The sequence below is a fragment of the Salmonella sp. SAL04162 genome, from assembly GCF_046551535.1.
Classification (GTDB): Bacteria; Pseudomonadota; Gammaproteobacteria; order Enterobacterales; family Enterobacteriaceae; genus Salmonella; species Salmonella enterica.
In genome coordinates, this window is sequence record NZ_JBGDVX010000001.1 from 337516 (window position 1) to 565214 (window position 227699).

The 227699-nt window shown below is 51.6% G+C and carries 228 protein-coding genes, 5 tRNA genes, 4 other RNA genes, 13 pseudogenes and 1 riboswitch (1 of these 251 running past the window's edge); of the genes and pseudogenes, 136 read left to right on the forward strand and 114 right to left on the reverse strand.

Going from position 1 to position 227699, the window contains the following annotated elements; all coding sequences use genetic code 11:
- On the reverse strand, positions 1 to 422 hold the 5' end (the start) of the coding sequence (yedE, locus tag ACLJRH_RS01815) for a selenium metabolism membrane protein YedE/FdhT (RefSeq protein ID WP_323808606.1). The gene continues 841 nt to the left of window position 1, outside the view; the window shows 422 of its 1263 coding nt (coding positions 1-422); it begins with the start codon at positions 420 to 422; the stop codon falls past the left edge of the window.
- A 128-nt stretch (positions 423 to 550) separates the two neighbouring features.
- Between yedE and yedD the strand changes: the two genes are divergently transcribed.
- The gene (yedD, locus tag ACLJRH_RS01820) at positions 551 to 964 is read left to right on the forward strand and encodes a lipoprotein YedD (RefSeq protein WP_000754694.1); all 414 of its coding nucleotides are present in this window, start codon (positions 551 to 553) and stop codon (positions 962 to 964) included.
- 39 nt (positions 965 to 1003) lie between these two features.
- Here the strand turns inward: yedD and amyA are convergent, their stop codons facing one another.
- The 4 genes from amyA to fliD all read right to left on the reverse strand — a co-directional run bounded on the left by amyA (position 1004) and on the right by fliD (position 4753).
- Positions 1004 to 2488 (reverse strand): alpha-amylase, encoded by a 1485-nt coding sequence (gene amyA / locus ACLJRH_RS01825; RefSeq protein ID WP_000795474.1) that lies wholly within the window; start codon positions 2486 to 2488, stop codon positions 1004 to 1006.
- A gap of 71 nt (positions 2489 to 2559) precedes the next feature.
- The gene (fliT, locus tag ACLJRH_RS01830) at positions 2560 to 2928 is read right to left on the reverse strand and encodes a flagella biosynthesis regulatory protein FliT (protein ID WP_000204899.1); all 369 of its coding nucleotides are present in this window, start codon (positions 2926 to 2928) and stop codon (positions 2560 to 2562) included.
- Positions 2928 to 3335, reverse strand: a complete 408-nt coding sequence (gene fliS, locus ACLJRH_RS01835; RefSeq protein ID WP_000287764.1) for a flagellar export chaperone FliS — start codon at positions 3333 to 3335, stop codon at positions 2928 to 2930. Before fliS ends, fliT begins: the two co-directional genes overlap by 1 nt.
- A 14-nt stretch (positions 3336 to 3349) precedes the next feature.
- On the reverse strand, positions 3350 to 4753 hold the full coding sequence (fliD, locus tag ACLJRH_RS01840; RefSeq protein ID WP_000146806.1) for a flagellar filament capping protein FliD: 1404 nt from the start codon (positions 4751 to 4753) through the stop codon (positions 3350 to 3352).
- A 256-nt stretch (positions 4754 to 5009) separates the two neighbouring features.
- Between fliD and ACLJRH_RS01845 the strand changes: the two genes are divergently transcribed.
- From ACLJRH_RS01845 to sdiA, 9 genes are all read left to right on the forward strand, one after another.
- Positions 5010 to 6518 (forward strand): FliC/FljB family flagellin, encoded by a 1509-nt coding sequence (locus ACLJRH_RS01845; protein ID WP_023223115.1) that lies wholly within the window; start codon positions 5010 to 5012, stop codon positions 6516 to 6518.
- 78 nt (positions 6519 to 6596) lie between these two features.
- Positions 6597 to 7802, forward strand: coding sequence for a flagellin lysine-N-methylase (fliB, locus tag ACLJRH_RS01850; protein WP_023137489.1), 1206 nt, complete (start codon positions 6597 to 6599; stop codon positions 7800 to 7802).
- 196 nt (positions 7803 to 7998) lie between these two features.
- Positions 7999 to 8718 (forward strand): RNA polymerase sigma factor FliA, encoded by a 720-nt coding sequence (locus tag ACLJRH_RS01855; protein ID WP_001087453.1) that lies wholly within the window; start codon positions 7999 to 8001, stop codon positions 8716 to 8718.
- A 58-nt stretch (positions 8719 to 8776) separates the two neighbouring features.
- Positions 8777 to 9328 carry a flagella biosynthesis regulatory protein FliZ gene (fliZ, locus tag ACLJRH_RS01860; RefSeq protein WP_000218082.1) on the forward strand — a complete coding sequence of 184 codons (552 nt, stop codon included), beginning with the start codon at positions 8777 to 8779 and terminating at the stop codon, positions 9326 to 9328.
- 146 nt (positions 9329 to 9474) lie between these two features.
- The gene (gene tcyJ, locus ACLJRH_RS01865) at positions 9475 to 10275 is read left to right on the forward strand and encodes a cystine ABC transporter substrate-binding protein (RefSeq protein WP_023223114.1); all 801 of its coding nucleotides are present in this window, start codon (positions 9475 to 9477) and stop codon (positions 10273 to 10275) included.
- A 153-nt stretch (positions 10276 to 10428) separates the two neighbouring features.
- Positions 10429 to 11415 (forward strand): D-cysteine desulfhydrase, encoded by a 987-nt coding sequence (gene dcyD, locus ACLJRH_RS01870; protein WP_001128188.1) that lies wholly within the window; start codon positions 10429 to 10431, stop codon positions 11413 to 11415.
- A gap of 20 nt (positions 11416 to 11435) precedes the next feature.
- A complete protein-coding gene (tcyL, locus tag ACLJRH_RS01875; RefSeq protein ID WP_001158238.1) occupies positions 11436 to 12104 on the forward strand; it encodes a cystine ABC transporter permease in 669 nt (222 codons plus the stop codon).
- Positions 12101 to 12853, forward strand: a complete 753-nt coding sequence (tcyN, locus tag ACLJRH_RS01880; protein ID WP_001273033.1) for an L-cystine ABC transporter ATP-binding protein TcyN — start codon at positions 12101 to 12103, stop codon at positions 12851 to 12853. The genes tcyL and tcyN overlap by 4 nt, the downstream gene beginning before the upstream one ends.
- Positions 12854 to 13084: 231 nt before the next feature.
- Positions 13085 to 13807 (forward strand): transcriptional regulator SdiA, encoded by a 723-nt coding sequence (gene sdiA, locus ACLJRH_RS01885; RefSeq protein ID WP_001157169.1) that lies wholly within the window; start codon positions 13085 to 13087, stop codon positions 13805 to 13807.
- A 66-nt stretch (positions 13808 to 13873) separates the two neighbouring features.
- On the opposite strand, the gene ACLJRH_RS01890 is transcribed toward sdiA, so the two are convergent.
- Positions 13874 to 14098: a DUF2594 family protein gene (locus tag ACLJRH_RS01890; protein WP_000106483.1), complete on the reverse strand. Its 225-nt coding sequence runs from the start codon at positions 14096 to 14098 to the stop codon at positions 13874 to 13876.
- A complete protein-coding gene (locus ACLJRH_RS01895) occupies positions 14095 to 14250 on the reverse strand; it encodes a hypothetical protein (RefSeq protein WP_023137488.1) in 156 nt (51 codons plus the stop codon). Before ACLJRH_RS01895 ends, ACLJRH_RS01890 begins: the two co-directional genes overlap by 4 nt.
- A 311-nt stretch (positions 14251 to 14561) precedes the next feature.
- On the opposite strand from ACLJRH_RS01895, the gene uvrY reads away from it, so the two are divergent.
- The 10 genes and pseudogenes from uvrY to ACLJRH_RS01945 all read left to right on the forward strand — a co-directional run bounded on the left by uvrY (position 14562) and on the right by ACLJRH_RS01945 (position 21781).
- Entirely contained in the window at positions 14562 to 15218 is a 657-nt protein-coding gene (gene uvrY / locus ACLJRH_RS01900; protein ID WP_000611323.1) for a UvrY/SirA/GacA family response regulator transcription factor, read from the forward strand.
- Positions 15215 to 17047, forward strand: a complete 1833-nt coding sequence (gene uvrC, locus ACLJRH_RS01905; RefSeq protein ID WP_001529256.1) for an excinuclease ABC subunit UvrC — start codon at positions 15215 to 15217, stop codon at positions 17045 to 17047. The genes uvrY and uvrC overlap by 4 nt, the downstream gene beginning before the upstream one ends.
- A gap of 56 nt (positions 17048 to 17103) precedes the next feature.
- A complete protein-coding gene (pgsA, locus tag ACLJRH_RS01910) occupies positions 17104 to 17652 on the forward strand; it encodes a CDP-diacylglycerol--glycerol-3-phosphate 3-phosphatidyltransferase (protein WP_001160192.1) in 549 nt (182 codons plus the stop codon).
- Positions 17653 to 17803: 151 nt separating this feature from the next.
- Positions 17804 to 17879: transfer RNA gene (locus ACLJRH_RS01915), tRNA-Gly, on the forward strand.
- Positions 17880 to 17931: 52 nt separating this feature from the next.
- Positions 17932 to 18005 (forward strand) — tRNA-Cys (locus tag ACLJRH_RS01920).
- 11 nt (positions 18006 to 18016) lie between these two features.
- Positions 18017 to 18103 (forward strand) — tRNA-Leu (locus ACLJRH_RS01925).
- A 250-nt stretch (positions 18104 to 18353) separates the two neighbouring features.
- Positions 18354 to 18685 (forward strand): annotated as a pseudogene (locus ACLJRH_RS01930) (hypothetical protein).
- A gap of 213 nt (positions 18686 to 18898) precedes the next feature.
- Positions 18899 to 20338 carry an SH3 domain-containing C40 family peptidase gene (locus tag ACLJRH_RS01935; RefSeq protein WP_077909934.1) on the forward strand — a complete coding sequence of 480 codons (1440 nt, stop codon included), beginning with the start codon at positions 18899 to 18901 and terminating at the stop codon, positions 20336 to 20338.
- A gap of 212 nt (positions 20339 to 20550) precedes the next feature.
- Positions 20551 to 20877 (forward strand): glucose-6-phosphate dehydrogenase, encoded by a 327-nt coding sequence (locus ACLJRH_RS01940; protein WP_000240837.1) that lies wholly within the window; start codon positions 20551 to 20553, stop codon positions 20875 to 20877.
- A 238-nt stretch (positions 20878 to 21115) separates the two neighbouring features.
- Positions 21116 to 21781, forward strand: a complete 666-nt coding sequence (locus ACLJRH_RS01945; RefSeq protein WP_000781521.1) for a YecA family protein — start codon at positions 21116 to 21118, stop codon at positions 21779 to 21781.
- Positions 21782 to 21855: 74 nt separating this feature from the next.
- On the opposite strand, the gene tyrP is transcribed toward ACLJRH_RS01945, so the two are convergent.
- Positions 21856 to 23067, reverse strand: a complete 1212-nt coding sequence (gene tyrP / locus ACLJRH_RS01950) for a tyrosine transporter TyrP (protein ID WP_410958002.1) — start codon at positions 23065 to 23067, stop codon at positions 21856 to 21858.
- A 226-nt stretch (positions 23068 to 23293) separates the two neighbouring features.
- Here tyrP and ACLJRH_RS01955 point away from each other — a divergent pair, with 226 nt between their 5' ends.
- A complete protein-coding gene (locus ACLJRH_RS01955) occupies positions 23294 to 23533 on the forward strand; it encodes a YecH family metal-binding protein (protein WP_000377241.1) in 240 nt (79 codons plus the stop codon).
- A gap of 45 nt (positions 23534 to 23578) precedes the next feature.
- Here the strand turns inward: ACLJRH_RS01955 and ftnA are convergent, their stop codons facing one another.
- Together ftnA and ACLJRH_RS01965 are read right to left on the reverse strand one after the other, a co-directional pair.
- Positions 23579 to 24076 (reverse strand): non-heme ferritin, encoded by a 498-nt coding sequence (gene ftnA, locus ACLJRH_RS01960; protein WP_000920619.1) that lies wholly within the window; start codon positions 24074 to 24076, stop codon positions 23579 to 23581.
- A 239-nt stretch (positions 24077 to 24315) separates the two neighbouring features.
- The gene (locus ACLJRH_RS01965) at positions 24316 to 24651 is read right to left on the reverse strand and encodes a YecR-like lipofamily protein (RefSeq protein ID WP_000803229.1); all 336 of its coding nucleotides are present in this window, start codon (positions 24649 to 24651) and stop codon (positions 24316 to 24318) included.
- A 255-nt stretch (positions 24652 to 24906) separates the two neighbouring features.
- On the opposite strand from ACLJRH_RS01965, the gene ACLJRH_RS01970 reads away from it, so the two are divergent.
- Complete coding sequence (locus ACLJRH_RS01970; protein WP_000684804.1) at positions 24907 to 25545, forward strand: RpiB/LacA/LacB family sugar-phosphate isomerase; 639 nt, start codon at positions 24907 to 24909, stop codon at positions 25543 to 25545.
- A 178-nt stretch (positions 25546 to 25723) separates the two neighbouring features.
- Here the strand turns inward: ACLJRH_RS01970 and ACLJRH_RS01975 are convergent, their stop codons facing one another.
- The gene (locus ACLJRH_RS01975; protein ID WP_000741707.1) at positions 25724 to 26227 is read right to left on the reverse strand and encodes a non-heme ferritin-like protein; all 504 of its coding nucleotides are present in this window, start codon (positions 26225 to 26227) and stop codon (positions 25724 to 25726) included.
- Between the two features lie 550 nt (positions 26228 to 26777).
- On the opposite strand from ACLJRH_RS01975, the gene ACLJRH_RS01980 reads away from it, so the two are divergent.
- The 4 genes and pseudogenes from ACLJRH_RS01980 (at position 26778) to otsA (ending at position 30167) form a co-directional block, all read left to right on the forward strand.
- Entirely contained in the window at positions 26778 to 27335 is a 558-nt protein-coding gene (locus ACLJRH_RS01980; protein WP_000754801.1) for a DJ-1/PfpI family protein, read from the forward strand.
- A 228-nt stretch (positions 27336 to 27563) separates the two neighbouring features.
- Positions 27564 to 27745, forward strand: a pseudogene (araH, locus tag ACLJRH_RS01985) (L-arabinose ABC transporter permease AraH); the annotation flags it as partial.
- Positions 27746 to 27967: 222 nt separating this feature from the next.
- Complete coding sequence (gene otsB / locus ACLJRH_RS01990; RefSeq protein WP_000840114.1) at positions 27968 to 28771, forward strand: trehalose-phosphatase; 804 nt, start codon at positions 27968 to 27970, stop codon at positions 28769 to 28771.
- Positions 28746 to 30167 (forward strand): alpha,alpha-trehalose-phosphate synthase, encoded by a 1422-nt coding sequence (gene otsA / locus ACLJRH_RS01995; RefSeq protein ID WP_000089042.1) that lies wholly within the window; start codon positions 28746 to 28748, stop codon positions 30165 to 30167. Before otsB ends, otsA begins: the two co-directional genes overlap by 26 nt.
- A 17-nt stretch (positions 30168 to 30184) precedes the next feature.
- Here otsA and uspC read toward each other — a convergent pair whose 3' ends face one another.
- Together uspC and ACLJRH_RS02005 are read right to left on the reverse strand one after the other, a co-directional pair.
- On the reverse strand, positions 30185 to 30613 hold the full coding sequence (gene uspC / locus ACLJRH_RS02000) for a universal stress protein UspC (protein WP_000122606.1): 429 nt from the start codon (positions 30611 to 30613) through the stop codon (positions 30185 to 30187).
- Positions 30610 to 30726, reverse strand: coding sequence for a hypothetical protein (locus ACLJRH_RS02005; protein ID WP_031601778.1), 117 nt, complete (start codon positions 30724 to 30726; stop codon positions 30610 to 30612). The genes uspC and ACLJRH_RS02005 overlap by 4 nt, the downstream gene beginning before the upstream one ends.
- Positions 30727 to 31408: 682 nt before the next feature.
- Between ACLJRH_RS02005 and flhD the strand changes: the two genes are divergently transcribed.
- The 15 genes from flhD (at position 31409) to ACLJRH_RS02080 (ending at position 47023) form a co-directional block, all read left to right on the forward strand.
- The gene (gene flhD, locus ACLJRH_RS02010; RefSeq protein WP_001518146.1) at positions 31409 to 31750 is read left to right on the forward strand and encodes a flagellar transcriptional regulator FlhD; all 342 of its coding nucleotides are present in this window, start codon (positions 31409 to 31411) and stop codon (positions 31748 to 31750) included.
- Positions 31747 to 32331, forward strand: coding sequence for a flagellar transcriptional regulator FlhC (flhC, locus tag ACLJRH_RS02015; RefSeq protein WP_000605987.1), 585 nt, complete (start codon positions 31747 to 31749; stop codon positions 32329 to 32331). The genes flhD and flhC overlap by 4 nt, the downstream gene beginning before the upstream one ends.
- A 124-nt stretch (positions 32332 to 32455) precedes the next feature.
- Complete coding sequence (gene motA / locus ACLJRH_RS02020) at positions 32456 to 33343, forward strand: flagellar motor stator protein MotA (protein WP_000906312.1); 888 nt, start codon at positions 32456 to 32458, stop codon at positions 33341 to 33343.
- Positions 33340 to 34269 (forward strand): flagellar motor protein MotB, encoded by a 930-nt coding sequence (motB, locus tag ACLJRH_RS02025; RefSeq protein WP_000795653.1) that lies wholly within the window; start codon positions 33340 to 33342, stop codon positions 34267 to 34269. The genes motA and motB overlap by 4 nt, the downstream gene beginning before the upstream one ends.
- A gap of 4 nt (positions 34270 to 34273) precedes the next feature.
- Positions 34274 to 36289: a chemotaxis protein CheA gene (gene cheA / locus ACLJRH_RS02030; RefSeq protein ID WP_023137485.1), complete on the forward strand. Its 2016-nt coding sequence runs from the start codon at positions 34274 to 34276 to the stop codon at positions 36287 to 36289.
- Positions 36290 to 36309: 20 nt separating this feature from the next.
- Entirely contained in the window at positions 36310 to 36813 is a 504-nt protein-coding gene (cheW, locus tag ACLJRH_RS02035) for a chemotaxis protein CheW (protein ID WP_000147295.1), read from the forward strand.
- 236 nt (positions 36814 to 37049) lie between these two features.
- Positions 37050 to 38711 carry a methyl-accepting chemotaxis protein II gene (gene tar, locus ACLJRH_RS02040; RefSeq protein WP_000483279.1) on the forward strand — a complete coding sequence of 554 codons (1662 nt, stop codon included), beginning with the start codon at positions 37050 to 37052 and terminating at the stop codon, positions 38709 to 38711.
- Positions 38712 to 38864: 153 nt separating this feature from the next.
- Positions 38865 to 39731 carry a protein-glutamate O-methyltransferase CheR gene (gene cheR, locus ACLJRH_RS02045; RefSeq protein WP_000204362.1) on the forward strand — a complete coding sequence of 289 codons (867 nt, stop codon included), beginning with the start codon at positions 38865 to 38867 and terminating at the stop codon, positions 39729 to 39731.
- Positions 39728 to 40777, forward strand: coding sequence for a protein-glutamate methylesterase/protein glutamine deamidase (gene cheB / locus ACLJRH_RS02050; RefSeq protein ID WP_000036404.1), 1050 nt, complete (start codon positions 39728 to 39730; stop codon positions 40775 to 40777). Before cheR ends, cheB begins: the two co-directional genes overlap by 4 nt.
- Before the next feature lie 17 nt (positions 40778 to 40794).
- Positions 40795 to 41184: a chemotaxis response regulator CheY gene (gene cheY / locus ACLJRH_RS02055; RefSeq protein ID WP_000763861.1), complete on the forward strand. Its 390-nt coding sequence runs from the start codon at positions 40795 to 40797 to the stop codon at positions 41182 to 41184.
- A gap of 10 nt (positions 41185 to 41194) precedes the next feature.
- Complete coding sequence (cheZ, locus tag ACLJRH_RS02060; RefSeq protein ID WP_000983586.1) at positions 41195 to 41839, forward strand: protein phosphatase CheZ; 645 nt, start codon at positions 41195 to 41197, stop codon at positions 41837 to 41839.
- Positions 41840 to 42032: 193 nt separating this feature from the next.
- Positions 42033 to 43184 (forward strand): flagellar biosynthesis protein FlhB, encoded by a 1152-nt coding sequence (gene flhB, locus ACLJRH_RS02065; protein WP_000797084.1) that lies wholly within the window; start codon positions 42033 to 42035, stop codon positions 43182 to 43184.
- Complete coding sequence (gene flhA, locus ACLJRH_RS02070; RefSeq protein WP_000002386.1) at positions 43177 to 45255, forward strand: flagellar biosynthesis protein FlhA; 2079 nt, start codon at positions 43177 to 43179, stop codon at positions 45253 to 45255. The genes flhB and flhA overlap by 8 nt, the downstream gene beginning before the upstream one ends.
- Positions 45255 to 45647: a flagellar protein FlhE gene (flhe, locus tag ACLJRH_RS02075; protein ID WP_001233619.1), complete on the forward strand. Its 393-nt coding sequence runs from the start codon at positions 45255 to 45257 to the stop codon at positions 45645 to 45647. The genes flhA and flhe overlap by 1 nt, the downstream gene beginning before the upstream one ends.
- Before the next feature lie 236 nt (positions 45648 to 45883).
- Positions 45884 to 47023 carry a glycoside hydrolase family 105 protein gene (locus ACLJRH_RS02080; RefSeq protein ID WP_023137481.1) on the forward strand — a complete coding sequence of 380 codons (1140 nt, stop codon included), beginning with the start codon at positions 45884 to 45886 and terminating at the stop codon, positions 47021 to 47023.
- Positions 47024 to 47076: 53 nt separating this feature from the next.
- Here ACLJRH_RS02080 and mrdA read toward each other — a convergent pair whose 3' ends face one another.
- Positions 47077 to 48948, reverse strand: a complete 1872-nt coding sequence (mrdA, locus tag ACLJRH_RS02085) for a penicillin-binding protein 2 (RefSeq protein WP_000142867.1) — start codon at positions 48946 to 48948, stop codon at positions 47077 to 47079.
- A 188-nt stretch (positions 48949 to 49136) separates the two neighbouring features.
- Complete coding sequence (gene argS / locus ACLJRH_RS02090; protein ID WP_001025360.1) at positions 49137 to 50870, reverse strand: arginine--tRNA ligase; 1734 nt, start codon at positions 50868 to 50870, stop codon at positions 49137 to 49139.
- Between the two features lie 236 nt (positions 50871 to 51106).
- Here argS and ACLJRH_RS02095 point away from each other — a divergent pair, with 236 nt between their 5' ends.
- Both ACLJRH_RS02095 and cutC read left to right on the forward strand, forming a co-directional pair.
- A complete protein-coding gene (locus ACLJRH_RS02095) occupies positions 51107 to 51676 on the forward strand; it encodes a VOC family protein (RefSeq protein ID WP_000024796.1) in 570 nt (189 codons plus the stop codon).
- Positions 51677 to 51695: 19 nt separating this feature from the next.
- Positions 51696 to 52442 carry a copper homeostasis protein CutC gene (cutC, locus tag ACLJRH_RS02100; RefSeq protein WP_023137480.1) on the forward strand — a complete coding sequence of 249 codons (747 nt, stop codon included), beginning with the start codon at positions 51696 to 51698 and terminating at the stop codon, positions 52440 to 52442.
- A gap of 235 nt (positions 52443 to 52677) precedes the next feature.
- Here the strand turns inward: cutC and cmoB are convergent, their stop codons facing one another.
- The 5 genes from cmoB to ACLJRH_RS02125 are packed head-to-tail and all read right to left on the reverse strand — an operon-like array spanning position 52678 to position 56259.
- Complete coding sequence (gene cmoB, locus ACLJRH_RS02105) at positions 52678 to 53649, reverse strand: tRNA 5-methoxyuridine(34)/uridine 5-oxyacetic acid(34) synthase CmoB (RefSeq protein ID WP_000569026.1); 972 nt, start codon at positions 53647 to 53649, stop codon at positions 52678 to 52680.
- A complete protein-coding gene (gene cmoA / locus ACLJRH_RS02110) occupies positions 53646 to 54389 on the reverse strand; it encodes a carboxy-S-adenosyl-L-methionine synthase CmoA (RefSeq protein WP_000019609.1) in 744 nt (247 codons plus the stop codon). The genes cmoB and cmoA overlap by 4 nt, the downstream gene beginning before the upstream one ends.
- Positions 54390 to 54429: 40 nt before the next feature.
- Positions 54430 to 54825: an MAPEG family protein gene (locus tag ACLJRH_RS02115; RefSeq protein WP_000252975.1), complete on the reverse strand. Its 396-nt coding sequence runs from the start codon at positions 54823 to 54825 to the stop codon at positions 54430 to 54432.
- Between the two features lie 52 nt (positions 54826 to 54877).
- The gene (locus ACLJRH_RS02120; RefSeq protein WP_000639226.1) at positions 54878 to 55696 is read right to left on the reverse strand and encodes a DUF72 domain-containing protein; all 819 of its coding nucleotides are present in this window, start codon (positions 55694 to 55696) and stop codon (positions 54878 to 54880) included.
- Positions 55693 to 56259, reverse strand: coding sequence for a hydrolase (locus ACLJRH_RS02125; RefSeq protein WP_023137479.1), 567 nt, complete (start codon positions 56257 to 56259; stop codon positions 55693 to 55695). The genes ACLJRH_RS02120 and ACLJRH_RS02125 overlap by 4 nt, the downstream gene beginning before the upstream one ends.
- 324 nt (positions 56260 to 56583) lie before the next feature.
- Here ACLJRH_RS02125 and aspS point away from each other — a divergent pair, with 324 nt between their 5' ends.
- The 4 genes from aspS to ruvC all read left to right on the forward strand — a co-directional run bounded on the left by aspS (position 56584) and on the right by ruvC (position 60239).
- Positions 56584 to 58356 carry an aspartate--tRNA ligase gene (gene aspS / locus ACLJRH_RS02130; RefSeq protein WP_001258629.1) on the forward strand — a complete coding sequence of 591 codons (1773 nt, stop codon included), beginning with the start codon at positions 56584 to 56586 and terminating at the stop codon, positions 58354 to 58356.
- Between the two features lie 102 nt (positions 58357 to 58458).
- Positions 58459 to 58911 (forward strand): dihydroneopterin triphosphate diphosphatase, encoded by a 453-nt coding sequence (gene nudB, locus ACLJRH_RS02135; RefSeq protein WP_000653693.1) that lies wholly within the window; start codon positions 58459 to 58461, stop codon positions 58909 to 58911.
- Between the two features lie 29 nt (positions 58912 to 58940).
- Positions 58941 to 59681, forward strand: a complete 741-nt coding sequence (locus ACLJRH_RS02140; RefSeq protein WP_000907242.1) for a YebC/PmpR family DNA-binding transcriptional regulator — start codon at positions 58941 to 58943, stop codon at positions 59679 to 59681.
- A 36-nt stretch (positions 59682 to 59717) separates the two neighbouring features.
- Positions 59718 to 60239 (forward strand): crossover junction endodeoxyribonuclease RuvC, encoded by a 522-nt coding sequence (gene ruvC / locus ACLJRH_RS02145; protein ID WP_000022509.1) that lies wholly within the window; start codon positions 59718 to 59720, stop codon positions 60237 to 60239.
- A gap of 1 nt (position 60240) precedes the next feature.
- On the opposite strand, the gene ACLJRH_RS02150 is transcribed toward ruvC, so the two are convergent.
- A complete protein-coding gene (locus tag ACLJRH_RS02150; RefSeq protein WP_023137478.1) occupies positions 60241 to 60840 on the reverse strand; it encodes a YebB family permuted papain-like enzyme in 600 nt (199 codons plus the stop codon).
- 208 nt (positions 60841 to 61048) lie between these two features.
- On the opposite strand from ACLJRH_RS02150, the gene ACLJRH_RS02155 reads away from it, so the two are divergent.
- The 3 genes from ACLJRH_RS02155 to ruvB all read left to right on the forward strand — a co-directional run bounded on the left by ACLJRH_RS02155 (position 61049) and on the right by ruvB (position 63730).
- Complete coding sequence (locus ACLJRH_RS02155; protein ID WP_023137477.1) at positions 61049 to 61741, forward strand: hypothetical protein; 693 nt, start codon at positions 61049 to 61051, stop codon at positions 61739 to 61741.
- A gap of 358 nt (positions 61742 to 62099) precedes the next feature.
- On the forward strand, positions 62100 to 62711 hold the full coding sequence (gene ruvA, locus ACLJRH_RS02160; protein WP_000580333.1) for a Holliday junction branch migration protein RuvA: 612 nt from the start codon (positions 62100 to 62102) through the stop codon (positions 62709 to 62711).
- Positions 62712 to 62719: 8 nt separating this feature from the next.
- Entirely contained in the window at positions 62720 to 63730 is a 1011-nt protein-coding gene (ruvB, locus tag ACLJRH_RS02165; RefSeq protein ID WP_000568504.1) for a Holliday junction branch migration DNA helicase RuvB, read from the forward strand.
- 78 nt (positions 63731 to 63808) lie between these two features.
- On the opposite strand, the gene znuB is transcribed toward ruvB, so the two are convergent.
- Both znuB and znuC read right to left on the reverse strand, forming a co-directional pair.
- Positions 63809 to 64594, reverse strand: coding sequence for a zinc ABC transporter permease subunit ZnuB (znuB, locus tag ACLJRH_RS02170; RefSeq protein WP_000571508.1), 786 nt, complete (start codon positions 64592 to 64594; stop codon positions 63809 to 63811).
- Positions 64591 to 65346, reverse strand: a complete 756-nt coding sequence (znuC, locus tag ACLJRH_RS02175) for a zinc ABC transporter ATP-binding protein ZnuC (protein WP_000203023.1) — start codon at positions 65344 to 65346, stop codon at positions 64591 to 64593. The genes znuB and znuC overlap by 4 nt, the downstream gene beginning before the upstream one ends.
- A 78-nt stretch (positions 65347 to 65424) precedes the next feature.
- On the opposite strand from znuC, the gene znuA reads away from it, so the two are divergent.
- The 3 genes from znuA (at position 65425) to lpxM (ending at position 68792) form a co-directional block, all read left to right on the forward strand.
- On the forward strand, positions 65425 to 66369 hold the full coding sequence (gene znuA, locus ACLJRH_RS02180; protein ID WP_000939597.1) for a zinc ABC transporter substrate-binding protein ZnuA: 945 nt from the start codon (positions 65425 to 65427) through the stop codon (positions 66367 to 66369).
- 15 nt (positions 66370 to 66384) lie between these two features.
- Positions 66385 to 67704 carry a murein DD-endopeptidase MepM gene (gene mepM, locus ACLJRH_RS02185; protein ID WP_001184030.1) on the forward strand — a complete coding sequence of 440 codons (1320 nt, stop codon included), beginning with the start codon at positions 66385 to 66387 and terminating at the stop codon, positions 67702 to 67704.
- A 116-nt stretch (positions 67705 to 67820) separates the two neighbouring features.
- Entirely contained in the window at positions 67821 to 68792 is a 972-nt protein-coding gene (lpxM, locus tag ACLJRH_RS02190; RefSeq protein ID WP_000448401.1) for a lauroyl-Kdo(2)-lipid IV(A) myristoyltransferase, read from the forward strand.
- A 71-nt stretch (positions 68793 to 68863) separates the two neighbouring features.
- Here the strand turns inward: lpxM and pyk are convergent, their stop codons facing one another.
- The gene (pyk, locus tag ACLJRH_RS02195; protein ID WP_000091156.1) at positions 68864 to 70306 is read right to left on the reverse strand and encodes a pyruvate kinase; all 1443 of its coding nucleotides are present in this window, start codon (positions 70304 to 70306) and stop codon (positions 68864 to 68866) included.
- Positions 70307 to 70429: 123 nt separating this feature from the next.
- Positions 70430 to 71299, reverse strand: a complete 870-nt coding sequence (locus ACLJRH_RS02200) for a MurR/RpiR family transcriptional regulator (RefSeq protein WP_001056718.1) — start codon at positions 71297 to 71299, stop codon at positions 70430 to 70432.
- Between the two features lie 341 nt (positions 71300 to 71640).
- Here ACLJRH_RS02200 and zwf point away from each other — a divergent pair, with 341 nt between their 5' ends.
- The 3 genes from zwf to kdgA all read left to right on the forward strand — a co-directional run bounded on the left by zwf (position 71641) and on the right by kdgA (position 75841).
- Positions 71641 to 73116 carry a glucose-6-phosphate dehydrogenase gene (zwf, locus tag ACLJRH_RS02205; protein ID WP_000301711.1) on the forward strand — a complete coding sequence of 492 codons (1476 nt, stop codon included), beginning with the start codon at positions 71641 to 71643 and terminating at the stop codon, positions 73114 to 73116.
- 234 nt (positions 73117 to 73350) lie between these two features.
- Positions 73351 to 75162 (forward strand): phosphogluconate dehydratase, encoded by a 1812-nt coding sequence (edd, locus tag ACLJRH_RS02210; protein ID WP_001069118.1) that lies wholly within the window; start codon positions 73351 to 73353, stop codon positions 75160 to 75162.
- 37 nt (positions 75163 to 75199) lie between these two features.
- Complete coding sequence (gene kdgA / locus ACLJRH_RS02215) at positions 75200 to 75841, forward strand: bifunctional 4-hydroxy-2-oxoglutarate aldolase/2-dehydro-3-deoxy-phosphogluconate aldolase (protein WP_000800494.1); 642 nt, start codon at positions 75200 to 75202, stop codon at positions 75839 to 75841.
- A gap of 99 nt (positions 75842 to 75940) precedes the next feature.
- On the opposite strand, the gene purT is transcribed toward kdgA, so the two are convergent.
- Positions 75941 to 77119, reverse strand: coding sequence for a formate-dependent phosphoribosylglycinamide formyltransferase (gene purT, locus ACLJRH_RS02220; RefSeq protein WP_000173436.1), 1179 nt, complete (start codon positions 77117 to 77119; stop codon positions 75941 to 75943).
- Between the two features lie 130 nt (positions 77120 to 77249).
- On the opposite strand from purT, the gene yebG reads away from it, so the two are divergent.
- The 4 genes from yebG (at position 77250) to ptrB (ending at position 80978) form a co-directional block, all read left to right on the forward strand.
- The gene (yebG, locus tag ACLJRH_RS02225; protein WP_000257723.1) at positions 77250 to 77540 is read left to right on the forward strand and encodes a DNA damage-inducible protein YebG; all 291 of its coding nucleotides are present in this window, start codon (positions 77250 to 77252) and stop codon (positions 77538 to 77540) included.
- A 67-nt stretch (positions 77541 to 77607) separates the two neighbouring features.
- Positions 77608 to 77961, forward strand: a complete 354-nt coding sequence (gene yebF, locus ACLJRH_RS02230; protein ID WP_001042123.1) for a protein YebF — start codon at positions 77608 to 77610, stop codon at positions 77959 to 77961.
- A 93-nt stretch (positions 77962 to 78054) separates the two neighbouring features.
- Positions 78055 to 78714 carry a tellurite resistance TerB family protein gene (locus ACLJRH_RS02235; protein ID WP_000024707.1) on the forward strand — a complete coding sequence of 220 codons (660 nt, stop codon included), beginning with the start codon at positions 78055 to 78057 and terminating at the stop codon, positions 78712 to 78714.
- A 212-nt stretch (positions 78715 to 78926) separates the two neighbouring features.
- Entirely contained in the window at positions 78927 to 80978 is a 2052-nt protein-coding gene (ptrB, locus tag ACLJRH_RS02240) for an oligopeptidase B (protein ID WP_000936990.1), read from the forward strand.
- A gap of 36 nt (positions 80979 to 81014) precedes the next feature.
- On the opposite strand, the gene exoX is transcribed toward ptrB, so the two are convergent.
- The 3 genes from exoX to ACLJRH_RS02255 form a co-directional block, all read right to left on the reverse strand.
- Positions 81015 to 81713, reverse strand: coding sequence for an exodeoxyribonuclease X (exoX, locus tag ACLJRH_RS02245; RefSeq protein WP_000944280.1), 699 nt, complete (start codon positions 81711 to 81713; stop codon positions 81015 to 81017).
- 23 nt (positions 81714 to 81736) lie between these two features.
- Positions 81737 to 82393 (reverse strand): carbon-nitrogen hydrolase family protein, encoded by a 657-nt coding sequence (locus ACLJRH_RS02250; protein ID WP_000100257.1) that lies wholly within the window; start codon positions 82391 to 82393, stop codon positions 81737 to 81739.
- Positions 82394 to 82500: 107 nt separating this feature from the next.
- Positions 82501 to 82731 carry a DNA polymerase III subunit theta gene (locus ACLJRH_RS02255; RefSeq protein WP_000856225.1) on the reverse strand — a complete coding sequence of 77 codons (231 nt, stop codon included), beginning with the start codon at positions 82729 to 82731 and terminating at the stop codon, positions 82501 to 82503.
- A 137-nt stretch (positions 82732 to 82868) separates the two neighbouring features.
- Between ACLJRH_RS02255 and yobA the strand changes: the two genes are divergently transcribed.
- From yobA to ACLJRH_RS02270, 3 genes are read left to right on the forward strand one after another with little or no spacing between them, the layout of a single operon-like run.
- Complete coding sequence (gene yobA, locus ACLJRH_RS02260) at positions 82869 to 83243, forward strand: CopC domain-containing protein YobA (RefSeq protein WP_001633679.1); 375 nt, start codon at positions 82869 to 82871, stop codon at positions 83241 to 83243.
- Positions 83244 to 84119, forward strand: coding sequence for a copper homeostasis membrane protein CopD (copD, locus tag ACLJRH_RS02265; protein ID WP_001633680.1), 876 nt, complete (start codon positions 83244 to 83246; stop codon positions 84117 to 84119).
- 16 nt (positions 84120 to 84135) lie between these two features.
- A complete protein-coding gene (locus tag ACLJRH_RS02270) occupies positions 84136 to 84489 on the forward strand; it encodes a YebY family protein (protein ID WP_000722368.1) in 354 nt (117 codons plus the stop codon).
- 373 nt (positions 84490 to 84862) lie between these two features.
- Here ACLJRH_RS02270 and ACLJRH_RS02275 read toward each other — a convergent pair whose 3' ends face one another.
- Together ACLJRH_RS02275 and ACLJRH_RS02280 are read right to left on the reverse strand one after the other, a co-directional pair.
- The gene (locus tag ACLJRH_RS02275; RefSeq protein WP_023137474.1) at positions 84863 to 85942 is read right to left on the reverse strand and encodes a tyrosine-type recombinase/integrase; all 1080 of its coding nucleotides are present in this window, start codon (positions 85940 to 85942) and stop codon (positions 84863 to 84865) included.
- A 29-nt stretch (positions 85943 to 85971) separates the two neighbouring features.
- Positions 85972 to 87123: pseudogene (locus ACLJRH_RS02280) on the reverse strand (exonuclease VIII); the annotation flags it as partial.
- Between ACLJRH_RS02280 and ACLJRH_RS02285 the strand changes: the two are divergent.
- A pseudogene (locus ACLJRH_RS02285) lies at positions 87115 to 87363 on the forward strand (glycoside hydrolase family 19 protein); the annotation flags it as partial. The pseudogenes ACLJRH_RS02280 and ACLJRH_RS02285 overlap by 9 nt on opposite strands.
- Positions 87360 to 87893 carry a DUF2514 domain-containing protein gene (locus ACLJRH_RS02290; RefSeq protein WP_001633683.1) on the forward strand — a complete coding sequence of 178 codons (534 nt, stop codon included), beginning with the start codon at positions 87360 to 87362 and terminating at the stop codon, positions 87891 to 87893. The pseudogene ACLJRH_RS02285 and the gene ACLJRH_RS02290, both read left to right, overlap by 4 nt.
- A 256-nt stretch (positions 87894 to 88149) precedes the next feature.
- On the opposite strand, the gene ACLJRH_RS02295 is transcribed toward ACLJRH_RS02290, so the two are convergent.
- Together ACLJRH_RS02295 and ACLJRH_RS02300 are read right to left on the reverse strand one after the other, a co-directional pair.
- On the reverse strand, positions 88150 to 88317 hold the full coding sequence (locus tag ACLJRH_RS02295) for a lytic enzyme (RefSeq protein WP_000789530.1): 168 nt from the start codon (positions 88315 to 88317) through the stop codon (positions 88150 to 88152).
- A gap of 64 nt (positions 88318 to 88381) precedes the next feature.
- Positions 88382 to 88564, reverse strand: coding sequence for a hypothetical protein (locus ACLJRH_RS02300; RefSeq protein ID WP_024134652.1), 183 nt, complete (start codon positions 88562 to 88564; stop codon positions 88382 to 88384).
- A 54-nt stretch (positions 88565 to 88618) separates the two neighbouring features.
- Here ACLJRH_RS02300 and ACLJRH_RS02305 point away from each other — a divergent pair, with 54 nt between their 5' ends.
- The 5 genes and pseudogenes from ACLJRH_RS02305 to ACLJRH_RS02325 all read left to right on the forward strand — a co-directional run.
- Entirely contained in the window at positions 88619 to 89110 is a 492-nt protein-coding gene (locus tag ACLJRH_RS02305; RefSeq protein WP_000348550.1) for a DUF1441 family protein, read from the forward strand.
- Positions 89097 to 89664: pseudogene (locus ACLJRH_RS02310) on the forward strand (phage terminase large subunit family protein); the annotation flags it as partial. The gene ACLJRH_RS02305 and the pseudogene ACLJRH_RS02310, both read left to right, overlap by 14 nt.
- Positions 89663 to 90895: pseudogene (locus ACLJRH_RS02315) on the forward strand (tail fiber protein); the annotation flags it as partial. The pseudogenes ACLJRH_RS02310 and ACLJRH_RS02315, both read left to right, overlap by 2 nt.
- Positions 90887 to 91261 (forward strand): annotated as a pseudogene (locus tag ACLJRH_RS02320) (macro domain-containing protein); the annotation flags it as partial. The pseudogenes ACLJRH_RS02315 and ACLJRH_RS02320, both read left to right, overlap by 9 nt.
- A pseudogene (locus ACLJRH_RS02325) lies at positions 91228 to 91716 on the forward strand (tail fiber assembly protein); the annotation flags it as partial. The pseudogenes ACLJRH_RS02320 and ACLJRH_RS02325, both read left to right, overlap by 34 nt.
- A gap of 96 nt (positions 91717 to 91812) precedes the next feature.
- Here ACLJRH_RS02325 and ACLJRH_RS02330 read toward each other — a convergent pair.
- Complete coding sequence (locus tag ACLJRH_RS02330; protein WP_031604486.1) at positions 91813 to 92013, reverse strand: PagK family vesicle-borne virulence factor; 201 nt, start codon at positions 92011 to 92013, stop codon at positions 91813 to 91815.
- A gap of 377 nt (positions 92014 to 92390) precedes the next feature.
- Positions 92391 to 92592 (reverse strand): annotated as a pseudogene (locus tag ACLJRH_RS02335) (IS3 family transposase); the annotation flags it as partial.
- Between ACLJRH_RS02335 and ACLJRH_RS02340 the strand changes: the two are divergent.
- A complete protein-coding gene (locus tag ACLJRH_RS02340; RefSeq protein ID WP_000457876.1) occupies positions 92583 to 92708 on the forward strand; it encodes a hypothetical protein in 126 nt (41 codons plus the stop codon). The pseudogene ACLJRH_RS02335 and the gene ACLJRH_RS02340 sit on opposite strands and share 10 nt — an antisense overlap.
- Positions 92709 to 93221: 513 nt before the next feature.
- On the opposite strand, the gene ACLJRH_RS02345 is transcribed toward ACLJRH_RS02340, so the two are convergent.
- Positions 93222 to 93368 (reverse strand): hypothetical protein, encoded by a 147-nt coding sequence (locus ACLJRH_RS02345; protein ID WP_001537204.1) that lies wholly within the window; start codon positions 93366 to 93368, stop codon positions 93222 to 93224.
- 14 nt (positions 93369 to 93382) lie between these two features.
- Here ACLJRH_RS02345 and ACLJRH_RS02350 point away from each other — a divergent pair.
- Positions 93383 to 93529: pseudogene (locus ACLJRH_RS02350) on the forward strand (helix-turn-helix domain-containing protein); the annotation flags it as partial.
- A 326-nt stretch (positions 93530 to 93855) separates the two neighbouring features.
- Here the strand turns inward: ACLJRH_RS02350 and ACLJRH_RS02355 are convergent.
- The 4 genes and pseudogenes from ACLJRH_RS02355 to ACLJRH_RS02370 form a co-directional block, all read right to left on the reverse strand.
- Positions 93856 to 94470 carry a disulfide bond formation protein B gene (locus ACLJRH_RS02355; protein ID WP_000848066.1) on the reverse strand — a complete coding sequence of 205 codons (615 nt, stop codon included), beginning with the start codon at positions 94468 to 94470 and terminating at the stop codon, positions 93856 to 93858.
- A 9-nt stretch (positions 94471 to 94479) separates the two neighbouring features.
- Positions 94480 to 94638 carry a DUF5993 family protein gene (locus ACLJRH_RS02360; protein ID WP_000480735.1) on the reverse strand — a complete coding sequence of 53 codons (159 nt, stop codon included), beginning with the start codon at positions 94636 to 94638 and terminating at the stop codon, positions 94480 to 94482.
- Between the two features lie 132 nt (positions 94639 to 94770).
- Positions 94771 to 95685, reverse strand: a complete 915-nt coding sequence (locus tag ACLJRH_RS02365) for a DMT family transporter (RefSeq protein ID WP_001233453.1) — start codon at positions 95683 to 95685, stop codon at positions 94771 to 94773.
- Between the two features lie 791 nt (positions 95686 to 96476).
- Positions 96477 to 97042 (reverse strand): annotated as a pseudogene (locus tag ACLJRH_RS02370) (fimbrial protein); the annotation flags it as partial.
- On the opposite strand from ACLJRH_RS02370, the pseudogene ACLJRH_RS02375 reads away from it, so the two are divergent.
- Together ACLJRH_RS02375 and ACLJRH_RS02380 are read left to right on the forward strand one after the other, a co-directional pair.
- A pseudogene (locus tag ACLJRH_RS02375) lies at positions 97029 to 97196 on the forward strand (DUF4113 domain-containing protein); the annotation flags it as partial. The pseudogenes ACLJRH_RS02370 and ACLJRH_RS02375 overlap by 14 nt on opposite strands.
- Before the next feature lie 9 nt (positions 97197 to 97205).
- A pseudogene (locus tag ACLJRH_RS02380) lies at positions 97206 to 97734 on the forward strand (transposase); the annotation flags it as partial.
- 145 nt (positions 97735 to 97879) lie between these two features.
- On the opposite strand, the gene ACLJRH_RS02385 reads toward ACLJRH_RS02380, so the two are convergent.
- Both ACLJRH_RS02385 and ACLJRH_RS02390 read right to left on the reverse strand, forming a co-directional pair.
- Positions 97880 to 98020, reverse strand: coding sequence for a hypothetical protein (locus ACLJRH_RS02385; protein ID WP_001576018.1), 141 nt, complete (start codon positions 98018 to 98020; stop codon positions 97880 to 97882).
- A 165-nt stretch (positions 98021 to 98185) separates the two neighbouring features.
- Positions 98186 to 98455, reverse strand: coding sequence for a hypothetical protein (locus ACLJRH_RS02390; protein ID WP_077909932.1), 270 nt, complete (start codon positions 98453 to 98455; stop codon positions 98186 to 98188).
- A gap of 368 nt (positions 98456 to 98823) precedes the next feature.
- Here ACLJRH_RS02390 and ACLJRH_RS02395 point away from each other — a divergent pair, with 368 nt between their 5' ends.
- Positions 98824 to 99243 carry a GNAT family N-acetyltransferase gene (locus ACLJRH_RS02395; RefSeq protein WP_000354410.1) on the forward strand — a complete coding sequence of 140 codons (420 nt, stop codon included), beginning with the start codon at positions 98824 to 98826 and terminating at the stop codon, positions 99241 to 99243.
- A 387-nt stretch (positions 99244 to 99630) separates the two neighbouring features.
- Here ACLJRH_RS02395 and ACLJRH_RS02400 read toward each other — a convergent pair whose 3' ends face one another.
- Complete coding sequence (locus ACLJRH_RS02400; RefSeq protein ID WP_023137470.1) at positions 99631 to 100107, reverse strand: hypothetical protein; 477 nt, start codon at positions 100105 to 100107, stop codon at positions 99631 to 99633.
- Between the two features lie 327 nt (positions 100108 to 100434).
- Positions 100435 to 100830 (reverse strand): DUF1398 domain-containing protein, encoded by a 396-nt coding sequence (locus ACLJRH_RS02405; RefSeq protein ID WP_000422883.1) that lies wholly within the window; start codon positions 100828 to 100830, stop codon positions 100435 to 100437.
- 683 nt (positions 100831 to 101513) lie between these two features.
- Between ACLJRH_RS02405 and sopE2 the strand changes: the two genes are divergently transcribed.
- From sopE2 to pphA, 3 genes are all read left to right on the forward strand, one after another.
- Complete coding sequence (gene sopE2 / locus ACLJRH_RS02410) at positions 101514 to 102236, forward strand: SPI-1 type III secretion system guanine nucleotide exchange factor SopE2 (RefSeq protein WP_000182069.1); 723 nt, start codon at positions 101514 to 101516, stop codon at positions 102234 to 102236.
- 284 nt (positions 102237 to 102520) lie between these two features.
- The gene (locus ACLJRH_RS02415) at positions 102521 to 102685 is read left to right on the forward strand and encodes a hypothetical protein (RefSeq protein ID WP_001134850.1); all 165 of its coding nucleotides are present in this window, start codon (positions 102521 to 102523) and stop codon (positions 102683 to 102685) included.
- A gap of 224 nt (positions 102686 to 102909) precedes the next feature.
- Entirely contained in the window at positions 102910 to 103560 is a 651-nt protein-coding gene (gene pphA, locus ACLJRH_RS02420; RefSeq protein WP_000986166.1) for a protein-serine/threonine phosphatase, read from the forward strand.
- Between the two features lie 18 nt (positions 103561 to 103578).
- Here the strand turns inward: pphA and ACLJRH_RS02425 are convergent, their stop codons facing one another.
- The 5 genes from ACLJRH_RS02425 to yebS form a co-directional block, all read right to left on the reverse strand.
- The gene (locus ACLJRH_RS02425; protein ID WP_000457838.1) at positions 103579 to 103770 is read right to left on the reverse strand and encodes a YebW family protein; all 192 of its coding nucleotides are present in this window, start codon (positions 103768 to 103770) and stop codon (positions 103579 to 103581) included.
- A gap of 110 nt (positions 103771 to 103880) precedes the next feature.
- Complete coding sequence (locus ACLJRH_RS02430) at positions 103881 to 104117, reverse strand: YebV family protein (protein WP_024131167.1); 237 nt, start codon at positions 104115 to 104117, stop codon at positions 103881 to 103883.
- Between the two features lie 117 nt (positions 104118 to 104234).
- Positions 104235 to 105674, reverse strand: coding sequence for a 16S rRNA (cytosine(1407)-C(5))-methyltransferase RsmF (gene rsmF / locus ACLJRH_RS02435; RefSeq protein WP_001633706.1), 1440 nt, complete (start codon positions 105672 to 105674; stop codon positions 104235 to 104237).
- A 77-nt stretch (positions 105675 to 105751) separates the two neighbouring features.
- A complete protein-coding gene (locus ACLJRH_RS02440) occupies positions 105752 to 108385 on the reverse strand; it encodes a PqiB family protein (RefSeq protein WP_001521100.1) in 2634 nt (877 codons plus the stop codon).
- Positions 108354 to 109637 (reverse strand): membrane integrity lipid transport subunit YebS, encoded by a 1284-nt coding sequence (yebS, locus tag ACLJRH_RS02445; RefSeq protein WP_001207293.1) that lies wholly within the window; start codon positions 109635 to 109637, stop codon positions 108354 to 108356. The genes ACLJRH_RS02440 and yebS overlap by 32 nt, the downstream gene beginning before the upstream one ends.
- Positions 109638 to 109765: 128 nt before the next feature.
- Between yebS and ACLJRH_RS02450 the strand changes: the two genes are divergently transcribed.
- The 4 genes from ACLJRH_RS02450 to htpX all read left to right on the forward strand — a co-directional run bounded on the left by ACLJRH_RS02450 (position 109766) and on the right by htpX (position 114190).
- On the forward strand, positions 109766 to 110263 hold the full coding sequence (locus ACLJRH_RS02450; RefSeq protein ID WP_001518229.1) for a GAF domain-containing protein: 498 nt from the start codon (positions 109766 to 109768) through the stop codon (positions 110261 to 110263).
- 97 nt (positions 110264 to 110360) lie between these two features.
- Positions 110361 to 111047, forward strand: a complete 687-nt coding sequence (gene proQ, locus ACLJRH_RS02455) for an RNA chaperone ProQ (RefSeq protein ID WP_000431401.1) — start codon at positions 110361 to 110363, stop codon at positions 111045 to 111047.
- 19 nt (positions 111048 to 111066) lie between these two features.
- Positions 111067 to 113115, forward strand: a complete 2049-nt coding sequence (gene prc, locus ACLJRH_RS02460; protein WP_001091241.1) for a carboxy terminal-processing peptidase — start codon at positions 111067 to 111069, stop codon at positions 113113 to 113115.
- A gap of 193 nt (positions 113116 to 113308) precedes the next feature.
- The gene (gene htpX, locus ACLJRH_RS02465) at positions 113309 to 114190 is read left to right on the forward strand and encodes a protease HtpX (RefSeq protein ID WP_000984498.1); all 882 of its coding nucleotides are present in this window, start codon (positions 113309 to 113311) and stop codon (positions 114188 to 114190) included.
- A 47-nt stretch (positions 114191 to 114237) separates the two neighbouring features.
- Here the strand turns inward: htpX and ACLJRH_RS02470 are convergent, their stop codons facing one another.
- The gene (locus ACLJRH_RS02470) at positions 114238 to 115611 is read right to left on the reverse strand and encodes an MFS transporter (protein WP_000416139.1); all 1374 of its coding nucleotides are present in this window, start codon (positions 115609 to 115611) and stop codon (positions 114238 to 114240) included.
- 175 nt (positions 115612 to 115786) lie between these two features.
- On the opposite strand from ACLJRH_RS02470, the gene kdgR reads away from it, so the two are divergent.
- A complete protein-coding gene (kdgR, locus tag ACLJRH_RS02475; RefSeq protein ID WP_001262196.1) occupies positions 115787 to 116578 on the forward strand; it encodes a DNA-binding transcriptional regulator KdgR in 792 nt (263 codons plus the stop codon).
- A 211-nt stretch (positions 116579 to 116789) separates the two neighbouring features.
- On the opposite strand, the gene yobH is transcribed toward kdgR, so the two are convergent.
- A complete protein-coding gene (gene yobH, locus ACLJRH_RS02480; RefSeq protein ID WP_001236778.1) occupies positions 116790 to 117029 on the reverse strand; it encodes an invasion protein YobH in 240 nt (79 codons plus the stop codon).
- 157 nt (positions 117030 to 117186) lie between these two features.
- Between yobH and mgrB the strand changes: the two genes are divergently transcribed.
- From mgrB to rlmA, 6 genes are all read left to right on the forward strand, one after another.
- Complete coding sequence (gene mgrB, locus ACLJRH_RS02485) at positions 117187 to 117330, forward strand: PhoP/PhoQ regulator MgrB (protein ID WP_000714547.1); 144 nt, start codon at positions 117187 to 117189, stop codon at positions 117328 to 117330.
- Between the two features lie 70 nt (positions 117331 to 117400).
- The gene (locus ACLJRH_RS02490) at positions 117401 to 117688 is read left to right on the forward strand and encodes a YebO family protein (RefSeq protein ID WP_001000660.1); all 288 of its coding nucleotides are present in this window, start codon (positions 117401 to 117403) and stop codon (positions 117686 to 117688) included.
- Between the two features lie 648 nt (positions 117689 to 118336).
- Positions 118337 to 118480 carry a DUF2627 domain-containing protein gene (locus ACLJRH_RS02495; protein WP_001537930.1) on the forward strand — a complete coding sequence of 48 codons (144 nt, stop codon included), beginning with the start codon at positions 118337 to 118339 and terminating at the stop codon, positions 118478 to 118480.
- Between the two features lie 12 nt (positions 118481 to 118492).
- The gene (cspE, locus tag ACLJRH_RS02500; protein ID WP_001062678.1) at positions 118493 to 118702 is read left to right on the forward strand and encodes a transcription antiterminator/RNA stability regulator CspE; all 210 of its coding nucleotides are present in this window, start codon (positions 118493 to 118495) and stop codon (positions 118700 to 118702) included.
- Positions 118703 to 118921: 219 nt separating this feature from the next.
- Positions 118922 to 120667: a peptidoglycan glycosyltransferase FtsI gene (gene ftsI / locus ACLJRH_RS02505; RefSeq protein ID WP_000730322.1), complete on the forward strand. Its 1746-nt coding sequence runs from the start codon at positions 118922 to 118924 to the stop codon at positions 120665 to 120667.
- A 65-nt stretch (positions 120668 to 120732) separates the two neighbouring features.
- The gene (rlmA, locus tag ACLJRH_RS02510; RefSeq protein ID WP_000010925.1) at positions 120733 to 121542 is read left to right on the forward strand and encodes a 23S rRNA (guanine(745)-N(1))-methyltransferase; all 810 of its coding nucleotides are present in this window, start codon (positions 120733 to 120735) and stop codon (positions 121540 to 121542) included.
- On the opposite strand, the gene mntP is transcribed toward rlmA, so the two are convergent.
- The 5 genes from mntP to manX all read right to left on the reverse strand — a co-directional run bounded on the left by mntP (position 121539) and on the right by manX (position 125717).
- Entirely contained in the window at positions 121539 to 122105 is a 567-nt protein-coding gene (gene mntP, locus ACLJRH_RS02515; protein WP_001518359.1) for a manganese efflux pump MntP, read from the reverse strand. The genes rlmA and mntP overlap by 4 nt on opposite strands.
- Positions 122106 to 122216: 111 nt before the next feature.
- Positions 122217 to 122318: riboswitch (yybP-ykoY riboswitch) on the reverse strand.
- 196 nt (positions 122319 to 122514) lie between these two features.
- Positions 122515 to 122973 carry a DUF986 family protein gene (locus ACLJRH_RS02520; RefSeq protein ID WP_000156280.1) on the reverse strand — a complete coding sequence of 153 codons (459 nt, stop codon included), beginning with the start codon at positions 122971 to 122973 and terminating at the stop codon, positions 122515 to 122517.
- Between the two features lie 58 nt (positions 122974 to 123031).
- The gene (locus ACLJRH_RS02525) at positions 123032 to 123883 is read right to left on the reverse strand and encodes a PTS mannose transporter subunit IID (RefSeq protein WP_001518647.1); all 852 of its coding nucleotides are present in this window, start codon (positions 123881 to 123883) and stop codon (positions 123032 to 123034) included.
- Positions 123884 to 123895: 12 nt separating this feature from the next.
- Positions 123896 to 124696 (reverse strand): PTS mannose transporter subunit IIC, encoded by an 801-nt coding sequence (gene manY, locus ACLJRH_RS02530; protein WP_000406918.1) that lies wholly within the window; start codon positions 124694 to 124696, stop codon positions 123896 to 123898.
- Between the two features lie 52 nt (positions 124697 to 124748).
- Complete coding sequence (manX, locus tag ACLJRH_RS02535; protein ID WP_000150523.1) at positions 124749 to 125717, reverse strand: PTS mannose transporter subunit IIAB; 969 nt, start codon at positions 125715 to 125717, stop codon at positions 124749 to 124751.
- A gap of 317 nt (positions 125718 to 126034) precedes the next feature.
- Between manX and ACLJRH_RS02540 the strand changes: the two genes are divergently transcribed.
- The gene (locus tag ACLJRH_RS02540; protein WP_370739650.1) at positions 126035 to 126202 is read left to right on the forward strand and encodes a protein YoaL; all 168 of its coding nucleotides are present in this window, start codon (positions 126035 to 126037) and stop codon (positions 126200 to 126202) included.
- Entirely contained in the window at positions 126190 to 127749 is a 1560-nt protein-coding gene (yoaE, locus tag ACLJRH_RS02545; protein ID WP_000421815.1) for a CNNM family cation transport protein YoaE, read from the forward strand. The genes ACLJRH_RS02540 and yoaE overlap by 13 nt, the downstream gene beginning before the upstream one ends.
- Before the next feature lie 21 nt (positions 127750 to 127770).
- Here yoaE and ACLJRH_RS02550 read toward each other — a convergent pair whose 3' ends face one another.
- From ACLJRH_RS02550 to pabB, 4 genes are all read right to left on the reverse strand, one after another.
- On the reverse strand, positions 127771 to 129372 hold the full coding sequence (locus ACLJRH_RS02550) for an EAL domain-containing protein (RefSeq protein WP_023137469.1): 1602 nt from the start codon (positions 129370 to 129372) through the stop codon (positions 127771 to 127773).
- A 137-nt stretch (positions 129373 to 129509) separates the two neighbouring features.
- Entirely contained in the window at positions 129510 to 130874 is a 1365-nt protein-coding gene (sdaA, locus tag ACLJRH_RS02555) for an L-serine ammonia-lyase (protein ID WP_000624274.1), read from the reverse strand.
- 263 nt (positions 130875 to 131137) lie between these two features.
- Complete coding sequence (locus ACLJRH_RS02560; RefSeq protein ID WP_001529327.1) at positions 131138 to 131716, reverse strand: CoA pyrophosphatase; 579 nt, start codon at positions 131714 to 131716, stop codon at positions 131138 to 131140.
- Between the two features lie 3 nt (positions 131717 to 131719).
- Complete coding sequence (gene pabB, locus ACLJRH_RS02565) at positions 131720 to 133084, reverse strand: aminodeoxychorismate synthase component 1 (RefSeq protein ID WP_072105298.1); 1365 nt, start codon at positions 133082 to 133084, stop codon at positions 131720 to 131722.
- A gap of 80 nt (positions 133085 to 133164) precedes the next feature.
- Here pabB and ACLJRH_RS02570 point away from each other — a divergent pair, with 80 nt between their 5' ends.
- Positions 133165 to 133344: a YoaH family protein gene (locus ACLJRH_RS02570; protein WP_000457328.1), complete on the forward strand. Its 180-nt coding sequence runs from the start codon at positions 133165 to 133167 to the stop codon at positions 133342 to 133344.
- Positions 133345 to 133349: 5 nt separating this feature from the next.
- Here ACLJRH_RS02570 and ACLJRH_RS02575 read toward each other — a convergent pair whose 3' ends face one another.
- Positions 133350 to 133694 carry a RidA family protein gene (locus ACLJRH_RS02575; RefSeq protein ID WP_000029550.1) on the reverse strand — a complete coding sequence of 115 codons (345 nt, stop codon included), beginning with the start codon at positions 133692 to 133694 and terminating at the stop codon, positions 133350 to 133352.
- A 130-nt stretch (positions 133695 to 133824) separates the two neighbouring features.
- Between ACLJRH_RS02575 and ACLJRH_RS02580 the strand changes: the two genes are divergently transcribed.
- The 5 genes from ACLJRH_RS02580 to rnd all read left to right on the forward strand — a co-directional run bounded on the left by ACLJRH_RS02580 (position 133825) and on the right by rnd (position 140231).
- Positions 133825 to 135735, forward strand: a complete 1911-nt coding sequence (locus ACLJRH_RS02580) for an ATP-dependent DNA helicase (RefSeq protein ID WP_023223273.1) — start codon at positions 133825 to 133827, stop codon at positions 135733 to 135735.
- A 57-nt stretch (positions 135736 to 135792) separates the two neighbouring features.
- The gene (gene tsaB, locus ACLJRH_RS02585) at positions 135793 to 136488 is read left to right on the forward strand and encodes a tRNA (adenosine(37)-N6)-threonylcarbamoyltransferase complex dimerization subunit type 1 TsaB (RefSeq protein WP_001221014.1); all 696 of its coding nucleotides are present in this window, start codon (positions 135793 to 135795) and stop codon (positions 136486 to 136488) included.
- 71 nt (positions 136489 to 136559) lie between these two features.
- Entirely contained in the window at positions 136560 to 137141 is a 582-nt protein-coding gene (locus ACLJRH_RS02590) for a Slp family lipoprotein (protein WP_000290594.1), read from the forward strand.
- A 204-nt stretch (positions 137142 to 137345) separates the two neighbouring features.
- Entirely contained in the window at positions 137346 to 139031 is a 1686-nt protein-coding gene (gene fadD / locus ACLJRH_RS02595; protein ID WP_000758418.1) for a long-chain-fatty-acid--CoA ligase FadD, read from the forward strand.
- A 72-nt stretch (positions 139032 to 139103) separates the two neighbouring features.
- Positions 139104 to 140231, forward strand: a complete 1128-nt coding sequence (rnd, locus tag ACLJRH_RS02600; protein ID WP_001109124.1) for a ribonuclease D — start codon at positions 139104 to 139106, stop codon at positions 140229 to 140231.
- 121 nt (positions 140232 to 140352) lie between these two features.
- Here the strand turns inward: rnd and minE are convergent, their stop codons facing one another.
- The 3 genes from minE to minC are packed head-to-tail and all read right to left on the reverse strand — an operon-like array spanning position 140353 to position 142166.
- Entirely contained in the window at positions 140353 to 140619 is a 267-nt protein-coding gene (gene minE, locus ACLJRH_RS02605) for a cell division topological specificity factor MinE (protein ID WP_001185666.1), read from the reverse strand.
- 3 nt (positions 140620 to 140622) lie between these two features.
- Positions 140623 to 141435 carry a septum site-determining protein MinD gene (minD, locus tag ACLJRH_RS02610; protein WP_000101047.1) on the reverse strand — a complete coding sequence of 271 codons (813 nt, stop codon included), beginning with the start codon at positions 141433 to 141435 and terminating at the stop codon, positions 140623 to 140625.
- Between the two features lie 23 nt (positions 141436 to 141458).
- On the reverse strand, positions 141459 to 142166 hold the full coding sequence (minC, locus tag ACLJRH_RS02615; RefSeq protein ID WP_000072525.1) for a septum site-determining protein MinC: 708 nt from the start codon (positions 142164 to 142166) through the stop codon (positions 141459 to 141461).
- A 125-nt stretch (positions 142167 to 142291) separates the two neighbouring features.
- Between minC and ACLJRH_RS02620 the strand changes: the two genes are divergently transcribed.
- From ACLJRH_RS02620 to ACLJRH_RS02640, 5 genes are all read left to right on the forward strand, one after another.
- Positions 142292 to 142585 (forward strand): YcgL domain-containing protein, encoded by a 294-nt coding sequence (locus tag ACLJRH_RS02620; RefSeq protein ID WP_001537109.1) that lies wholly within the window; start codon positions 142292 to 142294, stop codon positions 142583 to 142585.
- A gap of 49 nt (positions 142586 to 142634) precedes the next feature.
- Entirely contained in the window at positions 142635 to 143294 is a 660-nt protein-coding gene (locus tag ACLJRH_RS02625) for a fumarylacetoacetate hydrolase family protein (RefSeq protein ID WP_001519895.1), read from the forward strand.
- 92 nt (positions 143295 to 143386) lie between these two features.
- Positions 143387 to 143833: a YcgN family cysteine cluster protein gene (locus ACLJRH_RS02630; protein ID WP_001285703.1), complete on the forward strand. Its 447-nt coding sequence runs from the start codon at positions 143387 to 143389 to the stop codon at positions 143831 to 143833.
- A 351-nt stretch (positions 143834 to 144184) separates the two neighbouring features.
- Positions 144185 to 144322, forward strand: coding sequence for a hypothetical protein (locus ACLJRH_RS02635; RefSeq protein ID WP_001519337.1), 138 nt, complete (start codon positions 144185 to 144187; stop codon positions 144320 to 144322).
- Between the two features lie 192 nt (positions 144323 to 144514).
- On the forward strand, positions 144515 to 144688 hold the full coding sequence (locus tag ACLJRH_RS02640) for a GnsA/GnsB family addiction module toxin (RefSeq protein WP_001083582.1): 174 nt from the start codon (positions 144515 to 144517) through the stop codon (positions 144686 to 144688).
- A gap of 71 nt (positions 144689 to 144759) precedes the next feature.
- Here the strand turns inward: ACLJRH_RS02640 and ACLJRH_RS02645 are convergent, their stop codons facing one another.
- The 3 genes from ACLJRH_RS02645 to nhaB all read right to left on the reverse strand — a co-directional run bounded on the left by ACLJRH_RS02645 (position 144760) and on the right by nhaB (position 147426).
- Positions 144760 to 145101, reverse strand: a complete 342-nt coding sequence (locus ACLJRH_RS02645; RefSeq protein ID WP_000018967.1) for a DUF1971 domain-containing protein — start codon at positions 145099 to 145101, stop codon at positions 144760 to 144762.
- Between the two features lie 108 nt (positions 145102 to 145209).
- Positions 145210 to 145740, reverse strand: coding sequence for a disulfide bond formation protein DsbB (gene dsbB, locus ACLJRH_RS02650; RefSeq protein WP_000943475.1), 531 nt, complete (start codon positions 145738 to 145740; stop codon positions 145210 to 145212).
- 141 nt (positions 145741 to 145881) lie between these two features.
- The gene (gene nhaB / locus ACLJRH_RS02655) at positions 145882 to 147426 is read right to left on the reverse strand and encodes a Na(+)/H(+) antiporter NhaB (RefSeq protein ID WP_023137119.1); all 1545 of its coding nucleotides are present in this window, start codon (positions 147424 to 147426) and stop codon (positions 145882 to 145884) included.
- Between the two features lie 219 nt (positions 147427 to 147645).
- Here nhaB and fadR point away from each other — a divergent pair, with 219 nt between their 5' ends.
- Complete coding sequence (fadR, locus tag ACLJRH_RS02660; protein WP_000234826.1) at positions 147646 to 148365, forward strand: fatty acid metabolism transcriptional regulator FadR; 720 nt, start codon at positions 147646 to 147648, stop codon at positions 148363 to 148365.
- Between the two features lie 46 nt (positions 148366 to 148411).
- Here the strand turns inward: fadR and ACLJRH_RS02665 are convergent, their stop codons facing one another.
- A complete protein-coding gene (locus ACLJRH_RS02665; protein ID WP_000190831.1) occupies positions 148412 to 149944 on the reverse strand; it encodes a SpoVR family protein in 1533 nt (510 codons plus the stop codon).
- Positions 149945 to 150266: 322 nt separating this feature from the next.
- Between ACLJRH_RS02665 and ACLJRH_RS02670 the strand changes: the two genes are divergently transcribed.
- Positions 150267 to 151565: a D-amino acid dehydrogenase gene (locus ACLJRH_RS02670; protein WP_001266935.1), complete on the forward strand. Its 1299-nt coding sequence runs from the start codon at positions 150267 to 150269 to the stop codon at positions 151563 to 151565.
- 13 nt (positions 151566 to 151578) lie between these two features.
- Complete coding sequence (gene dadX, locus ACLJRH_RS02675) at positions 151579 to 152649, forward strand: catabolic alanine racemase DadX (protein WP_000197916.1); 1071 nt, start codon at positions 151579 to 151581, stop codon at positions 152647 to 152649.
- 62 nt (positions 152650 to 152711) lie between these two features.
- Here the strand turns inward: dadX and ACLJRH_RS02680 are convergent, their stop codons facing one another.
- Together ACLJRH_RS02680 and ldcA are read right to left on the reverse strand one after the other, a co-directional pair.
- Positions 152712 to 154445 carry a potassium/proton antiporter gene (locus ACLJRH_RS02680; RefSeq protein WP_000338376.1) on the reverse strand — a complete coding sequence of 578 codons (1734 nt, stop codon included), beginning with the start codon at positions 154443 to 154445 and terminating at the stop codon, positions 152712 to 152714.
- A gap of 96 nt (positions 154446 to 154541) precedes the next feature.
- Positions 154542 to 155456: a muramoyltetrapeptide carboxypeptidase gene (gene ldcA, locus ACLJRH_RS02685; RefSeq protein ID WP_000051613.1), complete on the reverse strand. Its 915-nt coding sequence runs from the start codon at positions 155454 to 155456 to the stop codon at positions 154542 to 154544.
- A 170-nt stretch (positions 155457 to 155626) separates the two neighbouring features.
- Between ldcA and emtA the strand changes: the two genes are divergently transcribed.
- Positions 155627 to 156238 (forward strand): membrane-bound lytic murein transglycosylase EmtA, encoded by a 612-nt coding sequence (gene emtA, locus ACLJRH_RS02690; RefSeq protein WP_000776974.1) that lies wholly within the window; start codon positions 155627 to 155629, stop codon positions 156236 to 156238.
- 13 nt (positions 156239 to 156251) lie between these two features.
- Here the strand turns inward: emtA and ycgR are convergent, their stop codons facing one another.
- A complete protein-coding gene (ycgR, locus tag ACLJRH_RS02695) occupies positions 156252 to 156986 on the reverse strand; it encodes a flagellar brake protein YcgR (RefSeq protein ID WP_000017423.1) in 735 nt (244 codons plus the stop codon).
- A gap of 168 nt (positions 156987 to 157154) precedes the next feature.
- Between ycgR and ACLJRH_RS02700 the strand changes: the two genes are divergently transcribed.
- Positions 157155 to 157409, forward strand: a complete 255-nt coding sequence (locus ACLJRH_RS02700; RefSeq protein ID WP_000511320.1) for a GlsB/YeaQ/YmgE family stress response membrane protein — start codon at positions 157155 to 157157, stop codon at positions 157407 to 157409.
- Positions 157410 to 157471: 62 nt separating this feature from the next.
- On the opposite strand, the gene ACLJRH_RS02705 is transcribed toward ACLJRH_RS02700, so the two are convergent.
- The 11 genes from ACLJRH_RS02705 to hyaA form a co-directional block, all read right to left on the reverse strand.
- Positions 157472 to 159184, reverse strand: a complete 1713-nt coding sequence (locus ACLJRH_RS02705; RefSeq protein WP_000612818.1) for an alpha,alpha-trehalase — start codon at positions 159182 to 159184, stop codon at positions 157472 to 157474.
- 213 nt (positions 159185 to 159397) lie between these two features.
- Entirely contained in the window at positions 159398 to 160672 is a 1275-nt protein-coding gene (locus ACLJRH_RS02710) for a Glu/Leu/Phe/Val family dehydrogenase (RefSeq protein WP_001526439.1), read from the reverse strand.
- 394 nt (positions 160673 to 161066) lie between these two features.
- Complete coding sequence (cbdX, locus tag ACLJRH_RS02715) at positions 161067 to 161156, reverse strand: cytochrome bd-II oxidase subunit CbdX (RefSeq protein WP_000270306.1); 90 nt, start codon at positions 161154 to 161156, stop codon at positions 161067 to 161069.
- Positions 161157 to 161168: 12 nt separating this feature from the next.
- Positions 161169 to 162305, reverse strand: coding sequence for a cytochrome d ubiquinol oxidase subunit II (gene appB, locus ACLJRH_RS02720; protein ID WP_000888110.1), 1137 nt, complete (start codon positions 162303 to 162305; stop codon positions 161169 to 161171).
- Between the two features lie 11 nt (positions 162306 to 162316).
- The gene (gene appC, locus ACLJRH_RS02725) at positions 162317 to 163861 is read right to left on the reverse strand and encodes a cytochrome bd-II oxidase subunit 1 (protein WP_000263601.1); all 1545 of its coding nucleotides are present in this window, start codon (positions 163859 to 163861) and stop codon (positions 162317 to 162319) included.
- Positions 163862 to 163935: 74 nt separating this feature from the next.
- Positions 163936 to 164784, reverse strand: a complete 849-nt coding sequence (locus ACLJRH_RS02730; RefSeq protein ID WP_000063377.1) for a hydrogenase expression/formation protein — start codon at positions 164782 to 164784, stop codon at positions 163936 to 163938.
- Positions 164781 to 165185 carry a hydrogenase-1 operon protein HyaE gene (hyaE, locus tag ACLJRH_RS02735; protein ID WP_001579618.1) on the reverse strand — a complete coding sequence of 135 codons (405 nt, stop codon included), beginning with the start codon at positions 165183 to 165185 and terminating at the stop codon, positions 164781 to 164783. The genes ACLJRH_RS02730 and hyaE overlap by 4 nt, the downstream gene beginning before the upstream one ends.
- Positions 165175 to 165771, reverse strand: coding sequence for a hydrogenase 1 maturation protease (gene hyaD, locus ACLJRH_RS02740; RefSeq protein ID WP_000993801.1), 597 nt, complete (start codon positions 165769 to 165771; stop codon positions 165175 to 165177). Before hyaD ends, hyaE begins: the two co-directional genes overlap by 11 nt.
- Positions 165768 to 166499, reverse strand: coding sequence for a Ni/Fe-hydrogenase b-type cytochrome subunit (gene hyaC / locus ACLJRH_RS02745; RefSeq protein WP_000147031.1), 732 nt, complete (start codon positions 166497 to 166499; stop codon positions 165768 to 165770). The genes hyaD and hyaC overlap by 4 nt, the downstream gene beginning before the upstream one ends.
- Positions 166500 to 166517: 18 nt before the next feature.
- Positions 166518 to 168311, reverse strand: coding sequence for a Ni/Fe-hydrogenase large subunit (gene hyaB, locus ACLJRH_RS02750; protein ID WP_000070982.1), 1794 nt, complete (start codon positions 168309 to 168311; stop codon positions 166518 to 166520).
- Positions 168308 to 169426, reverse strand: a complete 1119-nt coding sequence (gene hyaA, locus ACLJRH_RS02755; protein WP_001058312.1) for a hydrogenase 1 small subunit — start codon at positions 169424 to 169426, stop codon at positions 168308 to 168310. The genes hyaB and hyaA overlap by 4 nt, the downstream gene beginning before the upstream one ends.
- 492 nt (positions 169427 to 169918) lie before the next feature.
- On the opposite strand from hyaA, the gene ACLJRH_RS02760 reads away from it, so the two are divergent.
- Positions 169919 to 171184 (forward strand): DUF4427 domain-containing protein, encoded by a 1266-nt coding sequence (locus ACLJRH_RS02760; protein WP_023137110.1) that lies wholly within the window; start codon positions 169919 to 169921, stop codon positions 171182 to 171184.
- 158 nt (positions 171185 to 171342) lie between these two features.
- Here ACLJRH_RS02760 and ychF read toward each other — a convergent pair whose 3' ends face one another.
- Together ychF and pth are read right to left on the reverse strand one after the other, a co-directional pair.
- Positions 171343 to 172434: a redox-regulated ATPase YchF gene (gene ychF, locus ACLJRH_RS02765; RefSeq protein WP_000505850.1), complete on the reverse strand. Its 1092-nt coding sequence runs from the start codon at positions 172432 to 172434 to the stop codon at positions 171343 to 171345.
- 116 nt (positions 172435 to 172550) lie between these two features.
- On the reverse strand, positions 172551 to 173135 hold the full coding sequence (gene pth, locus ACLJRH_RS02770; protein ID WP_000985595.1) for an aminoacyl-tRNA hydrolase: 585 nt from the start codon (positions 173133 to 173135) through the stop codon (positions 172551 to 172553).
- A gap of 275 nt (positions 173136 to 173410) precedes the next feature.
- Here pth and ychH point away from each other — a divergent pair, with 275 nt between their 5' ends.
- Positions 173411 to 173689, forward strand: a complete 279-nt coding sequence (ychH, locus tag ACLJRH_RS02775; protein WP_000823878.1) for a stress-induced protein YchH — start codon at positions 173411 to 173413, stop codon at positions 173687 to 173689.
- Between the two features lie 44 nt (positions 173690 to 173733).
- Here the strand turns inward: ychH and dauA are convergent, their stop codons facing one another.
- The 4 genes from dauA to lolB all read right to left on the reverse strand — a co-directional run bounded on the left by dauA (position 173734) and on the right by lolB (position 178228).
- Positions 173734 to 175419 carry a C4-dicarboxylic acid transporter DauA gene (gene dauA / locus ACLJRH_RS02780; protein ID WP_001037186.1) on the reverse strand — a complete coding sequence of 562 codons (1686 nt, stop codon included), beginning with the start codon at positions 175417 to 175419 and terminating at the stop codon, positions 173734 to 173736.
- A 124-nt stretch (positions 175420 to 175543) separates the two neighbouring features.
- Positions 175544 to 176491, reverse strand: a complete 948-nt coding sequence (prs, locus tag ACLJRH_RS02785) for a ribose-phosphate diphosphokinase (protein ID WP_001518537.1) — start codon at positions 176489 to 176491, stop codon at positions 175544 to 175546.
- Positions 176492 to 176756: 265 nt separating this feature from the next.
- On the reverse strand, positions 176757 to 177608 hold the full coding sequence (gene ispE, locus ACLJRH_RS02790; RefSeq protein WP_000988251.1) for a 4-(cytidine 5'-diphospho)-2-C-methyl-D-erythritol kinase: 852 nt from the start codon (positions 177606 to 177608) through the stop codon (positions 176757 to 176759).
- The gene (gene lolB, locus ACLJRH_RS02795) at positions 177605 to 178228 is read right to left on the reverse strand and encodes a lipoprotein insertase outer membrane protein LolB (protein ID WP_000174484.1); all 624 of its coding nucleotides are present in this window, start codon (positions 178226 to 178228) and stop codon (positions 177605 to 177607) included. The genes ispE and lolB overlap by 4 nt, the downstream gene beginning before the upstream one ends.
- A 313-nt stretch (positions 178229 to 178541) precedes the next feature.
- On the opposite strand from lolB, the gene hemA reads away from it, so the two are divergent.
- Genes hemA through kdsA form a run of 6 tightly spaced genes read left to right on the forward strand, consistent with a single transcriptional unit; the run spans position 178542 to position 183845 of the window.
- Positions 178542 to 179798 carry a glutamyl-tRNA reductase gene (gene hemA, locus ACLJRH_RS02800; RefSeq protein WP_000173208.1) on the forward strand — a complete coding sequence of 419 codons (1257 nt, stop codon included), beginning with the start codon at positions 178542 to 178544 and terminating at the stop codon, positions 179796 to 179798.
- A 40-nt stretch (positions 179799 to 179838) separates the two neighbouring features.
- Positions 179839 to 180921 (forward strand): peptide chain release factor 1, encoded by a 1083-nt coding sequence (gene prfA, locus ACLJRH_RS02805; protein WP_000804708.1) that lies wholly within the window; start codon positions 179839 to 179841, stop codon positions 180919 to 180921.
- Positions 180921 to 181754 (forward strand): peptide chain release factor N(5)-glutamine methyltransferase, encoded by an 834-nt coding sequence (gene prmC / locus ACLJRH_RS02810; RefSeq protein WP_023137111.1) that lies wholly within the window; start codon positions 180921 to 180923, stop codon positions 181752 to 181754. The genes prfA and prmC overlap by 1 nt, the downstream gene beginning before the upstream one ends.
- Positions 181751 to 182140, forward strand: a complete 390-nt coding sequence (gene sirB2 / locus ACLJRH_RS02815) for an invasion regulator SirB2 (RefSeq protein WP_000150667.1) — start codon at positions 181751 to 181753, stop codon at positions 182138 to 182140. Before prmC ends, sirB2 begins: the two co-directional genes overlap by 4 nt.
- Positions 182141 to 182143: 3 nt before the next feature.
- Positions 182144 to 182953 (forward strand): invasion regulator SirB1, encoded by an 810-nt coding sequence (sirB1, locus tag ACLJRH_RS02820; protein ID WP_001257065.1) that lies wholly within the window; start codon positions 182144 to 182146, stop codon positions 182951 to 182953.
- A gap of 37 nt (positions 182954 to 182990) precedes the next feature.
- A complete protein-coding gene (gene kdsA / locus ACLJRH_RS02825) occupies positions 182991 to 183845 on the forward strand; it encodes a 3-deoxy-8-phosphooctulonate synthase (protein WP_000811046.1) in 855 nt (284 codons plus the stop codon).
- Positions 183846 to 183898: 53 nt separating this feature from the next.
- Here the strand turns inward: kdsA and chaA are convergent, their stop codons facing one another.
- Positions 183899 to 184999: a sodium-potassium/proton antiporter ChaA gene (chaA, locus tag ACLJRH_RS02830; protein ID WP_000148418.1), complete on the reverse strand. Its 1101-nt coding sequence runs from the start codon at positions 184997 to 184999 to the stop codon at positions 183899 to 183901.
- A gap of 266 nt (positions 185000 to 185265) precedes the next feature.
- Between chaA and chaB the strand changes: the two genes are divergently transcribed.
- A complete protein-coding gene (gene chaB / locus ACLJRH_RS02835; RefSeq protein WP_001146392.1) occupies positions 185266 to 185496 on the forward strand; it encodes a putative cation transport regulator ChaB in 231 nt (76 codons plus the stop codon).
- A 79-nt stretch (positions 185497 to 185575) separates the two neighbouring features.
- Here chaB and ACLJRH_RS02840 read toward each other — a convergent pair whose 3' ends face one another.
- Positions 185576 to 185929, reverse strand: a complete 354-nt coding sequence (locus ACLJRH_RS02840; RefSeq protein ID WP_001179794.1) for a DsrE/DsrF/TusD sulfur relay family protein — start codon at positions 185927 to 185929, stop codon at positions 185576 to 185578.
- Between the two features lie 176 nt (positions 185930 to 186105).
- On the opposite strand from ACLJRH_RS02840, the gene ACLJRH_RS02845 reads away from it, so the two are divergent.
- Positions 186106 to 187530, forward strand: coding sequence for a YchO/YchP family invasin (locus ACLJRH_RS02845; RefSeq protein WP_024147510.1), 1425 nt, complete (start codon positions 186106 to 186108; stop codon positions 187528 to 187530).
- Here ACLJRH_RS02845 and narL read toward each other — a convergent pair whose 3' ends face one another.
- Positions 187531 to 188181, reverse strand: a complete 651-nt coding sequence (gene narL / locus ACLJRH_RS02850) for a two-component system response regulator NarL (RefSeq protein ID WP_001064598.1) — start codon at positions 188179 to 188181, stop codon at positions 187531 to 187533.
- Positions 188174 to 189970, reverse strand: a complete 1797-nt coding sequence (narX, locus tag ACLJRH_RS02855; RefSeq protein WP_023212654.1) for a nitrate/nitrite two-component system sensor histidine kinase NarX — start codon at positions 189968 to 189970, stop codon at positions 188174 to 188176. The genes narL and narX overlap by 8 nt, the downstream gene beginning before the upstream one ends.
- 338 nt (positions 189971 to 190308) lie before the next feature.
- On the opposite strand from narX, the gene narK reads away from it, so the two are divergent.
- The 5 genes from narK to narI all read left to right on the forward strand — a co-directional run bounded on the left by narK (position 190309) and on the right by narI (position 198756).
- Entirely contained in the window at positions 190309 to 191706 is a 1398-nt protein-coding gene (gene narK / locus ACLJRH_RS02860; RefSeq protein WP_000019851.1) for a nitrate transporter NarK, read from the forward strand.
- Positions 191707 to 192093: 387 nt separating this feature from the next.
- On the forward strand, positions 192094 to 195837 hold the full coding sequence (locus ACLJRH_RS02865) for a nitrate reductase subunit alpha (RefSeq protein ID WP_000032890.1): 3744 nt from the start codon (positions 192094 to 192096) through the stop codon (positions 195835 to 195837).
- The gene (gene narH, locus ACLJRH_RS02870; RefSeq protein WP_023137497.1) at positions 195834 to 197372 is read left to right on the forward strand and encodes a nitrate reductase subunit beta; all 1539 of its coding nucleotides are present in this window, start codon (positions 195834 to 195836) and stop codon (positions 197370 to 197372) included. Before ACLJRH_RS02865 ends, narH begins: the two co-directional genes overlap by 4 nt.
- Positions 197369 to 198079, forward strand: coding sequence for a nitrate reductase molybdenum cofactor assembly chaperone (gene narJ / locus ACLJRH_RS02875; protein WP_023137496.1), 711 nt, complete (start codon positions 197369 to 197371; stop codon positions 198077 to 198079). The genes narH and narJ overlap by 4 nt, the downstream gene beginning before the upstream one ends.
- A complete protein-coding gene (gene narI / locus ACLJRH_RS02880) occupies positions 198079 to 198756 on the forward strand; it encodes a respiratory nitrate reductase subunit gamma (RefSeq protein WP_000545592.1) in 678 nt (225 codons plus the stop codon). The genes narJ and narI overlap by 1 nt, the downstream gene beginning before the upstream one ends.
- A gap of 167 nt (positions 198757 to 198923) precedes the next feature.
- Here narI and ACLJRH_RS02885 read toward each other — a convergent pair whose 3' ends face one another.
- From ACLJRH_RS02885 to ACLJRH_RS02925, 9 genes are all read right to left on the reverse strand, one after another.
- Positions 198924 to 199478, reverse strand: a complete 555-nt coding sequence (locus ACLJRH_RS02885; protein WP_001088482.1) for an AAA family ATPase — start codon at positions 199476 to 199478, stop codon at positions 198924 to 198926.
- Positions 199479 to 199594: 116 nt separating this feature from the next.
- Positions 199595 to 199725: non-coding RNA, RtT sRNA (locus ACLJRH_RS02890), on the reverse strand.
- Positions 199726 to 199769: 44 nt separating this feature from the next.
- A non-coding RNA gene (locus ACLJRH_RS02895) (RtT sRNA) lies at positions 199770 to 199901 on the reverse strand.
- 43 nt (positions 199902 to 199944) lie between these two features.
- A tRNA-Tyr gene (locus tag ACLJRH_RS02900) sits at positions 199945 to 200029 on the reverse strand.
- Between the two features lie 34 nt (positions 200030 to 200063).
- Positions 200064 to 200195: non-coding RNA, RtT sRNA (locus ACLJRH_RS02905), on the reverse strand.
- Positions 200196 to 200239: 44 nt separating this feature from the next.
- Positions 200240 to 200324, reverse strand: a tRNA-Tyr gene (locus ACLJRH_RS02910).
- 28 nt (positions 200325 to 200352) lie between these two features.
- A non-coding RNA gene (locus tag ACLJRH_RS02915) (RtT sRNA) lies at positions 200353 to 200494 on the reverse strand.
- Positions 200495 to 200664: 170 nt separating this feature from the next.
- Positions 200665 to 201507: a formyltetrahydrofolate deformylase gene (gene purU / locus ACLJRH_RS02920; protein ID WP_001191156.1), complete on the reverse strand. Its 843-nt coding sequence runs from the start codon at positions 201505 to 201507 to the stop codon at positions 200665 to 200667.
- A gap of 50 nt (positions 201508 to 201557) precedes the next feature.
- Entirely contained in the window at positions 201558 to 202016 is a 459-nt protein-coding gene (locus ACLJRH_RS02925; protein WP_001540172.1) for a YchJ family protein, read from the reverse strand.
- A 110-nt stretch (positions 202017 to 202126) separates the two neighbouring features.
- Here ACLJRH_RS02925 and rssA point away from each other — a divergent pair, with 110 nt between their 5' ends.
- The 3 genes from rssA (at position 202127) to galU (ending at position 205247) form a co-directional block, all read left to right on the forward strand.
- Positions 202127 to 203032, forward strand: coding sequence for a patatin-like phospholipase RssA (rssA, locus tag ACLJRH_RS02930; RefSeq protein ID WP_001230575.1), 906 nt, complete (start codon positions 202127 to 202129; stop codon positions 203030 to 203032).
- A 90-nt stretch (positions 203033 to 203122) separates the two neighbouring features.
- A complete protein-coding gene (gene rssB, locus ACLJRH_RS02935; RefSeq protein ID WP_000193432.1) occupies positions 203123 to 204136 on the forward strand; it encodes a two-component system response regulator RssB in 1014 nt (337 codons plus the stop codon).
- A 202-nt stretch (positions 204137 to 204338) separates the two neighbouring features.
- The gene (galU, locus tag ACLJRH_RS02940; RefSeq protein ID WP_000729450.1) at positions 204339 to 205247 is read left to right on the forward strand and encodes a UTP--glucose-1-phosphate uridylyltransferase GalU; all 909 of its coding nucleotides are present in this window, start codon (positions 204339 to 204341) and stop codon (positions 205245 to 205247) included.
- Between the two features lie 131 nt (positions 205248 to 205378).
- Here the strand turns inward: galU and hns are convergent, their stop codons facing one another.
- Positions 205379 to 205792 carry a histone-like nucleoid-structuring protein H-NS gene (hns, locus tag ACLJRH_RS02945; protein ID WP_001287383.1) on the reverse strand — a complete coding sequence of 138 codons (414 nt, stop codon included), beginning with the start codon at positions 205790 to 205792 and terminating at the stop codon, positions 205379 to 205381.
- A 662-nt stretch (positions 205793 to 206454) separates the two neighbouring features.
- Here hns and tdk point away from each other — a divergent pair.
- On the forward strand, positions 206455 to 207072 hold the full coding sequence (tdk, locus tag ACLJRH_RS02950) for a thymidine kinase (protein ID WP_000068097.1): 618 nt from the start codon (positions 206455 to 206457) through the stop codon (positions 207070 to 207072).
- 196 nt (positions 207073 to 207268) lie between these two features.
- On the opposite strand, the gene adhE is transcribed toward tdk, so the two are convergent.
- Positions 207269 to 209947 (reverse strand): bifunctional acetaldehyde-CoA/alcohol dehydrogenase, encoded by a 2679-nt coding sequence (gene adhE, locus ACLJRH_RS02955; RefSeq protein WP_000301678.1) that lies wholly within the window; start codon positions 209945 to 209947, stop codon positions 207269 to 207271.
- Between the two features lie 475 nt (positions 209948 to 210422).
- Here adhE and ACLJRH_RS02960 point away from each other — a divergent pair, with 475 nt between their 5' ends.
- The 7 genes from ACLJRH_RS02960 (at position 210423) to ACLJRH_RS02990 (ending at position 218348) form a co-directional block, all read left to right on the forward strand.
- Positions 210423 to 211070 carry a YchE family NAAT transporter gene (locus ACLJRH_RS02960; RefSeq protein WP_000615840.1) on the forward strand — a complete coding sequence of 216 codons (648 nt, stop codon included), beginning with the start codon at positions 210423 to 210425 and terminating at the stop codon, positions 211068 to 211070.
- A 776-nt stretch (positions 211071 to 211846) separates the two neighbouring features.
- Complete coding sequence (gene oppA / locus ACLJRH_RS02965) at positions 211847 to 213478, forward strand: oligopeptide ABC transporter substrate-binding protein OppA (protein WP_023223272.1); 1632 nt, start codon at positions 211847 to 211849, stop codon at positions 213476 to 213478.
- Between the two features lie 122 nt (positions 213479 to 213600).
- On the forward strand, positions 213601 to 214521 hold the full coding sequence (gene oppB / locus ACLJRH_RS02970; RefSeq protein WP_000911097.1) for an oligopeptide ABC transporter permease OppB: 921 nt from the start codon (positions 213601 to 213603) through the stop codon (positions 214519 to 214521).
- 14 nt (positions 214522 to 214535) lie between these two features.
- Positions 214536 to 215444: an oligopeptide ABC transporter permease OppC gene (gene oppC, locus ACLJRH_RS02975; protein ID WP_000979653.1), complete on the forward strand. Its 909-nt coding sequence runs from the start codon at positions 214536 to 214538 to the stop codon at positions 215442 to 215444.
- 11 nt (positions 215445 to 215455) lie between these two features.
- Complete coding sequence (locus ACLJRH_RS02980; protein ID WP_000058861.1) at positions 215456 to 216463, forward strand: ABC transporter ATP-binding protein; 1008 nt, start codon at positions 215456 to 215458, stop codon at positions 216461 to 216463.
- Positions 216460 to 217464, forward strand: coding sequence for a murein tripeptide/oligopeptide ABC transporter ATP-binding protein OppF (gene oppF, locus ACLJRH_RS02985; RefSeq protein ID WP_000994698.1), 1005 nt, complete (start codon positions 216460 to 216462; stop codon positions 217462 to 217464). The genes ACLJRH_RS02980 and oppF overlap by 4 nt, the downstream gene beginning before the upstream one ends.
- Positions 217465 to 217511: 47 nt before the next feature.
- On the forward strand, positions 217512 to 218348 hold the full coding sequence (locus ACLJRH_RS02990) for an ion transporter (RefSeq protein ID WP_000059074.1): 837 nt from the start codon (positions 217512 to 217514) through the stop codon (positions 218346 to 218348).
- A gap of 47 nt (positions 218349 to 218395) precedes the next feature.
- On the opposite strand, the gene ACLJRH_RS02995 is transcribed toward ACLJRH_RS02990, so the two are convergent.
- Positions 218396 to 218725, reverse strand: a complete 330-nt coding sequence (locus ACLJRH_RS02995) for an HI1450 family dsDNA-mimic protein (protein ID WP_000425070.1) — start codon at positions 218723 to 218725, stop codon at positions 218396 to 218398.
- Positions 218726 to 218758: 33 nt separating this feature from the next.
- The gene (cls, locus tag ACLJRH_RS03000) at positions 218759 to 220219 is read right to left on the reverse strand and encodes a cardiolipin synthase (protein WP_000206886.1); all 1461 of its coding nucleotides are present in this window, start codon (positions 220217 to 220219) and stop codon (positions 218759 to 218761) included.
- Between the two features lie 142 nt (positions 220220 to 220361).
- Between cls and ACLJRH_RS03005 the strand changes: the two genes are divergently transcribed.
- A complete protein-coding gene (locus ACLJRH_RS03005; protein ID WP_001531561.1) occupies positions 220362 to 220535 on the forward strand; it encodes a YciY family protein in 174 nt (57 codons plus the stop codon).
- A gap of 43 nt (positions 220536 to 220578) precedes the next feature.
- On the opposite strand, the gene ACLJRH_RS03010 is transcribed toward ACLJRH_RS03005, so the two are convergent.
- On the reverse strand, positions 220579 to 220875 hold the full coding sequence (locus ACLJRH_RS03010) for a YciI family protein (protein WP_000967605.1): 297 nt from the start codon (positions 220873 to 220875) through the stop codon (positions 220579 to 220581).
- 223 nt (positions 220876 to 221098) lie between these two features.
- On the opposite strand from ACLJRH_RS03010, the gene tonB reads away from it, so the two are divergent.
- Positions 221099 to 221821, forward strand: coding sequence for a TonB system transport protein TonB (tonB, locus tag ACLJRH_RS03015; RefSeq protein ID WP_023137495.1), 723 nt, complete (start codon positions 221099 to 221101; stop codon positions 221819 to 221821).
- Between the two features lie 69 nt (positions 221822 to 221890).
- Here the strand turns inward: tonB and yciA are convergent, their stop codons facing one another.
- From yciA to ACLJRH_RS03035, 4 genes are all read right to left on the reverse strand, one after another.
- Positions 221891 to 222292, reverse strand: coding sequence for an acyl-CoA thioester hydrolase YciA (gene yciA / locus ACLJRH_RS03020; RefSeq protein WP_000210317.1), 402 nt, complete (start codon positions 222290 to 222292; stop codon positions 221891 to 221893).
- 160 nt (positions 222293 to 222452) lie between these two features.
- Entirely contained in the window at positions 222453 to 222992 is a 540-nt protein-coding gene (locus ACLJRH_RS03025; protein ID WP_000808683.1) for a septation protein A, read from the reverse strand.
- A gap of 56 nt (positions 222993 to 223048) precedes the next feature.
- Complete coding sequence (locus ACLJRH_RS03030; protein WP_000028507.1) at positions 223049 to 223792, reverse strand: YciC family protein; 744 nt, start codon at positions 223790 to 223792, stop codon at positions 223049 to 223051.
- A gap of 25 nt (positions 223793 to 223817) precedes the next feature.
- Positions 223818 to 224222 carry a YkgJ family cysteine cluster protein gene (locus ACLJRH_RS03035; protein WP_000114955.1) on the reverse strand — a complete coding sequence of 135 codons (405 nt, stop codon included), beginning with the start codon at positions 224220 to 224222 and terminating at the stop codon, positions 223818 to 223820.
- Between the two features lie 336 nt (positions 224223 to 224558).
- On the opposite strand from ACLJRH_RS03035, the gene ompW reads away from it, so the two are divergent.
- On the forward strand, positions 224559 to 225197 hold the full coding sequence (gene ompW / locus ACLJRH_RS03040; protein WP_000714802.1) for an outer membrane protein OmpW: 639 nt from the start codon (positions 224559 to 224561) through the stop codon (positions 225195 to 225197).
- A gap of 81 nt (positions 225198 to 225278) precedes the next feature.
- Here ompW and ACLJRH_RS03045 read toward each other — a convergent pair whose 3' ends face one another.
- The 4 genes from ACLJRH_RS03045 to ACLJRH_RS03060 form a co-directional block, all read right to left on the reverse strand.
- Positions 225279 to 226157: a manganese catalase family protein gene (locus tag ACLJRH_RS03045; RefSeq protein ID WP_000488348.1), complete on the reverse strand. Its 879-nt coding sequence runs from the start codon at positions 226155 to 226157 to the stop codon at positions 225279 to 225281.
- A gap of 19 nt (positions 226158 to 226176) precedes the next feature.
- The gene (locus ACLJRH_RS03050) at positions 226177 to 226683 is read right to left on the reverse strand and encodes a ferritin-like domain-containing protein (RefSeq protein WP_001109977.1); all 507 of its coding nucleotides are present in this window, start codon (positions 226681 to 226683) and stop codon (positions 226177 to 226179) included.
- Between the two features lie 73 nt (positions 226684 to 226756).
- A complete protein-coding gene (locus tag ACLJRH_RS03055; RefSeq protein ID WP_001022826.1) occupies positions 226757 to 227260 on the reverse strand; it encodes a ferritin-like domain-containing protein in 504 nt (167 codons plus the stop codon).
- Positions 227261 to 227349: 89 nt separating this feature from the next.
- Positions 227350 to 227532: a general stress protein gene (locus tag ACLJRH_RS03060; protein WP_000807657.1), complete on the reverse strand. Its 183-nt coding sequence runs from the start codon at positions 227530 to 227532 to the stop codon at positions 227350 to 227352.
- Positions 227533 to 227699: the final 167 nt, after the last annotated feature.

A 227699-nucleotide genomic window follows, 5' to 3' on the forward strand; every position in this document is an offset into this window, starting at 1 on the left:
GCGATAATGCCTCCGACCACCGCCTGTACGATACGGATTCGGCTGCGCGGCATACGCAGTTTTACGTTGTTGGCCCACAGCGCCGCGGCGAAACAGCCGCCGAACATGCCGAGGATCATCATGCCGTCGATACGCGTCAGCGGCGTACCTTCCAGATGAATCAGCTTGTAGTAGCCCCACTGTTCGGCATGAACGCCAAAAAGCTGCAAAATTTGCCCGCCCCAGCGGGTAAATTCGCCCGTCACGGCCCAGAACGTGCCGGTGATGCCAAAATAGTAGGTAGAGAGAATACCGGCTGCGATCACCGCAGGGGCCGGCGCCCAGAATTTAATTAACCAGGTTTGCTTGAAGTGTTGCCATGACATGTGTTTAGCCTCTGAACTCAGAAGGTGTGAAACAAGAAGTGCGCATACTACACCGATCACAGAATTTGCCTACACCTAATAAGCGGTAATACCGACTGGATCAAATTGCGGTCAGCGCCTGGAAAGGCTGGCGGCGTCAGGGCTTTAATGCCACAATTCCTCTTTCTTCTGATGCAGGATGAATGATGAAAAAAGTAGCGATCGTTGGCGCATTGCTGGTTCTGGCCGGATGCGCCGAGGTGGAAAACTATAATGATGTGGTGAAAACGCCCGCGCCGGCCGGTCTGGAAGGGTACTGGCAGTCAAAAGGCCCGCAACGTAAGCTGGTGAGCCCTGAAGCTATCGCCAGCCTGGTAGTGACTAAAGAAGGCGATACGCTGGACTGCCGCCAGTGGCAGCGCGTTATTGCTCTGCCGGGCAAGCTGACCATGCTCTCCGATGACTTAACCAATGTTACGGTTAAGCGTGAGCTCTATGAGATTGAGCGCGACGGGAATACCCTGGAATATGATGGCATGACGCTGCAACGGGTCGCTCGTCCGACGCCGGAGTGTGCCGCCGCGTTAGAAAAAACGCCGCTGCCGACGCCGCTGCCGTAATTTCGCTTCCCGGCAGCGCTCTGCCGCCGGGAACGCTCATCACACGTCCTCAATGACCCACACGCTGACGCTGCCTGCGTTGCAGAAGAACGTCGCTTCGCCTTGATCATTAGTTACAACATGCTCACTGCGGTTTCCCAGAAAATCACGCCAGGTCTTGTTAGCGTAATTGTCGCCGAGCAGGAGGGTTTTTTCACCGTCGTCGCCATTGGAAAGTACAACCACACAGCCCGGATTCTCTTCAGTACCGCTGCGACTAAAGGCGATACAGTTAGGATGATCGAAAAAGAGAGTTTGTATACCGTGCGCAAAACGCTGACGAGCGAGGATCAGCCGATCCAGTTGGTTAATCACCGGCATGTCGACCCGACAGGTCTCGCCATTTTCGCCGCTATCCTCATAGCTGGCGCCGTATAAATCGGGATAAAACACCGACGGCACGCCGTTTTCACGCAGCAGGATCAGCGCATAGGCCAATGGTTTGAACCAGGGTTCTACTGGCGCTTCCAGCGCCTGTAACGGTTGTGTATCGTGGTTAGCGACCAGCGTCACCGCATGAAAAGGGTCGGCTTCTACCAGCGTGCCGGTGAATATGTGGCGCATGTCATACTCCGCGCCCTGGCGCGAGGCTTCATGAAATTTCATCTGCAACGGCGCGTCGAACAGCATGGTTTTCCCGTCGACCTGATCGATGTACGTTTGCAGTTTATCCACTTCATGCGACCAGTATTCTGCGACAATAAACAGCGGTTTTGGTGCAACCGCCTGTACATGCTCAATCCATTCTTTATAAAACCAGGCGGGTATATGTTTTACCGCGTCCAGGCGAAAGCCGTCACAGTGGGTTTGTTCCATGACCCAACGAGCCCAATATTTAATCTCTTCCGTAACCGCGTGATTGCGAAAATCGATATTTTCACCCATCAGATAGTCGAAATTACCCATCTCATCATCAACCTGATCGTTCCAGCCATCGCCGGTATAGTCATTGACGATCTTAAAAATGCCGTCTTCGTCGGGATTCTCGATGTGATCAATGCCGCTGAAACAGTGATAGTCCCAAATAAAGTTGGAATACTGGCCCGCGCGGGCAGGGAAGGTGTAGCGCGTCCAGCCTTCGCATTCAATGATGTTGTCATCGATTTGCGTGCGGTCATCCTGATTCACGCGCTGAACGCGAATACGTTCTTTTTCGTCTGCGCCCATTTTGTGGTTCACGACGACGTCGAGCAGCACCGCAATATTATTTTTTTTGAGCGCGTCTATCGCCGCCAGTAACTGGCGTTTATCGCCGTACTTTGTCGCGATAGTTCCTTTTTGGTCAAATTCGCCGAGGTCAAACAGGTCGTAGGTATCATAGCCTACGGAATAGCCGCCGGAGGCGCCTTTACAGGCGGGCGGTAGCCAGACCATATTGATACCGATATCATTCAGCCCATCAGCACGTTCCGCCAGCTCAGACCAGAGTTTACCGCCGTCGGGATAATACCAGTGGAAGTACTGCAATAACGTGGGGTTTTTCATCTTCCGTGCTCCAGAAGTCGTTTAGCCGACCTCTGGAGTATGGAAGAATTTTCATACGAGACGGGAAAATATTATGAGGCGCCAGGCGCGTCTGGCACGAGTAACATACCGGAAAGACGGCCATAAGCGTTGTTGAGTGATTTTTGGCGGGTGGATTGTCCGATCAAACTACTGAGTTCATCCAGTCGCTGTTGCAGCAGCCCTTTCAGGAGCTGCTCATTATCCAGCGTTTGTTTGATGTATCCGGCGACCATATCCTGAATACTTCGCGTAATGCCCGGTGGAGTTTGCTTTTCCATCACCGTTTCAATACTTTGCAGATAGGAGACCTCTTGTTGCAGTAAGAGATCCCATTCACCTCGCTGCGCAAGTTCAAGCAGCGATTGACTGAGCAGCGCAATACGCTGCCAACGGTTGATAAACTCCACGGTTGAGGTCATTAACGAGACTCCTGGAAAGATGCTTTCGGTGAAATCTGTTTCCAGGCTTCTGCAATATTGCTGAGTAACCCTTCCACTTCTTCGATGGCCTGAGCGTCGTTACGCAAATTAGCCTGCAGTAAACGGCGAATCATATAGTCGTATAGCTCGGAAAGATTCGTCGCAATCTCACCGCCTTTTTCCTGATCGAGACCGGCTTTCAGCCCGTTATCGATAATATTGATGGCTTTGCTTAACGCTTCACCTTTCGCGACAACATCGCCTTGTTCTAAAAACAGGCGAGCGCGCACCAGAGCGCTATTCGCGCCATCAAACAACATTTCAATCAACTGATGCGGGCTGGCGCTCATCACGGCGCTTTCCACGCTGACTTGCGCATAAGCTTTGATACCGCTCGCGGTGTACATGGTGACCTCTGTTATCAGGACTTGTTCATAGCTGTAAATTGCTGGGTCAAATAACTACTGGTGTTATTCAGTTTACTCATCATGGTATCCAGTTGGGTAAACTGGGCCTTGTAACGGGCAACGGTTTCATCGATGCTATTGCTAACGGACAGGTACTGTTTTGTCAGGCTTTTCAGCGTGGCGTTAACGTTGTCCTGCGCATTATCAATAATGCCGTCATCCGCCAGATAACTTTTCACTTCGGTGGCAATTTTGGTGGTGATACCCGTTTCTTTACCATCGCCTACCAGCAGCTCACGCGCTGCGGCTGTGTTATCTTTCAGTACTTTGGTCAGCTTATCATCATCAATCTTCAGTTTGCCGGAAGTCCCATCCTGGGTGATGCCAATTTCCGCCATTGTTTTGAACGCAGAATTACTGCCGCTATTGGCAAATTGTGCCCGAATCCCGGTCTGGATAGTACGAACCACACTATCGCCTAACAGCGCGCCGTTTTTATCGCTGGCTTCTTCGCCCGGCTCAACGGCGGTATATTTGGTTAACGAGCTAAAGGTATCCACCAGCGAGTTATAGGCATCCACCCAGGATTTAATCGCCTCTTTCGCCTTGGTATCATCTTTCGTTACCGTCACGGTCGCGTCGGTCACTTTCTTGGTCAGGGTGAGTGTAATTCCCTGAGGGGCGTCGGTTACGGTATTGCTCTGACGCTCAATGTCGATGCCGTTTACGTTCAGCTTCGCGTTTTCTGCTTTCACCAGCTCTTGCATGTTGCCGGTATTGGTGGTGCTGTCATAAGCGAGTAGATCGTTAAGTTTTGTATCGCCTTCCACCGTGATCTTCATCGTATTGTCAGTACCGCTATTGGCGGTAAGCACCAACTGGAATTCGTTCTCTTTGACCTTAACGATACTGGCGGCGATACCGCTGTCGGCGTCATTGATGGCGTCACGGATCGCCTCCATGGAGGTGTCGCCTTTATCCAGCTTAATTTCCAGCGGCTCTTTACGTCCCGGCTGTTCAATTTTAATTGTCCGGGACGTGACCGACGTATCGCCCAACTGCTCTTTGGTGGTTGCGAAGGTGGTTTTTGTCGCCAGCGACTGTGCGGCGGCAAGCTGGGTTACGCTAATCTTATAAGTCCCTGCGGCAGCGCCAGCGGTAGTACTGACTTTGAGATCCTCCGTCGTGCTGGACGCCACGGTAGACTTAAATAAATCCGCTTTATTTAACGCGGTATTTGCCGTCTGGAATTTTTCTAATGCGCTTTTCAATGTGCCATAGGCGGTTAGCTTTGCCGAATTCGCGCTCTGCTGTTTGGTAATTGGCGTTAAGCGTCCTTTTTCGTTCTTTGTCAGGTCTGTCAACAACTGGTCTAACGGTAAGTTTGATCCCACACCTAATGATGAAATTGAAGCCATGCCTTCTTCCTTTTTGATTGCAAACAGTAGTTAAGCGCGTTATCGGCAATCTGGAGGCAAAGTTTAATGATAATTTTGCAAAAATAATGCGCGGAATAATGATGCATAAAGCGGCTATTTCGCCGCCTAAGAAAAAGATCGGGGGAAGTGAAAAATTTTCTAAAGTTCGAAATTCAGGTGCCGATACAAGGGTTACGGTGAGAAACCGTGGGCAACAGCCCAATAACATCAAGTTGTAATTGATAAGGAAAAGATCATGGCACAAGTCATTAATACAAACAGCCTGTCGCTGTTGACCCAGAATAACCTGAACAAATCCCAGTCCGCTCTGGGCACCGCTATCGAGCGTCTGTCTTCCGGTCTGCGTATCAACAGCGCGAAAGACGATGCGGCAGGTCAGGCGATTGCTAACCGTTTTACCGCGAACATCAAAGGTCTGACTCAGGCTTCCCGTAACGCTAACGACGGTATCTCTATTGCGCAGACCACTGAAGGCGCGCTGAACGAAATCAACAACAACCTGCAGCGTGTGCGTGAACTGGCGGTTCAGTCTGCTAACAGCACCAACTCCCAGTCTGACCTCGACTCCATCCAGGCTGAAATCACCCAGCGCCTGAACGAAATCGACCGTGTATCCGGCCAGACTCAGTTCAACGGCGTGAAAGTCCTGGCGCAGGACAACACCCTGACCATCCAGGTTGGTGCCAACGACGGTGAAACTATCGATATCGATCTGAAGCAGATCAACTCTCAGACCCTGGGTCTGGATACGCTGAATGTGCAGAAAGCGTATGATGTATCAGCAACTGATGCAATGGATCCGAAATCATTTACTGACGGTACTAAAAATCTTACAGCGCCTGATGCTACTGCTATCAAAGCCGCGTTGGGAAATCCCACGGCAACAGGCGATTCCTTGTCTGCTACGCTTTCGTTTAAAGATGGTAAGTATTACGCCACTGTTGCAGGGTATACGAATACTGCCGATACCAGTAAGAATGGTAAATATGAAGTGAATGTTGATAGTGCGACAGGTGCGGTAACTTTCAATGCAGCACCAACTAAAGCCACAGTAACTGGGGATACAACAGTAACCAAAGTACAGGTTAATGCTCCTGTTGCAGTCAGTACTGATGTTAAAAAAGCGCTAGAAGATGGTGGCGTTTCAAATGCGGACGCTACCGCAGCTAAATTAGTAAAAATGTCTTATACCGATAAAAATGGAAAATCTATTGACGGTGGTTATGCGCTTGAAGCCGGTGGCAAGTACTATGCTGCAACCTATGACGAAGGTACAGGTAAAATCACAGCTAATGTAACCACTTATACTGATTCCACGGGAGCCACAAAAACTGCGGCTAACCAACTTGGTGGCGTAGACGGTAAAACCGAGGTTGTTACTATCGACGGTAAAACCTACAATGCTAGTAAAGCCGCTGGTCACGATTTCAAAGCGCAGCCAGAGCTGGCTGAAGCAGCCGCTAAAACCACCGAAAACCCGCTGGCTAAAATTGATGCCGCGCTGGCGCAGGTTGATGCGCTGCGTTCTGACCTGGGTGCGGTCCAGAACCGTTTCAACTCCGCTATCACCAACCTGGGCAACACCGTAAACAACCTGTCTGAAGCGCGTAGCCGTATCGAAGATTCCGACTATGCGACCGAAGTCTCCAACATGTCTCGCGCGCAGATTCTGCAGCAGGCCGGTACTTCCGTTCTGGCGCAGGCTAACCAGGTTCCGCAAAACGTCCTCTCTTTACTGCGTTAATCCGGCGATTGATTCACTGACACGTGGTACACAATCAAGGCAGCGAAAGCTGCCTTTTTTAATTCCGGAGCCTGTGTAATGAAAGAAATCACCGTCACTGAACCTGCCTTTGTCACCCACTTTTCCTGTTCTGGCTCGGCCTGCCGCGACCACTGTTGTAAGGGCTGGAAAATCACGCTGGATAAGACGACGGTCAAAAAGTATCTCGCCAGTAAAGACACGACGATTCGTACCATCGCGCAGGACCATATTATCCTGCTGAAAAAGAACAACAATCATTGGGGGGAAATTAAGCTGCCTTCGGCGCTGGGGAATTGCCCTTATCTGGATGAGGACCGTCTGTGCCGGGTACAAAAAACGTTAGGCGCAAAGGCATTAAGTCATACCTGCTCCTCTTTCCCGCGGGCGCATCATACCTACAAAAATGAGGTACGTAACTCCCTGAGTCTTGCCTGCCCGGAGGTGACGTCCCACATTTTGAACGATCCTGACGCAATGGCGCTCGGCGAAAAAACAATCATTCAGCAGACATTCAATACTGCGCCGTTATTCCCGGCGCAGCAAAAGTTACTCAACCTGTTTTGCCTGAGTCTGATCAACCATGCCAACAGCAGTACGGAAGCGGCGCTCTATGCGTTGATTAAATTTGTCATGTATACGCAGAAATTTGCCAAAATAGATGATGCCGCGCTGGGCGAACTGGAACAGGTGTATGCCGCGTTACTTGAACAGTTGCAGACCGGCGTGCTGGCGCAGGAGTTGATGAATATCGCGCCGGATAGCAAGGTAAAAACCTCGCTGGTATTGCAGATGCAGAACTATTTCCGCTCGCTCCCACTTAATCGTGGCAGTGTTATCCTCGATCACTACATCCAGTGTCTTCTGCGGGTGCTGACGGCGGAAGAGGGCGTTTCAATGGAGCAGAAGGTGAGCGATATTGAGTCCTCATTAGCGCGCTGTCTACAGGCGGATGAGCAGCAGAAGAACTGGGCCTTCAGAAATTTAATTCTCTATAAAATTTGGGAAAATAATTTCCCCAACCAGCCGAATGTCGACCCGTTACGCGCGCTGTATATTATCGTGGCGGAATATGCCTTTATTAAGCTATTAACGGCAGCCAGCGTGTATGAGCGCGGGCGGCTTGAGTGGGATGACGTTACTAATATTGTGTATAGTTTTCACTCCCGCAGCCAACATAACAGCGAGGTGGCGAAGAATTTTCATCGCCATATAGAAACGGTGCGTACTGGCGACGATCTGTCGATGATTCATCTTCTGACATAGTTTTATTCGGGGTGGGCGCTTGCGCATCCCGTTTATCCTATCTGGCTGATTTTATTCTGCTCTTTGAGCCGCAAAAAAGGCGCTACAGGTTACATAAGTAAAATAACCCTTCTTTTATAGCCTTATTCCTTCGATAGAACCCTCTGTAGAAACGGATAATCATGCCGATAACTCATTTAACGCAGGGCTGTTTATCGTGAATTCACTGTATACCGCTGAAGGTGTAATGGATAAACACTCGCTGTGGCAGCGTTATGTACCGCTGGTGCGTCACGAAGCATTGCGCCTGCAGGTGCGATTGCCGGCGAGCGTGGAACTGGACGATCTGCTACAAGCGGGCGGCATCGGGTTATTAAATGCGGTCGACCGATATGACGCTTTGCAAGGAACGGCATTTACCACTTACGCAGTGCAGCGTATTCGTGGGGCGATGCTGGATGAATTACGCAGCCGCGATTGGGTGCCGCGTAGCGTCCGGCGTAATGCCCGCGAAGTGGCGCAGGCGATGGGACAACTGGAGCAGGAACTGGGGCGTAATGCGACGGAAACCGAAGTGGCGGAACGTCTTGGCATCCCTGTTGCGGAGTATCGTCAGATGTTGCTCGATACCAACAACAGCCAACTTTTCTCTTACGATGAGTGGCGGGAAGAGCATGGCGATAGCATCGAACTGGTGACTGAAGAACATCAACAGGAAAACCCGTTACATCAACTGCTGGAGGGCGACCTGCGACAGCGGGTAATGGATGCGATTGAATCGCTGCCGGAACGCGAGCAACTGGTGTTAACGCTGTATTACCAGGAAGAGCTCAATCTCAAAGAGATTGGCGCGGTACTGGAAGTCGGCGAATCGCGGGTCAGCCAGTTGCATAGTCAGGCCATCAAACGATTACGCACCAAACTGGGTAAGTTATAGGTCGCGCATGGTCGCACCCGAAAAGTGCCGCACAACGTATAGACTACCAGGAGTTCTCATGACGGTGCAGCAACCTAAAAGGCGGCCCTTGAGCCGCTATCTTAAAGACTTTAAACACAGCCAGACGCATTGCGCGCATTGTCACAAACTGCTCGACCGCATTACGCTGGTTCGCCGTGGCAAGATCGTTAATAAAATCGCTATTTCACAGCTGGATATGCTACTTGACGACGCTGCCTGGCAGCGGGAGCAGAAGGAGTGGGTGGCGCTGTGTCGCTTTTGCGGCGATTTGCACTGCAAAAAGCAGAGTGATTTTTTCGATATTATCGGTTTCAAGCAGTATTTGTTTGAACAAACCGAGATGAGCCATGGCACGGTGCGGGAATATGTCGTGCGTTTACGACGTCTTGGCAATTACCTCAGCGAGCAAAACATTTCCCACGATCTGCTGCAGGACGGTTTTCTCGATGAAAGCCTGGCGCCATGGTTGCCGCAAACCAGCACCAATAATTACCGTATCGCACTGCGTAAATACCAGCAATATAAAGCGCATCAGCAGATTGCGCCCAGACAGAAATCCCCCTTTACCGCCAGTTCTGATATATATTAAAAAAGCATAAGATGTAGCAGAGTCGTGTTGGTGAAACGTGGCAAACCTTCTACATTAGGCTGAGTCCCCCAAAGGTTCGCGAGACGTGACGATGCGCCATGGCGGGACACAGTCTATGGTCATTAACGGCAATATTCGGGGTTACTATGAAATTAGCACTGCTGGGACGTCAGGCACTGATGGGAGTAATGGCTGTAGCGCTGGTGGCGGGAATGAGCGCGAAGAGCTTTGCCGATGAGGGTTTGCTGAACAAAGTTAAAGAACGCGGCACGCTGCTGGTAGGGCTGGAAGGTACCTATCCGCCGTTTAGCTTTCAGGGCGAAGACGGCAAATTAACCGGTTTTGAAGTCGATTTCGCCGAGGCGTTGGCAAAACATCTGGGCGTTAAAGCGTCGCTGAAGCCGACCAAATGGGACGGAATACTGGCGTCGCTGGACGCTAAACGCATTGATGTAGTGATAAACCAGGTCACGATTTCAGACGTCCGCAAGAAAAAATATGATTTCTCTACGCCTTACACTGTCTCCGGCGTTCAGGCGCTGGTGAAAAAAGGCAATGAAGGCACGATCGAAACGGCGGCCGATCTGCAGGGCAAAAAAGTTGGCGTTGGGCTGGGGACTAACTATGAAGAGTGGCTACGTCAACATGTTCAGGGTGTGGATATCCGTACTTATGACGATGATCCTACAAAATACCAGGATCTGCGCGTAGGCCGTATTGACGCGATTTTAGTCGATCGTCTGGCGGCGCTGGATCTGGTGAAAAAAACCAAAGGTACGCTGGCCGTCACCGGTGATGCGTTTTCGCGTCAGGAGTCCGGCGTTGCGTTACGTAAAGGCAACGAAGACTTGCTGAAGGCGGTAGATAACGCCATTGCGGAAATGCAAAAAGATGGCACCTTAAAAGCGCTCTCTGAAAAATGGTTTGGCGCTGACGTGACCCAATAATGCTCTACGTTGCCCGGCAGGCAGAGCGCCGCCGGGCAATATCAACCTCATACTATGTCAGCAGACGGAGGCGCGTGAATCGGCGCCTTTTTTATTTCCGTTGGATCAACGTGCATAATAAAAAGAACACACCACAACGTTACCGGAGGCTCAATGCCACTACATCACTTAACGCGCTTCCCTCGCCTGGAGCTTATCGGCGCGCCGACCCCGCTCGAATACCTGCCGCGATTGTCTGATTATCTTGGCCGTGAGATTTACATTAAGCGCGATGACGTTACGCCCATTGCAATGGGCGGCAATAAACTGCGCAAGCTGGAGTTTCTGGTGGCCGACGCGCTGCGAGAAGGGGCGGATACGCTGATAACCGCAGGGGCGATTCAGTCAAACCATGTCCGTCAGACGGCGGCGGTCGCGGCCAAATTGGGGCTGCATTGCGTCGCTTTGCTGGAAAATCCAATCGGTACCACCGCGGAAAATTACCTGACGAATGGTAATCGCCTGTTACTGGATTTATTTAATACACAAATTGAGATGTGCGATGCGCTAACCGATCCGGATGCGCAGCTGCAAACGCTGGCGACGCGCATTGAAGCGCAAGGGTTCAGGCCCTATGTGATTCCGGTCGGCGGCTCCAGCGCGCTGGGCGCAATGGGATACGTAGAGAGCGCCCTGGAAATCGCCCAGCAGTGTGAAGAGGTCGTCGGGCTCTCTTCGGTAGTGGTGGCCTCCGGCAGCGCCGGAACGCACGCCGGGTTAGCTGTCGGGCTGGAACATCTGATGCCGGATGTCGAACTAATTGGCGTGACCGTTTCACGTTCTGTCGCCGAGCAGAAACCCAAAGTAATTGCCTTGCAGCAGGCTATTGCCGGTCAGCTGGCGCTGACGGCGACGGCGGATATTCATTTATGGGATGACTATTTTGCCCCGGGGTACGGCGTGCCAAATGACGCGGGGATGGAGGCGGTGAAACTGCTGGCGAGCCTGGAGGGGGTGCTGCTGGATCCGGTATATACCGGCAAAGCGATGGCGGGTCTGATAGACGGCATCAGCCAGAAACGCTTTAACGATGACGGGCCGATTCTCTTTATTCACACCGGTGGGGCGCCTGCGCTGTTTGCCTACCATCCTCATGTATAACCTCCAGGTAATCAACGCGAATGCAAGAAAGTATCCAACTGGTTATTGAATCGCTGCCGTATTTGCTTAAAGGCGCCGTCTTTACCCTGCAACTGAGTATTGGCGGTATGTTTTTTGGTCTGCTGCTGGGATTTGTGCTGGCGCTGATGCGGATGTCTCCGCTATGGCCGGTTCGCTGGCTGGCGCGCTTTTATATCTCGATTTTTCGCGGTACGCCGCTTATCGCCCAGTTATTTATGATCTATTACGGCCTGCCGCAATTTGGGATTGAGCTGGACCCTATCCCGGCGGCGATGATTGGTTTATCGCTCAATACCGCGGCTTACACGTCCGAGACGCTGCGCGCGGCGATCTCGGCTATCGACAAGGGACAATGGGAAGCGGCGGCGAGCATTGGCATGACGCCGTGGCAAACGCTACGTCGCGCTATTTTGCCGCAGGCGGCTCGTGTCGCGCTTCCGCCGTTGAGCAACAGCTTTATCAGCCTGGTGAAAGATACGTCGCTCGCCGCGACGATTCAGGTGCCGGAGTTGTTCCGCCAGGCGCAGTTAATTACCTCGCGAACGCTGGAGGTGTTTACCATGTATCTGGCCGCGTCGTTAATCTACTGGGTAATGGCGACCGTCTTATCGGCACTGCAAAACTATTTTGAAAACCAGCTTAACCGCCAGGAGAGAGAGCCAAAATGAGTGCGATCGAAGTCACCAACCTGGTCAAAAAATTTCATGGTCAAACGGTGCTGCACGGTATCGACCTTGAGGTGAAGCCCGGAGAAGTCGTCGCCATTATCGGCCCGAGCGGCTCAGGGAAAACAACGTTATTACGCTGCATTAACCTGCTGGAGCAACCGGAAGCGGGCACCATTAAAGTGGGCGATATTATCATCGATACCGCCCGCCCATTCAGCCAGCAAAAAGGGTTGATTCGCCAGCTACGTCAGCATGTCGGCTTTGTCTTTCAGAGTTTTAACCTGTTCCCGCATCGTACCGTGCTGGAAAATATCATTGAAGGTCCGGTGATTGTAAAGGGAGAGCCGAAAGCCGAGGCGACGGCGCTGGCGCGGGAACTGTTAGCCAAAGTCGGGTTGGCCGGTAAAGAGACCCGTTATCCGCGCCGCCTGTCGGGCGGGCAACAGCAGCGCGTGGCGATTGCACGCGCGCTGGCGATGCGCCCGGAAGTGATTCTGTTTGATGAGCCGACGTCGGCGCTTGATCCTGAATTAGTTGGCGAGGTGCTTAATACGATTCGCCAGCTGGCGCAGGAAAAGCGCACGATGGTGATCGTCACTCACGAAATGGGCTTTGCGCGTGACGTGGCTGATCGGGCAATATTTATGGATCAGGGGCAAATCGTCGAGCAGGGGCCGGCGAAAACCTTGTTCGCCGATCCTCAGCATCCGCGTACCCGCCAGTTCCTTGAGAAATTTTTAGTGAAATAATGCCTTTTCAACGCTCGCCCGAATTAGCCGCGCCTTGGGCGAGCGCAATGAATAATTATGAAGTCATTCTGCCAGATTATTAACCTCGCTCTCAGGCGGAAGCCAAAAAGTGTAATGCCGCTCAAGTATTCTACGTTTCGTCCGATATTTCTTATATATAAACACTATTTATGTGTTAATTTAAGTCATTCATAATAATGATTATCAATATCAAAGGCGTGACCATAAAATATGCAGGAAAATGATTTCTTCACCTGGCGACGCGCAATGTTGTTACGCTTTCAGGAGATGGCGGCAGCAGAGGATGTTTATACTGAATTGCAATATCAGACACAGCGGCTGGAATTTGATTATTATGCCTTGTGTGTTCGTCATCCCGTTCCCTTTACCCGGCCTAAAATATCGCTTCGTACCACTTATCCTCCGGCGTGGGTAACGCATTATCAGTCCGAAAACTATTTTGCGATCGATCCGGTATTAAAGCCGGAAAATTTCAGGCAGGGTCATTTACATTGGGATGACGTGCTATTTCATGAAGCGCAGGCGATGTGGGATGCCGCCCAGCGTTTCGGATTACGCAGAGGCGTAACCCAGTGTGTGATGTTGCCGAACCGGGCGCTGGGCTTTTTATCTGTCTCCCGTAGCAGTTTACGCTGCTCCTCGTTTACCTACGATGAAGTGGAGCTGAGGTTGCAACTGCTGGCGCGGGAGAGTCTTTCGGCGCTGACAAGATTTGAAGACGACATGGTGATGGCGCCTGAGATGCGTTTCAGTAAACGTGAGAAAGAGATTCTGAAGTGGACGGCGGAAGGGAAAACCTCATCGGAGATCGCCATTATTCTGTCGATTTCTGAAAATACCGTTAACTTCCATCAGAAAAACATGCAGAAGAAATTCAATGCGCCAAATAAAACACAGATTGCCTGCTACGCTGCGGCGACAGGTCTGATATGACGTGCTGACGATGCTTCGCGCCAGACGCGAAACCGGCTGAAAGCGATGCTAACAGCCGGTTTTTTACTACTGGCGGTAAGCTTGTTTAATTTGCTTAACCGTACTGGAAAATACCGCCGCTTGTGCTTCATCATCCATCTGCGCGATCTGTTTTTCCATTTTAAGAATCACGCGCCCTGCATCGGCCTGGCCCATCGCCTGCAGCATCAGCGTTAACATGGCTTTCAGGCAGTTGACTTCAGTAGCCAGTTCTTGATTATTCTCAGCGGTGGAAAAATCAGGCGTACTCATTTATTTTCCTCGTTATGTTTCAGTGAAAATGTGCGATAGCAGATGTTAAGGCGGCGGAGTATACCATAAGCTACGCTAAAAATAGCAGTGGTTGTTTTTTGATCAAGAAGAGGAAGGTTTACCCACAAAATAAACGTTGCCGCGTGATGCATATATTTTCTTCATTCTTTGTTTATTACGCGTATTTCACTCGTTAATTATTGTTACAAAGTTGATTCTCTAATTAGTGTTTAGACAGCGGAACGTGAAATTTTTGTCACCATTATGAAATATCAGCCCGGGACAGCGCCGCCAGAAGGGGCTACAACGTTGGCAGTTGCCACATGACGTACAACATAATTTCCAAAAACGAGAGCAAAATCGAATACCCGGTGTTTTTTTACGTTTCAAAGTTGAGATAAAACCAGCTAATATAAGGACGATTAACTATCAGTAGCGTTATCCCTATTCTGGAGATATTCCTTTGATCAACGTTCTTCTTGTTGATGACCACGAACTGGTGCGCGCAGGGATACGACGCATTCTTGAAGATATAAAGGGCATTAAAGTTGTCGGTGAAGCGTGCTGCGGAGAGGATGCGGTAAAATGGTGCCGTACTAACGCCGTTGACGTCGTGCTGATGGATATGAACATGCCCGGTATTGGCGGCCTTGAGGCAACGCGTAAAATTGCCCGATCGACAGCGGATATCAAAGTGATCATGCTGACCGTCCATACGGAGAACCCGTTGCCCGCCAAAGTGATGCAGGCTGGCGCAGCTGGCTATCTCAGCAAAGGCGCTGCGCCTCAGGAGGTGGTGAGCGCTATTCGTTCGGTGTATTCCGGACAACGTTATATCGCCTCCGATATCGCTCAGCAGATGGCGCTCAGTCAGATCGAGCCTGCAAAAACGGAAACGCCGTTCGCCAGTTTGTCTGAACGCGAGTTGCAGATTATGCTGATGATCACCAAGGGTCAGAAGGTCAATGAGATTTCAGAACAGCTGAATCTCAGTCCTAAAACGGTGAACAGCTATCGCTATCGTATGTTCAGTAAATTAAACATTCATGGTGATGTTGAGCTGACTCACCTGGCAATCCGCCATGGCCTGTGTAATGCGGAGACGTTAACAAGCCAGTGAGTGAAATATTTGACGCAAAGGCGTTTTTGAAAACCGTTACCAGCCAACCCGGTGTCTATCGTATGTATGACGCCGGCGGTACGGTTATTTATGTCGGTAAAGCAAAAGACCTGAAAAAGCGTCTTTCCAGCTACTTTCGCAGCAACCTGGCTTCGCGTAAAACCGAAGCGCTAGTTGCGCAAATTCAACACATTGATGTCACGGTAACGCATACCGAAACGGAAGCGCTGCTGCTTGAGCATAATTACATCAAGTTGTATCAACCGCGTTACAACGTGTTGTTGCGTGATGATAAATCCTATCCTTTTATTTTTCTGAGCGGCGATACCCATCCGCGTCTGGCGATGCACCGTGGCGCCAAACATGCGAAAGGCGAGTACTTCGGCCCATTTCCTAATGGCTATGCCGTGCGGGAAACGCTGGCGCTGTTACAGAAAATTTTCCCTATCCGCCAGTGCGAAAACAGCGTATATCGCAACCGCTCGCGTCCCTGCCTGCAATACCAGATTGGCCGCTGCTTAGGCCCCTGCGTTGCAGGACTGGTCAGCGAGGAGGAGTACACGCAACAGGTGGAGTATGTCCGGTTGTTTTTGTCCGGTAAGGACGACCAGGTCTTAACACAGCTGATTGCCCGGATGGAAAAGGCCAGCCAGGATCTGGCATTTGAAGAGGCGGCGCGTATTCGCGATCAGATCCAGGCGGTACGCCGGGTCACGGAAAAACAGTTTGTCTCCAATGCGGGCGACGATCTCGACGTGATCGGTGTGGCTTTTGATGCGGGTATGGCCTGTGTGCATGTGCTGTTTATTCGCCAGGGTAAGGTGCTGGGCAGCCGCAGCTATTTTCCAAAAGTACCTGGCGGTACGGAACTGGGCGAAGTGGTGGAAACCTTTGTCGGGCAGTTTTACCTGCAGGGTAGCCAGATGCGCACGCTACCGGGCGAGATTCTACTCGATTTTAATCTTAGCGATAAAACGCTGCTCGCCGATTCGTTGTCGGAACTTGCCGGACGGCGTATTCATGTCCAGACAAAACCGCGCGGCGATCGCGCCCGTTATCTCAAGCTGGCGCGGACCAACGCGGCAACGGCCTTAGTCACTAAACTCTCGCAGCAGTCCACCATCACGCAGCGTTTGACTGCGCTGGCGGCGGTATTAAAACTTCCTGCTATCAAGCGGATGGAGTGTTTTGACATCAGCCATACCATGGGGGAGCAAACGGTCGCATCCTGTGTGGTATTTGACGCTAACGGGCCGTTACGCGCCGAGTATCGTCGTTATAATATCGCGGGCATCACGCCGGGTGATGACTACGCGGCGATGAATCAGGTGCTACGTCGGCGTTATGGCAAGGCCATAGAAGAAAGTAAGATTCCGGACGTTATTCTGATCGACGGCGGAAAAGGGCAGCTCGCCCAGGCGAAAGCCGTTTTCGCTGAGCTGGATGTCCCCTGGGATAAGCATCGCCCTTTGTTGCTCGGCGTCGCCAAAGGCGCAGACAGAAAGGCCGGTCTGGAAACACTCTTTTTTGAACCGGAAGGCGAGGGGTTTAGCCTGCCGCCGGACTCGCCGGCGCTGCATGTTATTCAGCATATTCGCGATGAGTCGCACGATCACGCGATCGGCGGACACCGTAAAAAACGCGCAAAGGTTAAAAATACCAGTACGCTGGAAACTATTGAAGGCGTTGGGCCTAAACGTCGCCAGATGCTGCTGAAATATATGGGCGGTTTGCAAGGACTACGTAACGCCAGCGTAGAAGAAATTGCAAAAGTGCCGGGTATTTCGCAAGGTCTGGCAGAAAAGATCTTCTGGTCGTTGAAACATTGAGGCCACTGTAGCAACATAGGGGTAATTTCACTGACAACAGATAGTTACCCGTCACTATGCAATTTAATATCCCTACGTTGCTCACGCTGTTTCGCGTCATCCTGATTCCATTCTTTGTCGTGGTGTTTTATTTGCCGTTCGCCTGGGCGCCGATGGTCAGCGCGCTGATTTTCTGTATTGCCGCTATTACCGACTGGTTTGACGGCTTTCTGGCGCGACGCTGGAACCAGAGTACGCGTTTCGGCGCTTTCCTCGACCCCGTCGCCGACAAGGTGCTGGTGGCGATCGCCATGGTGCTGGTCACCGAGCATTATCATAGCTGGTGGGTGACGTTACCTGCGGCGACGATGATAGCCCGCGAAATTATTATCTCTGCTCTGCGTGAATGGATGGCTGAGCTGGGCAAACGCAGTAGTGTAGCGGTCTCCTGGATCGGTAAAGTCAAAACTACCGCGCAGATGGTGGCGCTGGCGTGGCTCTTGTGGCGTCCGAATATCTGGGTAGAGTATGCCGGGATCGCGCTTTTCTTTGTTGCAGCGGTGCTAACGTTGTGGTCCATGTTGCAATATTTGAGCGCTGCACGCGGAGATTTGCTTGATCAGTGATCGTTTCGCCGCAAATTTCAGCAAACGATCGTGAGTGACGAAAAATATCGTTGACTCAGTGCGTCAGGTAAGTAGAATGCAACGCATCGAACGGCAGCACTGATTGCCAGACGATAACAAAATCAAGTGATTAACAAAGTTGCTTGATACTGCGGGAATAGCTCAGTTGGTAGAGCACGACCTTGCCAAGGTCGGGGTCGCGAGTTCGAGTCTCGTTTCCCGCTCCAGTTTAAAAGCATTGGCGTAAAGCGGATGCTGGCTGAAAAGCCAAAAAAATTTGGCGCGTTAACAAAGCGGTTATGTAGCGGATTGCAAATCCGTCTAGTCCGGTTCGACTCCGGAACGCGCCTCCAATTTTTCCCGAGCCCGGATGGTGGAATCGGTAGACACAAGGGATTTAAAATCCCTCGGCGTTCGCGCTGTGCGGGTTCAAGTCCCGCTCCGGGTACCATGGGAAAGACAAGAATAATCAAAGCAATAAGCAGTGTCGTGAAACCACCTACGGGTGGTTTTTTTGTGTCTTCAATTTGTATGCCGACCGCGAGCGTGAACTTTCCAGCGCGATACACGGTAAAAAAACATCGGTAGCGGCATTTCTGCCAGTACAACAGTTATGTGCTACCGACCCGCAAGAACTTATGCCTGGTAAATACTAAACGTCGGGTAAATCAGCCGATAAAATCCATTAATCTCTATAAAAAATGCTGATATGTTTTATGCCTGCTTTATAAAGTGAGTAGGTCTGCCAGTGAAATATACCGATAATGCAAAATTGTTTATTAGCTTCATTAATATTGGGATTGTAGGTTGCGCTTTTTTACTTTTTTTTATTTTGTATGAGCCTGAGAGTGCAATCGCAACCTACTCTCTTCCAGGCGAGTTTTCCTCTTCGACATGTGATGCGCGTAATTTTATTGGCTACGTCGATGAAAACGATTTTGCAGAGTATATAAAAAAAGTAGAGCTGACGCGCTACAGTATGTATTGTCTGAAAAAAACAGGGGCGGGGCAGTGGAGTATTTATGCAAATTAAACGAGTATATAATTGTTCAGGGGTGTTTTCTGCACAATTTAATTAAAGGTAGATAGCGAACTAATATTCATCATAAGGTAATGTGATCCGCATCATGCTTTAATCACGTTTTGCAATATTGTCTTAATAACAGGTCAACTACAGATAATTTCGGGTTTTCGTGAATGGCGGTTTTGGTCAGTCTCTATATTATGCCTTCCCCGCTTTACGGAGATGATGATGCAAAAGAAAACCTGGGCCGTTTTATTGATACCATTGTGCCTCACCGCTTGCCACCAGACGACCAACCGATCAACAGCCAAAGATGAAACTCTCACAGGGAGCTATATTGACCCGACAAAAACACGCTTTCCGTTAGCGGATTATTCACAGTCGGTTGATAAATGGATACCTCCGGACTCGGCTGATCACACTATTCCGGTTATTGATAGTGCTACCCAACAACGCTACTTTAACGCACTAAAATCTCATTATTTCGGAATGGACAGTGAAGCGCACTCGCCGTGGAATGGTTTTTATATTACCGCATTGCTGAAAAAAAACGCAGCACAGGCGCGGGATGCCAGTATTAAGCAGTTTCTTAGCGACGGCAGTGCTTATTGGGGGGAAAACTTCAGACTTTATACCTCTCGCTGGAAAGAGGGGGTTAGAGGGAATACGGATACGCAGATTGACAATATCTATAATGCCTCCCGGCGAGGCATTATGGTCAGGGAAAGTTTAGTCAGAGCGCTGCCAACGGACGACCCGCTCTTTAACGATCCCCGTCAGGCGGGCGAGGGGTACCCGTTTGATAATTTACAAATGTCTTCGCTGCGTCCCGGTACGCCGGTCTATACGCTGACGAAGAGCAAAGACCAACGCTGGCAATATGTCGTTTCACCAGCGGTAACTGGCTGGGTTCATAGTGAAGATATTGCCAGTGCGGATCAGAAATTTATAACACAGTGGGTTTTGCTTGCTCATAAGCAACTGGGGGCATTTATCAACGCGCCGGTTTCTGTCCATGCCGCAGGCGTCTATTATTTCACCGGGCGACCGGGCACTATTTTACCGTTCCGACATCAACGGGCGGGCCAGTTCCTGATTGCGGCGCCAGTTCGCGATAGCAATGGTCGTGCGTTTATCCATTGGGTCTGGCTAAGCGGTAACGAGTTTACGGCTATGCCGTGGAAAATGACGCCGGAAAATATCGCCGTGCTAATGAAAGCAATGCACGGCGCCCCCTACGGTTGGGGAAATTTTAACTTTTATAATGATTGTTCAGCCGAAGTCCGCAGCCTGTTAATGCCGTTTGGCATATACCTGCCCAGACATTCATCCGCGCAGGTAGAGTCTGCTGGACGGGTGGTCGATCTTAGTCATAAAAATCCCCAAATGCGGATCGATTATCTCACCAGATACGGAAAACCGTTTACTACGTTGGTCTATATTCCAGGGCATATTATGCTGTATATCGGTAACACAACCATGAATGGGCAGGTCGTGCCGATGACTTATCAGAATATCTGGGGATTGCGCCCAAACCATGCTAATAGCCGGAGCATTATCGGTGAGGCGGTATTTTTGCCGTTACTGCGTTTTTATCCTGAAAATCCTGAGCTGATATCGCTGGCTGGTAAGGTTCTGTTTAAGCTTGGTTATATAGAATAGGTTGACAAACTGTGTTATCGCGGAAGACATGATTAAGGCAACCGTGCGCGTGGATATAAAGAGAGTATCCCTGTAAACTGTGTCTGAAAAAAGTATGCGCTATAGTGCGGGCTGTTTATTTGAAATACTATCTGGAGCTGATTCTGGATGTGATTATGTGCCTCACACATTGAAGTGAGAGTTATTGTTGGCGGTATCTGGCTGGAGGCTGGGTGGTAAAAAGACGTAATTTATTGCATTTTAATAACGGTGCCCGGTCAGAGCGCGATCTTGGGGATCTGGTCACTAAAGTTTTTGAGAAAGCGGCGAAAAAAGAACCGCAACCGCTATACACATTTAGCCTGCCGTTGCTGAGTGTGCAGGATGAGATCCGTGTTTACTGTAAGAAAAAAAATATCAAAATAGGGTACGATACGCTGTTTATGGAAATAACCTTTTCTGCTGACAGAGAAGCGGTAGACGAACTCATTAAACACTTTTTTACTGAAAATAAGCTCTATTTGAGAGGGCGGTTTTATCTGTCCGCGGCGGTGGTATAAGTTAGCATGAGTATAATATAGCGAGAAACCCATCTCTCGCTTTTGTGTGGGGCGAGCGTTTCCTGGCGGAAAATCTGCGCCCTGATCCTCCTTTTGTGCGTTAACTTCCGGAATCCTCCTCATTTCGTGTTAATCTGGCCCCTGATGGTTGCCATCCAAACTGCCTGCAAAAAAATTATTTTTATCCGCTGCAATGTAAGAGGCCTACAGGCGGAAGTCATCACTGAGGAAAAGCGTTATGAAAATGGAACCATTAAACGAGAACGAGCTGGAATGGCTGGATGATGTGCTGACGAAATACAATACCGATCAGGCCATTTTGGATGTCGCGGAGCTGGACGGTCTGATTACTGCGGTACTAAGTTCTCCGCGTCCCATCGAGCCGGAACAGTGGCTGGTCGCGATATGGGGGGGACCCGCGTACGTACCGCGCTGGACATCTGAAAAAGAAATGACGCGATTTATGGATCTGGTGTTCCAGCACATGGCGGACACAGCCGCCCGGCTTGAAGACTATCCAGAACAGTTCGAGCCGCTGTTTGGCCTGCGAGAAGTTGATGGCCATGAATTAACGATTGTTGAAGAATGGTGCTTTGGTTACATGCGCGGAGTGTCGCTGTCCGACTGGTCTGACTTGCCGGATACGCTAAAACCGGCGCTGGAAGCGATTGCCTTACACGGCACTGAAGAAAACTTTGCGCTGTTGGATAAAATGAGCCCGGAAGCGTTCGATAAAAGCGTTGACGCTATCCGTATCGCGGCGCTTGAGCTTCATGCCTGGTGGATGGCGCATCCGCACACGACGCCGCTACAGATGCCGATAAAAGCAGAGGTGAAAGTGGGGCGTAACGATCCTTGTCCATGCGGGAGTGGCAAAAAATTTAAGCAGTGCTGCCTGCATTAATGGCTCGTAAACGGCCATAGCGTGATGATTATCGAGCCTGGACGGCGTCCGGGCCCGGTAATCTTTGCCTGGCATTAACCTGGATCGGGCAGGAACCCCAGTGCGATCGAAAACTGGACGCCAATCACGACAATGCCGCAGATAAACACCAGCGCCAGCGCTGGCGTGCCGCCTGCCACACGATATCCCGCCTGAGGGCTCTGTTTACGGCATTGCCAGACCAGCATAGCAGGGATGAGCAGTGCCAGCACTGCCAGCGCTACGCCGGCATAGCCTAATGCCATCACAAATCCACGTGGGTAGAAAAGCGCAAACGCCAGCGGCGGCAGAAAGGTAATCAGCCCGGTTTGCAGACGTCCGGACACCGTACTGCGGCGCTGGAATAGATCGGCCAGGTAATCAAATAATCCTAGCGCTACGCCCAGAAAAGAGGTCGCCAGCGCCAGATCGGCGAACAGGTGGACCGCCAGTTCGACATGTGGCGAAGCGACCACTTCTCTGAGTGCCTGCAGCAGGCCATTTAACCCGGCATGGCTGGCCAGTAGCCCTCTGAATGTCGGCGAGTCGATACTTCCCAGCGTGGCGAGCTGCCAAAAAATATAGGCCACTAACGGAATGGCACTACCCGTCATAAAGACCCAACGCAGCCGGCGAATGTTGCCGTTCATATAACTCACAATACTCGGTACGCTTCCGTGAAAACCAAACGAGGTGAAAATGACCGGTATGGCGGATAACGCCAGCCCCTGCTGTAAAGGAAGCGTAAGAAGATTTACTTTATGAATATGTGGCGTGAGCAACGCAAGCATGATGACCAGAAAAATGATCTTTGCGCTAAACAGGAAGCGGTTAAAAAGGTCGACCAGCGAGGTGCCCACACACACCACCCCACCGGCAACAAAGGTGAACAGCAGCACCCCGGCAGCGGGCGAGAGCGTGGCGCCAAGCCAGTTATTAATACTGGATGCCAGTAATTCTCCGGCTCCGGAAATGTAGGCGGCGGTGAGCGCATACATTAAGAACATCATACTGAATCCCGTAAGCCACTGTCCGTAACGTCCAAGATAGCGTTTTGCCAACGAGCCCAGCCCGGTATCTGCCGGAACCTGTTGATATACCTCCAGTAATAGTAGCGCGGTATAACACATCAGCGCCCACAGGCCAATCAACAATCCCAGCGTGACGCTGAAACCAACGCCAGCCGCTGCCAGCGGCATTGCCAGCATCCCGGCGCCGATAGTGGTGCCTGCCACGATAAAAATACTGCCCAGAGTTCTGTTTTTCACGCTTTCTACTACCCCGGTAACAAAGAACGGTGATATCCGCGGCGCAGGGTAAGGCATTACGCTATTTTCGTCAAATGGTCGTTACAATGGGTGTACTGTAAAATTTACAGTTCCGGGCATAAAAGCGAATATGGGAAGAGACGCGGACAACCGCCGCAAACCTGCGCTAGCGCAAAGTCGCTCGCACACGGACACATTAGGCTACGAGTTTTATTCAGGAGGGGTTATGGATTCCATTCACGGTCACGAAGTACTCAATATGATGATTGAGTCGGGCGAGCAGTACACGCATACCTCGCTGGAGGCGGCAATAAAAGCGCGCTTTGGCGAGCGGGCACGATTTCACACCTGTTCAGCGTCAGATATGACGGCGGCGGAACTGGTCGTGTTTCTGGCGGCGAAAGGAAAGTTTATTGCCGTGGAGGACGGTTTTTCAACGCATGAGAGTAAAATCTGCCGCCACTAATACGCCACGGTGAGAGCTCGTCTCACCGTGTAAGGACGTGTTGGATTAATTTTGCGTATCCAGTGTGGAGAGTTCTTTATCAATGAAATAAAGCCCTTCGCCGCTTTTTCCCGCCAGCGTTAATTTATCAATAATAGATTTGAACAGTTTTTCTTCTTCATGCTGTTCTGCCACATACCACTGCAAGAAATTAAATGTCGGATAATCCTGGCTGGTCATTGCGGCATGAGCCAGTTCATTAATTTTTTGCGTAATAAGCTGCTCATGCTCATAGGTCGCGCGGAACAGCTCATCCAGTGAGGTGTACTCAGCGAAGGGCGAAGAAACGGTATTAATGCGCGGCAGGCTTCCGGTATCGGTAAGGTAGTCAAACAGGCGCTGCATATGCGTCATCTCTTCTTGCGCATGGCGACGAAGAAATGCGGCCGCGCCTTCAAAACTGTGATAGCTGCACCACGCGCTCATTTGTTGATAGAGCAGGGAGGAGTACAACTCCAGATTCATTTGCTCATTCAGTTTGTCGATCATTTCTGTTTTCAGCATGGTTCCGCTCCACAAATAGCAAAAGATATACAGTAATGTGGCGCCACTATAATTTGTTATTTTATTATTTGCAAAAGGTAAAATATTAAATTTAATTATTAAAAATACGAATGGGAATAAAACGCATTAACGCCAGTGTATAGTGTATAAAAATAAAGGAAAGCCAGCACCTTCATGCTGGCAATAGCGACCTTGCACTCTCCTCCATTGTAGATGGTGTCGGCGTTAAGCCAGCCGCCTTAATAATAAAGCGGCATGATTTGCGGGACGGCAACGCCCCGGCACTGCCAGGAGAGGGTAAATCGGGTGTTCAGACACAACGAGCCCGCATAAATGCTACAGGTTCCTACCGGCTGACCAAACGAAACGGCATCGGCATAGCCCATCTGCTGGCATTCGCGTGTTGCGGTCCCGTGAGATACATAGTCATCTGTCCGTGAAGTAAAAAATAGCGGCTGGTTATACGTCAGGCGCACGATGCCGCTTATCGGGCTGGCTTCGCTGACCTGCGCTTGTCGAGTAATGGTGCATCCCGTCAGGGCTAGCAGTGAAAGAGTAAAAATAAGAGGCTTCATAAAATCGCTCCGACAATTCGGTATCAGACCATGCTACCTCGTGTCTTGCACCGTCAATGGCTGGAATAACTTACGGATTCGCCTTGATTAAAGGTAACGGCAGGGGGTTTACAGCGGGAACAGAAAATGTGTGAGCGTCTTTTCATTTAATGAAACTTCGTTTCATTAAATTTGAATGTGTGTTCGCAAATGTGTAATGTGGGAAAAACGTCATGATTTACGCAGGCGCGGCCGTCTGCATTCAGGAGGAACACGATGAAAATTGCACTGATGATGGAAAATAGCCAGGCCAGCAAAAATGCCATCATTTATAACGAACTTAGCGCCGTCGCCAATGAAAAGGGATTTCCGGTTTTTAACGTCGGCATGTGCGACGAAAATGACCATCACCTGACGTACATTCATTTAGGCATCATGGCGAGTATTCTGCTTAATGCAAACGCGGTTGATTTTGTGGTTACTGGCTGTGGCACCGGGCAGGGCGCGCTGATGTCGTTAAATATTCATCCTGGTGTCATTTGTGGCTATTGCATCGATCCGGCAGATGCTTTTCTGTTTGCGCAGATCAACAACGGCAATGCGTTGTCCCTGCCATTTGCGAAAGGCTTTGGCTGGGGCGCTGAGCTGAACGTGCGTTTCATCTTTGAAAAAGCGTTTACCGGGCGTAAAGGCGAGGGGTATCCGCCTGAGCGCAAAGCGCCGCAGGTACGCAATGCGGGCATTTTGAACCAGGTTAAGGCCGCGGTCGTCAAAGAGAATTATCTGGATACACTGCGGGCTATCGATCCTGAACTGGTTAAAACGGCGGTTTCAGGGCCGCGTTTCCAGCAATGTTTGTTTGAAAACGGCCAGAATAAAGAAATAGAAGCGTTTGTACGTGAGATGCTGGGGTAATGCCCAGACAAGACAGAGACGTTTCGCGCCTGTCGGCTGGCATGATGTGCCGATAATACGCCAGTAGCGACAGGCGCCACCTCTGGCAAACAGACCAGAAACGGTGTAGGCCGGATAAGCTGCTTCGCGTTGCTATCCGGCTAATAACGTCTCAATATTGTCGCTCGGTGTGCCGCTATCAGTGATGCTGATAGGTCACAACGTTAAGGAGATGCTGATCGGTTTGCGCCAGGCATAACCCTGCTCGTTTAGCGCTGCGAACTTCTTCGAGAATAGTTTGTAAAAGTACGCCATCCTGCTGCTGCTCTTTTTCCAGGGTATGGAGAAAATCGAGCGTTGAGGCATCATTCAGCGCTTTCGCTTCATCTGCCAGACGCGACAGCGTGCTGGCGCGTTGCTGATAATCCTCCAGGGTTTTCTGGAACAATTCTTCCAGAGAGCAGAGCTCTTCACCCGGAACGTCAATGGCTTTAACGATAGGGGTGGCGCCGGCGTTTTTCATAAAATTAAACATGCGCATCATTTGCGTCACGTTGCCTTGCGCCTGGGTACGAAGAAAGGTGGCGGTGCCTGTTAAACTGTGTTCAGAACACCATTCGCTTAGATGGAGGTAAAGATTTGATGCGTAAAACTCAAGGTTCATTGGCGTGTTGAGCTTTTGAACCATTCCTACAGCTGCCATAACAATATCCTTATTTCCAGAAAGTGTTGATGTGCATGACAGACGAGAATGCAACGGGTCGTTGTCACATTCTTACCTCTATGCACAATAAATACTCTTAGCAGAAGAACTCCGTTCCGCCAGTCCCTTATGCGATCTCATTTCCTGTTTATCGATCGGTAATGAGAATAGCGCGTCAATAAAAATAAGAAAATCCTTAAATGCAATTGTTTATCTTTTTTTACATTTTCAGCGGTGTGATTTTTTCAGGTGTAATGATTTTTGGTGTGGAGCAGTTGCAACACTTTGAAAGTTAAATGATATTATATAGATTTGTAATTTGTGAAACATTGTTTCAGATCATGGGGTAAGCCTTTCAAGTATGGTAATTTCAATAAAATAAACATTAGCCAGTCTGGATATCACACGCATAAACGGTTGAGAGCAAATATGCCTGTTTTTATAAACTAGCCGATTTTGCGGTAGATCATTTTTAATGTCATTAATCATACGAGCACGTTATTCGGTTGAGCGCAGTTTTGATGGGTGACTCGTTAACAAGGAGCAGTCAATGAAAAAGGTCGCGGTGCTGTTGGCACCAGGATTTGAAGAAGCAGAGGCCATTGTTACTCTTGATATTCTGCGACGTTTGCATATCGACGTCGAAACGCTGGCGTGTGCTGAATCACGGGCGGTGGTGAGTTACCATGATATTCCTATGGTTGCGGACAGCACGCTGAGTGAACGCCAGCAGGCGCTTTTCGATGCGGTAGTGCTGCCGGGCGGTCCGCAGGGGAGCGCTAATCTGGCGGCTAATCCGGCGGTGATCGCTTTCGTTGCGCGTCATGATGCGGCAGGCAAATTAATTTGTCCTATCTGTTCCGCGGCGGCAAGGGTGCTGGGTGCTCACGGATTGCTGAAGGGGCGTCGTTATGTCTGTTCCGGCGACCTGTGGAAAGCGGTTCCGGAAGGTGTCTATGTGGATGCGCCCGTTGTTGAAGATGGTAATTTAATTAGCGGCAAAGGCTTGGGGCATGTCTTTGATTTCGCGCTAACCCTTTCCGCCAGACTGCTGGGAGACGATGTGCCGGTTCGCGAACAGGCTGAACATATCTATTATTCCTGGTAATCGTTATTCACCCAGGGCCGTAAGGATTAGCTGGCTGATGTTATGGATTAATGTGCTGGCTTTCCTGCCTTTTGGCTGATGAATTCGCTCTGGGTTATGTCATTTTTCGCTAAAACTATTCCTGCCATCAGCATTTATCTAATGAATGAAAGATAGTGCACCGTTTTACGTCCTCTCTAACAAGAATCGTTTGACTTTACCCTACATAAAAAACGCTAAAGCTGGTCAATGACTTCCCTGGGTTATGAGTTAATCGTTATTTCTGCGTGTGTCTTAGGGGGGGATTCCTGAAAGGCGGCCTCGGAAAAGTCTCATATGTGGTGGCGAGCGTACTGATATCAGGAACGGTGGAGAACGCGATGAACCTGTTCAACATTTCACCTTTTGCACAGTACGTGGTTCGCGGCTGAATCCTTCTGGCAGCAGTTATCTTCGACTATTATAAGCAAAAAGCGAAGCGTACGATTTGATGAATTAACACTCAACTAAACAGTATAGCTTCACGACATCGCCAGCCGCTACCCCGGCTGGCGATGGTCTTTCTAAATGGCGAGCAGCGTCACACTGTCTATACTTACATGACTAATGAGACCGTTTGTGAGTCTCAATATGATGATAAGGAGGAGACCAGGGTGGCAGAACCGTTAACCGTATCCCCCGAACTCACTGCGAACTATGCGTATTTTTTTGACCTTGATGGCACATTGGCAGAGATAAAGCCTCATCCAGATCAGGTAGTGGTACCGCATAAAATCCTTCAGTTGTTAGACCGTCTTGCGGCGCACAACGCAGGGGCACTGGCATTGATTTCAGGGCGTTCAATGACTGAGCTGGATGCTTTGGCGAAGCCTTTTCGCTTTCCGCTCGCTGGCGTTCACGGGGCAGAGCGTCGTGACATCAATGGTAAAACCCATATCGTGCGCCTTCCTGAAGCGGTAGTCCGTGAGGTGGAGGCGTTATTACGTTCGACGCTTGTAGCGCTGCCCGGAACGGAGCTGGAGACGAAGGGGATGGCGTTTGCGCTGCACTACCGTCAGGCTCCGGAACATGAAGCGGCGCTATTGGCGCTTGCGCAACACGTTACGCAGCACTGGCCGCAACTGGCGTTGCAGCCTGGTAAATGTGTTGTGGAAATCAAACCTAAGGGAACCAATAAAGGCGAAGCCATTGCCGCCTTTATGCAGGAGGCGCCCTTTGCGGGACGGATTCCCGTTTTTGTGGGCGACGATTTGACCGATGAGGCTGGCTTTGGCGTGGTGAATCACGCTGGCGGAATTTCCGTAAAAGTGGGCGTCGGGGCAACCCAGGCGGCATGGCGGCTGGAAAGCGTACCCGATGTCTGGCGCTGGCTGGAGCAAATCAATTATCCACAACAAGAACAACAAGTAATGAATAACAGGAGAGATGGCTATGAGTCGTTTAGTCGTAGTATCTAATCGAATTGCCCCCCCGGATAATAAAGGCGGCGCCGGCGGCCTCGCCGTTGGCGTGCTTGGCGCGCTAAAAGCGGCTGGCGGGTTGTGGTTCGGCTGGAGTGGCGAGACAGGTAACGAGGATGAGCCATTAAAAAAGGTGACAAAAGGTAATATTACCTGGGCATCGTTTAACCTGAGTGAACAAGATTACGAAGATTATTACTGTCAATTTTCCAATGCGGTTCTCTGGCCTGCGTTCCATTATCGTCTGGACCTGGTACAGTTTCAGCGTCCTGCATGGGAAGGCTATATGCGGGTGAATGCGTTATTAGCGGATAAGTTATTGCCCCTCATTAAAGAGAACGACATCATTTGGGTGCATGACTACCACCTGTTACCGTTCGCCAGCGAGCTGCGTAAACGCGGCGTGAACAACCGAATTGGTTTTTTCCTGCATATTCCATTCCCGACCCCGGAGATTTTTAACGCTTTACCGCCGCATGATGAACTGCTGGAGCAGTTGTGTGACTTTGATCTGCTCGGGTTCCAGACCGAAAATGATCGCCTGGCTTTTCTGGATAGCCTTTCGAGTCAAACGCGAGTCACGACTCGCAGCGGCAAGCAGCATATCGCGTGGGGTAAAGACTTCCAGACAGAAGTGTATCCTATCGGTATTGAGCCCGATGAGATTGCTCTGCAGGCAGCCGGGCCGTTGCCGCCTAAACTGGCGCAGCTCAAGGCGGAACTGAAAAATGTGAAGAATATTTTTTCCGTTGAGCGGCTGGATTATTCGAAAGGGCTGCCGGAACGCTTTCTGGCGTATGAAGCGCTACTGGAAAACTACCCGCAGCATCGGGGAAAAATTCGTTATACCCAAATTGCGCCTACGTCACGCGGCGAAGTACAGGCATATCAGGATATTCGCCACCAGCTTGAGACGGAAGCAGGCCGGATTAATGGGAAATATGGACAATTGGGCTGGACGCCGCTCTATTATCTGAATCAGCATTTTGACCGTAAACTGTTAATGAAGATATTCCGTTATTCAGACGTCGGGCTCGTCACCCCGTTGCGTGACGGGATGAACCTGGTGGCGAAAGAGTTTGTCGCCGCGCAGGACCCCGCTAATCCTGGCGTACTGGTACTGTCACAGTTTGCCGGCGCGGCGAATGAACTGACGTCGGCGTTAATCGTCAATCCTTACGATCGGGATGACGTGGCGGCGGCGCTCAATCGTGCGTTAACGATGCCCCTTGCCGAGCGTATTTCGCGCCATGCGGAAATGCTGGACGTGATCGTTAAAAATGACATTAACCGCTGGCAGGAGCGTTTTATTCATGACCTAAAGGAGGTCACGCCGCGTAGCCCTGAGCGTCAGCAGCAGAACAACGTGGCGACGTTCCCTAAGCTGGCCTGAAATATTGCGAGCGGCGACTAGTCGCCCGCTAACGGCACCAGCAACACATCTACCTGGCTGGCGCTGACGACACTTTTTGCCGAGCAGGACGCGCGCGAAAAGAAACTGTGGTTATGGTTGCCGCAAATGACCAGATCAACATGGTGTTTGCGGCACACAGCCAAAATATGCTGGCTTAACTCACCTGATGCGATGAAAGTTTGTTCAATCGGATAATCCGCCTTTTCCCCCAGCATCTTAAGAAAATTCTCAGTTTCCTCATGCATAACCGCGCGTAAATCCTCCATCATGGGCGCGGCGAACTGGTTATACAGTTCGGGATCGGAAGCGAGAGTAATCAGGCTTACTTTCGCCTGAACAGGGCGGGCGATAGAGACCGCTTTAGCCAGTAGCTGGTGACTTTCCGGGGTGACGGCAACGGCGACAAGAATATGGGTGTAGCTCATAACTCGCTCCTTGATTGCAAGAATATGAGATTGTGCTTTAGCTTTACTCTGTTTAGCGCATTTCTGCAATGCGTTAATGCCACATTAATGTGAAGGACATCATAATTAATCATTAATTATTCTTATGTAAAGAATCGTGGCATAAGACACTTTTTACACACCACCAGGATGCTTTATTTAAACGGGTGAACAAGGAAAGCTAAAAGTTAAATCAAATGAGCTTATTTTTAACAGAGGAGGGCGTATGCTGTGACGAGATTAATTAATAACGTTTAATATTTAAGCCACTGTTTACTAAAGGTAAAATAGAATCGTTTCTAAAATAGAAATAATAGCCTGTTATCTATTATCCTGGCGTTATTTTAACAGAGAGAAACAAAAAAGAATTTGGTGTTGACGTCCCCCTATTCAGCAGTGTGGAATAGAAAAAGTGAACATTAGGTTATTAATTAAACAAAGTAAAAGCCATGCTGATGGTTTTATAGTAAGTATTCTGTTAAATTATGTGATCTACATCACATATTTTCTAAAATCGCCGTCCCGCTCCGTTGTATGTCACGAAGCTGACGAGTAGAGTTGCGTCGAATTAGGAAAAATCTTAGGCATTTGTAAAAATTGATGTAAACGTGTAAGGCGAATCTCAGTGGGAAGCTGCGTTATACGTCACAATGTCCACAATGTCTGAGCGCTGCTATGCATTTGACCTTTTTGCTTCTTTTACCGGGCCTTCCCGGCGACATCACGGGGTGCGGCTACGTCGCACAAAAATAAAGTTGGTTATTCTGGATGGGAACAATGCATACATCCGAGTTGCTAAAACACATTTATGACATCAATTTGTCATATTTACTCCTTGCACAGCGTTTGATCGTCCAGGACAAAGCATCTGCGATGTTCCGCCTCGGTATCAACGAAGAGATGGCAAACACACTGGGCGCGTTGACCTTGCCGCAGATGGTCAAACTGGCGGAGACGAACCAGTTAGTTTGTCATTTCCGGTTTGACGATCATCAGACGATCACCCGTTTGACTCAGGATTCGCGCGTCGATGATTTACAGCAGATTCACACAGGTATCATGCTTTCAACGCGTCTGCTCAATGAAGTGGACGATACGGCGCGTAAGAAAAGGGCATGATAATGAGTGAAAAAAGCATTGTTCAGGAAGCTCGCGATATCCAGTTGGCGATGGAGTTGATTAATCTTGGCGCTCGTCTACAAATGCTGGAAAGCGAAACACAGCTCAGCCGTGGTCGCCTCATCAGGCTGTACAAAGAATTACGCGGTAGCCCGCCGCCTAAAGGGATGCTGCCATTTTCGACAGACTGGTTTATGACCTGGGAGCAAAATATTCATGCCTCCATGTTCTGCAACGCCTGGCAATTTTTACTGAAGACCGGCTTATGCAGCGGTGTGGATGCGGTGATTAAAGCTTATCGGCTTTATCTTGAGCAGTGTCCGCAACCGCCTGAAGGGCCGTTGTTGGCGCTGACTCGCGCATGGACGCTGGTGCGTTTTGTTGAAAGTGGGTTGCTTGAATTGTCGAGCTGTAACTGCTGCGGTGGGAACTTTATTACCCATGCGCATCAGCCCGTGGGCAGCTTTGCGTGTAGTTTATGCCAGCCGCCATCCCGCGCAGTAAAAAGACGTAAACTTTCCCGAGATGCTGCCGATATTATTCCACAACTGCTGGATGAACAGATCGAACAGGCTGTTTAACCGAAACGGTGTGGACAAACACTCCAGCAGCGGTAAGTCATTACCGCTGCTTTTTTTTGCCTTGCCTTCGCGTTAATCGCCCGACTGCGCATCCTGTCATAGTCAACAGCGGAAGGATGATGTCGTGCTTATCTTATTAGGTTACCTGGTGGTTATCGGTACAGTTTTCGGCGGTTATGTCATGACCGGCGGACACCTTGGGGCACTCTATCAACCTGCTGAACTGGTCATCATTGGCGGCGCGGGGATAGGGGCGTTCATTGTCGGCAACAACGGGAAGGCCATCAAAGGCACGATGAAAGCGATCCCGTTGTTATTTCGTCGTTCGAAATACACGAAATCTATGTACATGGATTTGCTGGCGTTGCTCTATCGCCTGATGGCCAAATCACGCCAGCAGGGGATGTTCTCCCTTGAACGCGATATTGAAAATCCGAAAGAGAGTGAAATCTTCGCCAGTTATCCGCGTATTCTGGCCGATGCGGTAATGCTTGATTTTATTGTCGATTATCTGCGCCTGATCATCAGCGGCAACATGAATACGTTCGAAATTGAAGCGTTGATGGATGAAGAGATTGAAACCCATGAAAGCGAGGCGGAAGTTCCGGCCAACAGTCTGGCGATGGTGGGGGATTCGCTGCCTGCCTTTGGTATCGTCGCGGCGGTAATGGGGGTGGTTCACGCTCTGGCTTCAGCCGATCGTCCGGCAGCGGAGTTGGGGGCGCTGATTGCCCATGCCATGGTAGGTACGTTCCTCGGTATTTTACTGGCTTATGGATTCATTTCACCGTTAGCGACCGTTTTGCGCCAGAAGAGCGCCGAAACCACCAAGATGATGCAGTGCGTAAAAATTACACTGCTGTCTAATCTGAACGGCTATGCGCCGCCGATTGCCGTGGAATTTGGTCGTAAAACGCTTTATTCCAGTGAGCGTCCATCGTTTATTGAGTTGGAAGAACATGTTCGCGCAGTGAGAAACCCAAACCAGCAGCAGACGACTGAGGAAGCATGAAAAATCAGGCTCATCCCATTGTCGTCGTAAAACGCCGCAGGCACAAACCGCACGGCGGCGGGGCGCACGGTTCCTGGAAAATTGCCTACGCCGATTTTATGACGGCGATGATGGCTTTTTTTCTGGTGATGTGGCTGATTTCCATCTCCAGCCCTAAAGAATTAATTCAGATTGCCGAATATTTTCGTACGCCGTTGGCCACCGCGGTAACGGGGGGGAACCGGATTGCCAATAGCGAGAGCCCGATACCAGGCGGCGGCGATGATTACACCCAACAGCAGGGTGAAGTGGAAAAGCAGCCGAATATCGACGAGCTGAAAAAACGGATGGAGCAGAGTCGGTTAAACAAACTGCGCGGCGATCTGGATCAGCTGATCGAATCCGATCCCAAACTGCGCGCGTTACGTCCGCATCTGAAAATTGATTTAGTTCAGGAGGGGTTGCGCATCCAGATTATCGACAGCCAGAACCGCCCGATGTTTAAAACCGGCAGCGCCGAAGTTGAGCCGTATATGCGCGATATCCTGCGTGCGATTGCGCCAGTGTTAAACGGTATACCTAATCGCATTAGCCTGGCCGGCCATACCGATGACTTTCCCTACGCGAACGGCGAAAAAGGCTATAGCAACTGGGAGTTATCCGCCGATCGCGCCAATGCCTCGCGTCGCGAACTGGTCGCTGGCGGGCTGGATAACGGAAAAGTATTACGGGTGGTTGGCATGGCCGCCACGATGCGGCTGAGCGATCGCGGTCCTGATGACGCCATCAACCGCCGTATAAGTCTGCTGGTGTTAAACAAACAGGCGGAACAGGCCATTTTGCATGAAAACGCTGAAAGCCAGAATGAGCCGGTAAGTGTATTACAACAGCCTGCGGCAGCCCCGCCGGCAAGCGTACCCACATCGCCAAAAGCGGAACCGAGGTGATAGCGTGAGCATGGATATTAGCGATTTTTATCAGACATTTTTTGATGAAGCTGACGAGCTGTTGGCTGATATGGAGCAGCATCTGCTGGATTTGGTGCCGGAATCCCCGGACGCTGAACAACTGAACGCCATTTTTCGCGCGGCGCACTCCATTAAAGGCGGCGCGGGCACATTCGGCTTCACTATTCTGCAGGAAACCACGCATTTAATGGAAAACCTGCTGGATGAAGCCCGACGCGGTGAAATGCAGCTCAATACCGACATTATCAACCTGTTTTTGGAAACGAAAGATATTATGCAGGAACAGCTCGACGCCTATAAAAACTCCGAAGAGCCGGATGCCGCAAGCTTCGAATATATCTGCAATGCGCTACGCCAGTTGGCGCTGGAGGCGAAAGGCGAAACCACGCCGGCGGTCGTAGAAACCGCGGCACTAAGCGCGGCGATCCAGGAAGAGAGCGTAGCCGAAACCGAATCGCCTCGTGACGAGAGTAAACTGCGCATTGTACTTTCACGGTTGAAAGCCAATGAGGTCGATCTGCTTGAAGAAGAGTTGGGCAATCTGGCTACTCTGACGGATGTCGTTAAGGGAACGGATTCACTGTCGGCAACTCTGGATGGCAGCGTCGCGGAAGATGACATTGTCGCGGTGCTCTGTTTTGTCATCGAGGCCGATCAGATCGCTTTTGAAAAAGTGGTCGCCGCGCCCGTGGAAAAAGCGCAAGAGAAAACCGAGGTAGCGCCGGTAGCGCCTCCGGCAGTCGTTGCGCCAGCCGCCAAAAGCGCGGCCCATGAACATCATGCGGGGCGTGAAAAACCTGCGCGTGAACGCGAGTCCACCAGCATTCGCGTGGCGGTAGAGAAAGTGGATCAGCTCATAAACCTGGTCGGCGAGTTAGTGATTACCCAGTCAATGTTGGCCCAGCGTTCTAACGAGCTGGACCCGGTAAACCACGGCGATCTCATTACCAGTATGGGGCAGTTACAACGTAACGCCCGCGACTTACAAGAGTCGGTGATGTCGATTCGTATGATGCCTATGGAGTACGTCTTCAGCCGTTTCCCGCGTCTGGTACGCGATTTAGCGGGCAAACTGGGCAAGCAGGTAGAGCTGACGCTGGTGGGGAGCTCCACTGAACTTGATAAAAGCCTGATCGAACGCATTATCGACCCGCTGACGCACCTGGTGCGCAACAGTCTCGACCACGGGATTGAAATGCCGGAAAAACGCCTTGAGGCGGGGAAAAATGTTGTCGGCAATCTGATTCTTTCCGCAGAACATCAGGGCGGGAATATTTGTATTGAAGTGACCGATGACGGCGCGGGGCTTAACCGTGAGCGTATCCTGGCGAAGGCCATGTCGCAGGGGATGGCGGTGAATGAAAACATGACCGACGATGAAGTGGGCATGTTGATCTTCGCGCCGGGATTCTCAACTGCGGAACAGGTCACGGATGTTTCCGGTCGCGGCGTTGGCATGGATGTGGTGAAACGTAACATTCAGGAGATGGGCGGTCACGTTGAGATCCAGTCAAAACAAGGCTCCGGCACCACGATTCGTATTCTGCTGCCGCTGACGCTGGCCATCCTCGATGGGATGTCGGTTCGCGTGGCGGGGGAAGTTTTTATCCTGCCGTTGAATGCGGTGATGGAGTCGCTGCAACCGCGTGAAGAGGATCTTCATCCGCTGGCGGGCGGCGAACGGGTTCTGGAAGTTCGCGGCGAGTATTTGCCGCTGGTCGAATTGTGGAAAGTGTTTGACGTGGACGGGGCGAAAACCGAAGCCACGCAGGGCATTGTTGTGATCCTGCAAAGCGCGGGACGCCGTTACGCGCTGCTGGTCGATCAGCTCATCGGTCAGCACCAGGTGGTGGTCAAAAATCTGGAAAGCAATTATCGCAAGGTACCGGGGATTTCCGCCGCGACGATCCTGGGCGACGGCAGCGTCGCGCTGATTGTTGATGTTTCCGCATTGCAGGGTTTAAACCGCGAACAACGTATGGCGATCACAGCCGCCTGATTGAGTGAGAAGGGAATAATATGACCGGTATGAGTAATGTAAGCAAACTGGCCGGCGAGCCGTCAGGTCAGGAATTCCTGGTGTTTACACTGGGAAATGAAGAGTACGGCATCGATATCCTGAAAGTGCAGGAGATCCGTGGCTATGACCAGGTGACGCGCATCGCCAATACACCGGCCTTTATAAAAGGGGTGACTAACCTGCGCGGCGTGATTGTACCCATTGTCGATCTGCGCGTGAAATTCTGCGAAGGCGACGTTGAGTATGATGACAATACGGTAGTGATCGTACTGAATCTGGGGCAACGCGTCGTCGGGATAGTGGTAGACGGTGTGTCTGACGTACTGTCGTTAACGGCGGAACAAATCCGTCCGGCGCCAGAATTTGCCGTGACCTTGTCAACAGAATATTTGACGGGATTGGGCGCGCTCGGCGAGCGTATGCTGATTCTGGTGAATATCGAAAAACTGCTTAACAGCGAAGAGATGGCGCTGCTGGATATCGCAGCATCACACGTCGCGTAATAACGTTGCCGGATGGCGTCGCGCCATCCGGCAATATTCACCGTTATGCTTCCGCCAGCGGTGAGAGTGCCTCTTCATCGCCCGCGCCCAGCCCCTGCATTTTGCGCCGGCATCGCCGCTGCGACACTGTTATTGTCAATATCGTCTTCCGGAACAGCGTATTTCCTTTTTGCAAAAGTAAAGTTATCACCGCAGGTGCCGATAACGTTGATAACTCGTTATCAGGAAGGTGCCTTATGTTTAACCGTATCCGCGTTGTCACAATGCTGATGATGGTGCTGGGGGTTTTCGCACTGCTACAGCTTGTTTCCGGTGGTTTGCTGTTTTCTTCATTACAGCATAACCAGCAAGGTTTTGTTATTTCTAACGAATTACGCCAGCAACAAAGCGAACTCACGTCGACATGGGACTTAATGCTGCAAACGCGCATTAACCTGAGCCGCTCCGCCGCACGCATGATGATGGACGCTTCTAACCAGCAGAGCAGCGCCAAAACGGATTTACTCCAGAATGCAAAAACGACCCTCGCACAGGCGGCGGCGCACTACGCCAATTTCAAAAACATGACGCCATTGCCAGCGATGGCGGAGGCCAGCGCGAACGTCGATGAAAAATATCAGCGCTATCAGGCCGCATTAACCGAACTTATTCAGTTTCTGGACAATGGCAATATGGATGCCTACTTCGCCCAGCCAACCCAGGGAATGCAAAACGCGTTGGGCGAGGCGCTGGGCAATTACGCCCGGGTGAGCGAAAACCTGTACCGCCAGACATTTGATCAAAGCGCTCATGACTACCGTTTTGCGCAATGGCAACTGGGGGTTCTTGCGGTCGTGCTGGTGCTGATTTTGATGGTGGTTTGGTTCGGCATTCGTCATGCCCTGCTTAACCCATTAGCGCGAGTGATTACTCATATCCGTGAAATTGCCAGCGGCGATCTGACGAAAACGCTCACCGTCTCAGGACGTAATGAAATTGGCGAACTGGCGGGAACGGTTGAACATATGCAACGCTCGCTGATTGACACCGTGACGCAGGTTCGTGAAGGTTCGGATGCGATTTATTCCGGCACCAGTGAAATTGCCGCCGGTAATACCGACCTCTCTTCCCGTACCGAACAACAAGCCTCCGCTCTGGAAGAGACGGCGGCCAGCATGGAACAACTGACGGCCACCGTGAAGCAAAACGCCGATAACGCCCGTCAGGCTTCGCAACTGGCGCAAAGCGCCTCCGAGACCGCGCGTCATGGCGGCAAAGTGGTCGACGGCGTAGTAAACACTATGCACGAAATTGCCGACAGTTCGAAAAAAATCGCTGACATTATCAGCGTTATCGACGGTATTGCCTTCCAGACTAACATTCTGGCGCTGAACGCGGCGGTAGAAGCGGCGCGCGCGGGAGAGCAGGGGCGCGGTTTTGCGGTCGTGGCAGGCGAGGTGCGTAATCTGGCCAGCCGCAGCGCCCAGGCGGCGAAAGAAATAAAAGCGTTGATTGAAGATTCCGTCTCGCGTGTCGATACCGGTTCAGTGCTGGTGGAAAGCGCCGGGGAAACCATGACTGACATCGTCAATGCCGTTACACGCGTCACGGATATCATGGGCGAAATCGCCTCCGCCTCGGATGAGCAAAGCCGGGGTATCGATCAGGTCGCTTTGGCCGTTTCCGAAATGGATCGCGTAACGCAACAGAACGCCTCGCTGGTTCAGGAATCCGCAGCGGCCGCCGCCGCGCTGGAAGAGCAGGCCAGCCGTCTGACCCAGGCGGTATCGGCTTTCCGCCTGGCATCGCGACCGCTGGCGGTAAATAAACCTGAGATGCGTTTGTCAGTGGACGCTCAGTCCGGCAATACGCCGCGGCCCTTAGCCGCCGGGGATGATGCGAACTGGGAAACCTTCTGATCGACGTGCGCTGTCGGTTATCGATTAATTTGCGAACCCGCCGATCCCTTTCGTCTGGTTCGCATAGATAAAAGCAAAAAATGTGTAATACGGGAAGCATGGCGCTGCCGCAGGGCGCGCCCGTTGTATTTTGAATGTGATTAAGAAGGCGCTATGACATCATCTCTGCCCTCCGGGCAAACGTCAGTATTGTTACAGATGACACAGCGCCTCGCGCTGTCCGACGCGCATTTTCGTCGGATATGTCAATTAATCTACCAGCGCGCAGGGATCGTGCTGGCCGACCATAAGCGGGATATGGTTTATAACCGCCTGGTCCGTCGGCTGCGTGCCCTGGGACTGGATGATTTTGGCCGTTATCTCAGTATGCTGGAGGCTAATCAAAACAGCGCTGAGTGGCAGGCTTTTATCAACGCTCTGACTACCAACCTGACCGCTTTTTTTCGCGAGGCGCACCATTTTCCCATCCTTGCGGAACATGCGCGTCGCCGCCACGGCGAGTACCGCGTCTGGAGTGCGGCGGCATCGACAGGAGAAGAACCTTACAGTATCGCCATTACGCTGGCGGATGCGTTGGGGATGGCCCCCGGTCGCTGGAAAGTATTCGCCAGCGATATTGATACTGAAGTGCTGGAAAAAGCGAGAAGCGGTATTTATCGCCTCAGCGAACTGAAAACGTTATCGCCGCAGCAGCTACAACGTTACTTCATGCGCGGTACGGGGCCGCATGAAGGACTGGTGCGCGTGCGTCAGGAACTGGCCAATTATGTTGAATTTTCCTCCGTTAATTTGTTGGAAAAGCAGTACAACGTACCCGGTCCCTTTGACGCGATTTTTTGCCGTAACGTCATGATCTATTTTGATAAAACGACTCAGGAGGACATTCTGCGCCGTTTTGTTCCACTCCTTAAACCTGACGGACTGTTGTTTGCCGGTCACTCAGAAAACTTTAGCAACCTCGTGCGCGAGTTTAGCCTGCGCGGACAGACGGTGTATGCGCTAAGTAAGGATAAAGCATGAGTAAAATCAGGGTATTGTCAGTTGATGATTCCGCGTTAATGCGCCAAATCATGACTGAAATTATTAATAGCCATAGCGATATGGAGATGGTGGCGACTGCGCCGGACCCGTTGGTCGCCAGGGATCTCATCAAAAAATTTAATCCGGACGTATTGACCCTGGACGTTGAGATGCCGCGTATGGACGGCCTCGATTTTCTGGAAAAACTGATGCGCCTGCGACCGATGCCGGTGGTGATGGTCTCTTCGCTGACCGGTAAAGGTTCCGAAGTGACGCTACGGGCGCTGGAGTTGGGGGCCATCGATTTTGTCACTAAACCGCAGCTTGGCATTCGTGAAGGTATGCTGTCGTATAGCGAGATGATCGCCGAAAAAGTGCGTACCGCCGCGCGGGCCCGCATCGCCGCACATAAACCGATGGCGGCCCCGGCAACCTTAAAAGCCGGTCCGCTCCTCAGTTCGGAGAAACTGATTGCTATCGGCGCTTCAACGGGCGGTACTGAAGCTATCCGACATGTGCTGCAACCGCTGCCGCTTTCCAGTCCGGCAGTGATTATTACGCAGCATATGCCGCCTGGCTTTACCCGCTCGTTTGCCGAGCGTCTGAATAAACTCTGTCAAATCAGCGTGAAGGAGGCCGAGGACGGCGAACGCGTATTGCCAGGTCATGCCTACATTGCGCCCGGCGACAAGCATATGGAGCTGGCGCGTAGCGGGGCGAATTATCAAATCAAAATTCATGATGGCCCGCCGGTAAACCGGCATCGGCCTTCCGTGGATGTGCTGTTTCATTCGGTGGCGAAACACGCGGGGCGCAACGCCGTAGGCGTCATTCTTACGGGGATGGGCAACGATGGCGCCGCTGGAATGTTAGCGATGTACCAGGCTGGCGCCTGGACCATTGCGCAAAACGAAGCAAGTTGTGTGGTGTTCGGCATGCCGCGCGAGGCCATCAATATGGGTGGCGTAAGCGAAGTGGTCGATCTTAGCCAGGTAAGCCAGCAGATGCTGGCGAAAATCAGTGCCGGACAGGCGATACGTATTTGAACCAGGAGTAGTATTTTATGGCGGATAAAGAGCTTAAATTTTTGGTTGTGGATGACTTTTCGACCATGCGTCGTATCGTGCGCAACCTCTTAAAAGAGCTTGGATTTAACAATGTGGAAGAGGCCGAAGACGGCGTCGATGCGCTGAACAAGCTCCAGGCGGGCGGCTTTGGTTTTATTATCTCCGACTGGAACATGCCGAATATGGATGGCCTGGAGCTGCTGAAAACCATTCGCGCCGATAGCGCCATGTCGGCGTTACCCGTGTTGATGGTCACGGCGGAAGCCAAGAAAGAGAATATTATCGCCGCCGCACAGGCTGGCGCCAGCGGTTATGTCGTAAAACCGTTCACCGCAGCGACTTTGGAAGAGAAGCTCAACAAAATCTTTGAGAAACTGGGCATGTGAGGATGCGATGATGATGCAACCATCTATCAAGCCTGCTGATGAAGGCTCAGCAGGAGACATCATTGCGCGCATCGGTAGTCTGACCCGAATGCTGCGCGACAGCCTGCGTGAACTGGGACTGGACCAGGCGATTGCCGAAGCGGCGGAGGCGATCCCTGATGCGCGCGACCGTCTGGATTACGTCGTCCAGATGACGGCGCAGGCGGCGGAACGCGCGCTAAACAGTGTCGAAGCCTCGCAGCCGCATCAGGATGCGATGGAAAAAGAGGCGAAAGCGCTAACCCAACGTTGGGACGAGTGGTTTGACAATCCGATCGAGCTTTCCGACGCCCGTGAACTGGTGACGGATACGCGCCAGTTTCTCAGGGATGTCCCGGGCCATACCAGCTTTACTAACGCGCAACTGCTGGACATCATGATGGCGCAGGATTTCCAGGATCTGACGGGTCAGGTGATCAAACGCATGATGGACGTGATTCAGGAGATTGAACGCCAGTTGTTAATGGTGCTGCTGGAAAACATCCCGGAACAGAGCGCGCGACCAAAACGCGAGAACGAAAGCTTACTCAACGGCCCGCAGGTGGATACCTCGAAAGCTGGCGTTGTCGCCAGTCAGGATCAGGTGGACGACCTGCTGGACAGTCTTGGCTTTTAAGCTTTTTTGACCTGATGGCGCTGCGCTTATCGGGTCCGAATCCGTCAACCAGGCCGGATACGAGACTTTCTTATCGTATCCGGCTATCTCTATTAACGCCATAAACCCCGCCTTTTTTACCGCTTACTCTGCCCATTGGCGTAAAGCGGTTCTGGCATCATTCTCGCTTATCAATCTATCCAGGGTTTGCTGCGTGGCAGAAGAGAGCGACGACGACAAAACAGAAGCCCCCACACCCCACCGACTTGAAAAAGCGCGGGAAGAAGGGCAGATCCCCCGTTCCAGAGAACTGACCTCACTGCTGATATTGCTGGTGGGCGTTTGTATTATTTGGTTCGGCGGCGAGTCGTTAGCGCGGCAACTGGCGGGAATGCTCTCAGCAGGCCTGCACTTCGATCACCGTATGGTGAACGATCCTAACCTGATCCTGGGACAGATAATTTTGCTGATTAAAGCGGCGATGATGGCACTGCTACCGCTCATCGCGGGCGTGGTGCTGGTGGCGCTTATCTCGCCGGTCATGCTTGGCGGCCTGATTTTTAGCGGTAAGTCGCTACAGCCAAAATTTTCTAAATTAAACCCGTTGCCGGGAATTAAGCGCATGTTTTCGGCGCAGACTGGCGCGGAACTGCTAAAAGCGGTGTTGAAATCCACGCTGGTCGGCTGCGTTACCGGCTTTTATCTCTGGCATAACTGGCCGCAAATGATGCGCTTGATGGCGGAGTCGCCGATCGTCGCAATGGGGAATGCGCTGGATCTGGTTGGACTCTGCGCGTTACTGGTGGTACTGGGCGTGATTCCGATGGTGGGATTTGACGTGTTTTTCCAGATCTTTAGCCACCTGAAAAAATTACGCATGTCGCGACAGGACATTCGCGACGAATTTAAAGAGAGCGAAGGCGATCCGCATGTTAAGGGCAAAATTCGCCAGATGCAACGCGCCGCCGCGCAGCGCCGCATGATGGAAGATGTGCCGAAAGCGGACGTCATTGTCACTAACCCGACGCACTATTCCGTGGCGCTGCAGTATGACGAAAACAAAATGAGCGCGCCGAAAGTGGTCGCGAAGGGGGCTGGATTAATAGCGCTGCGCATTCGCGAGATCGGCGCTGAACATCGGGTTCCCACTTTAGAAGCGCCGCCGCTGGCGCGGGCATTATATCGCCACGCCGAAATCGGTCAGCAAATTCCCGGACAGTTATATGCTGCCGTTGCGGAAGTGTTGGCCTGGGTCTGGCAGCTTAAACGCTGGCGGCTTGCGGGCGGGCAACGTCCTCCACAACCTGAGAACCTTCCGGTGCCAGAAGCGCTGGATTTTATGAACGAGAAGAATACTGATGGCTAATCTGGTCGCGATGCTGCGCCTGCCCAGCAACCTGAAATCGACGCAATGGCAAATTCTTGCCGGGCCGATCCTCATTCTGCTGATTTTGTCGATGATGGTGCTGCCGCTACCTGCTTTTATCCTCGACTTATTGTTTACCTTTAATATTGCGCTATCGATTATGGTGCTGCTGGTGGCGATGTTTACCCAGCGTACTCTGGATTTTGCCGCGTTTCCGACCATTCTGCTGTTTACCACGCTACTGCGTCTGGCGCTTAACGTAGCCTCAACGCGCATTATTTTGATGGAAGGGCATACCGGCGCGGCGGCGGCGGGAAAGGTGGTGGAGGCGTTTGGTCATTTCCTGGTCGGCGGTAACTTCGCGATCGGGATTGTGGTTTTTATCATCCTCGTCATTATCAACTTCATGGTCATCACCAAAGGCGCCGGACGTATTGCCGAAGTCGGCGCGCGCTTTGTGCTGGACGGTATGCCCGGCAAGCAAATGGCGATTGACGCCGATCTTAATGCCGGTCTGATTGGTGAAGACGAGGCCAAAAAACGGCGTTCGGAAGTCACTCAGGAAGCCGATTTCTACGGCTCGATGGACGGGGCAAGTAAATTTGTGCGCGGCGACGCCATCGCCGGTATTCTCATCATGGTCATTAACGTGGTAGGCGGGCTGCTGGTCGGCGTATTGCAGCACGGAATGAGCATAGGCAGCGCGGCGGAAAGCTACACCCTGCTGACCATTGGCGACGGCCTGGTCGCCCAGATCCCGGCGCTGGTTATCTCCACGGCGGCGGGCGTCATTGTGACCCGCGTCAGTACCGATCAGGATGTAGGCGAGCAGATGGTTGGCCAACTGTTCAGTAATCCAAGGGTGATGCTGCTGGCGGCGGCGGTGCTGGGGCTGCTTGGCATGGTGCCAGGAATGCCTAACCTGGTATTTTTACTCTTTACCGCCGCTTTGCTCGGCCTGGCATGGTGGCTGCGCGGGCGTGAAGAAAAAGCGCCGGAGGAGCCGCAGCCGGTAAAAATGCCGGAAAATAACTCGGTGGTCGAAGCCACCTGGAATGACGTACAGCTTGAGGATTCACTGGGGATGGAAGTGGGCTACCGCCTGATCCCGATGGTGGATTTTCAACAGGATGGCGAATTGCTCGGACGTATTCGCAGTATTCGTAAAAAATTCGCTCAGGATATGGGGTTCCTGCCGCCGGTTGTCCATATTCGCGACAATATGGATTTACAGCCTGCGCGCTACCGTATTTTGATGAAAGGGGTAGAGATTGGCAGCGGGGACGCCTATCCGGGACGCTGGCTGGCTATTAACCCCGGCACGGCGGCGGGAACGCTACCGGGTGAGAAAACCGTCGATCCAGCTTTTGGCCTTGATGCCATCTGGATTGAAAGCGCCCTGAAAGAGCAGGCGCAAATTCAGGGCTTTACCGTTGTTGAAGCCAGTACCGTTGTGGCGACGCACCTTAACCACTTGATTGGCCAATTCTCCGCCGAACTGTTTGGCCGCCAGGAAGCGCAGCAACTGTTGGATCGTGTCTCTCAGGAGATGCCTAAACTCACGGAAGATCTGGTCCCCGGCGTCGTGACCCTCACGACTTTACACAAAGTCCTGCAAAACTTACTGGCGGAAAAAGTCCCGATTCGCGATATGCGCACCATTCTGGAAACGCTGGCGGAACATGCGCCGTTACAAAGCGATCCGCATGAATTAACCGCCGTGGTACGCGTGGCATTAGGACGAGCGATTACGCAACAGTGGTTCCCCGGTAATGAAGAAGTGCAGGTGATTGGCCTGGATACCGCGCTGGAGCGTTTGCTGCTTCAGGCATTGCAGGGCGGCGGTGGACTTGAGCCTGGGTTGGCGGATCGCCTGCTGGCGCAGACGCAAGAGGCGCTTTCTCGCCAGGAGATGCTTGGCGCGCCGCCGGTATTGCTGGTTAACCATGCGCTACGTCCATTATTGTCCCGCTTTTTGCGGCGCAGTTTACCGCAGCTGGTGGTGTTGTCGAACCTTGAGCTTTCCGATAACCGTCATATCCGCATGACGGCGACCATTGGAGGAAAATAATGCGTAAATGGCTGGCATTGTTGCTCTTTCCCCTGACGGTTCAGGCCGCAGGCGAAGGCGCGTGGCAGGATAGCGGTATGGGCGTAACCTTAAATTACCGGGGCGTTTCCGCATCGTCTTCGCCATTGTCGGCGCGTCAGCCGGTTTCCGGTGTGATGACGTTGGTCGCCTGGCGTTATGAACTGAATGGCCCGACCCCCGCGGGCTTACGGGTACGTTTATGTTCCCAGTCCCGTTGCGTAGAACTTGATGGTCAGAGTGGCACGACCCACGGTTTTGCTCATGTTCCCGCAGTCGAGCCGCTCCGCTTTGTCTGGGAAGTCCCCGGCGGCGGCCGACTTATCCCGGCGTTAAAAGTGCGGAGCAATCAGGTGATTGTGAACTACCGCTAACCGCCCCTTTCTTTACCAGGTAACAGACCTGACTCTCTTTTTGAATAAATAGAAACACCGTTTTATAAAATGGTGAGGTAGGTTGCCGAACTCTTTGCGTTTTTGCCATTTACGCTCTGGCAATGGCAGAAACAAAAAGGTTTCCGCCCAGCTTAGCTTTTACTGTAGCGAATCGACTGCGTCGGCGGTAAAACTGCACGCAGCACTGAATTCGACATTACACAGAGGTTAAGCAAATGATGGTTTATCCAGTCAAACACAGTCCGCTATTGCGTCAGCCTGAGCATTTTATCGCCAGAGATGAACTAAAAGCCCTGGTGCAAAAGGTGACGCATAACCTGGTCAATATTAAAGATGAGACAGGCGAATTTTTATTGCGACTGGACGATGGACGCGTGATCGATACTAAAGGCTGGGCCGGATGGGAGTGGACGCACGGCGTGGGCCTGTACGGAATGTATCACTATTACCAACAGACCGGCGACCAGACGATGCGTAAGATCATTGATGACTGGTTTGCTGATCGTTTTGCGGAAGGCGCGACGACGAAAAACGTTAATACGATGGCGCCGTTTTTAACGCTGGCGTATCGCTATGAAGAGACGCGTAATCCAGCGTATTTACCGTGGCTGGAAACGTGGGCCGAATGGGCGATGAATGAAATGCCCCGTACCGATCACGGCGGAATGCAGCACATCACGCTGGCGGAGGAAAATCATCAGCAGATGTGGGACGACACGCTAATGATGACGGTGCTACCGCTGGCGAAAATCGGTAAGCTGCTGAACCGGCCGGAATATGTGGAAGAGGCAACCTATCAGTTCCTGCTACACGTGCAGAATTTGATGGATAAAGAGACGGGGCTGTGGTTCCACGGCTGGAGCTATGACGGTCATCATAACTTCGCTAACGCTCGCTGGGCGCGCGGCAACAGTTGGCTGACCATTGTGATCCCGGATTTTCTTGAACTGCTGGACTTGCCGGAAAATAATGCCGTGCGCCGTTACCTGATCCAGGTACTGAATGCGCAGATCGCCGCGCTGGCGAAATGTCAGGATGAAAGCGGTTTGTGGCATACGCTGCTTGACGATCCGCACTCTTATCTTGAGGCGTCGGCGACGGCGGGTTTTGCCTACGGTATTCTTAAAGCGGTGCGCAAACGCTATGTCGAACGGCACTATGCGCAGGTGGCGGAACAAGCTATTCGGGGGATAGTGAAACATATCTCGCCGGAAGGCGAACTGCTGCAAACGTCATTTGGCACTGGCATGGGCCACGATCTCGATTTTTACCGTCACATTCCGTTGACCTCTATGCCTTACGGGCAGGCGATGGCAATGCTGTGTTTGACGGAATATCTGCGTAACTATTTCTGATGTATGCGGATATTCCGGGCGTATCCTTGTCTGATGGCGCTTTGCTTATTTGACTATGGCACCTGACCTGGCTGCGTGGTATCAGCCTGTGGATCAAACAGGTGGTCAAGGATTTTTCGCATGATGGGCGCGGCGGTAACGCCGTCGCTTCCGCCGTTTTCCAGAATCAAGGCAATAGCGACCTTAGGGTTTTTATACGGTGCAAAAGCGGTATAAAACACATGATCGCGCAGGCGAATGGGGATCATTTTCGCGTTGTAGGTCTGATTTTCTTTCAGGCTAAATACCTGCGACGTGCCGCTTTTGGCCGCAATGCCGTAGGGCGCTGTGTGAAAGAACTTATAGCCCGTTCCGTTGGGTGCATTCGCCATGCCATACATCGCCTGACGCACCAGTCCCCAGTATGGCGACGCCGGATCGGCTATCTGTGCCGGTGTTCCTGAAGGGCGATACGGAACCACCGTTTTGCCGCTCTCTTCATTGAGTAACAGGTGAGGGGCAATCACCTTACCGTTGTTGATGAGCGCCACCATCGCTTTTACCATCTGGATGGGGGTGGCAATCCAGTAACCCTGGCCGATGCCGACAGAGATGGTATCGCCCTGATACCAGGCTTTTTTATGGACCCGCTGTTTCCATGCGCGGCTGGGAAGCAGCCCGTCATACTCTTCATTTAGGTCGATGCCCGTCGGTTTGCCATAGCCGAACTGAGACAACATCGTGTCGATACGGTCAATACCCATCATATAAGCGACCTGATAGAAAAAGGTATCCGCAGATTCCTCAATCGCTTTAGTGACATCCAGCATACCGTGTCCGGTTTTTTTCCAGTCCCGGTAATGCCGCTGCGTGCCGGGAAGCGTCCAGGTTGGCGCGCCAAAGAAGGTGGTTTGCGGCGTAATAATCCCGCATAACAGCGCGGACATCGCCATATAGGGTTTAACCGTTGACGCCGGGGGATAAAGCCCTTGCGTCACGCGGTTGATCAGCGGCAGATTTTTATCGTGCAGCAGTTTGCCGTAATCCTGATAGCTAATGCCTTTTACAAAGGGGTTCGGGTCGTAGCTGGGCATAGATACCATCGCCAGCACTGAACCATCGTGCGGATCTTCAACCAGTACGGCAGCACGCTGCCCGGCCAGCAAACTTTCAATGTACTCTTGTAAATGGAGATCCAGCGTCAGGTGAATATTCTTACCCGCGATGGGAGGAACGTCTTTCAGCAGGCGGACAATACGCCCGTGATTATCCACCTCGACCTCCTGATAACCGGTTTTGCCATGAAGATCGTTTTCGTAGTAACGCTCAATCCCCTGTTTACCGATGTTATGGTCCGCCGCGTAATTCTCTGCCAGCCCTTTTTTATCCAGCGCTTTAAGGTCGTTATCGTTTATCTTTGACACGTAACCGAGAACATGCGCCAGCTCCGCGCCGTAAGGATACTGCCGATCCTGATAGCTATTGATCGTGACGCCGTTGAAATGAAACTGATTGACCGCAAAGCGTGCGATTTCAACATCCGTTAGCGCGTTTTTGAGCACCACCGGACGATAGCGGCTACTGGATTTTAGCGCACGGCGAAAGTCGGCGATATCATCGGGGGAGAGATCAACAATAGGGGTGAGCTGTTTTAGCAGCGCATCCATATCGGCAATTTTATAGGGCGTAACCGCGATATCATACCAGGTTACGTTACGCACCAGCGGAATGCCGTTGCGATCGTAAATAATGCCGCGCGTGGGCGCGACGGGTAGCATCTTGATATCGTTCTCATTCGAACGGGTGGTGTAGTAGTGGTGCTGACGGATTTGCAAGTTATAGAGGTTGAAGATCAGGATACCAAAGCAGACAACCACTACACCAAACGCCACAATCACACGTCTCAGGAAGAGTTTCTCTTCCGCATCAAAGTCTTTAAAAGTCATTACCTGTACCTGAACAATCCGCCGCCTAATGATACGGGGCGGTCAGCGCCAGCACAGGTAAAAGATGTTCCATCTCTCTATAGAAATGTGTCATTCCTTGTGATTTGTTACAGATATACCGCTGTGGCAATAAAAAGGCCTGAGTCCGTTCCCCGGAATCAGGCCTGATGATGTTAACGACGACGCGTTTACATGCGTTCTACGGTTTCGATACCCAACGTATCCAGACCCAGTTTCAGCGTCTTCGCCGTCAGTTGCGCCAGTTTTAGGCGGCTATTGCGAACCGCATCATTCTCGGCGCTGAGAATAGGGCAGTGCTCGTAGAAGCCGGAGAACAGCCCGGCGACGTCATACAGATACGCGCACATGACGTGCGGCGTACCTTCACGCGCGACCACCGTCAGGGTTTCTTCAAACTGCAGCAGACGGGCAGCGAGTTGCGCTTCGCGATCTTCGCTAATGATAACCGGCGCGCTCGCCAGCGCCTGCTCGTCGATGTCCGCTTTACGGAAAACAGACAGCACACGCGTATAGGCATACTGCATATAAGGAGCGGTATTGCCTTCGAAAGCCAACATATTATCCCAGTCGAAGATATAGTCAGTGGTGCGGTTTTTTGACAGATCGGCGTATTTCACCGCGCCAATACCGACGGCGTTAGCCAGTTTTTCCAGCTCGTCAGCCGGCATATCCGGGTTCTTCTCCGCCACCAGACGACGCGCGCGCTCCAGCGCCTCATCCAGCAGGTCCGCCAGTTTCACCGTACCGCCCGCGCGAGTTTTAAACGGTTTACCGTCTTTACCCAACATCATGCCGAACATGTGGTGTTCCAGCGGAACGGAATCCGGCACATAACCGGCTTTGCGCACAATGGTCCAGGCTTGCATCAGGTGCTGGTGCTGACGGGAGTCAATGTAGTAGAGCACGCGGTCGGCGTGCAGCGTTTCGTAACGGTATTTGGCGCAGGCGATATCGGTAGTGGTATACAGATAACCGCCATCTTTCTTCTGAATAATGACGCCCATCGGGTCGCCTTCCTTGTTTTTAAACTCATCAAGGAAAACCACCGTTGCGCCTTCGCTTTCAACCGCCAGGCCTTTGGCTTTCAGATCGGCGACGATGCCCGGCAGCATCGGATTATACAGACTTTCGCCCATCACATCGTCACGCGTCAGAGTGACGTTCAGACGATCATAGGTGATCTGGTTTTGCGTCATCGTGATGTCAACCAGCTTACGCCACATCTCACGGAAATAGGTATCACCGCTCTGCAATTTGACGACGTAGTTACGCGCGCGCTCGGCAAACGCTTCATCTTCGTCATAATGCTTTTTCGCATCGCGGTAGAATCCTTCGAGATCCGCCAGCGCCATGTCGCCCGCGTTTTCCTGCTGCTGTTTTTCCAGCCAGGCGATCAGCATACCGAACTGGGTGCCCCAGTCGCCGACGTGGTTAGCGCGAATAACATGATGGCCCAGAAACTCCAGCGTGCGCACAGCCGCATCGCCGATAATCGTGGAGCGTAGATGACCAACGTGCATCTCTTTCGCGACGTTGGGCGCGGAGTAGTCGACGACAATCGTCTGGCGAGTCGGCTGAGAAACGCCCAGACGATCGGAGGCCAGCGCCTGCTGCACCTGTTCAGCGAGAAAAGCCGGTTCGAGGAAAATATTGATAAAGCCAGGGCCGGCGATTTCAACCTTGCTGGCGATGCCGCTGAGATCCAGATGAGTCAGCACCTGCTCTGCAAGTTGTCGGGGGGCCATACCCAGTTTTTTCGCAACTGCCATCATGCCGTTGGCCTGATAGTCGCCGAACTGAACTTTGGCTGACTGACGAACCTGGGGCTCGCAATCTGCAGGCGCGCCTGCAGCAATCATGGCCTGACTAACTTTTTCTGAGAGAAGAGCCTGAATATTCACCGGAATACCTTACGTTTATGAAGCGGACTGTATTGCCCGCGCCAGTTTAAGAATTAGGGCGGGAGTATACTGCAAATGCCCGTTGGCGTCAGCATTGCGCGCGCGGCGCGTCGCCTGAAATATACGCAACAATAATCTGCATAAGCATTCAATAAACGCCCAATCAAATCAAAGGTTGGTTGCCGGGGCGCAACAGCGTAAATTAGCGGTTTTCACAGCAAGAAGAGCGTCCTGATATGGCGAACTGGCAACACATTGATGAACTGCATGATATTTCCGCAGATTTACCGCGATTCACTCTGGCGTTCAGAGAACTTTCCACTCGCCTTGGTCTGCAGATCAGCGCCCTTGAGGCCGATCACATTTCATTGCGCTGTCACCAGAATACGACGGCGGAGCGTTGGCGTCGCGGTTTTGAACAATGCGGCGAGCTACTGTCGGAAAATATCATCAACGGCAGGCCGATTTGTCTGTTTAAACTGCATGAACCGGTATGTGTAGAACACTGGCGGTTTTCTGTTATTGAATTACCGTGGCCGGGAGAAAAACGCTATCCACACGAAGGGTGGGAGCATATTGAAATCGTGCTGCCCGGCGAGCCGGAGACCTTGAACGCGCGGGCTCTCGCGTTGTTGTCGGATGAGGGGCTTAGTCAGCCGGGGATCGTGGTTAAAACCAGTTCGCCACAGGGCGAGCATGAACGTTTGCCAAACCCTACGCTGGCCGTGACCGATGGCCGCGTCACGGTAAAATTTCATCCATGGTCGATTGAAGCGATTGTCGCCAGCGAACAGGCGGCCCATTAACCTGCCGAGCGGAGTGAATATGGCGTTACTTGAGATCTGTTGTTACAGCATGGAATGCGCGTTCACCGCGCAGCGAAACGGCGCGGATCGTATCGAACTGTGCGCCGCGCCGAAAGAAGGCGGGCTTACGCCTTCTTTCGGCGTCTTACGCAGCGTGCGCGAGCATATTACGATTCCCGTACATCCGATTATTCGTCCTCGTGGCGGGGATTTTTACTACACTGACGGCGAATTTGCCGCCATGCTGGAAGATATCCGCCTCGTCAGAGAGTTGGGTTTTCCTGGGCTGGTTACTGGCGTGTTGACCGTTGATGGGGATGTCGATATGTCGCGAATGGAAAAAATAATGGCGGCGGCCGGACCGCTGGCGGTGACATTCCACCGCGCCTTCGATATGTGCGCTAATCCCTTCAATGCGCTAAAGAATCTGGCTGACGCAGGCGTAGCAAGAGTACTGACTTCCGGGCAAAAAGCCGATGCGGCGCAAGGTTTATCAATAATTATGGAACTTATTGCCCAGGGGGATGCTCCAATCATTATGGCTGGTGCGGGGGTTCGTGCAAATAACCTGCAGAATTTCCTCGATGCCGGAGTACGGGAAGTACACAGTTCCGCCGGAGTTTTACTGCCTTCGCCGATGCGCTATCGCAATCAGGGGTTATCGATGTCTGCCGATATACAGGCGGACGAGTATTCTCGCTATAGGGTAGAGGGTGCGGCGGTCGCTGAAATGAAAGGAATCATTGTTCGCCATCAGGCCAAATGATTTTTACCGTTGCATCATGTCGCCCAATATGATGCTTGCTCGTACCAGGCCCCTGCCAATTCAACAGGGGCCTTTTTTTCTCCTTCATATTTCAAGCCGCAGCAGCGTTGGCCGCCTCGCGCACCCCGGTCACGTAGCTACCTACGTTCCCGGGGATTTGCTGCGTTGCCGCCTTGCTGCAACTTGAACTATTTTGGAGAAACGGTGCTATACGTAACGGTCATTCGGCAATCCATCACGGTTTACGCGCAATCAGCACCGCGCGCTGCGGGGCGGGATAGCCTTCCACCGTCTTGCTGCGATCGTTCGGGTCAAGGAAATCGGCCAGCGACTCGGTAACCATCCATTCGGTACGGCGTTGCTCTTCGGTGGTAGTGACGCAGACATCGGCGATACGCACGTCAATAAAGCCGCATTTTTCCAGCCATTTTTTTAATGCCGGCGCGGAAGGAATAAAATAGACGTTACGCATCTGCGCGTAGCGGTCACCCGGCACCAAAACGGTATTTTCGTCGCCGTCGACGACCAGCGTTTCCAGTACCAGTTCACCCTCGTTGACCAACTGATCTTTTAACTGCCACAGATGCTCCAGCGGCGAGCGACGGTGATAAAGCACCCCCATTGAGAAGACGGTATCAAATGCTTTCAGCGCCGGGAGTTGTTCAATGCCTAACGGCAGCAGATGCGCGCGCTGATCGTTACCCAACAGTTTACGCACCGCCTCAAACTGGCAGAGGAAAAGCTGTGTAGGATCGATGCCGACCGCCAGATGTGCGCCCGCGCCAATCATCCGCCACAGGTGATAGCCGCTGCCGCAGCCGACATCAAGGATCGTCCGGCCGGTTAAATCTGACAGATGCGGCAGTACGCGATCCCACTTCCAGTCGGAGCGCCATTCGGTATCAATATCTACGCCATAAAGCGAGAACGGGCCTTTACGCCACGGCATCAGATTACGCAGCAATGTATCAATACGCTTTAGCTGACCTTCGCTGAGCGGCGTTTCGCTTTCCGCCGTGACACTGTGCAGTAAATCCAGCCGCCAGGGCGTAATTTCCGGTAAAAATTCTACCGCGTTCGACCACTGTTTAAACAAGCCATGCTGCTGCTCGCGTTGCCAGGCGGCAATCTGCGCGGGCAATGTTTCCAGCCAGTGGGAGAGATGATTTTTAGCAATGAGCTGATAAAAGTTACCAAACTCGATCATGCGGCAACTCCGGCTTTTAACGCGACAAGCGACCCGAAATTAAAGCACTGGAACCACAGTTCACTGTGTTCGAAACCCGCCTGACGCAGGCGCGCTTTATGTGTTTCCACCGAGTCGGTGAGCATCACGTTTTCCAGCATACTGCGCTTCTGGCTGATCTCCAGTTCGCTGTACCCATTAGCGCGTTTAAAATCGTGGTGCATGTTGAATAACAGCTCGCCCACTTTCGCGTCTTCAAAGCTAAATTTTTCCGACAGTACCAGCGCGCCGCCGGGATTCAACCCCAGGTAAATCTTATCCAGCAATGCCTGGCGTTCGGCAGGTTCAAGGAATTGCAGGGTAAAATTCAGCACCACCATCGAGGCGTTTTCAATAGTGATATCGCGGATATCGCCTTCAACGACTTCAACCGGCGTAGGCGCTTTATACGCATCAATATGACGGCGGCAGCGTTCAATCATGGCCGGGGAGTTATCGACGGCGATAATGCGACAATGCTCATGGCGGATATTACGCCGAACAGACAGCGTCGCGGCACCCAGCGAGCAGCCCAGATCGTAGACCTGCGTGTTCGGCTGCACAAAGCGTTCAGCTAACATGCCGATCATGGAGATGATGTTGGAGTAGCCTGGTACCGAACGCTGAATCATGTCGGGAAAAACTTCGGCTACTCGTTCATCAAAAGTCCAGTCGCCGAGACGGGCGATAGGCGCAGAAAAAAGCGTGTCGCGGTGAGACATAACGTATACATCCGGGAAAAATAAAGGCGCATATTGTGCGCTAATACAGGGAGAAAACCAACTCCCAGGGCATATACCACAGGTTTGCCAGCACCATCAGCAACAATGCGCACCAGGTCGCGCTCATCCCCGCCCGCCGCCAGCGGAACAGGCGGTGGTGAAAACCGTAATAATGCATCAGCCGACCGGCGATTAAAATGATGCCGCAGATATGCACCATCCACGTTTCGGCGCCGTTCATTTCCATAAACAGCAGCAGCACCAGCGCGACAGGAATATATTCCACCGCGTTGCCATGAATACGGATGGCGCTTTGCAATTCGCTAAAACCGCCGTCGCCATAGGCGACACGGTACTGCATTCGCAAGCGAACGACATTAAAAGAGAACTTCATTAATAATAACGCACCCAAAACGGCATACAGCGCGCTTACCATACAAACTCCCTTTTAAAATGGCTGATGGCACTGTCTATGATAGGGGGCATTTTCAGAAAAGAGAAGATTGCTGTGGAATGGACGGAGCAGTGCCGATTTCCGGTAAGACGCTGCGTAAATCATGCCAAAGCGTATTCACCAGTTCCGGCGCCTGCGCGATATCCGGAGTATGTAAAAACAAAAAAGGCGTGGTGGTCTGCCGCCACTGCGGGAGTTTCTGCAACCAGGCGGCGAAAAACTCACGGTTTTGCGCCATATTATCGCTACCGATAAAACGCACCATCGGGTGGCTGGCCGTCACGACTGCATGTACCGGGACTTTGGGTTTTTTTCGCTGCGCGTCGCGGACGGCCTCGCTGTGGGGATGGGCGGCATGTACCGGACGACTATCCAGGATCACGCGGTTTACGCCGCGCGCGTGTAACCCGCGATTGAGCCGCTGTTCATCCTCACCTTTGTCAAAAAAACACGGATGACGAACTTCTACGCCATAGGTAAACGTGGCGGGGAGCGCATCAAGAAACTGCCATAAGGCGGGGAGATCGCGCGGTCCAAAGGCGGCGGGCAACTGCAGCCAGTATTGGCCAATACGCGTTTCCAGCGGCGCCAGGCGGGTAAAAAACGCCTGTACCAGATCGTCGCAATGGCGCAGCGCGGCCTGGTGAGAAATGGTGGCGGGAAATTTAAAGCAAAAACGGAAATCGTCCGTAGTTTGCGCATACCAGCGATCGACAATTTCTGCTTTCGGCAGCGCGTAAAGCGTGGTGTTGCCCTCCACGCAATTAAAGTGGCGGGCATACTCTTCCAGACTGGTGATGCCGAGCCGCGCCCATTTCGGGTGCGACCATTGCGGCAAGCCAATGTAGATCATAAGGCGTTTAAAATATCCTCTACGCTGCGTACCCGGCCAATGCGCGGGAAAATATGCGTCATACTGCTCTGATGTTGCTCACTGCTGGCTGCGCTACAGGCATCTTCGGCAATAATAAGGTTAAATCCTAACTCCCAGGCGTTACGCGCTGTGGATTCGACGCCGATATTGGTTGAGATCCCGCACAATATGATGGTGTCGATACCCCGGCGTCGAAGCTGTAATTCCAGGTCGGTGCCGTAAAACGCGCCCCACTGGCGTTTAGTCACTTCCAGATCGCAGTCCTTTTTACCCAATGCCGTAGGCCAGGTCCACCAGTTTTCCGGCAACGCGTGCGCAGGCGTTGCGGCATCCACCGGCTGTTTTAACGCCTCGGCATAATCATCAGACCATCCGACGCGTACCATAACCACGGGAGAGCCGTTGGCACGACACTTTTCCGCCAGCCGCGCGGCGCGGGCGACCACCTCATTTGCCGTATACGGGCCGCCGGCAAACGGAAGAATTCCTTCCTGTAAATCAATAACCACCAGGGCGGTTGTGGTCGCGTTGAGTTTCAGCATGATAATCACTCTCCTAAAAATAGCGGATTTCACTACACCTTAAGCGCGATTAAAGAGGAAAGCGGCGACAAATATTTTTAATTTTTGTGAGCATACGCAATACCCGCGTGAAAAACCCGGGTACAGTCAGTATGAACCAAGTGTCGATACCGCATGAAACGGGCAAGTTATCGCTCCCATGCTGGATTGACTCTTATCGTGCGGCAGAATTTCCAGTATAATAGCCGCCTTTTTTCATCCAGTTGTGACATACAGCTAAAGCTGCGACTTCGTCGCCTGCATGGCAGGCAACAATCCGCCTGCGGCTAAGTTAAGGGATATCTCATGCGTACAGAATATTGCGGACAGCTACGTCTGTCCCACGTGGGGCAGCAGGTGACTCTGTGTGGTTGGGTCAACCGTCGTCGTGATCTTGGCAGCCTGATCTTTATCGATATGCGCGACCGCGAAGGTATTGTGCAGGTGTTCTTCGATCCGGATCGTGCGGACGCGTTAAAGCTGGCCTCTGAACTGCGTAATGAGTTCTGCATTCAGGTTACGGGCACCGTGCGTGCGCGTGACGCGAAAAACGTCAATGCGGATATGGCGACCGGCGAAATTGAAGTGCTGGCGTCCTCTCTCACTATCATCAACCGCGCAGACTCACTGCCGCTTGACGCTAACCACGTTAATACCGAAGAGGCGCGTCTCAAGTACCGCTATCTGGATTTGCGTCGTCCGGAAATGGCGCAGCGCCTGAAAACTCGCGCCAAAATTACCAGCCTGGTGCGTCGTTTTATGGACGATCACGGTTTCCTTGATATTGAAACGCCGATGCTGACCAAAGCCACGCCGGAAGGCGCGCGCGACTATCTGGTGCCTTCGCGCGTGCACAAAGGTAAATTCTACGCGCTGCCGCAGTCGCCGCAGCTGTTCAAACAGCTCCTGATGATGTCCGGTTTCGACCGTTACTATCAGATAGTCAAATGCTTCCGTGATGAAGACTTACGTGCTGACCGTCAGCCGGAGTTTACTCAGATCGACGTCGAGACCTCCTTCATGACCGCGCCACAGGTGCGCGAAGTGATGGAAGCGCTGGTGCGCCATTTGTGGCTGGAAGTGAAAGGCGTGGATCTGGGGGATTTCCCGGTCATGACGTTTGCCGAAGCGGAACGTCGCTACGGTTCCGACAAGCCAGACCTGCGTAACCCGATGGAGCTGGTAGATGTCGCTGACCTGCTGAAATCGGTAGAGTTCGCGGTCTTCGCGGGCCCGGCTAACGATCCGAAAGGCCGCGTGGCAGCGCTGCGTGTGCCGGGCGGCGCACAGCTTAGCCGTAAGCAGATCGACGATTACGGTAACTTTGTTAAGATCTACGGCGCGAAAGGCCTGGCGTATATCAAAGTTAACGAGCGCGCGAAAGGTCTGGACGGGATTAACAGTCCGGTGGCCAAGTTCCTGACCGCCGACATCGTCGACGCTATCCTTGAACGTACCGGCGCGCAGGACGGCGACATGATCTTCTTCGGCGCAGATAACAAAAAAGTGGTTGCCGATGCGCTGGGCGCGCTGCGTCTGAAACTGGGCAAAGACCTGAGCCTGACCGACGAAGACAAATGGGCGCCGCTGTGGGTGATTGACTTCCCGATGTTCGAAGACGACGGCGAAGGCGGTCTGACCGCGATGCACCATCCGTTCACCGCCCCGCGTGACATGACGGCGTCTGAACTGAAAACTGCGCCGGAAGAAGCCGTCGCTAACGCTTACGATATGGTGATTAACGGCTATGAAGTGGGCGGCGGTTCGGTGCGTATTCACAACGGTGAAATGCAGCAAACCGTATTTGGTATTCTCGGTATCAATGAGCAGGAGCAGCGCGAAAAGTTCGGCTTCCTGTTGGATGCGTTGAAATACGGTACGCCGCCGCATGCGGGCCTGGCGTTTGGTCTGGACCGTCTGACCATGCTGTTGACCGGCACCGACAATATTCGTGATGTTATCGCCTTCCCGAAAACGACCGCCGCCGCGTGTCTGATGACCGAAGCGCCGAGTTTCGCCAACCAGGCAGCGTTGACGGAGTTGGGTATTCAGGTTGTGAAGAAAGCCGAGAATAACTGATATGAACAATGTACACGACATCATTCGCGTGATATCGCGGCGGCCCGCAAGGGGGAGCCTCATCAATGCGCGGCGTCACCCAACAGCCAACAACGAGGTCGCGTGAAGGATAAAGTGTACAAGCGCCCCGTTTCGGTCCTGGTGGTTATTTTCGCGCAGGATACGAAACGGGTGCTAATGTTGCAGCGACGCGACGACCCGGATTTTTGGCAGTCAGTGACTGGCAGCATAGAAGAAGGGGAGACCGCGTTGCAGGCCGCCGTGCGTGAAGTCAAAGAGGAGGTCACGATTGATGTTGCGGCAGAGCAACTGACCTTAATCGACTGCCAACGTACGGTGGAGTTTGAAATTTTTTCACATTTACGTCATCGCTATGCGCCGGGCGTTATGCACAATACAGAATTCTGGTTCTGCCTTGCGTTACCGCATGAGCGGCAGGTGATATTCACTGAACATCTGACGTACCAGTGGCTTGATGCGCCTGACGCGGCGGCGCTTACCAAGTCCTGGAGTAACCGGCAAGCGATTGAAGAGTTTGTCATTAACGTCGCCTGAAAAGGCGCGCTTTTTTTGAGGAAATATTTATGGCAGGTCATAGTAAATGGGCCAACACCAGACATCGTAAAGCTGCGCAGGATGCCAAGCGCGGTAAAATCTTCACTAAAATTATTCGTGAACTGGTAACGGCAGCTAAATTGGGCGGCGGCGATCCGGATGCCAACCCGCGTCTGCGCGCGGCTGTAGATAAAGCGCTGGCCAACAATATGACCCGCGACACTCTGAACCGTGCCATCGCTCGCGGTGTGGGTGGTGATGAAGACTCGAACATGGAAACCATCATCTATGAAGGTTATGGTCCTGGCGGCACGGCCATTATGATTGAGTGTCTGAGTGACAACCGTAACCGTACCGTAGCGGAAGTGCGTCATGCTTTCAGCAAGTGCGGCGGTAATCTGGGTACCGATGGCTCAGTGGCGTACCTGTTCAGTAAGAAAGGGGTCATCTCCTTTGAGAAAGGCGATGAAGACACCATCATGGAAGCTGCTCTGGAAGCTGGCGCGGAAGATGTTGTGACCTATGATGATGGCGCGATTGATGTTTACACTGCCTGGGAAGAGATGGGCAAAGTGCGTGACGCGCTGGAAGCGGCGGGTCTGAAAGCGGACAGCGCCGAAGTGTCCATGATCCCGTCAACCAAAGCGGATATGGATGCGGAAACCGCGCCGAAACTGCTACGTCTGATCGATATGCTGGAAGACTGTGACGATGTTCAGGAAGTCTACCATAACGGTGAGATCTCTGATGAGGTGGCGGCGACCCTGTAATGGTGCTGTTAAACGCCGGCGGGCAGGGGGTATAGCGTGTCGATTATTCTCGGTATTGACCCCGGCTCGCGCATTACCGGTTATGGCGTTATCCGCCAGGTAGGCAGACAACTGACCTATCTGGGCAGCGGATGTATTCGCACCAAAGTCGATGATTTGCCGTCTCGTTTGAAGCTTATATACGCAGGCGTGACGGAAATCATCACGCAGTTCCAGCCGGACTATTTTGCTATCGAACAGGTGTTTATGGCGAAAAATGCCGACTCAGCCCTCAAGCTGGGGCAGGCGCGCGGCGTCGCGATTGTCGCCGCGGTCAATCAGGAACTGCCCGTGTTTGAATACGCGGCGCGTCAGGTGAAGCAAACCGTCGTCGGTATTGGTAGCGCGGAGAAAAGTCAGGTTCAGCATATGGTGCGCACGTTGCTCAAACTGCCCGCTAACCCGCAGGCCGATGCCGCGGATGCGCTGGCTATCGCCATTACGCATTGCCACGTTAGCCAGAACGCGATGCAAATGAGCGAGAGCCGACTCAATCTGGCGCGGGGAAGGTTGCGCTAAATCATTCTCCCTCAGCCTCGCGTTGAGGGGTTTCAATTCCACAGGCGCTAATTAATTCTAAATTGGGATGTTGCCACAGGCTGACGGGCGTCACCGTCTTACGATCCCACGGGATTGAACCTAAAAACCAGAACTTCCAGAAGGCGAGTTTCGCATCAGGATTGCTGTGAAGTAATTCTTCGAATGTCTCAATATCGCCTACCGGAATACACAATGCTTCTTTATAGATATCAAACACAAATTTCGAGCAGAACTGGCGCGATGACTCGTATTTAAACCCCGTGTGATAAAACTTATTCAGCCGGGCGGGAACCTGCTCCATGATGGCGAGTTTCTGCTCGACCGTCAGGCCGCCGCGCAGACGGCGAACGGCGTAACGTTGTCCGGCTGAACGTTGTATAAACAGTGACAGCGTGGTGACGGTTGAGAGGGGGACGCGACTTTCCGCCACCAGATAGTCATCACCATTATGACCAATAATAATCCCAACATGGTTGCTCCAGCACTGTGAAGCGGTGGATATCTGGCCGAAAAGCGCGGCACCTATACAGGTAAAGACGATATCCCCGGTTTCATATTGGACAGAATAATGTTTTTTCATCTCTGCATTCCATTATTTGAAATAAATTCCTTTTATTTATTCTACAGGGTAGTTAGCATTATACCAGATAAATGACAAGCCTTAGTGTCATCGAAATATGCATGGTGAATATTTCATTTATTGGAATTAATGTCGCAAATATATCTGAGGGGAATTAAGGTGGTAAATTTCTCATTATCTGATCTCTCATATTGACAGGGAGTATGACGTGGTTGATGATAGACCAATGAGAATAGGTTGGATGTTTTATTTTTCTTATATTTTTGTTGCTATTATCTTTCATCTGTTTATTAGTTTTTGTTATTGTTTGAGTATTGATATGGCAGAGGCTAATACCGTTGTTTTTTTATTAAAGCCAGGGACGATTTCATTATTATTTTTACTTCTCCCTGCCAGGCGGTTCAGAACCCGACTGTTGGCAACATTGAGTTCAGTTTTCATTACCTTAGTATTTAACCAGTGGCATTTGGTTGCCGGGAATAAAGAACTGGTTTTGTGCCTGCAGGCAGCGTGCTTTATGGCTTTCCTGGCTATGACATCGGTAAAAAAATCCGGGTGGATGATTAGCGCATCATTATTTTTGGTTTGTGCGGCCGGAACGATTCGCCAGTGCTGGCTGGAACAGTTGTTTAACGCTGCCGATATATATATTGTTGATGATGGGCGGAGCTGTGGCGCCAGCGGCCACTGCTTCCAGTATATTGCAGCAAAAGGCCGTGGGTTAGCAGCAAAACGACAGGCACTTTTTAGTAGCGAAGAGTATGTGAATATTTATTATAATTATTCAGAAGGGATACCAGCCGTGAATTTCGATGGCATGAAAAATGAGTTTGCACAATATTTATTGTGTCATGGTGAATTAAAATCTGTTATGCGCGATGATAAAACAACATGCGATTAAATTCAGCGCTAGTGGTTAATATTATTACATCTATTCTCGGGTCTGTTTTTGGGAGGCCCGATGTTCCGCTGTTGGCATTCGTACTGGATACAGTATTAGTGTTATCAGGATACTCATTATTGAAGACTACCGAACGTGCGCCACGGCATGTTGGCAAAAAGTTATTCGCGTAGGACGCAAAAAGTTGTCAATGTGTGTACGACTTATTTTGTACGCAGCGGGGAGCGTACCCGTCGTTAACCATCGCGGGTTGTCGGAGTACAGAAATATCGGGATACGTGTTTTTCATCTGGATAAACATCCAGTCTTTTTTTATGATAGTGCATTATCTTTTCAGCCCTTTACGCAGGAGCGTCATGTGATAGGCAGACTCAGAGGCATTATTCTCGAAAAACAACCCCCGATCGTGCTGCTGGAGACAGGGGGCGTAGGCTATGAAGTACATATGCCTATGACCTGCTTTTACGAGCTGCCGGAGGCCGGGCAGGAGGCAATCGTCTTCACCCACTTTGTGGTGCGTGAAGATGCGCAGTTGCTGTACGGATTCAACAATAAGCAAGAGCGCACGCTGTTTAAAGAGCTAATTAAAACGAATGGCGTCGGGCCTAAGCTAGCGCTGGCGATTCTCTCCGGCATGTCGGCGCAGCAGTTCGTGAATGCGGTTGAGCGCGAAGAGCTTGGCGCACTGGTGAAGTTGCCGGGTATCGGCAAGAAAACCGCCGAAAGGCTGATTGTCGAAATGAAAGACCGCTTTAAAGGGCTACATGGCGATCTCTTTACGCCAGCGGTCGACTTGGTATTGACGTCGCCGGCCAGCCCAGGCTCGGAAGATGCTGAGCAAGAAGCAGTTGCTGCGCTGGTGGCGCTGGGTTATAAACCGCAAGAAGCCAGTCGGATGGTAAGCAAGATCGCCCGTCCGGATGCAAGCAGTGAAACACTGATTCGCGACGCGTTACGCGCCGCGTTATGAGGTAAAGGATGATAGAAGCAGATCGCCTGATTTCAGCAGGCGCCACGATCGCAGAAGACGTCGCCGATCGCGCCATTCGCCCGAAGTTATTGGCGGAATATGTCGGCCAACCGCAGGTGCGCTCCCAGATGGAGATCTTTATTCAGGCGGCAAAACTGCGTGGCGACGCACTAGATCACTTGCTGATTTTCGGCCCGCCAGGGTTAGGTAAAACGACTCTGGCGAATATCGTTGCCAATGAAATGGGCGTCAATCTCCGAACCACGTCTGGCCCGGTGCTGGAAAAAGCAGGCGATCTGGCGGCTATGCTCACCAATCTTGAACCGCATGATGTGCTGTTTATTGATGAGATTCACCGGCTTTCACCGGTGGTGGAAGAGGTACTCTATCCGGCGATGGAAGATTACCAGTTGGATATTATGATTGGCGAAGGGCCTGCTGCACGTTCAATTAAAATCGATCTGCCGCCGTTTACGCTCATTGGCGCGACGACGCGCGCCGGGTCGTTAACGTCCCCGCTACGCGACCGTTTTGGTATTGTGCAGCGCCTGGAGTTCTACCAGGTGCCCGATCTGCAGCACATCGTCGGGCGCAGCGCAAGGCACATGGGGCTTGAGATGAGCGATGACGGCGCGCTGGAAGTGGCGCGTCGGGCGCGCGGTACGCCGCGTATAGCCAACCGCCTGCTCAGACGTGTGCGTGATTTCGCCGAGGTGAAGCATGACGGGGCTATTTCAGCGGAAATTGCCGCGCAGGCGCTGGATATGCTGAACGTCGATGCGGAAGGGTTTGACTATATGGATCGCAAGCTGCTGCTGGCGGTTATTGATAAATTCTTCGGTGGACCGGTGGGACTGGATAACCTGGCGGCGGCGATTGGCGAAGAGCGTGAAACCATTGAGGATGTGCTGGAGCCGTATCTGATTCAGCAAGGCTTTTTGCAGCGCACGCCGCGTGGGCGTATGGCAACGGTGCGCGCCTGGAACCATTTCGGGATCACGCCGCCAGAGATGCCTTAGCGCCTGAAGTCGCTGCGCTCATCAGACCTGGGCGATTTTGTAGGCCCGGTAAGCGCAGCGCCACCGGGCAACACACGCTTAGCTTGCCTGCTTTTTCATCATACTGAAGATAAACAGCAGCGCGGCACACAGCACTACGGATGGCCCTGCCGGGGTATCATAAAAGGCTGAGAAGGTCAGTCCACCTGTAACCGCTATCATACCTACACCAACGGCGACGCCCGCCATCTGCTCTGGCGTACGGGCAAAGCGACGCGCGGTTGCAGCGGGGATAATCAGCAGCGACGTAATGATCAGCGCTCCGACAAACTTCATCGCCACGCCAATGGTTAACGCCGTTACCAGCATCAATAGCAGCTTCACGCGCTGTAACTTCACGCCATCGACAAAGGCAAGATCCGGACTGATAGTCATTGACAGCAAGTTGCGCCACTGCCAGAAGAGAATGGCCAGCACAATAACGACCCCAATAGCGATCGAGATAAGATCTTCCGGCGTGACGGCCAGCAAATCGCCAAACAGATAAGCCATTAAATCAACGCGGACGTTGGACATCAGGCTGACCACGACCAGTCCTAAAGATAAGGCGCTGTGCGCCATAATGCCCAGTAAGGTATCAATCGCGAGGTGAGGGCGTTTCTCCAGCCATACCAGACCGGCGGCCAGCAGCAGCGTAACGGCGATTACCGCATAGAAGGGATTAACGTCCAGCAACAGGCCAAACGCCACGCCCAGAAGCGACGCGTGAGCCAGCGTATCGCCAAAATAGGACATCCGACGCCAGACCACAAATGAGCCCAAAGGACCAGCGGCGCAGGCCAGCATCATCCCGGCCAGCCAGCCGGGCAGTAATAATTCAATCATGAGTGACCATTTCCCCGGCGCAGTACAATACGACCCTGTAAATCATGGCGATGATTATGATGATGGCGATAAATCCCTAATTGCTCCGCGCCTCGCGGGCCAAACATAGAGATAAACTCCGGATGCATAGACACCACTTCCGGCGCGCCGGAACAGCAAATATGATGGTTCAGGCATAACACTTCATCCGTCTTTGCCATGACCAGATGTAGATCATGTGACACCATCAGCACGGCGCAATCGAGTTCTCGGCGCAGCTGATCGATAAGGTCGTATAACGCGACCTGGCCGTTGACATCCACGCCTTGCGTCGGCTCATCAAGTACCAGCAACTGCGGCCTGTTAAGCAGAGCACGCGCCAGCAGTACCCGCTGCGTCTCACCACCGGAGAGTTTTTGCATGGGCGCGTCAATCAAATGTCCGGCCTGAACGCGTTTAAGCGCCGGGAGAATATCCGTTTTTTGCGTGCCGGGACGTAAGCGTAAAAATCGGTTTACCGTCAGCGGAAGCGTGGTATCGAGATAGAGCTTTTGCGGGACATAGCCGATACGGAGTTGCCCGTTGCGCTTGATCACCCCTTCATCAGGGGCTACCAGTCCTAAAACCACGCGTACAAGCGTTGACTTCCCCGCGCCGTTAGGACCGAGAAGCGTTAAAATTTTTCCGGGGCTCAATTCAAGCGACACATCAGAGAGGACGCGGCGTTGACCAAATGAGACCGAGACGTTTTCCAGTGAAACTAAACTTGTCATGTTAATTTTAGGCTTGCAGAAGTGATAGAATGTTATAATATCACATTTCACACATTCATTACGATGATTAGTCGCATTATGTTACAGAAAAATACGCTTCTTTTCGCAGCATTATCCGCCGCGCTTTGGGGGAGTGCAACCCAGGCTGCCGACGCTGCCGTTGTCGCTTCGCTTAAACCGCTTGGGTTCATCGCTTCCGCCATTGCTGATGGCGTTACGGATACGCAAGTATTACTTCCGGATGGGGCATCCGAGCATGATTATTCATTGCGTCCATCAGACGTAAAACGCTTACAGGGCGCGGACTTAGTCGTCTGGGTTGGCCCGGAAATGGAAGCCTTTATGGAGAAGTCGGTCAGGAATATTCCTGATAATAAGCAGGTTACCATTGCACAACTTGCCGATGTAAAACCGTTACTCATGAAGGGCGCGGATGATGATGAGGATGAACATGCGCATACGGGCGCCGATGAGGAAAAAGGTGACGTACATCACCATCATGGCGAATATAACATGCATCTTTGGCTCTCCCCAGAGATAGCGCGGGCTACAGCGGTTGCAATCCATGAAAAATTAGTGGAACTTATGCCGCAAAGTCGAGCCAAACTCGACGCCAACCTGAAGGATTTTGAGGCACAATTAGCCGCAACCGATAAACAGGTCGGTAACGAGCTCGCGCCGCTCAAGGGGAAAGGGTATTTCGTTTTTCATGACGCCTACGGTTACTACGAAAAACACTACGGACTCACCCCGCTCGGTCACTTTACCGTGAACCCTGAGATACAACCTGGCGCGCAGCGTTTACATGAAATAAGAACACAGTTGGTTGAGCAAAAAGCAACCTGCGTTTTTGCTGAGCCACAATTCAGGCCAGCGGTCGTGGAAGCCGTGGCGAGAGGGACATCCGTTCGAATGGGAACACTGGACCCCCTCGGGACGAACATTAAACTGGGTAAAACAAGCTATTCAGCGTTTTTAAGCCAATTAGCCAACCAGTATGCGAGCTGCCTGAAAGGAGATTAACGAGGAAGTGAATACGTGCAACAGATAGCCCGCTCTGTCGCCCTGGCATTTAATAATCTGCCCCGACCCCACCGCGTTATGCTGGGGTCACTTACCGTTCTGACACTGGCCGTCGCCGTATGGCGGCCCTATGTTTACCACCCAGAATCCGCGCCAATCGTTAAAACTATTGAACTGGAGAAAAGCGAGACTCGTTCCCTCTTACCGGAGGCCAGCGAACCCATTGATCAGGCCGCGCAGGAAGATGAAGCTATTCCTCAGGATGAGCTGGACGATAAAACCGCAGGCGAAGTCGGCGTCCATGAATACGTCGTCTCCACAGGCGATACGTTAAGCAGCATTCTGAATCAGTACGGCATCGATATGAGCGATATTAGCCGACTTGCCGCTTCTGATAAGGAGCTGCGCAATCTGAAAATTGGCCAACAGCTTTCCTGGACACTGACCGCCGATGGCGATTTACAGCGTCTGACATGGGAAGTCTCCCGCCGTGAAACGCGTACCTACGATCGCACTGCCAACGGTTTTAAAATGAGCAGTGAAATGCAGCAGGGGGACTGGGTCAACAGTCTGCTGAAAGGCACGGTAGGGGGTAGCTTTGTCGCCAGCGCGAAAGAGGCCGGTTTAACCAGCAGCGAAATCAGCGCAGTGATAAAAGCCATGCAGTGGCAGATGGATTTTCGCAAGCTGAAAAAGGGCGATGAATTTTCGGTTCTGATGTCGCGCGAGATGCTGGATGGCAAGCGTGAACAGAGTCAGTTGTTGGGCGTGCGGATGCGTTCCGATGGTAAAGATTACTACGCCATTCGCGCCGCTGACGGTAAATTCTATGACCGTAACGGGGTTGGCCTGGCGAAAGGCTTTTTACGCTTCCCGACCGCCAAACAGTTCCGCATCTCCTCCAACTTCAATCCGCGCCGTCTGAACCCGGTTACCGGACGCGTTGCGCCGCATCGTGGCGTTGACTTTGCGATGCCGCAGGGTACGCCGGTGCTGTCGGTGGGGGATGGCGAGGTCGTGGTCGCTAAACGTAGCGGCGCTGCCGGTTACTACATTGCGATTCGTCATGGACGCACCTACACCACACGTTACATGCACTTGCGTAAGCTGCTGGTGAAACCGGGGCAAAAAGTGAAACGTGGCGATCGTATTGCGCTTTCTGGTAACACCGGGCGTTCCACAGGGCCGCATCTGCATTATGAGGTATGGATAAACCAGCAAGCCGTTAACCCTCTGACAGCAAAATTGCCGCGCACGGAAGGTCTGACGGGGTCAGATCGTCGTGAATACCTGGCACAGGTGAAAGAGGTTCTGCCACAACTGCGCTTCGATTAACAAATGCGCTGACAGAGCCGGTACGCGATGTGTGCCGGCTTTTTTGTTTTGTGTGAGACGCAGACGTCGCTACACTATTCACAATTCCTTTTCGCGTCAGCAGACCCTGGAAAAGCATGGAAACCAAAAAAAATAATAGTGAGTATATCCCTGAATTCGAAAAATCCTTTCGCTATCCGCAGTATTGGGGCGCCTGGTTGGGCGCGGCAGCAATGGCGGGGATCGCATTAACACCGGCATCATTCCGCGACCCTTTGCTGGCGACGCTGGGGCGTTTTGCCGGACGGCTGGGGAAGAGTTCTCGTCGCCGGGCGCTAATTAATCTGTCGTTGTGCTTTCCGCAGCGTAGCGAAGCTGAGCGCGAAGCGATTGTCGATGAGATGTTCGCCACCGCGCCGCAGGCAATGGCGATGATGGCTGAGTTGGCGATGCGCGGTCCGAAAAAAATCCAACAGCGTGTTGACTGGGAAGGTCTGGAAATCATTGAGGAGATGCGTCGTAACGACGAAAAAGTCATTTTTCTCGTACCGCATGGCTGGGGCGTCGACATTCCGGCCATGCTGATGGCCTCTCAGGGGCAAAAAATGGCGGCGATGTTTCATAATCAGGGTAATCCGGTTTTTGACTATATCTGGAACACCGTGCGTCGGCGTTTTGGCGGACGTTTGCATGCGCGAAATGACGGGATTAAACCCTTTATTCAGTCTGTTCGTCAGGGCTACTGGGGCTACTACCTGCCGGACCAGGATCACGGCCCGGAGCATAGTGAATTCGTTGATTTCTTTGCGACATACAAAGCGACGCTGCCTGCGATTGGTCGGCTGATGAAAGTGTGCCGCGCACGCGTGATACCGCTTTTCCCGGTGTATAATGGTAAAACGCATCGCCTGACTATCCAGATTCGCCCGCCCATGGACGATCTGCTCACGGCTGACGATCACACAATCGCCAGACGGATGAACGAAGAGGTCGAAATTTTTGTCGGCCCGCATCCGGAACAGTACACCTGGATCCTGAAGCTGCTCAAAACCCGCAAGCCAGGCGAGATTCAGCCGTATAAGCGTAAAGATCTTTATCCCATCAAATAAATAAAGCCTCTCGTAAGAGAGGCTTTATGCTGACAAACCCTGTACTACCTGATGAACAGGCGTGGGGAGTTTTACTCAACGGTCAAAATACGCGTGGTATTGGTTGAGCCGACGGTGCTCATGACATCGCCCTGAGTCACGATCACCAGGTCGCCGGAAACGAGATACCCTTTATCGCGCAGCAGATTAACAGCTTCATGCGCCGCGACAACGCCATCAGCCGCGCTATCAAAATGCACCGGCGTTACTCCGCGGTAGAGCGCGGTCAGATTCAGCGTGCGTTCATGGCGCGACATGGCGAAAATCGGCAGGCCGGAGCTGATACGGGAAGTCATTAGCGCGGTACGACCGGATTCCGTCATGGTGATGATCGCGGTAACACCTTTCAGATGGTTTGCTGCATACATCGCAGACATGGCAATGGCTTCTTCAACGTTGTCGAACTGCACGTCGAGACGGTGTTTAGACACATTGATGCTGGGGATTTTTTCTGCGCCCAGGCAGACGCGCGCCATTGCGGCAACGGTTTCAGAAGGATACTGACCGGCTGCGGTTTCGGCAGACAGCATAACCGCATCCGTGCCATCCAGGACGGCGTTCGCCACGTCCATCACTTCCGCACGGGTCGGCATCGGGTTGGTGATCATCGACTCCATCATCTGCGTTGCGGTGATGACTGCGCGGTTTAGCTGACGCGCACGGCGAATCAGCGCCTTCTGGATACCAACCAGCTCCGGATCGCCGATTTCAACGCCCAGGTCGCCACGTGCGACCATCACAACGTCAGAGGCCAGAATGATATCGTCCATGGCGTTTTGATCGCATACCGCTTCGGCGCGTTCGACCTTAGCCACAATTTTCGCGTCGCAGCCGGCGTCGCGCGCCAGGCGGCGTGCATAGTTCAGATCTTCGCCGCAGCGCGGGAAGGAGACAGCCAGATAGTCAACGCCTATCAGCGCAGCGGTTTGAATATCGGCTTTGTCTTTTTCGGTCAGCGCTTCAGCAGAAAGCCCGCCGCCGAGCTTGTTAATGCCTTTATTGTTAGACAGCGGACCGCCGACGGTGACCTCGGTAAAGACTTTCATGCCCTGGACTTCAAGCACTTTCAACTGCACTCGACCATCGTCAAGCAGCAGGATATCGCCAGGAACGACGTCTGCCGGCAACCCTTTGTAATCAATGCCGACTTTTTCTTTATCGCCTTCGCCTTTACCCAGGTTAGCGTCTAACAGAAATTTGTCCCCGATATTGAGGAACACTTTGCCTTCTTTAAAAGTGGAAACGCGAATTTTTGGCCCTTGCAGGTCGCCTAAAATAGCCACATGACGCCCCAGTTTGGCGGCAATCTCACGGACTTTATCAGCACGCATTTTATGATCTTCCGGCGAGCCGTGAGAGAAGTTCATACGTACTACGTTTGCGCCCGCGGCGATAACTTTCTCAAGGTTGTTATCGCGGTCAGTTGCCGGGCCTAACGTGGTAACGATTTTGGTTCTGCGAAGCCTTCTGGACATGTAATACTCCGTTGACTAAAACAACTTGGTGTTGCGTGAACATTGATCCGGTCGTTCTGAAACCTTAACGGTATAAAATGAACGTCCCCGGATGACGAAAAGGGTAGAACATTGTTATTGCTTTTAGCGGTCATCACTCCTGATGAGTAATTCTTTATCAAAACGCGATTCCTTGAGCGCTTCCTTGACACGCTTCAAGTTATCTCTGAATTTTGCCCCGCGACGCAAAGTAAATCCCGTTGCCAGCACATCTATCACGGTCAGCTGAGCAAGTCGAGAGACCATGGGCATATAAATGTCTGTATCTTCCGGTACGTCGAGGGTAATGGCCAGCGTGGCTTCGCGCGCCAGCGGCGTTCCAGCGGAGGTCAGGGCGATCACCATCGCATCGTTTTCCCGCGCTAACTGCGCCAGCTCCACCAGGCTCTTGGTTCTGCCAGTATGCGAAATGAGCACGACGACGTCATCATCGTTACAATTCATACAGCTCATCCGTTGCAGCACGATATCGTCGGAGTAAATCACCGGTACATTGAAGCGAAAAAACTTATTCATGGCGTCATGCGCGACTGCGGCGGAGGAACCAAGACCAAAAAAGGCGATTTTTTTTGCCTGGGTCAGTAAATCGACGGCGCGGTTGATGGCCGATTTATCCAGCGACTGACGAACATGGTCGAGACTGGCCATGGCGGACTCGAAGATTTTTCCTGTATAGGCCTCAACGCTGTCATCTTCATCCACATTGCGATTAACATAGGGGGTGCCATTTGCCAGACTTTGCGCCAGATGCAGTTTAAAATCAGGAAAGCCGCGGGTATTCATGCTGCGACAGAAACGGTTCACCGTTGGCTCGCTAACGTTAGCTTCCTGGGCCAGCATGGCAATGCTTAAGTGAATCGATCTGCCTGGGGCGGCCAGAATAACATCGGCGACTTTTCGTTCAGATTTGCTTAAATGTTCCAGTTGAGACTGGACTTTTTCCAGCATATTCATGATTAGCAAGGCTCATGGGTATTAGCGATTTCAATGATGCGCGAAACCGAGCGCGTTTTGTTAGATATTACTCCTGGCGGCTGTCAAAGGGGGCAAAATGGCTAAAAAAGGTGTCGTTTTTTTTCATTACATGACCGACGTCGGATTTTAAGTTCCAGCTTGTGTGGAAAAGCGACAATTTTATTAGGCGTTTTGCCGATTATATTGCCAATCAAACGCCGGTTCACCTATGAAAAGGCGTTTACGGTTTCCGTAATCTCGTAAAAGCAGTACAGTGCTGTGTAATAAAATTACAACGATATCCTGGCTAAAGTACCAGGAGATTAACTGAGGAGAATGACATGGCGGTAACGCAAACAGCCCAGGCATGTGACCTGGTCATTTTCGGCGCGAAAGGCGACCTGGCGCGCCGGAAACTGCTGCCTTCCCTGTATCAGCTTGAGAAAGCCGGCCAGATCCATCCGGATACCCGGATCATTGGGGTGGGGCGCGCGGACTGGGATAAAGAAGCTTATACCCACGTCGTGCGTGAGGCGCTGGAAACCTTCATGAAGGAAAAAATTGATGAAGGCTTGTGGGATACGCTGAGCGGCCGTCTGGATTTTTGTAATCTTGACGTGAACGATACGCCTGCGTTTAGTCGCCTGGGCGATATGCTGGATCAAAAAAACCGCACCACCATTAACTATTTTGCGATGCCGCCCAGCACGTTTGGCGCTATTTGCAAAGGGTTAGGGGAGGCTAAACTCAACGCCAAACCAGCGCGCGTCGTGATGGAGAAACCGTTGGGTACTTCGCTGGCGACCTCGCGTGAGATTAACGATCGGGTCGGCGAATACTTTGAAGAGTGCCAGGTGTATCGTATCGACCACTATCTGGGCAAAGAAACGGTTCTCAACCTGCTGGCGCTGCGTTTTGCCAACTCGTTATTCGTTAATAACTGGGATAACCGCACTATCGATCACGTTGAGATTACCGTAGCGGAAGAGGTGGGGATTGAAGGGCGCTGGGGATATTTTGACCAGGCCGGTCAGATGCGCGATATGATCCAGAACCACTTGCTGCAAATTCTCTGCATGATTGCCATGTCACCGCCGTCTGACCTGAGCGCCGACAGTATTCGCGATGAAAAAGTCAAAGTGTTGAAATCGCTGCGCCGGATTGATCGCTCCAACGTGCGTGAAAAAACGGTTCGTGGTCAATACACCGCGGGCTTTGCGCAGGGGCAAAAGGTGCCGGGCTATCTGGAAGAAGAGGGCGCGAATAAAAGCAGCAACACCGAAACTTTCGTCGCGATCCGCGTCGACATCGATAACTGGCGTTGGGCGGGCGTGCCATTCTATCTGCGCACCGGCAAGCGTCTGCCAACCAAGTGCTCTGAAGTCGTGGTTTATTTCAAGACGCCTGAACTGAACCTCTTTAAAGAGTCCTGGCAAGACCTGCCGCAGAACAAATTGACGATTCGCCTGCAGCCGGATGAAGGCGTAGATATTCAGGTGCTTAACAAAGTACCGGGGCTGGATCATAAGCATAATCTGCAGATCACGAAGCTTGATCTGAGCTACTCCGAGACCTTTAATCAGACGCACCTGGCGGATGCATATGAGCGCCTGCTGCTGGAAACGATGCGTGGCATTCAGGCGCTGTTTGTCCGCCGTGACGAAGTGGAAGAAGCCTGGAAGTGGGTGGACTCCATTACCGAAGCATGGGCGATGGACAACGACGCGCCGAAGCCGTATCAGGCGGGCACCTGGGGACCGGTAGCGTCCGTGGCGATGATTACCCGTGACGGTCGTTCGTGGAATGAGTTTGAGTAAATTTACCACTCACTCTTAGGTGGTATTTTACCGGTAACATGATCTAACACAGATTGTAGAATCATTTTTGCACTTTTAAGCCTCGTGTGGATTCACCTGCGAGGCTTTTTTTATTACACTGCCTGAAACGATTTTGCCCCATTATCACCGGACATCATGTATTTCACTGTCTTTCCACATTGATGAAACGCATGGTAAACCCGGTAGCCGGACAGATAAATTTCAGGAGCCTCTATGAATCCTAATTTGTTACGCGTAACACAGCGCATTGTCGAACGCTCGCAGCAGACCCGAAAAGCCTATCTTGCCCGCATTGAGCAGGCGAAAACCGCCACGGTCCACCGATCTCAACTGGCCTGCGGCAACCTGGCGCATGGCTTCGCCGCCTGTCAGCCAGAGGACAAAGCCTCGCTGAAAAGTATGTTGCGCAATAATATCGCCATCATCACCTCCTACAATGACATGCTCTCTGCGCATCAACCGTATGAACATTATCCGGAAATTATTCGTCAGGCCCTGCATTCCGTGAATGCGGTAGGTCAGGTCGCAGGCGGCGTACCGGCAATGTGCGATGGCGTTACGCAAGGGCAGGATGGCATGGAGTTGTCATTACTCAGCCGCGAAGTGATAGCGATGTCGGCAGCAGTAGGCCTCTCTCACAATATGTTTGACGGCGCGTTATTCCTCGGCGTATGCGACAAAATCGTTCCGGGGCTGGCGATGGCCGCGCTCTCTTTTGGTCATTTACCCGCGATTTTTGTTCCGTCAGGCCCGATGGCGAGCGGCCTGCCGAATAAAGAAAAAGTCCGTATTCGTCAGCTATATGCGGAAGGAAAAGTAGACAGAATGGCGCTGCTGGAGTCAGAAGCCGCCTCTTACCATGCGCCGGGCACCTGTACATTTTACGGCACCGCCAACACCAACCAGATGGTGGTGGAGTTTATGGGAATGCAGTTGCCGGGTTCCTCGTTTGTGCATCCGGATGCGCCGCTGCGCGAGGCATTGACTGCCGCTGCCGCACGTCAGGTAACACGTCTTACCGGCAACGGCAATACGTGGATGCCGCTCGGTAAAATGATCGACGAAAAAGTCGTGGTGAACGGCATTGTCGCGCTGCTGGCTACCGGCGGTTCCACCAACCACACCATGCATCTGGTTGCAATGGCGCGCGCGGCGGGCATTCTGATCAACTGGGATGACTTCTCGGATTTGTCGGAAGTGGTTCCGTTGATGGCGCGTCTGTACCCGAACGGTCCGGCGGACATTAACCACTTCCAGGCGGCGGGCGGCGTACCGGTATTGATGCGTGAGCTGCTCAATGCCGGATTGTTGCACGAAGACGTTAACACTGTCGCAGGCTTCGGCCTGAAACGCTATACGCTGGAGCCCTGGCTCAACAACGGCGAGCTGGACTGGCGTGAAGGCGCGGAAAGGTCACTGGATAACGATGTCATTGCCTCTTTTGATAAGCCGTTCTCTCCTCACGGCGGTACTAAGGTGCTAAGCGGTAATCTGGGGCGCGCAGTAATGAAGACGTCTGCGGTACCGGTTGAAAACCAGATCATTGAAGCGCCTGCCATGGTATTTGAAAGTCAGCATGATGTGCTGCCTGCGTTTGACGCGGGCCTGCTTGACCGGGATTGTGTCGTTGTCGTGCGTCATCAGGGACCAAAAGCGAATGGAATGCCAGAATTACATAAACTCATGCCGCCACTTGGTGTATTATTGGACCGCCGTTTCAAAATCGCGTTAGTTACTGATGGACGACTTTCAGGCGCTTCGGGTAAAGTGCCTTCAGCTATCCACGTAACGCCGGAAGCCTACGATGGCGGCTTACTGGCAAAAGTGCGCGATGGCGACATCATTCGCGTGAATGGGCAGACAGGTGAGTTAACTCTGCTGGTCGACGAGGCGGAACTTGCCGCTCGTCAGCCTCATATTCCGGACCTGAGCGCGTCGCGCGTCGGAACGGGGCGTGAGTTGTTTGGCGCGCTGCGCGAAAAGCTGTCGGGTGCGGAGCAGGGCGCAACCTGTATCACTTTTTAAGATGACACACTAGTAATCAGGCGAGAGAAGAATTCCGATGAAAAACTGGAAAACAAGTGCAGAAGCAATCCTGACCACCGGCCCGGTTGTCCCGGTCATTGTAGTCAATAAACTGGAGCACGCGGTGCCGATGGCTAAAGCGCTGGTGGCCGGGGGCGTTCGCGTTCTGGAAGTGACTTTACGTACGGCCTGCGCGATGGATGCTATTCGCGCTATCGCTAAAGACGTGCCGGAAGCGATTGTCGGCGCCGGAACCGTTCTCAATCCGCAGCAGTTGGCGGAGGTGACGGAAGCGGGCGCGCAGTTTGCGATTAGCCCGGGACTGACTGAGCCACTGCTGAAAGCCGCGACGGCAGGCACTATCCCATTGATTCCCGGTATTAGCACCGTTTCTGAGCTGATGTTGGGCATGGACTATGGTCTGAAAGAGTTCAAATTCTTCCCGGCGGAAGCGAATGGCGGCACTAAAGCGTTGCAGGCGATTGCCGGTCCGTTCTCTCAGGTGCGTTTCTGCCCAACTGGCGGCATCTCTCCGGCAAACTATCGTGACTATCTGGCGCTGAAAAGCGTATTGTGCATCGGCGGTTCCTGGCTGGTGCCGGCCGACGCGCTGGAAGCGGGTGATTACGATCGCATCACCAAACTGGCGCGCGAAGCGGTAGAAGGCGCGAAGCAGTAAGCCGTTAAATGCCCGATGGCGCTTGCTTATCGGGCTTACGAGTGGCGATCTGGCAGGCCTGATAAAAATGCGCTAACGTCGCCATCAGGCGATGGCGCATTAGCCTTTTACCGTCACGCGGCTGGCGGCCTTTTTCGCTCTTATCACCGCTTCTTCAACGTTTTCACCTGTCGCTAACGCTACACCAAGACGACGGGTGCCGTCGATCTCAGGCTTACCAAACAGCCGTACCTGCACTCCGGCCCCTACCGCCGCGTGAACATTATCAAACGTCACATTTTGACTGGTAAGCTGCGGCAGAATCACGGCCGAGGCAGCGGGACCATACTGGCGAATAGCGCCTACGGGCATTCCCAGAAAGGCGCGCACATGCAGCGCAAACTCAGAGAGATCCTGAGAAATCAACGTGACCATTCCGGTATCGTGCGGGCGAGGGGAGACTTCGCTGAAAATGACTTCATCGCCACAGACGAAGAGTTCAACGCCGAACAGGCCATGACCGCCTAACGCCAGTACCACATGACGGGCAATCTCTTGCGCCCGCTTCAGCGCCAGTTCGCTCATCTGCTGTGGCTGCCAGGATTCGCGATAGTCGCCATCTTGCTGACGATGACCGACCGGCGCGCAGAAATGCACGCCATCGACGGCGCTAACGGTGAGCAGCGTAATTTCAAAATCAAATTTAACCACGCCTTCCACAATCACGCGACCCGCGCCAGCGCGTCCGCCCTGTTGAGCATACTCCCATGCCTGCGCGAGCTGTTCGGCCGAGCGGATAAAGCTCTGGCCTTTGCCGGAAGAGCTCATGACCGGTTTGACGATGCAAGGAAAACCCACTGCGGCTACCGCATCATGAAAACTGGCCTCACTGTCGGCAAAGCGATACGTCGATGTCGGCAGACCTAATTCTTCTGCGGCCAGGCGACGGATCCCTTCGCGGTTCATCGTGAGCTGCGTTGCACGGGCGCAAGGCACGACATTCAGTCCTTCGCCCTCCAGCTCGCGCAGCGTATCCGTGGCGATCGCTTCTATTTCCGGCACGATATAATGCGGTTTTTCCTCTGTTATCACATGACGTAGCGCCTCGCTGTCCAGCATATTAATGACGTGTGAACGGTGAGCCACATGCATGGCAGGCGCATCAGGATAGCGATCGACGGCGATAACCTCGATCCCCAGGCGTTGGCATTCAATCGCCACCTCTTTTCCCAATTCACCTGCCCCTAATAACATCACCCGCGTTGCTGCCGGACGCAGCGCAGTGCCTAATAGCGTCATATTTCTGTCCCCTTATTTACCTGCGCGCAGTATATACGAAAACGTTTGCGTATGTCTTTTCGAATAGATTGCTTTTCTTGCTACCTTGCAATATACTGTATATAAAAACAGGTAAATAAGGGGCTGCAAAATGGCGGTTGAAGTTAAATACGTAGTCATTCGCGAGGGTGAGGAGAAGATGTCATTTACCAGTAAAAAGGAAGCCGACGCCTGGGACAAAATGCTCGATACTGCCGATCTTCTTGATACCTGGCTTGAGCAGTCGCCAGTCGTGCTGGAAGATGGACAGCGCGAGGCGTTGTCGCTGTGGCTGGCGGAACATAAAGAGGTGTTAAGCACTATCCTCAAAACCGGTAAGTTGCCTTCTCCGCAGGCGGTTGAAAAGGACGCCGCGAGTAAAACGAAAAAGCAAGCCGCCTGAACCCGTACTTGCGCTCCCGGCGTTTTGTACCATGCTTTTCCTGAATCATTGTGCTAAGGAGAAAAGTATGAATAAAAGAGGAGCGTTGTTGAGCCTGCTGTTGTTATCCGCCAGCGTATCGGCATTTGCGGCATCCACCGAGAGTAAATCGGTTAAGTTTCCGCAGTGCGAAGGGCTGGATGCCGCCGGGATTGCGGCAAGCGTGAAGCGCGACTACCAGCAAAATCGTATCGTGCGGTGGGCAGACGACCAAAAAAAGGTCGGGCAGGCTGACCCGGTCGCGTGGGTTAATGTGCAGGACGTTGTGGGTCAAAATGATAAATGGACAGTTCCGCTAACCGTTCGCGGTAAAAGCGCCGATATTCATTATCAGGTCATCGTTGATTGCAAAGCCGGCAAGGCGGAATATAAGCCCCGCTAGCAGCGTAATTTGCGCTTCTTTTGCTGGAACAGACAATTCCTGACATCCCCTCAGGTACGCTTGACCATTATTGGTCTGTATTTGAGGGGTACTATGGCTAACTGGTTGAACCAATTACAATCACTTCTTGGGCAAAAAGGCGCTTCCGCATCGCCTTCCGGTGAACAGGGGTTAAATAAACTGCTGGTTCCCGGCGCGCTGGGCGGTCTGGCTGGACTGTTGGTCGCCAATAAGTCTTCGCGCAAATTATTAACTAAATACGGTACTGGCGCTTTGCTGGTGGGCGGCGGCGCGGTAGCGGGTTCCGTATTGTGGAATAAGTACAAAGATAAAGTACGCGCTGCGCATCAGGGGGAGCCGCAATTCGGCAGCCAAAGTACGCCGCTGGATGTTCGCACTGAGCGACTGATCCTGGCACTGGTTTTTGCTGCAAAAAGCGACGGGCATATTGATGCCAAAGAACGCGCGGCGATTGAGCACCAACTGCGAGAATCAGGCGTGGAAGAGCAAGGGCGTGTGTTTATCGAGAAAGCTATTGAGCAGCCGCTTGATCCACAACGTCTGGCACAGGGTGTTCGCAATGAAGAAGAAGCCCTGGAAATCTACTTCCTGAGCTGCGCCGCCATTGATATTGACCACTTTATGGAACGTAGCTATCTGAATGCGTTAGGAGACGCGCTAAAAATTCCTCAGGAGGTTCGGGACGGTATCGAGCAGGACTTGCAGCAGCAAAAACAGGCGCTACCAGGCTGATAACCTGCCATTAAGTAACATGTTTCGCTTGCATCATGCGTGTCTTTTGCCACCCTTATAGGATGGATAGTTTACGTCATTCATGTTGCAGGATAGCGGCGAAGCAGTGACATCTCAGGCGCTTACCGAGGTGAGCGACCGGGACTACCATGCTACGCCGCTGTGTTTGCCGCGTGATATATAACAAATATTAACGCAAAAGAAAAAACGACATGTTGCCAAAAGCCAATCGAATTCCCTATGCCATGACCGTACATGGCGATACGCGCATTGATAATTATTACTGGCTGCGAGATGACACTCGCTCGCAGCCGGAAGTCCTTGATTACCTGCATCAGGAAAATGAGTATGGCCGGAAGGTCATGTCCTCTCAGCAGGCGTTACAGGACCGCATTCTAAAAGAAATTATCGATCGCATCCCGCCCAGAGAAGTTTCCGCTCCGTATGTGAAAAACGGCTATCGCTACCGTTATATCTATGAACCCGGCTGCGAATATGCCATCTATCAACGACAATCGGCGTTAAGCGAAGAGTGGGATGTGTGGGAAACCTTGCTCGATGCGAACCAGCGGGCCGCGCACAGCGAATTTTATACGCTCGGCGGACTTGCCATTACGCCGGATAATACCATCATGGCGCTGGCGGAAGATTATTTATCCCGTCGTCAGTATGGGTTGCGTTTTCGTAACCTCGAAAGCGGTAACTGGTATCCGGAACTGCTGGATAACGTTGCGCCTGAATTTGTCTGGGCCAATGATTCCCTGACCCTTTACTATGTGCGTAAGCATAAGAAGACGCTGCTGCCCTATCAGGTTTGGCGGCACACGATTGGCACTCCGTCATCGCAAGATGAACTGGTATATGAGGAGAAAGACGATACCTTTTATGTCAGCCTGCATAAAACCACTTCGCAGCATTATGTGGTGATTCATCTTGCCAGCGCCACCACTAGCGAAGTGCTGTTACTTGACGCGGAACTGGCCGATGCCGAGCCGTTTTCATTTTTACCGCGTCGCAAAGACCATGAATATAGTCTCGATCACTATCAACATAAGTTTTACCTGCGTTCTAACCGGAACGGTAAAAACTTTGGGTTGTACCGTACCCGCGTGCGCAATGAAAACGCCTGGGAAGAGCTGATCCCTCCGCGCGAGCATATTATGCTGGAAGGGTTTACCCTGTTTACCGACTGGTTAGTGGTCGAAGAGCGTCAACGGGGGCTTACCAGCCTGCGGCAAATTAACCGTAAAACCCGTGAAGTGATAGGCATTGCCTTTGACGATCCGGCTTACGTGACGTGGCTTGCCTATAATCCCGAACCTGAGACCTCCCGGCTGCGTTACGGCTATTCTTCAATGACGACGCCAGATACCTTGTTTGAACTGGATATGGATACCGGAGAACGACGGGTACTTAAACAGACGGAAGTGCCTGGGTTTGATTCTGGCTGTTATCAGAGCGAACACCTGTGGATCACCGCACGCGACGGCGTCGAAGTGCCGGTATCGCTGGTTTATCATCAGAAGTATTTTCGTAAAGGGCAAAATCCGCTTCTGGTTTACGGCTACGGATCTTACGGTTCCAGTATTGACGCCGACTTCAGCAGCAGCCGACTGAGCTTGCTGGATCGTGGCTTTGTTTACGCAATCGTACACGTTCGCGGCGGCGGTGAGCTGGGGCAGCAGTGGTATGAAGATGGCAAATTCCTCAAAAAGCGGAATACTTTTAATGACTATCTTGATGCCTGCGATGCCTTATTAAAACTGGGTTACGGTTCACCGTCGCTGTGTTATGGGATGGGCGGGAGCGCGGGCGGAATGTTAATGGGCGTCGCTATCAACGAACGCCCCGAGCTTTTCCACGGCGTTATTGCCCAGGTACCCTTTGTTGATGTATTAACCACGATGCTGGATGAGTCGATCCCACTAACGACAGGAGAGTTTGAAGAGTGGGGGAACCCGCAGGATATTGAGTATTATGACTATATGAAAAGCTATAGTCCTTATGACAATGTCAAAGCGCAGGACTATCCGCACCTGCTGGTGACGACAGGATTGCACGATTCCCAGGTGCAATACTGGGAACCGGCGAAGTGGGTGGCAAAATTACGCGAGCTAAAAACGGACCAACGTCTGCTGCTGTTATGTACGGATATGGACTCCGGGCACGGTGGTAAGTCGGGGCGGTTTAAATCCTACGAAGGCGTCGCGCTGGAGTTCGCCTTTTTAATCGGCCTGGCGCAGGGAACCTTACATAGCGCATAGACGCGCGCGCCCGCAACGGCTTGTGAGCGTCTCGGGTTATTGTGGTGTTCCATTGCTGCGTTGCTCGTCAGCCTGAACATCTTCCAGGTAGTGTTTAAGCGTCAGGCGAAGTTCCGGGCTCATATTATCAAGGTTATTAAAAAGCCAGCGTAAATAGCCCGGATCGCGTTTTGCGACTTCAGATACCGCCTTACCGCGGTATTTACCGAACGGGAAAGTGGTTAACAGCGCAGGACGGCCCGTGATATTGACCATTTCTTCCGCGGTCCAGCCGGTGGTTCGCATAATATCAATCAGCAAGGCGGCGGTGATATAGCAATCATAAAGCGCCCGGTGATGATGCAGCCCCGGCGGCGTTTGTACGCTTAGTTTGCGCGATTTATAGAGCGCCATATTGCTGTATTTTATTCCCGGCCACAGGCGTCGCGACAACTTCATGGTACAGATCCACTCACCCGGCAATTCAGGTAATACGCGTCTGTCGAAACTGGCATTGTGAGCGACATACCACTCACTACCGTAATAAAGCGGTATGACATCTTCAATCCACGGCTTATCGGCGACCATGGCTTCGGTAATACGGTGTATCGCCATCGCCTGCGGCGTAATAGGGCGATCGGGGCGTATCAGGTGACTCATGGGATTGACAATGTTGCCATCAATGACATCAACAGAGGCTATCTCTACGATCCCGCCCTGCAGCCCGCAGGTTTCCGTGTCTATAATCCGCAACATGATTCATTCCTCACCGAAAGACCTTAGCGTAATGGAATGATATCGCCTTGCCAACCCTCGGTTGTGCGCAGACCCGTCAGTAATAGCGAACCGCAATCGGCACGAACAATAAGTTGCCCGCTTTCATCCCACAGCGCGCTACTGCCACAGGCATTGGCCATCAGTACGGCCAGCGCATATTTATGCGAAAAACGTTGTAAGCGTGAGGTAGAGGCATGGAGTTCAGGCTCGTTAAGACATTGACTGGTTGTGAATAACGTAAATGAGGGATCTATATCACCACCTTCTGGCTGCTCATCCACCACGTTGATAGCGCTTCGCTGCCTGGCAATACAGGCGCCATGACTTTTGTGAAACATGAGCGGCGACGTTAGCCATGGGGCAAAAATAGCGATGCCTTTTACGAAGCGGCAGTTATGCTCAACAGGCATACCCACAATGATAGTCATATGGTGAGTATCGGCCGCATGAGTGAGCGGCTGTAAAAGCGCCTCGTCAGGCGGGGCGGGCAACGATTTATTTCTTTCGTCGCAGCCTAATAGCGACAGTGACGGAAAGACCAGCAGTTCGCACTGTTGACGAGCCGCAAGCTCAATATATTCCAGATGATGGGCAACATGCTCCGCCGGCGAGGCGTTCAGGGGCGCATACTGCGCAGCAGCAATTTTCCAGGAGGACATAATGACTTCCTTTTCATAGTCTCTACAGCCATTCTAAAAAGCATAGGTTAAGAATCGCCTTATAATGTAGTCGTCTGCATGTAAGGAAGTGTAACGTTATATAATTTTTATTTAACTTTGGGTTCGTAAGGGAGTCGGGATAGTGATACGGAAGCCAGACGATGGGCAATCAGCCGCTCGCGAAACCAGGCGCGTAGATGCTCTGGCTGCTCACGTTCGACCACCTCCGCGACAACTGGCATATTGTAGCGCTCTTTAAATGCCACCCCGGCTGCCGCCAGGTCCACATTGACTTTATCCATTTCCGCTTGTTCAAGCTGAGCCAGATTCGTTTTCATACGCGTCTCCTTTTTTGTTGCCGCCAGAAGGTACTAAGAGTCCGCGGTAATGGCAAGATGGAAATGATGATCCTCGACTCATTGATTGTTGAAGGTTATTCTTTGTAACGTAGGTATAACAAAAAGGAATAGTGAATATGGTTTCTTCTGCACCATCGCGACGTTTAGCTTTACTGCTGTTGGCATCGACATTTGCGACGCCAGCGGCCTGGGCACATGCGCACCTGACGCATCAGTATCCAGCGGCGAATGCTGCCGTTACGGCCTCGCCACAGGCGCTGACCCTGAATTTTTCTGAAGGGATTGAGTCAGGATTCAGCGGCGCAACCATTACTGGCCCTCAGCAAGAGTCCATCAAAACGCGCCCGGCAAAGCGAAATGAACAGGATAAAACGCAGTTGATCATCCCGCTTGAGCAGCCGTTAAAATCTGGCGCTTACACGGTAGACTGGCACGTTGTATCGGTGGATGGGCATAAAACAAAAGGGAAATACACCTTCAGCGTGAAATAAATGATGCTGACATTCGTCTGGATAACTCTCCGATTTATTCATTTTGCTAGTTTGATGCTGGTCTACGGCTGCGCGCTTTACGGCGCCTGGCTGGCACCCGCACCAATTCGTCGTTTAATGACGCGTCGATTTTTACATCTGCAACGACATGCTGCCGCCTGGAGCGTTATCAGCGCGGCTTTCATGCTGGCGATTCAGGGCGGACTGATGGGCGGCGGCTGGCCCGATGTTTTTTCCGTCTCGGTGTGGGGCGCGGTACTGCAAACCCGCTTTGGCGCGGTCTGGATATGGCAAATTATCCTCGCGCTGGTCACGCTGGCGGTGGTAGTCATTGCGCCGGTAAAAATGCAACGACGGCTTCTTATTCTAACCGTTGCTCAGTTTATCCTGCTGGCAGGCGTTGGACATGCGACGATGCGCGACGGTGTAGCGGGAACATTACAGCAGATTAACCATGCTCTGCATTTACTCTGTGCCGCAGCCTGGTTTGGTGGGCTGTTGCCAGTGGTTTATTGTATGCGCATGGCTCAGGGACGCTGGCGTCAACATGCTATTAGCGCCATGATGCGTTTTTCTCGTTATGGTCACTTTTTTGTGGCGGGCGTATTGTTCACAGGCATTGGCAACACGCTATTTATCACGGGATTTACCGCTATCTGGCAGACCACCTATGGACAGTTGCTTTTGTTAAAATGTGCGCTGGTGGTGCTTATGGTAGCAATTGCGCTGACGAATCGGTATGTTCTCGTACCACGTATGCGACAGGAAAATCCCCGGACTGACCTATGGTTTGTCAGGATGACGCAAATTGAATGGGGCGTTGGAGGCATAGTTCTGGCGATCGTCAGCCTGTTTGCAACCCTCGAACCTTTCTGATGGACTGGCATAACGAATGAAAAAAATACTCCTTCCGGCGCTTCTGCTGGCCACTTCGGGCGTAGCGTTGGCGGCGCCGCAGGTGATTACCGTAAGTCGTTTTGAAGTAGGAAAAGACAAGTGGGCGTTTAATCGGGAAGAGGTCATGTTGACCTGTCGGCCTGGCCAGGCGCTCTATGTGATCAACCCCAGTACGCTGGTGCAGTATCCCTTGAATGCCATTGCCGAACAGCAAGTAGCGGAGGGTAAAACGCGCGCTCAGCCTATCGCCGTCATTCAAATCGATAACCCGGCGAAGCCCGGTGAGAAAATGAGTCTGGCGCCGTTTATCGAACGTGCGCAAAAGCTTTGTGATCCATCCAATAGCTGACTGATTTTTAATAAAAAACCGTAAACCTTTACGAAAAGGCTTACGGTTTTTTTATCTCTGATGACAGACAAAACGCCAGGTTTTTTCAATCACCTTCGTCACAAACTGGAAAACCTGGCGTCGTCATCTATTCTTAAAGGGCAAGGCGATTTAGCCTGCATTAATGCCAACTTTTAGCGCACGGCTCTCTCCCAAGAGCCATTTCCCTGGACCGAATACAGGAATCGTATTCGGTCTCTTTTTATTTCGATTATAAATCAATGGGTTATGTGTTTCCCCTCGAAATTCCTCGAAATTTCCTCGAATTTCTGTATTCCGGTCTTTTTGGTTATATCACATCCAAATCCAGTTTAACATTTCTTTTACAACAAAATCAGAGCATCACGTAAGCTTTATTATCGCGTTCATCGAGATAGAGTTTCGTGGTGTTCTCTGAGGTGTGGCCCAGTAGTTTTTGAGCGAATTCCTCGCCGCGTTCGTCTTTGTACAGCCGACCAGCCAAGCTACGGATCTCGTGAAATGTCGGTGGGTTATCACTAAATTTAACGCCTGAAATTATTCTGGCTTTTACAAATTTCTTTGTCAGCCCATCCGGGTGAATATTCCCGGTCGGGCTATTTTTCCTGATTCCTGCACTGATCATGAAATCAGTTCTGCTTACCAGCCGGCAGCGATCGATTACCGTTCCCAGACGTAACCCCGTTGCCTGAAGTGTCAGGGAGAGGGGAATGGCTATTTTCATTCCGGTTTTAATCTGAGTTACGTATAAGCGGTTGTCAAAAACATCACTAAATTTCATATTTACGATATCCTCCCTACGTTGACCAGTAACGAGCGCTAAATCCATCGCGAGAGGGAACCATGCAGGCATATGCTCTGCTGCCGCCCGTGTGGCGTTACACGCTTCCAGTTGCAAGCGTTCCCTGGCAACCTTAATCTCTGGTATCCGGGTTGCTTCCACCGGGTTTTTCACAATATGCCCTTCGACAATAGCTTCTCTGAACATGTCAGATAGAACTGATCTCATTGCTCCCGCCATAGTGTTTTTTCCCTCGGTTATCCACGACTCAAGAAACTTGGCAATGTGCCGGGTTGTTACTTCTGCCAGTATTATTTCCCCCATTTTTTCGCGTACGGTCACTAATTGATTACCGCGAATCTTGTAGGTATTAACCGACAGACTCCGGCGCTGTAATAAAACCTCATAGCGATCAATCCATGCGGACACAGTGAATGAGTCCGTTCCTTTTAGCTTTTCAATAAGCGCCACTGGCGTGTGGTTTTGCGCTATGAAGTTGTTTGCCTCTATGGTCTGTGTGATAGCGTCCCTGCGGGCGATCTGACCGAGCGGAAATTCCTTGTCAGTTACCGGGTTACGCCAGAAAAAAGATTTACTGGCCTTACGGTAGGTGAGGTTCCTCGGGAGGTTAGCATCGTACTTTTTTCGACTCACTGATCAACTTCTCCAGCAATGCACTCGGTTAACGCCATCACACTCTGGTACATAAGTTCGATTTTCCGGCCTTCTTCTGCCGTAAGCACGGTTATTCCTGTCCGTGCGCACTCTTCCAGAAAGGTTTTCTCTTCTTCTTTTCCTGCACTGGTACGGCGGTTAAACTCCGGTGCGATGATGAAGCGTTTACTGAATTCCTCTGGTTCCAGTACCCGGCAGTGAAAAGCCGTTCCTGTATCGAGAGATTTTGTTTTCTCCGTGTCCACGGGGGCATTTTTGCGCCAAAGATAAATTGCAGGTGTATCTGCGATATCATCAAGCTGTGATTTACTGACCCCCGGGCCAGCGTGATACGCCTCGTTAGGGATGTCATAGTAAATGCCTGGCTGTATATCATCAGGGACAGTGAAATTTCCGTTTTCTACGGGATCTGCCGCTTCGCCAGCTTCATCACCGCCAGTACCTGATCCACCGTCCGTTGTAATTTCCTGCCCTGTATCGCCAGCCGTTTCCTGCTGGTTGCTCTCTTTCGGCGTTTCTCCATCTCTTTCTGTTCTGGCTTCCGTTTTTTCGGTCTGGTTTGAGGGGGGCGGAAATAGCGCTGATACATCGAAAGTCCCGTCCGCGTTTCTGGTGACAGCCTCCGGATCTGCTGCTAGTTGTTTTTCCTCCGGCACCACTTCTTCTTTTTCACCCTGATTTGAGGCGCTGTAATTGTTAGGAACCCACTTCGGATCGTTCGGGTCGCTGATGTCTTCGGCATATTCACCGCGCACGGCTGCTAGTTGTTTACCAACATCAACCGGGTTTTTGGGTGGAATGTTTTTACGTGCTTCGTGCAGTTCTGCCCGTATTTTCTGGTAGCCTGCTTCTGTCTGGCTTACAGGTGGCTCATTCTCCAGCGGCTGTGGATCCGGATGATGTTCAGTTGTGTCCTGTTCCACTGCTTCAGGCGTTGCTGGTTCATCTGCCAGTTCGCCTGTCGGTTGCGGTTTTTCTTCATCACACTGAAATCTCCCTGCCTCAATATCCCGCAGACATTTGCCCGCCTGACGAAGCCTTGCTGCATTTTCTTCATGGGTTGTTGGGGTGTTATCAGGCACATATTCGTACCAGTCCGGATCGCGAACGCCATGAACGGCAACAAAGCTTTCGCACCACGTCCGGCGAAGATCAGGATTACTGGGCTGGAGAATTACACCAGATGTGGCGTTGCCCTGAAACTGGATCTGGTGGCGAATCCGGGACAGCTTGAGCTGGAACGTCATGCCGCCCGATCCGCAGCGTGGTTTTTTGTGACTAAAGGGTGTCTGAAATATTCCGGCGACCTGGTACGTGTTACGCAGATCATCAACGGAGGGCAGAACGGCATCGGTGATCAGCGGGAGCGCTTTGAGAAAGCAAAATCGGTGCTGGTATGAATCTGTTATCTGCTCTTCTGAAAAGATACTGGTTGCAGCTGGTGTTTATTTTGCTGATGGCTGGTGCGTTTATCGTCGGTAATGTCTGGAGTGACAGGGGCTGGCAAAAAAAATGGGCAGATCGCGACAGCGCTGAATCCTCTCAGGAAGTCAACGCCCAGACCGCCGCCCGTATTATTGAACAGGGCCGCGTTATTGCCCGTGATGAGGCTGTGAAAGATGCACAAGCGCAAGCCGCTAAATCTGCTGCCACTGCTGCTGGCCTGTCTGCCACTGTTAGCCAGCTGCGTACCGAAGCAAAAAAACTTGCCACCCGCCTGGACGCCGCAAAGCACACCGCAAATCTTGCCGCTGCCGTCAGAAGCAAAACAACCAACGCCGACGCCAGAATGCTTGCCAACATGCTCGGAGATATTGCAGAAGAAGCTAAACATTATGCTGGAATCGCTGACGAGCGCTACCGGGCAGGAATGACGTGTGAACGAGTATATGATTCGGTGAGAGAGTCAAATAATTACAGGAGGCATTGAAACTCCCCCTGTAATATTGCTGTAAAAAAGTGACTACATATCATCAGATGGAACCAGATGAATAAGAACAGGTTTTTCACCAGATGAAACTGATAAGTACTCACTCAGTTTTGATATGGCTGAAATCTGTCTGAATAACCTGTCGGGGTGCTGGAATAACAACTTTCCGGAAATTCTTCTGCAATGGATTTTACTTTTAGTGACCATTCGCCTCTTTATCTGTAGAGGTGGGTAACGAATTTAAAAAGCATTCTGCTTACTTAGGGGGAACATCCTGATGACTGCCTGCAATATTGCAAATTCCATTTTCATTGTATGAACCACCTGAATCAAGGCACTCATCTTCCATCAGGAATTTCTGCGACCACATACCTGCATAAAAAACGATAATAATGGCTACGATAATAGTGATGATGTTTTTCATTTATGTTCTCTGTGTGTTGTTATTGAAAATGATAATCAATATCGCAAAATGAAATAAATAATCATTAAGTGGTAGTTGTTGATAATTGTTCGCATTTTAAAAAGGTACTCCCGGCGGGGCGGTCTGCCACGGGGCGGCAGCGGCGCGGGATTTGGCGCATTTTTGATTTTTCATGCATCATCATGTTGTAACTCTCTGTTTTAATGTCATTTTTTAAAAGGTGATGGTTTGTATGTTTTTTGTTCATCATATTTTGTTTTTCCGGGGGAGGGCGCGCTAAGAAACAGCCCCAGAGGTAAAAATGGACGGCGAACTGAAGAACCTCAAATGCAATATCAGTCAGCTTGCCGCTATTACAGGGTTACATCGACAGACGGTTGTCAGTCGTCTCTCGGGCGTTCCCCTGGCACCGGGAAGCAATGAAAAAAATAAGCTGTATCTCCTGACGGATGTGATCCGCGTACTGATGGAAACGCCCGTTTCCCAGCCTGCTGAACATCAGGACCCGAATAAAATGACTGCAAAAGAGCGTAAGGGCTGGTTTGACTCCGAAAAGGGGCGTCTCTGGCTGGAAAAAGAGATGAAGCAGGTCGTCCCGTTGCCGGAAGTCCGTCAACAAATGGCGGCGATAGTCAAGGCCATTACGCAGGTACTTGAAGTCTGGCCGGATAAACTGGAAAAGGATAAGGGATGGTCTGCGGATCAGCTAAACGAGGCCCAGGATGTGATGGATGAGGTCAGAATACTGTTAGTTAAGGCAATACAGGAGACCGCAGACGATGACGGGGAATAAATATGGCTCTGCAGCGGCAGTACGCCGGGAGGTTGCTGAATATCTCAGGCCTCCACGCAGAATGCCGGTAGCGGAAGGAATAAAACAATTTATGTTTGTTCCCCGCGGTGCCAATACGGCGGTTCCTTGGGATGACACGTTAGCGTCTCAGTCCTTCCCGAAATGACAACAACGTCCACGATAAAATGTTTCGTGATGGTTCATTCCTGAAAATTGGCTGGCCGTCCATAATCGTTTTTTCTTCGTCGGATTACAAGCGGGTGGCGCTGACCGACTATGACCGTTTCCCTGAAGATATCGATGGCGAGGGAGATGGTTTTTCCCTGGCATCCAAACGTACCACCACCTTTATGTCTGCGGGGATGACACTGGCAGAGAGTTCGCCTGGTCGGGAAATCACCGATGTGAAATGGCGGCGTTCTTCGCCGCACGAAGCCCCGCCCACGACAGGCATTCTTTCTCTTTATAACCGGGGCGATCGCCGTCGGTGGTACTGGCCCTGTCCACACTGCGGCGACTGGTTCCAGCCCGCGATGGAAAACATGGTGGGGTATGGGTGAGGTACAGACCAAAGCCTCGCTGGACAGTCCGGCACTGACCGGCACGCCAACGGCACCAACGCCGGAAACCACAGCTGCAGGTATTGAAATTGCCACGGCAGCGTTTGTGGCTGCGAAAGTGGCGTAGTTGGTTGGTTCTGCGCCGGAAGCGCTGGACACCCTGCAGGAACTGGCTGACGCGTTGGGAAACGATCCGAACTTTGCCACCACGGTACTGAATAAACTGGCGGGCAAGCAGCCGCTGGACGAAACCCTGACGGCGCTGTCAGGAAAAAGCGCTGATGGTCTTATCGAATATGTTGGTTTACGGGAAACGATAAATCACGCCGCCGATGCGTTACAAAAATCACAGAATGGTGGCGATATTCCGGAAAAGCCGCTGTTTGTACAAAATATCGGAGCGCTCCCTGCATCAGGTACGGCTGTTGCAGCGAACAGACTGGCATCACGCGGCGCGCTTCCGGCACTGACTGGTACGACAAGAGGCAGCGATAGCGGCCTGATAATGGGCGAGGTTTACAATAACGGTTATCCAACGCAATACGGGAATATTTTGCGTCTGACCGGAACCGGTGATGGGGAAATTCTCATTGGCTGGAGCGGGACAAACGGTGCGCCAGCGCCCGCATATATTCGCAGCCATCGAGATACCGCCGAGGCTGAGTGGTCCGAATGGGCAATGCTCTATACCACACTAAACCCACCTCCGGATTCGCATCCAGTAGGGGCGCCGATAGCATGGCCGTCTGATGCTACTCCGGCAGGTTACGCTCTGATGCAGGGGCAATCGTTTGATAAATCTGCTTACCCGTTACTGGCTATAGCGTATCCGTCCGGCATTATCCCTGACATGTGAGGCTGGACAATCAAAGGTAAACCCGCCAGTGGGCGAGCTGTACTTTCTCAGGAGATGGACGGCAACAAATCGCACTCGTACACCGCGCGGGCGCAGGATATCGACTTAGGGACAAAAACTACCTCATCCTTTGATTACGGCACGAAATCGACCAATACCACGGGCAATCATACTAACCAGTTCGGCGGTTATATCAACTCACACTGGGGAGATTCCAATCACACTTCATTTCAGCTAGGAGGTGGTGCGTGGACACAGGCCGCTGGCGACCATGCGCATACAGTTTATATCGGAGGACACGAGCACACCATGTATATCGGTCCACACGGACACGTCGTTATTGTGGACGCAGACGGTAATGCGGAAACCTTTGGTCTTATGGACGGCGGTGTGGATGCTGCTATTACGGCATATTTCGGGTCGCAATTACAGGAACGGGTACAGCAAAATATCATCCGTGAATACCTGGGGGAACAGCCCGTCGGCACCGCCTTTGTTATTGAAACGGGTAACAGTAAACATCCGTGGCTGGTTCACGCCCCGACGATGCGCGTTCCGCTGATTATTGACGGCACCGACGCGGTTTATAATGCAACACGGGCTGCGTTACTGGCAATTTTTCAGCACAATAAAAGCGCCGGAGAAGACCGGAAAATTACATCTGTTGCATTACCTGCAATGGGGGCCGGATGTGGTCAGGTCCCCCCGGACAGCGTCGCCCGGCAAATTGTACTGATATAGCCCCTCCTGATATTCCCTCCAGTCATATTGCTGTTTTTGACGCTGAAACCCAAACGTGGAGTCTGCAGGAGGATCACCGCGGCGAGACGGTTTACGACACAACAACCGGCAATCAGGTTTATATCTCCGATCTTGGTCCGCTACCTGAAAACGTCACATCAGTTTCACCAGGTGGTGGATACAAAAAATGGGATAGTAAGGCTCAGGTCTGGATGAATGATGAAGCTGCGGAGGCCGCAGCCAGACTTCGTGAAGCTGAAGGAACGAAAAACAGACTCCTGCAAATAGCGTCTGAAAAAATCGCGCCGTTACAGGATGCAGTGGATCTGGACGAAGCAACCAATAAAGAAAAAGCTTCTCTTCTGGCATGGAGAAAGTACCGGGTACAGGTAAACCGTGTTGATACTTTAAAGCCTGTCTGGCCGGAGAAACCAGCCAGTAGTTTATAATTTGTCAGGAAAGCTCAGGCCTTATTTATAGCAAATATGAAGAAGGCCTGTCTGTCATAACTGATATGGTTACTGGCTAGTATATTAAATTTATACTCAATAACCTCTACACATTTTAAACCAATCTTCAGGGAAGGGTATGTCAGTAGGCCAAAGATTACACCACTTTTTAGGTATTGGCTTAATTGTTTCTTCTTTTTTATGATCTTGAGAGTCTGCCGCTATTGTAAGAGCAGGATATAGTGAAGATGGTAATATTAAAACCATTGCTAAAAATACGCTCTTAACGTGTTTCATAATATGTTACCTGTTAAATTGTGGCACACTATCCTTACGGTTACAGCATCCTTTACTATAGATATTAAACGTTATTCATTACCATCAGGTGAGTAAATAAAAACCATTTATAAAATATTTAACTTAAATAAAAATGATAAGCACTATTATATTTTATTTTCAATGTAAATTAATTCATGTGAAAGTGATTTCATGTGCTTTTCAAATCATGGCTGGCTCGCCCCCCCGGAGGAACAGGCCAGTTAACATTATCAGGAGTGTTTGTTATATCAATCAACTTCACTTCATTCTTGTAAGCCAGCCACACTAACAGTTTTGATCCTGTCCGCGTATTGTGGACACAGCCTTAAGCGAGGTTCTGGTTTTCAAATTGTTCCGGACTGAGATCGCCGCAGACCCTGACGGCGCAGGCTGGACGCTATCGTTTTTACATTGTACCTCAGGCCCCAGGTTCACTTCCTCAGCAAGCCGGGGCGCACCGTAGCGCTGTTTTGCCTGGCTGAAGGCCTCTCTTACGACATTGTCGCAGTCCTGCCGGAACTGCTGGTGGGTATTAACGACTGTGCGCCTTGTTTGCCAATGCTGATTCCGAACTCATTCTGACGCCGATCATCATTGCCGTGTTGCTCGCGCCTGGTTTCAGCAAAAGCACCACGCTGGCTATACTGCATTTCTTTTTCCGCAGGGAGAAGTGAGTAAATGAGTATGGAAATGGAGCTTTCCCTATAATGGCGGCTGAAGCTAATCATGTGTCATGTATTGCAAATGTCAAAGTGATAAATAAAGTTTCAACAGTCTGTGTTTTTTGTGAAAACGACTCGCTATGGTGCTAACCCTATATGAGGGACTGATTGAACATCAGATATATCCCGGCTTATTTAATACTGCTTACTATGAGGGTAATAATATGTTTTCTCTTATTAAATCACGTAAAGTTTTATTCATAACAACTCTTCTGCTGTTGTCGTCTGCTGCCCAGCCAGCGTTCGCCCTGGGGTGCATAGGGGACGGTGGTAGCACTGCAGACTGTGCAAAGGTTTGTTCCCTGGCGGCAGGTGTAGGCCCCCTTGGTTTTCTCATTTGCTTTTAATGTCTGAGAAGTGGTTATCCTGAGCCTTTCCTGTTCATGTAGTGAAGGCCCATTCAGAACATCATATTTAAACTATCGTAATGGAACAAAGAGTTACTTTAAAGAGCTCTTTGTTCCTTTAACCTTGATGAAGATGGTCAACGTCTGGTTTTACAATTCCGATACAGGCAGGATAGCTGCTATGTTTGTTATCCATCTGGAAGGTTATCTGGCTGATAGCATCAAGCGCCAGTTGTGGCCATTGCTTCAGTACCCAGTGTGCCACTACAGTGCCACTACATTGGTGGCCGTAGGCCAAAACTGACGCCGGAGCAATGGGCGCAGGCAGGGTGCCTTATTAGGGCAGGAGTACCGCGACAGCAGGTAGCGATTATTTATGATGCGGGGCTGTCGACGCTGTACAGAAAATTCCCTGTGTTAGGGTAATGCAGTATTTCCACGGTGCGTGCCACCCAAATATGTGCTGTGGATGCTTTATAGGGTGTGCCATTTTTGTGTCAAACATGGTGAAGCATCATTCTATTTCTAACATCATGTGCCATTGAGTTGAGCAATGGGAATGCGGAAATGTGTATTTGAAACAGTTAGTTAAATGTGATTCTACTAATTCGTAATGCGAAGGTTGTAAGTTTGATTCCTGTTATTGCAACATTTCAATGTTACTGTAACTTCCGTGTTAGCCCATAACCATTCCAATTTCTACAAGACAGGTGCTTGCTATATATTTACCAATCAGTCATTTTAAAAGTGCGTCATAACCGGAGAACTGTCCTCGTCAGGAGGCCTGTTTTCAGAAAGGCAATATCCTGTTTCGACAGTAGCTTATATGTGACCGGGTTAGCAGCACATTCCCCTCCGCCACATTCCAGTACAGTTGAAATAAGGTTGGCAGTAATCAGTAACAGAAATACCCAACCGACAATACTGAACAGGTCCGGATTAATATTCAATGAACGAAATGCAACATTCATGCTACTGATTGCCAGAACTACCGCAACAGCAATAATAATGAGAATTGACGTAATCAGAGTCCAGGTATAAAAGTGTAATCCAAAAAATGCAGAACCATATCCTGTGTCACCGGGCATGATATGCAAACATATTTGCCGGGATGCCATAACTCCGGTCAGGATACTGCCAATAATTACCATCCCGTAATGTATACCTCGTAGACCAAAGCAGAGGTTAAATAAAAAGCCAAAACCGGCGATGATGAGGCCAGCCCGCTGTAATAAGCAAATTGGACAAGGCAGCTCATGCCTAACGAGTTGATAATAAAAGGCTACAACCAGAGCAACGCATATCCCAAGGAGTCCCATCTGATTAATCAGATGAACAAATGTTGTTGGATGATGATGCGTTTTCATACACACTCCTTAAAATGACAAAGTCAGCGAATTGGTCATATGATGGATGAATGATAAAATAGTGACGATGAGTAAAACGGCCCACAGAATGTAGCTGACTTTATCCTTTCTGTTTATGGCTCCCATTGCCACACTCAGTGCAAGCAAGAATGGCAGAAACATGAACATAAAAAACTCCTTTATTACATTGCTTGTTAATATAATCGCTGTGTATTACCGGGTCTGTATTCCAGCTTATCCACCCCGCATTAGCTGGAGCTCAGTAAGGCATCAGGAATTATTTGCGTTATTATAAATCGATTATTTCTGTGATGAATTATCCCGGCATCTGCTGGTTACAGGGATATTTCTGGCGACAAGAGTAAGAAATATCCCGATAGCTAATGGTATAATAAGCAGCATTGAGTGTGTTGAAATAGCATATCCATAAATATAGTCTTCCAGACTTACCGCAATCAGCGGAAAGATAAGAAATACAAGCGAAGCCTGGAAGGCATTAGCCTTTTGCTGAAGCGCAAAGTAGCACAGGATACCAAAAACTCCAGCAAAAGCCCCGAGATACAGGGTAGCTAATATTGAGTGTACTGAGAAGGTTGATACTTGTGGTCTTTCAAAAAACCATCCTGTCGCAGAAAGTATCAACCCAGCTAAAAGGCACGGGAGTGCATTAAATGTGATAACAGAGACAGTACAACTTCTTTTCTTACATTGTGTATATATTATGGCATGGATTAACACAGCAGAAATAAGTGCAGTGATACCCTGCCAGTGACTCTCTGTACTTGTATTCGTTTCTTCAAGAAGTATCCCCGTCAATGCAGTGATTGCGATAGTTAAGCCCGCGATCTGCATTAGTTTCGCTTTTTCATTTAGAAACAAAACCGATGCTATCAAAACGGCCACAGGCATATTCGCAAAGATAATGGCGGCAAGCCCAGAGTTGACATAGGTTTCACCATAAATCATTAGTGAGAAAGGAATAGAAAAATAAAAGATGCAAATCACAAACTGGAATAATCGTTGTCCGGGAGGAAACAACAGTGTTTTTTTTCTTAACCATGCAATGATGATTAAAAAAGGTGCTGCAAACATAAACCTCATTCCGGTTGCAAACACTGGAGGGATAGTTTCAACGGCAATTCGCATAGCCAACCATGTAGTCCCCCAGGTCAGTGAAACTAGCATGAATAATATAGATATCGACACCTTGCGCATAAGATCCTCTCCGTAAAAAAATTAATTTAGCTTTTTAGCTAGAAAAAAGTAGCGTTTTCTTCACTGTGTTTTTTATATGTTTAGATAAAAATTTCTCTATCAGAAGACGCAGTTATGCTGAATGAGAAAAATAAGAAATGACTCAGGCTGTTACCACACGATTGTCCACTGCGCCAGCAAGACCTGGCAGCAGTTGTCGATTTAATGTCTATTCTTGCTGGAAGGCATAAAACGCCTTGAAGATGAAGAGCTCATCATTAGTCGGGTTCCCTTGTTGAGCCAGGACAAGTTTAACTTATCGCTTTCAACCCTTACGATGATAAATGATCTTATCCACCCATAATGGACATACGGCTAAATGAGTAAATTCTCAAGTAAGAGGCAGGATCTGTATCAACCAGTAAGAAGCCCCGGAAACAGCACCGGCGGAATTCCGTCAGGAAGCTCTGAAACTCGCTGAATGTACGTTGCCCACGAACGATTGTTAATCAGCGCCATAGCAAGAATAATTGTTTGTTTCACAAGGAGATAGAAAAAACTATAGCTTTGCGCCGGGGCGGAGGCAGGAGGAGATAACTCGTTGTAATAGAATGTTTTTATATGGCGACCTTAATACTGGCGCCATTTGGGATAAAATCTAATCAATTAACAAAATTGTGATCCGCTTCTAAATTACTTCTCCTGGCCGTACGGCTACCTGGAAGAATTTGTTCTGAGTCAGATTCATCACGAGAGCTTGTAAAACCCATTACGTAGCCGCAGAACATAATGGGTTACCAGAGCAAAACAGTTTATAACGTAACATAGATGCCAGACACACTACGACGCGATGCCTGTAATTGCGCATTAACGCTTCCTGCTGTTACTGTTTGTCCGCCGATCGCCTCAAGTGAGGCAGTAAAATCACCGCTGTAGGTTTCTACTGAACCGGATGATACCCGTGTGGTTAAATCTTTATAGCCATACCAGCCTCGGGCGTTGCCGATGCCCGTCCTGATACGATCGGGCAACAGATTAATCGGCGTACCGGCATCGTTATAGATGCGAATTCCTACTCCGGAAGCTACGCCGGGTTCGCCATAATGGGGGTCCAGTAGCCACGACAGACCGCCTGCGGATGCGGGTATCCCCAGCGACGAGCCACCGCCACGGCGGTGGGTTGATTAACGACAAACCCCATCGCGACATTGGCGGCACTAATGGTTGGACGTGGGCTGGATACGGCGCCGGACTCACATTCCAGGCTGACGTGGAAAGGTACCTGACTACTCTCCCCGGCGGCTAATACGCCGACGGCGACAGGGGGAATTTTCACGATCGCAGGATAATCTGTGATTTTACATAACGCGCCGCGCGCCGGTAGTGCGAAGCTGATGGAAGTACTGGACCATCTTAACGCAAAAGACGGGAAGGGGACGTTGTACTTCGCCGGGCAGGGGATGCCGCAACAGTGGGCTATGAAGCGAGAAATGCTTTCGCCCCGGTACACCACCCGCTATGAAGACCTGCTTCTTCCTGATGTTCAGGACATCCTGATTGCCTGTGTGGATGGTCTGAAGGGCTTCCCGGATGCGATAAACAGCGTCTTCCCGCAAACTTATATCCAGCTATGCATTATCCATATGGTGCGTAACTGCCTGAAATACGTGTCCTGGAAAGACTACAAAGCCGCCACCAGCGGCCTCAGGCCCGACCGAAGAGGCGGCACTGATGGCGATGGATGCGTTCGCGAAAGTCCGGGACGATAAATATCCGCAAATCAGCAAAAGCTGGCGTGCGCACCGGGAAAACCTCAATACGCTCTTCAGTTATCCGCCGGATATCCGCAAGGCCATCTATACGACAAACGCAATCGAATCTCTGAACTGCGTGATCCGTGCCGCGATTAAGAAACGCAAGGTGTTCCCAACGGATGACTCAGTACGAAAAGTTATTTATCTGGCAATCAAGGATGCGTCAAAAAAATGGAGTATGCCGATCCAGAACTGGTGGCTGGCGATGAGCCGTTTTATTATCGAGTTCGGTGACCGCCTGAGCGATCACCTTTAATAACTGGGCAGTTACACAGAATTACTGACAGGCTCATTCTTTTGTGTTGCGCATCTCTGTTTCTATTGTTTTAGATAGCCATAAGAGCTCCGTTGCTGAGAGTTTTAGTCGTGGGGTTCTTTCTTCTGTACCGGGTGGTCGCATTTCAAAACTGCAGGAACATCTGCTGAATACTGTATACTCCTGTATTTTGCATGTTGTTGAGATCAGTGTGCAATTCCTCGGTACTGGCTTGTTCTGTATAGGTCTGGAGATTTCTGGGTAGTGTCCTTGTGGACCTGAACATATGTTTTTGATTGAAAATGGCATCGTGTTTTATCCTTTACGCTGTGAAATGTTGTTTTGTGCTCTTCTGTTGTGATTGGTGATGTGACGAGATCGTCCATGCACCCTTCCTTTTATTGACGGCGTATCAGTCCATTGATGCCATGCTCGCTTAATTTGTCCAGCATCAGCAAGCCGTCGTTTTCTTTCTGCTGCAATTCAAGCAACTTAAACCGTATTTCGTTAAGTAAAGGTTTAATAACTCCGCGCTTGCGAACCACCTTTTTGATAACGTCTTTTTCGAAGTATAAACGGCAGAAGTGATTTTCATAATTCGCCTACACTCTTCACCCAGCGCTGGCAAATTTTCAACGCTGAAAGGCTGGGGAGAAGGGCGTCCAGTTGCTGAACGGAGAGCGTACCAAACGCCCTGATTCCACGTGTTATCAAACTTCATACCGTGGTTATCATCCAGACAAGGCGCTTGAGGTTGCTCATATGTTTTGGGGAAAGAGGTTCGGTGGTGGGTACTGGATATCCTGGATCGGGAAGTGGGTTCCACTGGTGCCAAATACAGGGTGCTGGTAAACCGGTGGATACCTCAAATCCTGACAGGCCAGAGCATCAGCCTGATAAAATCGTATTACTGATTTCTAACCAGTGGCACATTAATTGTACTAGCTCAGACTCCAACTGACAGTTTGCTTGAAGTGAGTAGCGGACGTGACCTGCCCCCAGGAGTAAAAATAAACTTTCTATTGATACATTTAATTAACTTATTTATAACGTTATATTCCAAATGCAAACTTGTTCAATTGGATATGTATGGACATTCAAATCACACATCAAGTTACTGAATTTGATAAAGAAGAACTATTAACCGGGTTAAGAAGCTACAATGCTCAGTTCGTCGATTTTAGTAAAAATGGGCAGCTTGGGGTCTACTGCAGAAACGAAAGCGGCGAAATGGTAGGCGGATTAATTGCTGACAGAAAAGGTCCGTGGCTCTGCATCGACTATCTTTGGGTAAGTGAATCTGCAAGGAGCAACGGTCTGGGGAGCAAACTTATGGAGATGGCCGAAAAAGAAGGTTTGCGGAAAGGCTGTGTTCATGGACTTGTAGATACCTTTAGCTTCCAGGCTCTCCCTTTTTATGAAAAACAGGGTTATATACTTCAAATGTCGCTACCGGACTTTCCTAAAGTAGGTTCGCAAAGGCATTATTTAATTAAGCCTGGTTTATAGCTTTGCTGCATTTGAATACCCATAGTTTTATGAAAGCTGCAATCAGGTGGCTTTATAATATATCGTACTGGTGGCCTGTACACACTATGATCAGCGTCCGCTTCTGGCACAGGGCGGACAGTCAGATTAGGTTTGGCACTGTGCCATAGATATGTCAGCTCACATTTGAGCTAATACCCCCTGGCACGGCTAGAGGTACTCAGACAGCCGCTTGTAGGCGGCATGGTCCGGATACAAAAACATATTGCGCTGTTATATAAACTGTAAACTGGGCTGTGCGTATAATACGAATCTTTCACTCAGAGAAACCTGCTGACAGCGTTAGTACTCCATTAATTAATTTTATACTAAATCTCTGTGGTATGGCACAGGCGTTTAGAAGACAGGTCAATTGCGATCTGCTGGCTGGGATTTCGTCGCGCCACTCAAAAATGCGCAGAGTTTTTCACCCGCCGTCAATGGCTCAATGGGCGTTTTTCCGAGAGCGGTCTCAGTCATGACGATGGCAGGACCAATAAGCATGGACCATACTTCGCTCGCGTCTTGCTCAAGCGATGTGAAGGCAAGGAACAGTGTCTTATCTGAAGGAAAGCGGTGCTGAGTATTAAAAAGTTTCAGCCAGGCGCGGGACTGCCGGTCGGCCTGTGCTGATCGCGTACCGAAGCGGAGTACTCTTTTTAGTATGGTGATACCCACAATGCCTGGCCCCAGAATAAAGGGACTCCCGACGTTTATGGTGACGCCGACCCCGAGAAAAACGAGGGCAAATGACAGCACGTTATCTACTCTTCTGGTAAGGGTACTGTATAGCTTTTCCAGATAGTACCGGTAAAGAATTTGATAACTGATTTCATCCGTGCTCATACATCTCCAGATGGTTTTTCGATTACGCTCCGGTATGCTCCCGGAATCCTGACAGATTCTGCAATTATGCCACACTTCCTGGAGGGTATTAATTAGATAGAATATAAATAGCAGGCAAATATTTTGAGCTTTTAGTCGATATCGCTTTGAAAATCATTTCTCCTGCACCAGGAGATGCTGTTGTCGGGAATCGTGTCAAACGTTGCTGCGCCGGTCGGACTGCACAGGGTAACTCTCGTAGTCAGACTCTCATTATGGTCTCAAATGGATAATCCGCAGTCGTAACACGCCGAATGTCACGACTGACGCTATTATTACCCTGGCTTGTTAAAGCGGCATGACCACATTTTCTATATATAATAATTGGTTGTCTTTCGACCAGTATTGTCGAGTTTTTTGGTTTAATTCAACAATCCATTTAAAAACGCCTGCTGTTGCCAGATCGGCACAGTATTTTTCATAGGAATGTTCCCCCGAAAAGTGTTTGGCTGAAGTCAATTTTATTAATTGCGTATTTGGTGTCGAATTGACTTTAATCAGCTTTCTATTGCTTTTAATAGAAATGAAGTGGCCTGCATGAGTGATAATTTTCACATTACCGGTAGCAACAAAATAGATGTAATAAGCGATATTATTATATTCCAGATCGATTAGAAATGCGTTGAAATTTGCATCCTTTCTGACGCGCTCGAAAAAGTGGTTAAGCATAAGCTGTAATTCCATTTGTTAACCTATTGTAAGTTATAATGTTATATGTTGTGTTAGAGTATTGTTGCTTAAAAGCAGCCATACAAAGATGTTACCTAAAAGCAATAATAATCGTCTGGTATCATATAGTTTACGTTATGATTGGAATAGTGTTGCAATTGTTACTGATTATTTCTCGTAGCGCGTTTTTTTGACCACTAATAGATGAGTCAATCCATTTCATTTGTAGTTTTTCTGAACGCCATGAAAAGTCATAATATATAAAAATCAGTTAATTAATTGATATTTAGATAAGGGTTACAGTGGCGGAGAGGTTTGGCATGGCGACTTTATAGGTTTTGAAAAAGCGGCTAACTCGCTGGCAGGATAATTGGTCGCCAGCCTGTGAATGGGGGCAAAATCGTAACAACATCAGCATAAATAATAATATTCATGAATGTTTTGTGTGACGCAGCAGTTGAATTGAAGTGATGTTTTGCCTGTTCAGGATTGTCCCGATAAAAATGTTCCTCGATAAAAGTCGATCACCTTGCGCCGAAAAAAAACAGGCTAAGTGACAGAAGAACAAAATCCATCAGGAAAATAAAATTTATAAAGATCAATGAGTAAAAATGGTTGTGGAGAAGGTGGCTATTTTTTGAAAGCAAGAAATATAAATAAAGTGTAGCTATGCATAGTTATCTAAAAGGAGAACTACCGTGACTAACATAACACTATCCACCCAGCACTACAGAATCCATAGAAGTGACGTTGAACCAGTAAAAGAAAAAACAACGGAGAAGGACATTTTTGCAAAAAGTATTACTGCCGTTAGAAATAGCTTTATCAGCCTGTCGACGAGTTTGTCAGATCGCTTTAGCCTGCATCTGCAAACAGACATACCGACTACCCATTTTCATCGTGGGAGCGCCTCTGAGGGGAGGGCAGTATTAACCAGTAAAACTGTTAAAGATTTTATGCTGCAAAAGCTCAATAGCCTGGATATCAAAGGTAATGCGAGTAAAGATCCGGCCTATGCTCGTCAGACATGCGAAGCCATATTAGCAGCCGTGTACAGTAATAATAAAGATCAATGTTGTAAATTACTCATCAGTAAAGGGATCAGTATTACCCCATTTCTGAAAGAGATAGGAGAGGCTGCGCAGAATGCGGGGCTACCTGGAGAGATGAAAAACGGCGTATTTACTCCAGGTGGGGCAGGGGCGAATCCTTTTGTCGTCCCCCTCATTGCTGCAGCGAGCATTAAATATCCGCATATGTTTATAAATCATAATCAGCAGGTGTCTTTTAAAGCGCATGCTGAGAAAATCGTTATGAAAGAAGTTACGCCGCTGTTTAATAAGGGGACGATGCCAACGCCACAACAATTTCAGTTAACTATAGAAAATATTGCGAATAAGTATCTTCAGAATGCCTCCTGAAGATAGCAAACACAATACCGCTATTAACCGTATGAATTAATAGCAGATTTTCTGAAACTATATATTCATTTTTATGGCGACGCTTTTAACAAAACGTCGTCATATTTATTTTAATATAAAAATCAAATGGATACCCTTAAAACTTAAAATAATTGTTATTACTCTAAATACCAGTATAACCAGACAGCTTTTTTTGTAACGCTGCGTGTTGTTAAGTCTATGATACCCGCGCACGGATGATGTCTCGATAAGGATTAATGGTCTGTTAACTGTCAGGAGAGGTTATGCCGCCTTTAAAAAAAATTATGCTGCTCCTGTTTGTGGGGGCGATGGTCGCCACGGTAACGACACCTGCATTGGCGCTGGTTTGCCTTGCAACTCACTCAGCTGAAGAGTGTGCTGAAGCCTGTGGTGTCGATATGTGGTTTATGTTTCCGATATGTTTTTAAGGAGGAAGAATATTGAACGTGAACAGGCGATAGTGAGTAGCTCGCTGCGCCAGGGGATAACACTCCCCTGGCGCAGCCAGTTATATTTTATTGCGATGATAACAAAGCATTTACTCGCTACTGATGAAATTCGCTATTTACAACAGAGCACGTTTACTAAGCAAAAAAAATCTGCACACGCTATCTTTTTATATCTGTCCTGGGTAATGAACGACAGGAAAAACATGATGCGGCCTGAAGAGATTTATCAGCGAATAGAGGCAAAGAATTGGCGGCATGTCTGGGTGGTCGGCGATATCCACGGCTGTTTTTCAATGTTAATGAAAAAGTTACGTGAGTGTCGATTTGATCCGCAACAAGACTTGTTAGTTTCTGTGGGCGATCTCATTGATAGAGGCCCGGACAGCCTGGGTTGCCTGGCTTTACTGCGTGAGTCCTGGATGATGGCGGTTCGCGGCAATCATGAACAAATGGCGCTGGATGCGCGGGCCTCATCGCAGTCGACGCTGTGGTTGATGAATGGTGGCGACTGGTTTACCCGCCTGACGGCTGAACACGCTGCGCAAGCTGAAGCGCTTTTTATCCTTTGTCAGCGGCTGCCCTGGATACTGGAAGTTCGCTGCCGCCATAGCACGCATGTGATCGCTCATGCAGATTATCCAGCGTCAACCTATCAATGGCAAAAAAAGGTCGATTTACATCAGGTTCTCTGGAGCCGCGAACGGCTCATAAATAAGCGCGGCGGGATTAGCGGAGCCGATCATTTTTGGTTTGGCCATACGCCGTTGCGTCGGCGCATGGATTTTGCCAACGTACACTATATTGATACGGGCGCGGTATTTGGCGGGCAATTGACGTTAGCGCGGATACAATAGCGGTATCAGCGACCAGGGTTAAAAATCGCTATATTGCTGCGCAGGTCGCCAGAAGCCGTCGATAAAATCCTCTACCGGAAAACAGCCGCCATGGCGAATCCGTTGATCGTCCATCGAATAAAGACATTGCTGCTCGGTATCGTAGATGTCCACGACAATATCCTCGCATCCTCCATCCAGGTAACATACAAAAAGTACCAGCGCGAACATTACATCCTCAATGTTAACTACTTTACACGATAGTGTAGGAGAGGTTAGCGCAGGGGGGAAATGAGAAAAGGAAGAATAAATAACCCGCCTGGCGACGGGTTCTTTTTGAGTCAGGCAAGACGCATGACCCAGGCATCAGATTTAGGATCGTAATGATTACGGAACAAAACGGAATGTTCCCCGTTGAGAATGGCGGGAACGCTGGTTTCGGCATCCCAGGCGTCCAGTTGCATACATAAATCCGGATCGGATTTACAGGGGATAGTTAACGTTCGCTCCCCCGGTGATTCGCCATGTAATTCGGCATCGTCGATTTCAAAAGCGCCAATGCGCACACTGGTTTTCATCATCGTGCTCTCCGTTAATACGCTAATTGTGGTACGACCAGTTTAGCCGTCCATTTTTCAGCGTAGTCAACATACGCAAAAGCGCCAGTCAAAAAGTGCGGTTTTTTTGTGCGCCTTTTAACTGTTACCAGTAAAGAGTTTGCCATCACGTACCAGTTCACGCGGGTAACTGTTCTTTATTCTGGCGCCGATACGTTTTGCCAGACCAAGCGGCTGATGCTGGAACGTCACCAGGACATCATCAGCGGCAGGGGGTGTTTGCGGATAAATATCCCGACCGCGATACCACTCCTCCGCCTCTTGCGCAGAAAGTTCGAACGCGTGAGCATGAGTCGGGCAGGCAAGGGCTATCGTCGCCTCATGTTGCCAGCGATAGCCTTTATTATGACTTTCAGCCAGCTTAATACCGAGCCGGGAAAAACGGACTTTTCCGATCAGTGATTCAATCTCTGCCGGGAATAGCCAGACCTCTTTTTCACGCTGCCAAAGATGGAGATTTTCATCCCATAGCAGTCCGACGGCGTTGGCCGCCTGGGTAACGTGTAATGCTTCGCGGCCTTTGAGGGGGGTAAAAGGAAACGCCCCCACTTTATACCCCGGCGCGGGCATGGCTGGAAGGGATGACATTTTACGCAGACGTGCGACAAAGAATCCTTCGCAGTCGTAAATTTGCGGGAAGACGTGCAGGAAGCCTTCCGGGGTGAGGGCGCGGTCAGCGTCAGGAAACAGATCACCCAGCGGCAAAAATTCAACGGCGTCGGCGTAGGTCTCTTTCAGCCAGAGGCAGACCGCTTCGTTTTCCTGGCGATTTAACGTGCAGGTGGAGTAGACCAGCGTGCCGCCGGGTCGTAAAGCATGAAAAGCGCTGTCGAGCAGTTCCCGCTGTGTCGCCGCGATATCCAGATTGCTTTCTGGCGACCAGTTTTTTAGCGCATCAGGATCTTTACGTACTACGCCTTCGCCAGAGCAGGGCGCATCCAGCAGGATAGCGTCAAACATCTCCGGTAACGCAGCGCCAAATACGCGGCCATCGAAATGCGTCAGTGCGGTATTGGCGATTCCACATCGGCTGATATTAGCGTGCAGAACTTTGACGCGGCTGGCCGAAAATTCGTTGGCCAGAATGGCGCCGCGGTTCCCCATGCGGGCAGCGATCTGCGTGGTTTTGGAACCAGGCGCCGCTGCCATATCCATGACCCGCTGCGGATGATTACCATCGGCGAACAGGGCCGCGACCGGCAGCATCGAACTGGCCTCCTGAATGTAAAACAGGCCGCTTAAATGCTCAGCGGTACTGCCAAGCGGCAATGCCTCTTCATCATCGCGCTCGATCCAGAATCCTTCATGACACCACGGAATTGGCGTGAGCGACCAGCCGTAGGGCGCGATTAGGGCAAGGAAATCAGCCACGGATATTTTAAGCGTATTGATGCGTATACTGCGGCGCAACGGGCGTTGGCAGGCCGAAATAAATTCATCAAAAGAGAGCGTGGAAGGCATTGCTTCACGCATTTGCGTCAGAAAAGCGTCAGGAAAATAGACAGCGTGTTGAGCCACAGGTGTATCGCCGGCAAAAAAACAGGCGCGCAGTGTAGCATAAAACGCTCCGGCGCGAGTACGCCGGAGCCTGGTGTTTAACGTGGCAGAGCGGTACCCCATTCACGCCACTCTTTCGGTTCGCTCTCTTGTAACAGGAAATGCTTACCGGCTTGCGCTTTTGGTGCCAGTGGCGTACCAGGTGGAGTAGCGAAGGCGATACCGCCACGGATGAACTGATTAAATGTTCCCGTTTTCACCACGCCGCCTGTCAGACCAAAGTCGAGACTATAGCCGGAGGCGAGCCAGAATACGGAGTTATTACGCACCAGATATTGGTAACGCTTACTGATGCGCAAGGTGATCATCACGCGATCGGAGAGCGACCCCAGGGACATTCCGGTGACGGTTCCCACTTCGATACCGCGGAACAGGACGGGGGTGCCAATATTAAGCGAGCCTGCTTCTGGCGCCTCCACGACGATGCTTAACCCATCCAGATAGCGTGAGTCGGTAATCGTGGCTTCCTGCAGTTCAAAGTCGCGCCGCGCCGCGCCGCGTCCTGGCTCAACGTTAATATAGGGCTGGAGAATTGTATCCAGATGCTCGACACCCGCCGCGGAAATTTGTGGCGTAATAACGGAAAAACGTGTCCCGGCGCGGGCAAATGTCTGTACGTACTCCGGATAAAGGACGGCTTTTGCCTGCACTTCATTACGTGCGGTGATCAATTCCAGCGTCTGGATCTGGCCGATATCAATACCGAGGTAACGAATTGGCATCCCCTCCGCCAGTTTTCCGGCGTCGAACGCGTGCAGCGTAATTTGTCCGCCTACCGCGCGGGCGGAAGTTTCTGAAGCATAAAGAATGCGTTTATCGCCTTTGCGCCGACTGGCGCTGGCGCCGCTCAGGTTATCAAAACTAATGGCCCCTTTCAGCGCGCGGGAGAGTGGCGAGGCCTGTACCGTTAGGCCGCTGCCGTTAAGTTGCACCTTCGCGCCGCCTTCCGCCCAGAACACGCTATTGCTGGTTAACAGGTGGCGATATTCCGGCTTAATATGCAGGTCGATGTCAAAGGTATTGGCGCGTGGGCGAACGGTGATGACTTCGCCTACCTCAAATTTTCGATACAGCACGACGGAACCTGCCTGGACATCCGGCAACGTTTCGGCCGTCAGCGTTAAGGTGGTAGTCGGTAAGTCACTGAGGCTATTTTCCAGCGCTTTTTCCAGGTTAGCATAGAGCGGGTAGGTGGATTTCATCTTCCCGCTCGTACCGGGTAAAATACGAATTCCGCCGTCAATCCACTCGCTGGCGCTGGCGCCGAGGAACTCTACGCCGTCAAGGCCGACTTTGACATCCACCCGGCTGTTGACCACGAATTTACTGTCGCCCTGTACCAAATCCCGGTGCTGCGGTTCAATCGCGACGATGAATGACACGCCTTTACTGGATAAGTTGCGCTCAATGACCTGGCCAATTTTTACGCCATGTAAAATTAACGGCTGGCCCGGTTCGATGCCGTAACTCTCCGGGGCCGTCAGCGTCAGGGTTAAGGCATTCGCCTCATGCAGCAGGGCTTTTTCACCCGGCACCACCACAAATTCACTGCGCGGTTCTCCGTCGCCCGGCACCAGCTCGAAGGTTTTTCCGGTTAACAACGAACTGATATTCGCGTCACTTAGCGACAGTTTGGGATTGCGTAACTCAATGCGCGTATTTTCCCGCATCAGCGGAACAACGCTGGGATCGACGGTCATCTCTCCAGTGACTTTACCGCCAGGGTTGAGCGTCAGTTTAGAAAGCTCACCCACCTCCAGTCCCTGGTACATGAGCGGCGTAGATTCCGCCTTCAGACCGTCTCCGCTGGGCAGCTCAAGTTTAACGATTACCCCTCGTTGGCTGTGGGCTAAATCTTTATATAAGCCGAACGTGTCATCCTGGGCGGCGGGTTTGGAATTGTCCGGCGAGTCAAACGCAATCGCGCCATTGACCAGGGCCGCGAGGCTCTCCAGTTTCACCTTCGCGCCGCTCAGGCTTAGATCGGCGTCAATGCCGGAGACATTCCAGAAACGGCTGCCTTTTTTCACCAGATCGGTAAACCGTCGCTCAATTAGAACGTCAATCGTAACGCCCTGTTTGTTAGGATTAATCGAATAGTCATACACCCGTCCGACAGGGATTTTACGGAAATAGACCAGTGAACCGCTATTAAGCGAACCGAGATCCGGCGCATTGAGATGAATCATCAGATCGCCGTTGCTAAGCCGGTATTTAGGCTGAGTATCCAGGGCGACGAAATGATCTCTGGGCTTGCCTTTACCTGGCATCATACCGATGTAATTCCCGCCGACCAACGCATCCAGGCCGGAAACGCCCGCCAGCGAGGCTTTGGGCGTCACCAGCCAGAATTGCGTCTCTTCGCGCAACGCATCTTCCATATCTGATTTGATACTGACGCGAACTTCAATTTTGCGCAGATCTTTGCTCAGGCTGACATCTTCCACGGTGCCGACTTCTACTCCCTGATAACGAACGGGAGTCCGGCCTGGTACGATACCATCCGCTGACATAAAATCGATAGTCACGCTATTGCCGCGATCCTGGTAGCTATCCCATACTAGCCACCCTGCGATCATTAGCGCGATAAGCGGTAGCAGCCAGAAAGGTGAAATACGGCGTTTGGTTTTAATTTGCGCTTCAGTCTTCGAAGCGGGCGTTTCCTGACTCATGTGCATCCCAAAGTAAGCGGCTATCCAGCCATTCCACTGCAAGAATAGTCAAAATTACCGCTGCGCCGAAATAAAACGCAGCCGGTCCCATAGTAAAAGCCAGAATCTGATCGCGATTAATCAGAGACATGGTTAACGAGATAACGAAAAGATCCAGCATCGACCAGCGGCCTATCCATGTCACCAGACGCAGCAACAGAATTCGCGTCCGCAGTCCCTGTTCGCATTTAAAATGGATACTCAACAGTAGCGTAAACATCACGATGACTTTGGTAAACGGCACCAAAATACTGGCGATAAAAACGACGGCGGCGACGGCGATATTGCTGCTGGCAAGCGACATAATGCCCGACAGGATAGTATCTTCCTGACGCCCGCCGTTAATGTAGATTACCGAGATAGGCAGCAGGTTTGCCGGCAGCAAAAAGACAATAGACGCCAGCAAGGCCGCCCAACACTTTTGTATGCTCTGTTTTCTGCGTAACCGTAGCGGAATATGACAACGCGGGCAGCGTCCTTTCGCATCCGGATAGCCGCTAAAGTGGCAGCCAAGACAGACGCGCAATCTTTCGTCCGCACGTTGAGCAGGGCGCTGCGGATAAAATCGTTCCCATAGTTGCTCCACATTCAGATGAATCATAGTCAGAATGCTAAGAACCACCAACGAGACGAACGCTAAAAGCCCGATGCCCGGCTGCAGAAAGGCATAGTCCTGCACTTTGATAGAGGCAACGCCAATACCGACCAGATAGATGTCCAGCATCACCCACTCTTTCAGTTTTTCCAGCATCAGCAGGACTGGACGCAGATTCATGCCGAGGAGGCTGCCAAACCACAGATAAGCAATTGAAAAAACCAGAATAAGCGGCGCGCCCACCACGCAAAAGAGCACCATTGCGGCGGTTAACGGATCGCCCTGCTGCGTCATTTGCCAGATGCCGTGCATCACATTGGCATCAATGCGTACGCCCAACAGGTAGATATGGAGTAACGGTTCGCTCCAGGCAAACGGCATCAATAGCAGCATGGTTACCGCCATCGCGGTCAGCCGCGTCAGCGACCAGTCGCGCCCATCGCGAATTTTGGCCTGGCAACGAGGACAATAAGCGCTTTGATGAGCGCTCATCTCCGGCAAGCTGAACAGCATGTCGCATTCAGGGCAGCGCTGATAGTGGCTGCGCGGCAGCGCTTCGCTAATTGACCTGATCGTTAGCTTTTTTGTTGGCGTGACGTGTGAGGTGTTCAGAGCCATGTATCGTGAATCAAAGTGTTAGAATAATGTAATCTTAACTCATGACAGGAATAATCTTGAGCAAGAACGCATTTAATGCTTATTTTAATAGCCTGTGTTTAGGAGTAAGACCACGAAGTGATTATATAATGAGCAAAACAGAACTATACGCGGCGTTAAACCGCGATTTTCAGTCGTTAATGGCAGGTGAAACCAGCTTTCTGGCCACGCTGGCGAATACCAGCGCGTTACTGTTCGAACGTCTTACCGAGGTGAACTGGGCAGGATTTTATCTCCTCGAAGGCGATACGCTGGTGTTGGGGCCGTTTCAGGGGCGAATCGCCTGTGTGCGGATTCCGGTTGGTCGCGGCGTGTGCGGCGCAGCGGTAGCGCAGAATAAGGTTCAACGTATTGATGATGTTCATGCGTTTGACGGCCATATTGCCTGTGATGCCGCCAGCAACGCCGAAATTGTGCTGCCTGTCACGGTTGGCGAACGGATTATCGGTGTGCTGGATATAGATAGCACGGCGTTTGGCCGTTTTACCGAAGAAGATGAACACGGCCTGCGTACGCTGGTCGCACAGCTTGAAACCGTGCTTGCAACGACGGATTACAAAAAATTCTTTGCGAGCGTCGCAGGATAATCAACGGATAACGTAGCAATTACTGATGGCGTCATTATAATGACGCCTGTTCATGCCTGCTGCTTGTTGGCTACGTCCGTTGTAATCAGGAAATTTCATGGAAAATCAACCTAAGTTGAATAGCAGTAAAGAAGTTATCGCGTTTCTGGCCGAGCGTTTTCCTCACTGTTTTAGTGCGGAAGGCGAAGCTCGCCCGCTGAAAATTGGTATTTTTCAGGATCTGGTAGAGCGAGTTGGGGGCGAAATGAACCTCAGCAAAACGCAACTTCGTTCCGCTTTACGTCTTTATACTTCAAGCTGGCGTTACCTGTACGGCGTTAAGCCGGGCGCAACGCGCGTCGACCTTGATGGCAATCCGTGCGGCGAGCTGGAAGAACAGCATGTCGAACATGCGCGTAAGCAGCTTGAAGAAGCCAAAGCCCGTGTTCAGGCGCAGCGCGCAGAGCAGCAAGCGAAAAAACGCGAAGCTGCCGCGGCGGCTGGCGAAAAAGAAGACGCGCCGCGACGCGAGCGTAAACCTCGCCCGGTAGCGCGTCGTAAAGAAGGCGCTGAACGTAAACCTCGCGCTGATAAACCGACGACGAAAGCGCCGCGTGCGCCTCGCGAAGAGAAGCACACGCCGGTTTCTGATATTTCAGTATTGACCGTAGGGCAGTCCCTCAAGGTGAAAGCGGGTAATAATGCGATGGATGCCACCGTATTAGAAATCACCAAAGATGGTGTCCGTGTACAGCTGAATTCGGGTATGTCTTTGATTGTACGCGCAGAACACCTGGTGTTCTGAAACGGAGGCCAGGCCTGGCATGAACACTTTTTTTAGGCTTACCGCGTTAGCTGGCCTGCTTGCATTAGCAGGCCAGTCCTTCGCCGTGGAAGATATTACGCGTGCCGATCAAATTCCCGTGTTAAAGGAAGAGACGCAACATGCGACGGTGAGCGAGCGCGTAACGTCGCGTTTTACCCGCTCCCATTATCGCCAGTTCGATCTGGATGAGGCATTTTCGGCAAAGATTTTTGATCGCTATCTGAATCTTCTCGACTATAGCCACAACGTTTTGTTGGCGAGCGATGTCGAGCAGTTTGCGAAAAAGAAAACCGTGTTGGGCGATGAGCTGCGCACGGGTAAGCTGGATGTTTTTTACGATCTTTATAACCTGGCGCAAAAGCGCCGGTTTGAACGTTACCAGTACGCGCTAAAAGTGCTGGAGCGGCCAATGGATTTCACCGGAAACGATACGTTTAACCTGGACCGCAGTAAAGCGCCCTGGCCGAAAGATGAGGCTGAGCTAAATGCGCTGTGGGATGGTAAAGTGAAATTCGATGAGCTCAGTCTGAAACTCACCGGCAAGAGCGACAAAGAAATTCGCGAAACGCTGACGCGTCGCTACAAATTCGCTATTCGTCGCCTGGCGCAGACCAACAGTGAAGATGTGTTCTCGCTGGCGATGACCGCTTTTGCGCGTGAAATCGACCCGCATACGAATTATCTTTCTCCCCGCAATACCGAGCAGTTTAATACCGAAATGAGCCTGTCTCTGGAAGGTATCGGCGCGGTGCTGCAAATGGATGACGATTATACTGTCATTAACTCATTGGTCGCCGGCGGCCCGGCAGCGAAGAGTAAGTCAATTAGCGTCGGCGATCGTATCGTTGGCGTAGGGCAGGCCGGAAAACCGATGGTCGACGTCATTGGCTGGCGTCTTGACGATGTGGTGGCGCTGATCAAAGGGCCAAAAGGCAGCAAGGTCCGACTGGAAATACTGCCGGCTGGTAAAGGGACGAAAACGCGTATTATCACGCTGACGCGTGAACGGATTCGTCTTGAAGATCGCGCGGTTAAAATGTCGGTGAAAACCGTCGGCAAGGAAAAAGTTGGCGTACTGGATATTCCAGGCTTCTATGTTGGCTTGACCGATGATGTCAAAGTTCAGCTTCAGAAGCTGGAAAAACAGAACGTTAGCAGCATCGTTATCGATCTGCGTTCAAACGGCGGCGGGGCGCTGACGGAAGCCGTTTCGCTTTCCGGTCTGTTTATCCCTTCTGGTCCGATAGTTCAGGTGCGCGACAATAACGGCAAAGTGCGTGAGGATAGCGACACCGACGGCGTGGTCTACTACAAAGGCCCGCTGGTGGTGCTGGTCGATCGTTTCAGTGCCTCGGCATCGGAAATCTTTGCTGCCGCGATGCAGGATTATGGGCGCGCGCTGATTGTCGGTGAGCCGACCTTCGGTAAAGGGACGGTACAACAATATCGTTCGCTAAACCGAATTTACGATCAGATGCTTCGCCCGGAATGGCCTGCGCTGGGTTCGGTGCAGTACACCATTCAGAAGTTTTACCGTGTCAACGGCGGTAGTACGCAGCGTAAAGGGGTCACGCCGGATATCATCATGCCGACTGGCAATGAAGAGACGGAAACCGGAGAAAAATTTGAAGATAACGCCTTGCCGTGGGATAGCATTGATGCGGCGAAATACGTGAAATCGGACGATTTGGCCCCGTTTGGCCCGGAATTATTGAAAGAACACAACGCGCGTATCGCCAAAGATCCTGAGTTCCAGTACATCATGAAGGATATCGCACGTTTCAATGCCATGAAGGATAAGCGCAACATTGTCTCTCTGAATTATGCGCAGCGTGAGAAAGAGAACAATGAAGAAGACGCTCTGCGTCTGGCGCGTATTAACGATCGGTTTAAACGCGAGGGTAAACCGTTGCTGAAGAAACTGGACGATCTGCCAAAGGATTACCAGGAGCCGGACCCGTACCTTGATGAAACGGTGAAGATTGCTCTGGACCTGGCGCATCTTGAAAAAGAAAAACCAGCGGAGCAGGCGGCAGCCAATAAGTAACGCTAAACAGGCACAAAAAATTGTGCCTGTTTTTTTTTAACAAGCGCAGAAGTCGTCAGGATAATGCTACAAAATGTAAAGTTGTGTTTTTCTCGTGACTTACCGCCTGGTGATGCTTGAAAATAGCCATAAGACCCATACGATGTGGGTAATCGCATAGTGCGCTTTGTTAAATTGAGGTTAAAAGAAAATTATGATGCGAATCGCGCTCTTCCTGCTGACGAACCTGGCCGTGATGGTCGTTTTCGGGCTGGTTCTGAGCCTGACAGGGATACAGTCGAGCAGCGTGCAAGGCTTGCTGATCATGGCGCTGCTGTTTGGTTTTGGCGGTTCTTTTATTTCATTGCTGATGTCCAAATGGATGGCGTTAAAATCCGTAGGAGGGGAAGTTATTGAACAGCCTCGCAATGAAAGAGAACGCTGGTTGATGAACACCGTAGCAACGCAAGCGCGCCAGGCCGGTATCGCCATGCCGCAGGTTGCTATCTACCATGCGCCGGACATTAACGCGTTTGCGACGGGCGCACGCCGTGACGCCTCATTGGTCGCTGTGAGCACCGGTTTGTTGCAAAACATGAGCCCTGACGAAGCGGAAGCCGTCATTGCGCATGAAATCAGCCATATTGCCAATGGCGATATGGTGACGATGACGTTGATTCAGGGGGTGGTTAACACCTTCGTTATCTTTATTTCGCGCATTATCGCGCAAATTGCCGCTGGTTTTCTGGGCGGCAACCGTGATGAGGGCGAAGGAAGTAACGGTAATCCGCTAATCTATTTCGCCGTTGCGACGGTGCTGGAACTGGTCTTCGGTATTCTGGCGAGCATTATCACCATGTGGTTCTCCCGTTACCGTGAGTTTCATGCCGATGCGGGATCGGCGAAGCTGGTTGGCCGTGAAAAAATGATTGCCGCGTTGCAGCGCCTGAAAACCAGCTACGAGCCGCAAGAAGCGACCAGCATGATGGCGTTTTGTATTAACGGTAAATCGAAATCGTTAAGCGAGCTGTTTATGACGCACCCACCGCTGGATAAACGCATTGAAGCGCTGCGTAGCGGCGAGTACCTGAAATAATAAGCCCACTGGCAAGTATGAAAAGCGCGTCGAATGACGCGCTTTTTTTACGCCTGAACGCGTGGTTGCGTAATACGTAAACCGCTCACTACCGCCGCGAGAGTCGCCAGGATCGCCGCTGCGAGCAGCGAAAGATGCGTACCGCTATCGCCAAACTGGTTCAACATCAGCGCTACCAGCGCGGCGCCAGTACTTTGGCCTAACAGTCGCGCCGTGCCCAGCATCCCGCTGGCGCCACCGCTGCGCTCACGCGGCGCGGAAGTGATAATGGTGTGATTATTCGGCGACTGGAACAGGCCAAACCCTGCGCCGCAAAGGATCATCGGCCAGATAATATTCAGATCGGAGGGGGAGGCTGGCAACATGACCAGCGCAAACAACCCGGCTGCCATTATCACCATTCCCAGCGCCCCCAGCAAACCGGCATGAAGACGTTCTATCAGGTATCCCGCCAGCGGCGCCATCACCATCGTTGCCAGTGGCCAGGGCGTCAATAACAGGCCGGTTTCTACTTCGCTACGGCCCAGCACGGTTTGCAGATAAAAAGGTAGCGAGACCATGGCTAACATTTGCGCGCAGAACGAGCAAATTGACGTGCCGATCGAGAGTGAAAAAAGCGGAATGCGTAACAAGTCGATGGGTAACAAGGGGACGGGCAAAGAAAGCTGGCGGCGCACGAAGAAAAAACCGACCACGACCAGAACGAGCAGCTCTGCGCCAATCAACGTTAGCGACTGTCCTTGGGCAAATCCGCTCAATGCGGTAATCAGCAGGCCAAATGTGAGCGCATTCATTACCGCGCTCGGTAAGTCAAAGCGCGGCTTAGTGTCATGGGCGATGTTTGCTGGTAAAAAGCGTATGGCCAGAATTAACGCGATGATACCTAACGGGACATTAATCAGAAACAGCCATTTCCATGATGAGATGGACAGGATCGCCGCGGCGATCGTCGGACCCGCGGCGGAAGAGACTGCGACGATAAAAGAGTTAATTCCCATGCCTCGTCCCAGATGACGCTGGGGGTAGATAAGACGAATCAGCGCCGTGTTTACGCTCATTAGCGCCGCGCCGCCAAATCCCTGCGCGATGCGCGCCAGCGTCAGCATCTGCAGCGAGTCTGAAAGCGCGCAAAACAATGATGAAAGCAGAAATACCACTAAACCACATTTATAGATCCGGCGATAACCAAACATGTCGCCTAAAAAAGACAGGGAAAGTAGTGAGACGACAATGGCGATTTGGTACGCATTGACAATCCAGATAGAGCTGGCAGGGGAGGCATGTAAATCAGTCGCAATGGTTGGCAGCGCGACATTAGCGATTGCGCCATCCAGAACCGCCATCGAAATACCGATAATAATCGTCAGGATAGCGCCGTATCTCTGCGGGAGGGGCAGGCCATCGGCCCGTGTTTTTTCCATAAGTATTTTGTAATAAGGGGAATTATGAGCTGAATAATAATGTTAGCATTAATACTGAGTTGTTATGTCGCAGATTTGTAACGAAGTAAGCAAAGATGGATTGCGGGCGACCTGGCGTGAAATTATAATAAAAACTCGTTCTGAATTTTATAAAACGCTCGTAATGAGGTGATAAATGGCAAACGCAGATCTGGATAAGCAGCCTGATTCTGTATCTTCTGTGCTGAAAGTTTTCGGCATTCTGCAGGCGCTGGGTGAAGAGCGTGAAATAGGGATTACCGAGCTATCGCAGCGCGTCATGATGTCGAAAAGCACCGTTTATCGCTTTTTGCAAACCATGAAAACGCTGGGCTACGTGGCTCAGGAAGGGGAGTCTGAAAAATACTCTCTGACGCTAAAGCTGTTTGAGCTGGGCGCACGAGCTTTGCAAAATGTTGATCTCATCCGCAGTGCGGACATTCAGATGCGTGAACTGTCTCGTCTGACAAAAGAAACTATCCATCTTGGCGCGCTGGATGAAGACAGCATTGTCTATATCCATAAAATTGACTCTATGTACAATCTGCGGATGTACTCACGTATTGGGCGTCGTAATCCGCTGTACAGTACGGCCATCGGTAAAGTGCTTCTGGCCTGGCGCGACCGTGATGAGGTTAAGCAGATTCTCGACGGCGTTGAGTATAAGCAAAGCACGGGACGCACGATTACCAGCACTGAGGCGTTGCTGCCGCTGTTGGATGAGGTGCGTGCGCAAGGCTACGGTGAAGATAACGAAGAACAGGAAGAAGGGTTACGTTGTATCGGCGTACCGGTATTTGACCGTTTTGGCGTAGTCATCGCAGGGTTAAGCATTTCGTTCCCGACGCTGCGCTTTTCAGAAGAACGCCTGCAGGAATATGTGGCTATGTTACACACCGCCGCGCGTAAAATTTCTGAACAAATGGGTTACAACGATTATCCCTTCTAAGCAACGTTATTAGCATGACGTTAAAAAAAAGCAGCTGCGAAAAATGTAGCTGCTTTTTTTATAACATCGGGTGGGATGAAATCGTAAAAGAAGATAATGTCTGTCGGCTTATTTAACGGTTATTAAAATATTATTTAACAGTACTTATGAACAACAGCCAATATAGGGGAATTATTGGTGATAGTTTCACTGTGAAATTATTTATTGCCGCTTAGCCATTATCCACCACGGTGGCGCTTTTTCTGAAAATGGGACAGTCGGAAAAGCCAATAATGCCGCTGTTGGTATGGAGATATTGCGCCGTGCTGGTGCCGCGTGCGGTCAGGTAATGGCACTGTAAACCCAGCCCCGCAGCGTTCACTTTACTTCCCACCAGGATGCCATAGCCGCTCATCAGCAGGCCTATCCACACCAGGGCAAACAATACAATTGCGCGAATGATCAAACGCATTACTACCTCTTTTCTTTTTTAGTTAGAATAAGAGTAGCGTGTACATTGATTGAAACAAGTGAATCATTCCTAAAAACATATAATGCCGCTACAGTTACTCCTGGTTTAAGTAACTCATGATAATTTAGCGACATAAGATGTAAGATCGGAGAGTGGAGTGAAAAAATTTCGATGGGTCGTCCTCGGCATCGTGGTGGTAGTATGCCTGTTGCTGTGGGCGCAGGTGTTTAATATCATGTGCGATCAGGATGTACAATTTTTCAGCGGTATTTGCGCCATCAATAAATTTATTCCCTGGTAAACGTTTTACACCAGAGATTTCCTTCCCGTGTAGCAGTGGTAGAATGACGTCTCTACATCGAGGTGGTGAAATGAACGACGTTTTAAACTCTGGTGCGTTTTCTCTTGCATCTTTAATAGTATCAATGGTGGTTCTGGTGGTGGGGCTGGCGCTCTGGTTCTTTGTCAACCGGGCAAGTTCCCGTGCCAACGAGCAGATAGAATTGCTCGAAGCGTTATTGGATCAACAGAAGCGGCAAAACGCGTTGTTACGCCGTCTTTGCGAAGCAAACGAACCAGAAAAAGAAGCGGAACCCGCAACAGCGGCAAGCGAACCGAAAGAAGATGAGGACATCATTCGTCTGGTTGCAGAACGATAATGCTTACCGGGGCGCAAATGGCACCAGTGCCATACGCCCCATTTCCCCGTCGGATCTCTCCGCGTTGCCGTTTGCAACTGATACTACAGCATCAACACCTTACATAATATATGGCTTTATATGCAACATAGTTTTATATGTATAACAAATGGACATATGGCATTTTTGTGATACCGCTCATTCTCTATTAAAAGCGAAACGTTTCTCTCTCTTTATGGATTGTCATTGTTTGTTCATTATTTTAAGGCATTCTGTAAAGACGCAGAACATCACAAAAAGCGGTGTCGAAAATCGCTTTTCTTTTCTATTATTTTGATTAAAAGGTGTTTTTTATCATTGTGACAATTTATGCATAACTCAGCATAAAAAGTGATATGAAAAATACAGCTTTTAAATGTGATTTGATGCACTGGAAGAAGCGAAGTTATTGAGCTATGGTAGAAAAATGGCTTTTCAGCAGTGACGTTGTCAGGAGTCCGTCAGCGCGTGAGGATATATCTTTCGCAACTTTGTTGCATAAACGTGCTGTCAATTTGTGAAGGTTCTCGTAATTTGTGCGACGGATCGAGACACGTTTAAAAATGGCTTGCCATAATTAACGTTGTATGTGATAACAGGCTTTGGGTTAAACGAGGTACAGTTCTGTTTATGTGTGGCATTTTCAGTAAAGAAGTCCTGAGTAAACACGTTGACGTTGAATACCGCTTCTCTGCCGAACCTTATATTAGTGCCTCAAGCAGTAATGTCTCAGTTTTATCTATGTTATGCCTACGGGCAAAGAAAACACTCTAAGGAATTTTGCAAATGGCAAAGATTAAAGGTCAAGTTAAGTGGTTCAACGAATCCAAAGGTTTTGGCTTCATTACTCCGGCTGACGGCAGCAAAGATGTGTTCGTACACTTCTCCGCTATCCAGGGCAATGGTTTCAAAACTCTGGCTGAAGGCCAGAACGTTGAGTTCGAAATTCAGGACGGCCAGAAAGGTCCGGCTGCTGTTAACGTAACAGCTATCTGATCGACACCACTGATTTGATGCGTTTGTCGCGTCAGACTCAGATATAAAGCCTCGCTAAAAGCGGGGCTTTTTAATTCAATATCCTTCAAAATGTGTCTGGACGCGCTCTCGTTAGCGATTTGTTGCAAAGGCGCGATATTATTAGCATTGTTTTTTCTGGTTTTTCCGTCCGTTTCCCGTTAAATCAATCACCTGAAAAATGATTCGGCTGGAGATCAGGTGAAAAAGAAAAGCGACGGCGATACCCGTAATTTTACGCCCATACGTTTTGCACTACTTTGCACTGCCATTCTGCTCAGTATGGCATTGTTGTTAGGGCGGGTGGCATGGTTGCAAATTGTTACGCCGTCGAAACTGGTGAAACAAGAAGATATGCGCTCGCTTCGTGAAGTGACCACGGCCTCTCCACGTGGCATGATCACCGACAGAGAAGGGCGGCCCTTAGCGGTGAGCGTTCCGGTTAATGCTGTCTGGGCCGATCCGAAGACTATCATAAGCAAAGGCGGCGTTGGCTACAATGAGCGCTGGCAGGCGCTGGCCAGCGCCTTACATCTGTCGCTCAGTACGCTTGCGGAACGGGTAAACAGTAACCCGGCAGGCCGTTTTATCTACCTTGCGCGCCAGGTTTCACCCCAGCAAGCCGAATGGATAGATAAACTGAATCTACCGGGTATTAACCTGCGGGAAGAGTCGCGCCGTTTTTACCCTGCCGGACACGTAGCGGCCAATTTGATCGGCTTTACCAATATCGACGGGCAGGGAATAGAAGGTATTGAAAAGAGCTTTAACGCGCAACTGACGGGAAAACCGGGCTCCCGACTGGTGCGTAAAGATAAATTTGGTCACGTTATTGAGAACATTACGGAAGTGAATCCGGTTCCTGCTCATGAACTTCAGCTTAGCATTGATGAACGTCTGCAAACGGTTACCGAAGATGCGCTGGATAACGCAGTCATCTGGAACAAAGCGGAATCCGGCGCTGCCGTATTGATTAACATCCCAACGGGTGAAATTCTCTCAATGGCGAGCTACCCGGATTTCAACCCGAACAACCGTGAAGGCGCGCAGTTGGACGATTTTCGTAACCGCGCGATTAGCGATACTTTCGAACCCGGTTCTACTGTGAAGCCATTGGTCATTATGACTGCGTTACAGCAGGGCATCGTGCAGCCGGACAGCGTGATCGATACCCATCCTTTTACTCTTGATGGACACCGTATCCGCGACGTCGGTTACTACCCGGAACTGACATTAACCGGCATTTTGCAAAAATCCAGCGATACCGGCGTTTCTCACCTTTCTCTGGCGATGCCGGTGCAGAAATTAATGGATACTTATAAAAGCTTTGGTTTCGGCGTGCCTACCGGACTGGGTCTCACCGGAGAGAGCAGCGGGTTATTACCGAAACGCCGTTACTGGAGTGATTTAGATCGCGCTACCTTCGCTTTTGGCTATGGATTAATGGTGACGCCGCTGCAACTGGCGCATGTTTATGCCACGATTGGCAGCTTTGGTATCTACCGTCCGTTATCGATCACCAAAGTTGATCCGCCCGTGATCGGCACGCGGGTAATGCCGGAAGAACTGGTGCACGAGGTGGAACATATGATGGAGAGCGTCGCGTTGCCTGGCGGCGGCGGAACAAAAGCCGCAGTAAGAGACTACCGTATTGCGGTCAAAACCGGGACGGCGAAAAAAATTGGCGATGATGGTAAATACGTCGATAAGTATGTGGCATATACCGCAGGCGTCGCGCCGGCAAGTAACCCCAGATTTGCGCTGGTGGTGGTGATTAATAATCCGCAAAACGGGGCTTATTATGGCGGCGCGGTATCTGCGCCCGTATTCAGCCAGATCATGGGCGATGTGCTGCGGCTGGAAAATGTTGAGCCAGACGGTATGCCAGCCGATTCAGATCACCTTCTGGTGATGCATGGCAGCCACGTTGCGGTTCCGGGCTCGTAAAGGATTTTCCCGGGGCGCAATTCGCGTTACACTTGCGCCCTTTAGCGCCCCAGTCCGGAGTTGTCATGTCGTTTACCTGTCCGCTTTGCCATCAGCCGCTTACGCAGATTAATAACAGCGTTATATGTCCACAGCGCCATCAGTTTGATGTGGCGAAAGAGGGCTACATCAATCTGCTGCCGGTACAGCATAAACGTTCGCGCGATCCGGGCGACAGCGCCGAAATGATGCAGGCGAGGAGAGCGTTTCTTGATGCGGGCCATTATCAGCCGCTGCGCGATGCCGTGATTAACCTGTTGCGCGAGCGGCTGGATCAGTCGGCCACGGCGATTCTGGATATCGGCTGCGGCGAGGGGTATTACACTCATGCTTTTGCCGAGGCGTTGCCGGGAGTTACCACGTTTGGACTGGACGTTGCTAAAACGGCGATCAAAGCGGCGGCGAAGCGCTATTCGCAGGTGAAGTTTTGTGTGGCGTCAAGCCATCGACTGCCCTTTGCCGATGCGTCAATGGATGCGGTGATCAGAATCTACGCCCCGTGTAAGGCGCAGGAATTGGCGCGCGTGGTGAAACCTGGTGGTTGGGTCGTTACCGCCACGCCTGGACCGCATCATCTGATGGAACTAAAAGGGCTCATTTATGATGAGGTGCGTTTACATGCGCCGTATACCGAGCAGCTCGACGGATTCACATTGCAGCAGAGTACCCGCCTTGCTTATCACATGCAGCTCACCGCCGAAGCGGCTGTAGCACTGTTGCAAATGACGCCATTTGCCTGGCGCGCCAGGCCAGAAGTGTGGGAACAACTGGCCGCCAGCACCGGACTTAGCTGCCAGACGGATTTCAACCTTCATCTCTGGCAGCGTAACCGTTAACCGTGAAAATGCGTCCAGAGGATCTGGACGCCAATTCCTATCAGTACGACCCCGCCGAGAATTTCAGCACGCTTACCCAGCATTGGGCCGATAAAGCGACCGATCATCATTCCGAGGGTGGACATGATAAGCGTGGCGCAACCGATAGCTAATGCGGTAGCGATGATGTTTACCTGCAAAAACGCCAGACCGACGCCAACCGCCATCGCATCGAGGCTGGTCGCGATAGCCGTCGTGACTAATAGCCAAAAGCTGTGGCGGCGTAACGGTGTTTCGTCTTCATCACTACCGCCGCGGATACCTTCGATGATCATGCGTCCGCCCAGAAAGATCAGCAGAACAAAGGCTATCCAGTGGTTCCACTCCAGAACGAATTTACTCGCCAATATCCCCAGCCCCCAGCCGATTAACGGGGTCAGCGTTTCAACCGCGCCAAAGATAAGGCCGGTACGCAACGCTTCTGAGAATTTGGGTTTATGTAGGGTGGCGCCTTTGCCAATTGATGCCGCGAAAGCATCCATCGACATGCCGAAAGCGAGAAGAACAGTAGCAGTAAAGTGCATGACAACGTCCTGACCGGGGTATCCATTAAACACATCACTGCCCCCAGCAAACATGCATGTCGCCATTCTGTGACGAAATACACAGCAGTTGATGCGCCTATGGTCTCGCCTGACCAGCGGCGGCTGGTCCGTACGCGCCACGTTTTGCAACGAGTATGTTGACGCGTACATTTCCGGAGTCTGGAAATCGGCTACTCCCCAATTGACGGCGCAACATTAACATATTTTTAGAATATAAAACAACAGCGATAAAATATTATTTGTCTTCTAATTGAAAACGATTTTCATTTAGATTTATTCATCAATAAAACGTTAAATTAAATAACAATTGGTCAATAGAAAATATAGCCTTAGCTATATTATGATTCGAAATAAAATTCGAAAAACATAGTTGAGGCTATATCTTAGGTTATTGATTTTCAATAAGAAGCTTATATATTTTTTCCAGATCGTCGATATTGCGTACACGGATAAGCAAGCGTCGTTGTTCTAATTGCATCACCAGTACGCCGTCCTCCGATAAATTCATCTCTTTAATACGGTTATATTCTATCCAGACATTGGCGAAGAAAAAGCCACGTTGTTTAAAGATGATCCGTGGCGTGCGGATCCAGAATATATAAAACCCCATTAACGCCAGCGCACTTAATAACCATGTGGTCATCTGCGCTCCGTGGCTGGTTACGTTGTTATAAATAAGGATGGCGACCAGCCCAACGAAGATAACGCTGTCTACGCGACCACGGCGAAGCAGGGCTATAGAAAGCAGAGTGGGGCCATTGCGACGGGGCATGATGAACTGATCGTAGAGAGCGTAAGCCAATAATGCGGCAATAAAGAGAATCAGCACCAGGTCCGTGATAGTCATTTATCCTCCAGAGAAATAAAAAAACGGGGCCGTTTGGCCCCGGTAGTGTACAACAGCCTTACTGGCCCAGCAGTCCTACGGAGTAGCCGGCGATACCAATGACGAAGAAGCCCACGATAATCCACAGCGGGTTAACTTTCTTACGCAGCAGCCACATACAGGCAAAGGTCAACAGTAGCGGAACCAGCCCCGGCATCAGCTGGTCGAGAATGGTTTGCACGGTGGTAACGCGTGTCTGACCATCCTGACCGGTGATGGTGGAGACCACCAGCGGGATATTCACATGCGTCCACTTGTTAACCAATGCCCCCATGACAAACAGGCCGAGGATTGACGCCCCCTCAGTCAGTTTTTGCAGGAAGCCGCCGCCCATATCTTTAACGATATCGACGCCTTTGCGGTAGCCATAAGCCACGCCATAATAACGGGTCGCCAGACGCACCAGGTTAAACAGGATGAAAAACAGCAGCGGACCAAGCAGGCTGCCGCTCATCGCAATACCTGCGCCCAGCGCCGCGAATACCGGACGGACGGTACCCCAGAAGATAGGGTCGCCGACGCCTGCCAGCGGTCCCATCAGACCGACTTTGATACCGTTGATAGCGCCATCGTCAATCTCTGCGCCGTTCGCACGCTTTTCTTCCATTGCCAGGGTCACGCCCAGTACCGGCGCCGCAACGTAAGGATGAGTGTTAAAGAACTCCAGGTGACGTTTAATCGCCTGTTTACGCGCGTCATTATTCTCCGGATACAGGCGACGAATCGCCGGCACCATAGAGAAGCAGAAGCCCAGCGCTTGCATACGTTCGAAGTTCCATGACCCCTGGAACAGGTTAGAACGAAGAAATACGCCGCGAATATCGCTCGGAGTGAGTTTTTTCTCGGTGGTAGTTTTAGTCATATCAACCATTTCGCTCACCTGTTAGTCCAGTTCGTTGTCGAGATCGTTATTGCCAGCAGCCGCTGCAGGCGCGCCCGCTACACGGTTGTATTTCGGGCTCAGCTGGATGTAAAGAATAGCCATCACTGCGCCGATGACACCCAGTGCGACCAGGTTGAAGTTTGTGAAAGCCGCGGTGACGAAACCGAGGTAGAAGAACGGCATCAGGTAGCCTGCGCGCATCATGTTGATAACCATCGCATAACCAACCACGACGATCATGCCGCCAGCGATGTTCAGACCGCCTGTGACGACTTCAGGAATCGCATTCAGCATTCCCTGTACTTCGCTGGTGCCTACGGAGATGGCAACGATAACCGCCGGGATAGCGATACGCATTGCCTGCAGGAACAGAGAAGAAACGTGCAGCCAGGAGAGCGCCGTCAGGTTGCCGTTTTCAGCCGCCTTGTCCGCCGCGTGCTGGAATGCCACGGTGATGGTACGAACGATAATGGTCAGTACCTGGCCTGCCGCCGCCAGCGGAATCGCCAGCGCGATACCGGCGCCAATGCTTTGATGCCCGGCGATGACCAGAACGGTAGAGATGATGGACGCCAGTGCGGCATCAGGCGCAACGGCAGCACCGATGTTCATCCAGCCCAGAGCGATCATTTCCAGAGTACCGCCGATGATAATACCGGTTTTCATGTCCCCCAGAACGGCGCCGATTAAGGTACAGGCGATCAGCGGACGGTGGAACTGAAATTCATCAAGTACCGACTCCATACCTGCGATACATGCGACGATGAACACCAGCACAATCTGAAGAGTGGTAATCTCCATTGTACTTCTCCTATTGCTATCTTAAGTGTGAAAGCTAATTAAATGCCGGCGGTTATTTCGCCACTTTGGCAATTAAATCCATCATTTTCAGTTTCGGATCGGTGGAAACTTTACGCACCTCAAGCTCGATGCCGCGCTCGTTGAGCTTTTTAAAGGCTTCGATATCCTTTTCATCGACGGAAACGGCGTTGTTCACCTGCGTTTTACCTTGACGATAGGCCATACCGCCAATGTTCACGGAAGTGACTTTCACGCCGCCCTCAACGATGCGCTCGACGTCGGTAGGATTGGTAAACAGAAGCATCACGCGTTCACCGGCGTATTTCGGGTTATTGTAGACGCGAATCATCTTCGCGACGTCAACCACATGCGCCGTAACGCCCGGCGGCGCAACTTGCGTCAGCAGCGTTTTACGTACGGTATCCGCCGCGACTTCATCGCTCACAACAATAATACGGCTGACATTGGTCTCTTTGGTCCAGCGGGTAGCGACCTGACCGTGAATGAGGCGGTCATCAATACGGGCAAGCCCGATGACCATATAATCATTCGGGCCCATCGGTTTTGCCGGCGTGGCCGCTTTTGGCGCGGCGGCGACTGGCGCTGGCGCGGCTTTTTCTACCGGTTTCGCTTTCAGCGCTTTTACGCCTTCACGACCGGTTTCTACCGCCAGTGCGACCAGCTCGTCAAAGCTCGGATCGTCGTCACGAGCCATAAACGTTTCGACCAGCATCGGGATGTTGACGCCGGCAATAACTTCATAGCGCTCTTTATCGACGACAATGCGGCTGGCAGCATTAAACGGACTGCCTCCCCATGTATCAACGAGAAATAGCACGCCTTTACTGGTATCGAGTTTAGCCAACTGAGCGTTGTACTTTTCGATCAGCGTTTCGGCATTTTCGCCAGGAACGAAATCGATCCAGCCGACGTTTTCCTGCTCGCCTAACAGCATTTCGGCTGTTTTAAGTAACTGCTCTGCAGCCCAACCATGTGTGCCTATAACAATAGCAATGGTCACTTGCTACCTCCTTTATTATTGTCAACACATCAACTTGACAGATGTATTTTTTGAATCGCCGTCCGCAAGCGAATCGATTCAGATGAGGGTTACAACGAAAAACGCATGATTTTCGTGAATTATTTTAGATATCGAAAAAAATATTTTGTGTGATGGAGATCCGTAATTTTGTTTTCGATAATGAGAAATTTCGAAGTGTAAAATATCCCGGTTACATCTCTTTGCAAAGGAAGGTAAATCTTTGCCAAAAACCAGTTGTCTCTGTTATGTTTAGCTTCCGTTTAATTAGAATGGGGTATAGGGCAGCAGCCCGTTGTATGGATCGTCACCGACGTCATTTCACTCTTTGGCCGTTTTGCGCCTGTCAATCTGGCATATCTTGCCATAGCCTTACTTTGTTTATTGCGTTACCGCCTGCATCCTTTGAGATGTTGTGGGCGCCGTTTAGTCATTCCTTAAGCAGGAGCTTGTCATGGAATTATTAATGGATCCCTCAATTTGGGTGGGTTTACTCACGCTCGTCGTCCTGGAAATTGTCCTGGGTATCGATAACCTGGTCTTTATCGCGATCCTCGCCGATAAATTGCCGCCAAAGCAGCGTGACAAAGCGCGTCTTATCGGGCTCTCGCTGGCGCTGATTATGCGTCTGGCGCTGCTGTCCATTATTTCGTGGCTGGTGACCTTAACAAAGCCGCTCTTTACCGTCTGGGATTTTACCTTCTCCGGCCGCGATTTAATTATGCTGCTGGGCGGTATATTCCTGTTGTTTAAAGCGACCACCGAGCTGCATGAACGTCTGGAAAACCGCGAGCATGACACCGGACACGGTAAAGGCTATGCGAGCTTCTGGGTGGTAGTCACGCAGATTGTCATCCTGGATGCGGTCTTCTCGCTGGACGCCGTGATTACGGCGGTAGGTATGGTAAACCATCTGCCGGTTATGATGGCGGCGGTGGTGATTGCGATGGCGGTGATGCTACTGGCGTCAAAACCGCTGACCCGTTTTGTCAACCAGCATCCGACGGTGGTGGTGCTCTGTCTGAGCTTCCTGCTGATGATCGGCCTGAGCCTGGTGGCGGAAGGGTTTGGTTTCCATATTCCGAAAGGCTACCTGTACGCGGCAATTGGTTTCTCGATCGTTATCGAGGTGTTTAACCAGATTGCGCGCCGCAACTTTATTCGTCATCAGTCCACGTTGCCGCTGCGCGCGCGTACTGCGGACGCTATCCTGCGTCTGATGGGCGGTAAACGCCAGGCGAGTACGCAACATGAGACGGATAGCCCAGCCGCGATATCGGTGTCGGAAGGCGCCTTCGCCGAAGAAGAACGCTACATGATTAACGGCGTACTGACTCTGGCGTCGCGCTCCCTGCGCGGCATTATGACGCCGCGAGGCGAAATTAGTTGGGTGGATGCGAATCTCAGCGTAGCTGAAATCCGTCAGCAGTTACTCTCTTCTCCGCATAGCCTGTTCCCGGTATGTCGGGGCGAGCTGGATGAAATTATCGGTATCGTTCGCGCGAAAGAGTTGCTGGTGGCGCTGGAAGAGGGCGCGGACGTAGCGGCTATCGCCGCCTCTTCCCCGGCGATAGTGGTGCCGGAAACGCTTGATCCTATCAATCTGTTAGGCGTTTTGCGTCGCGCGCGCGGCAGTTTCGTTATCGTCACTAACGAGTTCGGCGTGGTGCAGGGGCTGGTTACGCCGCTGGATGTGCTGGAAGCGATTGCCGGTGAGTTCCCGGATGCCGATGAAACGCCGGAAATCGTTGCCGATGCCGAGGGCTGGATAGTGAAGGGCGGCACCGATCTCCATGCGCTACAGCAGGCGCTGGAAGTTGACCATCTGGTGAACGAAGAGGGCGATATTGCGACGGTCGCGGGGTTAGTGATCGCCGCTAATGGCCATATTCCTCGTGTAGGCGATGTCATTGATGTTCCGCCACTGCGGATCACCATTGTCGAGGCCAACGACTACCGTGTCGATCTGGTTCGGATTGTTAAAGAACAGCCTGCCCACGACGAAGAGGAATAACGTCACACGCAGGAATCAAGTCTATAGATGCGGCATCGCGGACATAATCTGTCCGTTATGCCGGGCGGGCGGCGGCGCGCTGCCCGCCAGCCACTGTGGAAATTCGCTAATGGGCATCGGCTTCGCATAGAGATAGCCCTGTAACATTTGCACGCCATGCTGGCGCAAATGCTGTGCCTGCGTCTGGTTTTCGACCCCTTCCGCCACCAGTTCAATATTCAGTCTCTGCCCTAGCGCGATAATAATATCGGTCACCGTCGAATTGACCGCATCGGTACCGATGGCGGCGGTGAAGGATTTATCGATTTTCAAAATATCCGGCCGCAGTTTTTCCAGCCAGGAGAGCGAGCTGTTTCCTGTGCCAAAATCATCGATGGCTAACTTGACACCTTTACGATGCAGCTCGCGCATCAGGCGGTAATCAACGTCAAGCAACGCGTCGCGTTCCGTGAGCTCCAGCACCAGTTGCTGAACAGGTTCCGCACTAAACCAGTACTGATTAAGATCTTTGAGAAGCACGCCGTGTCGGAAATGGCTTGCCGCCACATTGATGCCGATATGAAACTGATGGTTGATGGGGAAGTAGTGCCGCTGCCGAATGGTTTCCGCAATCACATAGCGGGTCAGCGGCGCTATCAGGTTATGCTCCTCGGCGATAGGAATAAAAACATCCGGTGAGATCCAGCCCTGGCGAGGGTTGTTCCAGCGTAACAGGATCTCAACGCCGGTACACTGCTGCGTGCGGGCATTAAGCAACGGCTGACAAAATAGCTCAAACTCCCGTTCGGCAAGGGCCAGATTAATCTCCCAGGAAAAGCTCATTCTGCTGGCCGTTGCCAGCCAGGCGATATAACCGATCAACAGGCTAAGCAATACGGCCAGCGGTAACTGCGTCGGGAGATGTTTGAACGCCAGTACGCCTGCCGACGGCCCGCTGACGCTGATAGTAAAAGGGAAATGCCGCGATGAAAGCTGGTAACGCTCTTCATCTTTTTTTAATTCCGGAAGAGTATCGACCACGCCCCGACCATATAACAGGTGCCGTTTGCCGACCGTCAGGCTGGCGCTGGTAATTTGCGGCTGCTGCGGCTCAAGTAGCATGGTCGTCAGCAAGCCAATATTCACAATTTCCATCACGCCATCCTGGCCATCGGCAGCGGCGGGATACCACTGAATGAGGATCGGGCTTCCCTTGAGTAACGATTGATCCGTGGAAAGTAGCAGCAGATCGCCAGCTGCGGGAAGATCGGGCTGAAGCTGGCGTATGGGAGTATTACGGGCGCCAAAAATGCTTGAGCAGTAGAGAATTCCCTCTTTTACCAGCCCGATAGAACGAATGGTTTGCAGGCGGGCGGCTTGCTTACGCAACGGCAAATGCGCGGTCGCGCACGGAAGCTCAAGTAAGGGTAGCAGTATGTTTCGTCCGACCAGGAGAGGATGCAGCACATTATCCAGCGCATCAACGGCATGATTCGCGAATGCAACCGTGCGATGGTGATTTAAGTTCCGCTCCGAAATAAATCGGATGCTCAGCGTAAGAATGAGCGTGACCAGTGCACAAATCGTGCAAACAATGAAACGATTACGGCGATAATGATTGATGATCCGTTGTGCTGTTTGCATGCGGGCCGCCCAATAAGCGTTGGCGACAAAAGCCAACCGCGACACAGCAAGTGTAGTGGGGAAACGTGGAGTCGACGAGGAAGAGATAAAAATTTCGCCCATCCGTAGCAGATGGGCGAAGGGAGGGGAAACGGCGTTTAATCACACTGGACTTTAATGGCCAGCCCGCCGCGCGACGTTTCACGGTATTTGGCGTTCATGTCTTTTCCGGTCTCGTACATCGTTTCGATGACTTTATCCAGCGAGACGCGCGGCGCGCTGGTTCGACGCATGGCCATACGCGCAGCGTTAATCGCTTTAACCGAAGCAATGGCGTTACGCTCGATACACGGCACCTGCACCTGACCGGCAACCGGGTCGCAGGTCAGCCCCAGGTTATGCTCCATGCCGATTTCAGCGGCAACGCAAACCTGTTCCGGGCTGGCGCCCAACAGTTCAGCAAGGCCTGCCGCCGCCATCGAACAGGCGACCCCGACTTCACCCTGACAGCCGACTTCCGCGCCGGAAATAGACGCGTTCATCTTATACAGCGCGCCAATAGCGCCTGCCGCCAGGAAGTAGCGGGTGTAAATATCCGGGCTGACTGATTCAATAAAATGGTCGTAGTAAGCCAGTACCGCAGGAACGATGCCGCACGCGCCGTTGGTTGGCGCCGTCACGACGCGACCGCCTGCGGCGTTCTCTTCGTTCACCGCCAGAGCAAACATGTTCACCCAGTCAATGACGTTCATCGGATCGCTGGAAAGCTTATCGCTGGAAACCAGCATACGACGCAGCGCGGAGGCGCGACGCGGTACGCGCAGCGGCCCCGGCAGCACGCCTTCGGTATTCATACCGCGATCAATACAGGCCTGCATGGTCTGCCAGACGTGACCGAAATACTCTTCAATCTCTTTCTTGCTATGCAACGCCAGTTCGTTTTGCATCACCATGCCGGAGAGTGAAAGGCCGGTGCTGTTGCAATACTCCAGCATTTCTTTCGCCGATTTAAACGGATAAGGTACAGTAACCTCATTCGTCGCTTCCTGGCCGAAATGCGCTTCATCAACGATAAAGCCGCCGCCGATGGAATAGTACGTCTTGCTATAAATGACCGTGTCGTCATGCCAGGCGTGGATCTGCATCCCGTTTTCATGCAGCGGCAAATTGCCGTTGTGAAAACGCATTCCGTCATCTTTCGGGAAGTCGACTTCGTGACGTCCCTGGGCCAGTAACAGACGCTCGCGCGTTTCGACGTCGCGAATAAAACCGGGGATACTATCAATATCCACGGTAGCGGGTTCATTACCCGCCAGACCCATAATAATGGCGATATCGGTATGGTGACCTTTCCCCGTCAGCGACAGCGAGCCGTAGACATCGACAGCGACGCGGGTAACGTTATCCAGTAATCCTTTTTCGACCAGGTCATCGACGAACTGTTTACCGGCCTTCATCGGGCCAACAGTGTGGGAAGAGGAGGGACCAATCCCTACCTTAAACATGTCGAATAGGCTAATCACGATAATACTCCTGACAGGGCAACCGGGGCTTCCGGTTACGATGTTATAACTGCGCATAGTGTAAGAGGGAACGCTGGCATCAGCTTAACTATTCACATGAATTAAACTAATGAATAACCGCGTTTTTACTAATATTGCGACAGTAATCTCAAGTCGTGTCTTGCGCGCGTAAAGTTAAGTATATACACGTTGCCCTTCAGGCTGCCTCTTTGGGGGAGGCGATTGTTACCGCCTTGAGGCAACGTGAATGGCGTTGTGTACAGTCAGGGCTTTACGCCGATTTGCAGCGCCAGCTCACGAAGAATGTTTGCGGTCATGCCCCAGACGAAATAATGCTCATACCAGGAGAGCCATACGCGGTGCGAATTGCCGCGACGGTAAATATCAAGCGGATGATATCGACCCAGTTGCAACGCTTGCGCCAGCGGCATTTCAAACACCGCAGACACTTCGTCTTCACTGGCGCGCCAGGGGAGGTTTGGCGGAATAATGCCGACCACCGGGGTGACCTGAAAACCGGTCACGCTGTCTACCGGCGGTAAAACGCCAATCACTTCCACGGCTTGCGGCGGGATGGCGACTTCCTCCTGCGCTTCGCGAAGCGCTGCGGCGATAAGCGAAGCATCGGTACTGTCCACGGCCCCGCCGGGAAAGGCGACCTGTCCGGCGTGTTTGCGCAAATGAATAGCCCGCTGGGTCAACAGCAGCCCCGGCTGGGGGCGGCGAACCACAGGGATCAGTACGGCGGCCTGACGTTGGTTTAACGTTTCATGAGTTATCTGCGGGCGCAAAAGCTGAAAGCGCGATAAGAAATGATCGAGCGTCAGACGGCTGGTATCCACGTATTAGTTCTCCAGTGGGTGCAGGATACGATTAACTTTATCAAAAGTTTCCTGATATTCCGCATCTTCCTTGCTATCGGCCACGATACCGCCGCCGGCTGAGCAATAGAGTTGGCCCTGCGTTGCCGTGACGGTGCGGATAGTAATACTGGTATCCATCTTGCCGCAGAAACTCAGATAACCGATGCTACCGCACCAGGCGTTGCGTCGCTGCGGCTCCAGTTCGTCGATAATTTCCATCGCCCGCACTTTAGGCGCGCCGGTAATGGAGCCGCCGGGGAAAGCCGCGCGCAGCAGGTCGGTGGCATGAAGCGAGTCCGGTAAACGGGCGGTAATGGTGCTAACCAGATGGTGAACGGCAGGAAATGGTTCGACGACGAACAGTTCCGGCACTTTCACCGAACCCGGCACGGCGACCCGGCCAATGTCGTTACGCATCAAATCGACGATCATCAAATTTTCAGCGCGATCTTTCATTGAGTTTGCCAGTTTCTGCGCTTGCTGACGATCCGCCTGCGGATCGTTAAGCCGTGGAAGCGTACCTTTGATCGGGCGCGTCTGAATATGACCATTCTCCAGTTGGATAAAACGCTCGGGAGAAAGGCTCAATATGGCACCGTCATGTAAACGAAGAAAGGCGCTGAACGGGGCGCGATTTGCGCGGTTAAGGCGTTCGAAAGCCTGCCATTCATCACCCTCGTAGCTCGCCTGAAAACGCTGGGAAAGATTGACCTGATAGCAGTCCCCGCTGTGCAGCCAGGCCTGCACCTGACGAAACTTTTCGCCATACTCGCAACGCGTCATATTGGATTGCCAGGCCGAGGTAAGCCTGAAGGGCGTGCGGGTCGGCGCGAGCTGGCTGGTGAGCCAGCGATATCGGGCGTCTGCATCGTGATAGCTTATCAGCGACACTACCTGTTTATGGTGATCGACAATCAGCGCCCAGTCGTAAAGGCCAATCGCCATATCGGGTAAAACGATATCGCGCGCGGCAGTATCGGGCAGAATTTCGAAACGCCGCCCTAAATCATAACCAAACAGACCCAACGCGCCGCCCTGAAAGGGTAAGTCAGGGTCAGGCTGAGGATGAAAAGGCAGCGCCTCCAGTTGAGTCTGCAAAACGTGTAACGGATCGTCGAGAGTGACGGTGGACGTGCGCGCAGTACATACCGTGGTTTCCTGCGCGCGCGTGGTCAGTGTGGTGACAGGATCGGCGACCAGAATATCAAAACGGTTATAGGGATGAATAGCATCACCTGAATGCAGCAGCATCGCCCAGGGCAAATGGTTTACGGGCGCAAAATAGTGTTCAGCGGCGTCCGGACGCCAGGGTAAGGTGATAACAGTGGGAGATAACGTCTTCATCATTCCTGACTCGTTACAACACTACTGGCTTACCGCCGGGTAGCGTGAAATAATTAGCGCTAACAATTTAGCAGGAGTTAATCATGTTTGCAGGTTTACCTTCACTCAGTCATGAACAACAGCAAAAAGCCGTAGAACGTATCCAGGAATTGATGTCGCAAGGTATGAGCAGCGGAGAAGCGATTGCCCAGGTGGCGGGCGAACTTCGCGCCAACCATACCGGCGAACGGATAGTGGCGCGTTTTGAGGATGAAGACGAATAATCGGCTTATACCGCCGCGACAATCTTAATCTCAACTTTATATTTCGGGTTCATCAACCCGGCCTGTACGGTACAGCGTACCGGCGCATGGCCTGCGACGACCCACGCATCCCACGCCTTATTCATGGCGGCAAAATCCGCTTTATCGCTCAGGAAAATAGTGGCATCCAGAATACGTGACTTACTGGAGCCCTGTTTTTCCAGCACCGCATCAATTTGCGCCAGAGTATTCGCCGTTTGCTCAAAAGCATCGGCGTCCAGGTTTTCCGGCACGCCGGTATACCACAGCGTATTATTGTAGATCACCACATCAGACCAACGATCTTCGGCATCAATACGCACGATAGACATTACTTATTCCTCATTTGCTTTTCATTTGAATGGTTCAAGACTGCCACAATGTGGCGCCGCCGTCACCTCTGTAACTGGCGTAAGCCTTTCTACCCTGACATAATCCCTGTGCAAATTAACAGGGGGCAGTGTGACGGACGATTTTGCAGCAGATGGCCAACTGGCCAAAGCGATAACTGGCTTTAAACCGCGCGAACCACAGCGGCAAATGGCGGTTGCCGTAACACAAGCGATTGAAAATGCGCAGCCTTTGGTTGTTGAAGCCGGCACCGGAACCGGGAAGACCTATGCTTACCTCGCTCCGGCGTTGCGCGCCAGGAAAAAAGTCATTATTTCGACCGGGTCGAAAGCGTTGCAGGATCAACTCTACAGCCGCGATCTGCCGACGGTAGCAAAAGCGTTGGCGTTTACCGGTAAGACGGCCCTGTTGAAAGGACGTTCAAACTACCTCTGCCTGGAGCGTCTGGAACAACAAGCGCTGGCGGGCGGCGATTTACCGGTACAAACGTTAAGCGACGTGATATTGCTGCGCTCCTGGTCAAATCAGACGCAGGATGGCGATATCAGCACCTGCGTCAGCGTGGCGGAGGATTCCCAGGCCTGGCCGCTGGTCACCAGTACCAACGACAACTGCCTTGGCAGCGATTGCCCGCTCTACAAAGAGTGCTTTGTGGTGAAAGCGCGTAAAAAGGCGATGGACGCGGATGTGGTGATTGTAAACCACCACCTTTTTCTTGCGGATATGGTGGTTAAAGAGAGCGGGTTTGGCGAACTTATCCCTCAGGCTGAAGTAATGATCTTCGATGAAGCCCACCAACTGCCTGACATCGCCAGCCAGTATTTCGGACAATCGCTCTCCAGCCGTCAGTTGCTGGATTTAGCAAAAGACATCACCATCGCCTACCGGACGGAACTGAAAGACACTCAACAGTTGCAAAAATGCGCCGATCGCCTTGCCCAGAGCGCCCAGGATTTTCGTCTGCAACTGGGGGAGCCCGGCTACCGGGGAAATTTGCGTGAACTGTTAGCCGACCCACGTATCCAACGGGCATTTTTACTGCTGGATGATACGCTGGAGCTTTGTTACGACGTGGCGAAGCTGTCGCTGGGCCGTTCGGCGCTGCTGGATGCGGCTTTTGAACGCGCCACGCTATACCGTTCACGGCTGAAACGCTTAAAAGAGATCAATCAGCCGGGATACAGCTACTGGTATGAGTGCACCTCGCGCCATTTCACCCTGGCGCTGACGCCGCTCACCGTGGCGGACAAATTCAAAGAAGTGATGGAACAGAAGCCCGGTAGCTGGATTTTTACCTCGGCCACGTTGTCGGTAAATGATGATCTTCACCACTTTACCGCCCGTCTGGGAATTGAACAGGCAGAATCCATGCTACTGCCCAGCCCATTCGACTATACGCGCCAGGCGTTACTCTGCGTACCGCGTAACCTACCGCAAACCAACCAGCCCGGCGCGGCGCGACAGTTGGCGGCCATGCTCAGGCCGATTATCGAGGCCAATAACGGGCGATGTTTTATGCTGTGCACCTCGCACGCCATGATGCGCGATCTGGCGGAGCAGTTTCGCGCCACCATGACGCTGCCAGTATTGTTGCAAGGGGAAACCAGTAAAGGCCAACTGTTACAGCAATTTGTTAGCGCGGGCAACGCGCTGCTCGTCGCCACCAGCAGCTTCTGGGAAGGGGTGGACGTGCGCGGCGATACGTTATCGTTGGTGATTATCGACAAATTGCCGTTTACTTCCCCGGACGACCCGCTGTTAAAAGCGCGAATGGAAGACTGTCGTTTGCGCGGCGGCGATCCGTTTGATGAGGTTCAACTGCCCGATGCGGTGATTACGCTGAAGCAGGGCGTAGGGCGGCTGATTCGCGATGCGGACGATCGCGGGGTGTTAGTGATTTGTGATAACCGGCTGGTGATGCGGCCCTATGGCGCCACGTTTCTCGCCAGCCTGCCTCCTGCGCCGCGCACGCGTGATATCGCCCGTGCCGTTCGCTTTCTTGCGATTCCATCCGCCGAGTAATTTGTTACGGAGTATGGTAAGATGCGCGCTATTTTATTGATCTAAGCACGAAACCTCATGCGAATTCTGGCTATCGATACCGCCACAGAGGCCTGTTCTGTCGCCCTGTGGAACAACGGTACTATCAATGCTCACTTTGAGCTTTGTCCACGAGAACACACTCAACGTATCCTGCCCATGGTGCAGGAGATTCTGGCCGCCAGCGGCGCCTCGCTCAATGAGATAGATGCGCTGGCGTTTGGGCGCGGTCCGGGCAGCTTTACCGGCGTGCGTATCGGCATTGGCATTGCGCAAGGGCTGGCGTTAGGGGCAAATCTGCCGATGATCGGTGTTTCGACGCTTGCCACGATGGCGCAGGGCGCGTGGCGTAAAACCGGCGCGACCCGCGTACTCGCCGCGATTGACGCGCGGATGGGCGAAGTGTACTGGGCGGAATACCAGCGTGATGCGCAGGGCGTCTGGCAGGGCGAAGAGACGGAAGCGGTGCTGAAACCGGAACGGGTCGGCGAGCGGTTGAAACAGCTTTCCGGCGAGTGGGCGACGGTAGGAACGGGTTGGTCCGCGTGGCCCGATCTGGCGAAGGAGTGCGGCCTGACGCTTCATGATGGGGAGGTGTCGCTCCCGGCAGCGGAAGATATGTTGCCCATCGCCAGTCAAAAGCTGGCGGCAGGAGAGACCGTTGCCGTGGAACATGCCGAGCCGGTTTATTTGCGTAACGAAGTGGCGTGGAAGAAACTTCCCGGCAAAGAATGACTCTCACTACTATTACCCCCCATACTTTATGCTGTGGGGTGGAATAGAGGTCGAGAAAAAGGAGTCGCATCATGGCGGTTCAAAAACGGTTAATAAAAGGGGCGCTGGCGTGCGCTTTTGCGCTTATGCTGAGCGGTTGCGTGACTATCCCGGATGCCATTAAAGGTTCGAGTCCGACGCCGCAGCAGGATTTGGTGCGGGTGATGAATGCGCCGCAGCTCTATATCGGGCAAGAGGCGCGTTTTGGCGGCAAAGTTGTGGCGGTACAAAATCAGCAGGGAAAAACCCGGCTTGAAATCGCGACCGTACCGCTCGACAGCGGCGCGCGTCCTGTTCTGGGCGAAGCCTCGCGCGGCAGAATTTTTGCCGATGTGAACGGTTTTCTGGACCCGGTGGACTTCCGTGGCCAGTTAGTTACCGTTGTCGGCCCGATAACTGGCACGGTTGACGGTAAAATCGGCAATACGCCGTATAAATTTATGCTGATGCAGGCTACCGGCTATAAACGCTGGCATCTTGTTCAGCAGGTTGTCATGCCTCCACAGCCGATCGATCCGTGGTTTTACGGCGGACGCGCCTGGCCTTATGGCTATGGCGGTTGGGGATGGTATAACCCTGGACCCGCAGAGGTTCAGACGATAGTGACAGAGTAACTCTTTGTTTTATCAATAAAAGAAACAGCGGCTGGTCCGCTGTTTCTGCATTCATAGAGACATAATAAAAATAAATAGTGACGCGCTTCGCAACCTTTCAGTTGCGTAATTAATAAACTGGTACGCTGAGTTAATATAATGTTAACGACTTGTTTATTAACTGGGGTTGTGATGACGACGAACACTCATTTTAGAGGTGATGCATTGAAGAAGGTTTGGCTTAACCGTTATCCTGCTGATGTTCCGGCGGAGATCAACCCTGACCGTTATCAATCCCTGGTTGAACTGTTTGAACATGCGGCGACGCGCTATGCCGATCAGCCTGCGTTCGTCAATATGGGGGAGGTAATGACCTTCCGCAAATTAGAAGAACGTAGTCGGGCATTTGCGGCTTATTTACAACAAGGGCTGGGACTCAAAAAAGGCGACCGTGTGGCGCTGATGATGCCAAACCTGTTGCAGTATCCCGTTGCGCTATTTGGTATTTTACGCGCCGGCATGATTGTGGTGAACGTTAACCCGCTGTACACGCCACGCGAACTTGAGCATCAGCTTAACGATAGCGGCGCGGCGGCAATCATTATTGTTTCTAACTTTGCCCATACGCTGGAAAAAGTGGTCGAGAAAACGTCGGTACAGCACGTTATTCTGACGCGGATGGGCGACCAGCTTTCTACCGCCAAAGGTACGGTTGTTAACTTTGTCGTGAAATACATCAAGCGTCTGGTGCCAAAATACCACTTGCCAGATGCGATCTCGTTTCGCAGCGCGCTACAGCATGGCTACCGTATGCAGTATGTCAAACCCGAGGTTGTCGCTGAAGATCTGGCTTTCCTGCAATATACCGGCGGTACGACGGGCGTGGCGAAAGGCGCGATGTTGACCCACCGCAATATGCTGGCGAATCTGGAGCAGGTGAAAGCGACCTATGGGCCGCTGCTGCACCCGGGGAAAGAGCTGGTAGTGACCGCGCTGCCGCTGTATCACATTTTTGCCTTAACCATGAACTGTCTGCTTTTTATCGAGCTGGGTGGGCAAAACCTGCTGATTACCAATCCGCGTGATATCCCCGGCCTGGTCAAGGAGCTGGCGAAATATCCATTTACGGCGATGACTGGCGTTAATACGCTATTCAACGCTCTGCTCAATAATAAAGAGTTTCAACAGCTGGATTTTTCTTCGCTGCATCTGTCAGCCGGCGGCGGGATGCCGGTACAAAATGTCGTTGCGGAACGTTGGGTAAAGCTGACCGGGCAATACCTGCTGGAAGGCTACGGGCTGACCGAGTGCGCCCCGCTGGTGAGCGTCAACCCGCATGATATTGATTATCACAGCGGCAGTATCGGCCTGCCAGTACCTTCAACAGAAGCCAAACTGGTGGATGACGATGACAACGAAGTCGCGCCGGGTGAGGCCGGAGAGCTTTGCGTGAAAGGCCCGCAGGTTATGCTGGGATACTGGCAGCGTCCTGACGCGACGGATGAAATCATTAAAGATGGCTGGCTGCATACGGGCGATATTGCGGTTATGGATGAAGACGGCTTTCTGCGGATTGTCGATCGTAAGAAAGATATGATTCTGGTTTCTGGTTTCAACGTTTATCCAAACGAAATTGAAGATGTGGTGATGCAGCATTCTGGCGTGCAGGAAGTCGCGGCGGTTGGCGTGCCTTCCGGTAGTAGCGGCGAAGCGGTGAAGCTTTTTGTGGTTAAGAAAGATCCGGCATTGACTGACGATGCGTTGATCACCTTCTGCCGTCGCCATCTGACCGGATATAAGGTGCCCAAACAGGTCGAGTTTCGCGAGGAATTACCAAAATCTAACGTTGGGAAAATTTTACGACGAGAACTGCGTGACGAAGCCCGTGGCAAAGTAGACAATAAAGCCTGAGCGTTAAGTCAGCTAACGAGAGACGCCGGTTAAGCCGGCGTTTTTTTTGGCGCGAACCAAAGAGAACACGATTTGAATTACCAAATGATTGAAACGGACGATGCGCTGGCGAGCCTGTGTGAAGCTGTCCGCGCATGTCCGGCTATTGCTTTAGATACGGAATTTGTCCGTACCCGCACCTATTACCCGCAGTTAGGATTGATACAGTTATTTGACGGGGCAAATGTCGCCCTGATCGATCCGCTCGGCATCAGCGACTGGTCGCCGTTAAAAGCGGTGCTGCGCGATACGGGAATCACCAAATTTCTGCACGCGGGTAGCGAAGATCTGGAAGTATTTCTGAATGCGTTTGGCGAACTGCCGGAGCCCCTGATTGATACGCAAATTCTGGCGGCGTTTTGCGGGCGTCCGCTGTCGTGGGGGTTTGCGGCGATGGTAGAAGAGTATACGGGCGTGGCGCTGGATAAAAGCGAGTCTCGTACCGACTGGTTAGCCCGGCCTTTAAGCGAGCGTCAGTGTGAATACGCGGCGGCGGATGTCTGGTATCTGTTACCGATCGCCAAAAAGCTGATGATTGAAACTGAAGCCGCAGGATGGCTGCCTGCCGCGCTTGATGAATGCCGATTGATGCAGCAGCGTCGTCAGGAGATTCAGGCGCCGGAAGAGGCATGGCGGGATATCACTAATGCCTGGCAACTGCGTACTCGCCAGTTAGCCTGTCTGCAACTTTTAGCTGACTGGCGGCTGCGTAAGGCGCGTGAGCGCGATATGGCGGTGAACTTTGTTGTGCGTGAAGAAAACCTGTGGGCGGTCGCGCGTTATATGCCGGGCAGTCTCGGTGAGCTGGATAGCCTGGGGCTTTCCGGCAGCGAGATTCGTTTTCACGGCAAAACGTTGATATCGCTGGTGGCGAAAGCACAGGCGTTACCGGAAGAGGCATTGCCGGAGCCCCTGTTGAATCTGATGGACATGCCGGGCTATCGCAAAGCGTTTAAGGCCATCAAAGCGCTGGTGGCGGAGGTGAGCGCGTCGCATCACGTCAGCGGCGAGCTACTGGCATCGCGTCGGCAGATTAATCAGTTGCTTAACTGGCACTGGAAATTAAAACCGCAAAATGGGCAACCGGAATTGATTTCCGGCTGGCGCGCCGAACTGATGGCGGAGAAGTTAACGCTTCTGTTGCAGGAGTATCCGCGTTAACGGCGGTAATTGCCGGGAAAACGGCCAGTGAAATAAATGTCCGTATTCGGAATAATGTAAAAAAATAAAAAAGGCAGATTCTTCTGCCTTTTTTAATCCAGGAATTTTCCCATAAAAGAGCTTATTTTGACTCTTCGGCTTCCGGCAGCGTTACGTTAAGTTCAAGGATGGAGATATCACCATCTTTTTGCTCAAGCTGGACGGTAACCATTTCCGGATCGATTTGTACGTATTTACAAATGACCTCAAGAATATCTTTACGTAACTGCGGTAAATAATGCGGTTCGGCATCGCTACGGCGACGTTCCGCGACAATGATTTGCAGCCGCTCTTTTGCAATATTAGCGGTACTCTTTTTCCGCGAGAGAAAAAAATCCAGTAATGCCATAATTTATCCTCCGAACAGGCGTTTGAGGAAACCTTTCTTCTCTTCTTCAATGAAGCGGAAAGGACGTTCTTCTCCCAACAGACGATCTACGGTATCTGCATAGGCTTTACCCGCATCCGCAGTGGCGTCAAGAATCACCGGTTCGCCCTGGTTCGATGCGCGCAGTACGGATTGATCTTCCGGGATCACCCCGACGAGTTTAATACGCAGAATCTCCAGTACATCTTCCATGCTGAGCATGTCGCCTTTATTTACGCGGCCTGGATTGTAGCGCGTCAACAGGAGATGTTCTTTAATCGGTTCTTCGCCATTTTCTGCGCGACGAGATTTCGATGCCAGAATACCCAGAATACGGTCCGAGTCACGGACAGAAGAGACTTCCGGGTTAGTCGTGATGATCGCTTCATCGGCAAAATAGAGCGCCATCAGCGCCCCGGTTTCGATACCCGCCGGCGAGTCGCAAACGATGAACTCAAAGTCCATCGCTTTCAGTGAGTCCAGTACCTTAGCGACGCCTTCGCGCGTTAGCGCGTCTTTATCCCGGGTCTGCGACGCCGGAAGAATGAAGAGATTTTCAGTACGCTTATCTTTGATCAGCGCCTGATTCAGTGTCGCATCGCCCTGAATGACGTTTACAAAATCGTAAACGACACGACGTTCGCACCCCATAATCAGATCGAGGTTACGCAGTCCGATATCAAAATCAATGACGACAGTTTTCTTTCCCTTCTGGGCCAAACCTGTAGCGATGGCCGCGCTGGAGGTGGTCTTGCCAACGCCCCCTTTACCCGAAGTAACAACAATAATGCGTGCCATAAAAATTCCTTGTTAAAAAGGGATCAATTCAACGGTTGAACTGTCAAAGCGTTGTCTGCTAAACGCAGGCGCGCCGCTTTGCCATAAAATTCTGCCGGGATTTTATCACTCAGCCAGTAAACACCTGCGATAGAGACCAGTTCTGCCGTCAGATGGGTACAAAAAATTTGCGCTTCCCGATCGCCGCTCGCCCCTGCCAGCGCGCGACCTCTCATCATGCCATAGACATGGATATTGCCGTCAGCGATAAGCTCTGCGCCAGCGCTGACGTGACTTGTAACAATCAGATCACATTGTGGAGCATAAATGCGCTGACCGGAACGAACCGGAACATCAATTAATCGCGTTTTTGTGATGGGATTAGCGTTTTGCGGCGGTTCGCTGGGCGTTGCCGGCTCAACGGGCGCAGCCCGAACCGCTTTCTCTTTACCTTCAGTCAGTAAAGGAAGACCCATCCGATCGATTTCTACTTTCAGGCTGGCGTCTTTACAGCCGCTCACGCCGATAATGCGTAAGCCGGTTGAGGTCACGATCTTATGCAGTTCCGGCCAGTTTACCGGGCTTTCAAGACCGCTAACGTTAATAACGACAGGGGCGTGTTTTAAAAACGCAGGAGCCTGCGCTATTTTGTCTTCTAACGCCTGACGAATAACCTCTGGTTCCGCTTCATGCAAATGAACCACTGATAAGGTGAAGCTACTGCCTTTAAGCTCGATTGGCGTGTTTGACATCCTGGCCTTACTCAATTTGCTATTTATCATCTCCGATACGGAGTGATATTCCGAAGTCCAGAAGGCATGTTATAGTCAGTATTATATTGAGGCAAGTCACCATCCCGTTAATTCAGAGTAAAAGTATGTTTTGTGTGATCTATAGAAGTAGCAAGCGCGATCAAACCTATTTGTATGTCGAAAAAAAAGACGATTTTTCGCGGGTGCCTGAAGCGTTGATGAAAGGATTCGGTCAGCCGCAGTTAGCGATGATGCTGCCGCTTGATGGACGTAAAAAATTAGTCAATGCCGAGCTCGAAAAAGTAAAACAGGCGTTAAGCGAGCAGGGCTATTATTTACAATTGCCGCCGCCGCCGGAAGATTTGCTGAAACAACATCTTTCTTCGGTGGGACAAAATACGTCGCACGCTGACCGTTAAACGGTATTCGGCGCCGCGCCTGAATTCCATCATGATCTTAGGGGAAAATATGTATCAACATCGTAACTGGCAAGGTGCCTTGCTTGATTACCCGGTAAGTAAAGTGGTCTGCGTGGGCAGTAATTACGCAAATCACATCAAGGAGATGGGCAGCGCGACGCCGGAAGAACCCGTGCTTTTTATCAAGCCGGAAACCGCATTGTGTGATATTCGCCAGCCGCTGGCGATTCCGGCGGATATGGGCGCTGTTCATCATGAAGTTGAGCTTGCTGTGCTGATTGGCGCAACGCTCCGCCAGGCGACCGAAGATCATGTACGTAAAGCGATAGCTGGTTATGGCGTGGCGCTTGATTTAACCCTGCGCGATATTCAAGGGAAAATGAAAAAGGCCGGACAGCCCTGGGAAAAAGCCAAAGGTTTTGATAACGCATGTCCGATTTCAGGCTTCATCCCTGTCGCGGCCTTCTGCGGCGATCCGCAAAATACGGTTATCGGACTTAACGTTAATGGCGAGGTTCGCCAGCAAGGGTCGACCGCGGATATGATTCATCCTATTGTGCCCCTTATCGCCTATATGAGCCGCTATTTTACGCTCAAAGCCGGGGACGTGGTGCTAACCGGCACGCCGGCAGGCGTGGGGCCATTATTAAGCGGCGATGAGCTGGACATTCGTTTTAATGGCGAAACGTTGTCTACCCGCGTTCTGTAAAATCTGCTTGCCGCCTTCAGCGGCGGTAAAACTTGCATCTGCAGGCCAGACTGGTTATAAGGTGCAGCTTTAGTGCAATGGCGGATACTTTAATGAGCGATACACCTTTCTGGCAACGTAAAACCCTGGATGAAATGACCGATGCCGAGTGGGAGTCGCTGTGCGATGGCTGCGGTCAATGCTGCCTGCATAAGCTGATGGATGAAGATACAGATGAAATCTACTTCACCAACGTGGCGTGCAGGCAATTAAATATCAAAACGTGCCAGTGCCGTCATTATGAACGCCGTTTTGAATTTGAACCCGACTGTATCAAACTCACTCGCGAAAACTTGCCAGACTTTGAATGGTTGCCGATGACCTGCGCCTACCGTTTGTTGGCGGAAGGTAAGCCCTTGCCGACGTGGCATCCGCTGCTGACTGGATCGAAAGCCGCTATGCATGGCGAGCGAATTTCTGTCCGTCATATCGCGGTTAAAGAATCCGAAGTACGGGACTGGCAGGATCATATTTTAAATAAACCGTCGTGGGCAGAATAAGTCTTCGGCAAAACGGCTGATTGTTTACAATTCTTTAATTTACGCCGGGCGGCCCCTGAAATCAGGAATTGCGTGCAAATTCCGTCACCTGGCGTTATCACTGCCTTCTATTCTTCCCTGACGCGCCTTGTCGCTGCGCTCGCGCACGTATGGCGGCGACTCTATACTTTCAAAGCAGTATATCGCTGCCTATCCTGAGGAGTTACCCCATGAATAACCAACCGTTGCGCGTTTCAAAGGATCAGCCCAGGAAGCCTGATAAGACACCCGAAGACGAAGGAAAAAATCCAAAGAAAAACCAAAAGTAGTGCTGTAGGGTATCTTTAATAACTATGGCTCGTTGGAGGCTTTATGTCTGAACGTCCTGATTTAGTCGATCCATTACCAGAGGATGAGCCGCTTCCTGGTGAAAATATTCCGGATACACCAGAGGGAGACGATCCTCTCGACCCGGATACCCAGAATGAGGTTGAAGATCCTCGTAGATAGCGTCTTGTGCTATTAACCAACCGCCTGATGCACCGTCTGTGCCAGGCGGTTTTTTGCATCTTCTAAAGCGAAACATCCTGATAATCCTCAGAAAGATAGCCTATAATTTTTTGTACGTTAAAATAGTAGCGCGTCCATGACGACACTGTCTTATTTGCGCTTAGCCGTTTGCGAGCTCAAAGGAGGAAATCAATGAACAGCGAAGAGTTGACACATAAAGCAGAAGAGGAAATCGCGGCACTCATTAGCAAAAAGGTTGCCGAACTACGGAAGAAAACCGGGCAAGAGGTTTCCGAAATAGAGTTCGCGCCGCGAGAAACGATGAAAGGGCTTGAGGGATACCACGTTAAAATTAAACTACTCTAGCGTTTAATTAGCGCCATCAATTACCTGGCTACTGGGCGGGACGCCGCCCAGTGGTGACTGGTTTACCGATGTCAGGCTTTTTTCTGTTGATACATTTCCTCGCCCTGATGGTCTTCCTCTACCCAAAAATGAATGTTGAACCGTGCATCATCGCTCAGTTCTACCCGATGCCAGTATTGCGGCGGACTGGTGGCGAATTGCCCGGCATTAATCACCACTTTCACTTCTGGTTCTGTCGCGGTTTCATTCGCAAAACCATAGTAGGTCACGGTGCCTTCCATCACGCAGAGTTGTCCGAAAACGCCTGCCGCTGTGTTGTGATGAGAGAGCAGTGCCGCCGGAACATTTTCTTTGGTGAAAAAGGGGGTAGAGCGTTTAACTTTCCAGTTTGCCGGGATGCGCAAGTGGGACATAAGACATCTCCCTGATGTGGTGATTAAAAGATGTATTTAATATACACCTTTTAATCACTGGCAAACAACGCTTCGGGCAAAAAAAACGCTCCCGAAGGAGCGTGTGTATCAACGACCGAACAGGTCGCGTTTTTTAGGCTTAAATGCCTGGGCTATGACGACGGCTATCGCCACCACAAGGTAAGCGGCAAAGATCCCCAACAGCCATTGTGGCATCTCCAGCGTTAAAAACGACCACTGGCGTTCGGCGCAATCACCGGATGCCACAAACACCTGCGGCAGCCATTTACCCAACGGCAACCAGTCTGGAAAGCGCGCCATAAAGTCACAGGTCATGAACGGCGAGGGATGCAACTGAATCATCGTATGTTCATACGCCAGTTGTAGACCCCGCCAGGCGCTGTAAATCCAGATAACCATCGCCACGTATCGCAACGGCGTTTTCGGCGCTATTGCGCCGACCAGACCCGCGCCCATCACGCCAAACAGGGCGCAACGTTCGTAAATACATAGCACGCAAGGTTTAAGTAACATGACGTGCTGGAACCACAGCGCCACCATTTCCAGCGCCAGGGCGGTAAACGCCATCAGTAACCATGCGCCCCGACCCCGTGAGCACTGGTTTAAAAATCGCAACATAATAATTTCCCTGCAACATGCGTAGAGACCGCAGTGTAAACCAATTCAATTCGTGCGCCACTAGCGGGAAATGAAATAATGTGTAATTGGATAATTATCAGGCAAAAATCGGAGCCGGGCGGTGTATTGCCCGGCCAAACGTTACGAAAGCGTTGCTAACCATCCTGCCTGAGTCATCCATTCGGTGACCGGCGCAAGAGTGAATTCGACGCACAGTAGCCCTATCAGGGTCAGTACGATAGTGTACGGTAACGCCATCCAGACCATACGGCCATAGGAGAGACGGATTAACGGCGCCAGCGCGGAGGTCAGCAGGAATAAGAATGCCGCCTGACCATTTGGCGTCGCTACCGATGGCAGGTTAGTACCGGTATTGATGGCCACAGCTAGCAGCTCAAACTGTTTTAAGCTGATTGCGCCGTTTTCCATTGCCGCCTTCGCTTCGTTGATATAAATGGTGCCGACAAAGACGTTATCTGAGATGGAAGACAACAGGCCGTTAAAGAGATAGAACAGCGTTAGCTGCGCGTGTTCAGAGGCTTGCAAGACGAACTGAATAATCGGCGCGAAAAGGTGTTGATCGATAATAACCGCCACAATGGAAAAGAAAACGGTTAACAGCGCAGTAAACGGCAGCGACTCGGTAAACGCTTTGCCGATGGCGTGTTCATCGGTGACACCCGTTAACGCGGTGGCCAGAATAATGACCGACAGACCAATCAGCCCCACCTCCGCGAGATGGAGGGCGAGGGCGGTAACCAGCCAGACTCCAATAATTGCCTGGACTATTAGTTTAATTTTATCCTGGCGGGTGCGCTTCTTACGGCTTTGATCGTCGAATTGCTGCAAGACGTCGCGGACTTTTTCGGGCAACGTTTCGCCATAGCCAAACCAGCGCATTTTCTCGACCAGCATACAGGTTAACAGTCCACATACCAGTACCGGGACGGTGACAGGCGACATCCGCAAAAAGAAGTCGCCGAAATGCCAGCCAGCCGCTTTAGCGATGATCAGGTTTTGCGGCTCCCCGACCATGGTCATGACGCCGCCCAGCGCCGTCCCCACGCCCGCATGCATCATCAGGCTACGCAAGAATCCGCGGAATTGCTCCAGCACCGTTTTGTAATGCGGATCGATATGGCTGTCGTCCAGCATATCGTTCTCTTCGCCGCGCGATGAGGCCACACGATGGTAAATCCCGTAAAAACCGACGGCGACGCTGATCACCACCGCAACGACGGTAAGCGCGTCAAGAAAAGCCGACAAGAACGCGGCGGCGACGCAAAAGGCCAGCGACAGAACCATCTTCGAGCGGATACTGAGTAACAGACGGGTAAAAATAAACAGCAATAACTGCTTCATAAAGTAGATGCCTGCCACCATAAACATCAGCAGCAGCAAGACTTCCAGGTTGGCGGCAACCTCTTCACGTACATGGGCGGCGCTGGTCATGCCGATGATGACGGCTTCAATGGCCAGTAACCCGCCGGGCAGCAGGGGGTAACACTTTAACGCCATCGCCAGGGTGAAGATAAACTCTGCCACCAGCAGCCAACCGGCAATAAAGGGATTAGCTAAGAAAATGAATGGGTTAATAATTAAAAAGACAAGTAGTGCCAGTTTGTACCAGTCGGGCGACTGGCCTAAAAAGTTGCGCCACATGGCGCGACCCCATGAGATCTCCATGAAATTTTTCCTTACCTAGAAAAATGAAATAGCGTTTTTATGTTTAAACACAGAGAGTAGCGAGCGCGACGAATGCAAGCAAGTCCTTAACGATATTGGCAGGCGATATCAGAAATGGTGCCTTGATCCCCTTTTTCTTCATTGCGTCCGCTATCAGGTGTTACGCCCGTCTGGTATGATGAGTGCAACTATGTTTTGCTGTGTAATGGAAATCTCACTATGGTCATTAAGGCGCAGAGCCCGGCGGGTTTCGCGGAAGAGTATATTATTGAAAGTATCTGGAATAACCGCTTTCCTCCTGGCACTATCTTACCGGCAGAACGAGAACTCTCCGAACTGATCGGCGTGACGCGCACGACATTACGCGAGGTGTTACAGCGGTTGGCGCGAGATGGCTGGCTGACCATTCAGCATGGCAAACCGACAAAGGTTAATAATTTTTGGGAAACGTCAGGGCTGAATATCCTTGAAACGCTGGCCCGCCTTGATCATGAAAGCGTTCCGCAACTGATCGACAATTTGTTGTCGGTGCGTACCAATATTTCTACTATCTTTATTCGTACCGCGTTGCGTCAACACCCGGATAAGGCGCAGGAAGTGCTGGCCACAGCCCACGAAGTGGCCGACCATGCCGATGCATTCGCCGATCTGGACTATAACATCTTTCGTGGTCTGGCATTCGCCTCCGGCAATCCTATTTACGGCTTGATCCTGAACGGCATGAAAGGGTTATACACCCGCATTGGTCGCCACTATTTCGCCAATCCGGAAGCGCGCAGTCTGGCACTGGGTTTCTATCATAAATTATCGTCGTTATGCGAGCAGGGCGCGCACGACCAGGTGTATGAAACGGTGCGGCGTTACGGGCATGACAGCGGCGAGATTTGGCATCGGATGCAGAAAAATCTGCCCGGCGATTTAGCGATTCAGGGACGATAATCCCGCGATGCCCGGTAAGCGCAAACACTACCGGGCAGCATCTCGATTACAGCATGTTCATGCGCGGCGGACAACGCTCCAGCAGTTCTACGCTGCCATCCTCATTTTGTTGCTCCAGCATCACATCAAAGCCCCATAACCGATGCACATGTTTCAGCACCTCTTTGCGGCCTTTATCCAGCGGCGCGCGGTTATGCGGGATATAACGCAACGTTAGCGATCTGTCGCCACGTAAATCCACATTCCAGACCTGAATATTCGGCTCCAGGTTGCTCAGGTTATACTGTGACGACAGTTTTGATCGAATCTCCCGATAACCTTCTTCGTTATGAATGGCGGAGATCTCCAGATAATTATGCCTGTCATCATCAAGTACCGTGAAGAAACGGAAATCACGCATCACTTTTGGCGACAGGAACTGACTGATAAAGCTTTCATCTTTAAAATCGCGCATGGCGAAGTGCAGCGTTTCCAGCCAGTCGGAACCGGCAATATCCGGAAACCAGTATTTATCTTCATCCGTGGGCGACTGACAAATACGTTTGATATCCTGGAACATGGCAAAGCCGAGCGCATAGGGGTTAATTCCGCTATACCAGGGGCTATTATAGGGCGGCTGGAATACGACATTGGTATGGCTGTGTAAAAACTCCAGCATAAAGCGTTCCGTCACTTTGCCTTCATCATAGAGATGGTTCAGGATGGTGTAGTGCCAGAAGGTCGCCCAGCCCTCGTTCATGACCTGCGTCTGTTTCTGCGGATAAAAATACTGGCTGACTTTACGCACGATGCGCAGAATTTCGCGCTGCCACGGCTCGAGCAACGGGGCGTTTTTCTCCATAAAATAGAGCAGGTTTTCCTGCGGTTCAGCGGGAAAGCGGCGTGCTTCGGCGACAGTTTTTTCTTCCTCGCGTTTTGGCAGCGTGCGCCACAGCATATTCACCTGGCTTTGTAGATACTCTTCCCGGCTTTTTTGTCGCGCTTTCTCTTCCTGCAACGAGATTTTCTGCGGGCGCTTATAACGATCGACGCCGTAATTCATCAGCGCGTGGCAGGAGTCGAGCAGTTTTTCTACTTCATCCACTCCGTAGCGTTCTTCACAGCGGGTAATGTAATTTCGGGCGAAAATCAGGTAATCGACGATAGAGCTGGCATCCGTCCAGCTCCGGAAGAGATAATTATTTTTAAAAAAGGAGTTGTGTCCGTAACAGGCGTGCGCCATGACCAGCGCTTGCATGGTGATGGTGTTCTCTTCCATCAGGTAGGCAATGCAGGGATTAGAGTTGATCACAATTTCATAAGCCAGTCCTTGTTGACCATGCTTATACAGACGTTCCGTCTCAATGAACTTTTTGCCAAACGACCAATGCGGATAGTTGATCGGCATCCCGACGCTGGAGTAGGCGTCCATCATCTGTTCGGAAGTGATGACTTCAATTTGGTGCGGGTAAGTATCCAGTTGGTAGAGTTTCGCCACGCGGTCTATCTCTGCCAGATAGACATCCAGCAGATCAAATGTCCAGTCGGGTCCATCGCTCAAACGTGTGGTGTCCTTGTTCATGGAATCAATCGTTGCCATTCGCGCACCCTCATTGTTGGCGACGCTCTCTGTATGGAGCGCCTCCTTTCAAGCATAGAACACCATGTTAAAAAACGACTTGATCGTGAAAACTTTTCTTTGCGATTTCCTCCACTCTGAACGGCAAAAAAACGGGTATTGGCATCATTTTATGCTGTATAGCCATGCCGCGTAGCAGGAGATCCCAAACCAGTGGGATCGCTTGTCTTTAGGGTATATGTGAAGCACGTCACCATAAAAAAGTCATATGTTGAATAATATTTTCATCTGGGTTATCAAGATGTAATCAGAAGATTGTTCTTTTACTATTAACGGAGTGGCTATGCGAGTTGTCATCCTGGGGAGTGGCGTAGTTGGCGTGACCAGCGCCTGGTATTTGAGTCAGGCGGGGCATGATGTCACCGTTATCGATCGCGAATCCGGCCCGGCGCAAGAAACCAGCGCGGCGAATGCCGGACAAATTTCACCGGGATATGCGGCGCCCTGGGCGGCCCCTGGCGTACCGCTGAAGGCGATAAAATGGATGTTCCAGCGCCATGCGCCGCTGGCGGTGCGTCTGGATGGCACCCCGTTTCAACTGAAGTGGATGTGGCAAATGCTGCGTAACTGCGATACCCGGCATTATATGGAAAATAAAGGCCGCATGGTGCGTCTGGCGGAATATAGTCGCGACTGTCTGAAAACGCTACGCGCCGCGACCGGTATCGAATATGAAGGCCGCCAGGGGGGAACGCTGCAACTCTTCCGCACCGCGCAACAGTATGAGAACGCCACCCGTGATATCGCCGTACTGGAAGATGCCGGGGTGCCGTATCAGCTCCTGGAAGCCAGCCGACTGGCGGAAGTTGAACCCGCTCTGGCTGAGGTTGCGCATAAATTAACCGGCGGACTGCGCTTACCGAATGATGAAACCGGGGACTGTCAGCTCTTTACCCAGCGTCTGGCGCGCATGGCGGAGCAGGCGGGCGTAACCTTTCGCTTTAATACTCCCGTGGAAAAATTACTGTACGAAAATGATCAGATTTACGGCGTGAAATGCGCCGATGAGATCATTAAAGCCGATGCGTATGTCATGGCGTTTGGATCGTATTCGACGGCGATGCTTAAAGGCATTGTTGATATCCCGGTGTATCCGCTGAAAGGCTATTCATTAACCATCCCAATCGTCGAGCCAGACGGCGCGCCGGTATCAACGATTCTTGATGAAACCTACAAAATCGCTATTACGCGTTTTGATAAGCGTATTCGCGTGGGGGGAATGGCGGAAATCGTGGGCTTTAATACCGACTTACTGCAACCGCGCCGCGAGACGCTGGAGATGGTTGTGCGCGATCTCTTTCCGCGCGGCGGTCATATTGAGCAGGCCACATTCTGGACCGGCCTGCGCCCCATGACGCCGGACGGCACGCCGGTAGTCGGACGTACCCGTTATAAAAATCTGTGGCTTAATACTGGACACGGTACCTTAGGCTGGACGATGGCCTGCGGTTCAGGCCAGTTGTTAAGCGATATCTTGTCGGGTCGTACGCCAGCGATACCCTACGACGATCTGAGCGTGGCGCGATACCGTTCCGATTTTACGCCCACCCGCCCGCAACGTTTGCATAGCGCGCATAACTGATAAAGGAAGTGAAATGACCCGCCCTATACAGGCCAGCCTTGATTTACAGGTAATGAAACAAAATTTGGCTATTGTGCGCCGGGCGGCCCCAGAGGCGCGCGTCTGGTCGGTAGTGAAAGCCAACGCCTACGGCCACGGTATTGAACGCGTCTGGAGCTCACTGGGCGCCACAGATGGTTTCGCTATGCTCAACCTTGAAGAGGCGATTACCCTGCGTGAGCGCGGGTGGAAAGGGCCGATATTGATGCTGGAGGGGTTTTTCCATGCGCAAGACCTGGAGGCGTATGACACTTATCGGCTGACCACCTGCATCCACAGTAACTGGCAGTTGAAAGCGCTGCAAAATGCGCGGCTTAACGCGCCGCTGGATATCTATGTCAAAGTCAACAGCGGCATGAACCGACTCGGTTTTCAGCCTGAGCGGGCGCAGACCGTCTGGCAGCAATTGCGGGCAATGCGCAATGTCGGTGAAATGACCCTGATGTCACATTTTGCTCAGGCCGATCATCCGGAAGGTATCGGGGAGGCGATGAGGCGTATTGCGCTGGCGACGGAAGGCCTTCAATGTTCATACTCGTTATCAAATTCGGCAGCGACGCTGTGGCATCCCCAGGCGCATTATGACTGGGTCAGGCCGGGCATTATTTTGTACGGCGCGTCGCCGTCAGGACAGTGGCGGGATATTGCCGATACCGGACTAAAACCCGTGATGACGCTGAGTAGCGAAATTATTGGCGTGCAGACGCTGAGCGCGGGTGAAAGAGTAGGCTATGGCGGAGGGTATTCTGTGACTCAGGAACAACGCATTGGCATCGTCGCGGCGGGTTATGCCGATGGCTATCCACGCCATGCGCCGACCGGGACGCCCGTGCTGGTGGACGGTATCCGTACCAGAACAGTAGGCACCGTTTCAATGGATATGCTGGCGGTGGATTTGACGCCGTGTCCGCAGGCGGGAATCGGCACGCCGGTTGAATTATGGGGCAAAGAAATTAAGGTCGATGATGTCGCCTCTGCGGCAGGCACGCTGGGCTATGAGCTACTGTGCGCCGTAGCGCCGCGCGTGCCGTTTGTGACAACGTAACCTAATTCAGGCTAAGGCGTCGACCGGTCCACTTGGGGGCGGGTCGACGTTGTCCGGCGACCTTATTCTGCTTCGTCTTCGGCGACGCGTACCCCAATCTTGCGTACCACGTTATCTTCTTTTTCAGCTACCGTCCAAATCATGCCGCCAAACTCCACCTGATCGCCGACGACCGGCGCAGCGCCCAGCAGTTGCTGTATGATTTCACCCAGGGTTTGTTGTTTATCCCGGTATTCCGTTCCTTCTTCCAGCCCGTAGATAAGCGCCACGTCGGCGAATTTCGCATTCGCTTCGAGGATAAAATCGCCAAAGAAACGCTGATCTAACGAAACCGGCGGCGACTGGCTAAACAATTTGCCCAGCGCTGGCAGATCGCGCTCCCGGCCAATCACGCAGAGTACGTCGCCTTCCTGCAGGCGAGTACTGCCCGTGGGGTGAAACAGTTCATTATTGCGAAATAGCGCGGCAATGCGGGTTTCGTTCGGCATATGCAGGTCGCGCAACGCCGCGCCGACGCACCATTTGTCGGCGCTCAACTGATAGATGAATTGCTCCCACGGATTATCAGGATGGATGTCAAGCCCCACGCGCGATACTGGCCAGCCAACCGGAGGCACGACCACTTTGGCTCTTTTCGCCGCCCATGACAGCGATGTTCCCTGCAGGAGCAGTGACACCAGTACCACAAAGAAAGCGACATTAAAGAACAGGCGAGCGTTTTCAAGCCCGGCCATCATCGGGAAAACGGCGAGAATAATCGGCACCGCGCCGCGCAGTCCGACCCAACTGATGAAAATGCGCTCCCGAAGATTGAAGCCGCGAAATGGCAGCAGGCCGGTAAACACCGACAGTGGGCGGGCGAAGAAAATCATCCAGATAGAGAGAATGAGCGCAGGGACGGCAATCGGCCACAGATCGGAAGGCGTCACCAGCAGCCCCAGGACCAGGAACATGGCGATCTGCGCCAGCCAGGCCAGTCCGTCAAAGTTTTGCAGGATGCCGTAACGGTTGCGAATCGGGCGGTTTCCTAACAGGAATCCGCACAGATAGACCGCGAGAATACCGCTGCCTTCAAGCGCGGTCGTCAAAGCAAAAATCAGAATACCGCCGCTGAGCGCCAACATCGGATACAGGCCGCTGGGCAGAGAAATGCGGTTGATCATCTGCTGTAGCAGGTAACCGCCGCCGAGACCAAAAACAATACCGAGACCGAACTGCTGGATAATATGGACGGCAAACATCCAGTCCAGGCCGGTTTCATGTTTCTGGATCATCTCAATTAATGTAATGGTCAGAAAAACGGCCATCGGGTCGTTACTTCCCGATTCGATCTCCAGCGTGGAGCCTACACGTTCGTTTAGCCCTTTGCCGCCAAGCAGAGAAAAGACCGCTGCGGCGTCAGTGGAACCGACTATCGCGCCAATGAGCAGACCTTCAATAAGATCCAGATGAAACAGCCAGGCGGCCATCATACCTGTTAACCCCGACGTGATCAGTACGCCGAGCGTCGCCAGCGACAGCGCGGGGCCCAGCGCTACCCGGAAAGAGCTGGCCTGGGTGCGCATGCCGCCATCGAGTAAAATAATCGCCAGCGCCAGGTTACTGACCATATAAGCGAAAGGATAATTATCGAAAGGAATACCGCCAATGCCATCCACACCCGCTAACATCCCAATGGCGAGGAAAATGACCAGAATCGGGATGCCCAGTCGCGATGAGAATGAACTTAACAGGATACTGCTGGTTACAAGGATGGAACCTAAAATAAATAGACTAATAATTGTTGCAGCATCCAACGTTTTATATCTCCTGACTCACACGACTTCGTATTATTTAACATTAACATAATAACGGCCAGGGCAGCGTTTTACTTAGCCTGTCGGGGACTTTTTTTACAATTGCAGCGTAGGATGACCAGATAAAGTGAGTTGAGTCCCCTGGCGCGTATTTTTAAGCGTCGCGTTTGCCCCGATAGGGAGCGTCACCGTACGCTGTTCATGCCCGAAGTCGAGACCGGTAATCAGCGGAACGGACAGACGGGAACGTAAAAACGCGTAGACGCTCTCCAGAGAATAGCCAGCGTCATACTCGTTGGGCGCCGCGCCGCTAAAGCTGCCGAGAACGATGGCGCTCTGACGGTTTAAAATTCCGGCGTACTCCAGTTGCAAAAGCATACGCTCCACCCGGAAAGGATGCTCATTGACATCTTCCAGCACTAAAATTCCTTTATCGATAGTCGGCATCCAGGGCGTACCGATAAGGGAAATCAACATCGCCAGATTTCCGCCCCATAAGGTGCCTTGTACGTCGCACTGAGGGCCGTCGCCTTGCCACTCTACGGTAAATTGCGCCTTACGTAGCGCCAGCCAGAAATGTTGCTCGGTGAACGTATTCAGCGTTTCGGCGCCAAAATTTGCCGCCAGCATAGGACCGCTAAAGGTGATGACATTGGCCTGCGCCAGGAGTCCAGCCTGAATCGCCGTAAAATCGCTATGACCGCAAATCAGTAAGGGATCGCGCTGTTGCCGGGAGGCGAGCGCCTGCCAGTCGATACGATCCAGCAAGCGGCTGGCGCCATAGCCGCCGCGAACCGGCATGACGATCGTATCCGGCGAAGTTAGCGAGGCCAGCGAATTAACATCGGCCAGCCGTTCCGCGTCCGTACCGGCAAAACGCTGATAGCGGCGACGAATCACCTCGTCATTCTCCACCTGATGACCCGCGTCAGTCAGGCGCTGAACGCCGCGTAACGCGGCCTGTTGGTTAATACAGTAGCCCGAGGGGGCGATTAAATGAAACAGAGACATGGTAATTCCTTGCTGACAATAGAATGCAAATGTATATCATGCCGCATATATTAGGCGATGTCCCTCGTTGTGCGACGTTTCTGGATGCGCACCAGGGAGGCAACCTAAGTACCTGGCCGGGGCGGTATGACCTCTTCGGCAGATAAGTTACGGCTATAAGGATAGATGACGTGAAATTAAGATGGTTTGCTTTTTTGGTAGTAATACTCGCTGGCTGTAGCTCAAAACAGGATTACAGGAATCCGCCGTGGAATGCCGAAGTGCCTGTAAAGCGTGCGATGCAGTGGATGCCCATCAGTGAAAAAGCCGGGGCGGCATGGGGGGTTGATCCGCATTTAATCACCGCGATTATCGCCATTGAATCCGGCGGCAACCCTAACGCGGTCAGTAAATCCAATGCGATTGGCCTGATGCAGTTAAAGGCGTCGACCTCCGGGCGCGACGTTTACCGTCGCATGGGCTGGCGTGGCGAACCGACCACCAGCGAGCTGAAAAACCCTGAGCGTAACATCTCAATGGGCGCGGCGTATCTGAGCATTCTGGAAAATGGGCCGCTGGCCGGCATCAAAGATCCGCAGGTGATGCAATATGCGCTGGTCGTCTCTTATGCTAACGGCGCAGGCGCGTTATTGCGTACTTTTTCATCCGACAGGAAGAAGGCGATAGAAAAAATTAACGATCTGGATGCGGACGAGTTTTTTGAGCATGTTGTTGATAATCATCCCGCGCCGCAGGCGCCGCGCTATATCTGGAAGCTTCAGCAGGCGCTGGACGCCATGTAGTTTAGTGTGAAGATTATTCTCGCACTTTATTCGCTCTTTCTCGGGCCTCGCGCTCAAGCGAAAAAATAATCCGCTGCAACTCCCGCTCCACCGCCGGGCTAACGTTAAGGAAACGAAAGCTCAGGCGGGGAGTGGTGATCGTTTCATTTTTCCCATCAATCACCTTACGCTCGCTGATGGCGATAAGCTGGGCGTCAACGTGAAAAATCCCCCATTGCCCCATGTTCAGTTCAACCTGCGAAAAGCGCGCGCCTTCTGTTAGCCCGTCGGGGATGGCGGATTCCAGTAGCGCGCCCATGCCGCCCAGGGAAAGATCAAACAGGCGAAAACGTAACGTACGGGTGTCCGGTAGCGTGGTGACGCCGTAATAAGGCGGATACAGCGGCGCGCCAATGCGAAAATACTCCCGGCGCTGGACAAACCACAGTGACGACGGCAGGGGCGTGATAAAGGCCGGCAGCCGCTGATATTCACCTGTAACGAGTTGCGGCAACGTGAACTCGACTTTTGCGCCCTGCGTTTCTGCGATAATGGCTACCTGCCCGGCACGTAATACGGCGCTATTTTCATATTCCTGGCTGCCGTAATCTACGATGAGTTTTTCCGGGTCTACCGCCAAAATTTTACTGATGAATTGACCATGCGCCCATGAAATACGCAGTGGAACCTGATTTTTATTTAAATCCCGTAGCACGCCTAATATCGCTAATGGATTTTTTTTCAGGAACTGCTCATTGTAACCACTCACACGAAATAACCCCTGATACGCAGACTATCGTTGGGTTATCGGCATCGGTAGAAAGAACTTAATAGCGATAAATAAATTTTTATGTCCGCGAGATAAATCAGTGTTCAGAAATGCGACGCTCGACTTTGCCTATACTTAAAACGTTTTTACTGGAAAGAGGGTTTGCAAATGGGAATTATCGCCTGGATTATTTTTGGTTTGATTGCCGGCGTTATCGCCAAATTGCTTATGCCGGGGCGCGATGGCGGGGGATTTATCCTGACCTGTATTCTCGGTATCGTCGGGGCGGTCGTTGGCGGATGGCTGGCGACGATGTTTGGTATTGGCGGCAGTATCAGCGGCTTTAATCTGCACAGTTTCCTGGTCGCCGTGGTGGGCGCGATCGTGGTGCTGGTGATTTTCCGCCTTCTGCGACGCGGCTAACCGCTGCAAAACGTGTAAGCGTTGACCCGGTCAGCACCGGGTCAACCTACTATAAACACGCGTTACTGCGTCGCTGCAGACGGCGTTTTTGTCGGCGTTGCGCTTAACGATGCCGGACGAGTAGACGGTACGCTATCACACGGTTTTTCCTGCGGACAAATCAGATCGAGCATTTTCAGCGTCACGCCGTTGGTCCAGCCAAAGCCGTCCTGAAGGGGATATTCGCCGCCGCCACCGCCGGTTCCGGTACTGCTGACATCATATTTTTCGACCAGTTTTTTCTCGCGATCGTAGGTGTGCTGCACATTGGTTAAAAAGCGCCAGGTGACTTCCATTGCCACGTCATCCTGCCCATAATTTTGCAATCCTTCGGCAGCGACCCATTGTAACGGCGCCCAGCCGTTTGGCGCATCCCACTGCTGTCCGCTTTTAACCGAGGTGGTAGCCAGCCCGCCAGGCTGTAGCAGATGCGCCTGGGCCGCCGCCGCCACTTTCGCGGCGCGATCTTTCGCGGCGGCGTTTACATAGAGCGGGAACAGCGCGGCAGCGGTGAGTTGGTTGCGGATTTTATTGTTCTGCAGATCGTAGTCGGCATACCAACCCTCTTTGTTATTCCACAGATGCATTTCAATGGCTTTTTGCCGCGCGTTGGCCAGCGCGTCATATTGCGAGGCTTTGGCCCGATCGCCCGCCGCAGCGCTGGCGCGGGCGAGGGTCTTCTCCAGCTGATACAGCAGAGCGTTAAGATCGACAGGGACAATCGTGGTGGTGCGAATGGTACTGAGCTGCTGCGGATTATCCATCCAGCGGGAGCTGAAATCCCAGCCAGAGGCGGCGGCAGAGCGGAGGTCTCGATAGATCTCCGTTGCCGGGCGGTTGGGGTTGCTTTTGGCGGTAGCGATATCTTCAACCCAGGATTCAGGGCGGGGCGTATCCCGATCGTCCCAGTAGCGGTTGAGAACGCTGCCGTCCTCCAGTTTGACGACGCGTTGGTTTTGTTGCCCTGGCTGCAATGTCTCAACGCCCTCCATCCAGTAGGCGTACTCTTTTTGCAGTTGCGGCAGGTATTCTTTCAGCGCATCGTCACCTTCATGTTCCGCCAGTAACTCAACCATAAACGCAAAGAAAGGCGGCTGCGAACGACTCAGGTAGTAGGTACGGTTGCCGTTGGGAATATGCCCCCAGGCGTCAATTTCGTAACCAAAGTTCGCCACCATATCCGCCACCTTATCCCAGTGCCCGCTTTCCGCCAGCCCCAGCATCGTAAAATAGCTGTCCCAGTAGTAAATCTCTCTGAATCGCCCACCCGGTACGACATAGGATTCAGGCAACGGCAAGAGCGAGTCCCACTTTTCGACGTTTTTAGTTGAGCGGGTCAGCACCGGCCACAGGCCATCAATATGTTCACGCAATGACTGTCCGGCCGGCGGGACATATTTTTCACCCGCTTTCGGCAGGGTGAAGTTAACATCAACAAAATGACGCAAATCGAAGCCGGACTGGTTCCGCTGCATACGATAATCCGCAAGAATCATGAGCGGATCGCTATTAGGTATGGCGTCAGCAAAGGTTTTCTGATCGGGGAAGAGTTTTGCATTCTGGACATCATTAAAGAGCGGGCCAAGCAAAATATCCGGCGGCTGCGGAGTTTCAGTGTCGGAAGACGGGTCTGCGGCAGTCGCCGAAAACGATGCAAACGTCAGCAGCGTCCCTGCCAGCGCCAGTTTTATGGCTTTCTGCAGTAGAACAGAACGGCGAATCTCTGGGGGTATCATCAAGTTATCTCCTTAGCGGTGAGCCAAAGCCAACGGCATTTACCATGACAAAACCTTAGTCTACGATGACCAGATACGCGTGATTGAACCGCTATTTTGCGAACAAACAGACATTTTATTGAGACAGAATTTATCGGCGCGCGCGTGGAAAACGGGGGATACAGACAAAAAATCCACGCCGGGACGTGGATTTTAGCGTAATGATTTGTCGCCTTAACCCGGATAGATACCGCGATCTTTACGGGCCAGCAGAATGCGCTCACAGGCGACAATATAGGCTGCGGTGCGCAGAGAACAGGATTTCTCAGCCGCTTTCTCCCAGACATGGACGATCGCGTCGGTCATGATTTTGTCCATGCGCGCGTTGATCTCTTCTTCGCTCCAGAAGAAGCTGGCCATATCTTGGACCCATTCGAAGTAGCTGACGGTTACGCCGCCTGCGTTACAGACCACGTCAGGCACCACAAGGATACCACGGCTGGCCAGAACATCATCAGCATCCGGATAGGTCGGGCCGTTAGCCCCTTCCAGCACCAGCTTACACGTCAGGGCTTCCGCGCGCTGACGAGTTATCTGGCCTTCAAGCGCCGCCGGGATCAGAATATCCATCTCCAGACGCCAGAACGCATCGCTGGCGATAGTTTCCGCGCCCGGGAAACCGGCAATCTGTTTGTGTTCTGTCTGCCATGCCGTGAGCGCTTTCATGTCAATACCGGTGGCGTTAAACAGGGTCGCGGTATGATCCTGAATCGCCACGACACGGGCGCCAGCGCCTGCAAACAGACGCGCGGCTTCGCTGCCGACGTTACCAAAACCCTGAACCGCAACGCGAGCGCCTTCAACGGCGATATTCGCCCGACGCGCGGCTTCCAGCCCGCTGACGAAAACGCCGCGCCCCGTCGCTTTTTCACGGCCCAGCGAACCGCCAAGATGGATAGGCTTACCGGTGACGACGCCAGTGACCGTCGTGCCATGATTCATGGAATACGTATCCATCATCCAGGCCATCACTTTACCGTTGGTGCCGACATCCGGCGCAGGAATATCTTTCTGCGGCCCGATGATAATGCCGATCTCGCTGGTATAGCGGCGGGTCAAACGCTCCAGTTCACCTTCCGACAGCGAGAACGGATCGACGCGGATGCCGCCTTTGGCGCCGCCGTACGGCAGATTCAGCGCGGCACATTTGATGGTCATCCATGCTGACAGGGCCATCACTTCATTGAGATCAACGTCAGGATGGTAGCGAACACCGCCTTTACCCGGACCTCGGGAGAGGTTGTGCTGCACGCGATATCCTTCGAAATGACGAATAGTGCCATCATCCATTTGTACCGGAATATCGACGATCAGAGCGCGTTTTGGGTGGCGCAGAGTATCCACCCAGGGGGATAACTCGCCCAGATAAGGGGCTACACGCTCGATTTGTTGCAGGTAGGTATTCCAGGCAGATGTGCTGCTATCTGAAGCGTAAGATAACTTATCCATGATAAACCTTAGTGATAAAAGTAATATGTTCTTTAATTGACCGTGATACATAGTAGATCACACCATGTAGCGATAAATTTAACACTTTTTTAAACAATTAACTCAGATCAAAAATGGCAGGCAGTTGGATTTTCGGTATGTTTTTGGATGAGAAGTGGTTAACTACCCGTTATAATAGGTGATATGTCGCTAATTATGCAATTATTTGCTTAAATATGCGTAATATGTGCAAGGCGGCTATTTGTCATAATTATGACGCACCTCTAAAAGTAAACATTATGATAACGACATGTATCAATGTTATGTCGTCCTGTCGGCGGGGAAACGTCTTCACCAGGCGCGTAAAAAGATAAAAATAACCGGAGTCAGACGGCGCTGACCCCGGTTTACCTCTTTATTGTTGACGCGACTCAAGCCATACCAACACCAGTGTCGACAGTGAGCACATCAGCAGAATGCCGACAAACCACAGTAAATACCACATCGCTTCCGCTCCCTAATAAAGTTCATGATCGTTGCGGCGGAGGGTCTCCAGGTTGATACGCCCCAACATTTTGTAATAGCTCCACAGCGTATAGAGCAGTACGATCGGCAGAAAAATCAGCACAATCACCAGCATGATTTCGAGCGTCATCTGGCTGGAGGTGCTGTCCCACACCGTCAGGCTGGAGAGAGGACTAACACTCGACGGCATCACAAAAGGAAATAGCGTTATGCCGGCGGTAAAGATGACGCAGGCCTGGGTCAGGGAAGCGAACAGAAATCCACGAATAGTCTGACCGCGAAGGCAGGCATAGAAAGCCAGAATCGGCAGGATCATACCGAGCAACGGGATGATGAGCAGTAGCGGCGAGCGTATAAAGTGGTTCATCCATGCGCCAGGGAGTATCGCCACGCCTTTTAAGAGCGGATTGGAAGGGCCGTTGGCATCTTGCGTGAGTAAGACAAAGCCATCAACGCCGGCCCACAGCCAGTAACCGGCCAGCAGGAAGCAGATCACGATCAGCAGCGCGCTGTGGCGGGTGGCCGACAGAGCCCGTTGACGAATAACGCCCTCCGTTTTCAACTGTAACCAGACGCCTCCTTGCATAATCACCAACGACAGACTCAATAATCCACACAGTAGGGCAAAGGGCGAGAGTAACTGCCAGAAGGTGCCAAAATAGTCAACATGAAGCTGCGGCGTGAAGGCAAACGGCACGCCTAAAAACAGGTTGCCGAACGCGATACCGAATACGACTGGGGGAACCAGGCTGCCGATAACCAGACCGGTATCCCACAGCGCGCGCCAGCGGGCATTGGCGATTTTTCCCCGATAATCAAAGGCCAGCGGGCGAAAGAAGAGGGCACACAGCACCAGGATCATCGCCACATAAAAACCGGAAAACGCGGCGGCATAGACCCGTGGCCAGGCGGCGAATAATGCCCCGCCCGCGAGAATCAACCATACCTGATTTCCTTCCCAGTGGGCGCCGACGCTATTGATCAACACCCGGCGTTCGTCATCGTTGCGCGCTATCAGCGGTAGCAGGCAACCGACACCCATATCAAATCCGTCAGTTACCATAAATGCTACCAGGATGACGCCGATCAGCAGCCACCAAATGAACCGCAACGTTTCATAATCCAACATGATTGTCTCCTTTATCCCTGTTGTTGCGCCTGTTGTTGATGTTGCATGGCGCTTGGCCCAAGACGCGCGTACTTCTGCATCAGATAGACTTCCGCGATTAAAAACAGGGTGTAAAGTCCGAGGATAAGTCCCATTGAGAAGGCCAACTGGCCCGGCGTCAGCGCGGAGTGAGCGTACCAGGTCGGCAGAATGTCCTGAATCGCCCAGGGCTGACGGCCAAACTCCGTCATAAACCAACCGGCTTCAATGGCAATCCACGGTAACGGCAGGCTCCAGAGCGTCATACGCAATACCCAGCGATGCTGGTCGATACGCATTCGTAGCGTCTGTATCAACGCAATCAACATCACCACTAACAGCAGCGAACCGCAGCCGACCATAATACGGAAACTCCAGAACACCGGCGCCACCTGAGGAATAGCGCCACGCTGGGCCGCACGATACTGCTCCGGCGTCACATGGTTCATATCCGGGGCATATTTCGCCAGCAGAATGCCGTACCCCAGATCGCCCTCAACGGCGTGAAACGCATTCAGTACCTGCGGCGAGCGATTGCCTTGCGCTATCTCCTGCATGAGTAGCCAGGCCTCCCGGCCACGCTTCAGGCGCGGCAGAGTGTCGTCCATCAGGTTTTTTAACCCCGGAACCGGCGTATCCAGCGAATGGGTGGCCAGAATACCCAGCAGAGCGGGGATCTTCACGGCAAACGCATTACGCTCCTGTTCCTGCTGCGGCCAGGCAATCAGATGAAACGGCGCGGGCGCGGGTTCGGTTTGCCATTCGCCTTCCATCGCCGCCAGTTTCACCGGCTGAATTTGGGCGACCTCGTAGGCCGAACTGTCCCCCAGTTGCAGGGTTCCCAGAATGGCCAGGGTGCCGAATACTGAGCCGATAGCAAACGAGCGCAAGGCCACTTCACGCTCGCGGCCACGTAGCAGATACCAGGCGCTGATGGACATAATAAACATGGCGCCGGTGACATAACCGGACATGACGGTATGGACGAATTTCACCTGGCTCACCGGGTTAAAGACCAGATCGCTGAAGCTGCTCATTTCCATCCGTAATGTATCGATGTTGAAATGAGCGCCGGTAGGATGCTGCATCCAGCCATTGGCATTCAGAATCCATAATGCTGAAATATTGGAGCCGAAGGCCACCAGCCAGGTGACCAGCAGGTGTTGGTATTTATTCAGCCGCTGCCAGCCGAAAAAGAACAGGCCGACAAAAGTGGATTCGAGAAAGAAGGCCAGTAACGCTTCCATCGCCAGCGGCGCGCCGAAAATATCGCCCACATAGTTGGAATAGAGCGACCAGTTAGTCCCGAACTGAAACTCCATGGTCAGGCCGGTAGCCACACCGAGAGCAAAATTGATCCCGAAGAGCTTGCCCCAGAAACGCGTCATATCGCGGTAGACGGTTTTCCCCGTCACCACATAGATCGTCTCCATGACGGCCAGCAAAAAAATCAGCCCAAGCGTAAGAGGAACAAATAAAAAGTGATACAGCGCGGTCAGCGCAAACTGCCAGCGCGATAAGTCAATGACATCCCACATGCTAACTCCTGTAGGCAGAAAGAGAGTAAAAAGCTAATCAGTACCGGATACCGGTTACGTTCCTGTTGAGAGCGTTAGCGCGTCTCCAGCCATCGGCAGACTTCATCCAGGCGCTGGCGCGAATCGGCCAGATCTTCCGGGGCCGCCAGTACCAGCTCCGGCAAAGGACAAATCTCATAGCTATCGAGCAACGGCCCTTTAAGGGCGTCCAGACAGCGCACATGCCAGAGATGGCGCAATGCTGTGGCGTTGATTTGGCTTTCGCCATACCCGGAGATGCGAATCTGGATGTTCCCGTGTCCGCATAAACGCGCCAGAAAAAGACGATCGGCCTCGCTGAGCGGCAGTTGGGTCAAATTGATGCTGTGAGGTTGCAACGCCGGATCGCGTACGTGCGCCAATAACTCATGGGCCAGCGGCAGTCCATTCATCAGGCCAGCGACAGGCGGAGGCAGCAGAGAGTCGTCAGGCAGCGTATCGGCAGTCGCCGCTTGCCACAATGTCAGGGGCGCGCTACCCGCTTCCAGACGATCCGTCAGCAGACGTCGGTTATGCAGATGGCGTACCCGCCACAGGCCGCAGAAGATGGTCTCCTGGATCTCGCTTTCACTCCCGTCCGGATGCTGAATGCGTACCGAGACTTCGCCTTCGCCCAATAACGTATTGAGGAATGAGAGATCATCGGCATTCAGGGGAGATAACTCCCATCCCAGCACGTCGCCGACTTCCGGGATGCGCCGGGCAAGCTGACCTCGCAGATCGGTCAACAATGCCATCACCGCCGGGCTGTGAGCGCAGCGCTCCAGCGCCGCCATACTTGGGTCGCCATTGACCTGACAGGTGAGCGGTAAGGGATTCATCGAGAAACTGGCGTCATCAGGCTGCGTACCTGGCCCCAGCAGATGAAAAAAGGCGTTGCTCATTGTGCTGTCTCCTGCGCTGCGGGAGTGTCAACCATCGAACGCATCAGCGTGAGCAATTCAGCCCAGGGATGAATGCCGCTGAGTGCGCCGCGTAGCTCGCCGTCTGTAAAAACCAACGTCGCCGGAAACCGACGCACATTAAAGCGATCGCCGATAGCTTCGCTTTGTTCAAGGTCGGCCACCGCCACCTGCCAGTCAAACTGCGGGAACTCACGCAGGAGTTCGGCAATCATCACCGGGTTATCGCTGACTTCCGGCGTACGCCGCGGATCGCTACTTAACAGGATGACGCCATCTCCAACCCGTTTGATCCAGTCGTCTACCGTGGAAGCCTCTACCGGTTGCCATCCACGGGTTAACAGGCGTTGCCATAGCGCAGAGAACGGGGTGTCATTCGCCACTTCTTTTGCCCTCCAGACGTGTCTGATACTGACGTATGCGCACTCCCTCATAATTTTCCATCGACAGGCATTTATAGTTCAGGCAGCGTGCGACCTCGTTTGCCTGCGGCACGATCCCCCAAGCGGCCAGTTGCGCCAGGGCGGCCTGTTCCGCCGCCGGTAGCTGGCCGCGAGCTATTTCGCTCAGGCTACCGCCGTAGTCGTCCAGTAGCGCGGGTTGCAGGCCGACCAGCGCAATGTGACAGGGCAGATGCCCGCGGATGTCGGCCAGCGCCAGAACTTCGGAAAAACTGTTTTGATGCAGGCTCATTTTTTTGGCGCTGAGATACGCGGGGATTTTCTCGCCGGCATAGGTTCGCAGGCTGCCCGGCGCCAGGCCGTAATCGATCGCGTCAAGGAGCAGGAGATGGCTGGCTTGCTCAACATAACCTAACAGGTTTAGCCCTTGCGTACCGCCGTCCACAATTTCTACCTCTTCAGGCCAGTGATATCGGGCATACAAACGCTCCGCGACCCGGATACCGAATCCTTCATCGGCCCACAGCAGGTTTCCTAACCCCATCACCACTACGCGTTGCGCATTCATGAGGGCTCCTTGTCGTGTGGTTTGGGGAATTTGTGGCTGCGATAGCCATTGATCATGGTGGAGATCACCGTATCGTCGGACATAATGTCTTCCCGGATAGCGAGGTAAACGTGCCCGACGATGAAGGCGGCGATCAGCCACATGCCCAGTCGGTGCCAACTGTGAATATCGATGGAGTTGCCGCCGGTCCAGTAGAAAAATTCAACTACATAGCGGAACGGCGCAAAGATGGCGTACTGGCTATGCTCGCCAAACAGAGCGAAACCGGTGAGGATCATAAATACCGACAACAGGAAATAGCCGAACATCGCGGCCTGCGCGACAGGGTTATGTCCGATGTCGCTCCCCGGTTTTTTCTCCAGAAACAGATACCAGCGGACCACGGAGAAAGCGCCTTGCCACCAACTGCGACGCCAGACCGGGACGATAAACAGCTCTCGCGAATAGCGGTTGCCGACACAGGCCCAATAAATTCGCCCCAGCAGTAACACGGTAAAGATCATCGCGGCGGCAAAGTGGATCAGCCGGATATAGCCCATGTAAAACAGATAGGTCGCCTCGCCACTCACCGACGGCAGCGGTCGGCCAATGAAGTAGCCTGTTACCATCAGTACCAACATGCAGGCCACCGTTAGCCAGTGCCACAGGCGTACCGGCGCTTCAAACACATAGTGGCTGACGGCAGTATCACGCGCCTCCCCGACGCGTGGAGATAGCTTTCCAGTCATCGTTCTTTTCCTTAACGCTTAGCGTACCTGGACGGCAATCAGTTCGCTGCCGTCGTCGCCGAGCACGTGGGTTGAACAGGCGAGGCAGGGGTCGAAGCTGTGCAGTGTCCTCAGGATTTCTAACGGTTGGTCGGGAATCGCCATTTGCGTTCCCATCAATGCCGCTTCATAGGCGCCGATCTGTTTTTTAGGATCGCGTGGGCTGGCGTTCCAGGTGGTGGGGACCACGCACTGATAGAGTTCAATCTTCTGATCGCGTATTGACGCCCAGTGTCCCAACGCTCCGCGAGGCGCTTCGGTAAAACCGATGCCGCGGCAGTGCTGCGGCCAACTGGCCGGTTCCCATTTCTCGGTATTGGCGGTGGCCAGGTCGCCGTTTTTCAGGTTGGTCATAAGCCTGTCGAAAAAATACTGCAGCTTACCGACGGCCCATTGCGCTTCGTGCGCGCGGCATAAAATACGACCAAGCGTAGACTGGATACCGGAGAGCGGCAGTTTAAGGGCGGACATCATGCGATCTACCGACTCTATGGTGGCGGCATCCCCTTTGTGGTACGCGATAAGCGTTCGGGCAAGCGGGCCGACTTCCATGGCATGACCCCGCCAGCGCGGCGCTTTAATCCAGGAGTAACGTTCCTGCTCGTTGAGCTGCTGGATATGCGTATCGCTGCCTTTGACATCACCCGGGTTGTACCAGGGATCGGTAATGCCGTCAAAAGGATGACGACCCAGCCGATCGTCCGGATAGCGGTACCAGGCGTGATCCACAAACTCCTGTATCTGCTGCGGATCGGCCAAATCTACCGGCATGACATTTTTAAAATCGCCATTGACCACCGCGCCGCCCGGCATTAACAGGCTTTGCTGGCTGAAGTCGTTGGCAATGTCCGGAAATGCGCCGTAACTCAGCACGCATTTATCCGACAGACCGGTGCCAATTTGACTCCATGCTTTATTGAACTGGCCGATAGCCAGCGCGTCCGGAACCATCACGTTGTTAATGAAGTCGGCGGTGCGGGTGATGATCGACTGCACCAGGTTGAGGCGCTCCATATTGATAGCCCCGACCGCGCCGCTTTGATCGAGATTGATCGCGCACGGCATCCCGCCGACGATCCAGTTAGGATGGGGGTTCTTACCGCCAAATATGGTATGGATTTTGACGATCTCGCGCTGGAAGTCGAGGGCTTCAAGATAGTGGGCAAAACCCATCAGATTAGCCTCTGGCGACAGTTTGTACTGTGGATGTCCCCAATAGCCGTTACGGAATATCCCAAGCTGACCGCCATCGACAAATTTCTTTAATCGATTTTGTACGTCAAAGAAGTAGCCCGGCGATGACATCGGCCAGGCGGAAAGGCTTTGCGCCAACTGCGAGGTGGCGCGCGGATCGGCTTTCAGCGCATTCAGAACATCAATCCAGTCCATACCGGCTAACTGATAAAAATGGACCAGATGATCGTGACACCACAACGTAGCCAGCATGATGTTACGTATAATATTGGCGTTATCCGGCACCTGGATACCAATCGCATCTTCGATAGCGTACACCGATGCCAGAGCATGTACCCCGGTACAGACACCACAAATACGTTCAACAAACGCCCAGGCGTCACGCGGGTCACGGCCTTGCAGAATGATCTCCAGCCCGCGGAACATTGTGCCGCAGGAAACGGCATTGGTAATGACGTTTTGCTCATCAATGTTCACTTCGCAGCGCATATGCCCTTCGATGCGGGTAATCGGGTCCACGATCAGACGACGGCCGGCGTCGTTAACGGTATAACCCTGGGTTTGATACTGGTTACTCATGCCTGTTTATCCTCATTGTCCGGCTGTTGTTCGGCTTGCGCTAACTGTTGTTTGTGGCGTTTACGTTGGTTGAGCGCGCTGGCGACAGCGTGACCGCCAACGCCCGCCGCGACCACGCCCAGCGCGGTCAGCCCCACCGTATCGGCGGTTGAATGGGTACCCATCTGGGGAATATCCACCACGCGGCTATAAAACGAGCCGCGATCCCAGAAACCATTTTCTGAACATCCCAGACATCCGTGACCGGACTGGATAGGAAAGGAGACGCCGTCATTCCAGCGTGTGGAGGAGCAGGCGTTATAGGTGGTTGGTCCTTTACAGCCCATCTTGTACAGGCAGTATCCCTTGCGGGCGGCGTCATCATCCCAGCTCTCGACAAATTCACCGGCGTCAAAATGGGCGCGGCGGTAGCATTTATCGTGGATACGCTGACCGTAGAACATTAGTGGACGGCCCATGCGATCGAGTTCCGGCAGACGATCAAACGTCACCATATAGGTGATAATGGCGCTCATGACATCCGGGATTGGCGGACATCCAGGGACCTTCACGATCGGCTTGTCGGTGATCACTTTATCGATAGGCGTTGCCTGGGTCGGATTGGGGCGGGCGGCCTGGACGCAACCCCAGGAAGCGCAGTTTCCCCAGGCAATAATAGCGCTGGCGCCCGCGGCGGCTTTCTTCAGTTTTTCAATAAACGGGCGACCGCCGCTGATACAGAACATCCCTTGTTCTCCTAACGGTGGATTGCCTTCCACCGCCAGAATGTATTTCCCGGCGTAGCGAGTGGTAATATCGTCAAAGACTTCTTCGGCCTGTGCGCCGGCGGCGGCCATCAGGGTGTCGTCATAATCGAGGGAAATCAGCGAGAGGATCACATCTTTGGCTAGCGGGTGCGAGGAACGGATAAAGGATTCGGTACAGCAGGTGCATTCCAGTCCATGAATCCAGACCACCGGAATCCGCGGTTTATTCTCCAGCGCCCAGGCGATCTTTGGCGTCATTCCGGCGCCCAGTCCCAGCGATGTGGCGGCAAGGCTACAGAATTTGAGAAAGCTGCGTCGGGTCACTCCCTTACGACGCATGGCTTGATAAAAGGTCTCCTCGTTATTCATAACGCGTATTTTTTCTCCTTTTTGCACCACGCTCCGCCAGGGGCATAAGGCGCTTTTGCGGGTCCGTTGACGTTCCGCCAGCAAGGCAAATCATTGTGTTACGCGCGAGCGCGGAAACGAGCCCGATTCACTTTGCACCGGCGTATATCGCCAGAAATAATGTGAAAAAAGCGTATCGGATTAACGATAAGAAACAATGTGAAGTGTGTGGGTATAGCTTATAGCGGTATATTTATACCCATTATCGGTTTTTCGGCGAAAGGGCCGTGGCGGGGAAGGACGGTTGAGCTTGTTCCAGGATGAGGTTTCAGCGAGTGACCTCGGGTAGATTTAGCCTGGTCTCGCCATTTCAGGATACGTAAGTTGACGCAAAAGGAGGGAGGATTTGATGTCATCGTTAAAAGAAGCATACTTCGTGAAGATTTTTATATAAAATAGTGATGCTGGTTTTAAAGGAATGCAAAAAAGAGACCGTTTGAAAGAGGGCGTCCCATGAAAAATAACATCAGATTTGACTTGTCCGATTATTTGATTCATTTTTTTCGGGACGTTGATTTAGAGACCGGTAGCCATATTTATTTGCCTGAACACTGTGGTTTTAATAATCAGCACCACGCATGTTTCATTGATGCTAAATATTTACTTCGATTATCTTTACGCAGTCATAAAATTTTCTCGTCCTGGTCATACCGAAATGGGCAACGAACCGTATATGGTGACTCCCCGGTGGTATGCTTTACAGATATGCCGATTGCAGCTTATTTAGAAACTGGTGTTCGCCGATTAGAACGAAATGAAAAAATCGGTTTATATGCAATCGTTTTACCTAAAGAGCAAATGTTTAATTATGGGGCAAGGCCAGTAATATATGGGTTAGATCAGCATAACAATGCTCGATACTCGCAAGGCAGAAACGGGGAACGTATTCTTGATGAAACGGTTCTTCCTTTGATTGAACAATATAGATATGTTACTTATGTTCCAGGTAAGATTGACTGGACACATGAACGCGAATGGCGATGGCCATATCGTGGCGATATTAAAAATTTCCTTAATCATATTAAAGAGTATGGTATTCCGGAAAACATTGAAAGCACCCCAGGGTTTGATTTTAAATCAAGCGAAATAAATGGTGCGGGAATAATCGTCCCATTTGTAGAAGATATCCCTACCGTAGCTCACGATATTTTAACTTTAATTGACCGGGGTGTAATCGGAAGAAATACTTTCAAATTCATTATAGCTGTAGAGAGTTTACAATCATGGACCCAGCTCTCGGAACCGGGCGCGTTACTGACTTGTATTAATGATAATACTTTCGGATTTGAAGCTTTTTTTGATTTATCTGCATCTAAAGTAAAAAATTATGCTGATTCTATCAATGATTATGTAAGTGAATTATATTCAAAAAAAGATTTTCTAAATGATAGCTATGCAATGGAATTTGGAAATGCCTGGGTCTGGATTCATGATAACCAATCCCAGGTGGTACGGGCGTTACTGCAGGCTGGAATGATCGAGGTTAATAAAGAAGGGCGGTACTTATTAGATGTTAATTTGGCTTCTGTTGATTGGCCATTAAGAAGAAAAGAAGCTTTCGCAAGTCATATTGCGGGATGGCTCAAACATCGTTTTGATATCGAAGCGGGAAGGTATTCCGTTCAGGGAAAAGATCATTATGATGCGATCCCAAGTTATGAGACGCCGCTAAAGGAACAGCATCCTTTTTATAATCATACAGTGAATGTCGACTGGTAATTAAGAAAAGAACTTACCCTGTTAGCTCTGCGTTAATTGAGCCTGTCAGCATGAGTTGAGATATTATGAAATAAAAAATCCACGCGGCTGCGTGGATTTTATGACTTTCTTTGCCTCTCATGAGGTTCAATGAAACCTCATGAGACAACAAATGTTATTTAGACGTTGAACAGGAAGTTCATTATATCGCCATCTTTAACGATGTAATCTTTGCCTTCCGCTCGCATCTTACCGGCTTCTTTCGCGCCTTGTTCACCTTTATAGGTAATAAAGTCGTCAAAGGCGATAGTTTGGGCGCGGATAAAGCCTTTTTCGAAGTCGGTATGGATTTTACCTGCCGCCTGCGGCGCGGTTGCGCCAACCGGAATGGTCCATGCGCGAACTTCTTTCACCCCGGCGGTAAAGTAGGTCTGGAGGTTCAGCAGGCGATAACCTGCGCGAATAACGCGGTTCAGCCCCGGTTCTTCCAGACCCAGTTCAGCCATAAATTCGTCGCGCTCGTCATCATCCAGCTCAGCAATATCAGCTTCGACGGCGGCACACACCGGAACCACGACCGAACCTTCTTTGGCGGCGATTTCGCGAACCTGGTCGAGATACGGGTTATTTTCAAAACCGTCTTCATTGACGTTAGCGATATACATCGTCGGCTTCAGCGTCAGGAAGCTTAAATAACGGATAGCCGCTTTATCTTCGTCCGTCAGGTCCAGCGAACGCAGCATCCCCGCTTCGGCCAGGTGCGGCAGGCATTTTTCCAGCGCGGCCAGTTCCGCTTTGGCGTCTTTATCGCCGCCTTTGGCTTTCTTCTGTACGCGATGGATAGCGCGCTCGCAGGTATCGAGGTCAGCCAGCGCCAGTTCGGTATTGATAACATCAATATCTTCTGCCGGATTTACTTTACCCGCCACGTGGATGATATTGTCGTTCTCAAAGCAGCGAACCACGTGACCGATAGCTTCGGTTTCACGGATATTGGTCAGGAACTGGTTACCCAACCCTTCGCCTTTGGACGCGCCTTTCACCAGACCGGCGATATCCACGAACTCCATCGTGGTTGGTAGAATGCGTTGCGGTTTAACAATCTCAGCCAACTGGTCCAGACGCGGATCGGGCATCGGCACGACACCGGTATTCGGTTCGATAGTGCAGAACGGAAAGTTTGCCGCTTCAATACCGGCTTTTGTCAGCGCGTTGAACAGGGTGGATTTCCCGACGTTGGGCAGACCGACGATACCGCATTTGAATCCCATGATTTAACTCACCTTAATATCTTAATAATCAACCTGTTATAGAAAACAGATTGCAGAAATGGAAATAACTTCGCCTATTATACACGGCGTGCGGCAAAAATGCCGCACATCACTGGTTATTGCGCCTTAAAGGTATGCAAACGGCTTGTTGCTTTGGCCAGACCCTCTTTGAACCACAATTCCGTACAGCGTGCCGCTTCGTCAATGGCCTCATCAATTAATTTTTGTTCAGAAACAGGGGGTTTACCCAGCACGAAACCAACAACTTTATTTTTATCGCCTGGATGACCAATTCCAACGCGCAAGCGGTGAAAGTTGGGATTATTGCCCAGCTTGCTGATGATGTCTTTCAGACCATTGTGGCCGCCGTGGCCGCCGCCAAGTTTAAATTTCGCGACGCCCGGAGGGAGATCCAACTCGTCGTGAGCGACCAGAATTTCGTCCGGCTGAATACGGTAAAAACTGGCCATTGCGCCAACTGCTTTACCACTGAGGTTCATGAACGTGGTGGGTACCAGCAGGCGAACATCTTCCCCTTCCAGCGTGATGCGTGAGGTATAGCCAAAGAATTTAGGCTCTTCACGCAATGGCGCACGCAGGCGCTCCGCCAGTAAATCGACGTACCATGCGCCTGCATTGTGTCGCGTCGCGGCATATTCCGCGCCGGGATTCGCCAGACCAACAATCAATTTAATTGCCACGTTTTTTGTCCTGAGTAGATCCATAACTGGCGCGTAGTTTACTGTCTGTCTGCCCGCTTGACAAAACACAGCGACACTCTGAAGTAAATTAAATAATTGCCAGCATTGATTATTAAAAATGTAAACTGTTCAGTGTGTTATTTGTAAAGTTTTGTTAAATGAAACTTTACATTTGTGATCACAGCCGCACTTACAAACGAAAGTGTTGTCTATACTTTACACATAAAGTTTAGGGGGATTTCCTAAAAACAACCCAAAAGTTCCGGAGGTGACATATGAAACGCAAAAACGCTTCGTTATTCGGTAACGTGCTGATGGGGTTGGGGCTGGTCGTGATGGTTGTCGGCGTGGGTTACTCTATTTTAAACCAACTGCCGCAGTTTAATTTGCCGCAATTTTTTGCGCATGGCGCAATACTGAGCATTTTTGTCGGTGCAGTTCTTTGGCTGGCGGGGGCTCGTGTAGGGGGGCATGAGCAGGTGAGCGACAAATATTGGTGGGTACGTCACTATGACAAACGTTGCCGCCGTAACGACAATCGTCGTCATAGCTAACCGGTTCAGGCCCGGTAAGCGTTATCGCCACCGGGCATTGTCCATTAACTGAGTAAATCCGCTAACGCCTCCGTCCTGTTCGGGAAGAAGGTCAGACGCCCAGGAATAGGTTTGATACCGGCACGCGCCATTGTGCGCAGCGGTTGGAACTCCAGGTTACTGATACGCAATTCGCAACCCTCCGGCAGACGCTTCACAAAACGCTGAAAAGCATCAAGCCCGCCTGCATCCAGCACTGGTACTGCGTCCCATTTCAGAACGACGATACGTTTGCCCTTAATACGTGACTCAAGGTCGGTAAACAGCCCTTCCGCCGCGGCGAAAAAGAGCGGACCGATAACACGCAGCACCAGCACATCATCAGGCACATCGACATTGACCGGCGCAAGTCGAGTCATTCGCGCAATACGGCGCATAAACAGCAGGGAAGCAAGAACAATCCCCACGCTGATGGCGATGACCATATCAAACAGAACCGTTAATGACATGCACAGCAGCATAACGATGATGTCGTCTTTCGGCGCATGGCGTAACAGATCCACCACTTTATGGGCTTCACTCATATTCCATGCCACCATCAGCAGTAGCGCCGCCATCGCGGAAAGCGGCAGCCAGGAGAGTAGCGGGGCTAAGACCAGTAGCGCCAGAATGACCAGGATAGCGTGAATTACCGCCGAGACGGGAGAGGTCGCGCCAGCGCGAACGTTGGCGGCAGAGCGGGCAATCGCGGCGGTGGCGGTGATGCCGCCAAAGAACGGCGCGACCATATTCCCCAGCCCCTGGCCGATAAGTTCGCTGTTAGCTTTATGTTTGGTGCCGGTCATGCCGTCCAGCACGACGGCGCAGAGCAATGATTCGATTGCCCCCAGCATTGCCATCGAGAAGGCCGCTGGCAGCAGCGCGCGCAGTGAATCCCAGCTTAGCGTGAAATCGGAGCCAGGAAGACTCCACGGCAGCATCAGTTGCGGCAGGAGCTGCGGGATGCCGTTGCCCTGGGTGCCGTCAGCCAGAACGTAATGGAACTGTGAGCCGATAGTCGCCACATTGCCGCCCAGCAGATTAACAATCCCCATTACGGCGCAACCGGCCAGCAGCGCGGGAAGATGTCCTGGCAGACGAATACCGAGACGCGGCCAGAAAATCAACGTTCCCAGCGTTACCACGCCAATGGCGGCATCGCCAATATTGACGGTGGGCAACGCCATAAACAGCGCGCCGACTTTCTGCAAATAGTGCTCTGGCACATGGGCCATCTGCAGACCAAGAAAATCTTTAATCTGCATGGTACCGATGGTAATACCAATCCCTGAGGTAAAACCCAACGTGACCGACACCGGGATATATTCAATCAATCGCCCCAGTCTCGCCAGGCCGAAAAGGATCAGGAAGAAGCCCGACATCAGCGTGGCGACCAGTAGGCCCGCCAGACCAAACTGTTGCGATACCGGATACAAAATCACCACAAACGCGGCGGTAGGGCCGGAAACGCTAAAGCGCGAGCCGCCGGTTAGCGCGATCACGATCCCGGCGACAGCGGAGGTATAGAGGCCATATTGCGGCGCAACGCCACTGCCAATTGCCAGCGCCATCGCCAGCGGGATAGCAATAATCCCGACGGTGATCCCGGCTATCACATCACGGGTGAACCGGGAGGCGGTATATTTTTCTTTCCAGCAAGCATCGATGAGAGCGCGGAAAGGCATCACATGTGAGGAAAATAATTTGTTCACAATAATGTTTCATCCATGAGCGCATCATCTGTCAACTAAATGGCAGGTGAAGGAGGCATAAGTCATACAAAAGGGTGTTACAGACAAAAAAACCCGCCGCAGCGGGTTTGAGATCCGGGTTCGATCAATGCTCGAACATGGCGGAAATCGATTCTTCGTTGCTGATGCGGCGAATCGCTTCGGCCAGCATACCTGACAGGGTCAAGGTACGCACGTTCGGCAGCGCTTTGATTTCGTCGGTCAGCGGAATGGTGTCGCAGACAACGACTTCATCAATGACGGAGTTGCGCAGGTTGTTTGCCGCATTGCCTGAGAAGATCGGGTGCGTCGCGTAGGCAAACACGCGTTTAGCGCCACGTTCTTTCAATGCTTCTGCTGCTTTGCACAGAGTACCGCCGGTATCGATCATATCATCAACCAGCACGCAGTCACGGCCAGCGACGTCGCCGATGATGTGCATCACCTGAGAAACGTTCGCGCGCGGACGACGTTTATCAATGATAGCCATATCGGTATCGTTCAGCAGCTTAGCGATAGCGCGGGCACGAACCACGCCGCCAATATCCGGAGAAACCACGATCGGGTTATCCAGATTCAGTTGCAGCATATCTTCGAGCAGGATTGGGCTACCGAACACGTTATCAACCGGAACGTCAAAGAAGCCCTGGATCTGTTCAGCATGCAGATCTACGGTGAGAACGCGGTCAACGCCGACGCTGGACAGGAAGTCAGCGACAACTTTTGCGGTAATCGGCACACGGGCAGAACGTACGCGACGGTCCTGACGTGCATAGCCAAAGTAGGGGATAACGGCGGTGATACGACCTGCGGAAGCACGACGCAGGGCATCAACCATAACGACCAATTCCATCAGGTTGTCGTTGGTTGGGGCACAAGTGGACTGGATGATGAAAATATCACCACCGCGTACATTTTCGTTGATTTGTACGCTGACTTCGCCGTCGCTAAAGCGACCTACGGCGGCGTCGCCGAGAGAAGTGTACAGGCGGTTGGCAATACGTTGTGCTAGTTCCGGGGTGGCGTTACCAGCAAAAAGCTTCATATCAGGCACGAGAAGAACCTCAGGCATGCGTCCATTGGTGGAAAAGATTTGCCGAAAACTGTGCGGGCCAGGCAAAATCCTATCCAGGCGGTGTATTAAAGAGCGCGATGCAACGTCTGGAACAAGGTGACGTTGTCACCGAAGCTCAGCTTGCCCGGCTTACTCGTCTTCATTCACGTTTCATGTGCGCTGGTATCGATGCCTCACACCGGTCAAATACGGCATATATGACCGGCGACTCGTCATTTCGCCATCTTCCTGAAACCCGAATGCGTTAGAGTAACTCTCGATGCAATGGGGAGAGGTTGACACCCTTCGCCACAAAAGCATTGAGCCATTCCGGGGCTTGCTCAAGCACCTGGCGAGCACAAGACTCTGTATCGAATTCAGCAAAGACACAGGCCCCTGTCCCAGTCAGGCGCGACGGCGCGTATTCTAACAGCCAGGAAAGCGCCGCATCAACCTCGCGAAAACGTTTTCTTGCGATAACCTCGCAATCATTGCTGAATTCACATTTTAGTAACGTATCTATTGACCTTTTTGGCGTATTACGCGGCAATTGAGGATCTTTAAAGATAACCGGTGTGGGAATGCTTACGCCAGGGTGCGCGACCAGATACCATTTTTCCGGCGGATTCACCGGCGTTAATATTTCGCCTACGCCTTCGGCAAACGCGGCATGGCCGCGGACAAACACTGGAACATCCGCGCCGAGCGTCAGGCCGAGCGTCGCCAGTTCATCAATGGAAAGCCCGCATTGCCAAAGATGATTGAGCGCCACCAGAACGGTCGCGGCGTTAGACGAGCCGCCGCCCAGACCGCCGCCCATGGGAAGGCGCTTCTCAATGCTGATATCCGCACCGCTTCCGACGGGCAGGCGTCCACTCTCCGAGGCGGCTTTCATCAACAGCCGCGCGGCGCGGACGATCAGATTGTCTTCATTTTCAACGCCGGTAACCGGCGTTAATAAATGGATTTCGCCATCGTGACGCGGTTCGATGTGGAGTGTGTCGCCATAATCCAGAAACTGAAACAGCGTCTGCAGCGTGTGGTAGCCGTCTGCTCGCTGTCCGGTGATATATAAAAACAGATTTAATTTTGCCGGAGAAGGCCAATGGGTCATCATTTCACAATCCAGTTATCCATTTTCAGCTTAATGCGCTGACTGCCGTCTGAAAGCTCCATATTGGCAGGCATGGCAGGCTGCGTTTTGCTGTCATAGCCACCGTAAACCACTTTCCAGTTTTTACCATCCTGGCGATAGTTCACTTCGCTCAGGCGATACTGGTCGTCCAGTTTGTAGTCGGTGGCATCGCCAGGCAGACCGAGGATCCACTGCCGCAGGCTGTTTAACGGAATCGGCATCCCGGTGAGTTTGCCGATCATCTCTTCGGCGTCATCGGCGGTATAACGCTGGCCTTTGTTATCCACCAACTGGACGTTGCCCGGCTGGGCGTTAAGCTCCAGCTCGGTGCTGCCCAGCGGGTTGGTAAGCAGCAGGCGGTAGCGATCCTGTCCGGTCTGTTGCCAGAAGAAGCGCGCATAGACTTTCTGATCATCTGAGATATAAGCAAAGGCGCCGCGCGTCTGGTATTGATTCAGATGACGCACCTCTTGCTGATGCTGGCGCCACTGAGGGGAATCCGGGCTCTTGCCCGGGCCTTTATGCCCAGGAAGCGTACAGGCGGTGAGAACCAGGCTTGCTAACGGCAGTAGACGAATCAGGCGAAAATCGGGCAGGGTCATAGTGATGACGAATCCTTGTGATACGGTGCAATAATTGCCTGATGGCGTTACGCTTATCAGGCCTGAAAACTGAACCTGCAGGCTGTAAAAACGTTCGCGCCGCGATTCGGCAAATTTTTGCTATCGGTTACAGTTATAGCCTTTAATGCTAGCGCCGCCTGGTGACATCGTCTACTTTCAAGTTGTCTTAAATCATCAAATTAGCGAGCGCTGCCAATTACTCCAAAAGGGGGCTCTCTCTTTTATTGACCACGCGCATCCTGTATGATGCAAGCAGACTAACCATATCAACGCTGGTACTACTCCCGCAGACATGACCCTTTTAGCGCTCGGTATTAACCATAAAACGGCACCTGTATCGCTGCGAGAACGCGTAACGTTTTCGCCGGACACGCTTGATCAGGCGCTGGACAGCCTGCTTGCGCAGCCAATGGTGCAGGGCGGGGTCGTGCTGTCAACCTGTAACCGTACAGAACTGTATTTGAGCGTGGAAGAGCAGGATAACCTGCAGGAAGCGCTGATCCGCTGGTTATGCGATTACCATAACCTGAACGAGGACGATCTGCGCAACAGTCTGTACTGGCATCAGGACAATGACGCCGTCAGCCACCTGATGCGCGTCGCCAGCGGTCTGGATTCACTGGTGCTGGGCGAACCGCAAATCCTCGGTCAGGTGAAAAAAGCGTTTGCGGATTCGCAAAAAGGCCACCTTAACGCCAGCGCGCTGGAGCGAATGTTTCAGAAGTCGTTTTCCGTCGCCAAGCGAGTGCGGACTGAAACCGATATCGGCGCCAGCGCCGTCTCCGTCGCGTTTGCCGCCTGTACGCTCGCCCGCCAAATCTTTGAATCGCTCTCGACGGTCACTGTACTGTTAGTTGGCGCGGGTGAAACTATTGAACTGGTGGCGCGTCACCTGCGCGAGCATAAAGTACAAAAGATGATTATCGCCAACCGAACCCGCGAGCGCGCGCAAGCCCTGGCGGATGAAGTAGGCGCTGAGGTTATCTCGCTCAGCGATATCGACGCCCGCTTGCAGGATGCCGATATTATCATCAGTTCGACCGCCAGCCCGCTGCCGATTATCGGTAAAGGCATGGTGGAGCGCGCATTAAAAAGCCGTCGCAACCAGCCGATGCTGCTGGTGGATATCGCCGTACCGCGCGACGTTGAGCCGGAAGTCGGCAAACTGGCGAACGCTTATCTTTATAGCGTCGATGATTTACAGAGCATCATTTCGCATAATCTGGCGCAGCGTCAGGCTGCGGCGGTGGAAGCGGAAACGATTGTTGAGCAGGAAGCCAGCGAGTTTATGGCCTGGCTACGCGCCCAGGGGGCCAGCGAGACCATTCGGGAATACCGTAGTCAGTCGGAGCAGATTCGTGACGAACTGACTACCAAAGCGCTGTCGGCCCTTCAACAGGGCGGCGATGCGCAAGCCATCTTGCAGGATCTGGCATGGAAACTGACCAACCGCCTGATTCATGCGCCAACGAAATCACTTCAACAGGCTGCCCGTGACGGGGATGACGAACGCCTGAATATTCTGCGCGACAGCCTCGGGCTGGAGTAGCAGCACACACCACACTTTTTTACAGGGTGAATTTACGCCTATGAAGCCTTCTATCGTTGCCAAACTGGAAGCCCTGCACGAACGCCATGAGGAAGTTCAGGCGTTGCTGGGCGATGCGGGAATTATCGCCGACCAGGACCGCTTTCGCGCATTGTCGCGCGAATATGCGCAATTAAGCGACGTTTCTCGCTGTTTTACGGACTGGCAACAGGTTCAGGACGATATCGAGACGGCTCAGATGATGCTCGACGATCCTGAAATGCGAGAAATGGCGCAGGAAGAACTGCGCGAAGCGAAAGAAAAAAGCGAACAACTGGAGCAACAGTTACAGGTACTGCTGCTGCCGAAAGATCCGGACGATGAACGAAACGCGTTCCTTGAGGTTCGCGCCGGCACCGGCGGCGATGAAGCCGCGCTGTTTGCCGGCGATCTGTTCCGCATGTACAGCCGTTATGCCGAATCGCGCCGCTGGCGCGTGGAGATCATGAGCATGAGCGAAGGCGAGCATGGCGGTTATAAAGAGATCATCGCCAAAATCAGCGGCGACGGCGTGTATGGCCGACTGAAATTTGAGTCCGGCGGACACCGCGTACAGCGTGTTCCGGCGACCGAGTCGCAGGGGCGTATCCATACCTCCGCCTGTACCGTCGCCGTGATGCCGGAGCTGCCGGAAGCCGAGCTGCCGGATATTAACCCGGCGGATCTGCGCATTGATACGTTTCGTTCTTCCGGCGCGGGCGGTCAGCACGTTAACACCACCGACTCCGCTATCCGTATTACCCACTTGCCGACCGGCATCGTGGTGGAATGCCAGGACGAGCGTTCGCAGCATAAAAACAAAGCGAAAGCGCTCTCGGTGCTCGGGGCGCGTATTCACGCCGCCGAAACGGCAAAACGCCAGCAGGCCGAGGCGTCAACGCGCCGCAACCTGCTTGGCAGCGGCGATCGCAGCGATCGTAACCGGACCTATAATTTCCCCCAGGGGCGCGTGACCGATCATCGTATTAATCTGACGTTATATCGCCTTGATGAAACGATGGAAGGTAAGCTGGATATGCTGATTGAGCCGATTGTTCAGGAACATCAGGCTGACCTGTTAGCCGCATTGTCCGAGCAGGAATAATGGATTTTCAGCACTGGCTGCATGAGGCGGTAAACCAGCTCCGGGACAGCGGCAGCCCCCGGCGCGACGCCGAGATCCTGCTTGAGTACGTTACGGGCAAGGGGCGGACGTATATTATGGCCTTTGGCGAAACGCCGCTTACCGACGTCCAGCAACAACAGCTCGCGGAGCTGCTGCAGCGGCGTAGACAGGGCGAACCCATTGCGTACCTGACGGGCTTACGCGAATTTTGGTCGCTGCCGCTCTTCGTTTCTCCCGCCACGCTAATCCCGCGCCCGGATACCGAATGTCTGGTTGAACAGGCGTTGGCGCGATTGCCGGTCAAAACCTGTCGTATTCTGGATTTAGGCACCGGAACCGGCGCGATTGCGCTGGCGCTGGCCTGCGAGCGACCGGATTGCGAGGTGACTGCGGTCGATCGTATGCCTGATGCGGTTGCGCTGGCGATACGCAACGCGGAACATTTGGCTATCCGGAATGTGCGTATACTGCAAAGTTGTTGGTTCAGCGCGCTATCGGGGCAGCAGTTCGACATGATTGTCAGCAATCCGCCCTACATTGATGCGCAGGACCCGCACCTTAGCGAAGGTGATGTACGCTTTGAACCGCGCTCGGCGTTGGTGGCGGACGAAAACGGTATGGCGGATCTTACGCATATTATCGATAACGCCCGCCTGATGTTAACGCCCGGCGGCTTCCTGCTGTTGGAACACGGTTGGCAGCAAGGCGAAGCGGTAAGAGCGGTTTTCAGGCGGTCTGGTTACTCGGATGTAGAAACGTGTCGTGATTATGGTGGTAATGAACGCGTGACCTGCGGACGTTTTACGCCATGACAATTGCAATGTTGCTCACGCTTCATCTTATCTGTGTTGCGCTCTCCGTCAGTTTGTTTGTCGCTCGTTACTGGTGGCGCTATTGCGGCCATGCGTTGGCCGCCGCGCGCTGGACACGAATCGTGCCTCCCGTCATAGATACCCTGTTACTGCTTAGCGGTATTGGGTTAATCGTTAAAACGCACATCCTGCCATTCACGGAGTCGGGCTCATGGCTGACTGAAAAACTGTTTGGCGTTATCATCTACATCGTTTTGGGTTTTATTGCGCTTGATTATCGTCAGGCGCGCAGCCAGCAGGCGCGTTTTATCGCTTTCCCGCTGGCGCTGGTGGTGCTGTACATCATCATTAAACTCGCCACCACAAAAATACCGTTACTGGGGTAAGTCATGAGGTCGTTAGCTGATTTCGAATTTAACAATGCGCCGCTGTGTGATGGCATGATCCTGGCATCAGAGATGATTCGCCTGGATTTTCCCACGCAGTTTGTCTACGACGAACTGGAACGTCTGGTCAGTCTGGCGCAGGAAGAAATTAGCCAGCTCCTGTCTCAGGATGAGCAACTGGAAAAATTGCTGGCACTTTTTTACGGCGAGTGGGGGTTCACGGATTCCCGCGGCGTCTACCGTCTTTCTGATGCTTTATGGCTCGATAAAGTCCTGAAAAAACGCCAGGGGAGCGCGGTATCGTTGGGCGCTATTTTATTATGGATAGCAAACCGTCTTGATTTGCCGTTGGTGCCCGTTATCTTCCCAACGCAGTTGATTTTGCGTATTGAATCGCTGGAAGGGGAAATGTGGCTGATTAACCCATTCAACGGTGAAACGCTTGATGAACATACTCTGGAAGTCTGGTTAAAAGGCAATATTAGTCCGGTCGCCGAGTTGTTTAACGAAGATTTGGACGAGGCGGATAACGCCGAAGTGATTCGTAAGCTACTGGATACGCTGAAATCCTCGCTGATGGAGGAACGGCAAATGGAGCTGGCGCTGCGCGTTAGCGAAGCATTGTTGCAATTTAACCCGGAAGATCCTTACGAAATCCGTGACCGCGGGTTGATCTACGCGCAGCTTGAGTGTGAACACGTTGCGCTGACTGATTTAAGCTACTTCGTTGAACAGTGTCCGGAAGACCCGATCAGCGAAATGATTCGTGCGCAGATCAACACCATTGCGCACAAGCAAATTGTTCTACATTAATTAACCGACATTTTACCTATAAGTGTAAGGCGATCCTATGAAACAAAAAGTGGTTAACATTGGCGACATTAAGGTGGCAAATGACCTGCCGTTTGTGCTGTTTGGCGGTATGAACGTGTTGGAGTCACGCGATCTGGCAATGCGCATTTGTGAGCACTACGTAACCGTTACCCAGAAGCTGGGTATTCCTTACGTGTTCAAGGCCTCTTTTGATAAAGCCAACCGTTCCTCTATTCACTCTTACCGTGGGCCGGGTCTGGAAGAAGGGATGAAAATCTTCCAGGAGCTCAAACAGACATTTGGCGTAAAAGTGATCACTGACGTCCATGAAGCCAGCCAGGCGCAGCCTGTTGCTGATGTGGTTGACGTGATTCAGCTCCCGGCGTTTCTGGCGCGCCAGACCGACCTGGTGGAAGCGATGGCGAAAACCGGCGCTGTGATTAACGTGAAAAAGCCGCAGTTCGTAAGCCCGGGTCAGATGGGCAATATCGTGGATAAGTTCCATGAGGGCGGTAACGATAAGGTGATTCTGTGCGACCGCGGCGCGAACTTCGGTTATGACAACCTGGTGGTGGATATGCTGGGCTTTAGCGTGATGAAAAAGGTCTCCGGCAACTCGCCGGTGATTTTCGACGTTACCCATGCGCTGCAATGCCGCGACCCATTTGGCGCCGCCTCTGGCGGTCGTCGTGGTCAGGTGACCGAGCTGGCGCGCGCCGGTATGGCTGTCGGTCTGGCGGGCCTGTTCCTGGAGTCGCATCCGGACCCGGCTAACGCGAAGTGCGACGGTCCTTCCGCGCTGCCGCTGGCGAAACTGGAGCAGTTCCTGACCCAGATAAAAGCGATTGATGATTTGGTGAAAAGCTTCGACGAGCTGGATACCGAGAACTGATTGCGGTTTTTAGCTTGTGTAGGCCGGATAAGATACTATCCGGCTTTTTTATATCAGGCAAAAATCGTCATCAGATAGGCGGCAAATAAAGCCAGATGCGCCGCGCCGTTTAGCACGTTGGTGCGTCCGGTAGAGAACGAAATATGGCACAGCACTAACGAGGCTACCATCACTACCATTTCCGGCGCGCCTAAACCAAACACCAGATCATTACCTGTCGCCCAGGCGATGAGCGTGACGACCGGCACGGTTAATGAAATCGTCGCCAACACCGATCCGAAGAACAGATTCATTGCCCGTTGAACCTGATTATTCAGTACCGCCTTCAGCGCGCCCAGTCCTTCCGGCGAGAGAATTAACAGCGCGACCAGGAAACCGGTAAAGGCGACCGGGGCGTTCATGCTGGTCAGCAACGCCTCCAGCGGGCTGGCATTCATTTTGGTAACGGCAATGACCGCAATTAAATGAATGAGTAACCAGACCGTATGCCAGCCGCTACTGTGCGCGGAGGGTTTACCGTGGTGTGGATTGTCATCATCGCCTTCATCTTCATGTTCATAGATAAATAAGCTCTGGTGCGTTTTGGTTTGAATCAACAAAAATACGCCGTACATCGCGGCAGAAATTAACGCGACCAATAATGCCTGACCGGTAGAGAAATTGGCTTGCGGCAATGCCATGGGAAAAACCAGCACAATAATCGCCAGCGGAAACAGCGCGATAAGATACTGCTTAATCCCGAATAAATTCATATATTGCGTTGCGAATTTACGCCCGCCCAACAACAACGAGAAACCGACCAGTCCCCCGGTGACAATCATAATAATAGAGTAGAGCGTATCACGCATAAGCGTTGGCGCAGCATCGCCGGTGGCCATCAGCGCTGAAATTAAACTCACTTCAAGAATAACGACGGACAGGCTTAAAATAAGCGATCCGTAGGGTTCGCCGAGTCGGTGCGCTAATACATCGGCATGACGGACCACGCTAAATGCGCTGCTTAAAATACCAATAAGTGCAAGGATATTGATGCCAATAACCACTGGTAGTGACTGGCTGCTTCCCCAAAGGAACAGCACTACCAGCGCAAGAACCGGGAAAATAAGCGAAGTCTCCTTATGGCGGGTTTTCACCGCCTCACAGGCATGTGTCATGAGGGTCTCCCTTGTGCAGGTGTTAATATTTTGGAAAGAGTAAAGAAGGTAAAAATAGCAGAAATTTGTATTTTTTTAGTGGTTTTTTACGTAGTTTTACGGCGTAGACGATTTTTTTCTTTCAAGGTCAGTAAAACAACCATCTTGTTTTAACAGTGTTTAAATAACAAAAAGTTAATTTCCGTAAAAAGCAAAAATCCTCCTCGACTGGCGTAATAATGCATTGTTTACCACACTTAATGTTTTCCCTGAAGACGGAGGCGCTGATGCCGTATAAAGCCAAAAGTGATTTACCCGATAATGTGCGGAATGTTCTTCCAGCCCATGCCCAGGACATTTACAAAGAAGCGTTTAATAGCGCCTGGGAGCAATATAAAGATAAAGCCGATCGTCGTGATGACGCCAGTCGCGAGGAAACCGCACACAAAGTCGCCTGGGCGGCGGTTAAAAACGATTATGAAAAAGGCGAGGATGATAAATGGCATAAGAAAAAATAAACGCGGTATTACTCACGTGTTAGCCTGATTTTCTTGCCGGAAGTCTATCCTGACGCGGGAGCTTTTCCCGCGTACAGATTCAAAATGTCAGCACTTTGTCCGCCGCCAGCGTCCATTGCGCCAGCTCGACCAGCGTTCCGATTTCCACACCGTCAATTAGCGGCAGGGGAGTGATACCACGTCCGTCCGCACAGGTTTTGCATAATTTTACCGGTACGTTTTGCGCGGTCAGAATTTCCAGCATTTGCTGAATATTGTAGCCTTCGGCTGGTTTTTGACCGCGTAACCCTGCGGTTACGGCATCTGACATCAAAAACAGGCGTAAATCGAGATGGCTTTCCTGCTCGCGCAGCGCAATGGCCAGACGCAGGCTATTAAATAATGATTCGCTGCCGTAGGCGGCACCGTTAGCGATAATGACGATATTTTGCATGGATAACCCTTCTCCTTGAGAAATTTTGTCGGTAATGGCGTTATGTTACCTCGGGAACCGGGTGCCGCCAAATGCGTGGAGAAAATCCCGGGACGCTCTGCAGAAAAAATAAGGATATTCCTGGAAGCACGAGAAAAGGCTGCAAAACCTGTCCGGACACGTTATGGTTTACTCTGATGCCATTCCTCTTATCTTTTGTTGTAGAAGTTGCCGACACGTTGAGCCGTATTGTTTTTCGTTCATTCTCACTCTCGCTTCTCTTGCTGACTGCCAGCGGTACGATCTGTGCGCAGGCGCAAGACCCTTTCACGCAAAACCGTCTGCCGGATTTAGGCATGATGCCGGAATCCCACGAAGGGGAAAAGCATTTTGCCGAGATGGCCAAAGCGTTTGGCGAAGCCAGCATGAAAAATAACGATCTGGATACCGGTGAACAGGCGCGGCAATTCGCTTTCGGACAGGTACGCGATGTGGTCAGCGAGCAGGTTAACCAGCAGCTTGAAAGCTGGCTATCAGCCTGGGGCAGCGCCAGCGTGGATATTAACGTCGATAACGAAGGTCATTTTAACGGCAGTCGCGGAAGCTGGTTTATCCCTTTACAGGATAAACAGCGCTATCTGACCTGGAGCCAGCTTGGTCTTACGCAACAGACTGACGGACTGGTAAGCAACATTGGCGTAGGACAGCGCTGGGCGCAGGATGGCTGGCTTCTTGGCTATAATACCTTTTACGATAATCTGCTGGATGAAAATCTGCAGCGCGCCGGCTTTGGCGCGGAGGCGTGGGGAGAATATTTGCGTTTATCCGCCAACTATTATCAGCCTTTTGCCGACTGGCAGACGCATACGGCGACCTTAGAACAGCGAATGGCGCGCGGATATGATATCAACGCGCAAATGCGGCTGCCGTTTTACCAGCATATCAATACCAGCGTTAGTCTGGAGCAGTACTTTGGCGATAGCGTGGATCTGTTTGACTCCGGAACGGGGTATCACAATCCTGTCGCGTTAAAACTGGGTCTCAACTATACGCCAGTACCTTTGCTTACCGTGACCGCCCAGCACAAACAGGGCGAGAGCGGGGTCAGTCAGAATAACCTGGGACTGACGCTTAACTACCGCTTCGGCATGTCGCTCAAAAAGCAGCTTGCCGCCAGTGAAGTGGCGCAAAGCCAGTCATTACGCGGTAGCCGCTATGATACGCCGCAACGTAACTCGCTGCCGACAATGGAGTATCGGCAGCGTAAAACGCTAACGGTTTTTCTGGCGACGCCGCCCTGGGATCTTACGCCTGGTGAGACGGTTGCGTTAAAATTGCAGGTGCGCAGCGTGCACGGTATTCGTCATTTGAGCTGGCAGGGCGATACACAGGCATTAAGTTTGACGGCAGGAACGGACACCCGCAGTACCGAGGGCTGGACAATCATTATGCCGGCCTGGGATCACCGCGAAGGCGCGGCAAATCGCTGGCGTTTATCGGTGGTGGTTGAAGATGAAAAAGGTCAGCGTGTCTCTTCCAATGAGATCACGCTCGCGCTGACTGAACCGTTTATCACGATGCCGGACGATAATCCGCATTGGCAACCGTTCCAGGAGCAATAATTAAAAGATGCGTTCCTGATGTACCCAGACGGCGGCCTCCACGCGCGATTTCAGCTTCATTTTCTTGAGCATATGTTTCACGTGCACTTTGACCGTACTTTCGGTGATATCCAGACGCCGGGCAATCATCTTATTCGGTAACCCCTGCGCGATGAGCTTCAGAATATCGCGCTCACGCGGGGTGAGTTGCGTTACATCGCGATCGGTGGTGGCGCGGTTGGCCCGCAGGCTGGCCGCCAGTACCGGCGTTAACGCTTCACTTAATACCATTTCGCCGGCGGCGGCCTGTTGTAACGCTTTGAGCAAGTCCTCCGGCTCCATGTCTTTTAACAGATAACCGTCCGCGCCGCGCTTTAGCGCCGTGACGACATCTTCTTCATGGTTGGATACGCTGAAAACGACAATACGTCCTGACAGCGCTTTTTCGCGTAATTTATCCAGCGTTTCGAGACCATTCATTCCCGGCATATTCAAATCAAGGAGGATCAAATCGGGATCGAGCGATTCCGCCAGGTCAATACCCTGCTCACCGTTGCTGGCTTCTCCGACCACGCTGATATCGGGCGCCATACTCACAAGCTGCTTTACACCCGTGCGTAGCATCGGATGGTCGTCGATTAACAGGATGGTTGCCGGTTCCTGATTATTCATGGGTATCTCCCTGGGTTTCTGTGAAGTTTGTTTCTGGAATAAAAGTAACAGTGACCTCTGTTCCGCCAGTCTCGCGTCGGCGTACCTGGCAATCGCCGCGCAAACTTTGCGCCCGATCGCGCATGATGATCATGCCGTAGTGATTACTGCGTTCGGCGTTTTCCGGGACGCCGCAGCCATTATCCTGCACTTTTAGTTTGACCTGTTTGCCACATTGCGTCACTGTCACCACCACATCGTCGGCATGAGAGTGTTTAAGGGCGTTGCTGAGGGCTTCCCTGGCAATTTGCAACAGGTGTATCGCCTGGTGTGAAGGCACCAGGCGGGGGGGAAGCTGATAATCCAGTTTTACCGTAAAGCCAAACCGGGCGCTGAACTCCTGGCAGCTTGCCTCCAGCGCCGGACGTAGCCCGGGTTCCGTCAACTGTAACCGGAAAGTGGTTAACAGTTCGCGCAGTTGCGCCCATGAGCAGTTTAGCTCATTGCGAATTTGGCTGAGTAACTCACGGCTGCTTTCCGGTAACACGTCGCCCTGCATTTGCAGGCAGCTCACCTGCATCTTCATACAAGAGAGCGACTGGGCAATAGAATCATGCAGTTCGCGGGCAATGGTGGCACGCTCTTCCATGACAATCAACTGCTGCTGGCGCTCCTGATGCCTGTCGAGCGCCAGAGTCGCGGTAAGCTGTTCAACCAGCGTGTCCACCAACTGTTGCTGATCGTGGCTGAGATGGCGTCCATAGGGCAGCGTCGCCAGCAAAATACCGTATTGGGTGTGAGAGTCGGTGAGCCGCCATTTTAAGGTGGTGCCGCCGTTAATCATCGGCAGGGCGCTACGTGGGCAAAGGTGGCAGCCTTTATCATCGCAACTGATGTCCGACTGACAGGTAAATTCCTGGTGATTATCTTCATCTTCCAGGTCATAGACTCGCAGCTCAATATCATGCAACTGGGTTAAATTTTGCAGGCCATTCAGTACCGGTGAAAGACGTTCACATAGCGGAGCCGGTGAATGCAGTCGGCGGTTGGCTTGCCACAAAAACGAGAGAATCTGGTTTTTATGTTCCAGACCGGCTGTTTTTTCCTGTACGCGCTGTTCCAGTACCGCATAACTTTCGGCCAGTTCTTCAGACATATTATTGAGCGCAGAACCCAACGCGGCCATCTCATTGCGTCCACTGATATTGGCACGTTGGGTAAAGTCGCGCTGACTGACGGCGCGCGCCATTGATAATAACTGTTTCCAGGGCTGCAAAAGGCGAACACGTAGCCAGATAATCGTAAATACCAGCAATAGCGCCATAAAGATCGCCATTACCCGGTGAACTAATACCACGCGTTCGATACGCAATTCAGTAGTATGGTCGAACGACGTCACCAAGCGATCCAGGCCCGCTACAAAGCGCGTGACATCTTCTGCGACCGCGTGCGCGTTTTGCGCGTGCTGTAGCCCTGGCGAGAGTTCGTTATGCCAGTAATCCTGCAACGCTTTAAGCTGCTTCTGCTGCCCGTCTCGCTCAGCGGCGCGGGTCAGTTCCGGGCTGAATGCCGTTTGCTCCATCTCATCCAGCAGCTTTTGATCTTTAGCATCCAGCGGGACAGCGGCCAGTAGTCGATAGCTTTGCATACGCAATGAGCCCGCTTTATTAATCGCATGAGCGCTACCCTGTACGCCCTGAACAAGCCAGCCGGAAACCGCCATCCCCGCCACGCCGATAGCGGTAGAGAGCATGACAATCAGCGCCAGTTGGTTAACCAGCGTAAGAGGAGAGAAACACCGTTTAAACATGTTACCTTCTTTCTTCGGGGTAATGTCGCCGAAAAAACGTAGCAAAAAAGGGGCGTCAATCGGCTGTGCCGCTATTCTCAACGATACAGCGGAGTATACCCATACCTATAACGAGTTACTCCTTAATTGCCGCCGTAGAGAGGTATCTGCGACGGGAAGGAGTAGGCAGACACAGCATGGTGAAAAACCACAGCTTTTTTACCAAAATAGCCTACTCATTAAGGGTAATAACTATTTTTAGTCGCCGGTGATGACGACTTTTCCTTTGATTTATATCAACTTACCTTCGGCAGTAAACCCTAATGTGGCAGACATCAAATCAAGAATCAGAGGTGTCTATGAGTCACTCATCCGCCCCGGAAAGGGCAACTGGCGCTGTTATCACGGAATGGCGTCCGGAAGATCCGGCATTCTGGCAGCAGCGCGGCCATCGTGTCGCTAGCCGTAATCTGTGGATTTCTGTGCCGTGTTTACTGCTGGCGTTTTGCGTCTGGATGCTATTCAGCGCAGTGGCGGTGAACCTGCCGAAAGTGGGATTTAATTTTACGACCGATCAGCTCTTTATGTTGACTGCGCTGCCATCTGTTTCCGGCGCGCTGCTACGGGTGCCTTACTCCTTTATGGTGCCGCTATTTGGCGGACGTCGCTGGACAGCGTTCAGTACCGGTATCCTCATCGTGCCTTGCGTATGGTTAGGCTTTGCCGTTCAGGATACCAGTACGCCATTTAGCACTTTCATTATTATTTCCTTGCTGTGTGGTTTTGCCGGCGCGAACTTTGCCTCCAGTATGGCGAACATCAGCTTTTTCTTTCCTAAACAAAAGCAGGGCGGCGCGCTGGGTCTGAACGGCGGTCTGGGCAATATGGGCGTGAGCGTGATGCAGCTGGTTGCGCCGCTGGTGGTTTCGCTCTCTATCTTTGCCGCCTTTGGCAGCCACGGTGTAGAGCAGCCGGACGGTTCTCAGCTCTATCTGGCGAACGCGGCCTGGATTTGGGTGCCTTTCCTGGCCATTTTTACGCTGGCGGCGTGGTTCGGCATGAACGAACTGGCGACGTCTAAGGCCTCGCTAAAAGAGCAACTGCCGGTGCTCAAACGTGGTCATCTGTGGATCATGAGTCTGCTGTATCTGGCGACCTTCGGATCGTTTATCGGTTTCTCCGCGGGGTTCGCTATGCTGTCTAAAACGCAATTCCCGGATGTGCAGATCCTGCATTATGCGTTTTTCGGTCCGTTTATCGGCGCGCTGGCGCGTTCGGCAGGCGGCGCAATTTCTGACCGTCTGGGGGGGACTCGCGTCACGCTTATCAACTTTGTCCTGATGGCGATTTTCAGCGGTCTGCTGTTCCTGACATTACCTACTGGCGGCGTTGGTGGTAGCTTTGTCGCATTCTACGGGGTATTTCTGGCGCTATTCCTGACGGCGGGGCTGGGGAGTGGTTCTACCTTCCAGATGATCTCCGTTATCTTCCGTAAACTGACGATGGACCGGGTAAAAGCGGAAGGCGGGTCGGACGAAAGAGCCATGCGTGAAGCGGCGACCGATACGGCGGCGGCGCTGGGCTTTATTTCCGCGATTGGCGCGATTGGCGGCTTTTTTATTCCGAAAGCGTTTGGTTCATCTTTAGCATTAACCGGTTCGCCAGTCGGCGCGATGAAAGTCTTTCTTATTTTCTATATCGCCTGCGTCGTTATTACCTGGGCGGTATATGGACGTCATTCTAAAAATAAAAAGTAACTTTTGATTATCCTTTGCGCGGCGTTAGACCGCGCTTTTTTTTACCCGCATTTAGTTACAACATACTTATAGTCAAGAAGAGAGGCGCGACAGGGCTGACCACGCACATTTTTATCGGTCATCCACGGGGATACCCCTTAATACCCACTTGTTGAAAATTTAACATTTACGTCGTGCGTAAATTTAATTTTATACATTTAAATCAATAAGATATATAAATAAAATTCCTCCTCCAAAAGGAGTATGTAGAAGGTTTGCGCGCCATTTGCATCCCTGTCCGCCTTGATCGTTATCAATTCTCACGCCCATTCAGCGCGTTACCTTCGCCCTTAGTTAAGCAATGTCGATTTATCAGAGAGCCGTAAGGTTCCACACAGGAGAAACCCGATGAGTAAATTCCTGGACCGGTTTCGCTACTTCAAGCAGAAGGGCGAAACCTTTGCCGATGGGCACGGCCAGCTTCTCGAAACAAACCGGGACTGGGAGGACGGATACCGCCAACGTTGGCAGCATGACAAAATTGTGCGCTCAACCCATGGGGTGAACTGCACCGGTTCTTGTAGCTGGAAAATTTATGTCAAAAATGGTCTGGTGACCTGGGAAACACAGCAAACCGATTACCCGCGCACCCGTCCTGATATGCCAAACCATGAACCTCGCGGCTGCCCGCGCGGGGCAAGTTACTCCTGGTATCTCTACAGCGCTAACCGACTGAAATATCCGCTGATGCGCAAACGTCTGATGAAGATGTGGCGCGAGGCGAAAAAACTGCATCGCGATCCGGTAGAGGCATGGGCCTCCATCATTGAAGATGCCGATAAAGCCAAAAGCTTCAAACAGGCGCGTGGTCGTGGCGGCTTTGTTCGCTCCTCATGGCAGGAAGTGAACGAGCTGATCGCCGCCTCCAACGTGTACACCGTGAAAACCTATGGCCCTGACCGCGTCGCGGGCTTCTCACCCATTCCGGCGATGTCGATGGTTTCCTACGCTTCCGGCGCACGTTATCTTTCGCTGATTGGCGGTACCTGCCTGAGCTTTTACGACTGGTACTGCGACCTGCCGCCAGCCTCCCCGCAGACCTGGGGCGAGCAGACCGACGTGCCGGAATCCGCTGACTGGTACAACTCCAGCTATATTATCGCCTGGGGCTCTAACGTGCCGCAAACCCGTACGCCGGATGCCCACTTCTTTACCGAAGTACGTTACAAAGGCACTAAAACCGTCGCGGTGACGCCGGACTATGCTGAAATCGCCAAACTGTGCGATCTGTGGCTGGCGCCGAAGCAGGGGACCGATGCGGCGATGGCGCTGGCGATGGGCCACGTCATGCTGCGCGAGTTCCACCTCGACAACCCGCGCCAGTACTTCACCGATTATGTCCGTCGCTATACCGACATGCCAATGCTGGTGATGCTTGAAGAGCGTGATGGTTATTATGCCGCAGGTCGTATGCTGCGCGCTGCCGATCTCGTTGATTCGCTGGGGCAGGAAAATAACCCGGAATGGAAAACCGTCGCCATTAACAGCAACGGTGAAATGGTGGCGCCAAACGGTTCAATTGGTTTCCGCTGGGGCGAAAAAGGCAAATGGAACCTCGAACAGCGCGACGGGACTACCGGTGCAGAAACTGAATTGCAGCTCAGCTTGCTGGGCAGCCAGGATGAGATTGCTGACGTGGGCTTCCCGTATTTCGGCGGCGAAGGTTCAGAGTACTTTAATCATGTGGCGCTGGATAACGTCCTGCTGCATAAATTGCCGGTTAAACGTCTGCAACTGGCCGATGGTTCTTCAGCGTTAGTCACCACCGTGTATGACCTGACTATGGCGAACTATGGTCTGGAACGCGGCCTGAACGATGAAAATTGTGCTGCCAGTTATGACGATACCAAAGCGTATACGCCAGCATGGGCCGAGCAGATCACTGGCGTGCCGCGGGCGCAGATCATCCGTATCGCACGGGAGTTCGCCGATAACGCGGACAAAACGCACGGGCGTTCAATGATTATCGTTGGCGCCGGTCTGAACCACTGGTATCACCTCGATATGAACTATCGCGGGCTGATCAATATGTTGGTGTTCTGTGGTTGCGTTGGTCAGAGTGGTGGCGGCTGGGCGCACTACGTCGGCCAGGAAAAACTGCGTCCGCAGACCGGCTGGCAGCCGCTGGCGTTTGCCCTTGACTGGCAGCGTCCGGCGCGTCACATGAACAGCACCTCTTACTTCTATAACCACTCCAGCCAGTGGCGCTACGAGACGGTGACCGCCGAGGAGTTACTGTCGCCGATGGCGGACAAATCCCGCTATAGCGGTCATCTGATTGACTTCAATGTGCGCGCCGAGCGTATGGGCTGGTTGCCGTCGGCACCGCAGTTAGGCACCAACCCGCTGTATATTGCGCGTGAAGCGGAAAAAGCCGGTATGACGCCGGTAGATTATACCGTCAAATCCCTGAAAGAGGGTTCGATTCGCTTTGCCGCCGAGCAGCCGGAAAACGGTAAAAACCACCCGCGTAACCTGTTCATCTGGCGTTCTAACCTGCTTGGGTCTTCCGGTAAGGGCCATGAGTACATGCTGAAATATCTGCTGGGTACTGAGCATGGTATTCAGGGGCTGGATCTGGGTAAACAGGGCGGTGTGAAGCCGGAAGAAGTGGAGTGGCGTGACAATGGCCTGGACGGCAAACTGGATCTGGTGGTGACGCTGGACTTCCGCCTGTCGAGCACCTGCCTGTACTCCGATATCGTACTGCCGACCGCCACCTGGTATGAAAAAGACGATATGAATACCTCGGATATGCATCCGTTTATTCATCCGCTGTCTGCCGCCGTAGATCCGGCCTGGGAATCGAAAAGCGACTGGGAAATCTACAAAGGCATTGCGAAGAAATTCTCCGAAGTCTGTGTAGGCCACCTGGGTAAAGAGACTGACGTCGTGACGCTGCCGATCCAGCACGATTCTGCCGCTGAACTGGCGCAGCCGCTGGACGTGAAAGACTGGAAAAAAGGTGAATGCGACCTGATTCCAGGGAAAACCGCGCCGCACATCATGACCGTCGAGCGCGATTACCCAGCGACTTACGAACGCTTTACCTCTATCGGCCCGCTGATGGAGAAAATCGGCAACGGCGGGAAAGGGATTGCCTGGAACACGCAGAGCGAAATGGACTTGCTGCGTAAGCTCAATTACACCAAAGCGGACGGTCCGGCGAAAGGCCAGCCGATGCTCAACACGGCGATTGACGCGGCAGAGATGATCCTGACGTTAGCGCCGGAAACCAACGGTCAGGTGGCGGTGAAAGCCTGGGCGGCGCTGAGCGAGTTTACCGGTCGCGACCATACGCATCTGGCAACCAATAAAGAAGAAGAGAAAATCCGCTTCCGCGATATTCAGGCCCAGCCGCGCAAAATTATATCCAGCCCGACCTGGTCTGGTCTGGAAGATGAGCACGTTTCTTATAACGCCGGTTATACCAACGTTCACGAGTTGATTCCATGGCGTACGCTGTCTGGCCGCCAACAGTTGTATCAGGATCACCAGTGGATGCGCGACTTCGGCGAAAGTTTGCTGGTGTATCGTCCACCGATCGACACCCGCTCGGTGAAAGCGGTGATGGGGCGTAAATCCAACGGTAATCCGGAGAAGGCGCTCAACTTCCTGACGCCGCACCAGAAATGGGGTATCCACTCGACCTACAGCGATAACCTGTTGATGCTGACCTTGTCGCGTGGCGGCCCGATTGTATGGATGAGCGAAACCGACGCCAAAGATCTGGGCATTGAAGATAACGACTGGATCGAAGTCTTCAACAGTAACGGCGCATTGACCGCACGCGCAGTGGTCAGCCAGCGTGTACCGGCGGGCATGACCATGATGTACCACGCGCAGGAACGTATCGTAAACCTGCCGGGGTCGGAAATTACCCAGCAGCGCGGCGGTATTCATAACTCGGTGACGCGCATTACGCCGAAACCGACCCATATGATCGGCGGCTATGCGCAGTTAGCCTACGGCTTTAACTACTACGGTACCGTCGGCTCCAACCGCGATGAGTTTGTGGTGGTACGTAAGATGAAGAACATTAACTGGTTGGATGGCGAAGGCAATGACCAGGTACAGGAGAGCGTAAAATGAAAATTCGTTCACAAGTCGGCATGGTGCTGAATCTCGATAAGTGCATCGGCTGTCATACCTGTTCAGTCACCTGTAAAAACGTCTGGACCAGTCGCGAAGGTATGGAATACGCGTGGTTCAACAACGTAGAAAGTAAGCCTGGCGTTGGTTTTCCGAATGACTGGGAAAATCAGGAAAAATGGAAAGGCGGCTGGATCCGCAAAATCAACGGCAAACTACAGCCGCGCATAGGCAACCGGGCGCTGCTGCTGGGTAAAATCTTCGCTAACCCGCATCTGCCGGGCATCGACGACTACTACGAGCCGTTTGATTACGACTACCAGAACCTGCATACCGCGCCGGAAGGCAGCAAAGCGCAGCCGATTGCCCGTCCGCGCTCGCTGATTACCGGCCAGCGGATGGACAAAATTACCAGCGGGCCAAACTGGGAAGAGATTCTGGGCGGCGAGTTCGAAAAACGCGCCAAAGACCAGAACTTCGAAAACATGCAGAAGGCGATGTACGGCCAGTTCGAAAACACCTTCATGATGTATCTGCCGCGCCTGTGCGAGCACTGTCTCAACCCGGCGTGCGTGGCGACCTGCCCGAGTGGGGCTATCTACAAGCGTGAAGAAGATGGCATCGTGCTGATCGACCAGGACAAGTGCCGCGGCTGGCGGATGTGTATCACCGGTTGCCCGTACAAGAAAATTTACTTCAACTGGAAGAGCGGCAAGTCCGAGAAGTGCATCTTCTGCTACCCGCGTATCGAAGCTGGTCAGCCGACCGTTTGCTCCGAAACCTGCGTGGGCCGTATCCGTTATCTTGGCGTACTGCTGTATGACGCAGATGCCATTGAAAGCGCCGCCAGTACGGAAAACGAAAAAGATCTGTACCAGCGTCAACTGGACGTGTTCCTCGATCCGAGCGATCCGGCTGTCATTGAACAGGCGCTGAAGGACGGCGTGCCGCAGAGCGTGATCGATGCGGCGCAGCAATCGCCAGTGTACAAAATGGCGATGGACTGGAAGCTGGCGCTGCCGCTGCATCCGGAATACCGCACGCTGCCGATGGTCTGGTACGTGCCGCCGCTGTCGCCGATTCAGTCTGCCGCCGACGCGGGTGAACTGGGCAGCAACGGTATTCTGCCGGATGTAGACAGTCTGCGTATCCCGGTTCAGTACCTGGCGAATCTGTTGACCGCTGGCGACACTCAGCCGGTACTGTTGGCGCTGAAACGCATGCTGGCGATGCGTCACTACAAACGTGCGGAAACCGTAGACGGTAAAGTGGATACCCGCGCGCTGGAAGAGGTGGGTTTAAGCGAAGCCCAGGCGCAGGAAATGTATCGTTATCTGGCGATTGCCAACTATGAAGATCGTTTCGTGGTGCCGAGCAGCCATCGTGAACTGGCGCGTGACGCATTCCCGGAGAAAAGCGGTTGTGGCTTTACCTTCGGCGATGGTTGCCACGGGTCTGATACCAAATTCAATCTGTTCAACAGCCGCCGCATCGACGCTGTTGATGTGACCAGCAAAACGGAGCCGCACGCATGATTGAACTCGTCATTGTTTCGCGTCTGCTCGAGTACCCGGATGCAGCCCTGTGGCAGCATCAGCAGGAACTTTTCGATGCACTCGCGTCATCTGAGAACCTGGATAAAGAGGATGCCCAGGCTCTGGGCGTTTTCCTGCGCGATTTAACCGCGCAGGACATGCTGGATGTACAGGCCGCCTACAGTGAACTGTTTGACCGTGGTCGCGCCACATCGCTGCTGCTGTTTGAACATGTACACGGGGAATCCCGCGATCGCGGTCAGGCGATGGTTGACCTGATGGCACAGTATGAACAGCACGGTTTGCAGCTCGACAGCCGCGAACTTCCCGATCATCTGCCGCTGTATCTGGAATACCTTGCGCAATTGCCGAAAAGCGAAGCGTTAGGGGGATTACAGGATATCGCGCCGATTCTGGCGCTGCTAAGCGCACGTTTGCAACAGCGTGACAACCGTTATGCGGTGCTGTTCGATCTGCTGTTAAAACTGGCGAATACCGTTATCGACAGCGATAAAGTGGCTGAAAAAATTGCGAATGAAGCACGTGATGATACCCCACAGGCTCTGGATGCGGTCTGGGAAGAAGAACAGGTGAAATTCTTCGCCGATCAGGGGTGTGGCGAGTCGGAGATCTCCGCTCACCAGCGTCGTTTTGCCGGTGCCGTGGCGCCGCAATATCTGAATATCACCACCGGAGGACAGCACTAATGCACTTCCTGAATATGTTCTTCTTTGATATCTACCCGTACATTGCCGGATCGGTATTTCTGATCGGTAGCTGGTTACGTTACGACTACGGCCAGTACACCTGGCGGGCGGCTTCCAGTCAGATGCTGGATCGCAAAGGAATGAACCTGGCGTCAAACCTGTTCCACATTGGGATTCTGGGTATTTTCGCCGGTCACTTCCTGGGCATGTTAACGCCGCACTGGATGTATGAAGCTTTTCTGCCGGTCGACGTGAAACAGAAGATGGCGATGATTGCCGGCGGCGCCTGCGGCGTGCTGACGCTGGTTGGCGGTATTTTACTGCTCAAGCGTCGCCTGTTTAGCCCACGTGTCCGCGCCACTACTACCGCCGCAGATATTTTGATTCTCTCATTGCTGGTGATTCAGTGCGCGCTGGGTCTGCTGACCATTCCGTTCTCCGCCCAGCATATGGACGGGAGTGAAATGATGAAGCTGGTCGGGTGGGCGCAGTCAGTTGTGACCTTCCACGGTGGCGCATCCGCACATCTGGACGGTGTAGCCTTTATCTTCCGTATGCACCTGGTACTGGGGATGACGCTGTTCCTGTTATTCCCATTCTCGCGCCTGGTGCATATCTGGAGCGTGCCGGTCGAGTATCTGACCCGCAAATACCAGATTGTACGTGCACGTCACTGATTGTGCATTGACAAGCTTAAGTCACTGTAATACTGAGATGTATTCAGCAATATAGCAGAAAAAAATAGCACGGGCATGGAGGCTGACTTCCTGCCCGTTTTTTCGCACTTCTTGCCCATTTTTCCCTGCGTGAGCGGGGATAAGCACACGTTGAACCGCTCGGTGCCTTATTTTCGGCTGGGTAATATGACGTTAATAAGCCCCAGAAGCCGATTTACGCGCTCCTGAATTGATGCAGGCATCAACAAGTGGAGCCGATAACCATAACGTGGATATATTTCTCTCATTGCCTCATATGTCCGTACCGCTTCCTCCCACGATTGTGTTCGTTCGTTATCCTGCTTATATATCGCTTTCCATGGCGGGAGAATAATAACGTCAGTGGCATAGCGAAATTGGTTAATAGCACGATGTAACCGGTTGGGTATTGGTTCGCCCACCAGCGTGAGATAGCCTGCAATATCCGGCAGCGCACGGTCGTAGAAGAGGGGACGATCGGACTGTTCGGCCTGATACCAGGCATTAATATCCATTGCCTGCATGGCTTCTGCAAATCGCGCCGGAGAACGCCACGGCAGCGCATCGCCGTTTATGTCCATTTGTTGTTTGATAACAGCACGCCCGGATTCGGGCTGACAGTGGAAACCACTTTTTTCCAGAGCCGTAATCAGCGTAGTTTTACCCGCGCTGGGCCCGCCAGTAATGATAATGCGTGAATTCATAGCAATAGCCTTTATGCATTTGTAGTGAGGAAATTGGGGGTAGGTGTTGAAAAAGATCTGAAGGCAGCGGTTTTCGGATGTGAATGACGTGATTTGGAATAGATGTGTTCAGCAGCGGATGACGGGGGAAGGATTACTCAGCGCTGCGCGCTTCGCCCTTCGGGTCGTTGCCTACGGCAACGCTTTCTCGCTGCGCTCGAATCGAACCTTAGTCGAAGCTTCTCATCCTTCCCCGTACGGAGAGATATGAGACAGTGTGCTTAACGGGGATAAGATACGCGACGAGAGTGATGGTGGTGGGGGAAGGATTACTCAGCGCTGCGCGCTTCGCCCTTCGGGTCGTTGCCTGCGGCAACGCTTTCTCGCTTTCGCTCGAATCGAACCTTAGTCGAAGCTTCTCATCCTTCCCGTACAGAGAGATATAAGGCACTGTGCTTAACGGGGATAAGATACGCGACGGAAGTGATGGTGGTGGGGGAAGGATTCGAACCTTCGAAGTCGATGACGGCAGATTTACAGTCTGCTCCCTTTGGCCGCTCGGGAACCCCACCAGGGGTAATTCAAATTGTAGGTAAAGCTTGAAGATGGTGGTGGGGGAAGGATTATTCGTCGCTTCGCTCCTCAACCTACGGGCCGTTGCCGTTGGCAACGTTCTCTCGCTTTCGCTCGAGTCGAACCTTAATCGAAGGTTCTCACCCTTCCCCGACAAGTGCAAACTTCTGCATTGCTCATCGAGTTAACTACATCGCTGTAGTGAATAATGGTGGTGGGGGAAGGATTCGAACCTTCGAAGTCGATGACGGCAGATTTACAGTCTGCTCCCTTTGGCCGCTCGGGAACCCCACCATGGGGTAAATTCATTATGCTGCTTGCATTCTATAGCGGGAAGGATTATTCGGAGCTAAAGCTCCTCACCCTTCGGGCCGTTGCCTGCGGCAACGTTCTCTCACTATTGCTCGAGTCGAACCTTGAAGTCGATGACGGCAGATTTGCAGTCAGCTCCCTTATGATCGCTCGGGAACCCCACCACGGGGTAATGCTTAATACTGGCCTGCTTCCTTTCAGGAAGCGGGGCGCATCATATCAAATGACACGCCGCTGTAAAGCATTCCTTTGCCTGAAATGAACTGTTTGCGTACTTTTCATCCGTAACGGATTAAAGCTAATCAATTCATATTACTGACGATTAAAGAATAATCGTCCGATTGCCGTAAACAAAGACCCGCTGCGCCAGAACCTGATAAAGCGCGCGGCTTAATACGTTTTTCTCAACGTCGCGCCCGGCACGCATCATATCTTCTGCGGTGTAAGTGTGATCGACGTGAATCACGTCTTGCATAATGATTGGGCCTTCATCCAGATTATCATTCACATAGTGCGCGGTAGCGCCGATGATTTTCACGCCGCGCTCATAGGCCTGATGATAAGGGCGCGCGCCGATAAATGCCGGCAGGAATGAGTGGTGGATATTGATAATTTTGTTCGGAAAGCGCGCCACAAAACCTGGCGTCAAAACACGCATATACTTGGCCAGCACCACATAGTCCGGTTGATGAGCATCAATGGCGTCCGCCATCTTCGTGTCATGCTCTTCACGCGTTAATCCCTCATGGCTGACCAGTTCGAAAGGAATCTCAAAACGTTCAACCAGCGAGCGTAACGTTTCATGGTTGCCAATGACCGCAGCGATTTCAACATCCAGCCCGCCATAGTTGGCTTTCATCAGCAGGTCGCCCAGACAATGCGCCTCTTTGGTAACCAGAATCACTACCCGACGGCGTCCGGCGGGATTGAGTTCACGAACAGAGCCTTCCGGTAAGGCGCTGTCCAGATCGGCCAGAAGAGTGGAATCATTGAAGATGCCTTCCAGCTCGGTCCGCATAAAAAAGCGTCCGGTGCGATGGTCCACAAATTCATTGTTTTGCACAATATTAAGCTCGTGCTTATAGCAAATGTTGGTAATCCGCGCGATAAGGCCTTTTTGATCGGGACAAATAGTACGCAGAACTTTACGTTGTAGTGATTGCATTGCCGGAAAAATCCTGTTGAGAGTGTTTGTTGTATCGATACTGTCAGGCATCACTGGCCGCAGCACTTTTTAAATTTTTTGCCTGAACCGCACGGGCAGGGATCATTTCGACCCAACTGCGGGCGGGTACCGTCAATATAATACCACTGACCGTTTTCTTTGATAAAACGAGAGCGTTCGATAATCGCCCCGGTTTTCCCTTGTTCGGAAAAGCGCGCGATAAAACTAACATACCCTGTATTTTCTGCTTCTGACCAGGTATGTTCAAAAATAGTCAGGCCGAGCCACCTGGTATTGGCAAATCCGGCGATGATATCATCACGAAACGCGGCCGCATTGCAGGTTGGATGCCAGCTCTTAATTAAGTAATCTGCGTCTTTCATCACAAAAGCGCAGTAACGAGAGCGCATGAGATGTGACGGATCGGGTGCTACTCGTTCTCCGGACACAATACGACCACAACATAGGCTATACTCGTCAGCGCTACCACAGGGACAAGGCTGAGACACAATAATCTCCCTGAATATAAAAAACGGCGTTGAACGCCAGGGTGGCATTATGTTAACTGAGCAGTGGCGATGTTGCTACGTCTTGAAGCCAGGGGAAGTCGTTAAGTACGATGAGAAAAATGAAAATAGGGCTGGCGCTGGGATCTGGCGCAGCGAGAGGATGGTCTCATATTGGGGTCATCAAAGCCCTCAAGCAAACAGGCATTGATATTGATATCGTTGCGGGATGCTCAATAGGTTCACTGGTCGGCGCCGCGTATGCCTGTAATAAATTATCGGCGCTTGAACAGTGGGTATGTTCATTCCGCTACTGGGATGTTTTACGCCTGATGGATGTATCCTGGGGCAGAGGAGGGTTGCTTCGCGGCGAACGTGTATTTAATCACTATCGGGATATTATGCCCGTCACGGATTTTGACCACTGTTCAAGACGTTTTGGCGCGGTCGCGACGAATCTTAGCACGGGACGAGAGCTATGGTTTACTGAAGGCGATCTACACCTTGCCGTACGCGCGTCGTGCAGTATGCCAGGGCTGATGTCTCCGGTTGAACATAACGGTTACTGGCTGGTAGATGGCGCAGTCGTTAATCCGGTACCTGTTTCGTTAACCAGGGCGCTAGGGGCTGATATCGTTATTGCGGTAGATCTGCAACATGATGCCCACCTCATGCAGCAAGATTTGCTCTCTGTAAATGTCGGGAATATCAATGAAGAGAGCGATGATGCGCTGCCCTGGCATAAGCGTTTAAAAGAACGTTTCAGTAGCCTGACTTCACGCCGTGGCGTGAGTTCGCCTGGGGCAATGGAAATCATGACAACCTCCATTCAGGTGTTGGAAAATCGTCTTAAACGTAACCGTATGGCTGGCGATCCGCCTGATATTCTCATTCAACCATTCTGTCCGCAAATCTCTACGCTGGATTTTCATCGCGCCCATGCCGCTATTGCGGCGGGTCAGTTAGCCGTAGAGAAAAAGATGGACGAACTTATACCCTTGGTGCGTACCGACGTTTAATGTACCTTTTACGATCACTTAAGCAAATTCTGACAGGCGCAAGCGGCAATACCATGCCACTATTGATTAAAGCCAGTCAGGGGAGAGAACATGACGCAGCCATTGGTCGGAAAACAGATTCTTATTGTTGAAGACGAGCCTGTATTTCGCTCGCTTCTGGATTCGTGGTTTTCCTCTTTGGGAGCGACAACGGCATTGGCAGGCGACGGGGTGGATGCCCTGGAGTTGATGGGGCGTTTTACCCCTGATCTCATGATATGTGATATCGCTATGCCGAGAATGAACGGTCTCAAACTGGTAGAAAACTTACGTAATCGCGGAGACCAGACGCCTATTCTGGTTATTTCCGCAACAGAAAATATGGCGGATATCGCCAAAGCGTTACGCCTTGGGGTTGAAGATGTCTTGCTGAAGCCGGTAAAAGATCTCAACCGCTTGCGGGAAACCGTATTCGCTTGCTTATACCCTAATATGTTTAACTCGCGGGTTGAAGAAGAAGAACGCCTGTTTCGTGACTGGGATGCAATGGTGAGTAATCCGACCGCCGCAGCGCAATTGTTGCAGGAATTGCAGCCCCCGGTACAGCAGGTGATTTCTCATTGCCGCATTAATTACCGGCAGCTCGTCTCCGCCGATCAGCCTGGACTGGTGCTGGATATTGCGCCGCTATCTGATAACGAACTGGCATTTTATTGCCTGGATGTCACCCGGGCGGGCGATAACGGCGTGTTAGCCGCATTGTTGCTGCGAGCGCTATTTAACGGCTTATTGCAGGATCAGCTCGGCCAACAAAAGCACCGTTTACCGGAGTTAGGCGCGCTATTAAAACAGGTAAATCATCTGCTCAGACAAGCCAATTTACCTGGGCAATTCCCGCTATTTGTCGGCTACTATCACAGTGAGCTCAAAAATTTGATTCTCGTCTCCGCCGGATTGAACGCCACCTTAAATACGGGCGCTCATCAGGTTCAAATTAGCAGCGGCGTGCCGCTAGGAACATTGGGTAACGCCTACCTTAACCAATTAAGCCAGCGTTGCGACTCATGGCAGTGTCAAATATGGGGCGCAGGAGGGCGTCTGCGATTGATGTTGTCTGCGGAATGACCAAACGGAAGAGTGAGCGGAAATTGCTTTACCTGCCTTTCCCGACGAGTGTTACTATCTGCGGCAGATTTATAAGTATTTGTCTTAATTATACCAATATAAGTCCTTTTTGGACCTGAGGCTTGTTCTGGTACTGATATACTGGAACACGATACAGATTAATGAACACGTTCAATACATGAACAGTCCAGGAGAATTTTAAATGGCTGCCCTTAATTCGAAAGTCAAAAAAGCCGTTATCCCGGTCGCGGGATTGGGAACCAGGATGCTGCCAGCGACCAAAGCTATCCCGAAAGAGATGCTGCCGCTGGTTGATAAGCCATTAATTCAGTACGTCGTGAACGAATGTATCGCTGCTGGCATTACTGAAATCGTGCTTGTGACGCACTCGTCTAAAAACTCTATTGAAAACCACTTTGATACCAGTTTTGAGCTGGAAGCGATGCTGGAAAAACGCGTTAAGCGTCAGCTTCTGGAAGAGGTCCAGTCTATTTGCCCTCCGCATGTCACTATTATGCAGGTACGTCAAGGGCTGGCAAAAGGCCTGGGCCATGCCGTATTGTGCGCGCATCCCGTTGTCGGAAACGAACCTGTCGCTGTTATTCTGCCAGACGTTATTCTTGACGAATATGAGTCCGACCTGTCTCAGGATAACCTGGCTGAAATGATCCGCCGTTTCGACGAAACCGGCAATAGCCAGATTATGGTTGAGCCGGTAGAAGATGTGACTGCATACGGCGTGGTAGATTGCAAAGGCGTCGAGCTGGCGCCGGGCGAAAGTGTGCCGATGGTTGGCGTGGTTGAAAAACCAAAAGCGGATGTCGCGCCGTCTAACCTTGCGATTGTCGGGCGTTATGTGTTGAGCGCGGATATCTGGGCGTTGCTGGCGAAAACCCCTCCGGGTGCCGGGGATGAAATTCAGTTGACCGATGCTATCGATATGCTGATCGAAAAAGAAACGGTTGAAGCCTACCACATGAAGGGTAAAAGCCATGACTGTGGTAATAAGTTAGGATATATGCAGGCATTCGTTGAATATGGCATCCGTCATAATTCGCTGGGTGCTGAATTTAAAGCCTGGCTTGAAGAAGAAATGGGTATTAAGAAGTAACGATACGTTATAAATTTTTTAACAGAAGCGCTGGTAAATCCGGCGCTTTTTTTATGCCCGGGGTCGTCAGCGGAGAACTCAGGCAAAAAAAATCCCGCCAGCGGCGGGATTTTAAGCATCCAGGAAGTAAATTATTCCTTGATCAGGAAATCTTCCAGTTGCTTACCTTGTTCTTCCATTGCTTTTTTGATTACAGCCGGTGTACGACCCTGGCCAGTCCAGGTTTTAGTTTCACCGTTTTCGTCAACATAGCTATATTTAGCCGGACGAGCTGCGCGTTTAGCTTTGGTGCCGGATTTAGCGGCAGCCATGCTATTCAGCAGTTCATTCGGGTCAATGCCGTCGGCAATTAACATTTCACGATACTGTTGCAGTTTACGAGTGCGTTCTTCCACTTCAGCAGCAGCAGCGCTTTCTTCTTCACGACGCTCATTAACGACAACTTCTAATTTTTCCAGCATTTCTTCAAGCGTTTCCAGAGTACATTCTCTTGCCTGCGCACGAAGAGTACGGATGTTGTTCAGAATTTTAAGTGCTTCGCTCATTGTAGTAATCTCAAACTTATATTGGGGTGGTTTGTTGAGCTAATAATAGAGCGATAAATTCAGTTGTGCAATAGCCAGGAATGTAAGGAATTCAAAATTACGCTTTATTAAGCACACGTTTTAATTATCTCAACTTAAATTTTCCTTGAGGCGCCGCACAAAAAAGAGCTTATTGGCAGGGGGGATACTCACCGTCTGTCGCTAAAAATTTAGGAGTCAGGTCACATTTTATCATGATGAAATACGATCTCATTGCTGAGATATCAATCTCTTGTATTAGATTTCCTTACAAGAAAACCCTATTACTTTGCACCGGGTATGAGTAACGGTAACAATAAGTACAAGGTTTTCATATTGGCGGGTGATGATAAGCATTGTTGATGAATTTTAACGGCATAATTTGTGAAGGAATGTGTATATACCCTTCATACTTCAAGTTGCTTATGTGTTGGCTACGCTCGCTCACCCCAGTCACATAGTTATCTATGCTCCTGGGGACTCACTCCCTTGCCGCCTTTAAGCAACTCGAATTATTTTGGGTATAGTGAGCGATGTTTGTACAATTCTTAATACTCACCGGAGCGCGAGCCGCGCCGTCGCGTCGGTAAATTATGGTACAATCCCGCCAATCTTTATTTCACTCAGGTGAGGTCCTGCGACCAATGGCACAGCTATATTTCTACTATTCGGCAATGAATGCGGGTAAGTCGACTGCACTGCTGCAATCTTCATACAATTATCAGGAACGCGGGATGCGTACCGTCGTATATACGGCGGAAATCGACGATCGTTTCGGCGCAGGCAAAGTCAGCTCTCGTATCGGTTTGTCGTCGCCGGCAAAATTGTTTAACCAAAATACATCCTTGTTTGAAGAGATTCGTGCCGAGAGCGCGCGGCAGACAATACATTGCGTGTTAGTCGACGAAAGCCAGTTTTTGACTCGCCAGCAGGTTTATCAATTATCCGAGGTTGTCGACAAATTAGATATTCCAGTACTCTGCTATGGGCTACGAACAGACTTTCGTGGGGAGCTCTTTGTCGGCAGCCAATACTTGCTGGCATGGTCAGATAAGCTGGTGGAATTAAAAACTATCTGTTTCTGCGGTCGTAAAGCCAGTATGGTTCTGCGACTTGATCAGGACGGCAGGCCTTATAACGAAGGCGAACAGGTGGTTATTGGCGGGAATGAACGCTACGTTTCAGTTTGCCGTAAGCATTATAAGGACGCGCTGGAGGAGGGCTCACTGACGGCGATTCAGGAGCGTCATCGGCACATATGATACCTGAGGTAAAGATCGGCTTATAAAACGCCCTGTAGCGCTTTGGAGGTCATTATTCAGGCCTCCTGACGAAGCGCGTGCCGTGAGCACGTAGGCCAGATGATCAGCATAGCGCCTTCAGGCATCAGGTAAACAGGTAAAACAAAAAAACGGCCTCAATTGAGGCCGTTATTGTCATGCTAAAGCAGATAACGAATTAAGCGGATTTTTTCGCTTTTTTCTCTGCTTTCGGTGCGGCAACGACGTCTTTCTTCGCTGCAACTTCACCTTCGGTGAAATCACGACCGTAGTAGGTATCCAGCAGAATCTGTTTCAGTTCGGAGATCAGCGGATAACGCGGGTTAGCGCCGGTGCACTGGTCATCGAAGGCATCTTCAGACAGTTTGTCAACGTGTGCCAGGAAGTCAGCTTCCTGCACGCCTGCTTCACGGATAGACTTAGGAATACCCAGCTCAGCTTTAATGCTTTCCAGCCATGCCAGCAGTTTTTCAATCTTAGCGGCGGTACGGTCGCCCGGCGCGCTCAGGCCCAGGTGGTCAGCAATTTCAGCGTAACGACGGCGTGCCTGCGGACGATCGTACTGGCTGAAAGCGGTCTGCTTGGTCGGGTTGTCATTCGCGTTGTAGCGGATAACGTTACAAATCAGCAGGGCGTTCGCCAGACCGTGCGGAATGTGGAACTGAGAGCCCAGTTTGTGCGCCATGGAGTGACATACACCGAGGAAGGCGTTGGCAAACGCGATACCGGCGATAGTCGCTGCACTGTGAACACGTTCACGCGCAACCGGGTTTTTAGACCCTTCGTGGTAAGACGCCGGCAGGTTTTCTTTCAGCAGTTTCAGAGCCTGCAGAGCCTGACCGTCAGAGAACTCAGAAGCCAGTACGGAAACGTAAGCTTCCAGGGCGTGAGTTACCGCATCCAGACCACCGAACGCACACAGGGACTTCGGCATATCCATCACCAGGTTGGCATCGACAATCGCCATATCCGGGGTCAGGGCGTAGTCAGCCAGCGGATATTTCTGACCGGTTGCATCGTCGGTCACAACCGCAAACGGTGTGACTTCAGAACCGGTACCGGAAGTGGTGGTGACGGCGATCATTTTCGCTTTCACGCCCATTTTCGGGAACTTGTAGATACGTTTACGGATGTCCATAAAGCGCAGCGCCAGTTCTTCGAAGTGAGTTTCCGGATGTTCGTACATGACCCACATGATTTTCGCGGCGTCCATCGGGGAACCGCCGCCCAGCGCGATGATCACGTCTGGTTTGAAGGAGTTAGCCAGCTCAGCGCCTTTGCGAACAACGGAAAGCGTCGGGTCGGCTTCAACTTCGAAGAAGACTTCGGTTTCAACGCCAGCCGCTTTCAGCACAGAGGTGATCTGGTCTGCATAGCCGTTGTTGAACAGGAAGCGGTCAGTCACGATGAGCGCACGTTTGTGGCCATCAGTAATCACTTCATCCAGCGCGATGGGCAGAGAGCCACGGCGGAAGTAGATAGATTTCGGAAGTTTGTGCCACAACATGTTTTCAGCTCGCTTAGCAACGGTTTTCTTGTTGATCAGGTGTTTCGGACCAACGTTTTCAGAGATGGAGTTACCACCCCAGGAACCACAACCCAACGTCAGGGAAGGTGCGAGTTTGAAGTTGTACAGATCACCTATACCACCCTGAGAGGCCGGGGTGTTGATCAGGATACGCGCAGTTTTCATCATCTGACCGAAGTAAGCAACGCGTTCTGGCTGGTTATCCTGGTCAGTGTACAGGCAGGAGGTGTGACCGATACCGCCCATAGCGACCAGTTTTTCTGCTTTTTCTACCGCTTCTTCGAAATCTTTCGCACGATACATCGCCAGAGTCGGAGACAGTTTTTCGTGTGCGAACGGTTCGCTTTCATCAACGACCGTAACTTCACCGATCAGAATCTTGGTGGTTTCTGGTACGGAGAAGCCTGCCAGTTCAGCGATTTTGTAGGCTGGCTGACCAACGATAGCGGCGTTCAGAGCGCCATTTTTCAGGATAACGTTTTGAACCGCTTTCAGCTCCTGGCCCTGCAGCATGTAGCCGCCGTGGCTGGCGAAACGTTCGCGAACGGCATCATAGACGGAATCAACAACGACAACAGACTGTTCAGAAGCACAGATTACGCCGTTATCGAAGGTTTTAGACATCAGAACAGACGCCACAGCGCGTTTGATATCAGCGGTTTCATCAATGACAACCGGGGTGTTGCCTGCGCCTACGCCGATAGCAGGTTTACCGGAGCTGTATGCTGCTTTAACCATGCCTGGACCGCCCGTCGCAAGGATCAGGTTAATATCCGGGTGGTGCATCAGCGCATTAGACAGTTCTACGGAAGGTTGATCGATCCAGCCAATCAGATCTTTCGGCGCGCCGGCAGCGATAGCCGCTTGCAGAACGATGTCTGCCGCTTTGTTGGTTGCTTCTTTAGCGCGCGGATGCGGAGAAAAGATGATGGCGTTACGGGTCTTCAGGCTAATCAGCGATTTGAAGATCGCGGTAGAGGTCGGGTTAGTGGTTGGAACGATACCGCAAATAATGCCGATAGGTTCAGCAATGGTGATGGTCCCGAAGGTGTCGTCTTCAGACAGCACGCCGCAGGTTTTTTCATCTTTATAAGCGTTGTAAATATATTCAGAAGCGAAGTGGTTTTTAATCACTTTGTCTTCCACGATACCCATACCGGATTCGGCGACGGCCATTTTGGCCAGCGGAATGCGGGCATCAGCGGCTGCCAGAGCGGCGGCGCGGAAGATTTTGTCGACCTGTTCTTGAGTGAAACTGGCATATTCACGCTGGGCTTTTTTTACACGCTCTACGAGTGCGTTAAGTTCAGCGACATTAGTAACAGCCATAATGCTCTCCTGATAATGTTAAACTTTTTTAGTAAATCATCTGCGCGATACGTGAGTATAGACAGATCGACGATACTTTGTATAAATGCCTGAAATTCAGGTGGTTACTTAACGTCCGTTTCGCTCTGATTTACTAAAAGAGCTTCTGCGTTAGTATCATTTAACTCTAACGCGTTACGTCCAGGTGGCGTAAGCAAGATTACTCACTTCTGAGTAGCGATTGTGTGATCTAAATCAAGATTACGCAAAGCTGACACCTTTCAGCAGGCCATTTTAGCCTTTTATGTAAATTGTTAAGAAATCGTTGTCATGAAGAGTAAGTGGATTAGCATAACGAGTACATTAAATAACAGCGATGAATGGATGAAATTAGGTGTAGATAAGAGGTGAACTATGCGAATAAAAGGCGTATCTTCTGCGCGTTTTGATCATTAACGAACATTGACTTCATCCGGCTAACGCTTCGGAGCTAACCGTGATTCAACCGCTTTTTGATTTTCCTGTTTACTTTAAGTTCTTTATCGGGCTCTTTGCGCTGGTTAACCCGGTGGGGATTATCCCCGTTTTCATCAGCATGACCAGCTACCAGACGGCCACGGCGCGTAATAAAACTAACCTCACCGCGAATCTGTCGGTCGCGATTATCTTGTGGAGTTCCTTATTCCTCGGCGATGGCATCCTGCAGCTGTTTGGTATTTCTATTGATTCGTTCAGAATTGCGGGCGGTATCCTGGTTGTCACCATTGCAATGTCGATGATCAGCGGGAAGCTGGGGGAAGATAAACAAAACAAGCAAGAAAAGTCAGAGACGGCCATACGCGAGAGCATTGGCGTTGTGCCGTTAGCGCTGCCGTTAATGGCGGGGCCAGGGGCGATTAGCTCCACTATCGTCTGGGGGACGCGTTATCACAGTATCGCGCATTTGCTTGGTTTTTCAGTTGCCATTGCGCTTTTTGCGCTTTGCTGCTGGGGCGTGTTCCGTATGGCGCCGTGGCTGGTTCGTTTGCTGGGGCAAACCGGTATCAACGTTATTACCCGAATCATGGGGTTGTTGTTAATGGCGCTCGGCATAGAATTTATTGTCACAGGAATAAAAGGCATTTTCCCCGGCTTGCTCAACTAAACTCCCACCTGTTGATTTACAGGCGGTGCCCTAAGGGAGCCGCCTTGTGACATTTCCAGTGACATTCCCACGTAACACTTCTTACTTTGATAAGCATTCAGCATTTTAATGATAAAAAATACTAATATAATCTAACGATATTTATTTTTATTAATCAAACTATTATCAACATTACTGAGTCCGTGAGAAGCGGTAGGTCTGTTATTTTATTCACACCATACTCTGGGGCTTGATGAAGGATTATTGAAATGTTATTAGTTGTTTCAGCTCCATCGTAGATGAATGTGCTAAATAATGAGCATTTGTTAAATTTGTGTGTGTTTTCTGGCGCAGGTATATCCTACGATGTGACAGCGAGGTGGTTTTCTTTCAAGTTATTGATTATAAATAATAAATTAAAGCTTTTTAACATTCTTTAACTGTTTTTCTGGGCAGGAAATTTTCCATAAAAGAGAATTGGTTAACAAAATTGTAAAATGAATTGGCGGTTCAGAAACGCATTTGATACTTTTCGGCCAAACATTTTGCAGAAGATTTCACATTGTTGATAACTATTTTCATTTACATGGTTGTCAGAAATAACGTGCGACGTGGGCAGGTACGTCGTATACCGAATCGACGAAAGGCGATCGAACGAATCGTCAGAATAAATAAAGTCGGTGATAGCAAAAGCAGTGACAGACCTGGCAGTACACCACCAGTGCTGTACAGGAGCCCTGACGGGATTAAACAGGCTGGTAAAAACCAGTAATTATAATGAGTGGAGTACAAACACAATGTCTAACATCACGAAAAAAAGTTTGATTGCAGCGGGAATACTCACTGCGCTCATCGCCGCCAGCGCCGCGACTGCGGCAGACGTGCCCGCCGGTGTTCAGTTAGCCGACAAGCAAACGTTGGTACGTAATAATGGATCAGAAGTGCAGTCTCTCGACCCGCATAAAATTGAAGGCGTGCCGGAATCGAACGTCAGCCGTGATCTCTTTGAAGGCTTATTAATTAGTGATGTCGAGGGGCATCCTTCACCGGGCGTCGCGGAAAAATGGGAAAATAAAGATTTTAAAGTCTGGACATTCCATCTACGTGAAAATGCGAAATGGTCAGATGGTACGCCTGTCACCGCCCATGATTTCGTTTATAGCTGGCAACGCCTGGCCGATCCTAATACGGCATCGCCGTACGCCAGCTATCTGCAATACGGTCATATCGCTAATATCGATGACATTATCGCCGGTAAAAAACCCGCCACCGATCTGGGGGTAAAAGCGCTTGATGATCACACCTTTGAAGTGACCTTAAGTGAGCCGGTGCCTTATTTCTACAAATTGTTGGTCCACCCTTCAGTGTCTCCTGTACCGAAATCAGCGGTCGAAAAATTTGGCGATAAATGGACGCAACCAGCCAATATTGTCACTAACGGCGCTTATAAGTTAAAAAACTGGGTGGTGAACGAACGTATCGTGCTGGAGCGTAACCCGCAATACTGGGATAACGCCAAAACCGTCATCAATCAGGTAACTTATTTGCCTATCTCTTCGGAGGTGACGGATGTCAACCGCTACCGCAGCGGCGAGATCGATATGACTTATAACAATATGCCGATCGAATTATTCCAGAAACTGAAAAAAGAGATCCCGAATGAAGTCCGCGTAGACCCTTATTTGTGTACCTATTATTACGAAATTAATAATCAAAAAGCGCCGTTTAACGATGTCCGCGTGCGTACCGCGCTGAAACTGGCGTTAGATCGCGACATTATTGTTAATAAGGTTAAAAATCAGGGCGATTTACCCGCTTATAGCTACACGCCGCCGTATACCGATGGCGCAAAACTGGTAGAGCCTGAGTGGTTCAAATGGTCCCAGCAAAAGCGTAATGAAGAAGCGAAGAAATTGTTGGCTGAAGCCGGCTTTACGGCGGATAAGCCCTTAACATTCGACCTGCTGTATAACACCTCCGATCTGCATAAAAAACTGGCCATTGCCGTGGCGTCTATCTGGAAGAAAAATCTGGGTGTCAATGTGAATCTGGAGAATCAGGAATGGAAAACCTTCCTGGACACCCGTCATCAGGGCACCTTTGATGTCGCCAGAGCCGGGTGGTGCGCAGATTATAATGAACCGACCTCGTTCCTGAATACCATGTTGTCCGACAGTTCAAATAATACCGCGCATTATAAGAGCCCGGCGTTTGATAAGCTGATTGCCGACACGCTGAAAGTAGCGGACGATATGCAGCGCAGCGAACTCTACGCTAAAGCGGAGCAGCAGTTAGATAAAGACTCGGCTATTGTGCCGGTGTATTACTACGTTAACGCGCGCCTGGTGAAACCCTGGGTGGGCGGGTATACCGGTAAAGACCCGCTGGATAATATTTATGTGAAAAACTTATATATTATCAAACATTAATGGCAAGACATGGGACAACTGCGGTTGTCCCATGGTGTCTTTTTTCATCGCACTATAACGTTCCCTGGCGGATCTGTTTGTCACGTCCGGGAAGTAAAGGCACAGGCCAGAAGGTACGGGCAATGTTGAAATTTATTTTACGCCGCTGTCTGGAAGCGATTCCGACGCTGTTTATTCTTATTACCATCTCTTTCTTTATGATGCGCCTCGCGCCGGGTAGCCCTTTTACCGGCGAGCGCGCATTGCCGCCGGAAGTGCTGGCCAATATTGAAGCAAAATATCATCTGAACGATCCCATCATGACGCAGTACTTCAGCTACCTGAAGCAGCTGGCGCATGGCGATTTTGGACCATCGTTTAAATACAAAGATTACACGGTCAACGATCTGGTTGCCGCCAGCTTCCCCGTTTCGGCGAAACTTGGCGCCGCCGCTTTTTTACTGGCGGTCATTATTGGTGTCAGCGCTGGCGTGATTGCCGCGCTAAAGCAAAATACGCGATGGGATTATACGGTGATGGGATTTGCCATGACCGGCGTCGTTATCCCCAGTTTTGTGGTAGCGCCGCTACTGGTGATGGTCTTTGCGATAACCTTGCAATGGCTGCCTGGCGGCGGCTGGAACGGCGGGGCGTTAAAATTTATGATCCTGCCGATGGTCGCGCTTTCACTGGCCTATATTGCCAGCATCGCTCGTATTACGCGCGGCTCAATGATTGAAGTTCTGCATTCGAACTTTATTCGTACCGCGCGGGCAAAAGGATTACCGATGCGCAGAATCATCTTCCGCCATGCGTTAAAACCTGCGCTGCTGCCGGTTTTATCCTATATGGGGCCAGCCTTTGTCGGCATTATTACCGGCTCAATGGTGATTGAAACTATTTATGGCTTACCGGGCATTGGGCAGCTTTTCGTTAATGGCGCGCTCAACCGCGATTACTCGCTGGTGTTAAGTTTGACCATTTTAGTCGGGGCGCTGACCATATTGTTTAACGCCATTGTCGATGTGCTCTATGCCGTTATCGACCCGAAAATTCGCTATTGATACTGGAGCTCGCGATGATGTTAAGTAAGAAAAACAGCGAGACGCTGGAAAATTTCAGTGAAAAGCTGGAGGTGGAAGGCCGCAGCCTTTGGCAAGATGCCCGTCGGCGCTTTATGCATAACCGTGCGGCGGTGGCCAGTCTTATTGTCCTGTTTCTGATAGCCCTATTCGTGACAGTGGCGCCTATGCTGTCGCAATTTACCTATTTCGATACCGACTGGGGCATGATGTCCAGCGCGCCGGATATGGCGTCCGGCCACTATTTCGGCACTGACTCTTCCGGGCGCGATCTGTTGGTGCGCGTTGCCATCGGCGGGCGTATCTCATTGATGGTCGGGATTGCCGCCGCGCTGGTGGCGGTCATTGTCGGAACGCTGTATGGCTCGCTGTCCGGCTATCTGGGCGGCAAAATTGATTCTGTGATGATGCGTTTGTTGGAGATCCTCAACTCGTTCCCGTTTATGTTCTTTGTGATTTTGCTGGTGACGTTTTTTGGGCAGAACATTCTGTTGATTTTCGTCGCCATCGGCATGGTCTCCTGGCTTGATATGGCGCGTATCGTGCGTGGTCAAACCCTAAGTCTTAAACGTAAAGAGTTCATCGAAGCCGCGCAGGTGGGTGGTGTGTCGACCGCCAGCATTGTGATCCGCCATATTGTGCCTAACGTCCTGGGCGTAGTGGTAGTGTATGCATCGTTGCTGGTGCCCAGCATGATTCTGTTTGAGTCTTTCCTCAGTTTCCTGGGGCTTGGGACGCAGGAACCGTTAAGCAGTTGGGGAGCGTTGTTGAGCGATGGCGCAAATTCAATGGAAGTCTCACCGTGGCTGCTGCTGTTTCCGGCTGGCTTTCTCGTGGTGACGTTATTCTGTTTTAACTTTATTGGCGATGGCCTGCGTGATGCCCTCGACCCGAAAGATCGTTAAGGAGTACAGCCATGAGCTTATCAGAAACCGCAACTCAGGCGCCGCAATCGGCGAATGTACTGCTGGAGGTAAACGATCTTCGTGTTACGTTCGCTACGCCTGATGGTGATGTGACGGCGGTCAACGATCTGAACTTTACGCTTCGCGCTGGAGAAACGTTAGGTATTGTTGGCGAGTCTGGATCGGGGAAATCGCAAACGGCGTTCGCATTAATGGGACTGCTGGCGACGAATGGTCGAATCGGCGGTTCCGCGACCTTTAACGGACGTGAAATTCTTAATCTACCTGAGCGCGAACTGAATACGCTGCGCGCAGAACAGATTTCGATGATTTTTCAGGACCCGATGACCTCGCTAAATCCTTATATGCGCGTTGGGGAGCAGTTAATGGAAGTCCTGATGCTGCATAAAGGGATGAGCAAAGCGGAAGCTTTTGAAGAGTCCGTCAGAATGCTGGATGCCGTAAAAATGCCGGAAGCGCGCAAACGGATGAAAATGTACCCGCACGAATTTTCCGGCGGAATGCGTCAACGTGTGATGATTGCGATGGCGCTGTTGTGCAGGCCGAAACTGCTTATTGCCGATGAGCCTACCACCGCGCTTGATGTTACCGTACAGGCGCAGATTATGACCTTGCTTAATGAGCTAAAGCGCGAATTTAATACCGCCATTATCATGATTACCCACGATCTGGGTGTGGTCGCGGGTATTTGCGATAAGGTCCTGGTAATGTATGCCGGGCGTACCATGGAATACGGTAAGGCGCGCGATGTCTTTTATCAGCCCGTTCATCCGTATTCGATAGGCCTGCTTAATGCGGTGCCGCGTCTGGATAGCGAGGGGGCGGAAATGCTGACGATTCCGGGCAATCCTCCCAATTTATTGCGTTTGCCTAAAGGGTGTCCGTTCCAGCCGCGTTGTCCTCATGCGATGGAGATCTGCAATAATGCGCCGCCACTTGAAGCGTTCAGTCCTGGTCGCTTGCGCGCCTGTTTTAAACCGGTGGAGGAACTGCTATGAATGCTGTGATTGAACAACGTAAAGTTCTTCTCGAAATCGCCGATCTGAAAGTACATTTTGATATCAAAGAAGGGAAGCAGTGGTTCTGGCAACCGCCGAAAACCCTGAAAGCGGTGGACGGCGTTACGCTACGCCTGTATGAAGGCGAAACGCTGGGCGTGGTGGGCGAATCCGGCTGCGGCAAGTCGACGTTTGCGCGCGCCATTATTGGTCTGGTGAAGGCGACAGACGGTAAAGTCGCCTGGCTGGGAAAAGATCTGTTGGGCATGAAAGCGGATGAGTGGCGCGAAGTGCGCAGCGATATCCAGATGATTTTCCAGGACCCGCTGGCGTCACTCAACCCGCGAATGACGATTGGCGAAATTATCGCTGAACCGCTGCGCACTTATCATCCTAAGCTTTCGCGCCAGGACGTGCGTGACCGCGTGAAAGCCATGATGCTGAAAGTGGGGCTGCTGCCGAATCTCATCAACCGTTATCCCCATGAATTTTCCGGGGGGCAGTGCCAGCGCATCGGTATCGCCCGGGCGTTGATCCTGGAACCTAAGCTCATTATTTGCGATGAGCCGGTGTCGGCGCTGGACGTTTCTATTCAGGCGCAGGTAGTGAATTTGCTCCAGCAGTTACAGCGAGAGATGGGGCTGTCGTTGATTTTTATTGCGCACGACCTGGCGGTCGTAAAGCATATATCCGATCGTGTCCTGGTGATGTATCTCGGTCATGCAGTAGAATTGGGCACCTATGATGAGGTGTACCATAATCCACTGCATCCTTATACCAAAGCGCTGATGTCGGCGGTACCGATTCCCGATCCCGATCTGGAGCGAAATAAGAAGATACAATTGCTGGAGGGCGAATTACCTTCGCCCATTAACCCGCCTTCCGGCTGCGTGTTCCGTACACGCTGTCCGCTAGCCGGGCCAGAATGCGCGCAAACGCGACCGGTGCTGGAAGGGAGTTTTCGCCATGCCGTTTCCTGCCTTAAAGTAGACCCGTTATAATCGCAAGGGCTGACAATTCGTCAGCCCTTCTTTTAGGTGAGGTTACCGTGTCACTTTCTTTGTCGTCGGTTCGCCGTCGTCTTTATCATAATCTGTTCGATTTGACTACGCGCTCAGGTCGCCGTTTTGAAGGGTTATGCGCGCTGTTTGCGCTGCTTAGCGTACTGGTCATTTTTGTTGAATCAGGCGTAGGAACGGAATATCACCTGACATTTGATGAATGGCATATTTTTGTCTGGCTGGAGCTCTGCGTTACCCTGATATTTACCGGTGAATACTTGCTCAGACTGTTTAGCTGGCCCGAACCGGCAAAATACGTTTTTAGTTTCTGGGGATTTATTGATCTGGTGACGATTTTGCCGCTGTACGTCATGTGGCTGTGGCCGGAAATTAGCCTGAACTATATGTTTGCCTGGCGCGCTATGCGAGCGATTCGCGTGCTGCGTATTCTTAAACTGCTACGCTTTATGCCATCTCTGCGCGTATTCTGGAGCGCCATTATTAGCGCGCGTCATCAGCTTATTCTGTTCTATTCATTTATTGCGATCGTGATGATTATTTTCGGTGCCCTGATGTATCTTATTGAAGGACCGAAATATGGCTTCACGACGCTTAATGCCTCGGTGTATTGGGCGATAGTGACAGTCACAACCGTGGGGTACGGTGATATTACGCCGCATACGCCGCTGGGACGTATTGTCGCGTCGGTGCTTATTTTGATTGGTTATTCGGTGATTGCGATTCCTACAGGACTGATTACCACGCACATGAGCAGCGCGTTTCAAAAACGTCACTGGCAGCGAAAATGTCCGCAGTGCCAGCAAAGCCAGCATGAACATAGCGCGCAATATTGTAACCGATGCGGCAGTAAGCTACCGGATTAAACAGGCTTGCCGGAGGGCGCAATCAAACGCCATCCGGCCTGAACCGCTTATTCGCGCCAGAGAATATGGCACAGCTTGTGGTCCTTTTCCCGGCACAGCAGAACGCGGGCGAAAATGTCGTTAATTTCGCCGTCTTCGGTATCCGCCAGGCCAATCACCACCTCGGCAAAAAAGTCTGGATTCAGGTCAAAATCGACGTGCTCTTGCCAGTCTTCAGCGGGATCAAACAACTCCGCGCCGCCGCGCTCCTCGAATTGCAAATTGAACAGAATGATATCAGCCGGATCAAGATTATCCGCCGCCAGCTCAAGAAAAATATCGTAAGCCTGCTCAAGCGTTTCGTCTTCAGTCAGGCGATTGTTCAGATCCATTTCCATAGTGACTACCTGTTTACTCATGTTGGTCACGTTTTACAGCAATGGACTAAAGAAGTAAAACAATCGCTCGGTAATACGCTGCCATAACGGACGTTTTACCCACAAACGCGCATCTAACAGGCGGGAGCGCGAAATATAATCGTCCTGTACCGCAGCCAGATCGGCGCCGAAACCCGTATCATCAATGACCAGCGTAATCTCGAAATTAAGCCACAGGCTACGCATGTCGAGATTCACGGTACCGACCAGGCTCAGTTCGCCATCGACCAGTACGCTTTTGGTATGCAACAGCCCGCCTTCGAACTGATAGATTTTCACGCCCGCCGCCAGTAACTCGCTGAAAAAGGCGCGACTGGCCCAGCCGACGAGCAGTGAATCATTTTTACGGGGCAGGATAATACTGACATCCACGCCGCGCTGCGCAGCGGTACAAATGGCGTGCAGCAGATCGTCGCTGGGGACGAAATATGGCGTGGTCATAATTAAATATTCGCGCGCAGCATAGGTGGCGGTTAATAGTGCCTGGTGAATGAGATCCTCCGGAAAACCAGGACCGGAAGCAATGGTATGAATGGTATGCCCGCTGGCCTGCTCAAACGGCATAATATTCACATCCGGCGGGGGAGGCAGAATGCGTTTACCCGTCTCAATTTCCCAATCGCAGGAGTAAACAATCCCCATTGCTGTCGCCACGGGGCCCTCCATCCGCGCCATTAAATCGACCCATTGCCCAACGCCGGCATCCTGTTTGAAAAAACGCGGGTCCACCATATTCATACTGCCGGTATAGGCGATGTAATTGTCAATCATCACCATTTTACGGTGCTGGCGAAGATCCATACGGCGTAAAAAGACGCGCATCAGATTCACCTTCAGCGCCTCTACGACTTCAATGCCAGCGTTACGCATCATGGCCGCCCAGGGGCTGCGGAAGAAAGCGACGCTACCCGCGGAATCCAGCATAAGCCGGCAGTGGATGCCACGGCGGGCGGCGGCCATTAACGATTCAGCGACCTGATCCGCCATGCCGCCTGGCTGCCAGATGTAAAACACCATTTCGATATTATGCCGCGCCAGTTGGATATCGCGAATAAGCGCCTGCATGACATCATCGGAGTCGGTAAGCAATTGCAACTGGTTGCCTTTGACGCCCGCAATCCCCTGACGTCGTTCGCACAGCTTAAACAAGGACGATGCGACGCTACTGTTTTCTTGCGCGAAAATGTGTTTGCAGGCTTTGAGGTCATTCAACCATTTGGCGGTAGACGGCCACATGGCACGGGCACGCTCGGCGCGACGTTTGCCTAAATGCAATTCGCCCACGGACAAATAGGCGATGATCCCGACCAGCGGAAGGATATAGATGATTAATAACCAGGCCATTGCGGAGGGAACTGCGCGCCGTTTCATTAGAATACGTAATGTGACGCCGGCAATGAGAACCCAGTATCCCAAAATGACCAGCCAACTCACCACGGTGTAGAAGGTTGTCATAACTTTAAAAATCCTTTAGAAAGCGTGTTGTTAAGAGTTTACGCGTCAGGATTCACATGGCAAATAAAAACACGGGAAAAGCGCTGGTCTGCATCCGGCGAGGGGGTATAATGGCGCTTCTGTTACAGTGAGAGTCGTAAACATGAAGCGTAGTAGAACGGAAGTGGGGCGCTGGCGAATGCTACGTCAGGCGAGCCGCCGTAAAGCGCGTTGGCTTGAAGGGCAATCACGCCGTAATATGCGTATCCATACCATCAGGAAATGCATCTTTAATCGTCAGCGTAATTCATTACTCTTTGCGATTCACGGTGTGTGAGCCAGAAAGGGCACCGTATGCGGTGCCCAACAGGCCATCCTTTTCAAAAGATCTTCTTATATGGTTTGACCGAAACCTGCGCATAGACGCCCGCTGCGACGTAGGGGTCCGCATCAGCCCAGGATTGCGCCGCTTCTAAAGATTCAAATTCAGCAATCACCGTTGACCCGGTAAATCCGGCTACCCCAGGATCGTTACTGTCCACTGCGGGCATCGGCCCGGCAGTTAATAATCGCCCTTCATCATGCAGAAGTTGCAGGCGCGCCAGATGCGCGGGCCGTACCGAGAGGCGTTTTTCAAGCGAGTTGGCATTATCCTGAGCGTAAATAACATACAGCACGGGTAGAGCTCCTTAATCGGTAAAAGTTGCTGATTACGTTATTGGAAAGGGCATTTAACTGCAATGTAAAGATACCGACTTTGTTAAACATGCACATTTTGTGTGGTGTTTTTGTGCGATATCATCTTTTAAATGCCGCTATCGGCAATGCCTTATTGAATATGATTGCTATTTGCATTTAAAATTCAGCTCTGGTTTTTCAACTGAAACGATTATGACTTCAATGACCCTTGATTTACCTCGTCGCTTTCCCTGGCCGACACTCCTTTCCGTAGGCATTCATGGTGCTGTAGTGGCAGGTTTGCTCTATACCTCGGTACATCAGGTTATTGAATTGCCTGCGCCAGCGCAGCCTATCACGGTGACAATGGTTTCACCCGCTGATCTGGAGCCGCCCCAGGCGGTTCAGCCGCCGCCGGAGCCAGTGGTTGAACCCGAACCGGAGCCAGAGCCGATCCCTGAACCGCCTAAAGAAGCGCCCGTGGTGATTGAGAAACCCAAACCTAAGCCAAAACCCAAGCCGAAACCGAAACCGGTGAAAAAGGTTGAAGAGCAGCCGAAGCGCGAAGTCAAACCGGCCGAGCCGCGTCCTGCCTCACCGTTTGAAAATAGCGCCCCGGCGCGACCAACAAGCAGCACCGCGTCGGCGACCAGCAAGCCGGCGGTGAGCGTGCCCACTGGACCTCGCGCTCTAAGCCGTAACCAGCCGCAGTATCCGGCGCGAGCACAGGCGTTACGTATTGAAGGCCGCGTAAAGGTAAAGTTTGACGTGACCTCTGCTGGGCGAGTGGAAAATGTACAGATTCTGTCCGCGCAGCCGGCCAATATGTTTGAGCGTGAAGTTAAGAATGCGATGCGCAAATGGCGCTATGAAGCAGGCAAGCCGGGTTCCGGGCTGGTGGTCAATATTATTTTCCGTCTGAACGGTACGGCGCAGATTGAGTAACTCTGGCGCCGCCAGTAGGAATATACCATCACCTGCTGGCGGCGTAAGTATGTTACCTGACGGGTATACTTAACCCTGAACCGGGAGCGGGCGAGGTTTACCGTCCGGATCGACGGCAACATAAATAAACAGCGCCTCGGTGGCCTTGTAGCGCTGTCCAATCGGTTCTGACGCGACTTTTTTCACCCAGACTTCAATATTGATGCTAATAGACGTCGTGCCGCGTTTAACGCAGCGCGCGTAGCAGCATACGACATCGCCAACCGCGACGGGGCGCAGAAATGTCATTCCTTCCACGCGTACGGTTACAACCCGACCGTGCGCGATCTCTTTGGCCAGTATCGCGCCGCCAATATCCATTTGCGACATCAGCCAGCCGCCAAAAATATCGCCGTTCGCATTGGTATCGGCAGGCATGGCCAATGTACGTAAAACCAGCTCGCCCTGAGGAGTATTATCCATTGTTGTCATTGTAAAACCGACTATCAGAAAAAATTACAGCCGCGATGCTACTATGAATTTTGTGTGGAGAATAGAGGGAATAAAGGTACTGACGGGAAAGCGCAGGGCGTAAAGGTGGAGAAAATATCGCCAGGCGTTCGCAGTCTGGCGATGATAAGTCACGGGAGGGTTATGATTTATCTTCCTGTGGCAGATGCCGGTAGATATAGACGCCGCTCAGCAGGGTAAAAATGAGCGTCAGCGCCGTGAGTCCAAAAACCTTAAAGTTGACCCAGATATTTTGCGGCAACCAGAAGGCGATATAAATGTTAGCCAGACCGCACACAATAAAAAACAGCGCCCACGCCAGGTTCAGCTTTGACCAGACCTGCTGCGGCAACGCCAGTTCTTTACCTAACATACGTTGGATTAACGGTTTTTTCATCACCCACTGGCTTATTAACAGCGCGCCAGCGAACAGCGCATAAATAACCGTCACCTTCCATTTAATAAATTCATCGTTATGGAAGAAGAGCGTCAGACCGCCGAAGACGGCAACCAGAACAAAGGTAATCAGCGCCATCTTCTCTATTTTCCGATAGCGCACCCAGCTATAAATCAGCACGATTGCCGTCGCGACAATCAGTGCGGAGGTCGCCGCATAGATGTCATAAAGTTTATAAAACGCAAAAAAGACAACCAGCGGTAAAAAATCCAGAAACTGCTTCATTCTTCGATTCCATCATCAACGAGCGTCGAATGCGCCGCGTAACGGCGCATTGCGGATTATTGGCGAATCAACATATACAGGCGGAATAAGTAGATAAGCAATACTGCGGAAATCAGATTGCTCAACGTATTCGCCAGTACAGCGCCTACATTTGGGGTCAGTACAGCGAAGCTGGGCGCGAACAGCAATAGCAATGTTTTAGCCAGTAACCAGCCTATCACCGCGGGCGCGACCAGTCTCATGTTAGCCCAGGCTAAACGCATACTGCTGCGCATTGCGGCAAACACGCCCATTTTCTCTTCAACCAACATCACTGGCGCAAGCGCCAGCACAATGGCCATAATAATCCCCGGAACGACAATCAGCATTATACCGATTTGCACTAACAGGGTAGTCAGAAAAATGAGAATAAACAGTTTAGGCAATGCAGGGGCGCTGGCGCCGATAGCGCGCAGCGCGCTAACCCGATGTCCCGCTGAAACTAACTGAATCATCAGGATGATACCGCCGGCCAGAATAGCGTTGCCGATAAGCCCGGAAAACGTCGAGGCGGCAGAGGCGCGCAACAGGATCTGCTGCTGCTCCGGCGTCATATTTTGTACCAGCTCAAACAGGCCAGCGCTGCCTGCCAGATGTTCTCCTTCACTGAGTTGCGCGATTTGCGCATCGCTGGGTGAAAAGGCATGACCTAAGACCACCGTGATAAATGCGCACAGCAACGAAACCAGCAAGATAGTAATAAATTGATTTCGGAAAAAATTTCCGGCGTCACGGTAAACGGACTTCGCCGTGATAGACATGCACTCTCCTTGAGTTTTGCAGGTGTTAATTTGCGGGCAATTGTACCCTGGATAACTCTACAGTGGCAGCATCAGCAGTTGTATGGAAAAGCATATCTTTGTAAAGCGGCGGTAATCCGTATCGCGCGCGGGCGCGATTGCACGCCTCATTCACTTCGCCTCCTTCGCCCGATATCGAAAATTCGCGACAGGTTGAAGGGCGGTTTTCATAAATAGCGCAACTGACGTTTTCACCCGGCGTGCCAATTAGCGCTTTACAGTGCGGCTGTTTTTGGTTGGTACCGGCCATACAACGTAAAAAAGGGGTAACGGGCTCGGTTAATGACGCCGGAACGCGTCCGCTGGCATCGTCGCCTTCAGCCCAATAAAAGGAGACACGAAAATAGGCACAACAGGCACCGCATGTCATGCATGGGTTAAGAACGCTCATGATCCACCTGCAAAAAACTCACGTATCAATAGATTACAACGGAAATTAATCTGTCCCGCAGTGTTCGCGAATCTTAACGCCACGCGCCATTGCGGGACATTGATTACCTTAGCCAGCCTTTATCGCCAGGGCAACAGAGCAGACAAATATTTGCATAGCGTGAATATGTCAAAATTGATCTGAATTCCTATAACCAGGATTTTCAATACAAGTTTTAAATTAATCTGGATCAATAAATGTTAAATTATAAGAACAAATGTGATCTGTGTTAGATCACTTATTACTTCATTGTGGGTATATTCATCACGCTTTTATAACCATAACGATGGAGCGGGTATGAAAAAATTTACAGTGGCGGCACTGGCGTTAACAACTCTTCTCTCAGGCAGCGCGTTCGCGCACGAAGCCGGAGAATTCTTTATGCGTGCAGGTCCGGCAACCGTCAGACCTACAGAAGGGGCGGGTGGTACGCTGGGGCATTTAAACGGGTTTGATGTGAGTAATAACACGCAACTCGGCCTGACATTCACTTACATGGCGACGGACAATATCGGGGTTGAATTGCTGGCGGCCACGCCGTTCCGCCATAAGGTGGGTACGGGCGCGACGGGCGATATCGCCACGGTCCACCTGTTACCGCCAACGTTAATGGCGCAGTGGTACTTCGGCGATTCCAGCAGCAAAGTGCGTCCTTATGTCGGCGTAGGGGTGAACTACACCACCTTCTTCGATAACGGCTTTAACGATAATGGTAAAAATGCCGGGCTGTCCGATCTGAGCTTTAAGGATTCCTGGGGCGCGGCAGGGCAAGTTGGGGTAGATTACCTGATTAACCGCGACTGGTTAATTGGCGCCTCTGTCTGGTACATGGATATTGATACTACCGCCAATTATAAAATGGGCGGCGTTCAGCAGCATGACAGCGTGCGTCTGGACCCATGGGTATTTATGTTCTCGGCAGGCTATCGTTTCTAATCGCGTGATGTTGTGACGAAAAAAGACCCCGCCAGGCGGGGTCAAAAAAGGACATGACACACGGATTTTACTTGTCGGAACTCACTTGTCTTCTTTCGGTTCGCCGCAGCCTAGTTCTGCGCCAGTGAGAGGATCAACGGTGGGGTCCGATTTCGTTCTTTCTGCCATCGCTTTGAGCAGCGCCAGCTGCTCGCGCGGCAATTTCACTGTCGCCAGGCCATCGCCGCCATCAACAGCAGGCATCGGTTCTGCGACATAGTTGAAGTTCTCATCGCTATTCCAGCTACCTCGCGGATCGTCGCCTTGCGACATGTTGTAGTACACGTCGGTATACTGTTCTACCGGCGGTAATTTACCCGGCGGGAAGTTGTTACGAATCGAATACAGCGCCTTTTCAAAAGAGAGCTGGTGCGCGACTTCACGGGTCATTAAGAAACTGAGCGTGTCTTTTACGCCAGGATCGTCGGTCAGATTAATCAGGCGTTCATAAATAATCTTCGCTCGCGCCTCTGCCGCGATGTTTGAGCGTAGATCGGCTGTGACTTCGCCGATAGTATCAATATAAGCCGCGGTCCACGGTACGCCGCCGGAGTTCGTCAACGCAGGGCCGCCGCCATACAGCAGAGAGGTGATATGGCTGTCATTACCATTCTGCGTCAGCGAGCGATAAAGTTCCGCTTCGTTTTCGGTGCCTTCCGCCAGCTCGCCTTTAGCGCCTTTATTAAGCATTCCTACCAGTGAGCCGATAATTTCCAGATGACTCAGCTCCTCGGTGGCGATGTCCATTAACATCTCTCTACGACCGGCATCATCATCGCTTAAACCTTGCGTGAAGTAGCGGCAGGCGGCCGCCAGTTCGCCCTGCGGGCCGCCAAACTGTTCCAGCAGCAGGTTCGCTAATCCAGGATTAGGTTCGCTCACTCGCACAGTATATTGAAGTTGTTTTACGTGTCGAAACATATTGCCTCCTGCTTATTATTTATTTTTTGGCTTCAACGCCATCTGCTTCAGATCGCAGTAAAAATTGTTCCGTTGTCTGCGGAATATGTTTGATAAGCCAGTCAGCCATTTGCATTTCTTCTTTCAGAATGGCTTCAATCGTCGGAATTGAGGCAGTGTCACCAGCTTTTTTTGCCGCCGCCAGCAGGGAGGTATAACAAGCAATTTCGAACTGCTCGAAAACATAACCGCTAATTGAGCCTTTGACAATTTCATCGGAAGGGAACATGCCACCGATAGATTGCCCCATTGCTGCCATTTTACTCATGGAGTCTTTCAACACCGAACGAGAAATGCCATTACGGTCCAATACTTCTTCGAGCATGGTAATTTGATGTTTGGTTTCACTAATATGTTGTTCAATTCTGGCTTTTATATCAGGATAATTTTCAATACGGCTGGCCATAGATTCAAGCATCGATTCTGCCTGTTTTTCCATGGCATGGGCGTCACGAAGCCAGTCATGATAATGTTCAGTATAATTCATTTTACATTCCTCAATGCGTGATAATCTGCTCCGATAATAAAATCGGAATCATGCAAGCTGATAATTAAAAATATTATTTCGATTTGCGTTCAGCACTTTTATTAACATTGCTGACTGCTAAATCGGTAAGTTTTAAATCAGTTTGTTTTTCCTCGTCGAGGGTTTCTTTGAGCAGTTTTAATGCTTTGCTATAGCCAAGCTGCTCGGCCAGGGTGGCAAGCGTGCCGTAGCTGGCGATTTCGTAATGCTCGACTTTTTGCGCCGCGGCGATAAGCGCTGCATCGCGTACTTCGTTTTTCTCCGTACTTTCGATGACTTCATTGGCTTCTTCAATCAGCCCTTCCATAGCGACGCATTTCATTCTTTTCAGTTTAATGCCAGATTCAGATTCGACGATCTGATCAATACGTTCAATCTGACCCTGGGTTTCTTCAAGATGAGATTGAAAGGCCTGGCTTAATTTTTCATTGGACGTGGCTCTGGCTAGTTTAGAAAGAGCCTTGGTTAATTGTTTTTCTGCACTATAGGTATCTGAAAGTAGATGGATAAAAAGGTCTTCAACGGTTTTAATATTCATAAATCTAATTCTCCTGGGCAAAATACTGCGAGCCAGAAGACTCGCAGATTGCTTGATAAAAGCATGTGTTATATTTACATTACAGTAAATCAGGAATTATCGGATTTACGTCCGCCGTGACTATTCTGACCACCTTTTTTACCGGCTTCAGAAGCTCGTTGCGGATCGTTTTTGAAATTCCCGCCGCTATGCTGACCGCCTTTGCGGCCCGCTTCAGATGCTTTTTCACGATTCTCGGCGAAATTTCCTGAACCACCACGATGTTCGGCCATATTATTTCTCCTGTCTCGTTGCTTGCTGAAAAAATCGGTTTTAACCGTGTCGACACCCTATTAAAATTAGTTGGTTAAACCGATTAGTCAAATTGACGGAAATAGTTGTGATTTACCGCGTAAATAACGCACAAAAAATGGTTTAGAGATAATATATTCTATATTTT

Bases quoted from the DNA above. Each gene is read 5' to 3' on its own strand.
- yedD (WP_000754694.1), top strand. From the start codon at position 551: ATGAAAAAAGTAGCGATCGTTGGCGCATTGCTGGTTCTGGCCGGATGC.
- amyA (WP_000795474.1), bottom strand. From the start codon at position 2,488: ATGAAAAACCCCACGTTATTGCAGTACTTCCACTGGTATTATCCCGAC.
- fliT (WP_000204899.1), bottom strand. From the start codon at position 2,928: ATGACCTCAACCGTGGAGTTTATCAACCGTTGGCAGCGTATTGCGCTG.
- fliS (WP_000287764.1), bottom strand. From the start codon at position 3,335: ATGTACACCGCGAGCGGTATCAAAGCTTATGCGCAAGTCAGCGTGGAA.
- fliD (WP_000146806.1), bottom strand. From the start codon at position 4,753: ATGGCTTCAATTTCATCATTAGGTGTGGGATCAAACTTACCGTTAGAC.
- ACLJRH_RS01845 (WP_023223115.1), top strand. From the start codon at position 5,010: ATGGCACAAGTCATTAATACAAACAGCCTGTCGCTGTTGACCCAGAAT.
- fliB (WP_023137489.1), top strand. From the start codon at position 6,597: ATGAAAGAAATCACCGTCACTGAACCTGCCTTTGTCACCCACTTTTCC.
- fliZ (WP_000218082.1), top strand. From the start codon at position 8,777: ATGACGGTGCAGCAACCTAAAAGGCGGCCCTTGAGCCGCTATCTTAAA.
- tcyJ (WP_023223114.1), top strand. From the start codon at position 9,475: ATGAAATTAGCACTGCTGGGACGTCAGGCACTGATGGGAGTAATGGCT.
- dcyD (WP_001128188.1), top strand. From the start codon at position 10,429: ATGCCACTACATCACTTAACGCGCTTCCCTCGCCTGGAGCTTATCGGC.
- tcyL (WP_001158238.1), top strand. From the start codon at position 11,436: ATGCAAGAAAGTATCCAACTGGTTATTGAATCGCTGCCGTATTTGCTT.
- tcyN (WP_001273033.1), top strand. From the start codon at position 12,101: ATGAGTGCGATCGAAGTCACCAACCTGGTCAAAAAATTTCATGGTCAA.
- sdiA (WP_001157169.1), top strand. From the start codon at position 13,085: ATGCAGGAAAATGATTTCTTCACCTGGCGACGCGCAATGTTGTTACGC.
- ACLJRH_RS01890 (WP_000106483.1), bottom strand. From the start codon at position 14,098: ATGAGTACGCCTGATTTTTCCACCGCTGAGAATAATCAAGAACTGGCT.
- ACLJRH_RS01895 (WP_023137488.1), bottom strand. From the start codon at position 14,250: ATGCATCACGCGGCAACGTTTATTTTGTGGGTAAACCTTCCTCTTCTT.
- pgsA (WP_001160192.1), top strand. From the start codon at position 17,104: ATGCAATTTAATATCCCTACGTTGCTCACGCTGTTTCGCGTCATCCTG.
- ACLJRH_RS01935 (WP_077909934.1), top strand. From the start codon at position 18,899: ATGATGATGCAAAAGAAAACCTGGGCCGTTTTATTGATACCATTGTGC.
- ACLJRH_RS01945 (WP_000781521.1), top strand. From the start codon at position 21,116: ATGAAAATGGAACCATTAAACGAGAACGAGCTGGAATGGCTGGATGAT.
- ACLJRH_RS01955 (WP_000377241.1), top strand. From the start codon at position 23,294: ATGGATTCCATTCACGGTCACGAAGTACTCAATATGATGATTGAGTCG.
- ftnA (WP_000920619.1), bottom strand. From the start codon at position 24,076: ATGCTGAAAACAGAAATGATCGACAAACTGAATGAGCAAATGAATCTG.
- ACLJRH_RS01965 (WP_000803229.1), bottom strand. From the start codon at position 24,651: ATGAAGCCTCTTATTTTTACTCTTTCACTGCTAGCCCTGACGGGATGC.
- ACLJRH_RS01970 (WP_000684804.1), top strand. From the start codon at position 24,907: ATGAAAATTGCACTGATGATGGAAAATAGCCAGGCCAGCAAAAATGCC.
- ACLJRH_RS01975 (WP_000741707.1), bottom strand. From the start codon at position 26,227: ATGGCAGCTGTAGGAATGGTTCAAAAGCTCAACACGCCAATGAACCTT.
- ACLJRH_RS01980 (WP_000754801.1), top strand. From the start codon at position 26,778: ATGAAAAAGGTCGCGGTGCTGTTGGCACCAGGATTTGAAGAAGCAGAG.
- otsA (WP_000089042.1), top strand. From the start codon at position 28,746: ATGAGTCGTTTAGTCGTAGTATCTAATCGAATTGCCCCCCCGGATAAT.
- uspC (WP_000122606.1), bottom strand. From the start codon at position 30,613: ATGAGCTACACCCATATTCTTGTCGCCGTTGCCGTCACCCCGGAAAGT.
- ACLJRH_RS02005 (WP_031601778.1), bottom strand. From the start codon at position 30,726: ATGATTAATTATGATGTCCTTCACATTAATGTGGCATTAACGCATTGC.
- flhD (WP_001518146.1), top strand. From the start codon at position 31,409: ATGCATACATCCGAGTTGCTAAAACACATTTATGACATCAATTTGTCA.
- flhC (WP_000605987.1), top strand. From the start codon at position 31,747: ATGATAATGAGTGAAAAAAGCATTGTTCAGGAAGCTCGCGATATCCAG.
- motB (WP_000795653.1), top strand. From the start codon at position 33,340: ATGAAAAATCAGGCTCATCCCATTGTCGTCGTAAAACGCCGCAGGCAC.
- cheW (WP_000147295.1), top strand. From the start codon at position 36,310: ATGACCGGTATGAGTAATGTAAGCAAACTGGCCGGCGAGCCGTCAGGT.
- tar (WP_000483279.1), top strand. From the start codon at position 37,050: ATGTTTAACCGTATCCGCGTTGTCACAATGCTGATGATGGTGCTGGGG.
- cheR (WP_000204362.1), top strand. From the start codon at position 38,865: ATGACATCATCTCTGCCCTCCGGGCAAACGTCAGTATTGTTACAGATG.
- cheB (WP_000036404.1), top strand. From the start codon at position 39,728: ATGAGTAAAATCAGGGTATTGTCAGTTGATGATTCCGCGTTAATGCGC.
- cheY (WP_000763861.1), top strand. From the start codon at position 40,795: ATGGCGGATAAAGAGCTTAAATTTTTGGTTGTGGATGACTTTTCGACC.
- cheZ (WP_000983586.1), top strand. From the start codon at position 41,195: ATGATGCAACCATCTATCAAGCCTGCTGATGAAGGCTCAGCAGGAGAC.
- flhA (WP_000002386.1), top strand. From the start codon at position 43,177: ATGGCTAATCTGGTCGCGATGCTGCGCCTGCCCAGCAACCTGAAATCG.
- flhe (WP_001233619.1), top strand. From the start codon at position 45,255: ATGCGTAAATGGCTGGCATTGTTGCTCTTTCCCCTGACGGTTCAGGCC.
- ACLJRH_RS02080 (WP_023137481.1), top strand. From the start codon at position 45,884: ATGATGGTTTATCCAGTCAAACACAGTCCGCTATTGCGTCAGCCTGAG.
- mrdA (WP_000142867.1), bottom strand. From the start codon at position 48,948: ATGACTTTTAAAGACTTTGATGCGGAAGAGAAACTCTTCCTGAGACGT.
- ACLJRH_RS02095 (WP_000024796.1), top strand. From the start codon at position 51,107: ATGGCGAACTGGCAACACATTGATGAACTGCATGATATTTCCGCAGAT.
- cutC (WP_023137480.1), top strand. From the start codon at position 51,696: ATGGCGTTACTTGAGATCTGTTGTTACAGCATGGAATGCGCGTTCACC.
- cmoB (WP_000569026.1), bottom strand. From the start codon at position 53,649: ATGATCGAGTTTGGTAACTTTTATCAGCTCATTGCTAAAAATCATCTC.
- cmoA (WP_000019609.1), bottom strand. From the start codon at position 54,389: ATGTCTCACCGCGACACGCTTTTTTCTGCGCCTATCGCCCGTCTCGGC.
- ACLJRH_RS02115 (WP_000252975.1), bottom strand. From the start codon at position 54,825: ATGGTAAGCGCGCTGTATGCCGTTTTGGGTGCGTTATTATTAATGAAG.
- ACLJRH_RS02120 (WP_000639226.1), bottom strand. From the start codon at position 55,696: ATGATCTACATTGGCTTGCCGCAATGGTCGCACCCGAAATGGGCGCGG.
- ACLJRH_RS02125 (WP_023137479.1), bottom strand. From the start codon at position 56,259: ATGCTGAAACTCAACGCGACCACAACCGCCCTGGTGGTTATTGATTTA.
- aspS (WP_001258629.1), top strand. From the start codon at position 56,584: ATGCGTACAGAATATTGCGGACAGCTACGTCTGTCCCACGTGGGGCAG.
- ACLJRH_RS02140 (WP_000907242.1), top strand. From the start codon at position 58,941: ATGGCAGGTCATAGTAAATGGGCCAACACCAGACATCGTAAAGCTGCG.
- ACLJRH_RS02150 (WP_023137478.1), bottom strand. From the start codon at position 60,840: ATGAAAAAACATTATTCTGTCCAATATGAAACCGGGGATATCGTCTTT.
- ruvB (WP_000568504.1), top strand. From the start codon at position 62,720: ATGATAGAAGCAGATCGCCTGATTTCAGCAGGCGCCACGATCGCAGAA.
- znuB (WP_000571508.1), bottom strand. From the start codon at position 64,594: ATGATTGAATTATTACTGCCCGGCTGGCTGGCCGGGATGATGCTGGCC.
- znuC (WP_000203023.1), bottom strand. From the start codon at position 65,346: ATGACAAGTTTAGTTTCACTGGAAAACGTCTCGGTCTCATTTGGTCAA.
- znuA (WP_000939597.1), top strand. From the start codon at position 65,425: ATGTTACAGAAAAATACGCTTCTTTTCGCAGCATTATCCGCCGCGCTT.
- lpxM (WP_000448401.1), top strand. From the start codon at position 67,821: ATGGAAACCAAAAAAAATAATAGTGAGTATATCCCTGAATTCGAAAAA.
- pyk (WP_000091156.1), bottom strand. From the start codon at position 70,306: ATGTCCAGAAGGCTTCGCAGAACCAAAATCGTTACCACGTTAGGCCCG.
- ACLJRH_RS02200 (WP_001056718.1), bottom strand. From the start codon at position 71,299: ATGAATATGCTGGAAAAAGTCCAGTCTCAACTGGAACATTTAAGCAAA.
- zwf (WP_000301711.1), top strand. From the start codon at position 71,641: ATGGCGGTAACGCAAACAGCCCAGGCATGTGACCTGGTCATTTTCGGC.
- edd (WP_001069118.1), top strand. From the start codon at position 73,351: ATGAATCCTAATTTGTTACGCGTAACACAGCGCATTGTCGAACGCTCG.
- kdgA (WP_000800494.1), top strand. From the start codon at position 75,200: ATGAAAAACTGGAAAACAAGTGCAGAAGCAATCCTGACCACCGGCCCG.
- purT (WP_000173436.1), bottom strand. From the start codon at position 77,119: ATGACGCTATTAGGCACTGCGCTGCGTCCGGCAGCAACGCGGGTGATG.
- yebG (WP_000257723.1), top strand. From the start codon at position 77,250: ATGGCGGTTGAAGTTAAATACGTAGTCATTCGCGAGGGTGAGGAGAAG.
- yebF (WP_001042123.1), top strand. From the start codon at position 77,608: ATGAATAAAAGAGGAGCGTTGTTGAGCCTGCTGTTGTTATCCGCCAGC.
- ACLJRH_RS02235 (WP_000024707.1), top strand. From the start codon at position 78,055: ATGGCTAACTGGTTGAACCAATTACAATCACTTCTTGGGCAAAAAGGC.
- ptrB (WP_000936990.1), top strand. From the start codon at position 78,927: ATGTTGCCAAAAGCCAATCGAATTCCCTATGCCATGACCGTACATGGC.
- exoX (WP_000944280.1), bottom strand. From the start codon at position 81,713: ATGTTGCGGATTATAGACACGGAAACCTGCGGGCTGCAGGGCGGGATC.
- ACLJRH_RS02250 (WP_000100257.1), bottom strand. From the start codon at position 82,393: ATGTCCTCCTGGAAAATTGCTGCTGCGCAGTATGCGCCCCTGAACGCC.
- ACLJRH_RS02255 (WP_000856225.1), bottom strand. From the start codon at position 82,731: ATGAAAACGAATCTGGCTCAGCTTGAACAAGCGGAAATGGATAAAGTC.
- yobA (WP_001633679.1), top strand. From the start codon at position 82,869: ATGGTTTCTTCTGCACCATCGCGACGTTTAGCTTTACTGCTGTTGGCA.
- copD (WP_001633680.1), top strand. From the start codon at position 83,244: ATGATGCTGACATTCGTCTGGATAACTCTCCGATTTATTCATTTTGCT.
- ACLJRH_RS02270 (WP_000722368.1), top strand. From the start codon at position 84,136: ATGAAAAAAATACTCCTTCCGGCGCTTCTGCTGGCCACTTCGGGCGTA.
- ACLJRH_RS02290 (WP_001633683.1), top strand. From the start codon at position 87,360: ATGAATCTGTTATCTGCTCTTCTGAAAAGATACTGGTTGCAGCTGGTG.
- ACLJRH_RS02295 (WP_000789530.1), bottom strand. From the start codon at position 88,317: ATGAAAAACATCATCACTATTATCGTAGCCATTATTATCGTTTTTTAT.
- ACLJRH_RS02300 (WP_024134652.1), bottom strand. From the start codon at position 88,564: ATGAACAAAAAACATACAAACCATCACCTTTTAAAAAATGACATTAAA.
- ACLJRH_RS02305 (WP_000348550.1), top strand. From the start codon at position 88,619: ATGGACGGCGAACTGAAGAACCTCAAATGCAATATCAGTCAGCTTGCC.
- ACLJRH_RS02330 (WP_031604486.1), bottom strand. From the start codon at position 92,013: ATGAAACACGTTAAGAGCGTATTTTTAGCAATGGTTTTAATATTACCA.
- ACLJRH_RS02355 (WP_000848066.1), bottom strand. From the start codon at position 94,470: ATGAAAACGCATCATCATCCAACAACATTTGTTCATCTGATTAATCAG.
- ACLJRH_RS02360 (WP_000480735.1), bottom strand. From the start codon at position 94,638: ATGTTCATGTTTCTGCCATTCTTGCTTGCACTGAGTGTGGCAATGGGA.
- ACLJRH_RS02365 (WP_001233453.1), bottom strand. From the start codon at position 95,685: ATGCGCAAGGTGTCGATATCTATATTATTCATGCTAGTTTCACTGACC.
- ACLJRH_RS02385 (WP_001576018.1), bottom strand. From the start codon at position 98,020: ATGTTCAGGTCCACAAGGACACTACCCAGAAATCTCCAGACCTATACA.
- ACLJRH_RS02390 (WP_077909932.1), bottom strand. From the start codon at position 98,455: ATGAAGTTTGATAACACGTGGAATCAGGGCGTTTGGTACGCTCTCCGT.
- ACLJRH_RS02395 (WP_000354410.1), top strand. From the start codon at position 98,824: ATGGACATTCAAATCACACATCAAGTTACTGAATTTGATAAAGAAGAA.
- ACLJRH_RS02400 (WP_023137470.1), bottom strand. From the start codon at position 100,107: ATGAGCACGGATGAAATCAGTTATCAAATTCTTTACCGGTACTATCTG.
- ACLJRH_RS02405 (WP_000422883.1), bottom strand. From the start codon at position 100,830: ATGGAATTACAGCTTATGCTTAACCACTTTTTCGAGCGCGTCAGAAAG.
- ACLJRH_RS02415 (WP_001134850.1), top strand. From the start codon at position 102,521: ATGCCGCCTTTAAAAAAAATTATGCTGCTCCTGTTTGTGGGGGCGATG.
- pphA (WP_000986166.1), top strand. From the start codon at position 102,910: ATGATGCGGCCTGAAGAGATTTATCAGCGAATAGAGGCAAAGAATTGG.
- ACLJRH_RS02425 (WP_000457838.1), bottom strand. From the start codon at position 103,770: ATGTTCGCGCTGGTACTTTTTGTATGTTACCTGGATGGAGGATGCGAG.
- ACLJRH_RS02430 (WP_024131167.1), bottom strand. From the start codon at position 104,117: ATGAAAACCAGTGTGCGCATTGGCGCTTTTGAAATCGACGATGCCGAA.
- ACLJRH_RS02440 (WP_001521100.1), bottom strand. From the start codon at position 108,385: ATGAGTCAGGAAACGCCCGCTTCGAAGACTGAAGCGCAAATTAAAACC.
- yebS (WP_001207293.1), bottom strand. From the start codon at position 109,637: ATGGCTCTGAACACCTCACACGTCACGCCAACAAAAAAGCTAACGATC.
- ACLJRH_RS02450 (WP_001518229.1), top strand. From the start codon at position 109,766: ATGAGCAAAACAGAACTATACGCGGCGTTAAACCGCGATTTTCAGTCG.
- proQ (WP_000431401.1), top strand. From the start codon at position 110,361: ATGGAAAATCAACCTAAGTTGAATAGCAGTAAAGAAGTTATCGCGTTT.
- prc (WP_001091241.1), top strand. From the start codon at position 111,067: ATGAACACTTTTTTTAGGCTTACCGCGTTAGCTGGCCTGCTTGCATTA.
- htpX (WP_000984498.1), top strand. From the start codon at position 113,309: ATGATGCGAATCGCGCTCTTCCTGCTGACGAACCTGGCCGTGATGGTC.
- ACLJRH_RS02470 (WP_000416139.1), bottom strand. From the start codon at position 115,611: ATGGAAAAAACACGGGCCGATGGCCTGCCCCTCCCGCAGAGATACGGC.
- kdgR (WP_001262196.1), top strand. From the start codon at position 115,787: ATGGCAAACGCAGATCTGGATAAGCAGCCTGATTCTGTATCTTCTGTG.
- yobH (WP_001236778.1), bottom strand. From the start codon at position 117,029: ATGCGTTTGATCATTCGCGCAATTGTATTGTTTGCCCTGGTGTGGATA.
- ACLJRH_RS02490 (WP_001000660.1), top strand. From the start codon at position 117,401: ATGAACGACGTTTTAAACTCTGGTGCGTTTTCTCTTGCATCTTTAATA.
- ACLJRH_RS02495 (WP_001537930.1), top strand. From the start codon at position 118,337: ATGTGTGGCATTTTCAGTAAAGAAGTCCTGAGTAAACACGTTGACGTT.
- cspE (WP_001062678.1), top strand. From the start codon at position 118,493: ATGGCAAAGATTAAAGGTCAAGTTAAGTGGTTCAACGAATCCAAAGGT.
- rlmA (WP_000010925.1), top strand. From the start codon at position 120,733: ATGTCGTTTACCTGTCCGCTTTGCCATCAGCCGCTTACGCAGATTAAT.
- mntP (WP_001518359.1), bottom strand. From the start codon at position 122,105: ATGCACTTTACTGCTACTGTTCTTCTCGCTTTCGGCATGTCGATGGAT.
- ACLJRH_RS02520 (WP_000156280.1), bottom strand. From the start codon at position 122,973: ATGACTATCACGGACCTGGTGCTGATTCTCTTTATTGCCGCATTATTG.
- ACLJRH_RS02525 (WP_001518647.1), bottom strand. From the start codon at position 123,883: ATGGTTGATATGACTAAAACTACCACCGAGAAAAAACTCACTCCGAGC.
- manY (WP_000406918.1), bottom strand. From the start codon at position 124,696: ATGGAGATTACCACTCTTCAGATTGTGCTGGTGTTCATCGTCGCATGT.
- ACLJRH_RS02540 (WP_370739650.1), top strand. From the start codon at position 126,035: ATGGATCGTCACCGACGTCATTTCACTCTTTGGCCGTTTTGCGCCTGT.
- yoaE (WP_000421815.1), top strand. From the start codon at position 126,190: ATGGAATTATTAATGGATCCCTCAATTTGGGTGGGTTTACTCACGCTC.
- ACLJRH_RS02550 (WP_023137469.1), bottom strand. From the start codon at position 129,372: ATGCAAACAGCACAACGGATCATCAATCATTATCGCCGTAATCGTTTC.
- pabB (WP_072105298.1), bottom strand. From the start codon at position 133,084: ATGATGAAGACGTTATCTCCCACTGTTATCACCTTACCCTGGCGTCCG.
- ACLJRH_RS02570 (WP_000457328.1), top strand. From the start codon at position 133,165: ATGTTTGCAGGTTTACCTTCACTCAGTCATGAACAACAGCAAAAAGCC.
- ACLJRH_RS02575 (WP_000029550.1), bottom strand. From the start codon at position 133,694: ATGTCTATCGTGCGTATTGATGCCGAAGATCGTTGGTCTGATGTGGTG.
- tsaB (WP_001221014.1), top strand. From the start codon at position 135,793: ATGCGAATTCTGGCTATCGATACCGCCACAGAGGCCTGTTCTGTCGCC.
- ACLJRH_RS02590 (WP_000290594.1), top strand. From the start codon at position 136,560: ATGGCGGTTCAAAAACGGTTAATAAAAGGGGCGCTGGCGTGCGCTTTT.
- minE (WP_001185666.1), bottom strand. From the start codon at position 140,619: ATGGCATTACTGGATTTTTTTCTCTCGCGGAAAAAGAGTACCGCTAAT.
- minD (WP_000101047.1), bottom strand. From the start codon at position 141,435: ATGGCACGCATTATTGTTGTTACTTCGGGTAAAGGGGGCGTTGGCAAG.
- minC (WP_000072525.1), bottom strand. From the start codon at position 142,166: ATGTCAAACACGCCAATCGAGCTTAAAGGCAGTAGCTTCACCTTATCA.
- ACLJRH_RS02620 (WP_001537109.1), top strand. From the start codon at position 142,292: ATGTTTTGTGTGATCTATAGAAGTAGCAAGCGCGATCAAACCTATTTG.
- ACLJRH_RS02625 (WP_001519895.1), top strand. From the start codon at position 142,635: ATGTATCAACATCGTAACTGGCAAGGTGCCTTGCTTGATTACCCGGTA.
- ACLJRH_RS02630 (WP_001285703.1), top strand. From the start codon at position 143,387: ATGAGCGATACACCTTTCTGGCAACGTAAAACCCTGGATGAAATGACC.
- ACLJRH_RS02635 (WP_001519337.1), top strand. From the start codon at position 144,185: ATGTCTGAACGTCCTGATTTAGTCGATCCATTACCAGAGGATGAGCCG.
- ACLJRH_RS02640 (WP_001083582.1), top strand. From the start codon at position 144,515: ATGAACAGCGAAGAGTTGACACATAAAGCAGAAGAGGAAATCGCGGCA.
- ACLJRH_RS02645 (WP_000018967.1), bottom strand. From the start codon at position 145,101: ATGTCCCACTTGCGCATCCCGGCAAACTGGAAAGTTAAACGCTCTACC.
- dsbB (WP_000943475.1), bottom strand. From the start codon at position 145,740: ATGTTGCGATTTTTAAACCAGTGCTCACGGGGTCGGGGCGCATGGTTA.
- nhaB (WP_023137119.1), bottom strand. From the start codon at position 147,426: ATGGAGATCTCATGGGGTCGCGCCATGTGGCGCAACTTTTTAGGCCAG.
- fadR (WP_000234826.1), top strand. From the start codon at position 147,646: ATGGTCATTAAGGCGCAGAGCCCGGCGGGTTTCGCGGAAGAGTATATT.
- ACLJRH_RS02665 (WP_000190831.1), bottom strand. From the start codon at position 149,944: ATGGCAACGATTGATTCCATGAACAAGGACACCACACGTTTGAGCGAT.
- ACLJRH_RS02670 (WP_001266935.1), top strand. From the start codon at position 150,267: ATGCGAGTTGTCATCCTGGGGAGTGGCGTAGTTGGCGTGACCAGCGCC.
- dadX (WP_000197916.1), top strand. From the start codon at position 151,579: ATGACCCGCCCTATACAGGCCAGCCTTGATTTACAGGTAATGAAACAA.
- ldcA (WP_000051613.1), bottom strand. From the start codon at position 155,456: ATGTCTCTGTTTCATTTAATCGCCCCCTCGGGCTACTGTATTAACCAA.
- ACLJRH_RS02700 (WP_000511320.1), top strand. From the start codon at position 157,155: ATGGGAATTATCGCCTGGATTATTTTTGGTTTGATTGCCGGCGTTATC.
- ACLJRH_RS02705 (WP_000612818.1), bottom strand. From the start codon at position 159,184: ATGATACCCCCAGAGATTCGCCGTTCTGTTCTACTGCAGAAAGCCATA.
- ACLJRH_RS02710 (WP_001526439.1), bottom strand. From the start codon at position 160,672: ATGGATAAGTTATCTTACGCTTCAGATAGCAGCACATCTGCCTGGAAT.
- cbdX (WP_000270306.1), bottom strand. From the start codon at position 161,156: ATGTGGTATTTACTGTGGTTTGTCGGCATTCTGCTGATGTGCTCACTG.
- appB (WP_000888110.1), bottom strand. From the start codon at position 162,305: ATGTTGGATTATGAAACGTTGCGGTTCATTTGGTGGCTGCTGATCGGC.
- appC (WP_000263601.1), bottom strand. From the start codon at position 163,861: ATGTGGGATGTCATTGACTTATCGCGCTGGCAGTTTGCGCTGACCGCG.
- ACLJRH_RS02730 (WP_000063377.1), bottom strand. From the start codon at position 164,784: ATGAGCAACGCCTTTTTTCATCTGCTGGGGCCAGGTACGCAGCCTGAT.
- hyaD (WP_000993801.1), bottom strand. From the start codon at position 165,771: ATGAATGCGCAACGCGTAGTGGTGATGGGGTTAGGAAACCTGCTGTGG.
- hyaC (WP_000147031.1), bottom strand. From the start codon at position 166,499: ATGACTGGAAAGCTATCTCCACGCGTCGGGGAGGCGCGTGATACTGCC.
- hyaB (WP_000070982.1), bottom strand. From the start codon at position 168,311: ATGAGTAACCAGTATCAAACCCAGGGTTATACCGTTAACGACGCCGGC.
- hyaA (WP_001058312.1), bottom strand. From the start codon at position 169,426: ATGAATAACGAGGAGACCTTTTATCAAGCCATGCGTCGTAAGGGAGTG.
- ACLJRH_RS02760 (WP_023137110.1), top strand. From the start codon at position 169,919: ATGAAAAATAACATCAGATTTGACTTGTCCGATTATTTGATTCATTTT.
- ychF (WP_000505850.1), bottom strand. From the start codon at position 172,434: ATGGGATTCAAATGCGGTATCGTCGGTCTGCCCAACGTCGGGAAATCC.
- ychH (WP_000823878.1), top strand. From the start codon at position 173,411: ATGAAACGCAAAAACGCTTCGTTATTCGGTAACGTGCTGATGGGGTTG.
- ispE (WP_000988251.1), bottom strand. From the start codon at position 177,608: ATGATGACCCATTGGCCTTCTCCGGCAAAATTAAATCTGTTTTTATAT.
- lolB (WP_000174484.1), bottom strand. From the start codon at position 178,228: ATGACCCTGCCCGATTTTCGCCTGATTCGTCTACTGCCGTTAGCAAGC.
- hemA (WP_000173208.1), top strand. From the start codon at position 178,542: ATGACCCTTTTAGCGCTCGGTATTAACCATAAAACGGCACCTGTATCG.
- prfA (WP_000804708.1), top strand. From the start codon at position 179,839: ATGAAGCCTTCTATCGTTGCCAAACTGGAAGCCCTGCACGAACGCCAT.
- prmC (WP_023137111.1), top strand. From the start codon at position 180,921: ATGGATTTTCAGCACTGGCTGCATGAGGCGGTAAACCAGCTCCGGGAC.
- sirB2 (WP_000150667.1), top strand. From the start codon at position 181,751: ATGACAATTGCAATGTTGCTCACGCTTCATCTTATCTGTGTTGCGCTC.
- sirB1 (WP_001257065.1), top strand. From the start codon at position 182,144: ATGAGGTCGTTAGCTGATTTCGAATTTAACAATGCGCCGCTGTGTGAT.
- kdsA (WP_000811046.1), top strand. From the start codon at position 182,991: ATGAAACAAAAAGTGGTTAACATTGGCGACATTAAGGTGGCAAATGAC.
- chaA (WP_000148418.1), bottom strand. From the start codon at position 184,999: ATGACACATGCCTGTGAGGCGGTGAAAACCCGCCATAAGGAGACTTCG.
- chaB (WP_001146392.1), top strand. From the start codon at position 185,266: ATGCCGTATAAAGCCAAAAGTGATTTACCCGATAATGTGCGGAATGTT.
- ACLJRH_RS02840 (WP_001179794.1), bottom strand. From the start codon at position 185,929: ATGCAAAATATCGTCATTATCGCTAACGGTGCCGCCTACGGCAGCGAA.
- ACLJRH_RS02845 (WP_024147510.1), top strand. From the start codon at position 186,106: ATGCCATTCCTCTTATCTTTTGTTGTAGAAGTTGCCGACACGTTGAGC.
- narL (WP_001064598.1), bottom strand. From the start codon at position 188,181: ATGAATAATCAGGAACCGGCAACCATCCTGTTAATCGACGACCATCCG.
- narX (WP_023212654.1), bottom strand. From the start codon at position 189,970: ATGTTTAAACGGTGTTTCTCTCCTCTTACGCTGGTTAACCAACTGGCG.
- narK (WP_000019851.1), top strand. From the start codon at position 190,309: ATGAGTCACTCATCCGCCCCGGAAAGGGCAACTGGCGCTGTTATCACG.
- ACLJRH_RS02865 (WP_000032890.1), top strand. From the start codon at position 192,094: ATGAGTAAATTCCTGGACCGGTTTCGCTACTTCAAGCAGAAGGGCGAA.
- narH (WP_023137497.1), top strand. From the start codon at position 195,834: ATGAAAATTCGTTCACAAGTCGGCATGGTGCTGAATCTCGATAAGTGC.
- narJ (WP_023137496.1), top strand. From the start codon at position 197,369: ATGATTGAACTCGTCATTGTTTCGCGTCTGCTCGAGTACCCGGATGCA.
- narI (WP_000545592.1), top strand. From the start codon at position 198,079: ATGCACTTCCTGAATATGTTCTTCTTTGATATCTACCCGTACATTGCC.
- ACLJRH_RS02885 (WP_001088482.1), bottom strand. From the start codon at position 199,478: ATGAATTCACGCATTATCATTACTGGCGGGCCCAGCGCGGGTAAAACT.
- purU (WP_001191156.1), bottom strand. From the start codon at position 201,507: ATGCAATCACTACAACGTAAAGTTCTGCGTACTATTTGTCCCGATCAA.
- rssA (WP_001230575.1), top strand. From the start codon at position 202,127: ATGAGAAAAATGAAAATAGGGCTGGCGCTGGGATCTGGCGCAGCGAGA.
- rssB (WP_000193432.1), top strand. From the start codon at position 203,123: ATGACGCAGCCATTGGTCGGAAAACAGATTCTTATTGTTGAAGACGAG.
- galU (WP_000729450.1), top strand. From the start codon at position 204,339: ATGGCTGCCCTTAATTCGAAAGTCAAAAAAGCCGTTATCCCGGTCGCG.
- hns (WP_001287383.1), bottom strand. From the start codon at position 205,792: ATGAGCGAAGCACTTAAAATTCTGAACAACATCCGTACTCTTCGTGCG.
- tdk (WP_000068097.1), top strand. From the start codon at position 206,455: ATGGCACAGCTATATTTCTACTATTCGGCAATGAATGCGGGTAAGTCG.
- adhE (WP_000301678.1), bottom strand. From the start codon at position 209,947: ATGGCTGTTACTAATGTCGCTGAACTTAACGCACTCGTAGAGCGTGTA.
- oppA (WP_023223272.1), top strand. From the start codon at position 211,847: ATGTCTAACATCACGAAAAAAAGTTTGATTGCAGCGGGAATACTCACT.
- oppB (WP_000911097.1), top strand. From the start codon at position 213,601: ATGTTGAAATTTATTTTACGCCGCTGTCTGGAAGCGATTCCGACGCTG.
- oppC (WP_000979653.1), top strand. From the start codon at position 214,536: ATGATGTTAAGTAAGAAAAACAGCGAGACGCTGGAAAATTTCAGTGAA.
- ACLJRH_RS02980 (WP_000058861.1), top strand. From the start codon at position 215,456: ATGAGCTTATCAGAAACCGCAACTCAGGCGCCGCAATCGGCGAATGTA.
- oppF (WP_000994698.1), top strand. From the start codon at position 216,460: ATGAATGCTGTGATTGAACAACGTAAAGTTCTTCTCGAAATCGCCGAT.
- ACLJRH_RS02995 (WP_000425070.1), bottom strand. From the start codon at position 218,725: ATGGAAATGGATCTGAACAATCGCCTGACTGAAGACGAAACGCTTGAG.
- cls (WP_000206886.1), bottom strand. From the start codon at position 220,219: ATGACAACCTTCTACACCGTGGTGAGTTGGCTGGTCATTTTGGGATAC.
- ACLJRH_RS03005 (WP_001531561.1), top strand. From the start codon at position 220,362: ATGAAGCGTAGTAGAACGGAAGTGGGGCGCTGGCGAATGCTACGTCAG.
- tonB (WP_023137495.1), top strand. From the start codon at position 221,099: ATGACCCTTGATTTACCTCGTCGCTTTCCCTGGCCGACACTCCTTTCC.
- yciA (WP_000210317.1), bottom strand. From the start codon at position 222,292: ATGACAACAATGGATAATACTCCTCAGGGCGAGCTGGTTTTACGTACA.
- ACLJRH_RS03025 (WP_000808683.1), bottom strand. From the start codon at position 222,992: ATGAAGCAGTTTCTGGATTTTTTACCGCTGGTTGTCTTTTTTGCGTTT.
- ACLJRH_RS03030 (WP_000028507.1), bottom strand. From the start codon at position 223,792: ATGTCTATCACGGCGAAGTCCGTTTACCGTGACGCCGGAAATTTTTTC.
- ACLJRH_RS03035 (WP_000114955.1), bottom strand. From the start codon at position 224,222: ATGAGCGTTCTTAACCCATGCATGACATGCGGTGCCTGTTGTGCCTAT.
- ompW (WP_000714802.1), top strand. From the start codon at position 224,559: ATGAAAAAATTTACAGTGGCGGCACTGGCGTTAACAACTCTTCTCTCA.
- ACLJRH_RS03045 (WP_000488348.1), bottom strand. From the start codon at position 226,157: ATGTTTCGACACGTAAAACAACTTCAATATACTGTGCGAGTGAGCGAA.
- ACLJRH_RS03050 (WP_001109977.1), bottom strand. From the start codon at position 226,683: ATGAATTATACTGAACATTATCATGACTGGCTTCGTGACGCCCATGCC.
- ACLJRH_RS03055 (WP_001022826.1), bottom strand. From the start codon at position 227,260: ATGAATATTAAAACCGTTGAAGACCTTTTTATCCATCTACTTTCAGAT.
- ACLJRH_RS03060 (WP_000807657.1), bottom strand. From the start codon at position 227,532: ATGGCCGAACATCGTGGTGGTTCAGGAAATTTCGCCGAGAATCGTGAA.